We start from the raw sequence: 226,942 nt of genomic DNA, 5'->3' as shown, positions 1-226,942 counted from the left end.
GCGGCTGGTCCAGGCCGTACTGCTCGCGGATGGCGGCGAGCAGTTCGGGCGTGGCGTCCTCACCGGCCAGCGCGCGCGCCGGATCGCCCGGCAGCGCCCGCACGCCGGCGAACACCACCATGGTCGCCAGCAGAAACGTCACCGCCGACTCGGCCAGCCGCCGGAGCAGGTAGCGCCGCATGTCACGACACGAAGCCGGCGAAGGCCACGCGGACCAGGCCGTCCGCGAACCCCTGTACGCCCGTGAGCCGGGCGCTGACGCCGGTGATGTTGCGCTGCCGGTAGAGGTAGATGAGCGGGTTGTCGCGCTGGAGCAGTTCGATCACCTGCGCGTAGGTTTGCGCGCGCTCGGCGGGCTGGAGCTGTTCGCGCGCCTTGTCCAGAAGGGCGTCGACCTGCTCGTCGCTGTAGCCGGCGACGTTCTGCGCCGCCTGGGTGCGCACGAACGGCGTGAGGTTGGCGTCCGCGTCCACCCGCCCCGACCACCCGATCTGCAACGTCTCGTAGTCGCCGGCGTCCTGCAGGTCGAGCAGCGAGGCGAACTCCGCCGCCTGGATCTCCATCTCGAACCCGCCGTCCTTCACCATGGCCTGGAGCGTCTGGGCCAGGCGCAGGTTCAGCGGCGTGTTCGTGACGGCCATCTTGATCTTGTACGGCACCGCCGCCCCCGCCTCGGCCAGCAACTGCCGCGCCTTGGCCGGATCGTGCGGCCGGCATTGCTGGGCCCGCTCGCTCGTATAGGGCGAGTTGGGCGAGACGGGCGAGCAGGCCGTCCGGTAGAGCCCGCGGAAGACGGTCTTGACCAGGGCGTCGCGGTCGATCGCGTGCTCAAGCGCGATCCTGATGCGGGCGTCCTTGGCGATCGGGGTGCCGAGCGTCTTGGGCGGTTTGCCCAGCCCGTCGGTGTTGCCGACGTTGACGGTGAGCGACTGGTAGCCGAGCGAGTCGGACTGCAGCACCCGCAGGTTCGGGTCGGCGCCGAGCCGGGGAACGTCCTCCGGCGAGATCGTGTCGGCGACCTGGGCGTCGCCCGAGCGCAGGTTGGCCGCCCTGATGCTGCCGTCGGTGATGATCCGGTAGACGAGCTTGTCCAGCTTCACCTTGGCCGCGTCGTAGTAGTTGGGGTCCCTGACCAGCTCGATGCTGCTCTGCGGGACCCGCGAGGCGAACTTGAACGGCCCGACGCAGACCGGGCCGGCGGCGAAGTTCCCCTGGAGCGCCTTGGGCGACATCACCATGCCCGCCCGGTCGGCCAGGGCCGCGGTGAGCGGGGCCGTGGGGCGTTCGAGCGTGATGGTGACGGTCCGCGGGTCGGTGGCGCGCACGGCCGTGATCGGCCCAAGTTCGCTGCGGCGCGAGGAGGTCTCCAGCGTGAGGTGCCGGTCGAGGCTGCGCTTGACCGCCTCGGCGTCGAGCGGCGTGCCGTCGGCGAACCTCACTCCGGCGCGCAGGGGGATCGTGTAGGTCCTGCCGTCGGGGCTGATGCTCGGCAGGGCGGCGGCCAGCTGAGGGATGACCTGGACCTTCTCGTCGACGTCGTAGAGCTTCTCGCACATGGCGTGGAAGATCTGCCGACTGACCAGCGAACGGCTGAGCGTGGGATCCAGGTGGTCGGGGTCGGCGTTGAGCGCGAAGGTGAGCGTGCCGCCCGCGCGCACGGGGCCGGTGGAAGGGGCGGGGCTCTGGGGCTGGACGGGTTGGATCGAGGAACAGGCGGCGACGGTCAGCATGGCCGCCACCATGGGGATCACGGGTCTCATGGGGGCCTCCCGTGACCACGAGCTGATCACTCTGACTGGCGCCTGTCAAGAAGTTCAGCGCCGGACTAATCACGTCATAGGACGCGTTATCGTGACTGAGACATAGATGTCTCGTCATGAGACAGAGGAGGTTGGTCGTGCGCTGGGATCACAGCTTCGACGTCGTCGTGGTCGGATCGGGCGCCGCGGGGCTCACCGCGGCGCTGACCGCGCGGTTGCGCGGGCTCACCGCGGTGGTCATCGAGAAGACGGACAAGTACGGCGGGTCGAGCGCGCTGTCCGGCGGCGCCATCTGGGTGCCCGGCAACCTCTACCTCGACGGCACCGGCCTGAAGGACAGCAAGGAGGAGGCCAGTGCCTACCTCAAGGCGACGGTCGGCGACCGGGTGCCCGAAAAACGCCGGGAGGCGTACCTGGACAAGGGGCCGGAGATGGTGCGCTTCCTGCACGAGCGGACCCGCCACGTCCGCTTCGAGTACGCCCGCGGCTACCCCGACTACTTCCCCGAACTCCCCGGCGGCAAGGCGATGGGCCGCTCGGTGGAGCCGCCCGTGTTCGACCTGCGCCGGCTCGGCGCGCTGCGCGGGATCATGCGGCGCTCCGAACTGGCGACCTACGGGATGGTCATGAAGTCCTCGGAGTTCCACGAGGTCAACATGATGACGCGCACCACGCGCGGCAAGCTGATGGCGGCCAAGATCGGGCTGCGCGCGGTCAAGGGGCTGCTCACCGGCGCCCGCTACGCCGCGCTGGGCGAGGCGCTGGTCGGCCGGCTGAGCCTGTCGCTGGCCGAGGCGGGCGGCAAGATCTGGGTGAACACGCCGTTCGAGGAGTTCGTCGTCTCCGGTGACCGGGTCGCCGGAGTACGCGCGGGCGGCAGGACGTTCGAGGCGCGGGGCGGGGTGGTCCTGGCGGCGGGCGGGTTCTCGCACAGCCAGGAACTGCGGGAGAAGTACCTGCCCCTGCCCACCGACGCCCGCTGGAGCTCGGCGGCCCCGGCCCAAACCGGCGACACGATCGCCGCCGCCCTCGCGCTCGGCGCCGAACTCGACCTCATGGAGCGGGTCTGGGGCATGCCGGCCGCGGTGCCGCCGGGCGAGCCGCCGACGTTCCTCGTCACCGACCGCGGCGTGCCCGGGATGATCGTCGTGGACGGGCGGGGCGAGCGCTTCGTCAACGAGGCGGCGCCGTACCACCTGTTCGTCGACACCATGTACGCGCGCGACGCCGTGCGTTCCTGGATGGTCATCGACCAGCGGACCAAGAACCGGCACATCATGCTCGGCCACTTCCCCGGCCAGGCGTTCAAGGCCGCGTGGCTCAAGAACGGCTTCGTCAAGAAGGCCACGACCGTCGAGGAACTGGGCGCCCGCATGGGACTCGACCCGCTCAAGCTGCGCGCCACCGTGGACCGCTTCAACGGCTTCGCCCGCTCCGGCTCCGACGCCGACTTCCACCGCGGCGACAGCGCCTACGACCGCTACTACGGCGACCCGACCCTGCCCAACCCGAACCTGCTGCCGATCGAGAAGGGCCCCTTCTACGCGATCCCCCTGATACCCGGCGACATCGGCACGAAGGGCGGCGTGGTCACCGACGTGGACGCCCGCGTGCTGCGGGGGGACGGCGAGCCGATCACCGGCCTGTACGCGGCGGGCAACGTCGCGGCCGCCGTCATGGGCGAGACCTACCCGGGGCCGGGCGCCACGCTGGGCCCGGCGATGACGTCCGGCTACACCGCCGCCCTGCACATCGCCGCCTCGCTACGCTGACCTCCATGGACATAGCAGCATCAATCGCCTCGTTCGCCGCCGTCGTCGCCCTGCTGACGCTGACACCCGGCCTGGACACGGCCTTGATCCTGCGTACGTCCGTGCTGTCGGGCCGGCATCCGGCATGGGGTGTGGTCCTCGGCATCCAGGCCGGCATCCTGGTCTGGGGCCTGGCGACCGCCGCCGGCCTGTCCGCCCTGCTGGCGGCCTCGCAACTGGCCTACGAGATCCTGCGCTGGGCCGGCGTCGCCTACCTCGTCTACCTGGGCGCCCGCATGCTCTGGGACGCCCGCCATCCCGCCCCGCAGGAGGCCGCCCCGGTCACCGACCAGACCTTCGCGCGGGCCTTCCGCCGCGGCCTGCTGACCAACCTCCTCAACCCCAAGGTCGGCGCGTTCTACGTGGCGATGCTGCCCCAGTTCATCCCGGACGACGTGCCGCCCGCGCTGATGGGGCTGGCGCTGGCCGGCGTACACGTGGGCGAGGGGCTGGTGTGGAGTGCCCTGCTGGTCGCCTTCGCCACGTTCATGGGCGGCGTCCTGCGCACCCCCAGGGTCCGCCGCCTGCTCGACCGCCTCACGGGCGTGGTGATCATCGGCTTCGGGGTACGGCTGGCCGTACAGGACTGACCGGAACCGGCCAAGCCCGCTGGCGGCACCCGGGCATCCGATCGTCCAGGGCCGGACAGTAACCAGGTGCTGGAAGGGCTGCGATACTCCCGTTTATGATCGATAGTCTGCTCGGCCGGGCCGCGTCGATCCTGGAACGGCGCCTGCCGCCACCGGCCGACGAGGCCGGGCCATGACGCGGGCTCCTGCCGGAGACGGCACCGACCCGTCGCCGGACGCGCTGGGGGGCGTGCCGGACACGGGGAGCGTTCTCGTTCTGCGTGACCCCGGTGCCGGGCCGGTCGGCCGTGCGGGGTGAGCTGCGGGATCGGGTCCGGAGGCTGGTGGCGTGGCTGGGGCGGCATCCGCTGGCCGCCGACGCGTCGCCGGCCGGGATCGCGTGTGCGTATCTGCTGATCGAGGTGCCCTACAGCGAGGCGACGCTGGCCCGGATCGGGAGCGTTCCGCTGACGTTCTGGGGGGATCTGGCGGCCTTCGCCTGCCTGGCCCTGCGGCGGCGGTGGCCGCTCGGGGTGCTGGCGGCGGTCTGGGTGTTGTGGCTGGCGGTGGGGCGCTGGGACGTCTGGGCCGAGGTCAACGCCTCGTGGGCCGAGCTGGGGGCGTCCACCGCCCTGCAGGTCGCCTTCTACACGGTGGGCAGGTGGCGGGCCTCGCCGTACCACGGACTGCTGCTTCTGGGGGTGCTGGTGCCGGCGGGGGTGATGTCGGCGCTGGTGTGCGCGCTGCCGTGGGGCGCGGGGGTGGCGCGGCGGCGGTGGGTGGTCGCGGCGGCCGATGCCGAGGAGGGGCGCGCGCGGGCCATGGTGGCGGAGGAGCGGGTGCGGATCGCCCGCGAACTGCACGACATCGTGGCGCACAACGTCAGCGCCATGGTGATTCAGTCGCACGTCGCGGTGTCGGCACTGGCGGCGGAGGACCATGGGCCGGCGCGGACCTCGCTGGAGTCGATCAGGGAGTCGGGGCAGGCGGCGCTGACGGAGCTGCGGCTGCTGCTGGGCGGGCTGCGCGAGGAACCGGGGGAGCGGCAGCCCGGCATCGAGGCGATCGACGCGCTGGTGGAGCGGCATCCGCTGGAGGTGCGGTTACGGGTCGAGGGGCGGGTCAGGGCGGTGCCGGCGGGGCTGGGGCTGGCCGCCTACCGGATCGTTCAGGAGGCGCTGACCAACGCGCTGAAGCACGCGGGCAAGGACGCCGAGGCGGACGTGGTGCTCCGCTACGGCGAGCGGGCGCTGGACATCACGGTCGTCGACGACGGCGCCGGTCGTCCGCCCGCGCCGCGGCGCAGGTCCGGGCACGGCCTGGTCAACATCGCCGAGCGTGCCGCGCTGTTCGGCGGCGTCTCGCGGGCCGCGCCGTCGCCGCAGGGCGGGTTCAGGGTGGAGGCGACGCTTCCGTGGATGTGAGCCGGGCGCCCTGGAGGTAGAGCCTGACGATGGTGTCCGTGGCGTCCTCCACGCCCAGCTCCGACAGCGGCGCCAGCGTCAGCGCGCCCAGGATGAGCGCGCCGTGGGCGGCGGCCAGGAGTTCGGCGGGGACGTCGGCGCGCAGCACGCCCTCGCGCTGACCTCGCTCGGCCAGGATGCGCAGCCGCTCGCCGACCTCTTCCTCCTCGGGCCACAACTGCGGCCGGTGGGTGCTGACCACCCAGAACTCGCGGCCGGACGTCAGCAGCGCCCTGGTCAGGCGGGTCAGGGCGGCCTCGGTCGCGACGCCGTCGATGCCGGCCGCGTCGATCACCCGGATGGACTCCTCCGCGGCGAAGCGGCCGAGCTCGACCAGCAGGTCGTCGCGGGTGGCGAAGTGGCGGTAGAGGGTGGCGCGGCCGACGCCGGCCGCGGCGGCGATGTCGGCCATGCCGGCTCGCTCGTGGGTACGCAGCGCCGTGGCGGCGGCGCGGAGGATCGCGTCCCGTGTTCTCGCCATGGAGTCGGAGGTGCTCATCAGGACATATCCTAGACGAGACATAGCTGTCTCGTAGTGAGACGTGGAGGATTCATGGAGCGTTTCGCGGGCAAGAAGGTCCTGCTGACCGGCGCGGCCACCGGGATCGGGCGGGCGACGGCCCTGCGGCTGGCGGAGGAAGGGGCGCGGGTCTTCGCCGTCGACCTCAACCCGGAGATTCCCAGCCATCCGGCCATCACCCCGCATGTCGCCGACGTGGCCGACGAGGGGCAGGTCAAGGAGGCCGTGGCCCAGGCGGCCGAGGAGTTCGGCGGGATCGACACGTTGATCAACGTCGCCGGCATCCACAAGACGACGCCGCTGGCCACGCTCTCGCTCGCCGACTTCCGCAGGCTGCTCGAGGTCAATCTGCTCGGCACGTTCCTGTTCTGCCGGGAGGCCATGCCGTACCTGGTGGAGAGCAAGGGCGTCGTGGTCAACACGGCCTCGACCTCGGCCACGCACGCGCACCCCTACATGACCGGGTACGCGGCGTCGAAGGGCGGCGTCCTGGCGTTCTCGCTGAGCCTGGCGGCGGAGGTGGCGCCGCGGGGCGTCCGGGTCGTGGCGGTCTCGCCGGGCGGCGTGGTGACGCCGCTGATGAGCTCGGTGACCTTCCCCGAGGACGTGGACGCCTCCTTCTACGGGCGGATCATGCCGCAGGTCGGCTTCGGCGAGCCGGAGGCGATCGCGGGCACCATCGCCTACGCGGCCTCGGCCGACGGCGCCTACCTCACGGGCGTGGAGCTGCGCGTCGACGGCGGCTCCCACGTGTGAACCCGAGCCCCGAGGACGGCGAGCCGTCCTCGGGGCCGGGGTCTCAGGGGATCAGAAGCAGCTTCCCCGTCGTACGGCGGGCCGCCAGGTCCTCATGCGCCCGCGCCGCCTCGGCCAGCGGGTAGCGGTGGGAGACGTCGATGCGCAGCTGCCCGGCGGCGATCCACCCGAAGACCTCGCGGGCCCGCCACAGCAGTTCCTCCCGCTCGGCGACGTGGTGGACCAGCGTGGGCCGGGTCAGGAACAACGAGCCCGACCGGTTGAGCATCTGCGGGTCCATGGGCGGCACGGGGCCGCTGGCCGCGCCGTACAGGGCCATGAGGCCGCGCGGGCGCAGCGCGGTCAGGCCGCCGTCGAAGGTGGTGGCGCCGACGCCGTCGTAGACCACGTCGATGCTGTCCTTGAGCGTCTGCGCGAAGTCGTCGTAGGAGTGGACCTCGTCGGCGCCGGCGGCGCGGGCCAGCTTGGCCTTCTCGTCGGTGGAGACGGTGGTGTGGACGGTGGCGCCGTAGAGCTTGGCGAGCTGGATGAGCAGCTGGCCCATGCCGCCGGCGCCGGCGTGGACGAGGACCCGATCGCCCTCCTTGACCTCGTGCGTGGAGCGTGTGAGGAAGTGGGCGGTCATGCCCTGCAGGAGGGTGGCGGCGGCCAGGTCGGCGCCGACGCCGCCGGGCACGGGCACGAGGCGGTCGGCGGGGACGACGGCCTTCTCGGCGTAGCTGCCCAGGACGTTCGCCCAGCCGACGGTGTCGCCGACGGCGAAGCCGGTGACGCCGGGGCCGACGGCCGCGACGGTGCCGGCGCCCTCACAGCCGATGGGGCTCGGGAGCTGCAGCGGGTAGACGCCGGAGCGCTGGTAGATGTCGATGAAGTTGACGCCGCTCGCGGCGACGTCGACGACCACCTCTCCGGGACCCGCGACAGGATCGGGGTGCTCGGCGTATTCGAGGACCTCTGGGCCGCCCTGGGCGGCGATGACGACTGCGCGCATAGTCCTGTCTAACCCAGGCGCGCGCGTATTGCTTCCAGCCGCGCGGACACCGGCGATCACCGGCAGGTGGTCAGGGCTGCTCCGAGCGCTGGCCGCGCAGTTCGAAGTCGTCGAAGACGGTCTTCATGATCGACTGCTCGTCCTTCGGCACCCGGGCGAACAACCCGACATGACCGGTCTTGATGCCGTTGGGGTCCTCGGCCCGCAGCACCTGCTTGCCGTCCACCCACATGGTCAGCTTCACCGTCGAGCCGGACTGCTCGCAGAAGGCCTCCAGCCGGACCTTGGCCTGCGGTTTGATCTCGAGCTTCGCCTGCTGCGCGAGCGTGCCGCCGGCGCCGTCGATGATCTTCCTGATCCGGGCGTTGCCCGTGGTGTCGAGGCCGAACTCGTAGAAGGTGCCGTCCGCGGTGTTGTGGCAGTACACGCCGTACTCGCCGTCGCCGGAGACCTTCCTGGCCTGCGCCGTCACGCTGATCAGCACGGAGTCCGGCATGAGCGGGGTCGGGGTGGCGCTGGGGGAGGGCGTGGGCGAGGCGTTGGCGAAGGGCGCCGGGGCCTTGGCCCAGCGCTGCTCGTAGCTCGGCTCGACGTCGAGGCCGTAGGTGCCGTCGGTCTTGTAGCCGAAGCTGGCCTCGTCGTCGGCGTCGTAGGTGCCGTCCCAGCCGCCGGAGGAGGTCGTGAAGTCCTCCTGGTAGAGACGGCCCAGGTGAGTCGGCGGCGAGCCCTGCGACAGCATCAGCGCCGCCACGACGCCGCCTGCGATCAGCACCGCCCCGGCCGTGAAGCCCGCGATCAGCTTGACGCGCCGCGCGCCGCCGCCCGGCGGAGCGGGCTGCGCCGTGGTGATCGGGGTGGTCGCCCGCTGCCAGGCCACCTGCACGGTGTGCGCGGCCTGCTCGGGCGCGGCCTGCCTGCCCACCAGGTGGTCGAGCAGTTGCTGCGCGGTCGGGCGCATCGCCGGATCCTTCTGCAGCGCCGCCACGACCAGCGGGCGCAGCCCCGGCTCCACGCCGCCGAGGTCGGGCTCGGTGCTGAGCACCGAATAGATCATCGAGGGCAGCGAGTCGCCGCCGAACGGCGCGCGCCCGCTGGCCGCGAAGGCGATCAGGCAGCCCCAGGAGAACACGTCGCAGGCGGGCGAGACCGGCTCGCCCCGCAGCACCTCGGGCGCCATGTAGCGGGGCGTGCCGATGATCTCGCCGGTGCCGGTCACGCCGCCCAGCTCGTCCAGCGCCCGCGCGATGCCGAAGTCGATCACCCTCGGGCCGACCGGCGACAGCAGCACGTTCGACGGCTTCAGGTCACGGTGCACGACCCCTGCGCCGTGGATGGCGGTGAGCGCGGTGGCCACGCTGACCGCCAGCGCGTCGAGGCTGGAGCCGGTCAGCGGTCCCGACTGCTTGACCGCCTCCTCCAGGTTGGGTCCCGGCACGTACTCGGTGACGACGTAGAGCTGGTTGCCGTCGAGAGCGGCGTCCAGCACCGCGGCCGTGCAGAACCGCCGCACCCGCTGCGCCGCGTCCGCCTCCCGGCGAAAGCGCATGCGAAACTGCTCGTGCTGGCTGAACTCGGGGTTGATCACCTTGACCGCGACCCGCGCGCCGGCGGGGTCCTCGGCCAGGTGAACCGTGCCCATCCCGCCGCGGCCCAGCACACTGATCAGTTTGTAGCGCCCGATGTGGGAGGTTTCACCGCTCACGGCGGGTTAGCTTACCGACATGGAGTGGAGTTCGGGCAGGCCGTGCGCAGGATCGACCACCACGACCCGGCATCCGGCCGAGGTGGCCGCGGCGATGCCGGTCGGACTGTCCTCCACGGCGACGCACTCCTGCGGCCGTACCCCCAGCAGCCGCGCCGCCTTCAGATAGGGATCCGGGTACGGCTTGCCCCGCGAACTGTCCTCCGCCGTGATCACCAGATCGAAGCGGTGCCCGTCGAGGTTGGGCAGCACCCGCTCGACGATGCTGCGCGGCGAGGCGGTCACCAGCGCCGTGGGCACCCCGGCGGCCGTCAGCTCGCGCAACAGGTCAAGGGCGCCGGGGATGAGGTCGATGCCACCGGCGATGCGCTCGGCGAAGGCGTCGGTGAGGCGGACCGCCACCGCCCCCGCGTCGGCGGGCGCCAGGTGGGCGGCGGTGTCCTCGACCGAGCGCCCGAGGACGTGGGGGACGTCATCGGGGCCGAGGCCGCCGTGGCCGAGCGACTCGGCGACGTCGGCGGTGGCCTGCCACCACAGGCCCTCGGTGTCGACCAGGGTGCCGTCCATGTCGAACAGGACGGCGGCGGGGAGATCAGACGGCATCTGCTGTTTCCGTGACGGGGGCGGGGACCGTGACCGTGCGGGTGGCCACCAGGACCGGTCGTTCGACCAGGCGTACGGTCACCTTAGTGCCGGCCGCCAGCCGTACCGCCTCGTGACCTGGTACGTCGGCGAGCACCTCACCCCCTTCCAGGGCCACCCTGAGCCGGACCGAGGCGCCGCGGAAGGAGGCGGCGAGGATCTCGGCCCTGCCGTCCGCCGCGGGGGTGACCTGGACGGCTTCCGGCCGGATGAGCACGTCCACGGACGGGTCCTCGGGCACCTCGCCGTCCACGGGCAGGAGCTGGCCGAGCACCGTCACCTGGTCGCCGGACACCCGCCCGGCCAGGTGGTTCATGGTGCCGACGAACTCGGCCACGAACGGGGTGGCGGGCCGGTCGTAGACCTCGGCGGGGGCGCCGCACTGCTCCAGGCGGCCGTCCCGCAGCACCGCGACCCGGTCGGCGATCGACAGCGCCTCCTCCTGGTCGTGGGTGACGAAGATGGTGGTGATACCGAGGTCGAGCTGCAGGCGGCGGATCTCCTCGCGCAGGTTGACGCGGACCTTGGCGTCGAGCGCCGACAGCGGCTCGTCGAGCAGCAGGACGCGCGGTTCCAGGGCCAGCGCGCGGGCGAGCGCCACCCGCTGCTGCTGGCCGCCGGAGAGCTGGTGCGGGTAGCGGCCGGCGTGGGAGGGCAGGCCGACCAGCTCCAGCAGTTCCAGCGCCTTCGCCCGGCGCTGCGCGGCCGGAGCCTTGCGCACCCGCAGGCCGAAGGAGACGTTGTCGGCGGCGTTGAGGTTCGGGAAGAGCGAGTAGGACTGGAAGACCATGCCCGCGTCACGCTTGTTGGCGGGGACGGCGGTGATGTCCTTGCCGTCCACGAGCACGGCTCCCGAGTCGGGACGCTCGAACCCGGCCACGCAGCGCAGCGCCGTCGTCTTGCCGCAGCCCGACGGGCCGAGCAGGGCGACGAGCTCGCCCGGCTCGATGGTCAGGTCCAGGCCGTCGAGCGCGACCGTCTTGCCGAACACCCTGCGAAGAGCCCGAAACTCGACCTGGGCCGTCATTGCTTCTTCTCCTTACCGAAAACGCTGGAGACCACGAGCAGCAGCAGCCAGATGAGCAGCAGGCTGAGGATCGAGACCGCGACCGACATCTGGCCCCTGGAGCCGGAGATCGTCACGATCCAGACCGCGAACGGCTGGTAGCCGAGCAGCCTGGCCACGGTGAACTCGCCCAGCACCAGGGCCAGCGTCAGGAACGAGGCGCTGGCGATGGCCGAGCGCAGATTGGGGATGATCACCCGGAACATCACGTACGGCCACGAGGCGCCGAGGTTGCGCGCCGCCTCGACCAGCGTGCGCACGTCCATGGTGCGCAGGCCCGCGTCGAGGGAGCGGTAGACGAACGGCAGCACCAGCACCACGTACGCGAGCACGAGCACCATGGGGAAGCCCGGGTTCTGGATCGCGATGAGCGTGGCCCAGAACGGGGTCGGGGCGAGCACCTCGCCGCCCACCGCCAGCGACCTGCCGATCCCGACGACGAACGTGATCGGGGGCACGACGAGGGGCAGCGTGCACAGCACTTCCATCACGGGGCGCAGGCGCGGGGCGGCCAGCCGTACGGCCAGCATCGCCGGCAGCGTGAGCAGCAGGACCAGCACGATCGTCGCGACGGCCAGGCTCAGCGACAGCAGCAGCGACTGGGCGAAGCCCTCGGCGGTCAGCAGTTCGGCATACGGCGCGAGGGAGAAGCCGGTGCCGGCGTTGTAGACCGTGTACCAGAGCGAGGCGCCGAGCGGCACCAGGAAGTACAGGGCGGCCGGCAGGAACACGGCCCACCGCCAGCGGCCTCCCCGCTGCGTGGCGCGGACCTTCTCCAGGCCCGTCACTGCAGCCATCGGGTGCTCCTCTTCTGCAGCGGCAGGTAGACCGCCATCACGAGCCCGGCCACCACGATCATGTCGAGGCTGAGCGCGAGCGCGACGTTCTCCTGGCCGATCAGCACGTCGCTGGTCAGCGCGTTGGCGATCTTGAGGGTGACCAGCGGGACGACGGTCCCGGCGCCCATGGCCGCGGCCGTGGCGTAGGCGGAGAACGCCATGCCGAACAGCAGCACGACGCCGCCGAGCAGGGCCGGGGTGAGCACGGGCAGGGCGACGTAGCGCCAGTAGTGCCAGGAGGTGGCGCCGTTGTTGGCGGCCGCCTCCCGCCACTGGGGCTTCAGCCCGTCCAGCGCGGGCGCCATCACGAGCACCATCATCGGCACCGAGAAGTACAGGTAGACGATGACCAGCCCCCAGAACGTGAACAGCACGCCGGAGGGCAGCCCGAACAGGCCGCTGACGATCCCCGAGTTGCCGAGCGTGGCCACCCAGAAGAACGCCAGCGGCACCCCGCCGAAGTTGGCCAGCACGCCGGAGGCCGTCAGCACGGCCGAGCGCAGCGCGCCCGACCCGGAGGTGACGACGGCGTAGGCCAGGAACGTGCCCAGCACGGCCCCGGCCACCGCCACGACCGCCGACACCTGGACGCTGCCGACGATCGCGGTCAGGTTGCCGCCCTGCAGGCTCAGCCGCATGTTGTCGAGCGTGGGCTCACCCCGCGAGGTGAACGCCCCGGCCAGCAGGGCGACGGCCGGGACGCCGAAGACGAGCGCGTAGACGGCGAACAGCGGCAGCGCGCCCAGCCAGCCCCGGGACTTCCTCATCCGGAGATCGCGGCGTCCCAGCCTTCGGCGAGCTTCGCCTTGGCCGCGTCCACCTGCTCGGGGGTGGGGAACGTGGGCGTGCCGTCGACCTGCGGCAGCTTCTCGGCGGCGGCCTTGTCGACGCTGCCGTCGGTGGTCATGACGGGCAGCAGGACCGGGCGGGCGAAGCCCTTGAGGTAGAGGTTCTGGCCCTCGGCGCTGTAGAGGTACTCCTGCCACAGGCGCGCGGCGGCCGGGTGCGGGGCGTCCTTGTTGATGGCCTGGGCGTACATCTGGAAGTACTTGCCGTCGCTCGGCACGTTGACCTTCCAGTCGAGGCCCTTGGGGGCCAGCTGCGGCGCGTAGGCGGCGTTGTTGTAGTCCCAGTCGATGCTGATCTGGGTCTCGCCCTTCTCGATGGTCGCCGGCGTGGTCTCGACCGGGTTGTAGTTGCCGGCGGCCTTGAGCTGCTTGAAGAACTCGATGCCGGGCTGGATGTCGTCGAAGGAGCCGCCGTTGGAGATGGCCGCGGCGTAGACGCCGGCGAAGGCGGAACCGGACTTGGTCGGGTTGCCGTTCATCGCGACCTTGCCCTTGTACTCGGGCTTGAGCAGGTCCTTGAAGCTCGTGGGGCAGTTCGGGATCTTCTTGGCGTCGCAGCCGATGGAGACGTAGCCGCCGTAGTCGTTGGTCCAGAGGCCGGTGGCCTCCTTCTGGCCTTCGGGGATCTTGTCGAAGGACTGCACCTTGTAGGGCGCGAACAGCCCCTCCTTGGCGCCGCTGATCGCGAAGGACTGGCCGAGGTCGAGCACGTCGGGCGCGCGGTCCTGGCCCTTGCGGGTCTTGACCGCGTTGATCTCGTCCGCGCTGGCCGCGTCCGGGTCCTCGCTCTCGATCTTGATGCCGTACTTGGCCTCGAAAGTCTTGATGATCTCGCCATAGTTGGCCCAGTCCGGGGGAAGCGCGATCACGTGGAGGTTGCCCTCCTTCTTGGCCGCTTCCACGAGCTTGTCGAAACCACCGAAGTCGGCGGCGGAGGTGGCCGTCTTGGCGTCCACCCCGCCCTTCGACGGCTCGGCGGTCTGCGTGCCGGGTGCCGCGCCGCAGGCGGCGGTGGCTACGGTTAGGGCTGCTATGACGCCTGCCACGCTGGCGCGAGGAGTGAACACGTCGCCTCCACTCTGGGGGTGTAGAACGAACCTAGGGGAACTTGTACAAACAAGGCCAGCCCCTAGTAAGTCGGATAAAGATTGCTCTTTCGTGAACGGGAAGGGTCGAGAATGGTCGCGCGCTATGAACGAATCGCCGCTGAGCTGCGCGATGACATTCTTCGAGGTGCGCACCCCGTGGGGTCCACGTTGCCGACCGATGCCGAGCTGGCTGCGCGCTACTCCGCCGCCCGCGGCACGGTGCGGCAGGCGCTGGCCGTACTGGTGGCGGAAGGGCTGGTCGGCAGCCGTCAGGGAGCGCGCCGCATTGTCCTCGGCAACTCACGCAGTCAGAGTTTCGCGGAATTGCACAGCTTTGCCCAGTGGGCCAAATCCAACGGCTATAGCTTCGGCGGCCAGGTGCTCCAGCAGCGCCGCCGGGCGGCGGGTCCCGCGGAGGCGGCCCGGCTGGGCTCCGAGGAGGTCCTGGAGGTCCTGCGCCTGCGTACGCTCGAGACCGAGCCCGTCCTCGTCGAGCGCACCGTCTATGCGGGCTGGATCGCCGCCGCCGTCGAGGCCATCCCGCGCGACTGCGGCTCGATCACGCAGGCGCTCTACGACTCCACCGGGCTGGTCTTCGCCTATGGCGAGCACCTCATCGACGCCGTGGCCGCGGGCGCGCAGGACGCCCGCCTTCTGGGTGTACGGCGCGGCAGCCCTCTCCTGCGCCAGCGCCGGATCACCACCACGCAGGAGGGCCGGCCGGTGGAGAGCTCGGACGACCGCTACCGGGCCGGCAGCGTGACGTTCAGCATCCGCAACTCGATCGGCGCGAACCCGCTCATACGGCAGGCGGGCGACTTGCACTTCGGGGCGTGAGAACGTATGTTCGAGTATTAGAAGCACCCGTCTTCCCCCGGGTGGCTCACCGAAGGACCAGAGCCGCGGGGAGAAGAAGCGTCTTGAGCAGACTCTATGGCGATCCGATCGAGGTGTGGACCCGTGACGGGCAACCCACCCAATTCGTCTGGCGTGACCGCCTCTACCTCGTCCGGCGCGTCCTCGACCACTGGGTCGTGGCCCGGGAGTGGTGGAAGACCGGCGAGGGGGACCCGGGCGAACGGCAGTTCTGGCGGGTCGAGGCCAGCCCCGGCCGCGAGACCGGCTCCTACGAGCTCCGTTTCGACACCGCCAGCGGTGGCTGGCTGCTGCTGCGGGCGTGGGATTGATGGCGCGCCCGTTCCCGCACCTCAGCGTCAGCTCCGCCTACTCGATGCGCTACGGCACCGCCTTCCCGCGGCAGCTGGCCGTCCGCGCGGCCGAGCACGGGATGGACGTCCTCGCCCTGACCGACCGCGACGGTCTCTACGGCGCGGTCAAGCACGCCCAGGCCTGCGCCGACGCCGGGCTGCGCGCGGTGTTCGGGGTGAACCTGGCGCTGCGGCCGGACATCTACGCGGGCGCGCCGGGTCCCGACCTGTCCTTCTGGGACGCCCCCCCGGGCTCCTTGAGCGATGATCTCTCCGGGTTCGCCGGCAGCGGCTCTTCCCGAGGCGGCTCAAGGGGCGGCTCAGGGGGCGGCTCCCAAGGCGGCTCGCGGGGCGGCGGCCTGCCTAGTAGCTTTTCGGGTGGTTTTTCGGGTGGTGGCCCTTCCCGTGGTGGCCTTTCCGGTGGGCGGCCGAAGACCGGGCCCATGGCGGAGGATCGTGTCACCGTGCTGGCCCGCAAGGGCGGCTGGCCGAGGCTGGCCAGGCTGGTCACCGCCGCTCACCACATGGGCGAGCGCGGCGACCCGTGGATCACCCGCGAACTGCTGGCCGAACTCGGCGCCGACGACCGGCTCGTCGTGCTGCTCGGCCCGCGTTCCGACGTGGGCAGGGCGGTCGCCGAGCGCCGCGACGAGCACGCCAGGGTGCTGCTCAACCTGTGGCGCTCCATGGTCTCCGGGATCGCGATCGAGCTGGTCGACCAGTACGGCTACCGCGACTCCGGCACCGCCGTGCGCATGCTGGCCCTGGCCGAGTCGCTCGGCGTACCCGCGGTGCTGACCAACGCGGTGCGCTACCTCGACCCCGCCGACCACCAGGTCGGCGACGTCCTCGACGCGGCCAGGCAGCTCGTCCCGCTGCACCCCCGGCACCTGGACCGGCCCACCTCGCACGCCTATCTCAAGAGCACCAAGGAGATGTGGCAGGTGGCGCTGAAGGTCACCGGCGCCGACCGCGAGCGGGCCGGGCGGCTGCTGCTGACCACGCGGCAGCTCGCCGAGGCCTGCGCGGTGGAGCCCGAGTCGATGCTGGCGCTGCGGAGCGAGCCGCCGAACCTGCACCTGCCCGAGATCGGCGGCGACCCGGTGCCGCTGCTGCGCCACCGGGTGGAGGACGGCCTGCACGCCCGCGGGCTGGAGGGCTCGCGCGACGCCAGAGAACGGCTGGACGAGGAACTGGCGATCATCGAGAGCAAGCGTCTGTCCGGATATTTCGTGGCAGTGGTCGGTATCACCGACATGATTCGAAAAATGGACATCAGGTGTGCCATCCGGGGCTCCGGAGCGGGCAGCCTGGTCAACTACCTCATCGGCATCGGCGAGGTGAACCCGCTCGAACACGGCCTGCTCATGGAACGCTTCCTGTCCCACGGCCGCATCGGGCTGCCCGACATCGACATCGACGTCGAGTCCGCCCGCCGCCTCGACTGCTACAAGGCCATCTTCGAGGAGTACGGCGAGGCCCGCGTCGCCTGCGTGTCCATGATGGAGACCTACCGGGCCCGCAGCGCCATCCGCGACGTGGCCGGAGCCATGGGCCTGCCGCCCCACGAGATCGACGCCATCGCCAAGGCCTTCCCGCACATCCGCGCCCGCCAGATCACCGCCTCCCTCAGCGACCTGCCGGAACTGCGCGACAGCCGCCTCGGCGAGGCCGGGCTCGACCGGGTCTTCCGGCTGGCCGAGAAGCTCGACGGCCTGCCCAGGCACATCGCGCTGCACCCCTGCGGCGTGCTGATCGGCAATGCCGGGCTCAAGGACGTGACACCGGTCGAGCGCAGCTTCCTGGACTTCCCCATGTCGCAGTTCGACAAGGACGACGTCGAGGAGGCGGGGCTGCTCAAGCTCGACGTCCTCGGCGTACGCATGCAGTCGGCCATGGCCTACACGCTCGGCGAGATCAAGCGGGTGGACGACGCCGACGTCGACCTGGACGCCGTTCCCCACGACGACGCGGCCACCTACGACATGATCTGCGCGAGCCGTACCCTGGGGTGCTTCCAGATCGAGTCGCCGGGGCAGCGCGAGCTCGTCGCCAAGCTCGAACCGCGCACGATGCACGACCTGATCGTGGACATCTCGCTGTTCCGGCCGGGGCCGGTCAACTCCGACATGGTCACGCCGTACCTGGAGGCCAGGCACGGGTGGCGGCAGCCGTACTATCCGCACGAGAAACTGCGGGAGGCGCTCAAGGAGACGCACGGCGTGGTCGTCTTCCACGAGCAGGTACTCAAGATCATTTCGGTGATGACGGGGAAGGACCTGCACTTCGCCGAGAGCATGCGGCGCACGCTCGCCACCGAGGCGGGGCGGCTGAAGGTGCGCGGCCACTTCGTCCCGCTGGCCAAGTCGCGAGGCTTCTCCGACGAGGAGGTGGAGAAGGCGTGGAAGGTGCTCGACGCGTTCGGCGCCTTCGGCTTCTGCAAGGCGCACGCCGCCGCCTTCGCGCTGCCCACCTACCAGTCGGCCTGGCTCAAGCGGCACCACGCGGCCGCCTTCTTCGCCGGGGTGCTCACCCACGAGCCCGGCATGTACCCGCAGCGGGTCATCATCGACGAGGCCCGCCAGTGCGGGGTGGCCATCCTGCCGCTCGACATCAACAAGTCCGGCAAGGACTGGCAGGTCGAACGCCTGAAGGTCCGGGTCAAACCGGCCGACCTGGGCGACTACCGGCGGCGTGAGTTCAAGATCTCCGAGATCGGCAAGGGGTACGCGCTGCGCGTGCCGTTCTCCGCCGTCAAGGGGGTGAGCGAGGCCGAGGTGGAGCGGATGGTGGCGGGCCAGCCGTACACCTCGATGGCCGACTTCTGGGACCGGGCGCGGCCCGCGCGGCCGACCATGGAGCGGATCGTGCAGGTGGGCGGCCTCGACGCCCTGCACGACCTGCACCCCGGCGGCGAGCGCTGGCGCGCGGGCGAGCTGACCAGGCGCGACCTGATCGCCCAGACCGGCGTGCTGGAGCGTGCCTCCACGTCCGGCGCGACCACCGCGCCGCGGCGGCGTCGCGGATACACCCCCAGAACAGCCCCCCGGCAGAACGGAGCCGCGACCCCACCGGGCTCACCGGGCGGCCATCGTCTGCCGGGGGGCCTGCCTTCCGGCATACCTGATTCCGCGCCACCGGACCAGCCGGAAGCCGGAAGCGCGGTGCAACTGCCGCTGGGGTTCACCGAGCACATCGCGCCCGGCGAACTGCCCGAGATGACCGAGAGCGAGATGGTCGAGGCCGAGCTGGAGATCCTCGGCATCGACGTGAGCAGGCACGTGATCCGCTTCCACGACGAACTGCTCGACCTGATCGGCGTGGTGCGCTCCCAGGACCTGCTCGACCAGCGCAACGGCGCCGAGGTGCTGGTGGCGGGGGTCAAGGTGGCCACCCAGACGCCGGCCGTACGCTCCGGCCAGCGGGTCATCTTCGCCACGCTCGACGACTCGACCGGGCCGGTGGACCTGACGTTCTTCGAGTCGGTGCAGGGGCGGTGCGCGGCGACGGTGTTCGGGTCATGGCTGATGGTGGCCCGCGGCGTGATCAGGCGCACCGGGCCGCGGGCGATCTCCATGCGGGCCGTGGACTGCTGGGACCTCGTCGACCTGGACCGCCTGTGGCGCGCACAGGGCGTCGACGCGGTCAGGGCGCTGCTGGCCCAGACGCCGGAGGAACGCGAGAACGTGGGCGGGCGGCGGATCGAGTACGCCAACGGCTTCCTCCTGTCGCCCTACTCCGACCTGGGCCCGGCCATCACCGCCAACCCGCCCCGCAAGCTCTGGCACGCCAGCCAGGGCAGCTCCGGCCCGACCCAGATCGCCGTCTGACCCGCTTTATGAGATTTCAGGAGGCCACGTCTTTCAGGAGGCCACGTCGGAGGCGGCGTGGCGGGCGGGGCGGGGACGTGCCAGCGGCAGGCGGCGTACCTGCGGGCTGTCGTGCAGGGAACGCTGGATGGCGGTGACGTCGCGCACGGTCCTCGCGCACAGCACCGCGGCCAGCAGCGTCACGGCGAGCTCCGTCAGCCCCAGCCCGGTCAGCTCGCCCACGCTGGTGTCCAGCAGCCGGGCGGCCACCAGGAACACCGCGGCCAGGCACGACACCCACCAGGCCGTCAGCAGCCCCAGCCAGCGCCCGCGCCGGTCGAAGGGCGGGCGGGCGCCCCGCCACACCTCGTCGGCCAGGACGAACGGGGCGACCAGGTTGACGCCGGGCACCAGCCACGCGGCTAGGACGGGAGCCGCGGGCGCGGTGGGGACGTTGACCTGCCTGGCGCGGATCAGCCAGGTCAGGTAGGCGATGGCGGCGGCGACGGTGGTGCCGACCAGCAACATCATCAGGACGGCGAAGACGGTGACCGCGCCGACCACGGCCTGCGAGCCCCGGGCCTCGCCGCCGAGCGCGGCGATCTGCCCGGCGAGGCTGCGGCCGCGGACCTGCTCGAAGACGACCAGGGCCCCGAGGGAAAGGACCTGGATGACGAGCGTCAGGTAGACGGCGGAGGCAGCCCCTGTGGGTGGTGTCTGGACAGCCCGCACGTAGTTCTCCCCCCGGGCCATGCGCTGGGTTCTCCCCTAACTTGTATCCCGCGGGCCCCGGAATTAATCAGCTCACCACACCGGATTCCCACGCCCATGCGGCGATCTCCACCCGGTTCCGGGCACCGAGTTTCGACTGGATGCTCCCGAGATGCGTCTTTACCGTGGACAGTGAGACGAACAGCTCACCGGCCACCTCCTGGTTCGTCCTGCCCCTGGCCACCAGGCGTACCACGTCGAGTTCGCGCTCGGTCAGCGCCTCCTCGGGCTGCGCGGTGCTCCGCTTGGGCTGGGCCAGGTGCTGCAGCAGCCGGACCGTCACCGACGGCGACACCAGGGCGTCGCCCGTCGCCGCCGCCCTGATGGCCTCGATGAGCAGCGTCGGGCCGCTGTCCTTCAGCAGGAAACCGGTCGCGCCCGCGCGCAGCGCGCCGTAGACGTACTCGTCCAGGTCGAACGTGGTGACGATCACCACGCGCATCGGGTTCTCCACCCCGGGGCCCGCCAGCGCCCTGGTCACCTCCAGCCCGTCCAGCTTCGGCATGCGGATGTCGAGCAGGCACACGTCGGGACGCAGCCGCCTGGCCTCGGCGACCGCGTCGGCCCCGTCGGCCACCGCCGCCACCACGTCCATGTCCGGCTGGGCGTCGAGGATCATCTTGAAGCCCGTGCGCACGAGCTCCTGGTCGTCGGCGATGAGTACGCGAATAGTCACGGCCCCAACTCTAGAATCAGCCGTTCGGCCGAGGGGCAACCGGACGCTCGGCCGATCCGCCGCACCCCTGTTGATCGAGAAGCTTTTCCCCATGAACGAGGTGCTTGCAGGAAGGGCGCTGGCCAAGCGATTCGGCCAGACGGTCGCGCTGGGCGGCGTGGACATAGCGGTACGGGCCGGCGAGGCTGTGGCGATCATGGGGCCGAGCGGCTCCGGCAAGTCGACCCTGCTCCACTGCCTGGCCGGGATCATGAAACCGGACTCCGGCGAGGTGCACCTGCTCGGCCAGCGCATCGACGCCATGGGCGAACGACAGCGCAGCGCGCTGCGCCGTACCCGCTTCGGGTTCGTCTTCCAGTTCGGGCAGCTTCTGCCCGAACTGCCGGCCGAGGAGAACGTCGCGCTCCCGCTCATGCTCGGCGGCGTCACCCGCCTCCAGGCCGTACGGCAGGCCCGCGAATGGTTCGCCCCCCTCGGCCTGCAGGGCATGGAGACCCGGCGGCCCGGCGAACTGTCCGGCGGCCAGGCCCAGCGCGTCGCGATCGCCCGCGCGCTGGTCACCAAGCCGGCCGTCGTCTTCGCCGACGAGCCCACCGGCGCGCTCGACCAGAACACCGGCCACGACACCATGCGGCTGCTCGTCCAGGCCACCAAGCACAACGACGCCTCGCTCATCGTCGTCACCCACGACCCCAACGTGGCCGCCGCCTGCGACCGCACGGTCGAGGTCCGCGACGGCCACATCCTGGCACTCCGGGGAGCGCACGGATGAAGACCACACTCGCGCTGAGCTGGCGGCTCCTGCATGGCGGGGGCCGCCGCGGCATGCTCGGCACCTGGCTGACCTTCGGCGCCGTGGCCATCTCCACCGCGCTGCTGCTGTTCGCGGTCTCCGCCAACTTCGCCTTCGACGCCCGCGCCGACCGCGGCGCCTGGCGCAATCCCGTCGCCGCCCAGACCGGGGCGGTGGCGATCGAGGCCCAGCGCCACGACTTCGTCCGCGACCGGCAGATCACCGTCGTCGACCTGGCCGCGCTGACCCCCGAAAAGGCGGCTGCCGGAGTGGCGCCCGCCGGAGTGGCGCCTGTGCCGCCTGGGTTGCCGCGGTTTCCCGCGCCTGGGGAGGTGTGGCTGTCGCCCGCGCTGGCCGCCCTGACCAAGGAACTGCCCGCCGACCAGTTGGCAGGTCGCTATCCCAAGGTCGCGGGGCAGATCGGCGACGAGGGGCTCGTTCATCCCGGTGAACTGGTCGCCGTCATCGGGCACCGTCCCGACGCCGCCGCCATGACCGCGCCGCGCAGCGACGACTGGATCGTGGGCTCGCCGCCCACCAAGATCGCTTCCTTCGCGGGGGCGGCGTCGGAGGAGGCCGAGGCGTACCAGGTCCTGGCGCTGATCGCGACCGTGCTCATGATCGTGCCGCTGCTCGTGTTCGGGGGCGCGGCGGCCCGGCTCACGGTCGCCCGCCGGGACCAGCGCCTCGCCTCGCTCCGGCTCATCGGCGCCACTCCCGGGCAGGTCGCCGCCATGACCGTGGCCGAGGCGGTCATCGTCGCCTTCGCCGGTGCGCTGACGGGCGCCATCCTGTACGGCGTGGCCGTACCCCTGCTGTCGCGCATTCAGATCGGCGGCGGCGTCTGGTACCTGTCCGACCTGTGGCCAAGCCCCCTCGTCCTGGCCGCGACGCTGGTGGCGGTGCCGCTGCTCGTCGGCCTGTCGGCGGTGGCGGGACTGCGCCGGGTCGTCGTCAGCCCGCTGGGGGTGGCCAAGCGGGAGACCCCGCCGGGGCTGCGGTTCTTCCGCGTGCTGGCGTTGATCGCGGTGCTGGCGGTCGTTCCCCTGCTGAGCCGGAGCACCAGTGTGAGCGTGATCGCGGCGGTGATCGGGCTGGCGTTCCTCTGCATCAACCTGGTCGGGCCATGGGTGGTGGCGCTGATCGGCCGGATCACGGCCGGATCCGCCCGCCGTCCCGCGCGGCTGCTGGCCGGGCGGCGGCTCGTGGACGACCCGCGCTCGGCCTGGCGCACGGTCAGCGGGGTGGCGCTGACCGGGTTCGTGGCGGGCTTCCTGGGGCTGCTGAGCCCGTCGGCCTTCTCGTCCGACCCGGGGCCCGCGCAACTGCGTGTCACCGTGTTGTCGGGGTCGGCGCAGGACGCGGTGACCCAGGCGAAGGAACGGCTGTCGAAGGCAGGGGTGACCGCCACGGTGAAGGCCGAGAAGAAGGTCGTCGTAGCCGCCCTCGGCTCCACCGCGGACGCCGCGGTCGTCGACCGGGCCAGAACGGCCCTGGACGGCCTGACCCCCGGCAGGACACCGACCACCGAGGCCGACGACCAGCGGTTCGGCATGCAACTGCTCGCCGACGTGGGCGCCGGGACGGTGGTGGTGTTGTCGGTGTCGTTCCTGGTGGCGATCGCCAGCTCGGGCATCACGGCCGCGTCGTCGGTGCTGGACCGTCGGCAGACGTACGCGCTGCTGCGGCTGGCCGGGACGCCGCTGTCGGTCCTGGACAAGGCACGGCGGGCGGAGACGTTGATCCCGCTGACGGTGATGGGCGGCGGCGCGATCGCGGTGGGCGCGTTCTGCGCGATGCCGTTCATGCTGGGCGCGGTGAGCGTGAACGGCCTGATCACGCTGGCCCTGTGTGTGGGCTTGGGCTTCGGAGGAGTGATCGGGGCGGGAGCGTTGAGCAGGCCACTGCTCCGCGCGGTAACGGCCGACCCGGCCCCCCGCCCCGACTAGCTCGGGCCTCCGCTCCTCTCAGAGGGCGCTTCGCGCTGGGGGAGGCTCCGGGCTGCGACACGTGGGGGGCTCAGCGCCCCCCCACACCCCCACAAGGGCATGGTCCTCGCTCCGCTCGGGCGTTCTGCCGAGGGGCAAGCCCAGGTGGGGCCGGGTGCCTGAAGCGAGGAGACCCTAGTGCTCCTGCTCGATGCGCTCGAAGACGTCGGTGTCGGTTTCCGCTGCCACGCGGGCAGTTCTTCCAGCCGGCCACGTAGGACGGCCTCCCCAGATCCCGCGTTTCAGCCGATCCGGTCCACAGCGATCGACACGACGAACTTCTTCGCCGGGTCGATCGTCTGGGCGAAGAGCTCCATCCACGCGGGCCACGCCACGCCGCTTCCATCGTCTCTTAGGGCACTCGGCCGGGCAGGAGGGCGTCGGCCTGGGTGATGATCTCGGTCGAGTGACGATGCGGGTCCTCGCCAGGGACGATCACGCGATGATCGCGGCGACCGTCCAGCGGACGTCACGGGACCGATCATGGTCACAGGCGGGCGATCCACTCCTCGCCCGTGAGCACCTCAGCGCCTCTGGCCGGGAAGACGCGGTTGACCAGGAAGTCGTGTACGTCCGGTTCTCCGTCGGCGCAGCCGTCGCTGAGCACGGTGAGGCGGTAGTCGCGGTCGGCGGCGTCGTACAACGTGGCGGCGACCATCGCCGAGGTCGCCACGCCGGTCAGCACGATCGAGTCGACGCCCTGGGCGCGCAGGATCAGGTCGAGGTCGGTGGCCGCGAACGCGCTGGCGCGGTGCTTGAGTACGACGGCTTCGCCGGGCGACGGCTGGATGCGCGGGTGCACGTGCGTCTCGGGGGACTCCGCGTGGAACAGCGTCCCCGCGCCGTGCAGGCCGCTGATCACCTGGTTCCCCGCCGACACGTCGAGGCTCGAGGCCCGCAGCCCGAACCGGATGAAGATCACCGGGATGCCGGCGGTTCTGGCCGCGGGAATCACCTTTTCCACGACGGGAAGCACTCCGGCGGCGAAGGGATAGTTGTCCACGATGCCCGCTTGCAGATCGCCGACGATGAGCGCGGTGGTCATACGGTCTCCTTGTCTGTGCACGGTCCGACGATAGTGGGCGGGCCGAACCAGGAGGCGAGCGCGTCCGCCAGGCCGGTGACGTCGCCTGACGAGCTCGCCCATGCCACGTACCCGTCCGACCGGACCGGCGCGGCGGCGAGCCCGTCACCTGCGGGCTTCCCGGCATGCCGTCCCCGATCATCGGTGTTCGCCTCCGGCCCGATCAGCAGTCCGCGGCCGTCGTGGAGCGGCACGTCCGGCAGGAATCTGCCGGCCATCGGGTGCGTGGAGTCCGGCGCGTGGTCGAGGTCGGCGCCGTTGGCCATGGCGATGAAGTGCTGCTTGGCGTCCGGCAGTTCCAGTGTTTCCGCGAGCACCTCGCGTCGGGCGTCCACCTGCGCGCCGGGCCGCATGAGCGCGACCTGGGCGCGGGTGTCGCGCAGCACGCGTTCGGCCACCGGCCGGCGTTCTGCGGTGTGGGTGTCGAGCAGGCATCGTCCACCTGCCCCTTCACGACCAGGGCGAGCTTCGATGGTTGAGGCCCTACTCGCCGATCGGCGAGTGTACGTGCGCGGCGTCGCCGGCCGGCGGAATCCGGCCCGGACCGGTTGCCCCACTTCAGCCGCCTGCCGGCCGCCGTGCCGGACGTCGACCGCGAGAAGGACTTCGAGGCGGCCCTCGACATGCTGATCACCGGACTGGTCGCAGCGGCGGGAGAGTAGCTCACTTCTCCCAGACGGGTACCGGCGGCAGGCCACGCTCCCGCCGGGCGCGGTCGGTCAGCTCCTGGACAAGCTCCGTCTTCGCGCGGGCGTAGTCGCCCGGATCGATCCCGGTGGCGGCGAGCGCCTGCTTGAGTTCGGCGTAGCGGGCCGCGTCCTCAGGGTGCTCGCGCAGGTAGTCGCGGAAGAAGCGCTGGTTGCGCGTCGGCCAGGAGGCGAGCGTGACCACGTGAAGGTTGTATGCGCGGACGCCGCCGCTCGCGCGCACATACAGGAGCCGGTCGGTCATGCCGTTGAAGTGCCGCTCGTAGCCGAGGCCGGTGAGCGCGGACTCGCGCCGTTCGACCGGCGCGAGATCCTCCGCGGCCGCCATCAGGTCGATGATCGGCTTGGCCGCCAGGCCGGGAACCGCGGTCGAGCCGATGTGCTCGATCTCCGCGAACGCGCCGGGCAGCGTGTCCAGCAGTTCGCGCATCGCCGTGGCGGCGAGTACGGGCCATGCCGGGTCGTAGGGGACGATCTGGATGCTCGGCTCAGACATGAACGCCCTCGCTCCCACAGAGCGCTTGGGGGATGCGGTCGAGGACGCGGTGGCTGGCCAGGCCGTAGGCGTAGAAGTCGACGGCGTGGGCGCCGGCCGCGCGGGCGCCGCGCACCTTGGCGGTCAGGCGGTCGGCCGAGTCGTTGTCGGGGTAGCCCGGGCGCAGCACCACGCGTACCTCCCGATGCTTGCCGACCGAGCGCAGGTAGGCGCGCACGTCGTCGGCCACCCGGGCGGCGTCGCGGGCGTAGGCGAGGACGGCGAAGGAGGAGACGAGGTCGGCCAGCGCGGCCGGGTCGACGCCGAGCAGCCAGGCGTCGTGCGCGGCCAGGGCCGGGGAGGGGAGGCCGTCGCGGTAGCCCTTCACGGCGCCGGTCGGGTCGACGAAGACCAGTTCGCAGGTCACCGCCTTCGCCACCTCGGCGACCAGCGAGGTGACGGTCTCCGCGCGGGCGCGGGCGTAGGCGACGACGTCGGGGCCCGCGTAGGCGCTCAGGGCGGCGCGGGTCACCTCACCCTCGGCGGGCGGGTCGCCGTCGAGGACGCCGCCGACGATCCGCGCGCACTCCTCGCGCGCCGCGCGGGCGTCGATGCCGAGGGCCGACGCCCGTGCCACGCAGTGGTCGCAGAAGCACAGGGCCATCAGGTACGCGTCCATCGGCCCCAGCGGCACGAACGATCGCTCGGCCCGCAACGGCCGGTAGTGCAGCCCCTCGGCGACGACGCTGTCCACCCCGAGCCTGGCGACGGCCCCGGCCAGCGCCACCGCGTACTGCCGCACGTCGGGGTGGGCCGGGCACAGGTCGGTCAGGTAGCCGCGGTCGCCGAAGCAGTTGCGCACGGTCACGTCGGGGTGCTGGGCGCCGAGCGTCCCGTTGCGCAGGAACACCACCCGTCCGTGCAACTTCAGCCCGCGTGTACGGCAGGCCGCGAGCAGGCCGTCGAAGGCGTCCGTGTAGCCGGTCGGCGGTACCAGGCGCAGCCCGGCGAACAGGTCGTCCGGCAGGGCGAAGTGGGCGCCGTCGTGCCGCAGGGTCAGCTTGGACGGCCCGTGCGGGGTGACGTCGCGGGAACCGTGATGGACGGCGCCGACGGTGACCCCGGCCACGCCGTACCCCAGCACCCGGTCGAGCACCCTGCCGATGCCTTCACCACGCAGGTCCTCGACGAGGACGAAGAGCGAACTATCCACGTTCTGACCTTACGCGAGTGATCTCCCGGTGATCTGGGTCTGTCAGGCTCCGTCCCCATGAAGAAGATGATCGCGGCCGTCGCGGCCGCCGGCGTGCTGGTCGCCGGTGCTCTCCCCGCACAGGCCGCGCCCAAGGACCCCGTCGGTGTCCTCAAGAGCCTGATGAAGCCCGGCGCGGGGGTGCGCTTCAGCGACCTGACCATGATGTCGGCCGACGGGAGCAGCGTCGACCTGGTCAAGCGCAAGGGCGTTTTCGGGTTCGGCAAGAAGGGCATCGCCGCGCACGACATCACCAGCAGGATCGTCAGCCCGACGATCGAGTTGACCGACTCGCGCAAGCCGGAGCGCGTGATCGGCCTCGGCAAGGACCTCTACCTCAGCGGCGGCAACTGGGCCGAGGACATGCCCAAGGGCAAGACCTGGTACAAGACCGGCAGCCAGTTGATGCGGGCCGGCGGCTACGGCTTCTACGGCCAGGTCATCAACCCCGCCGAGCTCGGCACCCTGTCGGCCCTGATCAAGCGGGCCAAGCGCGGCGGCAACGCGTACACGGGGAAGGTCACGCTCAAGGAGCTGCACAAGATCTCGCCCTGGTTCGCGAGCACCATCCTCGCCAGGCGCGACAGCACCCCGGTCGAGTACACGATCAATGTCGCCCCGTCCGGCCTGGTGACCAAGGTGACCAGCACCTACGCGGCCGCGGCCGTGGTCAGCTTCCCGGGGCTGGAGGACGAGACGTTCACCGCCGTCAGCACCTTCACCGGGTGGGGCAAGGAGGTGTCCATCAAGGCGCCGGACCCTGCCCTGGTCACGACCAAGCTCAAGAAGTAGGCACGTCTCAGGCCGCTTGGAGAAAGCGCCGGGGAAAGGTGACCTCCGTCAGCTCTTCGGAGACCTCCCACAGGCGCCGCGCCGCTTCGGCGTCCCGCGCTCTCGCCGAGCGGCCGACCAGCTTGGGTGCGCCGCGTGTCTCCAGGAAGCCGCGCGGGCCCGCGTAGCTGTTGCCCGGGATGTCGGCCACGGCCGCGTACAGCGTCGGGAGGGCGCCGTCGTCGTCGCTCTGCGCGAGCAGGCCGACCGCCGCCCTCGCCACGAGATAGCGCACGCGGTTCCGGCCGTCGAACCGCAGCAGGTTCGTGGCCGACGCCCCGGGGTGCGCGGCGGTCGCGATCACCGTTGAGCCGGCCTCGCCGAGCCGCCGCTGGAGTTCCGAGGTGAACAGCAGGTTGGCGAGCTTGGACTGCGCGTAAGCCCCCATCGCCCGGTACGGCCTGCGCTCCCAGCCGAGGTCGTCGAAGTCGATCGAGCCCATCCGGTGCCCGCTGGACGAGACGGTGACGACCCGTTCCCTGATCCGCGGCAGCAGCAGGTTCGTCAGGGCGAAGTGCCCCAGGTGGTTGGTCCCGAACTGGAGCTCGAACCCGTCGGCCGTACGCGAGAACGGCGGGATCATGACGCCCGCGTTGTTGATCAGCACGTCGACCGGCTCGGTGAAGTCCTCGGCGAACGCGCGGACCGAGGCGAGGTCGGCGAGGTCGAGCCGCCGGACCTCGACGCGGCCGGACATCCCGGCGGCGGCCGCCCGCCCCTTGGCGGGGTCGCGGACGGCGAGCACGACCCGCGCGTCCCTGGCGGCGAGCACGTGGGCCGCGGCACGGCCGATCCCGCTGTTCGCGCCGGTGACGACGACCGTGCGTCCGGCCATGGACGGGACGTCAGAAGCAGAGAATGTTGTCATGGACTACAAAGTAGGCACCGACAACAATGTTGTCAACGGGGACATCTGCTAACCTCGGCCCTGTGCCAGAAGTGACCGAGGAGCGCCCCTACCACCACGGAAACCTGCGCGCCGCACTGCTCGACGCGGCCGAACGCGTTCTGCGGGAGCACGGCGCGGACCAGCTGGCGCTGCGCGACCTGGCCAGGGAGATCGGCGTCAGCCACGCCGCCCCGCGCCGGCACTTCCCGAACCGCCAGGCGCTGCTCGACGCGCTCGCGGTGGCCGGATTCGCCCGCCTGAACACCACGCTGCGCACCGCGATGGCGGGCGCGGGCGAGGACTTCGCCTCCCGCGTGCGGGCCACGATGACGGCGTACACCCGCTTCGCCACCGACAACGCCGCGCTGCTTGAGCTGATGTACACCAGCAAGCACCGGCCGGACGCGAAGCAGATCGCCGAGGCGGCCGAGGCCCCGTTCGGGCTGATGATCGAACTGATCCTTCAGGGGCAGGCGGAGTGCAAGCTCCAGGAGGGCGACACCGCCAGGATCGGGATCGTCCTGTTCGCGACCCTCCAGGGCATCGCCGCGCTCATCAACGGCAAACTCGTCCCTCCGGAGCTCCTCGACGGACTCGTGGAGACCGCGGTCGAACAGTTCCTCCGCGGCGCCCGCCCGCTTCCCTAACCGCTACGCGGCTACCACCTCGGGTATTTACACTGTGCACTGATGCGCACACAGTACACATCTTGTGCACGCGTTACTCTTGTGATTACAGTGTTCACAATGGCGCCTTCGCCATGCCCGCATAAGGAATATTTCCTGTTTGCAGCTATGCATAACTGCGCTGTGTGAATGCAGAGTCGCAATGACGATATTGACCATTCCTGTGAATTGGCGGTAAATTTCCAGTCAGCTTCTCAAGGGGGCCCAGAGAAGCTGATCTGGAGGGTGGCACCACGCTGCCCTCATCGCGATTGCCCCCTTGTCGACAGGTCAAGGAAGGGAAATGCACATGAAGCGAAGAGCAGCTCTCGTCATCAGCGCCCTGGCGCTCGGCGTCGTCGGGTTCGCGGGATTCGGTCCCGCTGCCCAGGCGACTGACGACCCGATCGAACCCACTGCCGACGAGCTGACCGTCGAAGTCATCGACAGTCGCGCCGACGCCGCGGGCCGCTGTGCCAACAACCGCCTGTGCCTGTACGAACACGACGATTTCCGCGGTCTCGCGCTCCGGATCACCATGCCCTCGCCCGGGGTCTGCGGGAACCTCCCACCCGAGTACAGGAACATGGCGAGCTCCCAGCAGAACGAATACAACCGGAACATCAAGTTCTATGCCAGGACAAACTGTTCCGGCTCGTCCGGCTACAAGGCCCTGGCCGAGAGCGAGGACAAGGACCTCACGAACAACGGCTTCGACAACAAGACGGATTCGCTGAGATAGCCGTTGTAATTCAGCGGCAATAATTCGCATCTAGGAGATGAGCATGCCGATCCGGCGATGGGGCATGGCCCTTGTGCTCCTCGTCGGAGCGGCATCCGGCTGCTCGCCGACCGAAACGGAAACGCCGTCGAAAAGGCCGCAGGAGATCGCCGTTCCAGAACCCGATCCGCAAGTGCGGCAACTCACCATTCCTTTTGACGCCTACAACTTCAGCCCCGCCGAGGACATGACCCTGGATGTCGCCGAGGACGTCGTCGTCCGCGACTGCATGAACGCTCGCGGCCTGGCCTGGCAGGCGCTGCCCGGTCCCGGCGAGAGCGAGATCGAGCCGCCGCATCGCCGTCGCTACGGTGTCATCGAGTCGCGGGTAGCCGACGTGTTCGGCTATCACGCGCCGCCGTACCGGCCGGCCGTGGCCGCTCGCGGGGTCAAGGCACTCGCCCGCGTCACCGGGGCTCCGCCGGGCGTACGCGAGGCGGCGAAGGCGTGCCTCAAGCAAGCGCGCGACAGCATGTACGGCGGTGCGCAGAAGGCCGACGCCGCGTTCTTCAACAAGGTCATCTTCGCGACGTTCGACGCCGCCCAGCGCGACAGGCGGGTCACCCGCGCCTTCCGCTCCTGGAGCGCCTGCATGGCGGAGGAGGGCTTCCGCTACGCCGACCCGCTCGCCGCGATCACCGACCGGCGCTGGTCGACGAAGGCGCCCACCACGCAGGAGATCCGCACCGCCCAGCGGGACGTGCGGTGCAAGGAGAAGACCGGCGTCGTGTCCATCTGGGCCGCGGCCGAGACCCGCGTCCAGAACGCCGCCATCCGCGCCCACCCCGGGAAGTTCCGGGAGCTGAGAGCGGTCAAGGTGCGGCAGCTCGCGGCTGCCCGGCGGGTACTCGGCTGACCCCGGCGGCCCGGATCACCTCGGCCCGCTCTGCCCGGTGAGGGTCGTGCGCAGGAGGGTGATCCACCAGTCGAGCGTGCGGTCCCGGGCGGTCGTGTCCAGTCCGACGCTTCTGCGGAACTCGCCGCCGAACAGCGGTTCCAGCGCGACGGCCTGGTGCAGTCCGGCCATCGTGAGCTGGATCGCCTCGCGTGAGGGCGGGGTCCTTCCGGTGCTCGCGCAGTGCAGGCGGGCCTGGGTGTGCAGGCGGTCCACCACCTCGTCGAGTAGCCCGCTGCCGGGGTCGCGCCAGCCGGACTGGTGCAGCGCGATCGCCAGTGCGGCGTAGCCGCCGGCGTACAGCGTGTAGAGGGTGTGGACCAGCGCGGCGGGGTCGACCGGGCCGTCGGCCCACGCGCCGAGGACGGTGCGCAGTTCGGCCTTCAGCTTGGACCCGCCGAACCGCAGCAGGGACTCCAGGAGTTGTTCGCGGGTGCCGAAGTGGTGGTTGATCGCGGCGTCGGTCATCCCGACCTCGGCGGCGACGGCGCGTACCTGCACGGCGGCGGGACCGCCGGCCGTGAGCAGCCTGCTCGCCGCCTCAAGGATCATCCGCTTGGCTTCATCGGGTTTGCGTCGTACTCGGCCGGTCACGCGCTCACTCTACCTTGACTAGCCAAGGTAGTTCTCTTACCTTGAGGGCCCAAGGTAAGGAGGCATCGTGCGAACCACGATTGAGCTGGCGGCGGCGCTCGGAGTCACGATCCACGATCCGGCGCCGCCTCGCGAGATCCGCTTCACCCGCGCGGGCTGCCGGTTGCGCGGGCTCGACTGGGGCGGGACGGGAACCCCGGTGCTCCTGCTGCACGGCGGCGGGCTGACCGCGCGCACCTGGGACTTCGTCTGTCTCGGCCTGCGCGGCGACGCCCGGCTGATCGCGCTGGACCTGCGCGGACACGGCGACAGCGACTGGTCCGACGACTACCGCGTCGACACCCACGCCGCCGACGTCGCCGCCGCGGCCGAGCACCTCGGCCTCGACCGGGTACGGCTGGCCGGCATGTCACTCGGCGGCGTGGTGGGAGCCCGTCTGGCCGAGTCGCGGCCCGGCCTGGTGGACCGGCTGGCGCTCGTCGACGTCGCGCCAGGCGTGGACTTCGAGAGCACCAGGGAAGTGCGGGCCTTCATGTTCGGACTGGGCCCGGTGGCGGATCTGGAGACGGTCGTGGAGGCCGCGCTGCGCGTCAACCCGCGCGCCGGCCGCGCGGGTGTCGCCCACCGGATGGGCACCCTGTTCCGCCGCGGGCCCGGCGGCGACTGGGTGCCGAAGGGCGATCTGCGTCCCCCCGACTTCCCCGCCATACTCGCGGCCGTCGAAGGACTGCCCGCCCAGCTGGCCGGGGTGCCGGTGCTGCTGGTCCGCGGCGGCCGCAGCAGGGTGCTCACCCAGGCCGTGGCCGAGCAGTTGGCCGACCGCCTCCCGAACTGGGAGCTCGCGGTCGTGCCCGACGCGGGCCACCTCGTCCAGGAGGACAACCCGGCCGCGCTGATCACCGTCCTGCGCGCCTTCCTGACCTGACGCCGGGGAGGTCAGGAAAGGACCAGGTCGCGGATCGTGCGCAGGGAGTCCTCGTCACGCGGGCCCATCACCAGGAGACTGGTCACGGGGGACTTGTGCCACAGCTCCAGCCGCTCCTTGATCCGGCCGGGCGGCCCGACCAGCGAGATGCCGTCGGCCAGCTCGTCCGGGATCGCCTTGAACGCCTCGTCCCTGCGGCCCGCGAGGTACAGCGCCTGGATGTGCTCGGCGGCCTCCGCGTAGCCCATGCGGCCGATGATGTCGGCGTGGAAGTTGCGGTGTTTGGCGCCCATGCCGCCGATGTACAGGGTGAGCATCATCTTCACGCCGTCCAGCGCGGAGCGCACGTCGTCGGAGATGACGACCATCACCATGGCGGCGATCTCGAAGTCGGGGCCCCGGCCGGCCAGGGCGCCGCCGTACATCTCCTCGATCTTGGAGGGGAAGGCGAACAGCGGGAGCCAGCCCTGTCCGATCTCGGCGGCCAGGGCGACGTTCTTGGGGCCTTCCGCGCCGAGATAGACGGGGATGTCGGGGCGCAGGGGATGGGTGATGAGCTTGAGCGGTTTGCCGAGTTCGCCGGGCAGGGGGAGGGGGTAGTGCGGGCCGTCGCTGGTGACGGGGGCTTCACGCCGCCAGACCTGGCGCATGATGTCCACGTACTCGCGGGTTCTGGCCAGGGGTTTGGCGAACGGCCGGCCGTACCAGCCCTCGACGACCTGCGGGCCGGAGGCGCCGACGCCCAGCAGCAGGCGGCCGCCCGTCAGATGGTCCAGGGTCATCGCGGTCATCGCCGTGGCCACGGGCGTCCTGGCCGACAACTGGACCACCGAGGTGCCCAGTTTGATGCGGCTCGTGCGCGCGCCGTACCAGGCCAAGGGGGTGAAGGCGTCGCTGCCGTAGGCCTCGGCCGTCCAGACCGAGTCGTAGCCGAGCCGCTCGGCCGCGAGGACCGCGTCGGTCGCGTCGTCGGCGTTGCGCTGCCAGTAGCCGAGGTTCAGCCCGAGCTTCATGTGACACCTCCGAATTAAGTTCTATTAGTGCTGCGCACGCCGTTGGGTGTCAATGCACCATCTTTCGGGGAAGTCTGTTCTGTGGTTAAGGGTTTCTGTCGACTCGCCTTCCTGTTGCTGCTCCTACCTGCGGCGATGGGGACGACGCTCGCCACGGGAGCGGTGGGGGCGCCCAAGCCGAACATCGTGCTCGTCCTGGTCGACGACCTGGAGTCCGGCACGCTGCAGTACTTTCCGAACATCACCCGGCAGCTGGTGAGCCAGGGCACCTCGTTCGACCGCTTCTTCGTGACGAACTCCTGGTGCTGCCCCTCGCGCAGCTCCATCCTGAGATCCCAGTACGTCCACAGCCACGGCGTCCTGACCAACACCGCGCCGGAGGGCGGATTCGACAAGTTCTACCGCTCAGGTCTGGAACGTTCCACGATCGGCACCTGGATGCGTTCCGCCGGATATCGCACCGGCCTCATGGGCAAGTTCCTCAACCACTACCCGGGCGAGTCCGCCCCGCCCACCTACGTGCCGCCCGGCTGGGACGACTGGCGCGTGCCCGTCCGCAACCTCTACGAGGAGTACGGCTACCGCCTCAACGAGAACGGCACCCTCGTCGACTACGGCTGGGCCGAGGACGACTACCTCTCCGACGTGCTCGCCACCAAGGTGCGCGACTTCGTCCAGGCCTCGGGCCAGACGCCGTTCTTCCTCTACCTGGCCCCGGTCGCCCCCCACAACCCCGCCAACCCCGCGGTACGGCACGCCGGAGCCTTCCCCGACGCCCAGGCGCCCAGGACCAAGAACTTCAACCGCGAGGACGTGGGCAACGAGCCGGTCTGGCTCCGCTCGCTGCCGAAACTCGGCCAGCGGGCCATCGACCGCGTCGACGAGCGCTACCGGGCCAGGCTGCGCGCCATGCTCGGCGTCGACGACCTGGTCGGCTCGCTCATGACCACGCTGCAGGAGAGCGGCAAGCTCGCCGACACCTACATCTTCTTCGCCTCCGACAACGGCTTCCACCTCGGCACCCACCGCCTCAAACAGGGCAAGACCACGCCGTTCGAGGAGGCGATCCGGGTGCCGCTCGTGGTGCGCGGGCCCGGGGTGCCGGTGGGGGCGACCGTCAGGGACCTGACCGCGACCGTGGACCTGGCCCCCACCTTCGCCCAGCTCGGCGGGGCCGTCACGCCCGACTTCGCGGAGGGGCGGTCGCTGCTGCCGTTCCTGCGCGGGCAGGCGCCGCGGCCATGGCGGAAGAACGTGCTCGTCGAGTTCAACCGGCCGCTCAACCAGATGTCGGCCAAGCAGACGCCGGTGCCCGACTACGCGGCGCTGCGTACCAAGGACTACACCTACGTCCAGTACCAGACCGGCGAGACCCAGCTCTACGACCTCAACCAGGACCCCGACCAGCTGAACAACCTCGCGGGGACCGCGCCCCTGGGGCTGGTGCTGGCGTTGCAGGCGCGGCTGACGGCCATGCGCGGCTGCGCCGGGGCCTCGTGCCGCGTCGCCGACCTACAGGAGTGACCAGGCGCACCGGACCGGGGCGGGCAGCCGGCCGGCGCGGAAGGCGCCCGGCGGGACGCCCATGACCGTGCGGAAGTCGGCCGACAGGTGCGACTGGTCGTAGAAGCCGGTCTCGGCGGCCAGCTCCGCCCATGGCTCCTCGCGGGCGGCGGCCAGGACGCTGCGGACCCGGTGGATGCGGGCGTAGCGCTTGGGGGACAGGCCGACGGCGTCGTGGAAGAGGTTGCGCAGGTGCCGTTCCGAGACGCCCAGCTCGCGGGCCACCTCGGGCACCCGGCCCGCTCCGGTGAGGAGTCCCGCGGCGGCGTCCACCAGATCGGCGCGGGCGGTGTCGGCCGCCGAACCGGCCCGAACCCGCTCCTCCAGCGCTCCGGCCAGACCGTGGGCCACTTCGGTGTCGTCGCGGGCGGACAGCCGGTTCAGGAGGGCGTCGGCGGGGGTGCCCCAGAGGTCTCTGAGCGACACGACCCGGTCCACCAGGTCGCTCATCGTCACCCCGAGCGCCGCCTTGGCCCGGCCGGGGCGCAGCCGCACCGTCACACAGCGCGGCGCGTCGGCCGGGGCGAGATAGGACGCCTGGGTTCTCGGCCCCAGCACCACCAGTCCGGTTCCGTCGGCTCCGCTGCGGAAGGCCAGCACGGCGGCCGTGTCGGGGCCGCGCACGTGCACCCCGCGATCGGCGCCGGTCAGCACCTCGGCCGACGCGTTCAGGGGCGCCAGAGTTCTCATGCTCGTGCCAACCTCGCCACCGTGCCGATTCTTCCTATAGGTCGCGGGGGACCGCTGGCAGCGTGAACGGCATGATTCTGATCACCGGTGCCACGGGCACCATCGGCAGTGAAGTGACCCGGCTCCTGGCCGAGCAGGGTGTCCCGGCCAAGGCGATGACGCGTGATCCCGGCCGGGTGGCCGGGCCCGCCGTGCGCGGGGACTTCGGGGACGTGCGGTCGCTGGAGGCGGCCGTGGAGGGGGTGTCGGCGGCTCTGCTGCTGACGGCGTTCGGGCCGGAGATCGCCGCGCACGACCGGGCGTTCGTGGACGTGGCGGCCAGGGCGGGCGTGAAGAGGATCGTGAAGATCTCGGCCATCGGGGCGGGCGACAACGAGGACCCCGAGGACGTCGGCGGCATGCACGCGGCCGGCGAGCGCGCCCTGACCGGATCCGGGATCGAGTGGACGATCGTCCGGCCCTCGATGTTCGCCACGAACGCCCTGGGCTGGGCGGAGATGGTCAAGGCCGGGCAGCCGATCCCCAACGTGACCGGCGACGGCCGCCAGGGCATCGTCGACCCGCGCGACATCGCGGCGGTGGCCGTGGCGGCGCTCACCGGCCCCGGACATCACGGCCGGGTCTATGAGGTCACGGGACCCGACCTGCTCACCACCCACGACCAGGCCGAACTGATCGGGCGGGCGATCGGGCGGCGCGTGGAGACGGTGGACGTGCCGATCGAGCAGGCCGTCGCCCAGATCCCCGACCCGGCCTACGCGAAGGCGGCGGCCAAGGGCTGGGCGTTCGTCGCGGCGGGCGGCAACGCGGTGGTGACCACGGCGGTCCAGGACGTTCTGGGCCGCCCGGCGAGCTCCTTCGCGTCGTGGGCCGGGGACAACAAGGCCGCCTTCGGCGGCTAGGACTTCGGGAAGAGGGCGGGGTAGGCGTGGGCCAGGTGGTCGGTGACCGCCCGCGCCGCCTCCTCGGGCGATCCGGCGGCGATCGCGGCCAGGATGCGCCGATGATCGGCCTGCAGCACGCGGGTGTCGCCCAGCTGCTCGACCGCCTCGATCGCGTACCGCCGTACCGACTCCCGCAGCGAGCGCATGATCGCGGCGATCAGCCGGTTTCCCGAGGCGTCGGCGATGGCGCAGTGGAAGGCCGTGTCGTGCTCGACGAACTCCTCCGCCGTCCGCGCCCGCTCCATCCCCTCCAGCGCGGAGACGAGGGCGGCGGTGTCGGCGCGGGCGGTGGCGGCGCCGGCGGCGGCCCAGCGTTCGATCATGAGCCGGGTGTCGATCACCTCGCGCAGCTCCAGGCTGGCCAGGCCGAGGTGGAGCCTGAGCAGGTCGGTCAGCGCGCTGTCGGGCCGTGAGGTGAGCACGGCGCCGGCGTCCGGGCCCCGCCCGGCCTGCGAGGAGACCACGCCGAGCGTCTCCAGCACGCGCAGCGCCTCGCGCACCGACGAGCGTCCGACGCGGAGCTGCTCGGCCAGCTGGCGTTCGCCGGGCAGCCGGTCGCCGACGGTCAGCCCGTCCTCGACGATGCGGTGCTCGATCTGGGCCAGCACGTCCTCGAACGCGCGGGTCCGCTTCACGGGCCGCCATCCGGTGTCGGTCACGGGCACCCCTCTTGTCGCGTTGTATGGTCTGACCATACAGTGGTCAGACCATAGAGAGGAAGGAGTGCCGTGCGGGTCGCCCTGTTCATCACGTGCGTCAACGACACGCTCTTCCCCGGCACCGGCAAGGCGATGGTGTCGCTGCTGCGCCGGCTGGGCTGCGAGGTCGACTTCCCCGCCGCCCAGACCTGCTGCGGGCAGATGCACGTCAACACCGGGTATCGCGATGAGGGGGTACGGCTGGCGCGCCACTTCACCGAGGTCTTCGCCGGGTACGACGCGGTCGTCGCGCCGTCGGGCTCCTGCGCGGCGATGGTGCGCGAGCAGTACCCCAAACTGGTACGGCCCGGCAGCAGGGGAGCCGCGGCCGTGGCGGAGGTGGCCCCGAAGGTGCACGACCTGTCGGAGTTCCTCATCGACGTCCTCAAAGTCGACGACGTAGGCGCATATTTCCCGCACCGGGTGACATATCACCCGACGTGTCACTCGCTCCGCGGCCTCCACCTGGGCGACCGCCCCACCCGCCTCCTGCGGAACGTGCGCGGCCTCGAACTGATCCCCCTGGGCGGCGCCGACGAGTGCTGCGGCTTCGGCGGCACATTCGCGGTCAAGAACCCGGCCATCTCCGCCGCCATGTGCGCCGACAAGGTACGCAACGTGCTCGACACCGGCGCCGAAGTGCTCTGCGCGGCCGACAACTCCTGCCTCATGCACATCGGCGGCACGATGAAACGCCAGCGGACCGGGGTGCGGATCATGCACCTGGCCGAGATCCTGGCCGCGACGGAGGAACGATGAGCGGCACCTTCCTCGGCATGCCCGGCGCCTTTCCGGCCAACGCGGCGGCAGCCGTACAGGACAGTCAGCTTCGCTACAACCTGCGCAAGGCCACCCACACCATCCGCGGCAAGCGCGTCAAGGCCGTCGACGAGCTGCCCGATTGGACGGAGCTGCGCGCGGCGGGGAAGGCCATCAAGGACCACACCCTGCGCCACCTCGACCGCTACCTGCTGCGGATGGAGGAGGCGGTCACCCGCAACGGCGGCACCGTCCACTGGGCGCGCGACGCCGCCGAGGCCAACCGCATCGTCACCGACCTGGTCAAAGCCACCGGCGAGCGCGAGGTGGTCAAGGTCAAGTCGATGGCCACCCAGGAGATCGGGCTCAACGAGCATCTGGCCGCCGAGGGCATCACCGCGTACGAGACCGACCTGGCCGAGCTGATCGTGCAGCTCGGCGAGGACTTTCCCTCGCACTTCCTGGTCCCGGCGATCCACCGCAACCGCTCGGAGATCCGCGAGATCTTCCTCGACAAGATGGCCGAGTGGGGCCGCCCCGCGCCGCCCGGCCTGACCGACGACCCGCCCGCGCTCGCCGACGCCGCCCGGCTCCACCTGCGCGAGCGCTTCCTGGCCAGCAAGGTGGCCGTCTCCGGCGGCAACTTCATGATCGCCGAGACCGGCACGCTGGTCGTGCTGGAGTCCGAGGGCAACGGCCGCATGTGCCTGACCCTGCCCGAGACGCTGATCAGCGTGGTCGGCATCGAGAAACTGCTGCCCACCTGGCGCGACCTGGAGGTCTTCCTTCAGCTGCTGCCGCGCAGCTCCACCGCCGAGCGTATGAACCCCTACACCAGCACCTGGACGGGCTCCGCCGAAGGCCAGGACTTCCACCTGGTACTCCTCGACAACGGCCGCACCGGCGTGCTCGCCGACGAGGTCGGCCGCCAGGCGCTGCGCTGCATCCGCTGCTCGGCCTGCCTCAACGTCTGTCCCGTCTACGAACGCGCCGGTGGCCACGCCTACGGCTCGGTCTACCCGGGCCCGATCGGCGCCATCCTCACCCCGCTGCTGCGCGGCTTCGACACCGAACTGGACGCCTCGCTGCCCTACGCCTCGTCGTTGTGCGGCGCCTGCTTCGACGCCTGCCCCGTCGCGATCGACATCCCGGAGGTGCTGGTAGACCTGCGCGCCAAGGTCCCGCACGGCCGGGCGGAGCGCGCGGGCATGAAGGTCGCGGGCTGGGTGCTCAACAACGAGGTACGGCTGGCCAAGGCCCAGCGCCTCGCCACGCGCTTCCGCAAGCTGGTGCCCAAGCGCCTGCCCGGCCCCCTGTCGGCCTGGACCGACACCCGGGACCTGCCCGACATTCCAGAAGAGTCGTTCAGAGATTGGTGGGAGCGAACCCGACGCGGCGAGCCGAGTGGACGCCCGAGGAACGAGGGTGGCCGCGGAGGGAGTGAGGAGAGGTGAGCGACCAGATGGATACGGGCGTGACGGGCGCGCGTGAGGAGATCCTGGGCCGGATCAGGAAGGCCGTGGAGGGCGCTCCCGAGGTGGAGATCCCGCGCGACTACCGCACGAGCGTCCCCGTGGCCGACCCGGTCGGGCTGTTCGCCGAGCGGCTGGACGACTACCGGGCCATCGTGCACGTGGTGCCCGCCGCCGACGTGGACGCCAAGGTGGCCGAGCTGACCGCGGGCAAGCGGATGGTCGTGCCCGGCGAACGCGAGTGGTCGCGGGAAGAGCTGGCGGCGGCCGACGGCGTCGTCACCGGCTGCGCGATCGCCATCGCCGAGACCGGCACCATCGTCCTGGACACCCGCCAGGGCGAGCGGGCCCAGACCCTGCTGCCCGACTACCACCTGTGCCTGGTGCGCGCCGGCCAGATCGTCGGCGGCGTCCCCGACGCGATCGCCAGGCTCGACCCGTCCAGGCCGCTCACCTGGATCAGCGGACCGTCGGCCACCAGCGACATCGAGCTCAACCGCGTCGAGGGCGTGCACGGTCCCAGGACCCTGGAAGTGATCATCAGCACCTGACTGGGTAGCCTTCGCACGTGTTCGACGCACAGCTCACCGTCACGACGGAACGCCTGGTCCTGCGCCCGTTCGGCCCTCAGGACGCCGACCGGATCCGCGCGATCGTCGAGTCCGGGGCGATCTTCCTGCCGCCCGGCGCGCCCACGCACGTCGCCGGGATCACCCCGTGGCTCACCGCGGGCGCGCACGAGCTGCGGCGCTCGGGCACCGGCGCGCACCTGGCCATGACCGACGCCCAAGGGCTGGTCGTGGGGGCGATCAGCCTGTTCAAGACCTCGTGGACCGCGGGAACCACCGAGGTCGGCTACGGCGTCCACCCGCTCTACCGGGGCCGCGGCTTCGCGCCGGAGGCGGTCACCGGACTGGCCGATCACGTCTTCGCCCACACCGCGCTGCGGCGCATCGACCTGACCGCCAACCTCGACAACACCGCCTCGCTCCGGGTCGCCGAGAAAGCCGGCTTCACCAGGGAAGGCGTGCTGCGGGCCGCGGTCCTGGAGGACGACGGGCCGCACGATCTGGCCATGTTCGGGCTGCTGCGCGGCGACAGCCGTTCCCCCAAAGAGGTCTTCCCGCACCGTGAGCTGCTCACGGCGCGGCTGCGGCTGCGGCGGCCGGACGAGCGCGACATTCCCGGACTGGCCGCGACCGGCGCCGACGAGCGGACGCAGGCCTTCACCACCGTTCCGCGCGGCTACACCGAGGCGGACGCGCGCGGCTTCCTGCGGCACGTCGAGCAGGCGCGCGCCGACGGCGCGGGCGTCGCGTGGACGGTCGAGGAGCGCGAGGGCGGGCGGTACGTCGGCGGCGTCGACCTCAAGGACACCGACTGGCGGATGCGTACCACGGAGGTCGGCTACATGACCGCGCCGTGGGCCCGCGGGCACGGCTACATCGGCGAGGCCGTGCTCGCCGTCGCGCGCTGGATCTTCGCCGAGCACGGCTTCCTGCGGCTCCAGCTGCGGGCCGCGGCGTCGAACACCAGCTCGCAGCGGGTGGCGGAGAAGGCCGGGTTCGTGCGCGAAGGCGTGGCCCGCAACGGCGGCCACGGCGAGGACCTCGTCGTGTACGGCCTTATCCCTTCCGACATCCCTTCCGAGCAGGTGGGAAAGACGTCACTCTGAAGGGGTGACAATCACGGTGATCGGCTGGGACGGTTCCGGCCTTCCGGTCATGGCGGCCGACCGGCTGCGCGCGGCCGCGCTCGTGGTCGGCCCCGACGCCCTGCTCGGCGAGCTCGGGATCGACGCGCCGACCGCTTCGTCCGACGCGCTCCTCGACGCCCTCGACGACCACCTCGAACAGGGCGAAGGCCCTGCCGTCGTGCTCGCGGAAGGCGACCCCGGGCTGTTCGGCGCCGTCGCCGCGCTGCGCGCCCGCGGCATCAAGCCCGAAGTGCTGCCCGCCACCGCGGTGATCACCCGCGCGTTCGCCTGCGCCGGGCTGAACTGGGAGGACGCCCTCGTGGTCGCCCCCGCCGGCGCCTACCAGCTCGCCCGCGTCGTCAACGCCTGCCGTGCCCACCCCAAGGTCGCCGTGCTGTGCACCGACGGCGTCGGCCCCGCCGAACTGGCCCGCGAACTCGCGCCCACCACCCCGCGCTCCCTCATCGTCTGCGAGGACCTCGGCGGCCCCGGCCAGCGCGTCACCCACAGCCGCATGGGCGAGGCCACCACCCGGCCATGGAAGGACCCCGACGTCGTCCTCGTGCTCGACCCGCTGCACCGGCCCAGGGAAACCGGCTGGGTGGCGGGGGCACAGCCGGGGCCGCGCGAGTGGGCGCTGCCGTTCGGCACGGGGATCGCGCCAGAGGTACGCGCGTTCGTCCTGGCCAAGCTCGGCCCCCGCCTCGGCGACCTGATCTGGGACGTCGGCGCGGGAGCCGGAGAGATCGCGGTCGAGTGCGCCAGGTTCGGCGCGGCCGTCGTCGCCGTCGAGCGCGAGGAGGAAGCCTGCGCCCGCCTGCGCGCCAACGTCATCGAACACGGCGTCAAGGTCGCCCTCACCCGCGGCCAGGCCCCGCCCGCGCTCGAACCGCTGCCCGACCCCGACGCCGTCTTCGTCGGCGGCGGCGGAACCGACGTGATCGCCGCCTGCGCCGCCCGCGGACCCCGCACGCTCGTGTGCGCGCTCAAGACCGTCGAGCACGTGCCCGCCGTACTCGACCTGCTGCGCGAGCAGGGCTACCAGGCCGAGGGCACCCAGATCCAGGCCTCCAGGCTGACCGCCCAGTCCGACGGCTCACACGGCCTGCACGCCGCCGATCCCGTGTTCGTGGTGCACGCACGGGTTCTCTGAACCGTCGCCGATCGGTTATCCTCGCGTGTCTTGTCTACGCACCGGAGAACCCCTACACATGAAGCCGCCGCTGCTGCTCATCGGGCACGGCTCGAACGATGACGGCGATTCCGCAGAGTTCGGCAGATTCGTCCATCGGCTCCGATGCCGCCTCGACGAGCAGGCCGCCGACGTATCCGGCGGCTACCTCGAACGTGCGACCCCCCGGTTGAGCGACTCCGTCGCCTCCCTGGTGGCGCGCGGCCATCACCGCCTGGTGGCGCTGCCCCTCAGCCTCAGCCGGGTCAGCGACGACTTCCCCGCCGCCATGGCCCTGGAGCAGGAGAGGCACCCCACGCTCATGTACGACTACGGCCGCCCCCTCGGCCCCGACCCCCGCGTGCTCGCCGTCCTCGCCGAGCGGCTCAAGGACGCCGCCACCGACATCGTGGAGCCCGTCTCCGAGCGGCCCCGCCTGCGCGTCGTCGACTCCGCCGCCGTCCTTGAGGAGTCCCCCAGGATCGAGCCGGGCGAGACCGCCGTCGTGCTGGTCGGCGAGGGTTCCACGGACCCGGTCGCCAACGCCGAGGTGCACCGGGTCTCGCGGCTTTTCTGGGAGACGCACGCCTACGACTTCATGACCGTCGAGACCGCCTTCGTCTCCGTCACCCCGCCCGGTGTGCCCGGCGGCCTGGAGCGCTGCCGCAGGCTCGGCGCCAAGCGCGTCATCGTCGTCCCCTACCTGCTGTTCGCCGGGGTCATGCTGGAGAAGGTCTGGGCCCAGGCGCTCGCCTACGGCGCCGGCCACCCCGAGCTCGACATCCGCTGCGCCGAGGTGATCGGCGACTGCGAGACCCTCGCCGACGTCGTCATCGACCGCTACGAGGAAGCGCTCCAGCTCGTCCACTAGCTAGGGTGGCGGACGTGCTGGAAGAGACGATCGCCGCGATCCGCCCCGCAGACGCCCGCGCGCTGGCCGAAGCCCGCTCCCACCAGGACCGCCTCACCAAGCCTCCCGGCGCGCTCGGCGCGCTGGAGGAGGTCGCGGTACGCCTGGCGGGCTCGGCCGGAACCTCACCGCCCCCGATGCCGGCACCCGCCGCCCTGGCCATCTTCGCCGCCGACCACGGCGTGCACGCCCAGGGCGTGAGCCCGTGGCCGCAGGAGGTCACGCAGCAAATGGTGGCCAACTTCCTGGCCGGGGGAGCGGTGGCCAACGCCTTCGCCGCCCAGGTCGGCGCGTCCGTGACCGTCGTCGACGTGGGCGTGGCCGCCGACCTCACGCCCGCGTCCGGCCTCATGATCAAGAAGGTGGGGTACGGCACCGCCGACCTCTCCCTCGGCCCGGCGATGACGGAGGCGCAGGCCGTACAGGCGCTCGAAGCGGGCATCTCCGTGGCCCGCACCCTCATCGCGGACGGCGCCCGCTGCCTCATCACCGGCGACATGGGCATCGCCAACACCACGGCGTCGGCCGCCCTCATCGCCGCCTTCACCGGCACGGACGCCGCCGCGGTCACCGGCAGGGGCACCGGCGTGAACGACGAGACCCACACCCTCAAGATCGCCGTGGTCCGCCGGGCTCTCGATGTCGGTTCTCCGGCTGAGACATCCCTGGCCACCCTGGCCGCGCTCGGCGGGTTCGAGCACGCGGCCATCGCCGGGTTCATCCTGGGCGGGGCGGCGGCGCGGGTGCCGGTGATCCTCGACGGCGTCATCGCCGGGGCCGCCGCCCTGGCCGCCCACGCGCTGTCCCCCTCGGTCGCGGACCACTGCGTGGCCGGCCACCGCTCCGCCGAACCCGGCCACGCGGTCGCCCTCGCTCACCTCGGCCTGCGACCCCTGGTCGACCTGGAGCTCCGGCTGGGCGAGGGGACGGGTGGGCTGCTGGCGCATCCGCTGGTGTGCGCGGCGGTCCGCGTCATGCACGAGGTCGCCACCTTCGACGCCGCGGGCGTGACCGAAAAGCCCAGCTAACCAGCCCCTTCGCCCCTTCGCCCCCTCGGGCCCCTCGCCCCCATGCCTCCCTGGGGCTCCATGCGCCCCAGGGGCCCCCTCGGGGCGTCGCACGCATCCGCCCCTTGTCCGGCCCAGCTCTTGTCCGCCCGTTCTCGCGTTCCGGAGCGTGACCAGGGCGGCCGGCCCTCGTCTCCCGGAACCGCCCACCGCGTCCCCGGGCCGCGTCTCGTGGCCGTGTGCCCGGGTCCCGGACTACCCGGGTCACCGGTCGCCGGCCGGGGCACGCGTCCGGGGAGTGGCCTGGCCGTGCGTGGGGTGGTGGGTGTGATGATGGGGTTGTGACTCGTTATGGTGCGATGTACGGACCCGACATCACCTTCCTGGGCGTCGAGCGGTGCGATGTGCTCGATCCGGCCACCTACGCGGGCGCGGACGTGGTCATCGTCGGCGCCCCCTTCGACGGCGGCACCTCGAACCGGCCCGGTGCCAGGTTCGGCCCGATGGCGCTGCGCCAGGCCTGCTACCTGCCCCACGATGGCTCCAGGCCCAGCCTGGCGCTCCGGGTGGACGCCCTCCAGGACCTTCGGGTGCTGGACGCCGGGGACGTCGAGATGTACTCGGGAGACGTCGAGAGCTCGCTGGCCAACATCGAGGACGCGGTCCACCGGATCGCCGCCTCCGGCGCCATCCCGCTGATCCTCGGCGGTGACCACACCGTGGCGCTGCCCGACGCCAAGGGCACCGCGCGGGCCTTCGAGCCGGGCCGTACCTCGATGATCCATTTTGACGCGCACGCGGACACCGGCGACATCGAGTTCGGGCACCTGCACGGGCACGGTACGCCGATGCGCCGGCTGATCGAGTCCGGGGCGATCAGGGGGGACCGCTTCCTCCAGATCGGCCTGCGCGGCTACTGGCCGGGGCCCGAGACGCTCGACTGGATGGCCGAGCAGAACATGCGCTCCTACGAGATGACGGAGATCGTCACGCGTGGGCTGGAGGAGTGCCTGACCGAGGCGTTCACGCTCGCGCTGGACGAGTGCGACCAGATCTTCCTCTCGGTCGACATCGACGTCTGTGACCCCGGCCACGCGCCCGGCACGGGGACGCCGGAACCCGGTGGGCTGTCGGCCAGGCAGCTTCTCGACGCGGTCCGCCGCATCTGCTACGAACTGCCGGTGGCGGGCATGGAGGTGGTGGAGGTGGCGCCGCCGTACGATCACGCGGACATCACCGCGTTCCTCGGCAACCGCGTTATCCTTGAGGCTTTGTCAGCGATGGCCAGACGCCGCAAGGACGGTGAGGGCGGGCCGCGCTGGGATCCCCGGCAGCCTCTACTTGACGGCCGCTAGTTCCACATCGCCAATCTTCCGTTAGGTTTACCTCCTAACACACCAACCTTCGCGAACGGGAGATTCGCCCCATGGGCCCCTACCTCCTCGGCCTGCGGCTTTCCGGCCGCCGGGTCCTCGTCGTCGGTGGCGGCCGGGTCGCCCAGCGACGGGTACCCGCGCTGCTGGAGGCCGGTGCGGCGGTCACGGTGGTCTCGACCTCCGTCACTCCGGCGCTCGACGACCTGATCGCCGCCGACCGGATCACCTGGCACGCCAGGCCGTACGAAGTGGGCGACTGTGACGGCGCGTGGCTCGTGCAGGCGTGCACGAGCGACCACGCGGTCAACGCGGCAGTGGCCGCGGAGGCCGAGGCCAAACGGATCTGGTGCGTGCGCGCCGACGACAAGGACGCCTCGGCCGCCTGGACGCCCGCCTCGGGCAAGGTCGACGAGATCAGCGTCGCGATCACGGCGGGCGGCGATCCGCGCCGGGCCGCCGGAATCCGCGACGCCGTGGTCGACGCGCTGCGCGACGGCACCGTCGACGCCCGCCGTAACCGGGCGAAACCCATCGGTGTCGCCCTCGTCGGCGGCGGGCCGGGCGATCCGGGCCTGATCACGGTGCGCGGGCGGCAACTGCTCGCCCAGGCCGACGTGGTGGTCGCCGATCGGCTCGCGCCCCGGGCGCTGCTCGACGAACTCGCCCCCGACGTCGAGCTGATCGACGCCGCCAAGGTGCCCTACGGGCGTTCGCTGGCCCAGGAGGCCATCAACGAGGTGCTGATCGACCGGGCCAGGCAGGGCAAGTTCGTGGTCCGGCTGAAGGGCGGCGACCCGTTCGTGTTCGGGCGCGGCGGCGAGGAGATGCTGGCCTGCGCCCACGCGGGCATCCCGGTGCTGGTCGTGCCGGGCATCACCAGCCCGGTCGCGGTCCCGGCCGCCGCCGGGGTCCCGGTCACGCACCGGGGGGTCAGCCAGGAGTTCCATGTGATCTCGGTGCACGTCGCGCCCGACGATCCGCGCTCCACGGTCGACTGGCCCGGAATGGCACGCTCCGAAGGCACGCTCGTGCTCATGATGGCCGTGGAACGGCTGGCCAAGGTGGCCGAGGCCTTGCAGCGAGACGGACGTTCGCCGGAAACTCCCGTAATGGTGGTACAGGACGGTACTCTTCCCACGCAACGGGCGGTCACCGCCACGCTTGCCACCGTGGCCGACCGCGTTTCAGCGGCCGGGATACGGCCCCCGGCGATCGTCGTCGTCGGCGACGTCGTGAAGGTCGGCCAGGAGGTCGAGATGGTTCGATCGGAGCGGGTTCCGTGAACGCCATGGGTGACGGGCACCAGGAGTCCGCGGGCGAGCGGACGCTGTTCATGCCGCCCATCAGGCAGCCCGCGGAGGTACGGCCGGCCGCCCCCGACCCGGCCACCGACCGCGACGGCGAGCCACCGGAGGAGACGCCGGAGGCTGCGGCGACCCATGACGCGGGCCCCGAGGACGGCGTGGACGAGGACGTCGCGGCCGAGGGCGGCGTGGACGAGGACGTCGAGGACACCGGTGACGTCGCCGGGCATGACGACGAGGCCGGAGACGACGACGGTCCCGCCGAGGCCGAGGACGAGGACGCCGCCGAGACGCCAGAGGTAGCCGATCACGCGGACGTCGAGGCTGAGGCTGACGACGAAACCGCCGATGACGGGGCCGGGGACGAGGCCACCGAGGTGGCCGGGGACGCGGCGGAAGCCGTACAGGAAAAGGGCGAGGGCGCGCCCGCGGCGGCGGTGCGCGTGGAGGAGCTGCCCAAGGAGGCGGCTCAGCGGCTCGGCGTCGCACTCGACGCGCTGCGGCTGAGCGTGGCCGACCTGAGGTTCGGGCTTGACCTGCCCGGCGCCGAGGAGGCGCGGCAGGCGCGGGACGACCTGCTGGCGCAGTTGCGGGACTACGTGCTGCCCCGGGTGAAGACCAGCACGGCCCCGGCGCTGATCGTGGTGGCCGGGTCGACCGGCGCGGGCAAGTCCACGCTGGTCAACAGCCTGGCGGAGAAGAACATCAGCCGCACGGGCGTGCGCCGGCCCACCACCGGGACGCCGGTGCTCGCCTGCCACCCCGATGACCTGCCGTGGTTCGGCTCGGGCGAGCTGCTCGGCGGGCTGACGCGGATCGAGAAGCCGACCCCGGAGACCGGGCTCGACAGCCTGGTCGTGGTGTCCACCGAGAAGCTGCCCCAGGGCGTGGCGCTGCTCGACACCCCCGACATCGACTCCGTCGTCGAGGAGCACCACGACGTCGCCCACCGCATGCTCGACGCCGCGGACCTGTGGATCTTCGTCACCACCGCCGCCCGCTACGCCGACGCGCCCGCCTGGAAGCTGCTGCGGCTGGCCAAGGAGCGCGGCGCCCGGCTCGGGATCGTGCTCTCCCGGGTGCAGCCGAGGGCGCGCGACGTGGTCGTGAAGCACTTCGTCCGCATGCTCACCGAGTACGGCCTGGGCGACGCCGACCGGTTCGTGGTCAACGAGGCCACGGTCGCCGACGGCAGGCTGCCCGACAGCGAGGTCACCGACCTGCGGCTCTGGCTGGCCGAACTCTCCGTCGACGAGGAGCGCCGGGCCCTCGCGGTACGCGAGACGCTGGACGGCGTGCTCGACAGCTTCCGCACCCGGGTGCCGGAGCTGGCCAGGCAGTTGGAGCAGCAGGTCGCCTTCCGCAACGAGCTGCGCACCGACGTCGAGACCGCCTACCTGGGCGCGCTGTCCGACATCGAGCGAGCCACCAAGAACGGTTCGCTGGTCAACGGCGAGGTGCTGGCCCGCTGGCAGGACTTCACCGGCTCCGGCGAGCTCACCCGCGCCCTTCAGGTACGCCGGCGCGGCAAGGCGGCCAAGCAGACGCCCGAGCGCATCCAGGCCTTCCGCACCGCGATCCGCACCGGCCTGGAGTCGCTGATCGCCGCGGCGGCCAACCGGGCCTCCGAGGAGGTCGTGGCCCGCTGGCGGCACCGCGCGGAGCTGGGCGGGCTGCTCGGGGCGGGGCTCGAACGCCCCTCCGACGAGCTCGCACGCCGCGCCAACCGGGCCATCGCGGCCTGGCAGGAGCACGTCACCGAGCTGGTCAGGACCGAAGGAGTGGCCAAGCGGTCGATCTCCAAGATCGTGTCGTTCGACGCCGACTCGCTGGCGTTGATCTTCATGGTGGCGATGTTCAGCGGCGGCAGTGTCGAGGGCGTGCCGCACAAGCTGGTCAACGCCCTGCTCGGCGCCGAGTCGCTGCGCGGCATCGGCGCGAAGGCGCTCAGCGACCTGCGAGCCAGGATCGGTGTGCTGTTCGACGAGGAATCCATGCGTTACGTGCAGGCGCTCGACGCGGCCGGGATACCGGACGAGTCGGCCGCGACGAGGCTCTACCAGGCGACATACAACCTCGAGGTCGCTCGATGACGGCTGTCACCACCACCGGAAGGCCGGGGCTCGGCCCCCGGCTCAACGCCCTTTCCAAGATCGTGGAGCTCGGCCCCGGACGGCTCGACGAGAAGCTGCTCACCGACTCGGGCGCCCTGCTGCTGCGCGCGGGCGACCGGCTCAAGCTCTCGTCGGAGCACACCGTGGTCGCGCTGGCCGGAGGCACGGGCAGCGGCAAGTCGACGCTGTTCAACGCGGTCTCCGGGCTCGAACTGTCGCCGACGGGCGTCAGGCGGCCGACGACGGCGCGTACCCACGCCTGCGTGTGGGGGCTCGACGGCGCGGCGCCGCTCCTCGACTGGCTGCAGGTGCAGTGGCGGCACCGCTTCGCCCGCGCCAGCGCGCTCGACAAGGGCGAGAGCCGCCTGCACGGGCTGATCCTGCTCGACCTGCCCGACCACGACTCGATCAGGGCGCTCACCGACAACGAGGCCGACCGGCTGATCGGGCTGGCCGACCTGGTGGTGTGGGTGCTGGATCCGCAGAAGTACGCCGACGCCTCCACCCACCGCCGCTACGTCACCGACCTGGCCGGGCACGAGGCCGTCACCGTCTTCGCGCTCAACCAGTCCGACCGGCTCTCCCACGAGGAACTGGCCGAGCTGGTCATCGACCTCAACGACCTGCTCAAGCGCGAGGGCGTGGCGCAGCCGACGGTCGTGCCCACCTCGGCCGTCTCCGGGCGCGGCATCGACAGCCTGAAGAGCGTGATCGCCGATGCGGTCTCCCGTCGGCGGGCCGCCATCCAGCGTCTCGACGCCGACCTTGACCGGTTGACCAGACGGCTGGCCGAAACCTCACCCGTGGGAGAGGCGCCGCCCAACGTCGACGCCGCGCGCCGGGTCGGGCTGACGGACGCGCTCTGCGACGCCGTCGGCGTGCCCGCGCTGGGCGAGGCCATGGAGAACATCTACGCCGAGCGGTCCGGGCGGTGGGTCGGCTGGCCGTACCCGCGATGGATCGCGAAGTTCCGGCCGGATCCGCTGAAGAGCCTCAAGCTGGACGAGATGCAGGTCGTCACCGGGCGGATCACCGCGCAGCCCGCCGAGGTGGTCAACGCCGTGCAGGCGCTGGCCGACGGGCTGTCGGGCGGGATGACCGACGTGTGGCGGACGGGACTGCACCACGCGGCGCGCTCGCGCTCCGGGCAGCTGCCCCAGGCGCTCACCGAGGAGCTGGCCGAGGTCGCGCCGGAGCTCGACCGGGTGCCGGGCTGGTGGCGGGCGCTCAAGGCCTGGCAGTACACGCTGGTGGCGGCGTTCTTCCTCGGGCTGGTGTGGCTGGGGGTCGGGCTGACGGCCGGCGACTCGTTGCCGTCCGCGCTCGCGGTGCTCGGCGATACGGCGGCGCTGCCCTGGGTCGGGGTGATGATGGCCTCCGTGCTCGGACTGGGCGCTTTGTCGGCCGTCGCCTCGCGGAACTTCGTCGTTCTGGGCGCCTCGCGCGAGCGTGAGCGGCTGGAGCGGGAGATGCGCCGCCGGGTCGGCGCGGTGGCGGAGAGCATGGTGGTGGAGCCGGTTGAGCGGGAGCTGACCAGGCACAACGAGTTCGCCGGCGCCATGAGGGGCCTCACGGGCTGAGTTCTCCACAGGGGCCGGTTGTCCCCAGAACGGCGTTCGGCGGGTTCTTCCGGGTGCCGTTCGCGAGAACGTGGCCTCCGTCCGCGGGCAGCCCGCCCGCCGCATGGGAGGCAACCGATGAACGACATCTACATCACGCTCACCGGCAACGTCGCATCCGAGCCGCGCCAGTACACCTTCGAGGACGGGGTCCGGGTGACCTCGCTGCGGGTGCTGACCAGTCACCGCTATTTCGACAAGAAGACCGGCCAGTGGGCCGACGGGGAGAAGGTCTGCTTCGCCGTACGGTGCTGGAGGGCGCTGGCCGACAACGTCGCCCAGTCGATCCGGGTCGGGCATCCGGTCGTGGTGTCGGGGAAGTTGCGGATCAGGGAGTTCGGGGCGGAGGACGACCGGCGGTTCATGGCCGAGGTGGAGGCCTCTTCGGTGGGCCACGACCTCCGGTGGGGGACCGGCGTGTTCAGCAAGCCGGAGCGCGGGGCCTCGATCGTGAGCAGGGAGCGGCGCGATCGGCTCGACGAGGACACCCAGGACTGGGCCATGGGCGGCGGCCGTCCCCGGCCCGGTGCCGCGGAGCTCGACCCGGCGTTCGGCCTGCCGGAGCCTCGGGAGCGCGCCCTGACCGGCGGCGACCCGCTCCGGGCCGCCCTTCCGGCCGGGACGGGGGAGGTTCGTGTGCTGGGCGCGTCCGTGGGGGAGGCGGGTGACCCCGCGCTCCGGCGTGCCGGTGGTGACCCCGGTGCCGCCGGTGGTCTCGTGCCAGAGGGTGAGCCTGGGGCAGGCGATGCCGGAGTCGCGCGGGAGCCCGGACCGGGCCTTGCCGGAGCGGCCGGGCAGCTGCGGAGGGCCGAAGCCGGGGAGCTGGGGAAGGGCGGGGCCGGGGCGGCTCGGGAGCCGGGGAAGGGCGGCGTGGCGGCGGAGGCCGCTCGTGGTCGGCGGCGGGTGCGGCGTGAGGGGCCGGAGGGCGCGCTCGACGACGGTGACGCGCTGGTGAGGGTGCTCGGCGCAGCAGGCGACGGCTCAGGCGATCCCGTCGAGGAGCGGGCTGCCGCCTGAGTTCAGGCGGGCGGAGGAGGAGGGGGCACCGGCCGTGACGTGTCGGTGTCCCCGAGCCTGGCGAGCTCGGACACCGCGCGGATCAGCCGATGGTGTTGCCCGTGTCAGATGTTGAGAGCATCTGTCAGGTCCAGGTCACGCCCCGCACCATGGCTGCTCCTTTCCCGCACGGCCCGCTCGCGGAGTGAGCGGCATCCCATTCGGTGGCCGCATGACGCAAAGGCCACCGAGCCAAAGGTAGCGGTTCCCGTCGCGCAACGCACACTCCGCAACTATTGTGTTACACATCGTTAGTCTGAGAGGAGACGGGATGGCGGCGACCAGTCACACCTCGGTCAAGTCTCGCGACGGTGTGTCAACACTGGCCGGCCGCTGGCCGCTGCTGGGGCAGCGCCGCGCCCTCGTGGTCTATCTCATAGGGATCGTAATCCTGGATGTCGCGGCCATTGCGGTCTTTGCGACATCTGCCGAATTTAGCTGGTCAGATCTGCTGATGTTCGGCGCGTTGATGGCCTGTGGGGCGGTCTGCATCGAGGCGACCAGGCGGCTGGGCATGCCGGCCGGTGTCTCACGCGACCTGCTGTCGGCGTGGTGGCTGCCGGTGGCGCTGCTGCTGCCGCCGGTCTACGCCCTGTTCGCGCCGATCCTGTTGCAGGTGTTGCTCCAGTTGCGGGTGCGCGCCACGGTCCTGTACCGGCGCGTGTTCAGCTCGGCCGCCATCGGCCTGGCCGGGTGCACCGCCTCGGTGGTCTTCCACCGCCTGGTCCCCGACCCGGCCGTCCTGTCCAGAGGCGGCGGCACCCCGATCCTCTACGCGGTGGCCTGCGCCACGCTGTTCGCCCTGCTCAACACCGCGCTCATCGCCGTGGCCGCCCACACCGCCGACCCCGACACCCGCTGGCGCGACGTCCTGTGGGACCGGGAGAGCGTCCTGCTGGACGTGGTCGAGCTCTGCCTGGGCGTCACGGTGGCCATAGCCTGCGGCCTGAACCTGGCCTTGCTGGTCCTGGCGCTGCCGCCGGTCGTCCTGCTGCAGCGCAGCCTCCTGCACGCCCAGTTGCAGGCGGCGGCCCGCACCGACCCGAAGACCGGCCTGCTCAACGCGGCGGCCTGGCAGCGCGAAGCCGACACCGAGATCGTCCGCGCCCGCCGTACCGGTGAGACGCTGGCCCTGCTGATCATCGACATCGACCACTTCAAACGTGTCAACGACACCCACGGCCACCTGGTCGGCGACCAGGTCCTGGTCGGTGTGGCCGCGACCCTGCGCGGCCAGCTCCGCGACTACGACGTGGTGGGCCGTTTCGGCGGTGAGGAGTTCGTGGTCCTCCTCCCGAGAGCCGACATCTCCGAAGCCCGCCGCGTCGCCGAACGCCTGCGCCACCGCATCGGCCGCATGGCCATCCCCGCCGACGACGCCATGATCACCATCACGATCTCGGCGGGAGTGGCCATCATGAGCATCCACGGCGACGATCTGATCGAACTCCTCGCCGCCGCCGACCTGGCCTTGTACCGCGCGAAGGAACTGGGCCGCGACCGCATCTGCATCCCCGCCGTCCAGCCCACACCTCCACCCCAACCCCCAGCCGACCCACCCCTCCCCCCACCCTGACCACCCCCGCCCCACAAGACCCTCCTGCCACATGGCCTGCGGAGGCTTCGCCACGGGCCCTTGCGGTCGCGTGCGGCCTCGGTGCACGGGCTCGCCGCTGTCCTCCGTGTGCGGCCTTGGGGTATGGGTCCGGAAGCAGGCGTGAGGACCAGGCCGTGTGGCCGGGATCCGCAAGGCGGCGGCATTCCCCGCGTCTGAGGCACCACGCCGCTCGCGGGGGTTCTCCTGCCCCGACGCGAGGGTGGGGCATATCGCTGGGGTTATCCCCAGGTGAGATGGGACGGATGGGTGGCGTGCGCGGATAGTACTAGCACGTCATGTACCACACCCCGGAGGTCCCATTGCGCGCCACCGGCGCCTTAGCCGCCCTCTTGCTGGCCGGATCCCTTCTTGTTCACCCCCTTCCCGCCAGCGCCGCCGAGCCCGGCGCGGGGACGGTGGTTCCGGTGCAGGTCACCGGGGATCCGGCCAAGCGTTTCAACCTGGTGCTTCTCGGTGACGGGTATACCGAGAGCGAGCAGGCCGCCTTCAAGACCGACGTGGACCGGCATCTCAACGTGATGTGGTCCATCGAGCCGTTCAAGAGCTACCGGAACTACATCAACGTCTACCGCGTGGACATCGTCTCGGCCGACTCGGGGATCAGCTGCGATCCCGATCTCGGTTCACCGCGTAAGAACACGCCCCTGAGCATGGGGTTCTGGGGGCAGTGCAACGCGCAGAGCGTGCAGCGGCTCATCACGATGAACAACTCCGCCGCCAACCGCTACGCCAACATGGTCACGGGCACCACGCCGGGCAATCGGCAGATTCTGGCGCTGGGCAACAGCAAGACGTACGGCGGCGCGGGCGGCTCCTACGCCACCGCCTCCGGCAGCAACGCGATGTCGGCCCTGATCAGCCCGCACGAACTGGGCCACTCCCTCGGCGGGCTCCAGGACGAGTACGACTACTACCAGCGCGGCGTCCCGGGCGGTGCCTACACGGGGCCGGAGCCGTCCAGCGCGCACCACTCGTTGCTGACCGAGCAGCAGATGCTCGACCAGAAGCGCAAGTGGTGGCGCTGGCTGGGCGAGGAGAGCGAGTCCGGCGGGCCGATCGCGCGGTTCGAGGGCGGGCTGTACGCCTCGACGGGGGTGTGGCGGCCCTCGCGGCACTCGATGATGAAGTCGCTCGGCTACTACTTCGACCAGGTCAGCCGCGAGGTGATGGTGCAGCGCATCACCGCGAAGACGGACGTGATCCAGGGTTCGACGCCGGTGAACGCGCCGGTGGGGGCGGACCGGGTGCTGTGGGTGGAGCCCATGCGGCCGCTGGGTCACGCGTTGAAGGTGGCCTGGAGTGTGGACGGCGCCGCCGTACCCTCGACCGAGGACGCTCTTGACCTGCGTGCCCTGAACCTGTCGCCCGGGACGCACACGGTCACGGCGACGGTGGCGGACACCACGGAGTTCGTGCGGGACCCGGCGGTGCGCGCCGCGCTCACCCGCAGCAGGACCTGGACGGTCGACACCGCGCTGACCACGCCGCCCGACGGGCTGGCTCCCGGCATCGTCTCGGCCGCCCCCGCGACCAGGCCGGCCGGACGCGACGACGTCATGTACGTGGAGACCACGCATCCGGCGCGGCAGCTCGTCCCGGTGACCTGGAAGCTGGACGGCACGAAGGTGGGCGACTCGGGCAGCGACTTCGTGCTCAAGGACCTGAGCCCGGGGGTCCACACGCTCACCGCGAGCGCCGGGGCGGACACGGTGACCTGGACCGTTGACGGCACGCCGCCCACGACCGGCTACGAGTTGTCCGAGCCTGTGGTGAAAGACGGTGATCTGTATCTGTACAACGGGCCGTTCACGATGCGGCTGACCGGCCGCGACGACAAGGACGGCTACGTGGTGTCCGAGTCGCGCGTGGACGGCGACGGCTGGTTCAACTACTTCGGCTGGCCGACCTCGGCCGACCTGCCGTGGACGTTCAGCGAGAGCGGCACCGTCATCGACCATCTCGTGTACGGCAAGCTCGCGCGCGGCCGCCACACGATTGAGTACCGATCCATCGACGCCGCGGGCAACTACGGCCGGGCCGGCAGCTTCCGGGTGGCCACGATGGCGCCGCCGCCCGCGTGCGACCGCACGGTCACGGGCACCCACCGCGGCGCGCTGGTGGTCACCTCCGGTGTCACCTGCCTGGAAGGAGCGAAGGTGACCGGTCCCGTTTCGGTACGGCCCGGCGCCTCCCTGGTCATGCGGGGCGGAAGCATCTCGGGCGTTCTGAGCACGTCCAAGGCGGCACAGGTGCACCTGCTGAAGGGCCGCGTGAACGGCGCGGCGGAGATCAAGGGCACCACGGACGCCCTGGTCATCGCCGGGACCGAGGTGCGCGGGGCGCTCGTTCTCACCGGGAACCAGGCGCCGGCGCTGGCCGGGAGCACCGTCCGCGGCGCGCTGGTGTGCACCGGAAACAGCGCGGCCCCCGCCAACCTGGGCGCGGCGAACCGGATCACCGGCGCCGCCACCGGCCAATGCGCGCACGCGGGCCGTCCCGACCCGGCCGCCGCCGTCTCCGGCGCGATGGCCAAGGTGGCGGCGGTGCCGTACACGGCGGTGGAGAACTCCGCGGAGCCGCAGCACGGCGACGACGGCCACCGGCACTGACCTCGAAGGGGCGGGCGCTCCCCTCCCGCGCCCGCCCCTTCGACACCCCCGGCGGCTACTCGAGGTTGCCCAGCCGCAGCGGCTCGCCGACCTCGTGCATGTGCTGCAGGGCCTCGCGGTGCGACTGGATCAGGCTCGTCTCGTAGTAGGGCACGTCGATCTCGGCGCAGTGGTCGCGGACGATCGACTGGGCGAGGGGCAGGTGCGGGCTGGGCATGTTCGGGAACAGGTGGTGCTCGATCTGGTAGTTGAGGCCGCCCATCGCGATGTCGGTGACGACGCCGCCGCGCACGTTGCGGGTGGTCAGAACCTGGCGGCGCAGGTAGTCGAGCTTCTCGCCCTGCTTGAGCGTGGGCATGCCCTTGTGCCCGGGGGCGAAGACCGAGCCCATGTACAGGCCCCAGAGTCCCTGGTGGACGGCGAGGAAGATCAGCGCCTTCACCGGCGACAGCACCATGAACAACGCCGCCAGGTATCCGACCACGTGAACGGTCAGCAGCACGCCCTCGATGGCCTTGAACTTGAGCTTCGGGTTGGTCAGCGAGCGGAAGCCGGACACGTGCAGGTTCAGGCCTTCGAGCAGGAGCAGCGGGTAGAACAGCAGCGCCTGGCGGGGGCCGATGATGCGGGCCAGGCCCTTGCTGGAGCGCGCCTGCTCCTTGGACCAGACGATGACGTCGGGGCGGACGTCCGGGTCGAGTTCCTCGTGGTTCGGGTTGGCGTGGTGGCGCGTGTGCTTCTCCATCCACCAGCCGTAGCCCATGCCGACGAGCAGGTTGCCGGTGACCCAGCCGGTCATCCTGGTGGGCTTCTCGGTACGGAAGACCTGACGGTGGGCGATGTCATGGGAAACCAGCGCGACCTGGGCGAACATGACGGCGAAGAACACGGCCACGCCCACCTGCCACCAGGAGTCGCCGAGCGCGAAGAAGGCGGCCAGGCCGCCGGCGTACAGGCCGAGGATGAGGCCGATTCGCACCACGTAGTAGCCGGGGCGCCGGCGCATCAGGCCGGCATCGGTCACGCGCTGGAGTAGCCGGGCGTAGTCGCTGCCGGTACCCGGCCGCGCGATCGTCTCGGTGGTCATGCTGATGAGTCTGTTGAAGATCTCCCCCCGTTCTAAGCCCGTGGACACCCCGAACCATAGGGGGGTTAGCCCTACCTTCTGACGTGGACCCGGCAGCGGGCCTGGTACTTGTCCTCGCCGCCCACGTGCTCGGCGACCACATCGGTCGCGCTGCCGTCCACCTGGGTCACCCGCTCGTGGAAGATCGCGTCGTTTCCGCAGACCAGGCAGATCGCGGTGAGCTTCGTCACGTGCTCGGCCAGCGCCATCAGAGACGGCATCGGCTCGAACGGCCGGCGGTCGAAGGTCACGTCCAGACCGGCGACGACCACGACGGCGCCGCGTACCGCCAGCCGGTCGGCGACCTCGGCCAGATCGGGGCCGAAGAACTGGGCCTCGTCGACCGCGACCAGATCGGCGGCGGGGTGGGCCATGGACTCGATCTCGGCGGCGGTCGCGGCCGAGCGGGCCGGGTGGCCGGCGCCGGCGTGGGAGGAGATCCGGTCCGCGCCTCTGCGCACGTCCAGCCGGTGGGTGAACACCTCGACCCGGCGGCCGGCGATGACGGCCCGCCGTACCCTCCGCAGGAGCTCTTCGCTCTTGCCCGCGAACATCGGCCCCGCGATGACCTCGACCCGTCCCTGGCGCACCCGCACACGTTAACCGCAACCGTGGCCAGGGCGGGGTGACACACGCCCTAAGCTAGAGGGCATGGCCGAGTACATCTACACGATGCAGCGCGTACGCAAGGCGCATGGCGACAAGGTTGTCCTGAACGACGTCACGATTTCGTTCCTGCCCGGTGTGAAGATCGGCGTGCTCGGCCCGAACGGCACCGGCAAGTCGACTCTGCTGCGCATGATGGCGGGCCTTGATCATCCCTCCAACGGCGACGCCAAGCTCATGCCCGGCTACACCGTGGGCATGCTCCAGCAGGAGCCGCCGCTCAATGAGGACAAGACCGTCCTCGGCAACGTCGAGGAGGCGGTGGCCGAGACCAAGGCGATGCTCGACCGCTTCAACGAGATCGCCGAGCTGATGGCCACCGACTACAGCGACGCTCTGCTGGAGGAGATGGGCAAGCTGCAGGACGAGCTCGACCACCGCAACGCGTGGGAGCTCGACTCGCAGCTTGAGCAGGCGATGGACGCGCTGCGCTGTCCGCCGCCGGACGCCGACGTGACGACGCTGTCCGGTGGTGAGCGCCGCCGGGTGGCGCTGTGCAAGCTCCTGCTTGAGGCGCCCGACCTGCTGCTGCTCGACGAGCCCACCAACCATCTGGACGCCGAGAGCGTGCAGTGGCTGGAGTCGCACCTGGAGAAGTACCAGGGCACCGTCCTGGCCGTCACCCACGACCGCTACTTCCTGGACAACGTGGCCACCTGGATCCTCGAGCTCGACCGTGGGCGCTGCTACCCCTACGAGGGCAACTACTCCACGTACCTGGAGGCCAAGGCGCAGCGTCTGAAGGTCGAAGGCCAGAAGGACGTCAAGCGCAAGAAGCGCCTGGAGGACGAGCTGGAGTGGGTCCGCTCCAACCCGAAGGCCCGCCAGACCAAGAGCAAGGCCCGTCTGCAGCGCTACGAGGAGATGGCCGCCGAGGCCGACAAGCACCGCAAGCTGGACTTCGAAGAGATCCAGATCCCGCCGGGCCCGCGCCTGGGCACCACGGTGATCAGGGCCGAGAAGCTCACCAAGGGCTTCGAGGACCGCGTCCTGATGGAGAACATCACCTTCGACCTGCCCCGCAACGGCATCGTCGGCATCATCGGCCCGAACGGCGTCGGCAAGACCACGCTGTTCCGCATGATCACCGGCCAGGAGAAGCCCGACAACGGCGCGATCATCGTCGGCGACACTGTCAAGATCTCCTACGCCGACCAGTCGCGTGGCGGCATCGACCCGAGCAAGAACGTCTGGGAGGTCGTCTCCGACGGCCTCGACTTCATCAAGGTCGGGCAGGTCGAGGTGCCCTCGCGCGCGTACATCGCGGCGTTCGGCTTCAAGGGCCCCGACCAGCAGAAGAAGGCCGGCGTGCTGTCGGGCGGCGAGCGTAACCGCCTCAACCTCGCACTCACCCTCAAGCAGGGCGGAAACGTCCTCCTGCTCGACGAGCCCACCAACGACCTCGACACCGAGACGCTGGGCTCACTGGAGAACGCCCTGCTCGACTTCCCGGGCTGCGCCGTCATCACCTCCCACGACCGGTGGTTCCTTGACCGGATCGCCACGCACATCCTGGCTTGGGAGGAGGGCTCGAACTGGTTCTGGTTCGAAGGCAACTTCGCCGACTACGAGAAGAACAAGATCGAGCGCCTGGGCGCCGACGCCGCCCGCCCCCACCGCGTCACCTACCGCAAGCTCCACCGCGACTAGCCCGTTTCTGGTCGCTCGCCGTACAAGGCCGCCGTCCTCGTCCGCGAGGGTGGCGGCCTGCGCGTTTCAGGCGCTTCTCTGGTTCCCGGTCGTGGGGCGTTTCAGGCTCTGGTGCGCGCCTTTCTCCTGCCTGTGATGGATGGCTGGTGGTTCGCGGCCGCTTGAGGTGTTTCGCTCCGTGCGCCGCCCATCCGTTACGGCGGAGCCGCCCCCACGCCACCCGCCGACGTGCGCTCGCGCCGATCGGGGGGATCGCTTCTCACGTCGGACGTGGTACCCGCCGTCACGGCCCCGCCTGCCCAGACAAGTGCCACAACGGGACCGGCGGCGATCACGAGCATGGTGAGGGCGGCGGCGCCCAGAGGCGGGGTCGCCTGCATGAGGGTTCGCAGGAGGGCGAAACCCCGGCCGCGCAACGGGGCAGGGATCCTGGCCATCCCGAGCGACTCGACGACGACCTGACGGTCGTTGGGCCACTGCTGGAAGCGCTCGTGGACGGCAGCCTGCGCCTGGACGAGGCCGCCGACCCGCAGCAAGCCGGCAAGCGGCTCGCCGACCTCCCCGGCCTGGGCGAGCGGGAGGCCGCCCTCATCCGGATGCGCGCCCTGCACGACCCGGACGTCCGCCTCAACCACCCCGGCGAGGACCGATGGCGCCCCTGGCGCTCCTACGCCGCGCAGCACCTGAAAGCCGCGCAGAGCCTGTAAGCCGCGCAGCACCTGTAAGCCGCGCAGCACCTGTAAGCCGCGCAGCACCTGTAAGCCACGCAGCACCTGTAAGCCACGCAGCACCTGTAAGCCACGCAGCACCTGAAGGCCGCGCAGCAACCTGTGAACGCCGCGCAACATCGGCCCGCCGCGCGGCACCTGCCCGTCCATGTCTAGAATGAAATTCTAGATGGCGCGAGAGGAGCCAAAGCGTGGGACTGGAACAAGATCTTGACGGCCTCGGCGTGACGTTCGACCACACGGCGGTGGCCGCCCCCCGGATCAGGGACCTGCTCCCGATCTACCAGGACCTTCTGGGCGGACGGCACCTGGGCGGCGGTGGCGACAGCCGGGCGGCCGGGTACCGGACCGTGCAGCTCACCTACACCGGAGGCGGCAAGGTCGAGCTCATGGAACCCCTGGCCGGATCGGCCTTCTTCGACAGCTTCTTCGAGCTGACCCGCGGCAGGGGCGGGGTCCATCACCTCAACTTCCACGTCACGGACATGGACGCGGCGGTGGCCAGGCTGACCGGGAAGGGGTACCGGCTGCACGGGCTGAACACCGGCGATCCGCGCTGGCGCGAGGTGTTCCTGCACCCGAAGGAGGCGCACGGCGTGCTGATCCAGCTGGCCCAGTCCGGCGGCGACCACGGCGGGACCCGGGTGAGCCTCGACGATGTGCTGGCCGGACGTGGATTCGACGGCAACGGCATCCCCAGCCCATGACCACGCGATGACAGTCGATAGCGTGGTGGGGTGGTCAAGAGATCCCCGGCCAAGCGGCACATCTTCCCGAGGATGGTCAGGTTCGCCGACATCGACTCGCTCGGGCACGTCAACAACGTGCGGTTTTTCGACTATCTGGAGGACGCCCGGCTGGGGATGCTGCACATCGACCCGTACCGTGCCGGGGACGCGCCGTTCAAGGGGCTCGTGGTGTCCCGGCATGAGATCGACTACCGGCGGCCGCTCACGTTCCGGGCGGATCCGGTCAGCGTGGAGACGTGGGTGACCGAGGTGCGGCCGGTGCGGTTCACGCTGGAGTACGAGATCCGGGACGAGCACGAGGTCTTCGTGACCGCCCGGTCGGTGCTCGTGGCCTATGACGTGGACCGTGCGGCGCCGCGCCGGCTGCTGGAGGACGAGCTCATCTATCTCAAGCGGTATCTCGCGGAGTAATACGGGCTCGCGCAAACAGCCTCAGGTCGTGAAATATCGGAGGTTGTGGGCGATATGAGGCGTTGGGGGATGCTGGGACTCGGCGTCAATGCCCACACGAGCGTCACGCTCGGGCTCTTCGGGCTTCCGCTGGTCATGCCGGACATCCAGCGCGACTTCCAGGTGTCGCTGCCCGTCGCGGCGGTGATCGGGAACGCTCCCGGCATCGGGATCCTGTTCGCCCTCGTCGCCTGGGGCGTGCTGGCCGACCGGCGCGGCGAGCGGGTTGTGCTCGGCGCCGGGGTCGGGCTGGCCTCGGTGTTCTTGGCGGCGGCGGCGTTCGCGCAGGCGGCGTGGGCGGTCGTCGCGCTGCTCGCGCTCGCGGGCGCGGCCGGATCGGCGGCCATGGTGGGCGGCGGGCGCATCGTGCTGCGCTGGTTCGACCCGCCGGAGCGCGGCGTCGCGATGGGGCTGCGGCAGGTCTCCTACACGCTCGGGATGGCGGTGGCGGGCTTCCTGCTGCCGGCGGTGTCCAGCGCGTACGGGCTGTCCGGCGTGCTGCTGGTCTGCTCCGGGTTCTGCCTGGTCGCGGCGGTCCTGGCCGGGCTGCTGCTGGCCGAGCCGCCGCGCGAACTGTCCGCGGCGAGCGCTCCGCAGGCGGCCTCGCCGTACCGGAAGAGCGTGTTGTGGCGGGTGCACGGCACGAGCGCGCTGCACGTCGTGCCGCAGATCGCGGTCAGCACGTACGGCGTGGCCTGCCTCGTCGGCACCTACGGGTGGGACACGGTGCACGCGGGGCAGCTTTTCGGGGCGGCGGCCATCGGGGGAGCGGTGGTGCGGATCGCGGTGGGGCGCTGGTCGGACCGGACCGGGTTGCGGATGGCGCCGTTGCGGATCCTCACGGTCACGACGGCGGCGGTGCTGGCGCTGCTGGTCGGCGCGCAGGCGGCCGCCGGGGCGGCGGCGATCGCGTGGGCGGGGCCGGTGACGCTGGCGCTGGCGGCGGTGCTCACCGTGGCGGGGAACGGGCTGGCCTATCTCGCGGCGGGGGAGCTGGCCGGGCCCGGCTGGGCGGGGCGGGTGCTCGGCACGCACAACGGCATCCAGAACGTCGTCGCCCTGGTCGCAGCGCCGCTGCTCGGTGTGCTGATCGCGCACGCGGGGTTCTGGGCGGGGTTCGGGGTCGGGCTGGTGTTGTGCCTGGCCTCGCTGCCGGTGATCCCGGTCGGGTCGGAGCGGGGCCGGGGGGCGCCATGACGCCCGCGGGCTGTCCAGTGCTGTGACCGGGACGTCCACCGTGATCGGAAGGCGGCTCGCGGGACGAGCGCACGCGCAACGGCTGGTATTACTGGGGCATGCAGGAAGAGACGGCACGCTCCGCGATCGACACGTTCATCTCCGCGTTCAACGCCTCGGACGACAGCCATGTGACCGCCCTGCTCTCCCAGGCCCTGACCTCAGACGTGATCTTCTGGGGGCCGTTGGGCCGCAGCGAAGGAATCGCGGCGGTCGAGCGGTTCGTACGGGACATTCGGCGCCACCCTGCGGGGACCGGCACGATGGTGCGCTGCTCAGCGGTGGACATGCCTGACGAGTGGGCCCGGTACAAGTGGGTCTTCACCACACCGGGCGGAGGCCCCCGCCTGGCGGGAACGGACGTCGTCCATCTGCGGCGGAGCCTCATCGACCAGGTCATCGTCTTCGCGGGGGAGATCGGGCCGTCCGCCTCCTGAGCCGTTCTTCTGTCGCCGTCCTTCGCGGGAACTTGTCCCTTTCGGCACTCCTGGACTGCGGTGTTGAGGGGGCGCCCGCCACCGCCGGCACAGGTAGCGCGTAGGTCGGGGTGAGGCACAGCAGAAGCCTGCGGTGGGCCGGATCCCAACCTACGCGGTCACAGCGCTAGGGGCGCTGGAGCCAGGCCGCCGTGTCGGGCGGGAGCAGGCCGCCGTCGAGCGGGCCGCTCGACAGAAGCACGCTGTCGTACGGCGGAAGCCGCACGGGTTCCAGGCCGCAGTTGAGCACGCAGGTCAGCGGGCCACGGGTAAAGAAAAGCGCGCCCTCGGGGGAATCCAGCCACTCCACGGTGTATGGCAGGGAATGTACAAGTTCACGGCGGGTGGTCAGGGCTTGGCGGTAGAACTCGAGGGTCGAGGTGGTCTGCCCGGTCTGGGCTTCCGCGCTCAGTTCGCCGAAGGCCTCCGGCTGGGGGAGCCAGGGTTTGACGTCGCCGGGGGAGAAGCCGAACGAGGCGCCTCCGGCGGTCCAGGGAATCGGCACGCGGCAGCCGTCGCGGCCGGGGAGCTTGCCCTCGGACTGGAGGAAGACCGGGTCCTGGCGGGCTTCCGGGGGAAGATTCTTCACCTCGGGGAGGCCTAGTTCCTCCCCCTGGTAGAGGTATGCACTACCGGGCAGGGCAAGCATGGTGAGCAATGCGGCTTTTGCCCGCTTGAGGCCGGTGCCCGGGTCTTCGGTGTCGTAGCGGGTGCGGTGCCGTACGACGTCGTGGTTGGACAGCACCCAGGTCGCGAACGGGACCGTCGCCATCGTCTCGTCGATCACCTTCTTGAACGCCGTCGGCGACCACGGCGCCTGCAGCCACGCGAAGTTGAAGCTCTGGTGCAACTCGTCGGGGCGCACGTACTGGGCCAGATCCTCCGCCTTGTCCGTCCAGACCTCGCCGACGGCCATCCGCTCGCCGGGGTAGGAGTCCAGGACCTTGCGCCACTGCCGGTACACCTCGTGCACCTCCGGCTGCCCCCACACCGGCGAGACCGACGTGAACGACTGGTCCTCGACGTCGGGCAGCCCCTCGGCCTTGTACAGGCCCATGGCCACGTCGATGCGGAAGCCGTCCACGCCGCGATCCAGCCAGAACCGCAGGACGTCCAGGAACTCCGCGTGCACCTCGGGATCGCGCCAGTTGAAGTCCGGCTGGCCCGGCGCGAACAGATGCAGATACCACTGCCCGTCCGCCGCCCGCGTCCACGCGGGCCCGCTGAACGTCGACTGCCAGTTGTTCGGCGGCAGCGCCCCGCCCTCCCGGAACAGGTAGCGCTCGCGCCGCTCGCCCCGCAGCGCCTCCTGGAACCACGGATGCCGGTCGGAGCTGTGGTTCGGCACGATGTCCACGACCACCCTCAGCCCGAGCTCGTGCGCGTCGGAGACCAGCGACTCGAAGTCGCCCAGCGTCCCGAACAGCGGATCGACGTCACGGTAGTCGGCCACGTCGTACCCGCCGTCGGCCATCGGCGAGGTGTAGAACGGCGTCAGCCAGATCGCGTCCACACCCAGGTCTCTGAGGTACGGCAGGCGCTCCCGGATCCCGGGGAGGTCGCCGACACCGTCACCGGAGGCGTCGGAGAAGCTGCGGACGTAGATCTCGTAGACGATGGCATCACGCCACCAGGGGATATCCATGTGGCGTGTCATGCCCGCTATGTCGGAGTGTTCACCATGCTGTGCGCCGCGTACACCAGATAGTCCCAGAGCCGCTTCTCCAGGTCCTCGGCCAGCTCCAGATCCTCGACCGCGTCGCGCATGTGCCGCAGCCAGGCTTCCCGCGCGGCCTCGTCGACCTGGAACGGCGCGTGGCGCATGCGCAGCCGCGGATGGCCGCGCTCCTGGCTGTAGGTCGTCGGCCCGCCCCAGTACTGGATCAGGAACCCGCGCAGCCGGTCCTCGGCGCCGGTGAGATCCTCCTCCGGGTACATGGGCCGCAGCAAGGGGTCCTCCTTGACGCCCTCGTAGAAGCGGTGCACGAGGCGCCGGAACGTCTCCTCGCCTCCGACGGCGTCGTAGAAGGAAATCTCAGTCACGGTATAAGCCTAAGTGTTAGGGAGCGATGGCTATTCCCGCCGCGTCCAGGGCGGCCTTGACCCGGAGCCTCAGCTCGCGGGCCACCTCGGCCTGGCGGGCCGGCAGCGTCTTGGCCGAGACCCGGAAGACCAGCGAGCTGTCCGACAGCTGCTCCACGCCGAAGACGCTCGGCTCCTCCACGATCACCGACTCGCGGTACTCGGGGTCCTCCCACAGCTCCGCGGTGACCCGCTGCAGCAGTTCGCGTACGGCGGCCACGTCGGAGTCGTAGGCCACCGGGACGTCCATGTAGGCGCGCGACCAGCCCTGCGACTCGTTGCCGACGCGGGCGATGGTGCCGTTGCGCACGTACCAGACCCGGCCGTCGGCATCGCGCAGCCGCGTCACCCGGAGCGTGACCGCCTCCACCGTGCCCACGGCGGCGCCCACGTCCACGACGTCGCCGACGCCGTACTGGTCCTCCAGCAGCATGAACATGCCCGCGATGAAGTCCTTGACGAGTTCCTGCGCGCCGAAGCCGATCGCCACGCCGAGGATGCCGACGCTGGTGAGCAGCGGGGCGATGGGGATGGTCAGCCGGTCCAGGACGGTCAGCACGGCGGTGCCGATGATGACGATCGAGGCGATGTGCTTGAGCACCGAGCCCATGGTCTCGGCGCGCTGCTTGCGGCGCTCGCTGAGGAGGGCGTCGATGCCGTCGGTGGCGGCGCCGTTCTTGCGGAAACGGCCGGCGATCGGGGTGGTGTTCGACGCCCGGTTGACGACCCGGCCGATGAGGCGGTGCGCCACGTTCCTGATGACGATGGCGATGACCAGGATGAGGATGATCGTGATCGTGGTGGCCACGACGGGCGCCCAGCCGCTGTTGCCCATCAGTTGCGCGAGGCCACTGCAGAACACCGTGTCCTTGCTGCAGAGGTCGGCCATGCCCGTGCCGAACTTGTCGATCGTGTCACTCAAGCCGGTGGAGGACGACGGCGACGGCGACGGTGATGGCTGTGGCGTGACGAGCACGAGGTGGATCCCCTCCGGATGCGGTTCGGTCGACGGTCACTAATGAGCAAATCGCCTCAAAAGATACCGCCGACCGAACCGGCCGCCGTCACATCACGCCGGGGAAGACGGGGTCGCCAGGGCCCGGGGCCGCGGAGGGCGGGCTTGGCGCTCCGGTGACGGACAGCTCGGACGGGACACACACCCGGAAGCATGTCCCGTGCCGTTCTCCGGGAGGGATCCCCCGATGCACCCTCCGGTTCGACCCGGAAGGCGGTCCAAGCGTTACGAGCTGAGAAAGGGCCGGAACCGGCGAGATGCCCAAGGATTCCGCAAACGGAAACCCTCCGCACCGGGCACCCCGCCGGCTCCGAGAGGCCGCGCTGGGCGCGGTGAGCCGAGGTGGCTGCGCTCCACCCGGATCACCGCATGGTCACTCCCCCACCGCGGCGAGCACGCGTGCGACCTTGGTCGCTGCACCGGCCGGATCGTCGGCCGTGTGCATCCGTTCGCCCCATGACCAGCAGTACCACCAGTCGGGGACGTCGGCGTTCGGCCGGCAGGTGACGTTTTCGGACAGGCTGGTGGCCGCTGGATTGATGACCCGTACGAAGAGCCGGCCGGACTGCGTCCGCACTACTCTGGCGAGCAGCCCATGGCTGCAGAGTTCCGCCGCGAGCCTCTCCAAGTGTCCGACGTTGTCGCCTCCCACCTCGATGCCTCCCTTGAATCGTTGCTGGTGAGCAAAAGATGACTCAAGTCGGCCGGTGACGCAACGAGGCCCCCCCGTGCACAGGGAGCGACCTTCTCCCTAGTGGGTTGTAAGAAACAGTCCGCGGGGGGACGATCCTTAACCGTAAGCTTCAAGAGGACGTTTTCAACCTGTCATTAATGGGCCATAGTTCTTGGTAGGCGCAGTGCTATCTTCGGATTACGCTGCGTCAGCGGTAGCGGACCCGTCGGGACGTGTGTGAGAGGGGCCGGGATGTCCGGCAGACAGCACAGGGAAACGGAAATGGCACGGCGGATCCGGGCCAAGGGCCTCGCCGCCGGCCGGACCGCTGCCCAGATCGCTGAGGAGATCCACGAAGCCTGTGAGCCACAGTTCGGGACGACCAAGATCAAAGGTCATCGCCTGAGCCACGGCATCGCGCTGGCAGACGTCATCGAGCAGGTGCGCGCCCTGTTCGAACGAGATGAGAAGCCGCCGCCGGGCATCGGTGAGACGTTGCTGTCGGCGTACGAGAGCGGGCTCAAGCGGCCCGGACCCGAATACCTCCACTACCTGTGCAGCGTCTACCGGGTCGAGCCCAAGTCGCTCGGTTACGACGGCCCCTGCATCTGCGGACACGGGCACCGGATGCCCGGCGTGGTCCGCAGCGAGACGATCGACACCATCGAGATCGACCGCCCGCGCGACATCTGGGTCCCGGCCTCCTCGGCCGAGCCGACGGACGAGGCCGGGGAAGAGCACGAGAACGTCATGCGCAGGACGTTGTTAAAGCTGCTCAGCGGCGACACGTCGCTCAAGCTCGACGCCCAGGTCATCGGCGCCGCCGAGGGCATCAGGAGACGGATGGACGAGATGCTGGTCTCGTCCTCCGTCTCCGCCGCCATGCTCGACCAGTGGGAGGACGCCACTCTCGCGTTCGGCCGGCAGTACACCACGACCGCCCCGCTGCGGCTCCTGTGCGACGTGCTGCTGGAGCTGAGCGCGGTGCGCACCGCGATGTCGCGCAGGCAGCCGATCGACCTTCAGGAACGGCTGTGCCGCATGGCCGCCCAGCTCGCCGGGCTGAGCGGCATGATCATGATCAACCTGGGCGACCACCGGCTGGCCCGATCCTTCTTCCGCACCGGCCGTACCGCGGCCGACGAGACGGGCGACCGGGCCCTGCGCGCGTGGGTCACCGCTCGCGAAGCCCTCGTACCCCTCTATTACGGCGACGCCCGCGAAGCGCTCAACCTCGCGAAGAAGAGCCGCGACCTGGCCGGCCAGACGTCCTGCGCGGCGCAGGCCATGGCGCCGGTCGTCGAGGCCCGCGCGCTCGCCATGATCTCCGGCACCGACAGCAAGAAGGAGATCGTCGACCAGGCCAAGCGCGCGCTGACGCGGGCCAGGACGGCCTTCGCCCACATGAAGGCGCACGAGCAGGAAGACGTCGCCTTCGGCTACACCGAGAAGCAGCTCTACTTTTATCAGGGTGACGTCCTCACCAAGCTCGGGCAGACGCTCGAAGCGGAGGTCGTCCTCGGCCAGGCGCTCGACAAGTACTCCGACCACATCCTCGACCAGACGCTCATCCGCCTGGACCAGGCGCAGTGCCGCCTGATCGAGGGCGACGTCGACGAAGCCCTCAAGATAGGCACGGCCGCTCTCACGAAACTGAGCGACGAGTACCGCACCGAACTCGTCATGCGGCCCGCTCTGCAGCTGGAGCAGTCTGTGAGAGCCAAGGAACCCAACCACCCCGACCTGCCTGGCTACCGGAGTCAGCTCTTCAAGGCGCCCGTCGGGGAAGGGAGCAATGGTGCATGAACCTGAAGATCAGGCGCTACCGCTGGTCTGACCTTGACACGATCCTCGCTCTGCACCGGATCTGCCTCGCGGAGGTGGGCCTGGCACCGGGCGACGGCGTCTACTACGACGACGACTTCCCTCGCATCCAGGAGATCTACCTGGCCTGCGGCGGCGAGTTCCTCGTCGGCGAGGTCGACGGCCGGGTCGTGGCCATGGGCGGTGTCAAGCCCGTCGACGCCGGCATGGCCGAGATGTGCCGCCTGCGGGTGCATCCGCAGTTCCAGCGGCGCGGGTTCGGCCGGGCCATGGTGCAGGCTCTGGAGGCGCGGGCACTGGAGCTCGGCTTCCACAGCGTCCAGGGCGACACCACGCTCAACCAGAAGGCCGCCTTGGCGCTGTACTTCGCGCTGGGGTGGCTGGAGGTCTCACGGCGGCGCGTGGGGTCGCTGACCGTCGTGTTCATCGAGAAGCGCCTCACCTCCGCGGCGGTCGCGGACCGCTGATCCGTCCTTCTCCGGGCGCCAGTCACCACTGGCGCCCTTTCCGCGTCCGGGGGCGCGTGGGAAGAGATGCCCAAGGTGGGCGGGAGAATTGTGGGGAATGGACGATTCGTCAAAGGGGCCGGGTAGGGGTGTGCGGACCCGTGAGTGAGGCCCTTCACTCCGAGTGGTAGAGGAGCCTCACCAGCTCCGGGCTGTACACCGGCGGCTGCTGATTGTAGTGCCATGCTTTTCCCATGGCAGGCGTGCCCGCTCCCCGACCCCTCCTGGGAGCCGTGCTTCTGTTGTTCGTCAGCGCCGCTTGGGGGTCGGCGTTTCCGCTGATGAAGGACCTCATTCACCGGTTACCAGTGGAGGATCTGCTCGCCGAGCGATACACCATCGCGGCGATCACACTCGTTCTCCTCCGGCCGGGGTGTCTGCGGGGGCTTTCGCGGTCCACCTGGACCAACGCGATCGTTCTCGGGGTGATGTTCGGTGTGGGGCAGACGGCCCAGGCGGTCGCGCTGGAGAGTCTGCCCTCCTCGGTGTCCGGTTTCGCGGTGGGGTGCAGCGTGATCATCACGCCGCTCCTCGCGCTGGCGCTCTTCCGGGTCCGCGTCCCGACGCGGGTGTGGATGGGAGTGGCGCTGGCGATGGCGGGGATGACGGTGTTCACCCTGCTGAGCGGGGCCGAGGACCACGAGCTATCCATTGTCGCGCTGGCCGTCACGCTCGGGGCGGCGGCGCTCTACTCGGGGCACACGCTGCTGCTGGCGCGGGTGTCCAGGGCCGGGCAAGGCTACGACGCCTATGCCGTCACCGTCATCCAGCTGGCCACGATCGGCCTGTTCACCGGCGCCTTCGCGGCGCGCGACGGGATCGTGGTCCCGTCCACCGGGGGCGACTGGATGATCCTGGCGCACCTGTCCGTGGTGGCGTGCGCGCTGGGCTTCCTGGCACGTTCCTACGGGCAGATCCACGTGCCGGCGGTGCCGAGCGCGGTGCTGATGTCGTCGCAACCGCTCTGGGTGGCGGCGATCGCGGTGCTGTGGTTCAGCGAGCCGGTCGGGATGAGCCTGATCATCGGCGGCGGGCTCATGGCGGGGGCGATGCTGCTCGTCGTGCCCGGCCGCGGCGGTCCGCCGATGGCGGGCGAGGCGGAGAAGACCGAGCAGCCGCCGCCGGGCTCCGACGCCGGGCTGCTGCGGGTCTCGCGCCGCGCGGCGAAGGTCCTCGCGGACCTTCGGGTCAAACGCGACGATCCACTCAGGTTGGTCCGTACGGCGCTGCCGATCGTTCCGGTCAAGGCGATGGCCTGCGCGGAACGGGAGTCGTGCCCATGGAACAACCGAGCCGTCAAGGGCAGCGGCGAGCCGAGTCTCGACCGCCTGCTCCAGCGTGCCACGGCGATCGTCCGGGCGCGCTCGGCCACGGGACCGGGGTGCTGCCAGTCGGTGACCTTGCTGGGTCGCTGCCTGTGCACGCTCATCGAGGAAGCCGAACAGCAGAAGGTCACGGCCGCAAGCTGGTTTCGGCCCAACTAATCAACAAATAACGGCCAATAAGCTACAACAAGTTCTAACCTATTGGCCTCCGGCTTATTCCTTATAAATCTTGATATTCGGTGGAGTGTCCGAATAATGGTGAATTACCCCGTACTAGAGAGGTACACCATGAAGCGCATCGTCGTCCGTAAGCCAGGAACCGCGAAGCTTACCGGGACCTCCAGCGTCATTCACCAGGGGTGATCGAGAAGAGGTCCCATCTCAGGGTTCAGGGTGCACCACCGGCCCGAGTGGACGACATGGCGTTGCTGGTGCCGCCGATCGACGCGCACCGGCTGCCTCATGGTCCCTATACCGTCGGGGCAGCGCTACTGCACCACCTCGTGCCGGCCGCCATGGAACGTTCCGAACGTCTCGTGGCGGCCCACGACATCGAGATCCGTGCGGCGGCGCCCGGTCTTCGCGACCGGGTGCCGGCCCGCCGGGTGACGCTCGACGCCGAACTGCCCGACGACGAGCGGATCCTGGTCCCCGCGCCCCGCCGTACGCTGAGGATCGCCAACGGACTGGCCGAGTTCGTGCGCGCGGCCGCTGCGCCCGGCGGCGCCGTCGTGGTGAGCAACGCGGCATGGGCCGACCCCACCGACGCCGAACTGCTGACCGTGCTGATGCGCAGGGTTCCGGCGGAGGTGCTGAGCTTCACCGTCTATGAAGACGGTCCCGACCATCCCGGCGACGAGCGCGACGCCGAGGAACTGTGGCGCGTCGTCGATCGGTGCGTGCGGGAGGGGTTCCTGCACGCGGTGGCCGAACTGGGCGAGCGCGGCATGGACCGAGCCCCGGCCGGAGGAACCCTGTGGTGGCGCTTCGCCCAGCGCACCGCGACCGCGCTCGGCGGGCTCGGCCGTGCCCGGGAGGCGCGGGCGCTGTGGGAGCACGTGCGGCGCGTGAGCCAGGATCCGGCCGTCCACGCCGCCGGCGCGTACGGCACCGCCATGCTGGACGCCCGCCACCCCGATCCCGCGCAACGCGACCTGGGCCGGGCCCGCGCCTGGCTCAACCAGGCGATCGCCATCTCGACCCTGCTGCCCGACCCGGTCGAGCGCGCCTTCAAGCTCGGCTTCGACCGCAACGGCCTGGCCCTGGTGGAGCTGCGGCTCGGCAACGCCGGGCGGGCGCTGGAGCTGGTCGAGTCGGCGCTTCAGCTGGCCAAGGAACTGGGGGAGCGGCACCCGGTGCACCGGATGGTGTTGCTGGCCAACCGCGCGCAACTGCTGGCCGGAGCGGGCCGTACGCGCGAGGCGCTCCAGGACTACGACGCGGCGATCGCGCTGGACCCGGCCTTCCCCGACTACTACGTCGACCGCGGGAACCTGCGCTTCCGGCTCGGCCGGTATGCCGAGGCGCTGGCCGACTACGAAGCGGCGATCGAGGCGGGCCCGCCGCTGCCCGAGGCGTACTACAACCGGGCCGAGCTGCGCCTGGCCGAGGGCGACGAGGAAGGCGCCCTGGCCGACCTGGGCCACGTGATCGTGCTGGATCCCGGCTACCTCGACGCCTACATCAACCGAGCCGGCCTGCTGGCCGCCGCCGAGCGGGACGAGGAGGCCAGGACCGACGTGACGGCCGGGCTGCTGCTGGCGCCGGGCAACCCGCACCTGCTGGCCGTGCTCGGTCAGCTGGAGACGTCCGCGGGCCGGTACGACGCCGCGCACGAGGCGTTCGAGCTGGCCCTCGCGGCGGCGCCCGAGCTGGCCGCGGCCTGGGCCAACCGGGGCGTGCTGCGCTACGAGACGGGAGATCTGGAGGGCGCGGTGGCCGACCTGACGCGGGCGCTGGAGCTGGAACCGCAGGCCGACGTGCACGCCAACCGGGCCGTCGCGCTGCGCGAGCTGGGCCGGACCACGGAGGCCGCCTGGGACGAGAAGCGGGCCGCCGACCTCGCGTAGATCACGATGATTGGCCATGATGGGGCCATGCGGGGGCGGTGGGCGAGGGCGGCGGCGGTCTACGCCGCGCTGGGGCTGGTGTGGTGGGCCAGTGTCGAGCTGGTCTACCAGGCCGTCGGCTGCGAGGACTGGGGATGCCTGGCCACGCTGCTCGGGTCCCAGGCGGCGATCTCGGCGGCGGTGCTGGTCGGCGCCGGGTACCTGCTGCGGCTGGTGAACGTGGCACGGGCGGCGGCGACCGGGTGGCTGGCCGCGGTGCTGGTCGCGCTGGTCCTGCTGGGGCAGTGGGTGCTGCCGGTGTGGACCGACACGGTGCCGGACAGCGTGTCGGCGGTGATGGCGTTCGGGCTGAGCGGGGCGGCCGCGGCGGTGGTGACGGAGCGCGGGCTGCCGGGATGGCTGCGGGTGCTGGTGCTCCTGGTCGTGGGGTCGGCTGTCCCGCTGACGCTGGCGTGGGTCCTGGCCACCGGAAACGGCTGACCGGGGTGAACGCCGGGCCGCGTTCGCGCTGGACGGTCGGGGTGGGCGCCTGGGCGGGCTTGTGCCGGGCGATCGGGTGAGCGCCCGGCGGGGCCGTACCGGAAAAGTCAGGCGGGGAAGACCTGGACGTGCGCGTCGGCGACGCGCACGCGGACCTCGTCGCCCGGTGTGAGGCCGGATGCCGCGCGCGAGGAGATGTCGGCGAAGACCGTGGCGGGGTGGCCGTTGACCTGGACCTGCGTGTAGACGCGGGTGGTGGCGCCGAGGAAGACGGTGACGTCCACGGTGGCGCGGGCGCCCTCGCCTTCGCCTTCGCGGGAGAGCTCGACGTCCTCGGGGCGGAACATGGCGAGGACCCGCTCCGACGGTGCGGGCACGTCGAACGCCCCGCCCGCGCGCACCCTGCCGTCGACCGCGGACAGTTCGAGCGTGTTGCGGTTGCCGACGAAGCCGGCGGCGAAGCGGGTCGAGGGCGCGGTGTAGATCTCGGCGGGCGGGCCGCACTGCTCGATGTCGCCGGCGTTCATGACCGCGACGCGGTCGGAGATGGCCAGCGCCTCGGCCTGGTCGTGGGTGACGAAGACGGTGGTGATGCCGACCTGGTGCTGGATGCGGCGGACCTCGTCGCGCAGCCGGGTGCGTACCTGGGCGTCGAGGGCGGACAGCGGCTCGTCGAGCAGCAGCACCTCGGGGCCGGGCGACAGGGCGCGGGCCAGCGCGACGCGCTGCTGCTGGCCGCCGGACAGCTGGTTCGGCAGCCGGTCGCCCAGCTGGTCGAGGCCGACGAGGGCGAGCATCTCGTCCACGCGCTCCCGCGTGCGCCCGCGGTCCTCCTTGCGCACGGTGAGCGGGAAGGCGACGTTGCCGCGGACGGTGAGGTTGGGGAAGAGCGCGTAGGACTGGAAGACCATCCCGATCGGCCGCTTCCTGACCGGCACACCGGACATGTCGGCCCCGCCGATGGTCAGCCGGCCGCTGTCGAAGGCGGTCAGGCCGGCGATGCAGCGCAGCAGCGTGGTCTTGCCGCAGCCGGAGGGTCCGAGCAGCGCCAGCATCTCGCCCTGTTCCACGTGGACGCTGACGCCGTTGAGCGCGGTGTGGCCGGAAAAGCGCTTGGTGATGCGGTCGAGTACGACATGGCTCATGAGATGGTGTTCCCTCCCATGCTCGCGCTCACCCGGCCGCGGCCGAGCCAGACGACCAGGGCGGACAGCGCGAACAGCAGGCCGAAGGTGAAGATGGTGACGACGGCGAGCGCGTTGGGGTCGCCGAGCGTACGGGAGACGAACTGGCGGGCCGACCACAGCGGAAGCGTCTCGAAGCTGACGCCGGTGAGGATCTTGGCCAGCGCGAACTCGTTCATGGCGGTCGCGATGACCAGCAGCGCGCCGGAGACGACGCCGCCGCGGATGGCCGGCACGATGACCTTGACCAGCGTCCGCATCGGGCCGGCCCCGCACGTCGCCGCGGCCTCGCTCAGCTGTACGGCTCCCGCCGCCAGCAGCGAGCTCTCCACCGCCCGGTACATGAACGGGAAGGCGATCGCCGCGGTCGAGGCCGCCAGCAGCCAGAACGTGCCGAACAACTGCGGCGCCACCGACTTGGTGACGAGCTGGATCCCCGCCCCCACGACCACCCACGGGATCGCGAACGGGATGACGGCGATCGTCTGGATCATCGAGCCGATGCGCGGATTGTGCACCACCGACCAGTACGCGGCGGGCACGACCAGCACGATCTCGATGGCGACCACCACGGCCGACAGCAGCAGCGAACGCCCGAGCGCGCCGACCACGTCCGGCTTGGCGAAGACGTTGATCCAGTGGCTCAGCGTGTAGCCGTCGGGCAGCGGGGTGTCGGTCCACCGCGTGGCCACCGAGTAGAGCAGCGCGGCCAGCAGCGGCAGGCCGAAGTAGACGGCCAGCAGGCCGAGGAGGACACGTCTGGTCACAACCACCTCGCGGCGCGCTTGAGGCAGAGCCGGTAGAGCACGGTGGCTCCGATGGCCAGGATCATGAGCAGCACCGACAGGACGGCGGCGCGGCCGAGGCCGAAGACCGAGGTCTCCAGCGTGGTGCCGATCTGCAGGGTGATGAGTTTCTGCGAGCCCGGCGAGGCGGCCACCGCGTACGCGACGGCGTAGACCCCGATCGTCCAGGTGAAGACGAGCAGCCAGCCGGCGGCCACGAACGGCGCCAGCACCGGGACGCCGACATACCGCCAGAACTGCCAGCGGGTCGCCTTGCAGACCTCGGCCGCCTCCTGCCAGTCGTCCTTGAGCACGCTCAGCGCGGGCAGCGTGAGCAGGACGAACATCGGCACGTTGAAGTACAGGTAGACCAGGTTCATGCCGTTGAAGGAGCCGGTCGAGGGGAACGGGTTGCCCTCGATGCCGAGCAGCGCCTTCAGGATGAGCGTCAGCATGCCGGTGGAGCCGATCAGCGCGACGAAGCCGAAGGCCAGGCCGATGCCGGCGAAGTTCGACGCCACGTTCATGAGCGAGAGCCAGAAGGCACGCCCGCCCAGCCGCATCCGGGTGATCAGCCAGGCCGCGGGGGCGCCGATCGCGGTGGCCAGCGTGGCCTGCGCGACGCCGAGCGCCAGCGAGCCGCCGATGGCCTGGCGGTCCACGGGGTTGCTCGCGACCTTGGTGATGTGCTCGAAGCCGAGACCGCCGTGCGGCAGCGCGAAGCTCTCGTACACCAGCATGATCGCGGGCAGCACCAGCGTGGCCGCCGTGAACAGCAGCAGGGGCAGCGCGGGCCCCCACTTGGTGAGGAATCTGCGGGGGGACGACCGGCGCGTGAGGATCGCCGGTCGTCCCTCTACGTGGGAGGTCACGCGAGAACCTTGGCCTCCCAGTCGGCGACGATCGTCTCGACGTTGACCTTGGTGATCTCGATCTCCTTCACGGGGGCGTACGCGCTTTCCGGCAGCCAGTTGGCCTTCGCCTCGGCCGGGACCCGGAGGTCGCCGTTCAGGGCGCGGATGGGGCGGGCGCCGAACTTGGCGAACAGGAGCTGGGCCTCGTCGGACAGCACGTACTCGAGGAAGCCCTTGAGGAAGTCGCCCTTCTGGGTGTTGTACCTGTTGATGATCAGGCCGGAGGGCGACCAGACGGAGCCGTCGGCCGGGATGATCACCTCGACGTTGACGTTCTTCTCCTTCAGCGCGGCCTTCTGCGCGATGCCGTTGAAGTCGTAGTTGATCTGGATGGGGGCCTCGCCCTTCTCCAGCGTCTCCTCGCTCATCTTGACGTCGCTGAGGTTGCCGGCGTCCTTGAGCTTCTTGAAGTAGCCGTAGGCGGGGGCCAGGTTCTCGGCCGAGCCGCCGTTGGCGACGGCGGCGGCCACGACCATGGCCTGGCCGGTGCCGGACGAGGCCGGGTTCTTGGTGGAGATCATGCCCTTGTACTCGGGCTTGAGCAGGTCGGCCCAGCTCTTGGGCGGGTTCTTGACCTTGTCGGTGTTGACCACGAAGGCGGGCGCGCCGACGAAGGTGGCGACCCAGCCGCCCTTGCCCTTCTGCCAGTCCTTGAGCTTGGCCGCCGACGGCGGCTGGTAGACGGGCACCACGCCCTTGGCCTCGGCGACCGGGCCCCACATCAGGCCGATGTCGCTGGCCGTGGCGATGGGGTTGGCCTTCTCCGCGTCGATGCGGACGATCTCCTCCGAGGAGGACATGTCGGTGTCCTTGTGGGCGCAGGTGCCGTTGTGCTTGGCGCAGAACGCCTTCACCACCTCGCCGTAGTTGGCCCAGTCGGGGGCCAGGCCGTACGTGGGCAGGTCCTTGCCCTGCTCGGCGATCTTCGCTGCGTCCGGTGCGGCGGCCCAGTCGTAGTCACTCGCGCCCGCTCCGCCACAGGCCGTCAGCGCGAACAGGGATGCGAGAGCAACCCCGATACGAAGTTTCATCCTTTATCTACCCTTCTGAGGGATTTCGCACCGAATGCTGGCTTATGTCGGATATCCCTCGGGCTTCAAGGAGGTGAATTCGGGGTGAACTCGCGCCTTGCCATCGAGAGGGGTGGCTTTCGGCATGTCTAGTCCAGGTGTACGGCCCGGCCAATGTGTGAATTGCCTATGGCGGCCATAGGCAGAGGCGTATAGCCGCTGTCTATCGGGGGCATCAGGCTTATCCCCCTTGTCCGGAACATCCCTGGCAATGAGGCTTTGCCGTACTAGACCATGAGAGGAAAGGAACTCGATGGCGACGATCCCGAGTCGCTACCTGCTCAACCACATCGGAGGCGAATGGCGTGCCCCCGAGAGCGGGCAGACCCGGCCGAACATCAACCCGGGCGACGTCTCCGACCACATCGGGGACTTCGCCGAGTCCGGCGGCGCCGACGTCGAACTGGCCGTCGAGGCGGCCGCCGCGGCCATGCCGGCGTGGAAGGCGCTCGGGCCGATCAAGCGGGCCGAGTACCTGCGGGCAGCCGAGCGCCTCATCGAGGAACGGGCCGAGGACTTCGCCCAGGCGATCACCCGTGAGCAGGGCAAGCTGCTCAAGGAGGCCCGCGGCGAGGTGAAGCGGGCCCTCGCCATCCTCGACTTCACCGCGGGGGAGGGGCGGCGGCTCAAGGGCGAGACGCTGCCGGCGGAGGAGCCGCGGACGTTCGCCTACACCTTCCGCGCGCCCATCGGCGTCGTCGGGCTGGTCACGCCGTGGAACTTCCCGCTGGCCATCCCGATGTGGAAGGTCGCGCCCGCGCTGCTGGCCGGGTGCGGGGCGGTGCTCAAGCCGTCGCCGTTCACGCCGCTGACCGCGGCGCTGCTGGTCGAGGCGTTCGTGGACGCGGGCGTGCCCGCCGGGGTGCTCAACCTCGTGCAGGGCGACATCGCCGCGGGCGAGGCGCTGGTCTCCCACCCGAGGGTGGCCGGCATCAGCTTCACCGGATCGCTGCCGGTGGGCCTGGCCATCCACACCGCCGGCGCGCCTCGCCTGCTGCGCACGCAACTGGAACTCGGGGGCAAGAACGCCGTGCTGGTGCTGGCCGACGCGGACCTCGACAAGGCGGTGAAGGCCACGGCGTTCGGCGCCTTCGGCCAGTCCGGGCAGCGGTGCAGCGCCACCTCACGGGTCATCGTGGACAAGGCCGTCAAGGAGCGGTTCCTGGACAGGCTGGTCGCCGAGGTCGCCCAGATCAAGGTCGGCGCCGACATCGGCCCGGTGATCAACGAGGCGCGCATGCAGGCCTGCCTGGACGCGATCAGAACGGCCCAGGAGACCGGCGCGAAGGTCGTGGCGGGCGGCGGCCGCGCTCCCGGCGACGGCTTCTACGTCGAGCCGACCGTGCTGCGCGACGTGCCGTGGGACAGCGAGATCGCCCAGGAGGAGATCTTCGGGCCGGTGCTCTCCGTGGTCGACTGCGACGGGTTCGACGACGCCATGCGCATCTCCAACTCCGTCAAGTACGGCATGAGCGGCACCATCTTCACCCAGGACCCGGCCCTCATCTTCGAGGCGCTGGAACGCTTCGAGGCCGGGATGCTGCACGTCAACCGGCCGGGTGTGGGCGCGTACGCGCACCTGCCGCACATGGGCGCCAAGTTGTCGCAGTTCGGCCCGCCCGAGTGTTCGCCGCAGGTCTGGGACTTCTACACCGAGTGGCGGTCGGCGTGCGTAAGTTACTGACCGCCACCGAGGCCGTGTCCCGGTTCGTCGAACCCGGCGCGGTCGTCGGGATGGGTGGGCAGAACATCAACCGTTGCCCGATGGCGCTGGTCCACGAGGTGATCAGGCAGGGGATCGGCGGGCTCACCGTGGTGGGCTGCAACCTGTCGCTGCCGCTGGACATGCTGGTCGCCTCCGGGCTGGTCGCCCGTACCGAGCAGGGCACGGGCAACCTTGAGCGGTACGGCACGCTGTTCGCCTGGCGGCGGGCGGTGGAGCGGGGCGAGGTGTCGGTGGGCGACCACTCCCACCTGGCCATGGCCACGCGGTTCGCGGCGGGGGCGCTCGGGCTGCCGTTCCTGCCGACGCGCAGCCTGCTCGGGACGGATCTGCTGGAGGACCTGGTGACCTCCGGGGTGGCCGTCGAGTCGGTGGATCCGTGGACGAACAAGCCCGTGGTGCTGCTGAAGGCGTTGACACCGGACGTGGCGGTGATTCACGCGAATCGCGCCGACACTTCCGGAAATATCGTGATCGAGGGGGTTACGTCGCATGAAGTGGACATGGTCCGGGCGGCGCGCGTCACCATCGTCTCGGCCGAGCAGGTGCTGCCCGCCGGCGCCTTCGCCGACCGGCCCGAGCAGGTGACCATCCCCGAGGCGTACGTCACCGCCGTCGTCGAGCAGCCCTTCGGCGCCTTCCCGACCTCCGTGTACCGGGCCTACGACTTCGCCGAGGCGGAGATCAAGGAGTACCAGGCGCTGGGCCGTACCGGGGACGGGGAGTTGCGCGCCTGGATCGCGGCCAACCTCGGCGGCGGTTTCGACGACTACCTCAAGACCCGCGACGCGTCCGGCGCCCTGCGCGACGGCCTCGTGGAGCAGATGCGGAGACTGGTGTGAGCGACGTGACCAGGGGAGGCGGCGAGGCGCTGCCGCGCGAACTGCTCGTGGTCGAGGGCGCCCGGCAGATCCGCGACGGCGACCTGGTCATCGTGGGCACCGGGCTGCCGCTGCTGGCCGCCACCCTGGCGCAGAAGACGCACGCCCCCGAGGCCAAGCTGGTCATCGAGTCGGGGGTGGTGTTTCCCAAGGTGGTGCCCACCCCGGTCTCGGTCGTGGACCCGAGGCTGATGCGCGGCGCCGCCCGGCACGGCTCGCTGTTCGAGGCCCTCGGCGGGCTCGTCCAGCGGGGGCTGGTCAGGACCGGGTTCCTGGGCGGCGCGCAGGTGGACGAGTACGCGAACATCAACTCCACCTGGGTCGCCAGGCCGGACGGCTCGCAGGTGCGGCTGCCGGGCAGCGGTGGGGCGAACGACATCGCCAGCCATTGCTCGCAGGTCGTCATCCTGACAAATCATGAAAGGCGGCGGTTCCCGGCTCGGTGTGACTACATCACCAGCCCGGGGTTCCTGGGCGGGCCGGGGGAACGCGCCAAAGCCGGACTCGGCCCCCTGCGCGTCAAGGTCGTCACCGACCTGTGCGTGATGGAGGCCGAGGACTCGGCCCTCACCGTCACGGCGCTGATGCCGGGCGCGACGGCGGACGCCGTACGCGAGCACACCGGGTTTGTCCCGAAATTTCGTGAGTCGCTGGACCTTGTGGTCCCGCCGGACCCCGAGGAGATCCGCCTCCTGCGCGAGGAGATCGACCCGGCATGTGTGTACTTCCCAGAGAGGAAACCCCGTTGACCGACAAGAAGCCTTTCGCCTGGGAAACGGCGATCGCGTGGAAGAACAAGGACCGCATCGTCGTACGCGGCTACGACGTCAACGAGCTGACCGGCAACATCTCCTTCGCCGAGCACTTCCACCTGGTGCTGAAGGGCGAGCTGCCCACGCCCGAGGTCGGCAGGATGACCGACGCGATCATGGTGAACATGGCCGAGCACGCCATGTCCCCCTCTTCGGCCACGGTCCGCTTCGCCACCAGCGGCGGCGCCGAGCTCAACTCCGCCGTGGCCGCCGGCGTCGCCGGCATCGGCCGCCTGCACGGCACCGCCGACCGCCCGGCCGAGCTGTTCCTGAAGGTCGCCGCGCGGGCCGAGGCGGAGGGCATCGCCGACACCGAGGCCGCCGCGAAGGTCGTCGCCGAGATGCGCGCGATCAAGGAGCGCATGCCCGGCTTCCACCACGCCCAGCACATCCGCGACCCGCGTACGGTCCGCCTGATGGAGCTGTCGGACAAACTCGGCGTCACCGGCCGGTACGTCACGATCGCCCGCGCGATGGAGGACGCCACCGAGGCCGTCTTCGGCCGCCGGATCTGGATCAACGGCCCCGGCGCCATGGGCTGCATCGGCCTCGACATGGGCTACGAGCCGCCGCAGCTCAAGGCGTTGTTCATCGTGTGCAGGTCGCTGTCGCTGTGCGCGCACTCGATCGAGGAGATGACCAGGGAGAAGGGCTGGCGCGCCTCGTCGAACTCGCACATGGTCCAGCCGCTGGACCTGTCGATGCAGGGTCCGGACAACTACGACGGTCCGGCCGACCGCACGCTCGGCTAACCAGCGGTGACGCCTGGGACCAGTGATGTCCATTAGCGGACAAAGGGCATTCTGGTCCTCCGGGTAGGCGATAACGTGATCGCTTCGGGGTCGGGGGGCTTCGCGCTCAGGCCTGGAGGCACGCATGGCGGTGAGGTCTCCCGTGTCCGCGGTGATCTCGATGGTGATGGCGTTCGGACTCGGGACGGCGGGCGGGTGCGGCCACGCCGACCGGCCGGGAGCCCGCGTCCCCGAGACCGCCGCCCTGTCCTTCCTGCCACAGGTCGCGGTGCCCGACCTCGTGGGGCGCCAGCTGGCGGTGGTCCAGCGTGAGGTGCAGGGCCTCGGTCTGGTCCTCACGCCGAAGGGCATCTCGCCGCTGTCGGTCTGCCGCCCGGACGAGGTCTGCCGCATCTTCGCGGTACGGCCCGCCCCCGGCACCAAACTCGCCTGGGGCGCCAAGGTCGAGGTCTCGTTCCTGACCGCCGCCGAGTCCCGCTTCTACCGCGAGCACCCCCGCATGCCGCGCGTCGTGGGCAGGAGCGGCGCCTGGGCGGCGATCGTGTTCCAGCCGGTCATGGGCCTGGTGGACGTGGCGACCCAGCCCGAGCGCGGCCTTCCGCGCGGCACCGACCGGGTGCTGCTCCAGTCACCGCAGCCGGGCACTCCATTGGTGTTCGGCCAGCCGGTCAAGTTCGTCGTGGGTGAGAGCCGGGCCGGCCGGCCGTGCGGCGTGCGCTGGTGGTGCTGACGCCGGTCACCCGGGCCGGTGATCACTGCCGTAGAGGTGCACCCGCCGGCCGCGGTAGTCGAGGTCGCGCAGGTGGCGGTGGCCGATGCGCTCGGCGACCGAGATCGAGCGGGTGTTTCCCGGCAGGATCAGCGAGATCACCTGTTCGGCGCCGAGTTCGGTGAAGCAGTAGGCCAGGGCGGCCCTGGCCGCCTCGGTGGCATAGCCCTTGCCCCAGTGCTCGCGGGCCAGGCACCATCCGACGCCCAGGCCGGGGAAGCCGTGCGGCTGCCAGGGTCCCGCCCGGCCGACGAAGCGGCCGCTCGCCTTCTCCACCAGCGCCCAATGGGAGTAGCCGAGGATCTCGCGATGGCCGATGAACGTGGCCAGGCTGCGCCAGGCGTCGGCCGGCGTGGTGCCCACGGTCTCGGCGAGCCCGCCGGCCACGTCGGGGTCGGCGAGCATGGCGGCGTAGGCGTCGAAGTCGGACCCGGTCAGCGGACGCAGAATCAGCCGTTCAGTTTCCATGATCCCAGTATTGACAGCAGGGCCGCGCGGAGAGACCGTGTTCCATATGCGGAACAACTCCCGCTTTGCCCATGTCCAGACCTTCGACATCGACCGGGTGGCCGCGGCCGCCGGAGCCGACCCCGACGTGCTGCGCATGGAGAACCTCGACACCGACGTGCCACCGCCGCCGAACGCCGTCACCGCGACCGCGCAGGCGCTGGCCACCGGCCAGGGCAACAGCTGGCTGCCCTTCAACGGCCTGCCCGTGCTGCGTGAGGCGCTCGCCGCCGACCTGCGCGAGCGCACCGGCCACGACTACGACCCCGCCCGCCAGATCGTCGTGACCTCCAGCGGCACCGCCGCGGTCATGCCCGTCCTGCTCGCCACCACCGAGCCGGGCCAGCGCGTGGTGCTCACCGACCCGACCTACGCCGGCCTCCTGCAGCGCGTACGGCTGGCCGCCGCCCAGCCCCACCTGGTGCCGCTGCGTGTCGACGGCGGCATGTGGCGCCTCGACCGCGACGCGCTCGCCCAGGTCACCGAGGCGGCGGCGATCATCATGATGAGCCCGTCGATGCCCGCCGGCGTCGTCCTCACCCACGAGGACTGGAGCGCCGTGGCCGAGGCGTGCGAACGCCTGGACGCCTACCTGATCTACGACGCGGCCATGGAGCGCATCGTCTTCGACGGCCACCCGAGGATCAACCCGTGCCGGGTGGACGGCCTGGCCGCGCGGACGATCGTCATCGGCTCCATGTCGAAGGAGTACCGGATGATCGGCTGGCGGATCGGCTGGGTGGCGGGACCCGCCGACATCCTGTCCCGCGTGCTGACCGCGGTCACCTACAACACCACGGTGGCCAGCGGCTTCGCCCAGATCGGCGCGGCCGTCGCGATCAGCGAGCCCAGCGGGGTGGCCGAGGCGGTCGCGGAGTACCAGGCCCGGCACGAGGCCGTGGTCGGCCAGCTCGCCGGCCTTCCGCTGGTCCGTGCGGCGGGCGGCTGGTCGTGCCTGGTGGACGCCGAGGAACTCGGCATCGGCGCCAGGGAGCTGTCCGACCGCCTGCTGGCGCGCGGCAGGATCGCCGCCACCCCGATGACCGCCTGGGGCGAGGAGGTCGCCCGCCGCTACGTCCGGCTGGTGTACAGCAACGAGCCGGTCAAGCGGCTCAACGAACTGCGCGACCGGTTCGCCGCCGCCCTCGCCTAACCCGTCCGGGGGAGCAGCAGGGTCTTGCCGGTGACCGTCCTGGCCTCCATGGCGGCGTGCGCGTCGGCCGCGCGCGCCAGCGGCAGCCGCCGGCCGATGACCGGCCGCAGCCGTCCCGCCGCGGCCTCCGCCATCGCCAGCCGGGCCAGTTCGCGCAGGTCCGTCGAGGGAAACGTGACGGCGGTGAGGCGCGCCTCTGGCACGGTCATGGGACCGCCCGCCATCCCGTAGGCGCTGATCCGGCCGCCGTCGCGCAGCAGCGCCTGCGCCGCCGCGCCGATCTCGCCGCCGACGCCGTCGAAGACGACGTCCAGCCCATCCGGTACGGCCGCGCGCACCCGCCCCGTCCAGCCCGGATCGGTGTAGTCGACGGTCAGCTCGGCGCCGAGTTCCTCCGCCAGGGCTCGCTTGCCCGCGCTGCTCGCCGCGCCGATCACCCGGGCACCCGCCGCCGCGGCCAGCTGCACCAGCAGACTGCCCACCCCGCCGCCGGCCGCCTCGACCAGCACCCACTCACCCGGCCGGGGCGCGGCGGCGGTGAACAACCCCATGGCCGTCCTGCCGTCGGCCAGCAGCGTCACCGCCTCCTCGGCCGACAGCCCGTCCGGCACCGGGATCAACTGCCCGGCCTGCGCGACGGCCAGTTCTGCGTAGCCCCCGGTGCCGCCCAGCGTCGTCACCACGCGGCGCCCGGCCGGCTCTCCGGTCAGCGCGCGGCCGGCCACGCCGTTGCCCAGCACCGCGGGCAGCTCGACCCGGCGCGGGCCCCGGCCCGCGCGCACCTGCGTCTCCACGAACGTCACCCCGGCCGCCGCCACTTCGACCAGCACCTCGCCGGGTCCCGGCACCGGATCGGGGACCTCCTCCTCGGTCAGCCGGTCCGGCCCGCCGTACTCCCGCAGGACGATCGCCTTCATCGCACACCTCACCTCAATAGCGGAGCGCAACGCTCCGGAAAGAAATCTATAACGGAGCGGAACGCTCCGCAAACCGCTATCCTGACTGCATGAGAGGCAGGCAGGCCGAAGCCCGGCGTAACGACCTCAAGCTGCTCGAAGCCGCCCTGGAGGTCTTCACGACCCAGGGCTTCGACGCGCCCGTCTCGGCCATCGCCAAGCGGGCCGGCGTCGGCATGGGCAGCCTCTACCGGCGCTACCGCACCAAGGAGGAGCTCCTGCAGCGGCTCGCCGTCACCTCCATGGAGCGCGCGGCGGGCGCGGCCGAGGACGGGCTGCGCGAGGAGGACCCCTGGCTGGGTCTGGCCGGATACATCCGGGCCTGCGTGGACTTCGGCTCGGGCAGCCTGGCGCCGGTGGCCGGGACGATCGCGGTCACCGAGGAGATGTGGCAGGTCAGCGAGCGGGCCGGCGCCGCCATCGGCGAGCTCATCGGCCGTGCCCGCACCTCCGGCGCGCTGCGGCCCGACGTCACCGACCTGGACATCGCGCTGCTCATCGAGCAGTTCAACCGGCCCGTCGCCGGGGTGCCGCACCTCAGGGACCGGCTGCTCACCCTCGCCCTCGACGGGCTGCGCGCCCCGGAGCCGACGCCGCTGCCCGGCCCCGCTCCAGATCGTCATTGGTATGAATCCCGATGGGGTGAACGGCTACCGTAAGACACGTGGCGGTTACCAGTTTCGACGACCTCTTCCGCGACCTCGCGCCGGGCGCCAGCGCCCAGGCCGCCGGCATCGCGCGCGGCTACGCCGGTCCGCCGGCCAGATCCATCGCCGCCAGGGCCGGGCTCGACCGGCTGCGCTGCGCCTCCCTGCTCAAACCGCTCTACGCCTGGGCCGCCGCCGGGCACATCGGCGACACCGAGCGCTGGCGCCGCCACGCCGAGCCCGCCGTCGTCGTCTCCTCCAACGCCGACACGCTCAACCTCTGGCTGTCGGTCGGGCCCCGGGTCATCCTCGACACGATCGCCCGCCGTACCGGGGTCTCCTGGTCGCCGCCCAACTCCGACCCGTCGCGCTTCGGCTCGGTCGAGATCGCCGCCGACGAGGTGGCCACCGCCTACGCCGTACTCGCCCAGGCCGCCCTCGCCGGTGAGCCCGTCGCCGCCGCGATCCTGGGCTGGATGCGCGCGGTCGGGACCGGGCAGACATACGGCGCGCGCGAGGCGCTGGGCGATTCCGGCGCCGCCGTCAAATGCGGCTGGTACGGCGCGGCCGACGAGACCTGCCTGCGCACGCATGCCGTCGGCGTCCTGCCCGGCCCCGGCACGCGGGTCGCGGTGGTGGTGGCGCTGACGGCGCAGCCGTACACCGACGAGATGGAACGGGAGATCTACCAGGCCAGGGTCGCCGAGGGCCTCGCGGTCGAGGCCGAGCATGAGAAGGTCGGCGGCGAGCTGCTGCGCGGCCTGATGGCCACCACCCTGTCCGAGCTGGGCGATCGCTCCGCCTAGAGGTCCAGCACGAGCCCGGCGCGGGCGACGGAGACCTTCCCGGCGAACTCCGCTCCGGCGGCCTCCAGCGCGGGCCGGTCGGTGTGGCCCGGCCACAGATGGGTCAGCACGAGATGGGCCACTCCGGCCGTGGCGGCGACCGTCCCGGCCTGCCGCGCGCTGGTCAGGTAGGGCGCGTCCTCCTCGGGAACCGTCTCCGGATAGGTGGCCTCGGCCAGGTAGACGTCGGCCTGCCCGGCCAGCTCGGCCAGTGCCGGGCTCGGCCCGGTGTCACCGGTGTAGGCGAGCGTGGCGCCACCGGCGCTCAGGCGCAGGCCGGCGTTGGGCACGTGGTGCGGCAGGTCGAAGACCCGCAGCCGGAAGGGGCCCACCTCGCCGTCGGCCACCTCGTTCAGGCGGAAGCTGCCCGCCAGCATCCTCGCCTTGTCCAGCGCCAGGACCGCGTCGAGCGCGCCCGGCGGCGCGTACACGGGCAGCGCGGCGGGCGGCCGGTCGCCCAGGGCGCGGGCGCGCAGCAGGGGATTGAGGTCGGCGCAGTGGTCGGGATGGCCATGGCTGACCAGCACGGCGTCGATCTGCTCAGCGGGAACGATCGCCAGGAGCCTCGGCAGCGTGGCGTACCCGGGATCGACCAGCACCCGGAAACCCTCGTGCTCGACGAGGTAACCGCTGCACGCCTCGCCCGCGGCGGGCCAGGCCCCACATCCGCCCAGAACGGTCAGTCGCATCAGATCATGCTCCCATGTGCGGGCACACGCGTACCCACACATGGGAGGGACATGTCTGGCGGGGGCTGGGCCTGACTACGGAATCGGCCGGATCAGATCGTCGAATTCGCCGTCCTTCATGCCGAGGCGGAAAGCCTCCCACTCGGCTTCGGTGAAGTACAGCCGCGGTCCGTCGGGGTCCTTGGAATCGCGCAGGACGAAGAGCCGGTCCTGGTCGGACTTGTGCGTGGCGGTGTCCCCGGTTGCGGCGAGGACGGCCACTTCAACGCAGTCTCCGCCGTTGCTACCGCTTCGGCGGGACTTACGCCAATGGAGAGCGCTCATATCTCCTCCTCTACCTTCGACAGCAAATCTAGGCTTGGGTGAACGGGTAAGGCGAGTGACCGGATGACGTCATACCTCCGTACGATCGACTCGACATCCGGGGGACGATCGGATACGTACCCCTCCCTGGCCGATTCCACGTAGACGAGATCGGGTTCTCCCGGGACTTTCGCGATGACGAACGCGCCGGTGAGCCCGGCCAGCGCCGGGGACTCCTTGGGGACCACCTGGACGCTGACATTGGGCAGGTCGGCGGTCTCCAGCAACGCGCGCACCTGCCCGCGCATGGTGGCCGCCGAGCCCACCTGCCGGTGGAGCACCCACTCGTCGAGGACCGCCCAGTACATGGGCGGGTCCGGCCGGTGCAGGATCGCCTTCCTGGTCATGCGTGCCGCCGCGGCCTCCTCGGCCCGCTCGGCGGTGGCGGCGGGTTCACGCATCAGCACCTCGCGGGCGTAGTCCTCGGTCTGCAGCAGGCCGGGGACCAGCAGGGGCTGCCACGTCTGCAGGGTGCTGGCCGACTCCTCGATCTCCAGCCATGGGCGGAACCAGGCCGGGTAGGCCGCCTGGCGTACCAGCGGCCACAGCCGGATCAGCTCGCCGCGGGTGTCGAGGACCTCGTCGGCCCGCTCGGCGAAGTCACGCGAGGGCGTGCGCTTGGCGAGTTCGACCGCGCACACCAGCGACAGCGAGTAGTTGAGCCGCTCGGCGAGCTGCTCCTGCGACAAACCCACGCGAACGCGATGTTCGCGGAGCTCCGCGCCAAAAAAGGCAAGCGGGCTCGAACCAGGATCGAGTTCGCGAGCGGAGGGCATCGGGTGCTCCAGGGGGTTCTACACGGTTCTACAAACGAAGCATCGAGCCATACAGTCTTGTTCTTCCTTGTACCTAGGGTAGTCATCCGAGTGCACTCTGGTATCAAGAATGCGCCAACGACAAGGACATGAGGTACCAATGTCTGCTGTCCACACAGAACGGTCGGAGGATGAGCAGCTGGAGCTGCTCGGCTGGGTCCAGGAGGGCCTGGCGGCTCTGGGCGTGCGGGCCCTGCTCGTACGCCGGCTGCGGCTCACCCTCGCGCAGAACCGCTACCACCCACCCGAATCCGACGGGCCCGTGCTCGTCGCCGGGCCCGTCACCATCAGCGTCGACGGCGGATACGTCGTACGCCGCGGCGACACGGTCGCCGTCCTCGGCGAGGTCGGCGAGACCGTCGCCTACATCAGTTCCCTGATCACCTCGGCGAGCTCCGGCGGCTCGACCGAATCGGGTAGCGCGTCCACGGCGAACCACCCGTAACCCAGGTAGGTCTGACGCTCCTCGAGAGTCAGCGATTGGTCGGTGCATACAGGCGACACCGACCTCAATCGCGCCAGGAAGAACGGTTCCGTCTTCACATACCGGATCCCCAGCCAGGTGAAGTCGCGGGCCACATCGACATAACGGTCGGTCACGACGTCCCCCGGCAGTCCGGTCTCCTCGGACAGCTCCCTCCGGGCCGCGTCGATCGGCTCGTCACCCGGGTGGAGTCCGCCACCCGGCGGCTCCCAGAGATCCAGGCCGCTGACATGGTCGCGCCAGTGCATGAGCAGCACCGAGCCCTCGCTGTCCAGGCAGACGACGCGCGCGGCAGGACGGTCGCTGGTGCTCAATTGGGCCCCCTGAATCCTTGATGGAGAACATCGGAAAGATGGTCTTCACGTCTCTCCCGCCGCCGGAGATCCTCAATCGGAGCCCCAAGCTCGGAGCCCTCGACTCGGAGCCCCGAGCGACTCGACCGGAACCGCGAGCGAGGAGAGAAACGCCCGTGCGCAGAATCGCGTCAGCCGCCTTACTGGTCCTGGCCGCCGTGGTCGTCCCGGCACCCGCCGCTTCAGCCGATCCCGGAACCCCGGAGAACAAAGTACTCAACTCCAGCGACGCCCCTCTCGGCGCGGTCGCCGTACCGGCCGTGGCCGACGGCATCAGCTCCGACAAAGTACTGGTCATCGGCATGGACGGCCTGCGCCACGACCGCATAGCCGCCGCCGACGCCCCCAACCTCGACAACCTCATCGCCACCGGCACCTTCGGCGCCAGCCTCCTGTACACCAACCCCATGGCCGCCACCTCCAGCGGCCCCGGCTGGTCCACGATCGCCACCGGCGTCTGGCCCGACAGGCACGGCGTCAAGGACAACTCCTTCAGCGGCAAGCGCTACGACCTCTACCCCGACTTCCTGACCCGGCTGGAGAACCTCAGCCCCGCCTACTCCACGTTCGCCGCCCTCGACTGGAAACCCCTCGGCGACCAGGGCACCTTCGGCACGAAGATCGACTCCAGAGTGATCCTGGACGGCGACGCCAACGGCTACCCCGCCGAGGACGCCCGCATCGCCACCGCCGCCGAGACGGTCCTGCGCCAGCAGAACCCCGACGCCGCGTTCGTCTACTTCGGCAACACCGACATCGTCGCCCACAACAGCGGCGCCGCCAGCCAGGCCTACCTGCGCGCCATCGCCACCCAGGACGCCTACGTCGGCCGCCTCCTGACCGCCATCAAGGCCCGGCCCAGCTACCCGGGCGAACGCTGGACCATCGTCGTCACCACCGACCACGGCCACACCGACGGCGGCGGTCACGGCGGCTCGTCCATGGAGGAGCGGCGCACCTTCGTCCTCGCCGCGGGACCGGGCATCGCCGCCGGCGCCCGGCCGCTCGACACCAGGCTCGTGGACGTGACCGCCACCGTCTTCAACGCCCTCGGCCTCGCGGCGCCCGCCGGAATCGACGGCAGGCGGATCGACCAGCGGACCGGCGACCCGTTCGAGAACGTGCCGCTGTCGGGACGGGTCGACGAGACCGGCATCCCGGCCGGGGTGCTGGGCTTCAGCCACAACGTGCCCGCCTCCTGGACCCTGGACACCTCGCGGATGCCCAGCGGGGGCGTGCAGGAGTGGCGCGGATGGTCGCTGACCACCGACGAGTTCTGGTCGCGGGCACAGCGGGACCAGTGGCGGGAGCTCAACGTCCGCGGCCGAGGGACGTTCGCCGTTGCCGACTCCGACGAGTGGGACGACAAGTCGCACGGTTCCGGGCCGTTCGACTCCACCCTGGTGACCGGCGGCTATTCCGTGGCCGGGAAGGCGTCCGTACGGGTGGGATACACCACGCACTACCGGCCGGAAGGGGCACAGAAGGCGCAGGTACTGGTGTCCTTTGACGGCGGGGGCGACGTGCTCGTCAAGAACTACACCGCCGAGACTGTTTCCCAGGTGGAGAGCCTTGTGGTGGGTGTGCCGGCCGGGGCTTCGACCATGAGGGTGAAGTTCCGGTACTTCGACGCCTCCAACAACTGGTACTGGGCAATCGACCAGGTCACCGTCTCCTGACCACCTGTTCTGGTCCGGCTTTCTGGTACGGCTTTCTGGTACGGCGGGGGCCGCCTGGTGGGCGGGCTCCGCCGTACATGCTGGGGGGTCACACCACCCAAACCCCTCACCCGCCCAGCCTCTCCACACCCGCCCCAGCCCCGCCCCGCACCTGACCCGCACCCGCACCTGACCCGCACGCGGCCCCCGCCCGCACTCGACCGGCGCCCGCACTTGACCACCCTGCACTCGCGCCTGACCTGCGCCGATGCCGCGCTGACCCACGCCGCTATTGCACGCACTGACCCTCGCCCGCTTTCGCACGCCCGGCGGCACCGGCCCCTCGCGCGCTCACCCCTGGGACTGCCACGCGGTCGTTTCGCGCAAGTGCCGGAGGAGATCCGCGCCGTTGGGATGGCCGCGCCCTAAGGCTCCGGTGCGTCCTCGTCCTCGCCCAGGACGAGCGTCAGCAACCCGGGGAACCTGGCGTCGAACTCAGGCCTGCGTAGCCGGTTGAGGCGACGGGCGCCTTCGTCGCGCTGTTCGAGCAGCCCGACGCCGCGCAGCACCGAGAAGTGGTGGCTGAGCGTGGACTTGGCGATCGGCAGGTCGTGGAACGTGCCGCAGGGCCGCGTCCAGTCGGGCACCGACGCGAGCTCGCGCACGATCCGCCGCCGCATGGGATCGGCCAGGGCATCCAGGGCAGCCTGCAGGCTCACCTCGACCGGAGAGGTGTGGCTGAGCGACCGTGTTCTGTTCGACTGCGGTCGAACACTCGTGTACTGTTCCATCTCAGTCGAACACTCTACCCTCAGGGAGGCCCCGACCATGGACGGTCGCATCGGCGTCTGGCACCCGCTCCTGGGCCGCGGCCCCGCACAAGCGTCACGGCAGGCGGCCGCCAAGCTGGAATCCCTGGGCTACGGCACGCTGTGGGTCAACGAGGGCCCAGGCAGCCGGGAGCCGTTCGCGGCCGCCGCCATCCTGCTGGCCGCCACGCAGCGGGTGGCGGTAGGCACCGGCATCGCCAACATCTGGGCCAGGGACGCCACGGCCATGGCCGCCGGTGCCGCCACGCTGGGCGAGGCCTTCGAAGGCAGGTTCATCCTGGGCATCGGCGTGAGCCACGGCGTCTTGGTGGAGGGCAGGGGTCACACGTACGCCAAGCCGATCAGCGCCATGCGTTCCTATCTGGACGCCATGGACCAGACGGCCACCGACGTCCCCACCCCGGTGCACCCGGCCCCACGCCTGCTGGCGGCGCTGCGTCCGAAGATGCTGGAGTTGTCCCGCGACCGGGCCTCCGGCGCCCACCCCTACTTCGTCCCCCCGGAGCACACCGCGAAGGCCCGCGCCCTCCTGGGCAAGGACCGCCTGCTGGTGCCGGAGCAGGCCGTACTCCTGGAGCCCGACCCGTCAAAGGCCCGCCAGATCGCCCGCGCCCACATGCACCCCTACCTACAGCTCCCCAACTACACCAACAACCTGAAAGACCTCGGCTTCACCGAGGCCGACCTGGCAGACGGCGGCAGCAACCGCCTGGTGGACGCCATCGTCGCCTGGGGCGCCGAAGAGTCGGTGGTGAAGCGCATCCAGGCCCACTGGGACGCGGGCGCCGACCACGTGGCCCTCCAGCCCCTGTCCCCAGAACGCCCCAACCTGGACCACGCCCTCACCCAGCTGGAACACCTGGCCCCGGCTCTGTCCCTGTAGCCCTGGGTTCACCGCTTCATGGCCCCGTCGGCGATGGCGTCGGCAGCGTCCCCGATCGCCATCCCGACAATCTCCAGCCGCCGTACGAGCTCCCGCTCCTTGAGCGCCAGGGAAGTGACCTCCCCAGAGAAGATCCGCGAAATCTCGTACTGGTACATCCGCCGGACAGCCCCACCAGCCTTCTTCGCCTCCAGCGCGTCATGCGCAACGGCAGAAGGCCGAGCCGCGAGATTCCGCACCGCATCCTCAAGCGCATCAATCCCCACGATCACCTGATCAAGCATCGGCGAAAACCGAATCTGATCAGGCACCCGATAAAGATGCGACTCCCGCACGAAGTCCCGCAAAGAATCCAGCACATCATCAATGGACCGCGACAGCCGAAACAAATCCTCCCGATCAATAGGCGTGACCAGCGCGCTCTTCAACTCATCCACAAGCCTGCGCCGCTCCTCATCCCCCAGATGCTCAATGGCCCGCATCTGCTCATGCGCCCCGGTCCGCCCCACCTCCCCACCGATCATCGCCATGGCCAGCCAAGCCCCGTCCTTGGTCGCCTCAAGCTGCCCCAGCAACGCCCCGGTCAGCGCCCGATCCATCCGCCCCGCAACAAGATCCCGAACCCGCCGCAACCGCCCCACCACACCCACCCTCCGCTCCACCCACCCACTCACCTAAAGCTCTTGCGATGTGGGCGGGTTCGGGTATGTGAGGTCATCGGGTGGGTGTGGTTCATGGGAGGGCGGCCTTGGCTGTCCAGGCGGCCATTCCGGCCAGGAGGGCGCTGGCGGGGAGGGTCAGAAGCCAGGCGGTGGCGATCTTGACGGCGGCGTACCAGCGGACTCGGCCGCCGCCCCCGGTCATGCCGGCGCCGATGAGGGCGCCGGCTACCACTTGGGTCATGCTGACCGGCATGCCGGCGGCGGCGCTGGCGATGACCGTGCCGCCCGCGGCGAGTTCGGCGGCCACCCCGTGCAGGGGCCGCGAGACGATGATCTCGCGGGACAGGAGGCGGCCCGCCTTCGGGAGGCCGTACAGGGCGCCCAGCCCGAAGAGGGCGGCGGTCAGGGCGGTCGTGCCCAGGTCGAGGTCTGGGGTGCCGCCGGCGATGATGAACACCGCCAGCATCTTCTGGCCGTCGTTGGCGGCATAGGCCACGCATTGCACGATGAACGCCACCCGATGCCAGCTGGGCAGGCTGTGAGCGTTGGCCAGGCGGAGCAGCAGGAGCGTCACCGCCCACGCCACCAGTGCGCCGACCACCGGGGCCGCCATCCCGAACCCCAGCACCAGCGCCACCGAACCTGCGGACACCGGTAATCCCCAGCCGAGCCCGGCGCCGGTCAGTCCACCGACGATGGCCAAGGTGAGGCTGGTGGGACGGCCCTTCGCACTCAACACCAGCACGACTGTCAGCGAACAGATGACGGCGATTGTCATCGCATATCTGCCGCCCGGATCGTGGAACGTGGCCAGACGATTGACGAACGTCAACGCCACCTGATGCGTTGCCAGGGGGATCAGTGCCACCAGCGCGACGAGGGTGAGGATTCCGGTGGCGGGCCGTACCGTCGGAAGTTTGAGGCCCGTGGCCAGGATCGCGCCGCCGTCGTTCATGCCGGAAACGATCGCGAACAAGCCCGCGACCACGACCAGCACGATGACGTCCAACGGCATGCGCTCCATCCCATTCCGCCCGGCCACGCCCAGGCAAGAGGCATTCGGCTATGGCGCCCATAGCCCCCTCCGCCCTCTGCCTCCCTTGCCGCCGCCTCGCGCCTGTCACGCACGCCCCCTCGGGCTCACGGCGCGCGCCTCTGCTCCCGTGGGCAACCGGTATGTGGGACTCCGCCCCGGAACTGCTGCTCTTCGGCGGGTGATCGGGTTTGCCCTGCTTCGAGCCGCTTGCTGGGTCGCGGCAGGTTCCGGTTGCGTTGGGCGGTGTGGCGAGGCCGTGTGCCCCGGCTCACGTGGATGCGGGCCGAACGGCCGATGCGGGTGGAGCGCGGGGGCGGGCCACGTCGTCCGGCCGGGTCGGGTGCGGGGCCGGCGGTGCGTGGCGGGGGTCGGGTGTGGGCCTGGCGGGATCGGGTGTGGAGGCGGTGGTGCGTGGTGAGGTCGCGCGGTGGGCGGTGGGCGGTGGGCGGTGGGCGGGGTCACGGGAGCGGGCGCAGTGGGTGGGCAAGAGCGCGGGGAGATGGCGTGGGCAAGCGGTGGGGGACGGAACGGGTTGGGGGAGGAGGGGTGGGCAAGAGCGCGGGGAGATGGCGTGGGCAAGCGGTGGGGGACGGAACGGGTTGGGGGAGGAGGGGCGGGGAAACGGGGCGGGGATGGGGTGGGCGCGGTGCGGGGGAACGGGCTGGGCGAGGAAGGGGGCGAGGGTGTGGGGCGGGGGAACGGGCTGGGCGAGGAAGGGGGCGAGGGTGTGGGGCGGGGGAACGGGCTGGGCGGGGAAGGGGGCGAGGGAATGGGTGGCGGAGGAGGGGGGTGGGGGTGGGTGGGCAAGGGGGAAACGGTTATGGGGGGTATAGGGAAAGGCGGCTGTCACTACGGTGACCTGGCCAAGTAGCGTCCGTAATGCCCGATACCTTCCCAAGATCGAGTGGATGATGGACGAAGAGCTCATTCTGTTGAATCCCGGTCCGGCCTGTACCTCGAAGCGGGTCAAAGACGCCCTGCTCCGCGGCGACCTGTGCCATCGCGAGCCGGAGTTCACCGAGCTGCTGTTCAGGATCCGGGAGGCGCTGCCCCGTTCCCTGAACCTCGGCGACACCCACGAGGCGCTCCTGGTCACCGGCTCCGGGACGGCGGCCATGGAGATGGCGGTCATCAGCTCCGTCCGTCCGGGCCGCGGCGTGATCATCGTGAACAACGGCGTCTACGGTGACCGGATGATCAGGATCGCCAAGGCGCACGGCATCCCGTTCCACGAGGTCAGGAGCGAGTGGACGGTCCCGGCCGATCCACGGGCGGTCGAGGCGGCGCTCGCGGAGCACGCGGACGTCGATGCCGTCGTCTGCGTGCACCACGAGACCACCACCGGCCTGATCAACCCGATCAAGGAGATCGGCGAGGTCGTGGCTGCTCACGGGGCGTTGTTCGTGATCGACGCCATCTCCGGCACGGCGATCGAGGATCAGGACCTGTCCGAGGTCAAGGTGGATGTCGTCTGCGGCACCGCCAACAAGGGGCTCCATGGGCAGCCGGGCATGTCGTTCATCCTGTGCGGCGAGCGGTCGATCGAACGCGTCCAGGAAGTGCCCGAGCGCAGCCTTTACCTGAACGCGGCCAGCTACCTGAAGGGCCAGCGCAAGGGCGACGTGCCGTTCACCCCGGCGGTCCAGGTCTGCTACGCGCTGGACGAGGCGATCAAGGAGTACGAGGAGGCGGGCGGGTTCGCGGCCAGGACGAAGCTGTATCGGGAGCGGGCGGCGCTGGTGCGGGGGCAGTTCGAGCGGCTCGGGCTGCGGATTCTGGTTGATGAACGGTTCCGGTCCAACACGGTGACGATGCTTCACCTGCCGGAAAGCGTGACGTACGCATCCCTTCACGACGAGCTCAAAAAGCGTGGATACGTTATCTACGCTGGTCAAGGGCAGCTTTCGCGAGATTTCTTCCGGATCTGCACCATGGGGGAGATCCCCTGGCACCGGCTGGAGCAGCTGGAGGACGCGCTCCGGGAGTCCATCGAGGCAGCTAGGGGATAACGCGATGCAGCTCAACCTGCACCGGCTCTGGATCTTCATGACCGTGGTCGAATGCGGCGGTTTCTCGGCGGCCGCGCAGAAGCTCTACCTGAGCCAGCCATCGGTGTCGCACCAGGTCAGGCAGCTTGAGCAGTCGCTTCGCACCACCCTGATCGACCGCAGCGGCGCGCGCATCAGGCTGACGCCCGAGGGCGAGGTCATGCTGGAGTACGCCAAGCGCGTCTTCCTCCTGGCCGACGAGGCCGTGGCGGCGATCCGCCAGGTGTCGGGCCTGCAGACCGGCACGCTGGTCGCGGGCGGCACCACCACGGTCGGCACGTACCTGCTGCCTCCGCTCCTGGCCGCCTTCCGCGACCGGCATCCCGGCATCGAGATCGGCATCCAGGTCGGCAACGCGCAGCAGGTCGAGCGCGGGCTGGTCGACGGTGAGATCGGCGTCGCGGTGCTGGCGGGCGAGCCGAGCGCCGCGCAGCTGGTCAGTGAGCCGATCCTGGAGGATCGCCTCGTCCTCATCACGCAGCCGGGCCACGAACTCTCCTCCACGGGTACGGCGGAGCCGCACGAGCTGGCCGGCGAGCTGTTCCTGATCCGCGAGCCGGGCTCGTCCACGAGGGAACTCCAGGAAGAGGCGCTGGAGACGTGGGGTCTGGAGGCGGCCGGCCGTACCGAGATATGGGGCCCGGAGACGATCAAGCAGGCCGTCGCGGCAGGGCTGGGCGTCTCGCTGCTGTCGGAGCACTGCGTGGAGCAGGAGCTCGCCGACGGGCGGCTGGCGGCGGTGGTGGTCTCGCCGGTGCCGAAGCCGCGCCCGATCGTCCTGGCCCACCGCCGCGACCGCCTGCTCGGCCCGGCCGAGCAGGCCTTCATCGCCATGCTGCGGAACGTGCGCAGCTGGCCGGGGATCAACAGGTTGAGGAGCATTTCTTGAAGGCGCTGCCCTCCCGCGCGCAGGTTGTGATCATCGGTGGCGGCATCGTCGGCGCCAGCGTGGCCTACCACCTGGCCGAGCTCGGCTGGACCGACGTCGTGGTGCTGGAGCAGGGGCAACTGTCCTGCGGCACCACCTGGCACGCGGCCGGGCTCGTGGGCCAGCTGCGCGGCACCGAGAGCATGACGAGGCTGATCCGGTACAGCACCGACCTGTACGCGAGGCTTGAGGCGGAGACCGGCTTCGGCACCGGCTGGAAGCAGTGCGGCAGTGTGAGCGTCGCCCGTACCCGCGAACGTATGACGCAGCTCAGGCGCACCGCCGCCCAGGCCCGCAACCACGGCGTGAGCGCCGAGGTCATCACCGCGGCCCAGGCTCAGGAGTTGTGGCCGGTCATGCGGGTGGACGACGTCGTGGGCGGCGTCTGGCTGCCGGGCGACGGCAAGGCCAACCCCTCCGACCTCACCCAGGCGCTGGCCCGCGGCGCCCAGCGGCGCGGCGTGCAGGTGATCGAGCGCGTCCGCGTCACCGGCGTCACCGTCAAAGACGGCGTGGTGAGGTCGGTGAGCACGTCCGAGGGCGAGATCGAGGCCGGTTACGTCGTCAACTGCGCCGGCCAGTGGGCCAAGGAGATCGGGCGCATGGCCGGGGTGACGGTGCCGCTGCACTCCGCCGAGCACTTCTACGTGGTCACGGAGCAGATCGAGGGCGTCCGCCCGGATCTGCCCGTCCTGCGCGACCCGGATGGCTATGCCTACTTCAAGGAGGAGGTCGGCGGCCTGGTCGTGGGCGGGTTCGAGCCGGACGCGAAGCCGTGGGGCATGGACGGCATCCCCTATCCGTTCGAGTTCCAGCTTCTGGAGGAGGACTGGGACCAGTTCTCGATCATCATGGAGAACGCGATCCACCGCGTCCCCGCCCTGGAGACGACCGGCGTGCGCATGTTCTACAACGGCCCGGAGTCGTTCACGCCGGACAACATGTTCCTGCTCGGCGAGGCGCCCGAGGTGCGCGGCTTCTTCGTCGGCGCCGGTTTCAATTCCGCGGGCATCGCCTCGGCGGGCGGCGCGGGCCGGGCGCTGGCCGAGTGGATCGTGAACGGCGCGCCGACCAGCGACCTGTGGCCCGCAGACCTGCGCCGTTTCGCCCGCTGGGCGGACAACGACACCTGGCTGCGGGACCGTGTCACCGAGACGCTCGGCCTGCACTACGCCATGTCCTGGCCGAACAAGGAGCTGGAGACGGCCAGGCCGCTGCGCCGCTCGCCGGTGCACCACCTGCTCGCCGCCGCGGGCGCGTGTTTCGGTTCGAAGATGGGCTGGGAGCGGGTCAACTACTTCGGTACGGCAACGCCGTACACCTTCGACAGGCCCGAGTGGCAGCCGCGGGTGAACGCGGAGATCAACGCGTGCAGGACGCAGGCGGCGCTGTTCGACCAGACGTCGTTCGGCAAGTTCACGCTGAAGGGCCGGGACGCGGCGGCGGCGCTGCAGTGGCTGTGCACGGCCGACGTGGACGTCGAGGTGGGCCGGGTCGTCTACACGGGCCTGCTCAACGACCGGGGCGGCTACGAGTCGGACCTGACGGTGACGCGGGTGGCGCACGACGAGTACCTGATCGTGACGGGTTCCGCGCAGAGCACGCGCGACTTCGACGTCATCTCCAAGGGCCTCGGCGAGCACCGCGCCGTCCTGGTGGACGCCACCGGTACATACGCCGTCTTCAGCGTCATGGGCCCTAAATCACGAGAAATCCTGCAAAGCGTGTCGAAGGCGGATTTTTCGGCATTCGCCGTCGGCTCCTCGCGGCTCGTCGACCTCGGTTACGCCACCGTGCGCGCCACCCGGATGACCTACGTGGGCGAGCTGGGCTGGGAGCTGTACGTCCCGTCCGAGTTCGCCGTCACCGTCTACGAGAGCCTGCTCGCGACCGGCCTCACCCAGGCCGGCTACTACGCCATCGAGGCCATGCGCATCGAGAAGGGCTACCGCGCGTGGGGCCGCGAGCTCGGCCCCGAGGTCACGCCCGCAGCGGCCGGACTCCGCTTCACCTGTAAGAAGACCGGCGGCTACCGAGGCGCGGACCGGGCCATGGACGACCCGGACCGTCACGTCGTCTCCATCGTGCTCGACGACCCCGAGGCCCACCTGTGGGGCGGCGAGTCGCTGCTGCGCGACGGTGAGCCGGTCGGCTACGTCACCTCCGCCGCCTACAGCCCGACGCTCGGCACCTCGGTCGCGCTCGGTTTCGTGAGCGATGCCGCGATGGAGAAGGCTCAGGTGGATGTCGCCGGAGAGATGTACTCTGCCCAGATCAGCCGTAAGGCGCCCTACGATCCCACCTCTTCGAGAGTGAAGGCATGAGCACATCCGAATTCGTCCTGACGCTGTCCTGCCCCGACCGGCCCGGCGTCGTCGCCGCGGTATCGGGTCTGCTGGCGGAGCACGGCTGCAACATCAAGGAGAGCCAGCAGTTCGGTGACGTGCGGTTCTTCATGCGGGTGCAGTTCACCGCGCCCCTGGCCGAGGACGAGCTCAGGGCGGCGTTCGCCGCCCTGGCCCCCGAATTCGCCATGGAGTTCACGCTGCGCGACGTGGCGCGCAAGATGCGGGTGCTCATCATGGTCAGCAAGTTCGACCATTGCCTGAACGACCTGCTCTACCGGGTGCGCTCCGGCGCCCTGGACATCGAGATCGTCGGCGTCGCCTCCAATCACCCCGACCTGCGCCCGCTCACCCAGTCCTACGGCATCGACTACCACCATCTGCCGGTCACCCCCGAGACCAAGCAAAGGCAGGAGGCCGAGGTGCTCACGCTGGTCGAGCACTACCAGGCCGAACTGGTCGTGCTGGCCCGCTACATGCAGGTCCTGTCGGAGGACCTGTGCGAGAAGCTCGCCGGGCGGGCGATCAACATCCACCACTCGTTCCTGCCGTCGTTCAAGGGCGCCAAGCCGTACCACCAGGCGCACGCGCGCGGCGTCAAGCTGATCGGCGCGACCGCCCACTACGTCACCTCCGACCTCGACGAGGGTCCCATCATCGAGCAGGAGGTCGCACGGGTCAGCCACGGCAACACGCCCCAGGATCTCGTGCGGATCGGGCGGGACGTGGAGTGCGTGGCGCTGGCCAGGGCGGTGAAGTGGCACACCGAGCAGCGTGTGCTGCTCGACGGTCACAAGACCATCGTCTTCCCCTGAGAACGCCTATGGGCGATAGGTGCCGAAGTACCAGGTGTTGCCCCCGGGGTCGGCGCAGCCGTACTCGCGCGAGCCGTAGGACTGGTCGACCAGCTCCATGGTGATCGTGGCGCCCGCCGCCTTGGCGTGGTCGTGGTGGGCGTCGGGGTCGTCGACGGCGACGTAGATGCCCGGCCCGCCCGGCTGCCCCTTGCCGATCATGATCATGTCCTCGCCGATCAGCAGCTCGGCGTGTACGACCGCGCCCGAGTCGTCCTTGCTGACCTGGTGGGCGGTGAAGCCGAAGGCGGCGGCCAGGAAGTCGATGGCCTTGGCCGGGTCCTCGTAGCGCGCGAGCGCGAAAACGGTGCGTGTCATACGGCCGAGTCTGCCGTGGCCGCCGCCGGAGGTCTTGGAAAAATCTGACCGGGCGTCTCCCCGCAGAGCAGGCGGAAGTCCCTGTTCATGTGCGCCTGGTCGTAGTAGCCGCACGCCGCCGCGGTCTGGGCGGGCGGGACGCCGGAGCCCAGCATCCGCCGCGCCCGGTCGAACCTGATCAGCCGCGCCGCCGCCTTGGGCGCCAGCCCGATCTCGTCGTGGAACCGCGCGACCAGATGCCGATGGCTCCAGCCGATCTCGTCCGCCAGGGCCGCCGCGCTCACCGAGCCGCCGGACTCCAGCAGCCGCCCCCAGGCCCAGCCGACCTCGCCGCGCGGCTCGGGGCCGCCGTGGATGCGCGTGGTCAGCATCGACTCGAACAGCGCCAGCCGTTCCGGCCAGCCCTCGACCTGGCCGAGCCGTTGCGTCCAGCCCGCGAGCAGGTCGTCGGCCGGGAGCACCAGGTTGGTCAGCTCACGCATCGGCACGCCGTACAGGCGACGTGCCCCGAAGGGGGTGAGCAGCGCCTCCACGCCCTCGGTGGGCGCCTGGGTCGTGGTGACGGTGTAGCGGTCGGACAGGCCGCCGGTGAAGGAAGTGAACCGGCCGCCGTCGACCTGCATCGGCGCGCCGAACCCGATGATGAGCACCGCGCCCGGCAGGGCCGGTTCCTGGCGGACATGGGGCTGCGCGTACCGCTCGCGGTAGGCGTACAGCCCCATGACGTACGGCCGCAGCGCGGGCCCGGGGACCCGCTCGACCACCGTCAGGTCGTCCACACTCCGACTATAGGTGCCCGCTCTTCGGCCGCGCGCGCAGCAGTTCGAGCCCGCGGTCCACGACCTCCGAGCGCTCCAGCCTCTCCACCCCGGCCAGCGGGAACCACGCCGCCTTGTCGGTGCTGCCGCCCACCTCGAAGCGCAGCTCCCCGCCCACGACGCGCGCCTCCCAGAACAGCCGCACCGCCTGGAACTCCGGCCGGGGATGGAAGCTGTTGACGCCGATCAGCACCTCGGGCACGACGGTGTATCCGGTCTCCTCCTCGACCTCGCGCACCACCGCGTCGTAGGGGTCCTCGCCGTGCTCGACGCCGCCGCCGGGCAGCGTCCAGTGCCGGGTCTCCCCGTTGACGTAGTGGGCGAGAAGGATCTCCTCGCCGCGCACGATCATGCCGTACGCGGCCAGCCGCCGCCGGTTCACAGCCCCGTGTTCCGCGCCAGGAAGGTCAGGGTGTCGGCCGACAGGTCGATGGTGCGGCTCAGGGAACGCGCCCCGTGCCCGACCTCGGTCTCGTTGCGCAGCAGCACCGGCCGTGAGGCGCCGCTCGCGTGCTGCAGGGCCGCGCACATCTTCCACGCGTGCAGCGGGTGCACGCGGCTGTCGGACTGGAAGACGGTGAACAGCGTCGCGGGGTACGGCACGCCCTCCCGCACATGGTGATAGGGCGAATAGCTCCACAACCAGCCGAACCCCTCGGGGTCGTCGGCCGAGCCGTACTCCACGTTCCACGTCGCGCCCAGGCCGAACAGCTCGTAACGCACCATGTCGAGCAGCGGAGCCGAGCAGACCACGGCCGCGTAGAGCTCCGGCCGCTGGGTGAGGGCGGCGCCGACCAGCAGGCCGCCGTTGGAGCCGCCGGAGATGCCGAGCTGCGCGGAGGTGGTGACGCCGGTGGCGATCAGGTGTTCGGCGGCGGCGTGGAAGTCGTCGAAGACGTTCTGCTTGTTGCCGAGCATCCCGGCGCGGTGCCAGTCCTCGCCCTCCTCGCCGCCGCCGCGCAGGTTCGCGATGGCGTAGACGCCGCCCGCCTCGACCCAGGTCAGGATCGAGGCCGAGTAGCCGGGCGTCATGGAGATGCCGAAGCCGCCGTAGCCGTTGAGTATCGTCGGGCGCGGGCCGTCGCGGTCGACCGGCTCGATGATCAGCATGCGGACCTCGGTGCCGTCCTTGGAGGTGTAGACGGCCTGCGAGGTCTTGACCGGCGGTACGTCGACCGCGCCGGGGGAGGCCGCCCACAGCGTGGTCTCGCCGGTGCGGGCGTCGTAGCGCTGGATGGTGGGCGGGGTGGTGTTGTCGGTGTAGCCGAACCACGCCTCGTGGCCGCCCTCGGGGCGCTCGGAGATGCCGCCGATCGAGCCCAGCCCCGGCGTCGGCACCTCGCCCAGGCGCTCGCCGTCCTCCAGGCGGTGCACGCTGATCTCGCTGATCGCGTGGCGGGTCCAGCCGACCAGCATGACCGGGCTGGTGAGATCGTCCAGGATCGCGAAGTCCGACAGCACCGCCTCGGCGTCCTCCGGGATCAGGTCGCGCCAGACCTGCGGCTCGGCGGGGTCGGCGAGGCAGATCCGGCCGCGCGGGGCGTCGCGGTCGGTGTGCACGTAGAGGCGGCCGTCGCGGCCGAAGTGCAGCCCGGTCTGCGCGTCCACGCCCTCCTGGACGACGACCAGGCCGGGGTCGTCGAGAGGGGAGGTGGTCAGGTCGGCCACCCAGAGGTCGTTGCGCGGAGCCGTACCCTCTGAGGCGGAGATCTGCAGCCAGCGGCCGTCGCGCGAGACCGAGACGCCGTAGTAGTTCGTCATCTTCAGCCCGGCACCGAAGATCATCACGTCGTCCTCGGTGGAGGTGCCGACGCGGTGCAGGTAGACGCGGCGGTGGAACTGCCGCTCGTTCTCCGGAACCTCCGTGCTCGGCAGGCGGCGCACGTAGTAGAAGGCCTCGCCGCCGGGCAGCCACGCGATGGGGGAGTAGCGGCAGCGGTCGATCGGCCCCTCCAGTCGCGCGCCCGTCGCCACGTCGATGACGTACAGCACCGATTCCTCGTCGCCGCCCACCGAGATCTGGTACGCCAGCAGCCGCCCTTCCTTGTCGGGCTGCACCGCGTCGAGCGTCGTCAGCCCCGAGGGGTCGATCGCCATGGGGTCGATCAGGGGGCGCTCGGCGCCGTCGGGATCCACGACGTAGTAGACCGCGTGCTCCTGGCCGGGCATGCGGCGGGAGAAGAAGTACCGCTCGCCGCGCCACACCGGGACGCCGACCGAACCCGACTGCAGAAGCTCCTCGATCCGCTCGCGGAAACGCTGCGGTTTCACCTGATCCCGGTACAGCGCTTCCTGCCCGAGCAGCCAGCCCTGGGTCTCCGGGCTGTCCGGGTCCTCAAGCCAGCGGTAGGGATCGGGCACCGGGGTGCCGTGCAGGTCGTCGACGAGCTCTTCTCGGCGTGCGGTCGGATACATGCCTTGACCCTACCGGCGGGGCGTAAAGCGCAGGTGATCCGGGCATAAAACACACCGTGCGTCCCTCTAGTTCGTTAAGAGGTGGCGGGATGCGCTCTTTTGACGACAGACTTGGGCAGAGGGCGGCGCCGTGGTGACACCATCCGTCGGGCCGTCCGGCGGAGGTCCACGTGACGGAAGCATCAGTGCCCCAGGAGGGGCCGCCAGCCGGGACATGCCACGGCATGTCCCCTTTGATACGCGCCCAGCGGGGAGAGTCCTCGTGATGCGCCAGGTCCTGCTGTTGAACGCCACCTATGAGCCACTGACCACGCTCTCGCTGCACCGTGCCATCGTGCTGGTGCTGAGGGAGAAGGCGGACGTCGTCCACCGTGACGGCAGGGGAGCGGTGCTCCGCTCGGCCAGCCGTACGCTGGAGGTGCCTTCGGTGATCAGGCTCAGGAGATATGTCCGTATTCCCTACCGGTCCCGCATCCCCCTGACCAGGGCCGCACTCATGCGCCGCGACGACTTCCGTTGCGCCTACTGCGGTCAGAAGGCCGAGACGATCGACCATGTCATCCCGCGCTCGCGGGGTGGCACGCACACGTGGGAGAACTGCGTCGCCTCCTGCACCCCGTGCAACCATCGCAAGGCCGACAAGTTCCTGGAGGAACTGGGATGGTCGCTGCGCGTGTCCCCGGCGGTTCCGCGCGGTGCCCATTGGCGGCTGATCGGCGCCTCCATGGTGGGCGACCCGCAGTGGGCGCCGTACCTGGAAGCCGCTGCCTGACGAAACCGCTTGGAGACCACATGCCGCGACCTGCGAGGATCGCGGCATGTGGTCTTTCACGGCGGACCTCGCCGCCTTCCCCGACGCCGCCACCGCCTTCCTGCTCGACGATCCCCTTCGCAACACCGTGCCGCTCACCGTGATGGCGGTCATCCGCGCCGGCATGCCCGCCGAGGGGGCCTACTACGGGTGGTGGAGCGTGGACGGGCAGGTCCGGGGGGCCGCCTTCCGTACGCCTCCGGCTCCGCTCGGGCTGGCCGCGATGCCCCCCGAGGCCGTCGAGGAGTTGGCCGGGGCCCTGGCCGATCGGGAGATTCCCGAGGTGATGGGGCCGCGCGAACTGGTCTCCGTCTTCACCCGGTCGCGCGGGGCGGTGCTCGCCGGCGCCGTCGAGGAGAGGCTGTACCGGCTCGGCCACCTCACCTGCCCCGACGTCCCCGGGCAGGCGCGCCGTGCCGTACCGGGGGATCTGCCGTTGCTCGTGAGCTGGTACCACGCGTTCGGCGAGGAGGTCAGCGTCTCCGCCGACCGCGGCGACATGACCGAGCGGGTGCTGCGCAGGATCGCCGCCGGTGACATCTTCCTCTGGGTGTCCGGCGGGGCTCCGGTGTCGTTCGCGGCGCTCTCGCCCGCACAGGGCGGGGTCAGCCGCATCGGGCCGGTGTACACGCCGCCGTCCTGCCGCCGTCGCGGGTACGGCGCCGCCGTCACCGCCCACGCCAGCCGGGCCGGCCTCGGCGAACGGGCCAAGGAGATCGTGCTCTTCACCGACCTCGGCAACCCGACGAGCAACGCGATCTACCAGTCGATCGGCTTCGAACCGCACGCGGACTACACCCACGTGACCTACGCGCCCTAATGTAGGGGCATGCCGCGTTACGACTTCCGCTGCCGCGCATGCGGCTCCACGTTCGAGGTGTCGCGCCCGATGGCCGCCTCCGACGACCCCGCCACCTGCCCGGACGGGCACGAGGACACCGTGAAGCTGCTGTCCACGGTCGCGATGACCGGCGGCGCCGCCGCTCCGCGTGGCGGTGGTGGCGGGGGCGGGTGCTGCGGAGGCGGCTGCTGCGGCTGATCCCGCAGGCCGTGTCAGCGGCCGTGTCAGGACGGTGACGGCGCCGCATCAGAGCGGTCGGCGACCGTAGCGGTCATGAACGGTTCCGCCATCGCCGCCCAGGGGCTGCGAAAGGCCTACAAAGACAAAGCCGTCCTCGACGGCATCGACCTGAACGTCCGAACCGGCACGATCTTCGCCCTGCTCGGCCCCAACGGCGCCGGCAAGACCACCACGGTGAACGTGCTGAGCACGCTCCTGACCCCCGACGCCGGGAAGGCGGTCGTCGCCGGGCACGACATCGCCACGCAGACCAAGGCGGTGCGCGCGGCGATCGGGGTCACCGGCCAGTTCGCCGCGGTGGACGAACTCCTCACCGGCGAGGAGAACCTGCTGATGATGGCGGATCTCCTGCACCTGCCCAAGGCGAAGGGCAAGCGCGTCACCGCCCGGCTGCTCGACCGCTTCGATCTGGCCGAGGCGGCGGGCAAGCGGGCGGTGTCCTACTCCGGCGGCATGCGCCGCAAGCTCGACCTGGCCATGACGCTGGTCGGCGCGCCGCAGATCATCTTCCTGGACGAGCCCACGACGGGACTCGACCCGCGCAGCCGCCGCACCATGTGGGAGATCATCCGGGAACTGGTCGCCGAAGGCACCACCATCTTCCTCACCACCCAGTACCTCGAAGAGGCCGACCAGCTCGCCGACCGCATCGCCGTACTCGATCAGGGACGGATCGTCGCCGAGGGCACCGCCGACGAGCTCAAGCGCCGGATCCCCGGCAGTCACATCCGGCTGCGGTTCGCCGACCGGCGCGCCCTCGACGTCGCGGCGCAGGTCCTGCGCGGGGCCACGAAGGACGACGACGAGCTGGCCCTGCGCGTCCCCGGCGACGGCGGGGTGCGGTCGCTGCGCGCGCTGCTCGACCGGCTCGACGCCCAGTCCGTGGAAGTCGAGGAACTGTCGGTGCACACACCGGACCTCGACGACGTCTTCCTCGCTCTCACCGGCCACGGCAACCAGGAGGTCAGCTCCCGATGAACGCCATCTCAGCTTCTTTCGCGGATTCCGCGACCATGATGCGGCGCAACTTCCGGCACACGATGCGCAACCCGCTGGCGCTGTTCAACGCCATCATCGTGCCGGTCTTCGTGATGTTCCTCATGGTCTACGTCTTCGGCGGCTCGTTCAGCGTCGGCACCGACTACGTCGACTACGCGACGCCGGGCCTGATCATCTTGACCATCGGCTACGGCATCGGCCCCACGGCCACAGCGGTGAACTCCGACATGACGACCGGATTCATCAACCGGCTGCGGGTCATGGACGTGTCACGGGCCGCGGTGCTGAACGCGCACGTGATCGCGATCATGCTGCGGACCCTGGTGTCCATCGCGATCATCATCGGGGTCGCGCTGCTGATGGGATTCAGCCCGACGGCGAGCTTCCCGCAGTGGCTCGGCGCGATCGGCATCGTCGCGCTGACGGTGCTGGCGATCGGCTGGCTGACCGTCGCGTCCGGACTCTCCGCGAAGACCCCGGAAAGCGCGGGTCTTGCCGGTGTCCCCCTGATGCTTCTTCCCTTCCTGAGCAGCGCGTTCGTGCCTGCCGACAAGATGGGGCCCGGCGTGCGGGAGTTCGCCGAGTACCAGCCGTTCACCCCGATCATCGAAACCCTGCGCGGGCTGCTGACCGGCACGCCGTCGACGGGCTCGGCCATCGCGGCCGTCGCCTGGTGCGTGGGGCTCTCGCTGGTCGGCTACCTGTGGGCGCGCGCGGCGTTCACGAAGCGAGCGTGACCTCGGCCAGCTCCCGCCAGTCCCGCTCCCGTCCGGCCAGAACCGCCTCGGTGAACGCGGTTTCACCGAGGCGATCGCGCGTCTCCCTGCTGATCCTGGAGGCGTCCGGCTGCGACAGGTCCGCGGCGCCGCGCACCCCGTCGCTGGCCGCGAGCAGCCGCGCCGCCTGCTCGTACTCGCCCCGGCGCAGCGCGAGATCCGCGATCCCGATCAACACCTCGGCCACCAGCGGCGGATACATCGCCTCCTCGGCCGCGCGGAGCGCCTCGCCGCGGTGCGCGCGCGACTGCTCCAGGTCCTCCTCGAGATAGCCGAGCAGGTCCAGGGACTTGGTGCGGGTCAGGAGACTCGGGCCTTCGTCGCCCGTCAGCGTCCGCACCGCCTCCACGTGCCGGCGTGCCTCGTCCGGCTCGCCGCGCCAGCGGGCGAGCTGCGCCTTGGACAGCTCCAGATCGGCCAGCTCCTCCGGCCAGGTGATCCCGCTCGCGCTCCGCTCCGCGTCGGACATCGCGCTCACGCTGGATCGCTCGTCGCCGAGCAGCCAGTACAGCTGCGCCTGCCGCGCCCGCAGGCTGGCCACTTCCTCCCGCACGCCCAGCTCGCGCAGAGCAGTCGCCGCCTCTTCGTAGTGCTCACACGCGCGGGCGAAATCGCCGCGCATGGCGAGCCGGTCGGCCTGGAAGGTCAGCGCCAGCGAGGTCCCCATCCGTTCGCCCAGCCCGCGGAACTCGGACAGGGAGGTCTCGATGTCGGTGTCCACGTCGGTCTCGTCGGCGCCGAGCGTGAGCCGCATCCGGCCGCGAGTGAGCCTGGCCTGCGCACGCACCCAGGGATGGTCACCGGTGATGAGCGGCTCCAGCGCACGCAGGAACTCTCCGGCCGGCTCGCGCAGCATCTGCTCCCACAGCTCGACGAACCCGAGCAGGGGATGGCGCGACCTGCTGCGCTGGGTGAGCCGGTGAGCCTCGTGGATCCAGTCCTCCGCCTGATACTGGTCGCGGCCGATCCCTGAGGTCAGGAACATGGTCAAGATGGCGTACGCCAGCGCCCGCACCTCGTCGGTGGCCTCACCGGGCACGGAACAGGCCGCCACGCTCAGCTCGGTGCCCTCGGCCCGGTGCCCGGCCAGGAACCAGTACCAGCCCGCGGCCCCGACCAGCCGCATCGCCTCCTGGGCCCATCCTTCGGCGATGGCCACGCGCACGGCCGTACTGATGTTGTCGTGCTCGGGCGTGATCGTGCGCAGCCACTCCAGCTGCGCGGCCGTACGCAGGTGCGGATCGGCCGTCTCGGCCAGCTCGGTGAAGTAGGCCACGTGCGCCCGGCGGGCCGACTCGGTCTCCCCGGCCTCGGTCAGCCGGTCGGCCGCGTACTCCCTGATGGTGTTGAGCATCCGGTAGCGCGGCGCGCCCTCGTCGTCGGTGAGCAGCAGCGACTTCTCGGCCAGCGCGGTCAGCACGTCGAAGACCAGCTCCCCGTCCAGCGCCTCCTCCGGGCACACGCGTTCCGCCGCCTCCAGGCTCACGCCGCCGGAGAACACCGAGAGCCGCCGCAGCACGCCGCGCTCGGCCTCGGTCAGCAGGTCCCAGCTCCAGTCGACGACCGCGCGCAGCGTCTTGTGCCGGGGCAGCACCGTACGGCTGCCGCTGGTCAGCAGCCGGAAGCGGTCGTCGAGCCGGCGGGCCAGCTGATCGATGGACATGGTCCGCAGCCGCGCCGCGGCCAGTTCGATCGCCAGCGGCACCCCGTCGAGCGCCCGGCAGATCCGCTCCATGGCCGCCAGCGTGGCCGGGTCCGAGCCGATGTCCTTGCGGACCAGATCCGCGCGGTCGCGCAGCAGCCGCACCGCGGGTGAGGATCCGATCTCGGCGGGCTCGGCGCCCTTCGCGGGCAGCGCGAGCGGCTCGACCTGCCACAGCACCTCTCCGGTGATGCCGAGCGGTTCCCTGCTCGTGGCCAGGATCCGCAGTCGCCGGCACTCGCCCAGCAGCCGGTCGGCGAAGGCCGCGGCCGCCTCGATCACGTGCTCACAGTTGTCGAGGACCAGCAGGATCGTGCGCTCGCGCAGCGCGGTGAGGAGCCGGTCCATCGGCTCCCCGCCCCTGGCGCCGCCGAGCAACGGCTGGTCACGCAGGCCCAGCGCGGTGAGGGCGGCCTGCGCCAGCTCACCGCCCGCCTGCACCGAGGCCAGTTCGACCAGCCACGCCCCGTCGGGCAGCTCGCCGAGCATCGTCCGCGCGGTCTCCGTGGCCAGCCTCGTCTTGCCGGAGCCGCCCGATCCCGTCAAGGTGACCAGGCGGTGCCCCATGGCCAGGCCGGCGACCGCGCCGACATCGCCGTCCTTGCCGACGAAGCTCGTCAGCTCGGCGCGCAGGTTCGTCCTGCGGTTCTCCGTCCGCTCGCCCAGCTCGCCCCGCAGCAGCGCCGTGTGCAGCGCCGACAGCTCGGCCGACGGGTCGGCGCCCAGCTCCTCGGCGAGCCGCTCGCGCGTGCGCTGGAACACGGTCAGCGCCTCGTTGCCCCGCCCGGCCTCGGCCAGCGCCCGCATGAGGGCGGCCACGAACCCCTCACGCAGCGGGTACGTGGCGACCAGATCGGTCAGTTCGGAGACCAGCTCCGAGCCACGGCCGAGCCGGATGTCGGCGTCCACTCGATCGCCGAGCGCGGCGACGTGGAGCTCGTCCAGGCGCGCGACCACGGCGTCGAACACGTCGCTGTCCTGCAGGGCGATGTCCGCCATGGCCGGGCCGCGCCAAAGCTCCAGGGCCGAGCGCAGCAGCTCCGCCCGATCGGCGGGCTCGGCGGCGCGGGCCTGGCCGACCAGCTGCTCGAACCGGGCCACGTCCACGGCATCAGGCGCCACGGCCAGCCGGTAGCCGCCGGCGTCCGCCTCGATGACACCGTCCGGCAGCACCCTGCGCAGCCGGGACACCAGCGCCTGCAGGGCGTTCACCTCGTCCGCGGGCGGCTGTTCCCCCCAGATCCAGTCCACGAGCCTCGCCCGTGTGATGATCCGGCCGGGTTCGAGGGCGAGTGCGGCAAGAAGCGCGCGCAGCCGAACGCCGGGCACCTCGACCGTGGCCCCATCGCGGTTCCGGACCTCGAAGGGCCCGAGCAGTCCAACTCGCACATCGGTCATTGTGCCGAACTTGCGGACGAGCTACTAATCGTCGTCGCACGGAGGCCGCAAACCACGGCCGACCTTCATCGGATCGTTATGGCGCGGGAGCGGGCTTCGTCATCGTCCTGACCACCAGCCGTGCCACCGCCTCGACCGTGGCCACGCCGTACCCCATGGCCGGGCTGCGCTCCGACAGCACCGCGAGCAGCAGGTCGTGGCCGCCGGTCTGGAGGCGGCCCACGCTGTTGACCGTCCACAGGCCGTCGTGGGCGCTGGCGGGGAGCCAGCCGTTCTTGAGCGCGACCTGCCCGGACCCCGCCGCCGCGCTCACCCCCCAGTCCTGCCCGGGCACGACGCTCGACATCAGCTCCAGGGCGAACCGCCGGTTGGCCGCCGTCAGCGGGCCCTCCGGATCGGTGAGCCGGTCGAGCACCTTCACCTGGTCCGACGGTCGGCTGCGGGTGGTGCCCCAGGAGTTCTCCGGCCAGGTACGCCGGACCCCCTGCTCACGCAGCACCGCGGTCAGCCCGTCGCGGCCGCCGACCGCCCGGTACAGATCGTGGGCGCAGTCGTTGTCGCTGACCCGGATCATCCTGCCCGCCACGCTTCGCTCGCGCTTCGTCAGCCGCCGCCCCTCCTCCTGCGCCTTCAGCGCGAGGGCCAGGAGGATGTCCACCTTGGCGACACTGGCCAGCATGAACGGCTCGCGCTCCCGGTAGGCGTAGCGGGTGGCCGCGACCCGGTCGTACACGGCCACGGCGGCACGGCCGGGCCGCGAGGCCAGATACCGCCCCAGCGCCCTGTCCAGCTTCCCCCGCAACTCGTCCGGCAACGGCCGCCCGCCGTCACCCGGCACCCCAAGCACCCGCTCGCCCGAGCTCGCCGCCGACACACCGCCAGGAAGACTTGGCTGCGTGTAGCTCCGAGGGCCGTCCTGCCCGCCAGAGGGGCCGGGCGCCCATCCGGCGGGCAGGACGGCCGCAAGGCCTGTCAGAGGTGCGGTCGTCAGGCCGGCCGGTGACCCGGACACCAAGCCCGTCGGCGGCCACCGGAACGCCGGCTCGAAGACCGCGGCGATCGTGTCGCCGGGCGCCGCGGGCCGGCCGGCGGCTGCCGGGGGGCTGGTCTCCACGCCGGAGCAGGCGGCCATGGTGACCGTGAAGGCGGTGATGAGCGAGATCCCCCGAACGCGCATGAGCGCGAGCCTGCCAGCCATCACGCCAACGACCATGGGCGGAGTAGGTCACCCAACCCCCAAGATTCCCCACCCGGCATGGGGGTGCCCCGGCCGGCGGGCAGCTGGGGCACGGGGCTGGGGTCAGGCGACCTTGCGGCGTTGGAACGGGAGGAAGCGGTCGGCCAGGTGGGGGCGGGACGGGGTGAGGGTGGGCTCGACGGCCAGTACGCGGTCGAACCTGAACGCCCGGATGCCGCGCCGCATCCGGCACACTCCCACGAGGTACCAGTACTCCCGGTGGACCAGGCAGGTCACCGGCTCCACGTCGCGGATCGTCACGTGGCCGGAGGCGTCCTGGTAGTGCAGGCGGATCATGAGGCGGCTGGTGATCGCGTCGGCGATGACGCGGGCGCGGGAGGCCACGTCGGAGGGCAGGGGATCGGTGAGCGTGGCCAGGGTGGTGGCGATGACGTCGTCGTCGAGGTCGAGGTGCTCGAAGACGTTGCGCAGGCCGCGCCGGGCGGTGACGGCCTGCGGGCCGGCTCCCAGGTGCGCGAGGGAGAGGGCGAGGGCGGCGATTTCGGCGGTCGTCAGCGGGCGGGTGTGAGACTTCACATCGATACCCATACCCAAACACTAGCTCCTGGCACCGACAATTTTCGAAAGCCTGTGCGGACTTCGCGCCGCCCATCCCGGTCACGCGGTGCTCTCGGCTGGTGCCGCCGGTCCCGGTCGCGTGGTGCTCTCGGCCGGTCCGGGCGTGCGCGCCGCCCCTCGGCCGTCTCGGGAGTCCGGTCGTCGAACGGCCCGCGTCCGGGCGGGGTGCCGGCCGGCTGAGGAGGGGCCGGGCCGTACACGGGACGTCAGATCCAGCCCTTACGGCCGGCGGCCACACCGGCGGCGAAGCGGGTTTCCGCGCCCAGGGCGCTCATGGCCACCGCGATGTGCCGCCGGACCGTGCGGACGCTGATCCCCGTCTCGTGCGCGATCTGCTCGTCCGTCTTGCCCGCCGCCAGTTGCAGCACCACCCGCCGCTGGGCCCTGGTGAGGGGGATGTCCTCGCCTTCGGCGTCCACCGAGTCCCGCCACATGAGGTCGAACCAGTCCGCCAGCATCCTCAGCAGGTCGGGCGAGGTGACAAGGAGGGCGGGCAGGCCGGTCGCGGTGGCGGCGACCAGGGCCATCGCGTCGTCGACCAGGATCATTTTGGTGGGGATGGCTCTGCGCATCCGTACCGTCTCACCGGCCACGGCGGAGTCGCTCATCAGCCGCCGGCCCCAGGGGACGTTGCTGTAGGCGGCGTCGTACAGGCCGAGGTAGCGGGCGCCGCCTTCCAGGGCGGCCGGAGGCGGGAGGAGGAGGCGGTGCGGCGTGGGCTCGGTTTCGAAGGCGATGGTGAAGGCGGCGCGGACGAGGCGGGTCCCGGCGGCGTACAGTTCCACGGCCTTGGCGGCGGCCTCCGCCATCGTCGGGATGACCTGGATGCCGCTGATCGGCGCAGAGGCGGGGTGGTCGTCGTGGGCGCCCCAGCGGCCGGCGAGCGCTCGCCAGCCCGCGGCGAGACGGGCCTGGCGGCCGGTGAGTTCGGCGTGTTCGCGGTCGAGGAGCGTGCGGAGGGCGGCGGCGATGCCGACCGGTCGGAGCAGGGCGTCGCCCTCACCTCCGCGGAAGGCGACGCCCATCGAGAGCAGTTCGAGGGTCTCCGGGGCCTCTCCGTCGACGTCCACGTCCAGCTCCAGCGCCCCGCTGGAGGTGAGCCGGTCGTAGAGCGCCTGTGCCTGCGGGCTCACCAGCCCGGCGAGGCTGTTCTCCGCCATCGGACCCTCCTATGGTCGTGGGATCAGCCCCAGCCCACGCCGTCGTCGAACCACAGCATGACTTCCTCCCCCGTATCTATGTGGAACTTCCTGACATGTCCTTTGTAGGAGAGGCCGGGAAGGCGCACAGCCTGGAGGGTTTCAGGGGAGGCCGGGGAACCGTCAGCGGCGGGCGGTCGCCTGTTCGCCCAAGGCGGCGATGCCGTACAGGAGACCGCCGACCAGATCGCCCACGCTGAACGCGGTCGCCATCGACATCGCGGTCAGCCGGCAGGCCCCGTCCGACAGCCACAGCCGGGCGCTCTCGCCGGTCACGATCTCCAGGGCCCTGCCCTCCAGGTCCACCAGGACGACCACGCCGTTGACGGCGTCGTCGCCCAGCGCCGCGTGCAGGCGTTCGGCGAAGTGGCGGCGCCCGCCGACGGGTCTGCCGAGGAAGACGCCGAAGCGCAGCCCGCTGCGGCGCTCGGCGAGCAGAAGGGCCTGGCGCAGGTCGTCGGCCTGGGCCGCGGTCAGTACGCGCATCGTCTCACCATCCAGCCGTCGCCCCGCCGATGTTCCTGCCCGGTTCCGCGGTCTCGGCCGCGTTCACCCAGTCGACCTCCGGCGTCCGCGCCCAGTGGGCGGCCCGGTCGGCCAGCACCAGGTCGGAGGTGCTGACGCCGGACTCGCTTCTGGACGGCCCGCCGAGCCAGACCGGCCCTTCCGCCGTCCTGCGGGCGCCGCCGCGCCCCGGCGCCAGGACCAGCAGGCTGATCAGCACGAAGATGCCGAGGGATGCACCGATGAGGAAGCCGAGGATCTGCCACGCGCTGCTCACACCATGACCGTAATCCCGGTTCGGCTGCCCGGCCAGACCTCATATGAGAGAGTCGGGAACCAAGATCCCCCACAAGAGGTCAAAACTGCTGTGGACACCCCAGAATCGATCGGTCGCTACCCGGTTGAGCGTGCCCTCGGCGCCGGCGCCTTCGCGTCGGTGTGGCTGGCGCGTGATGACCAGTTGCAGTCTTACGTCGCCATCAAGGTGCTCGCCGAGAACTGGTCGGTGGAGCCTGCGGTCCGGGAGCGGTTCGTCAAGGAGGCCAGGCTTCTGCGCCAGGCCGACTCGCCGCACATCGTGCAGGTTCATGACATCGGCGAGCTTCCAGACGGCAGGCCGTACTTTGTCATGACCTATGCGGACATGGGGACACTCGCCGGACGCCTCGCGGACGGGCCCCTGCCCGTGCCGGAGACGCTGCGGCTGCTCGGCGAGATCGCCGGCGGGGTCGGCGAGCTCCACCAGCTGGGCATTGTGCATCGTGACCTGAAGCCGTCCAACGTGCTGTTCCGGACGGTGACGGGTGGCGGCGAGCGGGCGATGGTGGCCGACCTCGGCGTCGCGCGGGCGCTCGCCGACGCCACGAGCCACACGATCGCCGCGGGCACGCCCGGCTACATGGCCCCCGAGCAGATGCGACTCGACGGCGCGCCCGACGAGCGCGCCGACGTGCACGGGCTGGGGGCCCTCGCCTATCACCTGCTGACGGGCCAGGTTCCGGGCTCCGGCGCGGTACGGCTGGCGCCCCACCGCCTGCGCCCCGAGGTGACCGAGCGGATCAGCGCGGCGGTGATGAAGGCCATCGACCCCGACCCGGATCGCCGCTGGCGGAGCGTGGCCGACTTCGACGCGGCCCTGCGCGGCACCGAGCCGGACGTGGCCGCCGACCTCCCCGGCGACGACTCCGAGCCGAAGCCCGGGGAAACGGCCGCCAAGCCGCGTACGCCATCGGGCAAGGCGCTGCTGGCCGGCGGCACGGCCCTGGTGCTCGCGGGCGCGGTCGTGGCGGTCCTCCTGACCCGCGGCGGCGGCCCCGAGCAGCCGCCCGGCACCGGCGGCACCACCCCGAGCGCGGCGGCCCAGCCGCACAACGACCTGCGCGACGACGCCCCGGTGCCCCAGCAGTACCGTCAGATGATCATCGAGGCCGGAACCTGGTGCGCCGACGTCAAGGGCCTCTCGCCCGCGCTCATCGCGGCGGTTCTGAAGGTCATGAGCGACTTCGACCCCGACCTGACCGACAAGGAGAACGACGAGTTCGGCATCGCCCGCTGGACCCCCAGAGTGCTGCGGCACTGGCAGCCGAACGGTCTCGCCCAGCCCGAGCCGCGCCCGCCCTACAGCGTGGAGCTGTCCGTGCAGTCCATGGGCCGCTTCTTCTGCGTCCTCGGGCCGCAGATCTCCAACATCAAGGGCGACCCGGCGGCCAACCTGGCCGCGCTCTTCCTGTCCGGCGTGGAGCCGATGAAGCGCTCCAAGGGCATCCCTCCGTTCACGAAGGAGCGAGTGGACCTGATCATGAAATATCGGGGCGAGTACCAGAAGAGCTAGGGCAGCAGCCGTAGGTCCGTGTCGATCACCAGGTTGAAGCGGAGCGCCAGGTTGATGAGGGCGGCACGCTGCCAGTCGGCCTTGCCTCCCTCGTCGGCCTGCTTCACCCGCAGTTTCGTCCTGGCCAGGTAGTCGATGTGGAAGTTGGCTCCGCTCCTGGTCAGGCCGTGTCCTGACAGCCGCTCGATGAGCTGCGGCACCGTCGGCACCACGGTGCTGGACGGGTCGCGCAGCCGGGGCTCGCAGAGCGCGACCAGGATGAGGAAGTACTTGGCGGTCCGGTCCAGCGGGAAGACGCCCATGGTGGTCGCCCCCGATCCGGCCACGGTGGCGGCCTTGCCGTACACGTGCTCGGGGGCGAAGACGAGGAAGCCGGTCGTGCCGTGCTCGGCGGGAAGGATCACCCGCGAGAACTCGAACGGCACCGGCATGCCCATCCGCTGCGGCGGCACCTTGACGAACTCGCCGCCGCCCTCGGGGTTCTCGACGACGTAGGTGCGGTCGGTGGTGAGGTTGGCGATCAGCCAGTAGTCGTCGACGGCGGTGATGCGCCCGGCCATGCGCGACACGGCCCGGTCGGCGATCACGATGTCCACGGGGACGTCGTCGGCGCCGCGGCCGAACGTGGCGGATTCACCGGGATTGAGCTCGGCCGCCACGGCCGTGTCGGTCTGGATGAGAACGGTGCGCATGGCCATGGTTGTAACGTCCTCGCCCTCTGTGCGGCCATCTGTAAGGTTCCAGGGTCTACCAGACCTCGGGCCGCCGATCACCCCAGAATCCGCCCCGGTACGCCTCGACCTGAGCCGACAAGGAGATCAAAACCCCCTCCTCCCCGGTACGGCCGGCCAGCATGACCCCGATCGGCAGCGCGTCCTCGGTCCAGTAGAGCGGCAGGTTCACCGCTGGCTGCCCGGAGACGTTGTAGATCGCCGGGAAGGCGGCGAAGCGCTTCATCCGCTCGAAGGTCAGCTCGGGGTCGTCGCCCTCCTCGAACCAGCCGACGGGCCGGGGCGGCAGGGTGACGGTCGGGGTGAGCACGGCGTCGTAGGCGTTCGTGACCGTGAGCGCGATCCTCGTGGCGAGCTGGAGCGCCGACTGCGCCTGGAGGAAGGACGGCGCGGGGGTGGCGAAGCCGCGCTCGCGCAGCCATCGGGTCAGCGGCCTGAGCGTGTCCTGCCGGTCGTCGGCGACCGGATGCATGCAGGCGAAGGCGTACCAGAGCGTCACGAACTGCGGCACCAGCTCGGGCCCGAACGGCGGCGCGATGTCGACGACCTCGTGCCCGAGCGCGGCCAGCGTCTTCGACGCCTCCTCGTAGGCCGCCAGGACCTCGGGGTCCACCTCGGTGCCCGGCACCACGGGCTCGGCGTAGCGGGCGACGCGCAGCCGTCCGGGCTGCCGGGTGGCGCACTCCAGGAAGGTGCCCGCCTGCGGCGGGGCGAGGTAGAGGTCGCCGGGGTTGTTGTGGGCCATCACGTCGAGCAGCGCCGCGGCGTCGGCGACATTCCGGGCGATCGGCCCGTTGGTCGACATTCCCGCGAGGTCAGGGATGATCGGGGCGAAGCTGATGCGGCCGCGGGTCGGCTTGATGCCGAACAGGCCGCACACGGAGGACGGGATCCTGATCGAGCCCGCGCCGTCGCTACCCTGCGCGACGGGCGCCAGACCGGCGGCCACGGCGGCCGCCGCGCCGCCGCTCGAACCGCCCGCCGAACGCGTGAGGTCCCACGGCGTCCGGGAAGGAGGTGACACATTTGTCTCTGTGTAGCAAGGCAGCCCGAACTCGGGGGTCGCCGTCTTGCCGAGCATGACCGTGCCGGCCTCGCGCAGCCGTTCGACCACGGTGTCGTCGACCGGCGCGACGAAGCCCTGGTAGCTGCCCGATCCGAACATGATCGGCACGTCCTTGACCAGATTCAGGTCCTTGATCGGCACCGGGACCCCGGCCAGCGGGCCGTCGGGCAGAGCCTTCTCCAGCGCCCGTGCCTGGGCGATCGCCCGCTCCGCCGTGACGGTGACGTACGCGCCCACCTCGGCGTCGAGACGGTCGATGCGATCAAGGTAATGACGGGTCAGCTCGAGCGGCGACAGCTCGCCGTTCCTGATCGCTTTGCCCTGGTCAAGAGCCGAGAGATCGTGAATAGCACTCACACTACTGAACAGTAGGGATCTCTAGCGGAGAATGTAATAGATACCCGGAAATCGGACGAGGAACACGATGACCTGGGCCATAAAAGTATGGACGCCCTAACACTAGGAAACCCGACGATCAGCAAGCTACCTTGAGTTACGTGGACTCCGACCTCCAGCGAGAAGACGGTCACAATACGTCACCGATCTGGGTGAGCGACAGGCCGGAAGATGAGGCCCCCGCGGCCAAGAAGTCGCCGGCCGCGACGCCCGCGTCGACGTATGCCCCCATCGAGCGCGCCTCGGTGCGCGCGCTGCTGCGGCAGCCTCGATATCGCCGCCTGCGCAACCGCGCGCTGCTGGCGATAGGCGTCGGCGTGGTCGTCGGGATCCTCGTCCGGGACTGGCGTATCGGCGTCACCGCGGCGATCGCCGCGGCGATCGCCGACACCGTCTACCGCGCCCGATCCGCCTCGACCGTGCCCGCCTGGCGGCGTTCCTCCGTGGCGGAACGCCGTACGGAAGGCCAGCTCAAGAGGCTCGAACGCAGCGGCTACCGCACGCTCCACGCCCGCGCGATCCCCGGCAGCGAGGCCCAGATCGACCACCTGGTCATCGGCCCCACCGGCGTCTACGCGGTCGACTCGGAGAAGTGGGACAAGCGGCTGCCCGTACGCGTGCAGATGGGCAAGAAGCTCTTCCACGGCCCCTTCGACATGAAGCCCAGGATCACCGAGGCCAAGCTGGAGGCGTCGCAGGCCGCCGAGCTGATCAGCAAGGCCTTCGGCCGCGAGATCGCCGTCGTGCCCTCGCTGGCGATCTACGGGCCGCCGGTGCCGTGGAAGGTCATGACCATCCGCGGCGTCGACGTCTACGAGGGCACCCGGGCGCGCAAGTGGATCACGAAGCGGGAGCACGCGCTCACCGAGGAAGAGATCGACCGCCTGTACGAGATCGCCGAGAGCGTCCTTCCTCCTCGCTACGGCGACGGCTGAGGCGTTCGGCCAGGTCGTCCAGGTCCCCGGCCAGCTCGTCGCTGGCAGGGATGCCTGTCTCCGGCACCCGGGACAGCATCGCGCTGCCGAAGCCCGCGACGATCACCGCCTGGTCGACCAGTTCGTCCACGTCCGGCCACGGGAAGCCCGGCTGCGCCAGCACCAGCGCGACGCACCCGTGCATCGACGACCACAGCGTGAGCGCCAGCCGCCTCGGGTCGCCGCGCAGGATGCCCGACTCCACGCACCGCTCGACGACGGCCACCATGTGCCCGAAGCAGGCCGCCGCCGCCTCCGGCACGGCCGCCGCTCCCCTGGGCGCGGCGGCGCGGTCGCCCGGGGGTGGCTTCATGAGCAGCACCCGGTACTGCACGGGATGGGCCAGCGCGAAACGCGCGTAGGCCCGGCCGCAGCGGCCCAGGGCGCGGAACGGGTCGCCGTGGTCGTTCTCGCGGAACAGGCGGGCCAGCTCGTCCCAGACCCTCAGGCAGACCGCCTCCAGCAGGGCTTCCTTGTCGGCGAAGTGCAGGTAGACGGACGGCGTCGAGATGCCGGCGCGGGCGGCGACGGCCCGCAGCGTCAGTGCCTCCTCGGTGCCGGACTCGGCCAGCAGGTCCTCGGCCGCCCGCAGGATGTCCTCGCGCAGGAGCGCTCCCTCGCCGCGCCGGGCTCTGGTCCTGGTCATGCATCTCACATTGACGTTGTTAAGTTAACGATGTCAACCTGAGCGCATGGCGATATTTCGTGATGCGACCGCTGTGACCCCCCAAGACGGCGGATACGCCGCCACCCTCGACCCGCAGTGGGCCGTGGGCACCAAGCTGCACGGCGGCTACCTGCTGGCCGTCCTGGGCCGCGCCGCGGTGGCCGAGGCCGGCGCCGGGCACCCCCACGTGACCGCCGTCAGCGGCGCCTTCATCGAACCGCCCGGCTTCGGCCACGCCGAGGTGAGTGTGACCAGGCTGCGCGTGGGCAAGAGCGTCGCCCAGGTGCGCGCCGACCTGTCGCAGGAGGGCAGGCCGCGTGTCTCCGCCCTGATCACGCTGGGCCGCCTCGACGACTCCGATCCCTGGTGGACGGCCTCGGAGCCGGTGGACCTGCCGCCCGAGCAGGAGTGCTTCCTGTCGCCGGTCGACCCGCCCGGCGCGCCGTTCCCCGTGCCGCTGATGGGCGTGGTCGAGGAACGCATCAACCCCGGCCACCTCGCCTTCGCCTTCGGGCAGCCGAGCAAGAAGGGCGTGATCGCCACCTGGCAGCGCCTCGGCGACGGGTCCGACTGGGACCCGCTCAGCCTTCTCGTGGCCCTCGACCCGGTGCCGCCGGTCACCTTCGACCTGGGGCTGCCCGGCTGGATGCCCACCATCCAGCTGTCGGCCTACGTCCGCCGCCTGCCCGCGCCGGGGCCGGTCCGCGTCAAGCTGGAGGCCACCGACGTCGGCGGTGACCGCATCGACCAGGTCGCCCACGTCTGGGATGGCAAGGGACGCCTGGTGGCCCAGTCCACCCAGCTGGCCGCGGTCCGGCTGCCCGCCTGATCACCGGTACTTCTCCGCCACCTCGGAACACCAAGGACTCGACCCGGCGGGCGGGCCGCAGGCGCCCACCTGCTGGGGGCGTTCCGCGCCCTTGGCGCGCAGGATCAGCACGGGCTTGTCGCGCGGGTACTGCCGGGCCGTCCCGCCGCCGAAGTCGATGCCGCCCGTCGCCCCCTGGATCGCCGGACCGGAGGCGGTGTGCAACATGCTGAGCTGCCGCCACACCGTGTACGAGTTCACGGGCACCGCGTGCCGCACCGGGCCGCCGAGCCGCCGGATCGCGGTGATCAGCGTCTCGGCGGCGTCGTAGGACAGGGCGGCGTGCCCGTCGAGCGTGCGCCCGGCGCCCGGCTCCTGGCACTCGAAGGTGAACGTGCGGAAGAGCTGGTCGTAGAAGTCGTGCGGCTGCGGCTGACCGCACCGGTTGGGCGCCACGGCGAACGACTGGTAGTAGAAGGGCACCTGGCCCACCTCGCCGCGCAGCCGTACGTCGGCGGCGTACCGGGAGATGTCGTCCCCGGCCAGGATGGTGGGCGGGGTGGCCGGGCAGGTCTCGTTCACGCCCTTGATGAAGGCCTGGAAGTCGGGGATGCCGCGCCCGGCGAAGTACACCAGGCCCTTCGCGTCGCACGCGCTCACCCCGGCCTGGCGGGGCTCGCCGGCGTAGGGGTGATCGTTGGGGTCCTCGGGGCCGGGCTTGGGGCTGCCGATGGGGGTGAAGCGCCGGTTCTCCACCGCGAACCCGGCCTCGGTGAAGCGGGCGGACACCTGCTTGCGCAGGTTGTCGCTGTAGTAGTCGCTGACGTCGTGGGAGTAGTAGAGGCGCGCCCGCGCCGGCAGGCCGAGCGTGGTCGCGAAGGCGGCGGCGACCGCGGCCTGCCGCTTGTTCTGCGGCGCCACCTGGAAGTAGAACGGCGACTCCTCCACCAGCCGGTCGGCGGAGAGCGTCGAGGCGACCATGGGCAGCCCGGCCTTGCCGAGCGCGTGGATGGTGGCGACGGTCTGCCTGCGACTCTGGTCGAGCCCGACGACGCCGACGATGGGCGCCTCGGCCTCGCTGGAGGAGACGAGCAGGCGGGCGATGGCCTCGCCGTACTGCATGCGACCGCCGCCGTTGGCGACCAACAGCCGCACGATGGGCTCGCTGGCGCCGGAGGAGTCGTTCTGGTTCTTCTGCGCGATGGCCACGCCCGCCAGCCCCTCGCGCACCGCGGCGAGCGAGTCGCGGTTGCCTGAGGTCAGCGCGGCGAGATAGACGATCGTCACGTACGGCCGCGCCGCCTGCGCCTGATCGGCATGCAGGGTGGCGGCCCGCTGGTTCTCCTCGTGGATGCGCCGGTGAACCTGGGCGATCTCCGCGGTGCTCGGCGTGAACAGGTACCCGGGCTCGGCCACGCCGACGCACTCCGCGCCCATGAGCTGCCTGCCCGACTCCGCCCACGGCGTCCACAGCCCGGTGGCGCACGAGGTCCGCTGCCAGGCCACGGTCTGCCCCGCGTAGGCGCCGGCCGTCGCGGCCAGCACGCTCCAGAACAACGCGATCGCCACCGGCGTGGACCACCAGGGCGGCTTCCTGGTCGGCGGCACCCAGAACCGGCTCGCGGTGCTGAGCACGACCGGATCCTTCGGCAGGCCGGGCGCCCGCACGTCGAGCGGCTCGCGCAGCACCTGCAGCGCCGCGGCCCGCCCGGAGGCGACGAGCTCGCGCCGCCAGCGGATCAGCGCCGAGACCGGGTCCTCCTCCTCGGCGGTGGGCGGGTCACCGCCGGGCAGGTAGGTGACCACCACGACCGGGTCGAACGACTCCAGGTTGGAGCGCCGCTCCGCGATCAGCTCGACCAGTTCCCCGCCGTGCTCGTTGAGCAGGAGCAGCGGGTAGAAGACGTGCCCGGCGCCCCGTACGTGCAGCGGCGTGCGCCGGTACTGCAGGCTCAGGTCGTCGAGGAAGGCCGACAGCAGCAGCCGGTCGACCCGCCCGGAGTCGGCCGGGTCGAGGTCGGCCAGCAGCGCGGGCAGCCCGGCCTTGGCCGAGTCCTGGGCCAGCGCCGTCCGCAGCGCGCGCAGCCGGCCGCTGAGCAGGGGCGCCTTCCCGCTGAGCCGCCAGTCGTGCAGGAACGGCGGAGCCAGCCTGAGCAGGACGTTGAACGGGAACGGCACGCTCTCGCCGCCCCGCTCGGCCGCCTCGATGCCCCAGCCCCAGGTGCGGTCGACCGCGCGCAGCGCCTCGCGGGCCGCCTCCTCGGTGTCGGGGCCGGCGTCGGCGTGCCGGGCCGTCCAGGCGGCCAGGACCTTCACCGTCATCCGGTAGCGCGGGAAACGCAGGCCGGGCATGCGCCTGAGCTTGCCGTCGGCCGACGAGCGCCGCTCGGCGCCGGCGCTCAGGTCGGCGACGATCCTGGCCAGGATGACGGGCACGGTGTCGCCGGGCGCGATCTCGGGCTTGGAGCGCCGGATGCGGGTGGAGATCACCGGCCGTAACGCGACGGCGTCCCTGACCAGGAACTCGGGCCAGTCGCCTGCGTTGCGCAGGCGCATGATCGGGATGCCGCGGCGGCCGGTGTGCTGGGGGCGTTCCTGCGGTTCCTCCTCCTGCCGCTCGAAGCCGGCCGGGACGTGCGGGGAGTCCTGCACGCCCTCTCCCCGGGCCGGTCGCCGGCACAGCCGGTCTATCGTGTGGATGAAGTTGCCGACCCTGGCCGTGAGGTCGGACTCGACGCGCCCCGAAGTCATGCGAACCTCGATAGCACCGTCGGTCGATCTTGTCACCGTTATCCCGAGCCGTGGACATGCGTCTCAGCTGTCGGGCGATAGCCGTACCATGGTGAGGACTCACTCACGATGGGAGAAGCTCAATGCCCGCCCTCAGGTCACGTACGGTCACCCACGGTAGGAACATGGCCGGAGCCCGGGCCCTCCTCCGGGCGACCGGCGTAGCCGGGAGCGACTTCGGCAAACCGATCGTCGCGGTGGCCAACAGCTTCACCCAGTTCGTGCCGGGCCACGTGCACCTGCGCGAGGTCGGCGACGTGGTCGCCGGGGCAATCAGGGAGGCGGGCGCGATCCCGCGCGAGTTCAACACGATCGCCGTCGACGACGGCATCGCGATGGGCCACGGCGGCATGCTCTACTCGCTGCCCAGCCGCGAGCTGATCGCCGACGCCGTGGAGTACATGGTCGAGGCTCACTGCGCCGACGCCCTGATCTGCGTCTCCAACTGCGACAAGATCACGCCGGGCATGCTGCTGGCCGCCATGCGGCTGAACATCCCGACCGTCTTCGTCTCCGGCGGGCCCATGGAGGCGGGCAAGACGCTCGGCAAGAAGCTCGACCTCATCGACCCGATGATCGCCTCCGCCGACGACAGCGTCTCCGACGCCGAGTTGCTGGAGATGGAGGAGAACGCCTGCCCGACCTGCGGTTCGTGCTCGGGCATGTTCACCGCCAACTCCATGAACTGCCTCGCGGAGGCGATCGGCCTGGCCCTGCCCGGCAACGGCACCATCCTGGCCACGCACAAGCGGCGCGAGCAGCTCTTCAAGGACGCCGGCCGCACGATCGTCCAGCTGGCCAAGCGCTACTACGAGGACGACGACGCCAGCGTGCTGCCGCGCGCGATCGCCACCCGCGAGGCCTTCGAGAACGCGATGGCGCTCGACGTGGCCATGGGCGGCTCCACCAACACGATCCTGCACATCCTGGCCGCGGCCCGCGAGGGCGAGGTCGACTTCGGGCTCAAGGAGATCAACGAGATCTCGCTGCGGGTGCCGTGCCTGTGCAAGGTGGCGCCGGCCACGAACAAGTACCACGTCGAGGACGTCCACCGCGCCGGCGGCATCCCGGGCATCCTGGGCGAGCTCGACCGCGCCGGGCTGATCCACCGCGACGTCCCGACGGTCAACGGCGGCACGCTCGGCACGCTCATCGAGGAGTGGGACCCGGTCTCGCCGACGGTTTCGCCCGAGGCCGTCGAGCTGTGGCACGCCGCGCCCGGCAACGTGCGCACGATCAAGCCGTACTCCCAGGACAACCGCTGGGACGACCTCGACCTCGACCGCGCGGATGGCTGCATCCGCGACCGCGAGCACGCCTACAGCGCCGACGGCGGCCTGGCCGTGCTCTACGGCAACATCTCCCGCGACGGCGCGGTGGTGAAGACGGCCGGCGTGGACGAGTCGATCTGGAAGTTCTCCGGCCCCGCGGTGGTGTTCGAGTCGCAGGACCACGCGGTCGAGGGCATCCTCGGTGGCAAGGTCAAGGCGGGCGACGTGGTGGTCATCCGCTACGAGGGCCCCAAGGGCGGACCCGGCATGCAGGAGATGCTCTACCCGACCTCGTTCCTGAAGGGCAAGGGCCTCGGCAAGGTCTGCGCGCTGGTCACCGACGGCCGCTTCTCCGGCGGCACCTCGGGGCTGTCGATCGGCCACGCCTCGCCCGAGGCGGCGGAGGGCGGCGCGATCGCGCTGGTCGAGGACGGCGACATCGTCGACATCGACATCCCCGGCCGCCTGCTGGAGCTGCGCGTGCCCGAGGCCGAGCTGGCCGCCCGCCGCGAGCGCCTGCTGACCGAGCTGGGCGGATACCGCCCGCGCGACCGCAAGCGCCCCGTCAGCGCGGCACTGCAGGCCTACGCGGCGATGACCACGTCGGCCTCGACGGGCGCCTCGCGCGACCTGTCGCAGCTGTCGTCACACCTCGTCCAGCGGTAGCGAGGCGAAGCCCGGCACCTGCTCGGGAATCACCAGCTTGCCTCTTGAGGTCAGCAGGGAGGTGGTCAGCGCCGTGGCCACCTCCTTCAGCGCCGCGCCGACCGGCCGGGTGCGGTCGGCCAGGAAGGCGCCGTGGGTGGCGACCTGCCGGATCGTCTCCGCGTTGCAGTCGCCCACCCCGAAGGCGATCACGTTCGGCCGGGCGGAGAAGGCGGGCGAGAGCAGATCCCGGTAGGAGGTGGTCCAGCTCTCGTCGTTGGGCCTGCCGTCCGACAGGAAGAAGACCGTGGGCCGGTAGACCGTGCCGCCGTCGGCCTTGATCAGGAAGACGTCGCGTTCGATGGTGGCGCGCAGCAGTTCCATGGCGGGGCCGTAGCGGGTGCCGCCGCGGGCGCGCAGCTGGGGGAGCACGTCCAGCGCGGCCAGGTCGGCCAGCGGGAGCAGTACCTCGGCGGTGCCGGAGAAGCCGACCACGCACAGCCGGGTGGCGGCGGGGGCGTGGGCCATCTCCAGCCGCAGCGCCTCCAGCCCGGCGTTGACCGCGTCGAGCGGCTCGCCGATCATCGAGGCTGACTCGTCGCAGACGAAGTAGAACGGCAGCACGTGCTCCGGCGTGGCCGAGACCGTCTCCGGGGCGGCCACCGGGGGAACCGGCCGGCGTAGCGGCTCGCCGTACCCGACGAGGGCCTGGAAGAGCTCCATCACGGTCGGGCGGCGCGCGGACCGCTTGGCCAGGCAGCGCTCGACGAGCGTGCGCAGCGTGCCGGACAGCGGCCCGAGCTCGGGCTCGGCGTGCGCGATGCGGTTGGCCAGCGCGGCGAAGTGCCCGCTCGTGCCGAACGGCGGCATGCCCGACGCGGCGAAGACCATCGTCGCGCCCCACGCCCACACGTCCGCCTTGGGCCCGAGCGGGCCCCCGCCGAACTGCTCGGGCGCCATGTACGGCGGAGTGCCGATCTGGGTGTGGCGGGAGAAGTCGGTGGCCTCCAATGCGCGGGCGATGCCGAAGTCCACCACGCGCGGCCCGTCGGGACCGATGAGCACGTTGGCGGGCTTGAAGTCGCGGTGCACGATGCGGGCGCCGTGGATGGCGGCCAGCGCGGTCGAGGTGAAGATGGCCAGGCGTTCGAGCGCGGCGCCGGAGAACGGGCCGTCGCGCTTGACCGCGGTGTCCAGCGAGGGTCCGTTGACGAACTCACTGATGATGTACGGCATGTCGCCGTCGATGTCGGCGTCCAGGATGACCGCGGTGCACGCCCTCGGCACCTTCAGCGCGGCGGCCAGCTCCCCCGCGAAGCGCCTGCGCGCCTCGGCGTCGTGGGTCCAGCCGGCCCGCAGCACCTTGATGGCGGCCAGCTCGCCGGTGGGGGAGCGGCCCAGGTAGACCAGGCCCTGGCCGCCCTCGCCGAGCCGGTTGAGTATCTCGTAGCCGCCGACGTGGCGGGCGTCGCCAGGACGCAGGTCAGCCGGCACGCCAGACCGCCTGCCTCGCCCAGTCGGCGCCGATCTTGCCGGCCTGCCGCAGCAGGTTCGCGGCCAGCACGCACTTGGCCGCCGCCGCGTTCAGCATCGAGGCGGCGGCCCGCGCGCCGGGGTCGGGTAACGCGCCCACCAGCGCGGCCAGACGGGTGATCCGCCCGGCGGCCACGTAGAGCTCGGCCGCGATCCGGTCGGCCTGCCCCAGGCTCTCCACCAGGGCCCGCGCGATCCGCTCCAACTCCGAGCCGTTCATCTCACACCCGGTTGGCGTAGTCGGTCGCGGTCTTGGCCGCGCTGTGCAGTGAGCCCGCCGCGGCCTTGACCGCCCGCGAGGCCTCCTGCAGCACCGCGATGATCTGCTTGTCCGCGGCGGTGGCCGAGCCGCCGATGAGCTCCTGCACGCGCGCGACGGCCTGGGAGAACTTCACGTCGAAGGCCTGGATGCCGCCCGCCGCCTGCCTGGATTGGTAGGCGACGTCGTGCAGCTGCTGCTTGACCTGCTGGATCTGGGACATCTATACGGCTCCGATCACGAGGACCAGCACGATGACGAGCGCGACCGCCCCGATGAGGGCGTACATCCAGACCGGTCGCCGGGACGGCGGCGCCACTGGCCGGGGCGGCGGAGGAGGGGGCGGCGGCGGATTGGCCGTGACCAGGGAACGGGCCGACCGAAGCTCGGCGAGGCTCTCGTTCAGCCCCTCCTCCAGCCGCTCCAGCGTGGCCAGCGCGGCCCTGGCCGTGGTGGGAACCCCCAGGTCGAAGCGGTCCGCGAGGCCCTCACGAGGCACCTCGCCCTCGGTCATGACCTTGTGGCAGAGCCCGTCGAGCTGCCCGAGCCGCCTCTCCACCTGCTGCCTCTCCTGTACGGCCGTGGCCAGCCGCTTCTCCGCGGCCGACACCGCCCGCCCGGCGGCGGCCTCGACCGCGTCCAGCCGGCCCCGCCCCGCCTCGGCCGCCCGCGCCAGCACCCCGAGCGCCTCGGTGTACTCCTCCCACGCGCTCACCCGAAGATCACCACCGGCAGCGGCTCCCCGGACAGCCCGTCGTGCAGCAGCCCCGGCCGGGCCGCGCCGACCAGGCGACCAAGGGCCCGCACACCTGCTGGACGGCCTCGACCGGGTGGCGCAGGAACAGGTAGGAGCTGACGTGGCAGCGGTCGAAGCCGAGGTGCTCGGTGCACACGTTCATGCGGTTCCACCAGCCGTAGAAGAAGACGCCCACGTCCGGCCCGTCCTTGACGATCTCCTTCAGCGTGTCGGCGGGCGAGGTGAAGTCGTCGCCCATCCGCATCCTGGCGCGGTGCATGCCGAAGCCGAGCACGTGCACCCACGGCTCGCCGCCGTCGCGTTCGCGCATCTCCTCGCGCAGCTCGGCCATTTGCCCGGGGACGGCCCGCGCCTCCTCGAGCCCGTCCAGCCAGACGAACCGGTCGGCCGGGCGCGCCTTGCCGATCGAGGCGCTGAGCCCGGCCAGCACGCCGCGGGCCGCGGCCGCGTCGTCGCCCAGGATGAGCAGCCCGGCGCTCGGCTCCTGACGCACGTCGAAGGCGGCGGGACGCTCGGTGACGGCCACCGGCACGCCCACCCACGGGCGGACCAGGCCGGGTCCCGACTCCACCGGATGGTGCAGCAGAGCGGCCAGGTCGGCGGGCTCGTCCTGCTTGAACACGCGCGGGCGGCGCTCGGCGCGGGCGTGGTGCCACAGCTCGGCCCGCAGCGCCGCCAGTTCCTCCTCGCGGGCGTGCGCGATCAGCGCGACGCGGTTGGCCTCCGGGGAGCCGTAGTCGTCGTTGAGCACGGCCTGGCCGCGAAAGCGCAGCCCGGCGGCGGCCGTGTTGTGCGAGGACAGCAGCGACTGGGAGTCGGCGGCGGTGGTCTTGAGCACGATCCGGTTGGGGACCTGGCCGAAGATGGCCTCGCGCTTGGTGGCCAGGCGCTGGATGCCCTCGATGGTCTGGGTGGCCAGCACCACGTGCACGCCGTAGGCGCGGCCGAGCCGGACGAGCTTCTCCAGCAGGGCGGTGGCCTCGTCGGCGATCGGGTCGTCCTCGGCGAGCATCACCTGGAACTCGTCGAGCACCAGCAACAGGCGCGGCGGACGGTCGGGGCCCGGGTCCATGCCGGCGATGTCGGTCACGCGCAGCCGCTTGAACGTCTCGCTGCGCAGCTCCATCTGCTCGTGCACGTGCCGCAGCACCGCCAGGCCGAACTCGCGGTCGCTGAAGACGCCCAGCACGCGGGCGTGCGGCAGCCAGCGCTCGCCGCCCAGCCGCTCGAACTCCAGGCCCTGCTTGAAGTCCAGCAGGTACATCTCCAGGTCGGCGGGGGAGTAGCGGGCGGCCAGGCCGTGGATGAGCACCAGCAGCAGGTTCGACTTGCCCTGTCCGGCCGAGCCGCCGATGAGGATGTTGGGCAGGGGCGGGTTGCTGCTGCTGAGCCGTACCCAGGCGGGCTCGCGCCCTTCGGCGCCGACCGCGATCCGCAGGCCGTCGCCCTTCTCCACCCGCGCCCACCAGTCGCGGCGCGGCGGCAGCGTCCCGGCGAACGGCACCCTCGGCAACTGCGCGCCCGCCGCCGCCCCGGCCACCGCGGCGAACAGCTCCGGCCCCGGCGGCGGGTCGGGACGGCAGGCCACGTTCTCCAGCCCGGCCACCACGATCCGCTCGCGGCCCGCCTCCACGCGCCGCAACAGCGCGGCCAGCCGCTCGGGCTCCACGCCGCGCTCGGGCTGGATCGCCGCGTTGTGCTGGACGAGGAAGCAGACGCCGCGCCCGGCCGCCGACTCGGCCACCCGCAGCAGGTCCCGCTGCACGCTCTCCTCCACACCCGCCGGGTAGTCGAGCACCACCATCAGCCGGTACGGCTCCGCCAGCTCCTCGAACGCGCACCCGCCCGACTGGGCGATGCGCTGGGCCCGCGAGTGCAGGGTGCGGACCAGGTCGCCGACCCGCTCGGCGAGCTCGGCCACACCGGACAGCGAACGAGGCAGCGCCTCGCCGAAGACCCCGAGCGCCCCGGTCAGCCTGGGGTCGTACGAGTCCACCTGGACCCGGCCGGCCGGAGCGGCCGCCACCGCCCTGAGCACCGCGCCCAGGATCAGGCCGGCGGCGCCGTCCCCCGCGGCGTACCAGCCCGCGGTGGGCAGCAGCGGGACGACGACCGGCACTTCGCCGCAGACGCCGACCCGCACATGTGTGGGGGCCGCGGTGCCGAGAGACCCCCACTCGGCCCCGGAGAAGGGCAGACCGGCGACGCCGGGCGCGAGTTCCGCGGTTGTGGCAGCCGCCGTCTCCCTCGCGCCGTCCATCGCCCGCCGCACCGCGGCCTGGATCCGGTGCCGTTCCGCCTCGGCCGTACGCTCGGCCCGCCGAACGGCTTGTTGCCTGTCGCGTTCCGCCCCGAGCTGCGCCTCGGCCGCGACCTTCCTGGCCACGGGCGCGTAGGCGCGAAAGGCCGCGACCAGTCCCCTGATCGCGGCCTCGCGATGGGCGACGCTCACAGGGCCACGACCACCCTGGCCGGCCGGAACACCCAGCCGTGCCGCGCGTACCCGCGGTTCCACACCTCGAGGATGGCGCCCGGCTCGCTGCCCTCCTCCGGGCGGGCGGCCGCCGCCTCGTGCGTGGCGCGGTCGAAGGCGGTGTCGGTGGGCACCTCGCGGATGCCGTTGACGGCGAGCAGTTCGAGCAGCTCGTCCCTGATCGCCAGGGCGAAGTCGCCCTCCTCGGCCTCGTGGCGGTCGATCCGGTCGATGACGGTGGCCACGCCGAGCACCAGCGGCAGCTGCAGGTCGCGGAAGAGCGCGCCCTCCGCCTGCTGGATACGGCGGGCCTGCTCCTCAAGGAGCTTGCGCTTGTCCAGGTCGTCGGACAGGCGTCGTTTGAACAGGTCGGTCAGGACGTCGAGTTTCTCGGACAGTTCCTCACTCATAGGATCTCCAGGTCGCGCATCGCGTTGCGCATCTGCTCGACGGCGTGGGCCCCCAGGTTGTTGTCGCGTTGCAGCTCGACGGCGCCCAGCGACTGCCCGGTCGCGCCCAGGAACACCTCGGCGTGCACGACGCCGTCGATGTCGTAGGCCATGACCACGCGGATCTCGGCCTCGTCCGGCAGGCCGGGCGGCAGCATCAGCTCCGTCGACTTCAGGACCGTCACGTAGCGCAGGTCCTCGTCGTCGCCCTCGGTCAGCTCGAAGTCGACCACCCGCTGGCCTGGCTGGACGGTGTAGAAGCTCTTCTCCCGCTTCACCGGGATCTTTGAGTTGGCCGGGATGATGATGGAGTTCTGCGCGATGTTGCGCTCGTTGAGCGCGATGGTGCCGAGGCTCTGCGAGGTCACGTCGCTGACCGCGACCGGGATGCGGGCGATCGCCCCGCTGGCCGCCGCGCCCAGCGTGTCGGCGTAGACGGCCGCGCCCAGCGCCACCGCCTCGTCTGGGTTGATGCCGATGTCCGGCACCCGGCCGGACATGCGCTGCACCATCGTGCTGACCATCGGCATCCGGGTCGAGCCGCCCACGAGCAGAATCCGGTCGATCTTGTCCCAGTCGACGCCGGCCTTCTCCATGACCTCCTCGACCGTCACCTCGGTACGGCTGAGCAGGCTCGCGGTCAGCTCCTCGAACTCCGCCCTGGTGACCGGCACCTGGAAACTCGCTCCCTCGGCGCTGACCCGCACGATCGTCTGCGGCATGCTGGTCAGGCGCCGCTTGGCCTGCTCGCACTGGCCGCGCAGCTCGGCCTCGCCCTTGTCCGACTCGCGCACCTCGGGCCCGCCCTGCTCGCGGATGCGCGTGGCGACGTGGCCCATGAGCAGGTTGTCGAAGTCGAAGCCGCCGAGGTTGCGGTCGCCGCCGGTGGCCATGATGTCGAACTCCGTGCCGGTCACCCGCATGATCGTCACGTCGAAGGTGCCGCCGCCCAGGTCGTAGACGAGGAAGACGCCGCTCTGCTGCTTGTTGAGCCCGTAGGCGATCCCGGCCGCGGTCGGCTCGTTGATCAGGCCGAGCACGTTGAGCCCGGCGATCTCGCCGGCGTCCTTGGTCGCGGTACGGCGGGCGTCGTCGAAGTAGGCGGGCACCGTGACGACGACGTCCCTGACCTCCTCGCCGAGCTGCATGGAGGCGTCGGCGGCCAGCCGCTTGAGCACCAGCGCGGAGACCTCCTCCGCCCGGTACTCCTTGCCGTCGGCGTCCACGTACGCCGCCTCCGGCTCGCCCATCTTCCGCTTGACGAACTCCACGCAGTCGTCGGGCAGCACGGCGGCCAGCCGCTTGGCCTCCACACCGACCAGCGGCGTGCCGTTCTCGAACACCACGACGGACGGCGTGAGCCGCTCGCCCTCGCGGTTCTCCAGGATCTCCGGGGAGGGCCCGCGCACGATGGCCGACGCCGAGTACGTGGTGCCGAGGTCGATGCCGATGACCGCCATCAGCGCCCCCGGACGATCTTGGCGTTGATGCGCCACTGCGGAAGGTAGTGGTTGCGGATCTGCAGGTGGATACGCAGCCAGGCGACCCCGCCGCCGAGCAGCACACCCAGGAAGAACCCCCCGGACCCCGCGTTGCTCAGGATGCCGACGATGACGAAGGCGATGATCGCCCAGAGGATCACGGTCTTGGTGATCTTCCAGGCGGTCACGCCGAACAGGTGCTTGGTCTCCATCGCGATCAAGTACTGTTCCTGGTCGGCGAGGCGCATCATGATCTGCTCGTCGTCGCTCAGCGTCCTGACCCGGTTCAGCACGATCCGGATCTGCGCGATCTCCTCGGCCGAGGTGATGTAGTACCCGTCGTCCTGCTTGGCCACGGGGATCGTCTCGGCGTGCGCGAGCAGCACGTCGGCCAGGTAGTAGGCGGCCATGCGCTTGTTGGAGCCGTGCAGGTGGAGCTTCTCCAGCACCGGGATGGCCTCGGAGTAGCGGCCCTGGTTCGCGAGGCTGCCGGCGATGCCCAGGTCGGCCTCCTCCGAGCCGCCGGTCAGCCGGTTGACCTGCTCGTAGCAGGACAGCGCCCGGTCCCATTGCTCCAGTTCCTCGTAGACGCCGCCGAGCTCCAGTTGCCGGTCGGGGTTGGCCGCGTCGAGCGAGGTGGCCTGCTGCGCCTCGTACAGCGCTTCGTTGAGGTTGCCCAGGCCCGCGTTGGCACGTGCCAACAGGCTCCAGACTTCGGCGGAGGCGCCGAGCGTGTTGCGCGCCTCGCGGGCGCAGTAGGCGGCGGAGTTGTAGTCGCCGATGGCGAGATAGTCGCGGGCCTGCTGCAGCCAGTCGCCGCTCGCCGACGAGGCGGTGACCGGCGCCTGGGAGCCGCCGCCCGCGGCCAGGAACGCGTTGAGCTGGAGGTCGTAGCCCTTGCGCCGGGCGTCGTCGAGCAGGATCTCTCTGGCCTTGGTCAGCAGCGCCACCTTCTGCTCGGCCTCCTGCCGCTTGCTGAGGTCGGAGCTGTTGGTGCGCTTCTGCCACTGCCGGAGCTCGTTGGTGATCTTCTTCTTGATGACGTCGGCCGGGTCGTTACGCTCCGCGCCGACGATGGCGTAGTAGTTGTCCATGCCGCGTCTCCATGACCGGGGGATCTCCATGCTCGGAAGCCAGATCGCGGCCCGCCAGTGCTGTTGCGGCCAATGGCAAGAAGATGACGTTATGTCACGCGCGACGGCGGCCTATGCTCCGGTCGTGGAAGTGATCACGGTCCAGCGCGACTTCCAGGGCAGCACGGCCGTCGAAACCCGGCACCTGCGGCCAGGAGAATCGCTCACCTTCGGTCGCGGCACCGCCGATACCCCGGTCGACCTGCCGCTCGACGACCCGGCCGTCTCGCGCAAGGCGGGACTGCTGCGGGCTGTCAAGGACTACTGGGAGATCTCCAACCAGTCGCGCCGCTACGCCTACGTCGTGGAGAACCTGGAAGGCGGCGGATTCGTCCGGCTGTCACCGGGCACGGTCGACGCGCCGATCCCGTTCGAGACCGCCAGGGTTCGCGTGCCCGGCCGCCAGGACCAGCTCACCTTCCTCGTGCTGGCCCCGCTCAAGCGCCGCCTGGCCACCGAGCACGACCCCGGCGGCGCCACCGGCACCCCGCAGCCCTACCCGCTCGACCCCGCGGCCAAGTACTTCCTCGTGCTCGCCGCACTGTGCGAGCCTCAGCTGCGCGACCCCGCCCGCGACCGCGTGCCGAGCGTCCCCGAGGTACGCCAGCGGCTGGCCGCCCTGGGACTGAGCCGCTCGGCCATCAACTACCACGTGGACTTCCTGGCCGGCACGAAGTTCCGGCTCCAGCCGCCCGGCCAGGGGGCCGGGGTCGACTGGAAACCCCGCTCGATCGTCAAGCACGCGCTGCGCTTCGGCCTGATCACCCCCGCGCACCTGGTCCTGCTACCCCCGGACTAGCAGACTCGCCACGTGGTCGCTGACGCCCTTCAGCAGCGTCGAGGGCACGATCGGGTGGTCGGCGATCGCGGAGAACAACGAGGGCAGGCCCGGCAGCGGAAAACCGTCGTCCTTCAGCGCAGCCGCCCCGACGTCGTTCTTGTCCAGCGCGCCCCGGCTGCGCTCCCACGCGTCGAGCACCTCCTCGGGGGAGGGCACGCCGAAGCCGTGGCCCACCGGGGCGGCGTGGCGCAGCCGTACCAGCGGGGTCTCGGCGAAGGCGAGCGCGCTGCGGGCGCGGACGCCGAGCTCGCGGCGCGGCCCGGGAGCGATCCAGTCCATGGCCGTGCACGGCTTGCGGCAGGTGGCCACGCACACCGCGAGCGCGCCGGCGACCTGGCTGTGCTGGCGGTCGAAGTAGGCCCGCCAGCCCTCGGGCGGCTCACCGGCCACCCGCAGCGTACGGTTGGTCGCCGACTGCTCGGACTTGGTGTGGTCGCAGTCGCGGTCGCCGATCACGCCGAACCTGCTGCCGTCGGCGCTCAGCCCGTCCGGCCAGCGCGCCGGGTCGCCCGCGTGGCCCAGCTGCGGCTCGAAGGCCAGCAGCGGCAGGTACTCGCTGGCGATGTGCACCGCGGCGATCATCGGGCTCAGCTCGCGGCGGTGCCACCGGATCGCGATGACCTCCAGCAGCAGGCCGTAGGCGGGGCGCAGCGACTCCAGGGCGCCGCGCGGCGTCTCACGGGGCGTCTGCGGCATGTGGCAGGCCCGCGCCCGGCGCTTCAGGTCGGCCGGCACGCCCCGTGCCTCGACGGCGAAGTCCTCGGCGTCCAGGGAGAGCAGCCGCTGCCCGAACTCGCACACGGCGGCCACCTCCTCGTCCGAGGAGAGCGCTCCGAGGTCGGCGAAGGCATAGCGGTGGGCCAGCGCGACGAGCAGATCACGAGTCGTATCCACGCGATCACTCTCTCACGGCTCGGAAGCCACCCGCGTCGCCCCGGGACCCGGGAGCGCGCGGTGTGTTCTGACGGTCACCCTGCAAGCTTAGAGATGGTCCGCAGGGCCCCGGAGCGATGCACTAGCTGTCATGGATATGCACTGGACAGATCAGAACCCGAAGTCGGGCACCACCCATCACGACGGGCAGGGCTCGCGGACGCACTGAATCTCGCCCGGCTGGCCGGTGGGGTCGCCGGTCGGCTCCTCCGGTCCTGGCGTCGTGGGCTCGACCGTGGGCGTGGGCTCCGCGGTCGGGGTCGGCTCGGCGGTGGGAGTGACCGTGGGGGTCGGTACGGTCGGCGTCGGCTCAGGCTCGTTCGTGGCCGTCGGGGTCGGCTTGGGGGTGGGCGAGGTCTTGGCGGGCGGCAGCGCCGGCTTGCCCTTGACCTGCTCGCGCTCGGTCGGCGGCGTCACCGTGGCGTTGCCGCCGGGAGGCAGGATGCTCTGCTGCTCGAGCGGCGCCACCGGGCGCAACCACAGAGAGCCCACCACGGCCGCCGTGGCCAGCACCGCGGCCGAGACGGTCAGCGCGCCAACCAGCGCCCGGCGGCGGCGCGGCGCGGGCGAGGCGTGGGGGTCGGCCAGCGCCCTGCGCGCGGCCTCGCCCATGTCGGCGGCCGAGGCCCAGCGCCGGTCGGGTGTCTTCTCCAGCGCCTTGGCCACGACGGCGCGCGGGCCCGGCGGGATGTCGTCGGGCAGCGTGGGCGGCGGCTGGTGCAGATGCTTGTAGATGATCTGCACGGGGGTGTCGCCGTCGAACGGCAGCCGCCCCGTCAGGCACTCGTAGGCCACCACGCCCAGCGCGTAGACGTCGACGGCGGGCGTGACGTCGCTGGCGGTGGCCATCTCCGGCGCGCAGTAGCCGGCCGAGCAGAGCATCGCGCCGGTGGCGGTGAGCTGCCCCGCCGAGACCGAGTGGGCGATGCCGAAGTCGGTCAGCGCCACCCGGCCGTCGGGCCGCAGCAGCAGGTTGCCCGGCTTGACGTCGCGGTGCACGATGCCCTGCGCGTGGGCCGCCGACAGCGCGTCGGCCACCTCGGCGACCAGCCGCATCGTGTGGGCGGGGGTGAGCGGCTCGCGGTCGAGCGCCCGGTCGAGCGACTCGCCCTCGACGTACTCCATCACCAGGTAGCTCAGCGTGCGCTCGCCGACCGTGGCCAGGCCGTAGTCGTAGACGTCGACGACGCCGGGGTGACGCAGGGTGGCCATGGCCCGCGCCTCGTTCTGGAAGCGCTGGGCGAAGGTGGCGTTCTCGCTCAGGGCGGGCGTGAGCACCTTGAGCGCGACCTCGCGGCCGAGGACCGTGTCGGTGGCACGCCAGACCTCGCCCATGCCGCCACCGCCGATCCGGGTGGTCAGCTGGTAGCGATCGTTGAGTGTGGTCCCCGAGCCGAGCACGCCTTCAACGCTAACACCGGCACCTGCCTGCCACGCGGGAATCAAGAAGCGGGCGCCCCCCGGAAGAGGGGAGCGCCCGCATTGTTCAGAACGCGCCGGTCGTGGTGCCTCCGCTGCCGGTGGCGGGGGTGGTGAAGGCGCTGTTGGCGCCCGGCTGCCACTGGTCGGCGGTGTCGGGGAAACCGGCCTCCTGACGCTTGACGCACTTCCACTCGACCGGGGTGTTCGGCGGGAGCTTGCCGATCGTGCCGGTCCAGGTCGGGTACGCCGTCGGCGACAGCTTGACCGCGTTCGCGACCGACCAGTCGCCCAGCTGCGGGACGCCGCCCACGGCGTAGACGGACTGGCCGGGCGTGGTGGTGCCGTTGGCGCAGGAGAACGTCATCGACACCGGCGCCTGGCCGAGCGTGAACGCGAACGACTTGGCCGTGGTGACGCTCACGCTCGCCGACTTGGCCACGACGAGGTTGCCGCCGGCGTTGTACCAGCCGCTCGCGGCCGCGTCGAAGGCGGCCTTGTCCGCGTGCTGGGTGAGCGGCGTGCCGTTCAGCGTGACCGCCGAGGCCTGGGTGTCGGCGACCAGCTCGACGACGTTGCGCCGCGCGGCCGGCGCGCCCGTGTACGTGCCGCTGGACGCGGCCACCGTGACGGTCGCGGTCGAGCCGCTGAGCTGCTGTCCGAGCTGTGTCGTCCGTACGGCCCCGCCCTGGTAGGCGGTGGTGGCCCCGTCGTCCTCGTAGAGGGTGAAGTTCGAGGCCGCCGGATCGGCGTACACCCGGGCGACCAGCTCGTCGCGGGTGCTGGAGTCGGTCCGCTTGCCCAGCACGTTCATGGTCTTGTCGTCCACGAACATCTTGGGGATGATCGCCCCCGCCCTGGCGAAGGCGGGCAGCCGGAACTCGCCGCCGACCCACAGCGGCCGGTCGTTGAACCACTGGCCGGTGCTGGTCAGCTTCTCGCCCGTGCGGTAGTCGAACCATGTCCCCGCGGGCAGGTACATGTTCCTCTTGCGTTCGTTCTTGCCGGCGACGACGCCGACGAGCAGGTCGCGGCCGATGAGCTTCTCGCTGCCCATCTCCCGGACGTTCGGGTCGTTCTGGTAGTGGTAGACCAGCGGCGGCACCAGCGGTTCGCCGGTCCGGTTGGCCCGGTGCGCGAGCGAGTAGTAGTAGGGCGTGAGCTCGTACCTCTGGCGGAGGTTGGCGAGGTTGCTGGGCACGTGGCCGATCTGGTCGGGGGAGGTCTGCGCGCAGTTGCACAGGTTCTCGGTGTGCGGGCGGACCGGCACCTCGAACCAGGCGCCGTTGGCCAGCCACTGGGTGTAGAGCTCGTTGAGGTCGGAGTCGAGCATCTCGCGGCGGAAGCCGCCGATGTCGGAGCCGAAGTAGTCGATGCCGGACATCGACATGTGCATCTGGACGTTCTGCTGCTGGGCCAGCGCGGTCAGCTTCGAGCCGATGTCGGCCGACCACATGGCGACGCCGTGGCGCTGCATGCCGGCGGCGCCGGAGCGGGCCAGCAGGAAGGGGCGCTTGGTCGTGCCGGCGGCGTAGCCGCGGGCGATGCTCTCGGCCCACTTGAGGTTGTAGACGTTGTGGTAGTCGGCGTGGGCGTGCTTGCCGGGCAGGACTCCGGCGGTCCAGTCGCCCGCGTCGTACATCTCGGGCTCGCCGAGGTCGAGCCAGTGGCCCTGGACGCCCTGGTCGATCAGCGGCTTGCGTTTGGTGGTGTGCCAGTGGTCGCCGGCGGCGTCCTGGGTCCAGTCGATCATGCCGCCGCGGCCCCACCAGTCGTTGGTGGTGAGGTAGGCGGGCAGGCAGGTCGCGCAGCCCGCCCGGTTGAGGTAGCCGCGGGCGGCCATGTCGGAGTGCTCCGGCCGGTTCTTGCCGATGTAGGACTCTTCTATGGTCATCAGGCCGATGCCCTTGTTCGCCTGATAATCGGAAATAGCGGCAGATGGGTTGGGGAAGGCTGATGTATCCCAGGAAAGTGAGCCCATGCGGGTGTTGTCGGAACCGGCGGTCACCCCGCCGAACCACGGCAGGTCCAGCACGAAGCCGTCCACCGGGAACTTCGCCGTCCGCAGGCCGGTGAGCCGGTTGTCGATCTCGGCCCAGTTGTCGTAGCCGAACTCCGACACCCACAGGCCCAGCGACTTCTTCGGCGGCACCGGCGGGCGGCCGGTCAGCTCCAGGTAGTCCTTGCGCAGGTCGGGCAGGTCGGCGCCGGTCATCGTGTACCACCGGAGCTGGTCGCCCCACGTGTCGACCGTCCAGGGGTCGCCGGTCAGGTTCCACTCCTGCTTGTAGACCTGGTCGAGCAGGAGGCCGTAGTTGAGGTTGCTCGCGCCGACCGCGAACAGCACCGGGATCTGGGCGTTGCCGACCGGGCCGTTGTCGGTGTCGTAGGCCATGGCGTTGCCGTACTGGCCGCCGGGGGTCCGGGTGCGCCCCACCCAGTCGCCGTCGGCGCTGCCGCCCATGAAGAACTGCTCGCCGAGGCCGTAGGCGTTCTGGATCTGGCCCTTGGTGAGGCTCAGGCCCTTCCACGCCTGGCCCAGGTTGCGGGGGCAGGCCTCGTACAGCTGACGCGTGGGGTCGGAGACCTTCACGCACAGCGTGCCGGGGGTGACCTCGACCTTCATCGCGGCCGTGGTGAGCGTGTTGCCCGACTGGTTGAAGCTGGTCGGGCCGGTGTAGTCCTTCTTGGCGATCTGCGGCGTGGTGAACAGCGGCGCGCCGGTTCCCGGGCTGCTGCCGTTGGCCAGTTCGAAGTGCACCAGGTCGTCGTCGAGGAACTCCACGATCAGGTAGGTCGAGCCGCTGGTGAACTGGACCCGCTGCACCGCCGCCTGCGCGGGCAGGGCGATGAGCAGCGGGGCCAGCAACGCGGCCAGGAGGATCAGGACGCGTCTCATGGCCGGGCCACCGCCAGGTTGTCGAGGTTGATCCCGTTGCTCGCGTACTCGATCTTGATGGTGTGGGCGCCCGCGGTCAGGCTGACCGGGAGCGTGGCCGTGCCCCAGGTGTCCCAGTTCGGCTGGGCGGGCAGCGGCAGGGTGCCGGCGGAGACGCCGTCCACGTACACGGTGCGGGTGGCCGCGACGGTCGTGGAGTAGCGGAACTTCAGCTGGTGGCTGCCCGCCGCGTCCGCCTTCACCTGGAAGGTGACCGCGTCGCCCGCCTGGGCGAAGCCGTCCACGAAGCCGGTGCCGGTGTAGCCGGGGTGGTCGTTGTTGGTGCTCGTGCCGGTCCCGGCGGCGAACTCGGCCTCGTAGGCGGCCTTGTCCACGCCGTTGAGCACGATCGTGCGGTTGCCGGTGGCACTGGCCAGCTTGACGTGCGTGAGCTGCTGGACCGGGTCCCACCACCAGCCCTCGGACGCCGCCTTGAGGTCGGCGAGCGTGGCGCGCGCCGTGGCGCCGGTGACCGTGCCCGGCTTGGTGGAGGCCACCTGCAGCGTGCTGGTGGTCGTCAGCGCGGGGACCGTGACCGTGGCCGTGTGCGCGCCCCAGTTCTCGGCGCTGGAGATGGTACGGCTCACGCCCGCCGAATCCTCGAAATACGAGTAGGAGGTGGACCCCGCCGGATAAATCCGGAAGGCGAGATTGGTGTAGCTGGAGACGCTGTTACCGATCTCGCCGCCCAGCTCGTAGTCCGCGTTGAGGTTCAGCGGGATGATCGCGCCCGGCTTGGCGTAGACCGGGATCGTGTCCAGCCCGGCCGCGTACGTCTTGGTGCCCGGACCGGTGAAGCGCCCGCCGTTCCACAGGTCGTACCACTCGCCCGCGGGCAGGTAGACGTTCCTGGACGAGGCCCCCTGCGCGGTGACCGGCGCCACGAGCAGCTGCGAGCCGAACATGTACTGCTGGTCCTGCGCCGCGGCCGCCGCGTCACCGGGGAAGGAGTAGCTCATCGCGCGCATCATCGGAGCGCCGGTGACCGAGCCGGCCTTGGCCTCGGTGTAGAGGTAGGGGATCAGGTTCATCCGCACGTTGGCGAACTTGCGGAACGTCGGCACGACCGTGGTGTCGCCGGTGCGCGCCTGCACGTTCCACGGCGTGCGCGCCTCGGAGACCGGCGGATTGGCCTTCTCCGAGTGGTACTGCATGACCGGCGAGAACACCGCCTGCGCCGCGCTGCGCAGATACAGCTCCGCGCTCGGGAAGTCGCCGGTGAAGCCGGCCAGGTCCCACGCCGTGTACGGCACGCCCGACTGCCCCGCCGAGATCATCGCCCGCACCGCCTCCTGGAAGGCGGGGAAGCTGGAGTTCTGGTCACCCGCCCAGAAGATCGAGTTGGCCTGCGCGCCCGCGGTGCCGGCCCGGCTGAAGATCGTGTTCTGCGCGTTCTTGCCCTTGACGTAGGCGTTGTAGGCCTGGGTGTAGCTGTTGGGGTAGGCGTTGTGCATCTCGTCGCCCTTGCGGCCGTCGGCGAACTGCACGCCCCTGCCGAAGATCGCCTCGCTGCCGTCGGTCTTGAAGCCGTCGATGCCCACCTCGTCCATGAGGTAGTCGCGCTTGCTCATCCACCAGCTGGTCGCCGACGCACTGGTGAAGTCCGGCACCGTGCTGTCGCCGAACCACTGCCCGGTCGGAATGCGGTAGGGGCCGTTCGTCGGGTTCTTCACGACGTAGTTCTGCGCCTGCGCGTAGGCCCTGTCGTTGAGGTGCTGCTGCGGGGCGGTCGGCGGGTTGCTGTCGAAGTTCTCCTTGAGCACCGGGATCTGCCAGAGGATCACCTTCACGCCCTTGTTGTGAGCGTTGGTGACCATGGCCTTGGGGTTCTGCCAGGCGGTGCCCGCGGGGAAGCTCAGGTTGGCGTAGGAGAGCTTGCCGCTGCCGGGCGTCGGCGTGTACGTGGCGCCGTGCCAGACGTAGAACGTGGCCTCGTCACTCCACTGCTCCAGCACCAGGGCGGTGTGCGGGATCTTGTTCGTGGTGACCTTGCCGAGCTCGCTCTCCACCTCGGCCTGGGTGTTCCACTCGTTGGCCGACATCCACACGCCGAACGCCCACTTGGGCGGCAGCTGCGGGCGGCCGGTGACCGCCGTGTAGTCGTCGACGATCTTCGCGGGCGTGCCGGTGAAGACGTGGTAGTCGAGGGTGGAGTTCAGGGCGCCGCCGGTGTCCACGGTGAAGGCCGCCCGGTCGCCGGGGGCGAAGCGGGCGTAGCGGCTGGTGTTCACGTAGAGGCCGTAGCCGGCCGAGTTCAGGAAGAACGGGACGCTCAGGTAGGTGCGCCGGGTGGCGCCCTGGTCGCGGTACTGGTTGTAGACGTAGTTGTGAACCTCGGTGCCGCGCTGGTCGAGGCGGTCGTAGCGCTCGCCGTACCCCTCGAAGCGCTCTCCCGAGGGTGAGCTGTACGCGTCCTCGATCTTGGTCACGGTCGTGGCGCCGTCGCTGGCCCAGCGCAGGTTCGCCGCGTCCTGCCGGGTGATCAGCGTGGTGCCGTCGGACTTGTAGACCGACAGCCGGTACGGCGACTTCTGGAGCTTCAGCACCATCGCGCTGGTCGAGATCGTCAGCGTGCCCGCCGAGTCGGACACGGTGTAGCCGGAGGCGCCGGAGATGTTCAGGCCCTGGCCGTTCGGCGCGACCTGGGTGCGGAAGCGCTCGGCGGCCGGGAAGGCGAAGCGGATCTTCGGCGTGAGGCCGCCCGCGCTGTCGCCGGTGGTCACGTCGACCGAGGTGCCGTTGTTGGTGAAGCCGGTGATGTTGGTCGGCGAGCTCCACGAGGTGACCGTGAACGGGAACGGGCCGACGGACTTCTGGCCGCCGCCGTTCACGTCCGCGTTGACCGTGTAGCTGATCTTGTCGCCGCGGGCGAAAGTGCCCAGGTTGATCTTCCAGTAGCTGTTGTTGCCGCTGTTGTGGTCCCAGGCGGCGCCGACCGGGGTCTGGTTGACGCCGTTCTTGGTCCAGGTGGCCCAGACCGTCTGGCCGGGCTCGATCGGCCAGGTGGTCGCCTTGACCGTCACCGCCTCCCCGGCCATCGGGTCGCGCGGCGTGCGCTCGTGGGGCTCGCTGGAGTACAGGTCGTCGATGCCGGTCGGGTGGTGGAAGACGCCGTCGAGGGCGTACGCGGGGACGGTGACGAGGGAGGCAAGCAGGACGATCGCCGCGACGACGACGCCCGACCGTAAGCGGATCACGGGTGGAGCACCTCTCAGACGGAGAAGACGGCGGACAGCTCGGGCCAGCGCTCGGCGGAGCAGAGCACGGGCGGGCGGTCGAGGGGAGCGGGCAGCGTGACCTCCTGCCCGCCGTCGAGGCGCGTGCCGGTCCAGACGTCGACCCACGCGCCTTCAGGTAGATAGACCGAGATTTCCGAAATGTCGGGATCGGTGACCGGCGCGACCAGCAACGCGTCCCCCAGCTTGTACTGCAGCGGGAAGCGCCAGATCGCCGGATCGTCCGGGTGATCGAAGAACAGCCCCCGCATCAGCGGCGCGCCCCCGCCGACCGCCTTGCGCGCCTCCTCCGCCAGGTACGGCACCAGCCGCTCGCGCAGATGGGCGAACCGGCGGAAGACCGGCAGCACCCGGTCGTCACCGGTGCGCTCCGCCACGTTCCACGGCGTGCGGTCCCGGCTCGGCGTGCGGTGGTGGTTGAACTCCGAGTGGTATTGCATGATCGGCATGAAGCACGAGGTCCCCGCCGCCCGGAGATAGAGCTCCGCCCCCGGCACCTCCCCGGAGAACCCGGCCAGGTCCCACCCCCAGTAGACGATCCCGCAGGCGGAGGCGGTGATCCCGGCCCTGATCGAGTTGCGGAACGCCGGCCAGGTCGAGTCCTCGTCCCCGGCCCAGAACGCGCCGTGCGGCTGCGACCCGGTGAACCCGGCCCTGCTGAACGTCACCGGCGCCTTGCCGGAGGCCCGCAGCAGGTCCCCGAACGCCCGCGCGTAGTGCACGGGGAACAGCCCGTTGCCCTCCGCGCCCGAGCGGCCGTCGGCGTAGCGCAGGTCGTGGCCCCACGCGTGCTCGCCGCCGTCGGTCTTGAAGCCGTCGACGCCGACCTCCTCGACCAGGTAGCGGCGCTTGGCCGTCCACCAGTCCCGAACCTCGGGCGAGGACAGGTCGGGCATCAGCGCCAGCGGGAACCACCAGCCGCGGTTGCGGTAGGGCCGTCCGCCGGACTCCTTCACGCCGTAGCCGCGCTCGGTCAGCTGCCGCGCGTCCACCGCCGCCTGATGGCGGGGGTGCGGGCGCGTCTTCTGCAGCGGGATCTGCCACAGCAGCACCTTCACGCCGCGCTCGTGCAGCTCGTCGACCATGCCCTTGGGGTCGGGCCACGGGCCGTCGGAGGGGAAGGTGTAGTCGGCGTAGCTGTGCGGCTCCTCGGCCGGCTCGTAGACGGCGCCGCGGAAGGCGGTGAACGTGCTCTCGTCGCTCCACGCCTCGATGACCAGCGCGCCCACCGGGATGTCGTGCTCGCGGTGCCGGTCCATCTCGGCCATCACCCGCTGCCGGGTGTTCCACTCGTTGCCGCTGGCCCAGAGCCGGAACACCCACGCGGGCAGCTCCACCGGCCGCCCGGCGTCGTCCAGGAAGGCGTCGAGCACCTGGGCGGGGCCGCCGTCGTAGGTGCGCACGGTCAGTTCCGCCTCGGGCCCGACCTCGGCCTCGACCCGGATCGTGTCGCCGATCTCGTACCAGGTGCGGCGGCTGGTGACCACGTGGAAGCCCCAGCCGCCCCCGCCCACCACGAGGGCGAACGGCATCGGCAGATAGGTGCGGCCGTGCTCGCCCTGCGCCTTGTACTGCTCGAACACCACCGCGTCCAGCGCGCGCCCGCGCTGGTCGACGGCGTCGAAGCGCTCCCCGAACCCGACGACGTGCTCGCCGCGGTCCAGCTCCAGCTCGAACCGCACCCGCCGCACGCCGTCACCGTCGCTCAGCCACCGCACGCTGCCCGGCACGATCCGCTCGCCGTGCAGCTTCCCGCCGCCCTCCGACCAGACCGCCGCCGTCACCTCGAACCATCCGCTCGTACGGCTGCCGCCGTCCGCCAGCCGCGCGCGGAACCGGTAGCGGTACCGCCTGCCCGCCTCCAGCGCCGGGGTGGTGACACTCCACGACCCCGCCGCGGCCCGCGCCGCCCTGGCCTGAGCGGCGGCCAGATGCCCACCGTCGAGCTGGTTGTCGTCACCATCAGGCTGGGTGCCGGCGGGCTGGGTGTCGCCCGTGCGGGTCAGCGTGAGGCCGGTCGCCGGGGCGCCTTCCTCGTGCCACTCGCACTCGATCGCGCTGACCTTGGCCGACGCCCGCACCCGCAGCTCGACCGCCTCACCCGCGAGCGGCGAGGCGGGCACGCGCTGATCCTCGGTCAGCGCGTACGGGTGGCCGGAGCCGAAGGGCCGGTGACGGATCATGAGGAGACTCCCAGCTCGTCGGCGAGGATCAGGTACATGCCGTGCGACCACAGCAGCGGCGTGGCCACGGTGCCCCAGCGGTCCAGCCACTCCCGCTCGTACTCGGGGGCCAGCAGCAGGTCGGACACCTGCTCGGGCAGGTCGCCGGAGGGGGTGGCCTGGGCGGCCATCCAGTCCAGGTAGCGGCGGGCCTCGTCCGGCCGGCCGGACCGGGCGTGGTTCCAGCCGAGAAATCCGGCCAGCAGCACCCAGCGGCCGCCGCCGTAGAAGGTGTCCTTCAGGTAGCGGTAGACGCCGCCGTCGCGGGCCAGTTGCCGCTCCACCTCGGCGACCGTGGCCGCCCCGACCGGATGAGCGGCCGGGTAGAGACCGAACGGCTCCACGCAGGCCAGCAGGCTGCCGTCCACCGCGTCGCTGCCCAGCCACTTGCGCAGCCGTCCGTCCACCACGCCTTCGGCCGACACGAGCGCCTCGATCCCGGCCACGGCTTCGGCGGCGGCCGTACCCTCGGAGGGGGAGAGCGCGCCGAGCGCCCGCGCGGCCCGCAGACCGGCGTGGATGGAACCGAGGGTGGCGACGTGCCGCCGCTCGACGTTCTCCTCCCACCAGTCGTAGCAGGGCAGCGACCAGAAGGCCGACAGGTAGCGCGCGGCGGTGCGCACGCCCTTCTCGGTCTCCGGCACCGCGCCGTGGCGGCGGGTGTGCTCGGCCAGCGCCCACAGCCAGGTGCCGTAGCCGTCGAGCTGGAAGTCCCACCACCCGTCGTCGCCGTTGAGCCCGTCGAGGGTGAAGCGGGTGGGCAGCATGTCGCCGGGCGGGATCGGGCCCTCGCGGGAGACCAGCGACTCGACCTGCCCGGCGCGGTCCGCGATGACGCCCGCCGACCAGCGGTGGAAGGCGGCGGCGCCGTCGGCGTCGCCGTGCCTGCTCACCCCCTCGGCGATGAACGCGCCGTCGCGCAGCCAGGAGAAGCCCTGGTAGGCGGAGAAGGACGGCGAGGCCGGGTAGGCCCCGCTGGACGACTGGTACCTGCGGATCACGTCGAGGCTGTGGGCGACGAGGGACACGGGTGCGGAACTCCTCAGCAGATCTGTTCGGTCAGCCCAGCAGGGCGTCGACCTTGGCGGCGGCGGACTTGAGCGCTTCCTCGACGGGCTTGCGGCCGGCGGCGGCCTCGGTCAGCTCCTTGGTCACCGCGTCCTGCATCTCCTGCTGGCGCTTGATGACCGGAGGAAGCGCGATCGACTTCAGCGAGTCGAAGACGGCCTGCCGGTTGGCGGGCTTGGGGTCCTTGAGATATCCGGCCAGCAGTTGCTGGTCGGAGACGGGCGGCAGCTCCCACGAGGAGGCGATGCGGGTGTTGGCCGCGACGTCGGAGGAGCTGAGGAACTTGGCCCAGGCGTAGGCGGCCTTGCCGTTCTTGGTGGTGGCCGAGGCGGCGACGGCGTTGTGGAAGACGGCGCTGGCCTTGGCCGAGTCACCGGGCTCGACGACGACGTCCCACTCGAACGGCACGTCCTTCAGCCCGGCGAACTGCCAGATGCCGTTGTGCCACATGGCGAGCTTGCCGGACTTGAACAGGTTGGTGTCGTAGTCGGCGGTGCCGCCGATCTCGGCCTCGGTGGGCATGGTCTTGCCGACCTTGGACACCAGCCAGGTGGCGGCCTTGACGCCGGCGGGGGAGTTGAAGGCGGACTTCTTGCCGTCGGCCGACAGGAACTCGCCGCCGGCCTGCTTGAGCGTCTTGTAGAACTCGAAGAACTGGACCGGCTGGTAGTCGCCGTACACCTTGGCCTTCTTGTCCGTGAGCTTCTCGGCCGCGGCCTGCTCGTCGGCCCACGTCCAGTCGGCCGTGGGCGGCTCGATCCCGGCCTTCTCGAACAGGTCCTTGTTGTAGAAGAGCACAACGGTCGAGAAGGAGGCGGGCAGCGCGTACTGCTTGCCGTCGTGCTTGAAGGAGTTGAGCGACTCGGCGGCGTAGGCGGAGCTGTCGCCGTCGCCCGCGACGGCGCCGAGGTCGAGCAGGGAGCCGGCGCCGGCGTAGGTGACGAAGTTCTCGTAGTTGAGCTCGAAGGTGTCGGGGGCGGTGCCGCCGGCGATGCTGGTCTGGAGCTTGGTGAAGTACTGCTCGTAGGGGGCGGTCTCCACCACGACGTCGATGGCCGGGTTGGCCTTCTCGAAGGCCGCGGTGATCGCGTCGAGGTCCTTCACGTGGTCGGGGGCGGCGGAGAAGGTGAAGTAGCGCAGCGTCGTCTTGCCGCCCTCGTCGGTGGGGGCCTTGGTGGCCGATCCCTGGGAGCACGCGGTGGCCAGCAGCGCGGTGGCGACCAGAGTGGTCATGATCTTTCGCGACATATCCGTGTTCCTTTACTTGAGCCCTGTTTGGGCCACGCTGGCGATGACGTGCTTCTGCGCGAAGACGTAGAGGATGAGGATGGGCACCACGCTGACCACCGAGCCGGCCATGACCACGTCCCACCGCGTCGTGAACTGGCCGTGGAGCGTGGCCAGGCCGAGCGGCAGCGTCATGAACTCCGGCGACTTGATGATGATCAACGGCCACAGGTAGCTGTTCCAGCTGGCCATGAAGCCGAAGATGGCGAAGGTCGCCAGCGCCGGCCGGATCAGCGGCAGCACGATGTACAGAAAAATCCGGAAATGTCCGGCCCCGTCCAGCACGGCCGCCTCGTCGAACTCCTTCGGCACCTGGTTGATCGCCTGCCGCAGCAGGAACACCCCGAACGCCGAGGCGATCGTCGGCGCCAGCAGCGCGAAGTAGGTGTCGACCAGGCCCAGCGTCCGCATCTCGATGAACAGCGGCACGACCAGCACCGGCAGCGGCATCATCAGCGTCGCCAGATACACGCTGAACAGCGCCCCGCGCCCGGGGAACGGCAGCCTGGCGAAGGCGTAGGCCGCCATCGCGCTGGTCAGCAGCTGCAGCACCGTCGAGGCCACGCCGATCCACACGCTGTTGAGCAGGATCCGCCAGAACGGCAGCGTCTCCATCAGCTTGCGGTAGGCGTCGAGGCCCGCGCCGTCCGGCGTGAAGTCCGGCGGTACGGCCAGCACCGCGTCACCCGGCGTCAGCGAGGTGATGACCGCCCAGGCGAACGGGAACAGCATCACCGCCGCGCCCAGCGTCACCAGCAGATACCTGGCTGCCCTACCCATAGGTCACCCACCTGCGCTGCGCCCTGATCTGGACGGCGGTCACGACCAGCACCACGGCGAACAACAGCCACGAAAGGGCCGAGGCCATGCCCGCCCTGCCGTACCGGAAGGTCAGGTCGTAGATCTGCGTGACCACCACCTGCGCGTTGCCGCCCGCCATGATCCGCACCTGGTCGAAGACCTGGAAGCCGTTGATCAGCGAGATCACGACCACGAAGAACGTCGAGGGCGACAGCAGCGGCAGCGTGATCCGCCGGAAGCGCTGCCAGGCCGACGCGCCGTCCACGAGCGCCGCCTCCTGGTACTCCTTCGGGATCGCCTGCAGGCCCGCCAGCAGGATCACCATCACGAACCCGAGGTCCTTCCAGGCCGAGGCCAGGATCACCGAGGGCATCGCCCAGTCGGGGTCGGTCCACCAGCCGGGCCCGCTGACGCCCACCAGCCCGAGCGCCCAGTTGACCAGGCCGCTGGCCGGGTTGAGCAGCCACTTCCACATCAGCGCCACGACCACCCAGCTGGTGATCACCGGCAGGAAGTAGATGCCGCGCAGCAGGCTCCTGCCGCGCATCGCCCGGTTGAGCAGCAGCGCCAGGCCCAGGCCGCCGGCGTAGACGAGGGGGAGGTATCCGGCGATGAAGTACAGGGTGTTGCCGAACGCCGTCAGGGTCTGGGGGTCGCCCAGCAGCTCGGCGTAGTTGCCGAGGCCGACCCAGCGCATGTCGGTGATCAGGTCCCACTCGTGCAGGCTCGTCCAGAGGGAGCCCAGCATCGGGATGATCGTGTAGAGCATCAGGGGGATCGCGCTGGGCAGCAGGAAGACGGCCACGGTCCCGGCGTAGCGCCACCTGCCGCCGCGCCTGGGTGAGACGGGCTTCATGGGGGCCGCCCGTACCGCGGTCCTGGGCGCCGTCGTGGTCGGGGGGCCGGTCACGTCGCGGCTCCTATCAGCCGGGCGCGGACCAGGCGGCCCTGCTCGCCCGCCGCCCCCGCCGCGTCGAACGGGGTGGCCAGCACCAGCGCCGCCGCGCCCTGCGCCCAGCTCGTGTCGTCCCAGCTCTCCACCTCGACCGCGATGTCGCGCCGCCCAGGCAGCAGGTGCGCGCGCAGCGTGGCGTGGAAGCTCTCGCTCCAGTGCGCCCACTGCGCCGTGCCCTCGCCCAGGACCACCACGACCTCGGGGTCCACCACGTTCACGAGCCCGGCGGTGGCGCGGCCGAGGATGGCGGCCGCGTCGGTGAACACCTCGCGCGCCGCGCCGGGGTGGACCGCCGCCCGTCCCAGCTCCCTGATGGCCGCGCCCTCGGTGACCTGGGCCGGGTCTCCGGTCCGCAGGCCCTTGGCGCGGGCGGCGGCGGCCAGGCCCGCCGCGCCCACGAACGCCTCCAGGCACCCGGTCGCGCCGCACCCGCACACCGGCCCGTCGGGCGCGACGGGGACGTGGCCGAACTCGCCCGCGCCGCCCCTGGCGCCGCGGTACACGCGCCCGTCGGCCACCACGGCGGCGCCGACGCCCCGGCCTATCGTCAGCACGAGGAAGTCGCGGTGGGTGCGGCCTCTGCCGTACAGGCGCTCGGCAGCGGCGAGGGCGTTGACGTCGTTCTCCACCAGCACCGGCAGGTCGAGGCGGCGGCGCAGCCGGTCGCCGACGGGCATGGCCTGCCACCCGAGCGTGGGCGCGTTCACGGTGCCGACGGCCTGGTCCTCGACGCTGCCCGGCACCCCGACGCCGACGCCGAGCAGCGGCGGCGCGCCGTCGATCTCCTCCAGCACCGAGGCGATGGCCGCGCCGAGCTCGTCGAGGCAGCCGGGGGCGGCCGGGTCGAAGGGCCGCTCCCAGGAGCCGAGCACCTCGCCGTCGAGCCTGACGTCCACGAGCACCAGGTGGTCGGCGGTCACCTTCACGCCGAGCGCCCGGCCCGCGCTGCCGACGAGGCCGAGCCGCTGCGCGGGCCGGCCGCCGCGCGACGGCTTGAGGTCGAGCTCCTCCAGCATGCCCGAGCCCATCAGCTCGCGGGTGAGCTGCGTGACGCTCGCGGGGCTGAGGTCCAGCTCCCGTGCGATCTCGGTACGGCTCAGCGGTCCCACCGTGCCCAGCAGGGCGAGGATCGCCGTCCGGGTGAGGTCGCCGCGGTCTGTGCCTGCCATTCCTTCGACTGCCCTCGACTTTCTTTAGTCATAAAGTTAGTGGTGAAAATATGCGGCCGGGGCTCCTCACCTGTCAAGAGGGGAGATGTGCGGACTTTTGTGAACCTGGAAGGTTAGAGGTGTTCCGTCCAGGCGGGCGTCGGCAAGGTGGAGGCACGGGGGACACGGGGGCGGTACTGGCTGTGGCGGAGGCGGTGATGTCAGCGACCGCACCGCTCCGGCCAGTGCCAGCGAAGACGAGCTGGGGGGCGCGTCAGCGTGAGACCGCGAAGCCCCCGCCGGACGGGACCCGGCGGGGGCTTCGCGGTGCCCGTGGTCAGGAGGCGGCGGCGTCCGTGGCCCGGTTGCGCAGCGCGCGCCGGACCCCGTCCTCGCCCTCCAGGATCATGCGGCGCAGTGCCTGCGGCACGTCGCCCCCGGCCAGGTACGCCTGGGCGGCGTCCAGCGTCTCCTGCTCGACCTGCAGCGCGGGGAAGCAGCCCACCGCGAAGCCCTGCGCGACGTCGAAGCTCCACTCCTTGTAGACACGGCCGACCTCGGCGAAGTACTTCTCCCTGAACGGCGCCAGCAGCTCCGGGTGGTGCGGGTCCTGGAACCCGCCGACCGTCGTACGGAAGACGGCGTTGGCCAGCTCCCCGCCCACGATCGCGGTCCAGGCGGCCTGCTTGGCCTCGGGCGTGGGGATCGCCGCCCGGCACAGCGCCGCAGAACGCTCGCCGGTCGCGGTGGCGTCGCGCTCGAGCTCGGCGGCGATGTCCGCCTCGCCCAGCCGCCCGCCGGAGACCAGCGCGTGGATGAGCGTCCAGCGCAGGTCCGCGTCGACGGTCAGGCCATCCGGTACGGCGGAGCCGTCCACGATGCCCGCCAGCACGTCCAGGTCGCCCTCGCCGACGGCCACGCCGGCGAAGGCCTGCACGTAGGCCAGCTGGTAGTCCGAGCCCGCCTCGGCCCCGGCGATGAGCTCACGCGCCATCGTGGCCAGCTGGGCCAGGCCCTCGGGCCGCCAGGCCGGGTCGGCGTACTGCTGGACGGCCAGACGCGCCTGCCGCAGCACCGTCTGCAGAACCGTGAGGTCCTTGACCGTGCCGCCGCCGGAGACGACCAGCCTGACGTAGTCGCGCGTGGACATCTCGCCGTCGCGCGTCATGTCCCAGGCGGCCGACCAGCACAGGGCCCTCGGCAGCGAGTCGGCGAACTTCGTGATGCCGCCTTCGACCAGCGTGCGCAGCGACCGATCGTCCAGGCGGATCTTGGCGTACGTCAGGTCGTCGTCGTTGACCAGCACCAGGTCCGGCTGCTGCTCGCCGACCAGGTCGGCCACCGCGGTACGGGCGCCGACGACATCCAGCTCGACCCGCTTGGTCCGGGTGAGCACGCCGTCCACCAGCGAGTACAGGCCGATCGCGACGCGGTGCGAGCGCAGCGTCGGGTAGTCGGCCGGAGCCTCCTGCAGCACCTCGAAGCTCTCGAACCGGCCGTCGGCCGACACCGTGAACGAGGGGCGCAGCGTGTTGACCCAGGAGGTCTCCAGCCACTCCTTCGACCACGACGACAGGTCACGGCCCGAGGTGCGCTCCAGGGCGCTCAGCAGGTCCTTGAGCTCGGTGTTGCCCCAGGCGTGGTCCTTGAAGTAGTCGCGGACCCCGGCCAGGAAGTTGTCCAGGCCGACGTAGGCGACCAGCTGCTTGAGCACCGAGGCGCCCTTGGCGTAGGTGATGCCGTCGAAGTTGACCTCGACCGCCTGCATGTCGACGATGTCGGCGGCGATCGGGTGGGTGCTCGGCAGCTGGTCCTGGCGGTAGGCCCAGGACTTCTCCACGTTCGCGAACGTCGTCCACGCGCCCTGGCCCCAGCGGGTGGCCTCGGCCTGGCACAGCACGGACATGTAGGTGGCGAACGACTCGTTCAGCCACAGGTCATCCCACCAGCGCATGGTGACCAGGTCGCCGAACCACATGTGCGCCATCTCGTGCAGGATCGTCTCGGCGCGGCGCTCGACCACGGCGTCGGTGACGCGGGAGCGGAAGACGTAGTCCTCCAGGAACGTCACGCAGCCCGCGTTCTCCATCGCGCCGGCGTTGAACTCCGGCACGAACAGCTGGTCGTACTTGCCGAACGGGTACCGGACCCCGAACACCTTGTGGAAGAAGTCGAAGCCCTGCCGGGTGACCTCGAGGATGTTGTCGGCGTCGAGGTGCTCGGCCAGCGAGGCCCGGCAGTAGATGCCCAGGGGGATGCCGTCGTGCTCGGCGGTGACCTTGTGGTACGGCCCCGCCACCAGCGCCGTGATGTAGGTGGACATGACGGCCGTGGCCGGGAACACCCACTTGCTGTCCGCGTGGACCGCGCCGTGCTTGCCGCCCTCCTGGGGCAGCGGCTCGACGTTGTCCGCCGCGGCGTTGGAGACCACCTCCCAGTCGGCCGGCGCCAGCACGGTCAGCTGGAAGGTGGCCTTCAGGTCGGGCTGGTCGAAGCAGGCGTACATCCGGTGCGCGTCGGCGGTCTCGAACTGGCTGTGCAGGTAGACCTTCTGGTCGACCGGGTCGACGAACCGGTGCAGGCCCTCGCCGGAGCGCGTGTAGGCGCAGTCGGCGTCGATGCGCAGCTCGTTGCTCTCGGCCAGGCCGTCGAGCGGGAAACGTCCCTTCTCCGCGTCGTAGGCGGCGGCGCCGAGGTCGACGCCGTTCAGCGTCACCTGGCGCACGCGCGCGTCGTGCAGGTCGATGAACGTCGAGGCGCCCGGCTGCGCGTTGAAGCGGACGGTCGTCACGCTCTCGAATCGTTCTTCGCCTTCGGTCAGGTCGAGCGCGACCTCATACGATTCGACCTTGAGCAGCCGGGCGCGCTCGCGTGCTTCGTCCCGGGTAAGGTTCCCTGCCAAGTTCCGCTCCTTCTACACCACTTCATCGGGGTTTGCCGGAATCTTCCCATGATGGGAATAGCCTTCATTCCCCTCCAGGTTATGACCCTGCGTGACTGAGAAGACTCCTGTAGATCTCTGGTTCGATCCTTTCTGCCCCTACGCGTGGGTCACCTCCCGGTGGCTCATCGAGGTGGCGCAGGTCCGTCCCATCGAGATCCGCTGGCACATCATGAGCCTCAACGTGCTGAACGAGGGCAAGGATGTGTCCGAGGCCTACCGCGAGCAGATCGCGCGGGCCATCGAGCCGGTCCGCGTCGTCGCCGCGGCCAGGCAGAAGTACGGCGAGGCCGCCGTCGGCCCCCTGTACACCGAACTCGGCACCCGCCTGCACAACGAGCGCGGCATCAAGCGCCTCGCCAAGCTGCGCGAACTGGTCGAATCCGCGCTGAGCGCCGCGGGCCTGGACCCCGAACTCGCCGCCGCCATGAACTCCGAGGAGTACGACGACGACGTGCGCGCCTCCCACAACGAGGGCATCGGGCTGGTCGGCCAGGAAGTGGGGACCCCGGTCATCCGCGTCGGCTCCAACGCCTTCTTCGGCCCCGTGATCACCTCGATCCCGCGCGGGGAGGACGCCGGCCGTCTCTGGGACGGCGTTCGGCTCGTGACCGGGTTCGAGGACTTCTTCGAGCTCAAGCGCACGCGTACCAGGGAGCCCGTATTCGGGTAGAACCCCTGCGTGGGACGATTCGGGGGAATCGGCGACTACCTCTCGCTGAAGCCGCGTGGGGAGCGCCTGCGGGACACGATCTGGTTCGTGCCGCTGCTGATGATGTCCGGCGCCTACCTCGGCGCGTACGCGGTCGAGGAACTGCAGGTGGCGCTGGAGCGCAGCACGGCCGCGCAGGCGCTCCTGGAGGAGCTGGAGCTTCACCAGTTCACGTTGCCCGCCGACGCCTCGACCTTGAGCGACCTGAAGGAGGGCGTGAAGGGCAGCCTCGCGACGCTGACCGGCGCGCTGATCAGCTCCATCACGCTGCTGATCTCGCTCACGCTGGTCGCCGTCCAGCTCGCCTCCTCCCAGCTCGGCCCGCGCCTGATCGGCGACTTCCTGCGCAACCGGGTCGTCCAGGTCACCATCGGGCTGTTCCTCGGCACCTGGATCTTCGGCAACCGCACCACCAGCTCCATGAGCCGCGACGTGGTCATCCCGTCGCTCGGCCTGTTCGCCACCCAGCTGCTCACCGGCGCCTGCCTGGTGATGCTCGTGCTGTTCGTGCAGGCGGTCGTCAGCGAGGTCCGCATCCCCGTCGTCCTGCCCCGCCTGGTACGCGAGGTCGACTGGCTGCTCCACCGCGACTTCGAAGGCGAGCCCGCCGAACCGCCCGCGGCGGAGGGCAGCGCGATCCTCGCCGCCCGCTCCGGCTACCTGGACCTCGTCCACGACCGCCCGATCGTCCGCTGGGCGGTGCGCCGCGACACGGTCGTCACGCTCGTCCACCTGCCCGGCACGTTCGTCATCCAGGGAACGCCCGTGGCCGTCACCTCCACCCCGGTCGCCCTCACCCGCGGCGACCTGCGGCGGATGGACCGCTGGATCACCCTGTGCCCGCTGCCCCGCACCGGCTCCACCGTCGTCGGGCCGGTCAACCGGATCGTGGAGATCGCCCTGCGCGCGCTGTCCCGCGCGATCAACGACACCAACACCGGGCTGGCCTGCGTCGAATGGCTCGGCGAGGCCTTCCGCCGGCTCATCCCGATCCCGGCCGAGCCCGAAGGCCGCACCGACCGGCGCGGACGGGTACGCCTGGTCACCTGGCGCACCGACACCGCCAGGCTGGCCGAGCACGCTTTCGGGATGATCCGGGTGTCGGCAAGGGACAATCCCGTGGTGCTGGTGCGAATCCTGCGAGTTTTCCGGGATCTCGGACATCTGCCGCTTTCCACGGCGCTTCGCCGTACGCTGCTGGAAGAAGGTGACCGGGTCCTGGCCACGGCCCGCACTCACGTCCGGCCGGAATGCGACGTGCGAGCGGTGGAGCAGGCCCACCACGTGATGCGCCAAGCCCTCGCAATGTGACGGCGGGCGCGCGAGGATGGGGGCTATGCGTCAGCTCTATATCGGCGGTGCCTGGACCGCTTCCGCGTCGGGAGAAGCGATCGACGTCGTCAATCCCGCGACAGAGGAGATCATCGATCGGGTGCCGGCGGGCGCTCCCGACGACGTCGAGGCCGCCGTCAGAGCCGCACGCGCGGCCTTCCCCTCCTGGTCGGCGACCGACGGCGGTGAACGCGGCAAACTGCTGGCCGCCGCCGCCGACCTGCTGACCGAGCGCGCCGGGGAGATCGCCCAGACCATCGCCACCGACATGGGCGCGCCGCTCGGCTTCGCGCTGAAGGTGCAGACGCTGATGCCGGCGGGCGTTCTGGCCGGTTACGCCGAACTGGCCGAAACCCACCCGCGCGAGCAGCGTGTGGCCAACTCCCTGATCGTCAAGGAGCCCGTGGGGGTCGTGGCCGCGATCACCCCGTGGAACTACCCGCTCCACCAGATCATCTGCAAGGTGGCCCCGGCCCTGGCCGCGGGCTGCACGGTGGTCCTGAAGCCCAGCGAAGTGGCGCCGCTCGCCGCCTACGCGCTGGCCGACATCTTCCACGCCGTGGGCCTGCCGCCGGGCGTCTTCAACCTGGTCAGCGGCCGCGGCCCGGTCGTCGGCGAGGCCATGGCCACCCACCCCGAGGTCGACCTCGTCTCCTTCACCGGCTCCACCACCGCCGGCCGCAGAGTGGCCTCGCTGGCCGCCGAAACGGTCAAGCGGGTCGCCCTGGAGCTGGGCGGCAAGTCCGCCAACATCATCCTCCCGGACGCCGACCTGCGCGCCGCGGTGAAGGTCGGCGTGGCCAACTGCTTCGTCAACTCCGGCCAGACGTGCTCGGCGTGGACCCGCATGCTCGTCCACCGCGACCAGTACGACGAGGCGGTGGGCCTGGCGGTGGAGGCCGCGGCCAAGTACACGGTCGGCGACCCCTTCGACGAGGACAACCGCCTGGGCCCCCTCGTCTCCGCCGCCCAGCGCGACCGCGTCGTCCACTACATCAACCGGGGCCAGGAAGAGGGCGCCCGCCTGGTCTACGGCGGCACCGAGCCCCCCCACCCCACGGGCTTCTACGTCGAGCCCACGATCTTCGCCGCGGTCTCGCCTGGGATGACGATCGAGCAGGAGGAGATCTTCGGCCCGGTCCTGTCGATCATCCCGTACCTGTCGGAAGACGAGGCCGTCCAGATAGCCGACGGCACCAAGTACGGACTGTCGGGCGCGGTATGGGCCGGCTCGGAGGACCGCGCAGTGGCCGTGGCCCGCCGCCTACGCACCGGCCAGGTAGCCATCAACGGCGGCTCCTTCAACCCCCAGGCCCCGTTCGGCGGCTACAAACAATCCGGAATCGGCCGGGAAATGGGCGAACTCGGCCTGGACGAATACCTGGAAACCAAAAGCCTCCAACTCTGACCACCCCACCCCTCTCCCCACGCCACAACGCGCCCCACATCTCACGAGACGCCTCTGCACCTGGCCCTGCGGTGGCTCACCCCCACGCTCTTCCCCGGCGCCGCGCGGTGGGACGGGGGTCGGTGGTGTTCGGCGCCGTCTTGCGGCGGGCGGGGTGGGGCATGGTGGGTGGGTAAGGGCGGAGTTGTTACGGCGGGCGACCCCGTGAGCCCTCACGACCATCGCTCGACAGACCCCAGCCCACGACGGCGGGGCGGGCAAGCCAGGCCCCGCCGTAACACAGCACCCAAGGCCCGTAACACCGCACAAGGCCCGCAACACAGCACCAAGGCCCGTGACAGGCACCGCCGCAAACGAGCACAACAAAGCGGGAAAAGGGCCTCTACGGGGCGTCGGGGAGGGCTGGGAGCTGGCCGATGGTTTCGTAGGTTTCGAGTTGGGCGATGCGGCGGCTGTGGCGTTCGGCGCCGCTGAAGGTGGTGGTGAGGAAGACCTCGACGAACCGGGTGGCCTCCTCCGCCGTGTGCATGCGCGCCCCCACGCTGATCACGTTGGCGTTGTTGTGTTCGCGGGCGAGCTGGGCCGTCTCCTCGCTCCACGCCAGCGCCGCGCGGATGCCCCGGACCTTGTTGGCCGCGATCTGCTCCCCGTTGCCGGAACCGCCGATGACGATGCCCAGGCTGCCCGGGTCGCCGGCGACGCCCTCGGCCGCGCGCAGGCAGAACGCTGGGTAGTCGTCCTCCGCGTCGTAGACGGCGGGGCCGCAGTCGATCACCTCGTGGCCGTTGTCCTTCAGCCAGGACACCAGGTGGTTCTTCAGCTCATAGCCGGCATGGTCGGCACCGATGTAGACACGCACCGGACCAGTCTTCCACACGGTCCGCCGCGGCAGGCCGTACCTGACCGCGCGCTGGCTAAGGTAATCAGCGTTCGTCTACGGCAACCCTTACGGAGCATCCATGCGCGAGATCCGCGTGATCGGCGACCCTGTCCTGCGTACACCGGCCGAACCGGTCGGCGACTTCGACAGGGAACTGCGCAAGCTGATCGACGAGATGTTCCAGGCGATGTACGCGGTGGACGGCGTCGGCCTGGCCGGTCCGCAGATCGGGGTGTCGCGGCGGTTGTTCGTGTACGACATCAGCGGACGCAAGGGACACATGGTCAACCCGGTGCTGACCGTGGACGACCCCGCCCCGGTCATGGACGAGGAGGGCTGTCTGTCGGTGCCGGACCGTACGACCGGCAAGCCCCAATACGCCCAGACCCCCCGCGCCGCCGGGGTCACCGTGGAAGGACTCGACCGCCTCGGACGCCCGCTGCGCGTCAGGGCCCGCGGCTCCCTGGCCCGCTGCTTCCAGCACGAGACGGACCATCTGGACGGCAAGTTGTACATCGACCATCTGTCCAAGGAGGCCGCCCGCAAGATCATGCTGCGGGCGTAGGTTTGTTCCCATGACTGATCTTTCGGGCAAAGGAGCATTGGTAACAGGTGGTTCGCGCGGCATCGGCCGCGCCGTCGTCGAACGCCTTGCCGCCGACGGCGCCCAGGTTGTCTTCACCTACCGCAGCGACGCGGACGCCGCCCGCGAGGTGACGGAGTCGACCGGCGCCCACGCCGTACAGGCCGACCAGGGATCCCGCACCGACCTCGACCGGCTGTTCGCCGAGGCGGAGAAGATCCTGCCCGGCCTCGACATCCTCGTGAACAACGCCGCCGAAAGCACCCCGACCCTCATCGGCGACATCGACGACGAGGCGTTCGACCGGGTCTTCACCGTCAACGCCAAGGCCACCTTCCTCGCCATCCAATGGGCCGGGCGCGTCATGCGCGACGGCGGCCGGATCATCAACCTCTCCACCCTCAACACCGCCATGCCCGCCCCCGGCCTGACCCTGTACGCGGGGAGCAAGGCGGCGGTGGAGCAGTTCGCCAAGGTCGCGGCACGTGAACTGGGCGGACGCGGCATCACCGTCAACGCCGTCTCCCCGGGCGCGACGGACACCGACCTGCTCCGCTCCACCAACCCACCCGAGGCCCTGGCCACGATCCCCGCCTACACCGCCCTCCAACGCCTCGGCACCCCCGCCGACGTCGCCAGCGTGATCGCCCTCCTCTGCAGCCCCGACGCCGCCTGGCTCACCGGCCAGAACCTCCTCGCCACGGGGGGACTGTTTCTCTAGCTTTGTGCTCGCATTGCGGGCCTGGGTGCTGTGTTGCGGGCCTTGGGTGCTGTGTTACGGCGGGGCCTGGCTTGCCCGCCCCGCCGTTGTGGGCTGGGGTCTGTCGAGCGATGGTCGTGAGGGCTCACGGGGTCGCCCGCCGTAACAACTCCGCCCTTACCCACCCACCATGCCCCACCCCGCCCGCCGCAAGACGGCGCCGAACACCACCGACCCCCATCCCACCGCGCGGCGCCGGGGAAGAGCGTGGGGGTGCGCCACCGTAAGGCGCTGCCGCGCTATCTCGTGTGGCGCGCGCGGTCACGCTGGCCGCCGTAAGGCGGCGCCGGGCACCGCCGTCCCGCGTCTCGCCGTGCGGCGCGGGAAAAGCGTGGGGGTGCGCCGCTGTGGCGCTGCCGCGTCGTCGTGCGAGATGGTCGCGGGTGTCGCATTGTCGCCGTCCTGCGTCCCGTCGCCCGGGGCACCGCCGGCCGATCCGTGTCCCGGTGTGTGGTGCCGGGACGAGGCGTGGGGTGCCGGCTTGGTGGGGGTGTGGGGTCAGTGGGGTTGGGGGGTGGGGCGTTTGGGGTCGCGGCGGGGGGTTTCGTCGCGTAGGGGGCGGCGGTCGGCCGCTTCCTGTTGTTCCTTGCTCGGCCGTGACACGTCTCGTGCGCGCATCGCGGTGATCGCGGTGATTTGCAGGCTCTGCAATGCCATGCCCCCGACCCTACGTCAGAAGACCATCCCCGCCCACGGCTTCGGGCTCCACGACATGGCCGTGGCCAGCGTACGGACCGTGCCCGCCGTGTGCTCCGACAGCAGGCCCGCCTCCAGCAGCGTCGTCAGCTGGCCGTCGCCCAGGTACGCCGTGCCCAGCGCCGACGCCGGCAGCGTGATGTCGGCCGGCTCCTCCGTCGCCTTGCAGGAGGCGCTCGTGGTGTCGGCGGTCAGCCGCCAGCGGCGGGCGTTCCACTCGCACACGTCGTCCTCGACCTCGATGACGACGTCCACGGGAGCCGAGTAGGCACGGGCGGACAGCGCCTTCTCCACGTCCACCACCCGTACCCACAACTCATCCGACCACCCGGCGCGCAGCTGGCGCGGGTCGGCGAGGAGCGCGGTGATGGGGTCGTCGACCGCGATGCCGGCGGTGACCTTGGTGACGAGGTCGCGGTCCAGGACGCTGCGCCACAGCGCGGCATGCGCGGCGGGGTCCTTGGCCTCGATCTCGTAGAGCTTCAGCTCGCCGTTCGGGATGCCGTCGTCGTCCCACGACGACTTGATGCGGAACAAGGCGTATCCCCGTACGCCACCGGCGTCCTCGGCCAGGATGCAGCGCAGGGTGCCGTTGCCGCCCTGGTCGGGTTCCTCGTCGGCCAGGGCGCCGTTCCAGAAGTGCTCGTTCCTGGCGTAGCGGCCGGGGCGGCGGGTGATGACCTCGGAGAGCAGGTTCTCCAGCTGCTCGCGTACGTCGGCCGGCTTCGCCACCCGCAGCCGCAGCTCCGGGTCGGACGGCGCGTCGCGCTTGAAGGCGGCGCCGGTCTTGTTGATGGACACGCTGAGTTCCGACGCGGCCCTGCCGTACCCGTAGCGGCCGTAGATGGCCGACTCGGAGGCGTAGAGTGCCGCTACGGCCTCGCCCCGTTCGTGCACGTCGTTGAGCTGGCGGCGCATGAGTGAGGTGAGCAGGCCGCGACGGCGGTGCGAGGGGAGCACGCTGACGGCGGTGACGCCCGCGACGGGCAGTGTTCCGCCCGGGATGGTCATGGTCAGGCTGAAGACGGCGGTCACGCCCGCCACGGTGTCGCCGTCGAAGGCCGCGAGCGTGCGGGGGAGTTCGGTCTGGGCCTTGAAGCGCTCGTTCTGCACCGGGGCGGGGGTCCAGCCGAAGCCTTCGCCGAGTACTCGTGAGTACGCGGACCACTCGGACTCATCGATGGGACGGATCGGGTACGTCATCCGTCCACCGTAAGAGCGGGCAAAGGGGTAGGGCCACCCAATATCCGTTCGTAATGATCAAGGCGTTGGTCAAGTGGGCTGCCCAAACGGGTATGAGACCGATACAGTCATCCGCATCATGAGTTCCCGTCCGGCGCCGCTGATCCCGCCACGGCTCCGCGCGCTCCTCGTGCGGGTGCCGTTTCTGGTGCCCGTTGTCCGGTTCCTCAGGCGGGGACCGCTGGCGCGTGACCGGAATCTCACGATCACCCTCAGTGTGCTGACTCTGGTCGTCGGAGGTCTGGCCGCCCGGGTGTCGACCGAGTGGTTCTCGCCCTCGCTGCTGATCCTCATCACGCTCGTGGGCGGGCTGCAGCTGCGGCTGCGGAGCCTGGCCAAGCTGCTGGTCGTGGTGGCCGTCGCGCTGGGGTACATCGCGATCACGCTGGGCGTCGGCAGGGTCGGGCTCGGGCTCATGGTGACGATCGGGTTCACGACCGTGCTGGCCGTGCTCATGGCGCGTACCCGCGGCAAGCTCGGCGTGCAGGGCCTGCGCGGCGACGCGATGCTGCTGGAGCTGCGCGACCGGCTCAAAAGCCAGGGCGAGCTGCCCGCGCTGCCCAAGGACTGGGGCGGCAAGGTCGTGCTCAAGCAGGCGGGCGGCTCCTCCTTCGGCGGCGACTTCCTCGTCTCGATGCGCGACGGCGACAACCTGGAGATCGCGCTCGTGGACGTCTCCGGCAAGGGCGTCGACGCCGGCACCAGGGCGCTGCTGCTGTCCGGTACGTTCGGCGGGCTGCTCGGCTCCGTCGACGACTTCCTGCCCGCCTGCAACACCTACCTTCACCGCCAGCGCGGCGACGAGGGCTTCGTGACGGCGGTGCACGTACGCATCAACCTGGCCACGGGCGCCTACACGATCACCTCGGCGGGGCACCCGCCCGTGGTCAAGCTCGACGCGGGCACCGGCGGCTGGCAGGTGGCCACGGCCAAGGGCGTGGTCCTGGGCGTGGTGCCCGACCTGCACTGCGAGCCGGACAGCGGCGTGCTGCGCAAGGGCGACGCGCTGCTGCTCTACACCGACGGGCTGATCGAGCAGCCGGGCCGTGACATCGACGCGGGCCTGGACCGCCTGCTGGGCGAGGCCGAGCGGCTGCTGCCCAACGGCTTCCGCGACGGCGCCCGCGCGCTGGTCAACTCGATGTCGTCGGGACACAACGACGACTGCGCCCTGGTGCTGATCTGGCGGCCGTGACGTTTCACACGGGTGACCCTGTGTGCTCTTTCATGCGCAGATGGTGTGCGCGGTCACTGGCAGGGGCCGGTGGCGGCCTGAGATTCTCAGAGGGTCAACCCCCCGTGCCGCGCGGAAAGAGGCGCAATATCGTGCGGCTCCGCTGAGAGCAGCTCAAGATCCCCGGGTCCCGGGGGAGCGGCGCGGTTCCGCCGGGGCCCGGCCAGAAGCCAGGTGGCCCCGTGGTCGCTCGCGGGCCGCGCGTCTGTGGTCGGTGTGGCCAACGTGGGGGAGGCCGCCGCCGTGCTCGGCCGCGGGCACCAGCCGGAGCCTCGGCTGGTGTGCCACCTGCGAAGATCCTCAGAGCCAGCCGGAGTCGCTGGCGATGCGGACCGCGTCGAGCCGGTTGCGCGCGCCCGTCTTGCACATGATGCGCGACAGGTGGTTGCGTACCGTCCCCACTGAGAGGAACAGCTGATCGGCGATCTCCGTGGACCGCGCTCCACCGGCCGCGATCCGCAGTACGTCGAGCTCGCGCCGGGTCAGCGGGTTGGCCGCCGACTCCAGCGCCGCGACGGCCAGGTCGGAGTCCACCGCCCGCCGGCCGGCCGCGATCTGCCGCACGCCTTCCGCCAGCTGCTCGGGACCCACGTCGAGGCTCATGAACCCGAGCGCGTGCGCCGCGAACGCCCCCCGCACCTGCCCCGCGTTGGGATGGGCGGAGACGACGAGCACCTTGCAGCCGGGCGCCTTCTCGTGCAGGCGGGTGGTGACGGCCAGGCCGCCGCCGGGCAGGTCCAGGTCGATGACGGCCGCCGCCGGCAGGTGCGTCAGGGCTTCCGGCACCACGTCCTCGCCGTTGCCGAGCTCGGCCACGACCGACAGGTCTGCCTCGGCTTCCAGCGAGGACACCAAGCCTCGCCGTACGAGCGGCAGGTGTTCGGCAACGAGGATCCGGATCAACGTGCTCCCTTCGTCATACCCCAGGGTGATCGCGCGACTGCGCACTGTCAACGCAGTTTGTCGATTCCGCAAAGCGTGCGCAAGCCATTCAGGTGTGGAAACTTCGACTACTCTGGGGTTGTCAAGACCTTCCGTGACCCTGGAGCGCCCCTAGATGATCTGGCTCACCATCGCGGGATTCGCCTTGTTCTTCCTTGGTCTGGCGGCCTCCATCGCGCTGCACGAGCTCGGCCACATGGTCCCCGCGAAGATTTTCGGGGTGCGGGTGACGCAGTACATGGTGGGCTTCGGTCCGACCCTGTGGTCGAAGCGGAAGGGCGAGACCGAGTACGGGGTCAAGTGGATCCCCCTCGGCGGCTACATCCGGATGATCGGCATGCTGCCGCCGCGTCCCGGCGACGACCCGGCGAAGCTGCGCCAGGTCTCGACCGGGCCGTTCCAGGGACTCATCGACTCCGCGCGTGACATCGCGCAGGAAGAGGTACGGCCCGGCGACGAGAACCGGGTCTTCTACCGGAAGAAGTGGTGGCAGAAGGTCATCATCATGTCCGGCGGCCCGCTGATGAACTTCGTGCTGGCCTTCGTCTTCTTCGCCATCGTGCTGATGTATTTCGGCGTTCCGGTCCTCAAGCCGGTCGTCTCGCCGAAATCCACCACCTGCGTGATCCCCGTCGCGGAGCAGCGCCTGGAGTGCAAGCCCGGTGACCGGCCCACCCCCGCGGCCCAGGCCGGCCTGAAGGTGGGCGACGAGATCGTCGCCTTCAACGGCGTGAAGATCACCTCGTGGGACGACGCGACCGACAAGATCCGCGCGTACGGCGCGGGCGCGGTCAAGCTCGGGATCATCAGGAACGGCCAGCCGTCGACGCTGGACGTCAACCTGATCGCACAGGACCGGCCGAACCGGGACGACCCCAAGAAGGTCGACAAGAATGTCGGCTTCCTCGGGGTCTACCCCACCGAGGTCTACGAGACGCAGTCCATCGGCTTCGTGGCCGGGCACATGGTCAGCCTGACCGGGCGGGTGGCCGCATCGCTGCTCGACCTGCCGGAGAAGATGGTCGGCGTCTGGCACGCCGCCTTCTCCGGCGAGGAACGTGACCGGCAGGGCCCGGTCGGCGTCGTCGGCGCGGGCCGGATGGGCGGCGAGATCCTCTCCTCCGACCTGCTGTCGGGCCAGGAGAAGATCGCCACCTTCATCAACCTGCTGGCCGGCTTCAACCTCGCGATCGGCGTCTTCAACCTGATCCCGCTGCTGCCGCTGGACGGCGGCCACATCGCCGGCGGCCTCTGGGAAGGGCTCAAGCGCGCCTTCGCCCGCGTCTTCCGCCGGCCCGAGCCTCGTCACGTGGACATCGCCAAGGTGCTGCCGCTGACGTACGTGCTGGCCATGGTGATGATCATCATGGCCGGTCTGCTCGTCTACGCCGACCTGGTCAACCCCATCCGCCTGTCCGGCTGAGGCCCCTACTCGCCCGTGGCCCCGTCGATCCGCTCGCGTAGCAGGTCGGCGTGGCCGTTGTGGCGGGCGTACTCCTCGATCATGTGGAAGTAGACCCAGCGCACCGACACCGTCAGCGGCTCGCGGGTGCGGTGCACGACCCCGTCCAGCGGCACCCCCGCGGCCGCCTCGCGGGCCGCGGCCACCTCGCTCTCCCACGTCTTGAACGCCCCCGCCCGGTCGTCCTGGTCCACGCGGTCGAAGTCGGCGTCCGGATCCTCGTCCGTGACGTAGATGAACGGCAGGTCGCTCTGCCCGCCGAGACGGCGGCGGAACCAGGCCCGCTCCACCTCCGCCATGTGCCTGATCAGCCCGAGCAGCGACATCGTGGACGGCGGCAGGGCCCGCGTCCGCAACTGCTCGTCGGTGAGCCCCTCGCACTTCCAGGCCAGTGTCTGCCGGTGGTAGTCGAGGAAGCCTTCCAGCGTGCTTCGCTCGTCGCCGTCCACGGGTGGTTCGATGCGCATAGCCTAAGACTATGGACCAGCTGGAACGCCTGCGGAATCTCTGCCTGGACCTGCCGGAGACGACGGAACGGCTCAGCCACGGCGAGCCCACCTGGTTCGTGCGGGACAAGAAGACGTTCGTGACGTTCGCCGACCACCACCACGACGACCGGCTCGGCTTCTGGTGCGCCGCGCCGCCTGGCGTGCAGCAGGAACTGGTGGCGGAGGACCCGGAGCACTACTTCCGCCCGCCGTACGTGGGACACCGGGGCTGGCTCGGCGTCTACCTGGACGTGGACGTCGACTGGGCCGAGATCAAGGAGATCGTCACCGACGCCTACCGGATGATCGCCCCCAAGACCCTGGTCAAGCAGCTCGACGCCGGGATCGGACCGCCACAGTAGGCAGAAAGGTGTAGGCCGGATTGGCTCGCGCGTAGGAGTCGGGGCGCCGGTCGCGGCGGCAGGATGGGTGACCATGACGACAACAGTCCTCCTGACGCTGGTGGGGCTCGCCCTGGTGGACAGCACGAGTTTCGGCACACTCGGTGTGCCTCTGGTGATGATGCTGGCCTCCGACCGCAGGCAGGTCGGCCGGATGATCATCTACCTGGCCACGATCACGCTCTTCTACTTCCTGGTGGGCGTGGCGCTCATGCTGGGCCTGTCGGCGTTGCTGGAGAACTTCGGTGACGTCTTCCAGAGCCGTACCTTCCTGTGGGTGCAGTTGGTGGTCGGTGTGGGCCTGTTCCTGCTGAGCTGGCGCTTCGACTCCAAGAAGCAGAAGAAGCAGTGGGAGCCGCGCCTGGGCGGGCCGGGCACGATGGTGTCGCTGGCGCTGACGATGGGTGTGGTCGAGGTGGCCACGATGGCGCCCTACCTGGCCGCGATCGGCATCATGACCGCCTCCGGGCTGACGCCGATGCAGTGGGGGCCGGTGCTGGCCGGGTACGTGCTGGTGATGGTGCTGCCGCCGCTGGCCCTCATGGCCGGGCGCGGCCTGGCGGGCGACCGGCTGGAGCCGAAGCTGGCCAAACTGCGCGACTGGATCCTCAGGAACGCCGCCTCCATGGTCGGCTGGACGCTGGCCATCGTGGGCTTCCTCATCGCCCGCGACGCCGCCGCCCGCCTGTTCGGCTGGCTCCAGTAGCCGTTGTTCATCCACATGGGGTGGTTCGCGCGCGTACGGGTGCGATAGAGAGAGATCCATGTACGAGAACGGGCACCCCATCGGCGAGATGCTGACTCAGGCCCTCCAGGCACTGGAGCAGGCGGAGGAAGCGCCCGCCGACGCCGTCTTCCAGGGCGACGGCGTGGCGGCGGACGGGCAGGTGCGGGCGGTGGCCGGGCCGGACGGGCGGTTGCACGAGCTGCGTCTCAACCCCCGGGTCATGCGCATGGCCTCGGAGGACCTCGCGCGGGAGATCCTCAGCGCGGTCAACGCCGCCCTGGACGACCTGCGGGCGAACGCGCCGGGACTGGAGGCGGCCGATCCCCGGCGGCTCGCCCAGACGATGGGCGGAACGCACGACAGCGTGCTGGGGCGGCTGGAGGAGTTCGCCGACGGGGTGGAGCTGGTCGTGCGCCGGCTGGAGGAGCGGTGACCGGGTTCGACCGGGGCCCGGACGTCTCCCACGCCGACCTGCGCGGCACCGGCGCGGGCCTCGGCCAGACCGGCGCGACGTGGCTGGAGGCGGTGGCGGAGTTGCGCGCCGGTCTCGAGGGAGAAGGAGACCCCTGGGACGAGGTGCCCGCGACCATGGTCAAGGCCGCCTACCTCGAGGTCACCAAGAAGGCGCTGGAGGTCTGCGAGGCGCTGGGGGAGCGGCAGGTGGCCTCGGGCGAGGACGTGCGGGTCATGGAGGCGAACTACAAGGCCGCCGAGCGGCGCGGCGAGGAGGAAGTCGCGCGCGTCAGACGGCTGCTGGAGCGGTCATGACCGGCATGGCTCCACGCCGGTCACGACTGGCGTAGCTCCGCGGGGCCGAGGAGCACACCGGCGGGCCCTTCCGGGTTGACGACGACGCCCACGTCCGCGGGCAGGAGCGCGACCAAATCGCCCCCGCGCAGGCGCTGCCAGTCCATGGCCCCGTCCGGCAGGGACCGCGGCAAGTGGTCCTGGGCCGTGTAGGCGAACGCCGCCCGGCCCTCGCCCGTGTCGAACACCGGCACCCCGCCGCCCGGCCCGGCGGCCACGATCACCTCCGCCGCCAGCAGCAGCGGCACGACGTCGCCGCCGGTGGCGTAGCCGGTCGAGGCGAGCTGCAGGGCCCGGTCGAGCGGGTCGGTGGGCTCGGGGTGGCCCAGCGCCACCGGCGAGGGCCGGTATCCGCCGTTGTGCTGGAACTCGCCGGTGATCTCACCGCGCGCGTCGACCTGCCAGGCCCCGATGATGCCGTACGGCGGGACCTCCCCACCGGGGTCGAAGAACGGGTCGATCGCGTACATCCAGGTCCCCGGGCTCTGCCGTGCCTGCCGCCGCAACTCGTCGGTGATCGGCGGCGGGGGCGGTGGGACGTCGTTCACGGCGATCCTCCGGGGAAGGGGTCGTAGTGCGGGTTGCGGATGAAGTTCTGCGGCGTTTTGGGCACCCCTTGCGGCCAGGCGCCGGTGATGTATCTCCGATGCACTCCGCCGGGGAAGGCGATCTCGCGCTCGTGGGCCAGATGGCGGGCGGCCTTCACGGTGTCCTGGACGTCGATCCCGCCCGGGGCGTCGACCTCGTAGACGTAGCGGCGCGGGACGGCGTTGTCGATGTCCATCCGCGTGCTGGTCCCGACGAAGGCGGACGGCTTGGCCTTGAGCACGTAGTCGGACAGGTTCGTCATCGACGGGTCGCGCGGGCGCAGGCCCCGCTCGAAGATCTCGTCGGGAGACCTGTCCTCGGCGCGGTAGACCGGCGGGCGGTCGCGCCGCCAGATCGGGTACGGCGTGATGCTCGAGACGTCGACGTTCTTGTCGGCCGCCGACTCGAGGTGGTTGCCGGGGCCGCGCAGGGGTGTCGGCGGCCGCCTGCCGGGCGGGATCGCGCCGGACCCCGCTTTGGAGGCCGGCTTGCGCAGCAGCGCGGACGCGCGTCCGAACAGGCGCAGCGCGCTGCGTTCCAGCAGCTCGACCATCCGGCGGATGATCTCCCGCGCGGTCGTCCTGGCGCCGCCCACGACCGGACCCACGGCGGCGAGCGAGGCGCCGGCGGTGGGGCCAGAGGCCGCGACCAGCCGCGACAGGTGCAGGGCGAGCCGCATGAGCAGGACGATCAGCGCCACCTTCATGGCCAGCACGATCGTCGCGGAGATCTGTAACGCGCCGCCGATGAGCAGCGCGGCGGTGACCGCGTCGCCGGAGCGTGCGGAGGTGTCGCGCCACTCGCCGTCGAACGCCCGGACGCCTTCGCCCTCGTTGCGTGCGGTGGTCTGGGCGGCGTGCGTGGCCGCGGTCGAGGAGACGCGCACCGCCGTCATCGCGAAGGAGATCCACTGGGTACCGGCCGCGTACAGCCGGTCCTCGTCGACGAGCGGCCACGAGACGACGATGTTGAGCAGCATGGCCAGTCCCGGCGGTGGCTGCAGCGCCACGGTGCCCCTCCTTGCCCGGTGATCACATCCGAGGGGTCACACTACTGGGGCGCACTCACTGCATGGAGATGTGCGGGTGGTCGAAGTGGTTCTCGGTGATGCTGCCGCGGTCGCTCATCGCCCGCCATCCCGATCCCATGTTGATGCGCTGCTTCCAGATGACGTACTTCACGCCGAAGCGGTTCTTGTTCTTGATCGCCCAGGCCGCGATCTGGTCGCCGAGTGCCTGGTTGGCGGCGGTGGGCATGGAGCCGCCGGTGCTCATCATGAAGTCGCAGGCCCGGCCGAGCGGGTGCTCGCCGCCGCCGCCCGAGCGGTAGCAGCCGACCTCGAAGGGCAGGTTGAAGGTCTTCTTGATCTCGTCGCGGATGATCCGCATCCGTGAGGTGATGTTGTCGGAGCCGGAGGGCAGCTCGGGGGCCCAGGAACCGTCGTTGCGCTTGCCGGTGCCGTACGGCATGAGGTCCTGGAGCTTGTCCTTGATGTCCTTGATGACGCCTTCGGCCTCGTCGCGCTCCTTGTCCACCTCATCCGCCTGCCCGGCGATCTGGGCGGTGAGCGCGGCGGCCGCGTCGGCGGCCTTCTTCTTCTCGTCGCGGGCGGCGGCGACGCCCGCGATGACCGCCTGCTCCTCGTCGGTGAGCTGCTCCAGTACGGCCGCGCCCGGCGCGTCAGGCGTGTACAGGAAGCCGGGCAGCGTGCCGCCGCTGCCCTGGTAGCGCAGCTGGGCGATCTCGGCCACCCGCCGCTCGGCCTCGACCAGGGCCGTCTCGGCGGTGGCCAGGCGCGCTTGGGCGGACTTCTCCGCCTCCTTCGCCTTGGCGAGGGCCACGCGCTTGCCGTTGTAACTCTCGATGAGCTTGTCCACCTGGGTGTTGAGCTTCTTCAGCTCGGCCCGCAGCTGCTTCTCGCTCGGCTTGGGCGCGGCGAGCGCGCTCGCCGGGGTGAGCGCCACAGCTGCGGCGGTGATGAGACCGATGGCCAGAGCCGCGGGGGACGCAACCGCCACGTGGGGGATTCCTCTCCATCTGCCGGCCGGGTTAGCTGACGGGTTCGGGCATGGAGATGCCCTACCACCGAAGTGGATTCACCCCAGGTGAGGCTGGGTCCCCGGCTCCTGGGCAACACGCCCGGGATTAGGCGGCAACGGCTGTGACAACCGGTGCGTGAGGGATATTAGTAGTAAATGGCGGGTAACGCGACTTCAAGTGGAAATCAATTAGTGATCTACCTGTGATCGAAGCAGGCGTGCGGCCTCCTCGGGCAGCACGTCGTTGACGAAGGCCCCCATCGCCGACTCCGACCCCGCCAGGTACTTGAGCTTGCCGGGCGCGCGCCTGATCGAGAACAGCTCCAGGTGCAGATGTCCCAGCTCACGCAGGTACTGCACCGGCGCCTGGTGCCAGGCCGAGATGTACGGCATGGCCACCCCGAAGATCCCGTCCAGCGCCCGCAGCACCGAGGTGTAGAGCGGCGCGAAGGCCGCCCGCTCCGCCTCGGTCAGCGCCGCGAGGTCCGGCACCTGCCGATGCGGGTAGACATGCACCTCGTACGGCCAGCGCGCCGCGGCCGGCACGAAGGCGGTCCACAACTCGTTGGCCGCCACGACCCGCTCCCCGGCCCGTTCGGCGGCCAGCACGTCCGCGAACAGCCCCGGCCGCCGCTGCGCCGCCGCGAGCTGCAGCTTGGTCCGCGGCGTCACGTAGGGGTAGGCGTAGATCTGCCCGTGCGGGTGGGGCAGCGTGATCCCGATCTCCTCGCCCCGGTTCTCGAAGACGAAGACCTGCTCCACGCCCTCGATCGCGGACAGCTCGGCGGTGCGGTCCGCCCACGCCTCCATGACCAGTTCGACCTGCGCGTCGGTCAGCCGTGAGAACGACGAGGAGTGCTCGGAGGTGAAGCACACCACCTCACACCGCCCCGCCCCCGGCCGCACCTCACTCAGGCCGCCCACATCGTGATAAGTCCCAAAATTTCCGCTGAAAGATGGGAAGCGGTTCTCGAACACCACCACGTCATAGTCGTGCGCCGGGATCTCCGAGGCCCGCGTGTCGGACGACGGGCACAACGGGCACTCGTCGGCGGGCGGCAGGAACGTCCGCGTCTGCCGGTGCCCCGCGATCGCGATCCACTCCTCGGTCAGCGGGTCGTAGCGCAGCTCCGAGGCGAGCGGCCGGGGGTCGAGCGGGCGCCGGTCCACCGCGCCGCGGTCGGCGTCGTCGCGCCGGTCGAAGTAGATCAGCTCTCGCCCGTCGGCCAGGTGGGTGATGGTGCGCTTCACTGCGTGCCCTCCGCGATGATCAGTTCCCCGACGCGCTCGGCCAGCTCGGCGCGCGCCTCGGCGGGCAGACCCTGGTCGCTGATGACGACGTCGGCCTCTGCCAGGTCGGCGATCGTGCTGATGCCGACGGTGTTCCACTTGGTGTGGTCGGCCGGCACGACCAGGCGGTGGGCGGCGGCCACCAGTTCCCGGTCGGTCTCCGACTCCAGCAGGTTCGGCGTGGTGAACCCGGCGCGCGCGCTCATCCCGTGCACGCCCAGGAACAGCGTGTCCACGTGCAGGCGGCGGATCGCGGCGACGGCGACGGGACCGACCAGCGCGTCGGAGGGCGTGCGGACGCCGCCGGTGAGCACCACCGTGCGGTCGGCGCGCGGGGCGCGGTGGAAGACGTCGGCGACCGGGACCGAGTTCGTGATGACGGTGAGGTCGGGCACCGAGACCAGGTGGTGGGCCAGCGCCCACGTGGTGGTGCCCGCCGACAGGGCGACCGCGGTGCCGGGCCCGACCAGCTCGGCGGCGCGGCGCGCGATCGACTCCTTCTCCTGCTGCTGGCGGGCGGACTTGGCGGTGAAGCCCGGCTCCTCCGTGGAGCCGGGGCCGAGCGTGGTCGCGCCGCCGTGCACCTTCTCCAGCAGGCCGCGCTCGGCCAGGGACTCCAGATCGCGCCGGACGGTCATGTCGGAGACGCCGAGCTCGCGCACGAGGTCGGCCACGCGGACGCCGCCGCTGGCCCGGACCCGTTCGAGGATCGTCTGTTGCCGCTGCTGTGCGAGCACGCGCTCTCCTTCCAACAAGTTCAAACAGATTATGACATGAACATGTTGAAGAATGTGAGGTCGCTTGCCGGGGGGCCTGGTGTGGGATACGCATGCCGTACCGGAAAAGGCCCGCTCAAAGGAGGACGACGGATGGCAAGGCGCGCCCGCAAGTCCCGAGCACGCAAGAAGAAGAAGGCCAACCACGGCAAGCGCCCCGCGTCGCGCTGACGGTCACCCGGCCGCGGTGAGCTCCTTCACGGCGGCCGAAACCGCCCGGTGGAACGTCGGGTAGGCGTAGATCATCTCGTCGAGCCTGGGGAGCGGGACACGGGCGTGCACCGCCAGCGTCAGCAGTCCCAGGACCTCGCCCCCGGGCGGCGCCGCCACGGTCGCGCCGACCAGGACACCGTCGGCGGCCACCAGCTTGACCAGCCCCTCGGCCTGGGCGATGTACCCGCGCGTGCCCAGATCGCCCATGGCGACGCGCACATCCAGGCCCCGCTCGCGGGCCTGCGCCTCGGTCAGGCCCACCGCGCCCACCTCGGGATCGGTGAAGGTCACCCGGGGCACGGCGTGGTACTCGGCCTCGTGCACGGGCTCGCCGAGGATCTCCTTGACCACGATGTTCGCCTGGTACATCGACATGTGGGTGAAAGCGCCCTTGCCTACCGCGTCGCCGATCGCCCAGACGCCCTCGGCCGCGCGCATCCGCGCGTCCACGGGAATCGCCCGCGCGCTCTCGTCGAGACCGATCGCGCCGACGCCCAGCGCCTTCAGATCCACCCGGCGGCCCGTCGCCACCAGCAGCCGCTCCGCCTCGGCGCCGCCGACCGTGAAACGGCCGTCCCCGTAGTCCACGCGCGCGACCTTGGCCGAGGTCCGCACGTCGATGCCGCGCCCGGCGAAGACCTTCTCCAGCAGCGCGCCGGCCTCCGGCTCTTCGAGGGCGATCAGCCGCTCGGCGGCCTCGACCACCGTCACCGCCACGCCGAACGTCCGGAACATCTGCGCCAGCTCGACCCCGATCGCACCGCCGCCCAGCACGATGATCGACTCGGGCAGCTCGGCGTTCTCGATCGCCTGATGGTTGGTCCAGTACGGCGTGCCCGCCAGCCCCTCGATCGGCGGCACCGCCGCCTGCGAACCGGTCGCGATCACGATGCCGCGCGCCGCGCGCAGCACCTGGTCGCCGACGGTCACCTCGCCCGGCCCGGTGACGCGCCCGTGGCCCCTGAACAGGTGGCCGCCCTTGCCGGTGAAGCGGTCGGCGGCCACCTTGTCGTCCCAGGAGTCGGTGGCCTCGCGCACCCGGCGTACCAGCGCCGCCCACTCGCGCGAGGTCTCCGCCTCATGGATCATGATCTTCGAGGGGATGCAGCCCCAGTAGGGGCACTCGCCGCCCACCAGGTTCGACTCGACGGCGGCCACGCGCAGCCCCGCCTCCGCCAGCCGGCCGGCCACGTCCTCGCCGCCCGGACCCATCCCCAGCACGATCACATCGACGTCCATGCTCAGTACATAACCAGCCCTGAGCCGGAGTTCACCCGGAACGTGGCAAATTCGCCAGCGCCTGGTCGACCCGCTCCTGCGGCAGCGCGTAGTCCTCCAGTTCGCCCGCCAGGTAGCGGTCGTAGGCGCCGAGGTCGAAGTGGCCGTGGCCGCACAGCGCGGTCAGCAGCACCTTCTCCTCGCCGCTCTCCTTGCAGCGCAGCGCCTCGGCGATCGTCTCGGCCAGCGCGTGCGTCGGCTCCGGCGCCGGCACGATCCCCTCCGTACGCGCGAAGCGCACACCGGCCTCGAAACACTCGCTCTGCGACCGGGTGACCGCCTCGAACAAGCCCAGCTCGTACATGTGCGACAGCAGCGGCGACATGCCGTGATAGCGCAGCCCGCCCGCGTGGATCGGATCCGGCACGAAGTCGTGGCCGAGCGTGTGCATCTTCAGCAGCGGCGTGAACCCGGCCGTGTCGCCGAAGTCGTATGCGTAGCGGCCGCGGGTGAACGACGGGCACGCCTCCGGTTCCACCGCGCGGAAGGACGTCCGCGGGCTCTCGCGCATGAATGGGAAGGCCAGGCCGGCGAAGTTGGAGCCGCCGCCGGTGCAGCCGATGACCAGGTCCGGCATCTCCGGCATCTGCTTGAGCGCCTCCTCGCCGATGACCGTCTGGTGCAGCAGCACGTGGTTGAGCACCGAGCCCAGCGCGTACCGGGTGTCGGCCGCGGCCCCCGCCACCTCGACGGCCTCGCTGATCGCGATGCCCAGGCTGCCGGTGGAGCCGGGGTGCTCGGCCAGGATCTTGCTGCCCGCGCTCGTCAGCGGTGACGGGCTGGCGTGGACGGCGCCGCCGTACACGCGCATGAGAGAGCGGCGGTAGGGCTTCTGGTCATAGGAGGCGCGCACCATCCAGATCTCGCACTCCAGCCCGAACTGCGCGCACGCGAACGCCAGCGCCGACCCCCACTGCCCCGCCCCCGTCTCGGTCGTGAGCCTGCGCACACCCTCGCGCTTGTTGTAGTACGCCTGCGGCACGGCGGTGTTCGGCTTGTGCGAGCCGGCGGGGGAGACGCCCTCGTACTTGTAGTAGATGCGCGCCGGGGTGCCCAGCGCCTTCTCCAGCCGGTGCGCCCGGATCAGCGGCGTCGGCCGCCACAGCCGGTAGACGTCCAGCACCTCCTGCGGAATCTCGATGAACCGCTCCCCGCTCACCTCCTGGCCGATCAGCTCCATCGGGAACAACGGGGCCAGATCGTCGGGACCGACCGGCTGCCCGGTGGCGGGGTGGAGCGGCGGGGGAGGGGGCGTGGTGAGGTCGGGAACGATGTTGTACCAGTGGCTAGGGGTCATCACCCCAGTCTGCGACGGTCGGCCCCGTCGTTCCAGGGCCACCTGCTCCCGCTGACCGCCCTGGGGCCAGAAGACGAACGCGTCGATGCCGTGACCGACCGCCAGATCCGTCGCCCCCCCGTGAGGTCGGCCACCGTGTGCGGGCCGGCTGTCCGCCGTGGGGCGAACCGCGTCATCATGTCGAAGTGCAGCAGGTGGAAGTCTTCGAAAGCCCGCGTCCCGTGTTGACGGGTCCGCCGGTTCCTCCTGGTCGGGCCGCACGAGCTGGGCTCCCTTCGGTCAACGGCGAATACACCTTGTACTTGGCCGAACCTGGCGACGCATGACGGGATGCCGTTGACGCGGCCCGCCCGGCCGCCGGGGCCGGGACCCGCCGGTGGAAGATGGCTTTCGTGCTATCCCCTCGTTCGTCCGTACGCCGCCGGGTGAAGACCTTGGCGATCCTGGAGTTCGTCAACATTCCGCTGATCGCCGGGGTGCTGACGGGGGTCCTGGGCATGCCACTGACCACGGCCAACACGGCAGGGCTCGTGCTGGTTCTGATCGTTTTGGCTGAGGGCGGCGCGTACTGGTGGTTGAAGCTCGCCCAGCTCTCGTCGCGATCACCCGTTCCGGCGGGGATGGCGGTGTATCGCAGGTTGTCCCGGGTCAACGTCGGCTTGCTGGTGGCCGCGGCCGTCGTGGTGGGTGCCTGCTTGGCCGAAGGCGGTTCCGGCGCGCGGGTCTGGCCGGGGGCGGCGCTGTGGGTGTTCGCACTGCTGGAACACGTCAACTACTTCCACCTGCAACTGATGCACGACACTCGCGCCGACCTGGCCCACTTGATGAACACTCGTCGCCTTCGCCGCTCACATCTCGCTCTCGATCTGGCCCGCGCTTCCAGGAGGTCGGGGTGGTGAGCCCCGAACCGTCCGCCCATGCCAACGCCGTCGGGCATCGAGACGCCGCGTACATGCTGGCGGTGCTCACCCCGCTGGCCGGGGCGGACAGCGCGGAGGCCCATCGGCTCCTCGACCTCCTGTTCCAGGATCTCGGGCCCTGGACCGCGGGCCGCTTCCTCAACGTCATGGGCTACGGCGACAACGCCGATCACGAGCTGGTCCGCACCGCCTACGAGCCGCACGACCATGAACGACTGGCCGCGCTCAAGGCCGTCCACGATCCGACGAACGCCTTCCGCGCGAACTACGACATCCCACCGGCCCGATGACCTCCCTCTCGTCACGCACACAGGGGTCTCCCCGTGAAACTCACCGTCTTCGGAGCGACCGGCCGCGTCGGACGACATGTCCTGGCCCAAGCCGTCGCCGCCGGTCATGACGTCACGGCTCACGCCTCACTTGCTGTGCAGTTCAGCTAGGGGCGCTGGCCGGTTCCGGAAGCGAAGAGACGCAGTCTTCGGCGGGTTGGACCGGCCCGAAACAGGTGGCCGGTTGTGGTCAGTGCGGCAGGCTGCCGGGGGCCGGACCGCGTGTGGCACCATCTGGCCGACCGGGGCTGAGCTGGGGTGACGGCGTGGTGGTGTGTCGCGTGGGTGGCTTCAGGGAAGCCGGAGCCCGGCGGCCGGGCCCGGGTCGGAAGGTGGCGGCCGGGCCTGTGGGCGGGCCGGCTGTTGCCGGGGTCGCGGTGTTCATCCCAAGCGGCTTTTTTGTGTGCGTTCAGCGGGCTGCAAGGGCCCGGAGTTAGCGTGTGATCATGGACGATCCTGGGCGTCCCTACCAAGTCGGCGGATACTGGCTCGGGGCCAGGGTGGGCGCGGGCGGGCAGGCCGTGGTCTATGAAGGCTACGACGAGGACGGCAACAGGGCCGCGGTCAAGGTGCTGCGGCCTGACAGCGAGTTCGGGCGGGACCGGGAGGTCGCGGCGCTGGGGCGGGTGGCTTCCTTCTGTACGGCCCGCGTGCTGGCCCACGATCTCGACGCGGCCACGCCGTACCTGATCAGCGAGTTCGTGGATGGGCCGAGCCTGCGTCAGGCGGTGGGCGAGGGCGGGCCGTATGGCGGGGATGACCTGCACCGGCTCGCGACGGGGATCGCGACGGCGATGGCGGCGATCCACGCGGCCGGGGTGGTGCACCGCGATCTCAAGCCGGACAACGTGTTACTGGGGCCGGATGGGCCGCGGGTGATCGATTTCGGGATCGCGCGGGTGCTCGGCAAGTCGGCGACCAGCACGATGGGGGTGGCGGGTACGCCGCCGTACATGGCGCCCGAGGTGTTTCGGGGAGACAAGGCGGGGCCGGAGGCGGACGTCTACGCCTGGGGCGCGGTGATGGTGTTCGCGGCGACCGGCGGGCCGCCGTTCGCCGGACCGGCCGAGGCGGTCATTTACGCGCATCTGCATACCGAGCCCGACCTGTCGGGCGTCCCGGAGCGGCTGCGGGGCCTGGTGGCGCGGGCGCTGGACAAGGATCCCGGGCGCCGGCCGGGCGCGGGCGGGCTGCTGATGGAGCTGATCGGCGGCAGCGGCCTGGAGCAGGGCAGCCAGGTGGCCACGGGAGTCAGGCCGCCCGACGGGCTGGCGGGTGGCCGGCCGCCGCTCGGGGAATTGGCCGAGCGGGTGTATGCCGGGCTCGACGCGGAACGGCAGGCGCTCCTGGCGCAGATCCTGCTGCGGGGGGTGATGCCGGGAAGCACGGTGCGGGAAGTGGGGCCGGCCGAGCTGGAGGCGTTGGGGCCGGGCGTGGGAGAAGTGGTGGCGGCCCTGGTGGAGGCGGGAGTCGTCACCCGAGACGGTGGGCGGCTGGCGATGAGCCCGGCGTTGCTGCGGGCCTGGCCGCGACTGCGCGGCTGGGCGGCCGCGGAGGACATTTCGGGCTACCGGCTGGTCGGTGACGGTGCGGGGCGCTGGCAGGCGGACGGCCGGCGGCCCGGCGACCTGCTCCACGGCCACGACCTCGACCAGGCCTTACGCTGGGCCGCCACCCGCACCGGCAGGCTGGCTCCCACCGCCGTCGAACGGGAGTTCCTGGCCGCCGCGCAAGCGGCCGAAACCAGGCGCCAACGGCTCAGGCGTGCGCTCACCGCCGCGCTGGCCGTCCTGCTCATCGTGGCGGTGAGCGCCACCGCCGTGGCCGATCATCAGCGGCGGGAGGCCGACACCCAGCGGGCGACGGTCGCCCGCCAGCTCACCGAGGTGACCGCGCGGCACCTGGTCGCCGAGGCCGCCGAACTGCGGACGGTGGATCCGGCCCTAGGAATGGCCCTGTCGGCCGCGGCCTGGCAACTGGCGCCGCTGCCGGAAACCCGCGCCGGGCTCTACTCGGCGCACGCCCAGCTCGAACTCGCCCGGTTCGTGCCGCCGCCGGGTCAGATCGCCATCAGCCCCGACGGCGGTACGCTCGCCGTGCTCAACGGCCTGCGCGCCGAGCTGTGGGACCTGACCTCCGGCCGGCGGACGGCCGACATCGGCGACATGCCCGTCGCGGTCACCGCCATCGCGGTCGCCTCCGGAGGCCGGCTGCTGGCGGTGGCCGGGCCCGACGGGATCCGGTTGTGGCGCGACGGCCGGCCCGACGGCGGCGTGTTCGGCCCGCTCGGGATCTCCGACCCCCTGGGGCGAATGAAGTCGTGGCCGGGGATGATCGCTCCGCTGGAGTTCAGCCCGTCGGGCGGGGTGCTGATGGCCAAGGGCCTGGATTGGTTGCAGCTGTGGTCGGTGACCTCGCGTACGCGGATCGCCGTGCCCGGCGTGGCGCCGAACGCGGCCGTCGCCCCGGGAGATCGCCACGCGGCGCTGGCCGGCGTCGGAATCTTCGACCTCGAGAACGGCGCGAAGCTCGCCGGCCTGCCCCGGACCGGGTTCGACGGGCTGGCCTTCAGCCCCGACGGCGCCACCCTGGCGATCTCCGGCGGCCACGGCGTGCGCCTGCTGGACCGGGCGACGGGCCGGACGGAGCGGGGGACCTACCAGGCCGCCACCATCCCGGGGAGCGCCACCCGAGCGGCCTTCAGCCCGGACGGGCGCCACTTCGCCGTGGCCCACACAGGCGGCCGGATCGCCTTGTGGAAACGGGACCAGGTCAGGCCGGAGATGACCTACGACTCCGCCGACCCGGTGGACGATCTCTGGTTCACCCGAGCATCGGTGCTCCGCGTGGCCGGAGCCAGCGGCGCCGTAACCGACCTCGACCTGTCCCGCCACCTGCCGCGGCGGCGCGGCGAGGCGACGCCGAGCCCTGATGGCGCCCTCATGGCCGTGCGCCGGGTCGGCTCCGTCGAACTGCTCAGCACCGCCTCCGACCCGCCCGTCTCCGTGGGGCACCTGCCGGTTCGGCTCGGGGGACAGGACGGCTTCGCGTTCGGAGCGAGCGCCGACCGGCTGCTCACCGTCACCGGCGCGGGCCAGATCACGGTGTGGGACGTGCCCGGCCGCCGCAAGCTCACCTCGTTCACCGCGGCCGAGAGGTTCGGCATCGTGGGCCAGGTCGCGCTCAGCCGCGACGGCCGGCGTATCGCCGTGGCCGCCGACTCCGGCGGCTCCGCGGGGCTGAGCTCCACCACGGTCTACGACCTGACCGGCGAACGCATCATGCCCATTCCCACGCAGCATGGCCGCGGCGTCCTGTTCAGCCCCGACGGCGGCACCGTGATCACCCTCGGTCCTCAGCCCAAGCGCGTCACGCCGGCGACCTCTCAGTCCGAGCCGCTGGGCGGACAGAGGCTGACCGCGGCCGCCTTCAGCCCCGACGGCCGCACTCTGGTCGCGGCCACGGAGGCGGGCCAGCTCGTGCACTTCAGCACCCGCACCTGGCAACCCGTCGGCCTGCCCTACCCGTCCGGTGACCAGGTTCGCAGCCTCGTCTTCAGCGGCGACGGGCGCACGCTGGCCGTCTCCGGGCAGCGGGTGACGCTGTGGGAGACCCACACCCGCACCCGCCTGGGCACGGGCCTGGCCGGGAGGGAGAGCTCACAGGTGGCCTTCGCCGCCGGCGAGCTGATCACCGGCTGGGGACTGCGGATACCGCTGCGGACCGACGACCTGCTCAGGCAGGTGTGTCACCGGGCCGGCAGGCAGATCACGGCCGACGAATGGCACCGCTACGGCACAGGGGCCGCGGCGCCGCCCTGCCCGATGCCGTGATCACTCACAGCAGCCCGGTGAGCTGCCGCCGCGTTTCGGGGAGAGGTTCTGGAGCCGTGCGGCGGGCTTCGGACAGCGCCAGGCGGGCGGTTCGGCGGCCCTGTCGCGTCTGTCCTGCCGCGCTCAGCACGCGTGCGTGCGCGGTGAGCGCGACGACCCGTGCCGGGGCATGCACCAACGCGTCCTGCCGTGCCGCTGATCGAGTCAGCTCAACCATGGCCTCACTGGCCGACAACGCCTCGGCCGGATCCGTCGAGGACAGGATGCGCGCGCGGGTGCCGGTGACACGCGCATACAGGCTCAGATACTCGCCCGCGTAGACCCTGAACAGCTTCTCGCAGCACTCGACCGCCTCCTGCGCCGCGGCGAGCGCCTCCTCCTGCCGACCGGCCGCCCGCTCACAGGCGGCGATCGTGTCCAGGACGCCGGCCAGGGAAGGCAGGTAGCTGTAGTCGTCACGCGCACCGATCCCCTCCAACACCGCCAGGGCCTCCTGGCCGATCCGTGCGGCCTCCTCTTGCCGGCCGGCGGCGCTGAGCAGGCGGACCTGGGCAGCCAGGGCAACGGCCACGTCACGATGGAAGTCGGGACCACCACGCCACTCGCCCAGACCTTCCCTGCGGATCCGCACCGCCTCGGCCGCCAGATCGAGCGCCTCCAGCGGCCGTCCCGCCAGGGCGAGCATGCTGCAGTGCTCGTCGAGGGCCTGGCCGTACCCCTTGAGACGGGTACGCCGGTCGGTGCCCAGCAAGGCGCGGTACTGCTCGACACGCTCGCCGCTCACCGCCAGGGCCTGCTCCAGCCGGCCCGCCAGGAACAGCACCGCCGCGTAGCGGGCCAGCGCGAGCACGAACTGCTCCCGCTCGTCCGGAAGCCGGGTGCGCAAGAGATCGACCGTGGCGGCGAGTCGCCGTACGCGCCTGTGCTTGACGAGCTTCGGCAGCAACCAGCCCGTCAAGACGACCAAGGCGAGCAGTAACGCGGTCGGCCAGCCTGGCCACACCAGGAAGGCGACCAGCGCCGCAACGGCCACGAGGCCCTGCACGGCCAGAACCGCACAAGATCGCATCATGAGGTTCAGTGTGGCGAGCGCGGCCCCGACAGTCGAGCCACCTCCTGCCCGCTACATGACCCGCCGGCTTTCGCGCCAACGGCGGAGCCGAGGAGAGAGAAGGCTGCGGTGTGCTCACCCCCACGACGCCGCGTGGGACCCCTCCTCGGCAACAGGCCCCGGCGCGGGGTGAGCCTCAGGGCTGGGGCGCGACTCCGCTGCCGAGGGCGTCGAACAGGCGCTCCAGCCGGGCGCGGTGGTCGTCCGCGACGGTGTCGGCCGCTTCTCCGGCGATCAGGCGCCGGGCGGTCTCCACCAGCACCGTGGAGTAGCCGGCCACGAAGAAGGCGGCGAGCAGCGGGGCGTCGCCGTCGAAGGCCGGGTCGCGGTCGAGTTCGCCGGCGAGCGTCTGCTGGAGATCGAATGCGATCTCCCTGGCGCGGGCGACCAGCGCCGGCGAGGCCACGACGGTCCGGAAGAAGGGGAGGGACCCGTCCTTGAGCCCGGACAGGGCATGCCGTTCCTCAAGAAGACCGAACGCCATGTCGCGCAGGGACTGGAGCACTCCGGCGTCCGGGGCACGCTCGCGTACCGCCGCGCGCAGGAGCTCGACGGCGTCGACCTGGCGGTCCAGCAGGAGGTCCTCCTTGCGCGGGAAGTGCTTGAAGACCGTCACGGCCGAGACCCCGGCCTCCCGCGCGACCTCGGTGACCGTGACCGTGTCGAATCCGCGTTCCAGGAACAGCCGGGTCGCGACCTCCGAAATCTTCGCACGCGTCCGCGGTCCGCCTCGCGCACTGGTCCTGGGCATCCCGACCTCACTTCCTTGTGCAACTTAACTTAGTCGCATAACCTAGTCGCATGTCCTTCGAACAGACCCCTGTCATGTGTCATTGTCACCGGACCGGGCTCCAGCGGGCCGCGCGCCACCGCGATCACGACGTGAGGGGAGTCCGCCATGAATGAGCCGGGTGCGGGCGGGCCCGGTCGTGGTCCCCGATCGCTGCGGGAGGCGTGGGTCGCGCTGGCGGGGCTGTCGGCGGTGTTCCTCTTCGAGATGCTGGACAACTCCATCCTGAACGTCGCGCTGCCCGTGATCGGCCGCGACCTGCACGCCTCGGCCACCGCGTTGCAGTGGGTGACCGGCGCCTACGCGGTCGTGTTCGGCGGACTGATGCTCGCCTTCGGCGCGGTCGCCGACCGGTTCGGCCGGCGGCGGATCATGCTGATCGGGCTCGTCCTGCTCGGCGTGGCGAGCCTGGCGACCGCCGTGGTCACCACTCCCGCGCAGCTGATCGCCGTCCGGGCGACGATGGGGGTCGCCGCCGCGATGACCACCCCGGGGTCGATGGCGCTGGCGTTCCGGCTGTTCGACGAGGACGGCCTGCGCGTGCGCGCGCTGACCCTCATCTCGACCGTCGGCCTGGTCGGGCTCGCGATCGGCCCGACCGCGGGCGGCATGGTGCTGGCGGTCGCGCCGTGGCAGGTCCTGCTGCTGGTGAACGTGCCGATCGCCGCGCTCGCCTTCTTCTGCGTGCGGTACGGCATCGCCGCCGACGACCCGGCCGGGCTCCACCACGACCCCCTCGACGTCCCCGGGATGCTGCTGGGCACGGCGGCGATCGTGCTCACGCTCCTCGCGCCGACGCTGTTCGTGGACCAGGGCGCCGGCTCCTGGGCGCCCTGGGCGGTGACCGCCGGGGCCGCCGCGTCGGTGACCTGCTTCGTCCTGCGCGAACGCCTGGCCCGCCACCCGCTGCTCGACCTGAAGCTCCTCGCCCTGCCCCTGGTCTCCAGCGGCCTGGCCTACAAGGCCGCCACCGGTCTGGCGACCGCCGGGCTCACCTATCTGGTGACGCTGCAACTACAGCTCGACTGGGGCTGGACCCCCGCACTGGCCGCCCTCGGGATGCTGCCGCAGGTCGTCGTCCTCATCGCGGGCAGCCCGTTCGTCAACCCGTTCGTACGGCGCGTCGGCCTGGACCGGGCCGCGTGGATCAGCGCCGCGGCGGTCGTGTCCGGACTCGCCGTCCACGGCCTGCTCGGCCGGTTCGGCTACCCGTGGGTCGCGCTCGCGCTCGTCCTCGTGGCGGCCGGGATGCGCGTGGTCGGCGTCGTCGCCGGGCTCAACGTGGTCCGCGGCCTGCCCGGCAACCGCACCACCATCGGCACCGCGCTCGTCGACACCGCAAGCCAGGTCGCCACCGGTACCGGCATCGCCGTCACCGGCACCATCCTCGCCCTCCTGTTCACCGGCGACCTCACCGCGTCCCCCTGGGGCCCGAGGCAGACCGCCGAGTTCCACCAGGCCGTCACCATCGCCGGCCTCACCCTCACCCTCGTCGCGGCGGCCCTCGTCGGCTGGGGGTTCGTCCGCACCCGACGCGCCGCCGGCGTCCGGGCGGCCACTCCCGTCAACGACACCGTCCCCCAGGACGCCTGACACCCCATCGACCACGATTCCGCCTGCCCGACGACCGGGTCGTGATCCTCGGCGCGCTCCATTCCGTGCCCTCATCCGTGCCCGACTCCCCACCTGCCCCCCTGGCCGGGGGGCCAGGTCACGTACTCCTGAACAGCCGGTCCAGGTGCACGTCGATCGCGGCGAGCGCGTCCTTGGGCTCGATCACGTCGAGTTCGATCAGGGAGGTGAAGCCGGTGAGGGCGAGGAGCAGGTTGGTCTCGGTCGCCGGGTCGCGGCCGGGGTCGATGTGCCCGTCGGCGATCGCCTGGCGGACCAACCGCTCGACGAGGTCCCGCCCCTGGACGAGGCCGCGCCGCGCCTGCTCGTGCACGGCCTCGTCGTGCAGCGCCTCCAGGGCGTAGGCGGCGCTCATCCGGCTGGTCGCGCGGGCGTCGGCATGCAGGGGGAGCATTTCCGCGAGCGTCAGTCGCAGCACGTCACGGGGGTGCGGGCGGTCACCGAGCTTTTCCAGCCCCTGGTGTACGCGCGCCGCGGTCCGCTCGGAGGCGAAGTCCATGGCGAAGGAGAGCATGGCGGTGCGGGAGGCGAAGTAGTGCTGCAGCTGCCCGAGTGACATGCCCGCCTCCTGCGCCACCACGCGCATCGTCAGCTGTGTGACGCCGCGCTGCTCCACCACCCGCCACAGCGCGCGGGCGATCGCTTCGCGGCGTCCGCGGTGATCCACCTGTTTCGGCATCGCCGGCTCCTCGCTCGTACCCCGGACTGGTTCAATACAGTTGACATAATACACCTGACCCGTAATGTTGGGGTCCACTCGAGGGAAGGAATCGTCATGTCCGAGCAGCCGAAGGTACGGACCACGGAAGGCGTGGTGCAGGGGCTCAGACGGCAGGGGCACGCGGTGTTCCGCGGCATCCCCTACGCCCAGCCCCCGGTCGGAGCGCTCCGCTTCGCCGCGCCCGCGCCGCCCCACCGCTGGGAGGGGACGAGGCAGGCGGTCGAGTTCGGCCCCGTGGTGCCGCTGTCCCTGCCGATCGAGGTGCCCCCGCAGGGTCCCGACTGGCTGACGCTCAACGTCGGCACTCCGGATCCCGGCGCGGCCGGACTGCCGGTGCTGGTGTGGATCCCCGTGGGCGGCTACCTCTCGGCGGCGTCGAGCGACCCGATGTTCGACCCGGCAGCGCTGGCCGAGGCGGGAATCGTCGTGGTGACGATCAACTGCCGCGTGGGAGCGGAGGGATTCGCGTTCCTCGACGACGTGCCGCCCAACCGCGGATTCCTCGACCAGATCGCGGCGCTGGAGTGGGTGCAGCGCAACATCGCCGCCTTCGGAGGCGACCCCGGCCAGGTCACCGTGGCCGGGGTGTCCGCCGGGGCGGGGTCGGTCGCCGCCCTCCTGACGATGAAGTCCGCGCGCGGACTGTTCCGGCGGGCCATGGCCCACTCGGTGCCGGGGCTGTACAGCACCCCCGCGCTGGCACGGCGGGTCACCGCCACGTTCGCGGACCGGGTCGGCGCCGCGGCCCCCACCGCCGAGGCCCTGCGCGACATCGACCCATGGCGCCTGGCCGCCGAGCTCACCTCCTTCAACGCCGGCCTTCACGCGTACCGGGAGAGCTGGGGACGCCTCACGGAGGCCGGCACCGCGCTGTGCCCCGTCGTCGACGGCGAGGTTCTCACGGAAACGCCCTGGCCCGCGCTGACCGGCGCGCGCGCGAGCGGGACCGAACTGCTCGTCGGCCACGCCCGGGACGAATTCCGGTTCTTCAGCGTCATGAGCGGCCGGTACGGCACCTTCACCGAGGAGGACGCCCACGCCGCCCTGGAACTGCTCGCCCCGCGGCCGGACGGCGCGCGGGCCTACCGTGCCGCGTTCCCGCAGGCAGGCCCGGAGGAGCTGGTGGAGACGGTGTACTCCGACGCCCTCTTCCGCATGCCGTCACAGAAGCTGGCCGAGGCGAACACCGCGGCCGGCGGCACCTCGTACCTGTTCGAACTGTGCTGGGTCGCCCCGGCCCTCGGCGGCATCCTGGGCGCCTGCCACAGCCTCGACGTGCCCCTGGCGTTCGGCACGCTGGACAGCCCCGTCGGCGCCCAGCTCATCGGCGAGGAGCCCACTCCCGAGGCCGTCGCGCTCTCCCGCGAACTCCAGGAGGTATGGGTCCGCTTCGTCACCACCGGCGACGCGGGCTGGCCGGCCCACCGGCCCGGCGAACACCTCACCCGCGTCCTGGATACCGAGTCGAAGACTCTGCCCTACCCCGAGCAGGCATCGCGCCAGATCTGGGAAGGCCACGCCCCCGCCCCCTTCGATCTCTCGTAATCGTCCGGCTCGGCTCCCACGACCGCGACGCCGCCCCTCACCGACGATCGGAGTCCCCGTGGGGATCAGCCGAGCGTGAACGTCCTGGCGCGGAATCGGCGCAGGCTGGGAGGGTGGACCTCATGATGGAGGACTTGCGGGACGCCGAGCGCCGGCTCCAGGCCGCTCAGCTGGCTGGAGATGTCGAGGCGCTGGATCGGCTGCTGGACGATCGGCTGATCTTCACCTTCGGCGGGAACGTTGCGACCAAGGCGGACGACCTGGAGCTGCACCGCACCCGGGCGCAGGTGGTGACGAAGGTGGCCGAGGAGGAGTTGACCGTGCTCGCCGATGGGCACACCGGGGTGACGTGGTTTCTCGGCACCATCGAAGGGACCGTCAACGGCGCGCCGTTCGCGGCCAGGATGCGCTACACCCGTACGTGGCTGTACGGCGAGCCGCACGGCTGGCGAATCATCGCCGTGCACGCCGGCACGACCGATTGACACAGCCGACACGTTGCCCGACGACCGGCGGCCAGATGGTCGCCGGCGAGGCTCGACCATCCCGGCAAGATCAAGAACTGGATCTTGGTACCCCGGCTCCGGCCTGCGCACGAACGGATCGAAGCCGGAGGGATCGGTGCCGACATCGGGCGCGGGATACTCGGCGATGGCTGGGACCGCCGGTCAGTCGATGCCTTCGATGATGCGGAAGTCGCGCTGGAAGTCGTCGGGGAGGGCCACCAGCGCCTTCTGGTACGCCTCGCTCTCGTATGCCGCGACGGCCTGTTCAAAGCTGTCGAACTCGATCAGAACGACGCGCTGCGTGATCCCGGCCTCGTGGGCGACGACTCGACCGCCACGGGACGGGAGCAAGGCCAGGTTGCGCCCGCCCCCTGCCTGGACAGCCTGACCGGCCAGCTTGTCGTAGGCGGTCAGCCTCTCAAGGTCGGTGTTGGCGGGGTAGACACTGACCCAGTAGCCCTTGGCCATGCAAACCTCCTGTGTTGGGCCGGACGCGTCCGACTTCGAATGGACACTCAGATCGATCGATCCCGGCGACGGGTTCCATCGTCATATGCGCAGGTTAGGGCTTGATGTGCGGCCGAGGGAAAGATCGGTACGGGCTAGACTCAGAACGGATCGTTATCAATCGGCAGGGAGGGCACGTGGCGCCGGATACGGTCAGCCTGCGCTACTTCCTGGTGCTGGCACAGGAGCTGAACTTCACCCGCGCGGCCGCACGGATCGGCATCGCGCAGCCCGCACTCAGCGCCCGGATGCGCCGATTGGAGGCGGAACTCGGTACGGACCTGCTGGTCCGCAACACGCGTAGCGTCGTGTTGACCACGGCCGGTGTGGCTTTGGCGGAGTCCGCGCCACCGGCGCTGGCGGCGCTGGACCGGGCATGGGACGCCGCCCGGAGCGCGGCGGCCGGTGAACTGGGCACGCTGCGCATCGGATACAGCCTCAGCGCCGGGTCCGAGACGGTACCGGCCCTGGTGGACAGGCTGATTCGCGGCAACAGCGGACTCGAGGTCGGCGCGGTCCCGATGGCGACACCGGAGATCACCCCCGCGGTCGCCGACGGCCGCATCGATGCCGGGATCACCCGCGGTGAACAGCCGGGCCGTGACGTGCGCCGGTTCCTGTTGCGGCGTATGCGCGTCGGGGTCCAGCTGGCGGAGCACCATCCGCTGGCCGAACACCCGGAGATCGAGATCGCCGACGCGGCCGCGTACCCGCTGCGACTCCCGGACCGGGAGGCCAACCCCGTGATCCACGATCAGCTGTCCGCACTGTTCCGAGACACCCGACCACACCCCCGATTCCACACGCCCGCGGTCTCCTTCGACATGTCTCAGCGCGACCTGCGCGACGGGATCACCCTCGCCCCGGCCGGAGAAGCCGCGGCCACGGCACAACCGCCCGGTCTCACCTGGCGGCCGCTGCGGGGCGCGCCCAGCCTGACGATTCACCTGGTCCTCCCACGCGAGCAGTCGCCGCTACACCGCCGCCTCCGTGCCGTCGCCACAACCCTGGCGCACGAGCTGCACTGGCTTGCCGATGGTCCCGGGCGCGCCGCCGGGACGGGGTGTTACGGTCCGCCCGGCTGACGCGACTATGTGGGTATGAGGCTGCGGGCCGGGCTGTGGTGGGTGGCGTCGGTGGTGATGCCGGTCGCCGTCGCCGTGGCTGGTAACCAGATACTCAACGACGGCGTCTGGAGCGGGCCCTGGATCGCCATCGCCATGGGGCTGGCAGGGGCCGGTGCCGTGGTGGCGCGGCGGGTGAGCCGGCCGCCGCCGGCGCCGACGTCGCCGGACGCGGTGGCGACCCGGCTGGCCGGGGAGGTGCGCAGGCAGTGGACGGCCGAGGCGGCCCGGCGGCACGTGCACCCGGTGCCTTTGCAGGTGCGCTGGTCGAGCACCGGACGGCCGGTCGCGGCTGGACGGGAACTGGTGATCGACGACGACAGCGGCGCGAGCTGGGAGTTGCTGCCACTGACGGGGACGGCGCGGGAGACGGTGGCCGCCTTTCGCGCCCTGCCGCATCGGCAGCTGGTCGTGCTGGGCGAGCCGGGGGCGGGTAAGAGCGTGCTGGCGATGCTGCTCACCCTGGGCCTGCTGAAGGAGGCCGCGGCGGGCGGGACCGTGCCGGTGCTGCTCCCGATCTCCTCGTGGAACCCCGCGCTGGAGTCGGTCGAGGAGTTCGTGATCCGGCGCCTGGATGAGGACTACGACCTTCTGACCGTACGGGACGGCGACGGCCCGGCCTGGGCGCGTGAGCTGGTCGAGGCGGGCCGGGTGCTGCCGGTGCTCGACGGGCTGGACGAGTTGCCGGTGGCGGCGTACGTACGGGCGGTGCGGGAACTGGACCTGCTGGCCGCGGCCGGCAGGCCGCTGGTCCTCACCTGCAGGGGCGAGGAGTACGAGCAGGCGATCACGGCCGGCGGCCCGGTGCTGTCCATGGCGGCGGTCGTCGAGATCGAGCCGGTGGGCGTCGAGGAGGCCATCGCCTTCCTGTCCCATCCGGCTCCATCCCGCGCCCGCTGGCAGCGGGTGTTCGAGCACCTGCGCGCGCAGCCCGACGGGGTGCTGGCCACGGTGTTGTCCACGCCCTTCATGGTCTGGCTGGCCCGCGCCGCCTTTCAGGCCACGAGCACCGATCCCGACCGGCTGATCGCGATGACCGACCGGAGCGAGATCGCGGCCACGCTCATGGACGGGTTCGTCGCCGCCGAATACCGAAGCCGTCCGGGACGTCGCCGGAGCCGCAACCGGCCGGAGCACGCGGCGCGCTGGCTGGGGCGGCTGGCGTACCAGCTGCGAGAGACCCGCCTGCGCGACTGGTGGTGGTGGCAGCTGACGGTCAGTCCCACTCCCAAATACCCCAATCTCGCCGAGACCGGGCGGGCGATGGTGGCCATGCTCGTGGCCGGGGCGGGCCTGGTGGCAGCGGTGGGCGGTTTCGCCGGTCTGCGGGCGGCGCTGGCGGGGTGTCTGGCGATCGGGTTCGCCGCCGCCCGGACGTTCCGCCCGTTATGGCCGGACACGTACCCGCCGTACGTACGGTGGCGCTATCGCACGGCGCGGACCGAGCGGGCCCGCAGGCGAAGGCGCGCGGCCGGGTTCGGGATCGTGTTCGGCCTGGCCGCGGGGTTCGTGGCGGACGCGTGGGCGGCGGCCTTGATCGCCGTTCCCGCCGCCACGCTGGCCACCGTCGTGCTGCCGTGGACGGCCGCGCGTACCGAACACCCCACACCACGGCTGACCTTCCGCGCCAACCACCGCAACGCCGTACTGGCCGCCGTCCGGCACGCGCTGATCGGCGGCCCGGCCTTCGCGCTCGGGGCCCTGGTGACGGGACCGCTCGGACAGGTGGCCGCCGTGTCGGGAATCGCGGCACTGGTGTACGCGGGCGCCGCGGGCCTCGCCGCCGGATGGTGGACCTGGACCAGGTTCCGGATCATCCACCTGTTCCTGGCGGCCTGCGGCAAGCTGCCCTGGCGGTTGTGGGCCTTCGTCGAGGACGCGCACCAGCGCCAGATGCTGCGCCAGGCCGGATCCGCCTGGCAGTTCCGGCACGCCCTGCTCCAGGACCATCTCGCCGACGCCTCCCACCTCGATCACCTGCGCGGCCGCGCCAAACTGGGAGGCCCGCGGGCCCGGCTGGAGCTGGCGCGACTCCTGGGCGCGCGGGGCCACATCGACGAACTACGCGCCCGCACGGACCAAGGTGACCGCTTCGCCCGCGGTTTCCTGGTCGACCTCTTGCGAAAGCAGGGCAAGATCGGCGAGGCCACTGCCATCCTGCGGAAGCACGCCGACGCGGGCGACGACTACGCCGCCGCCGATCTGGTCCCGCTGCTGGCCGAACAAGGACTCGTGTCCGAGTTACGCGCCAGAGCCGAGGCCGGGGACTGGAACGCACGCCGTGAGCTGGTAAAACTTCTGGAGGCTCAGGGCCGGCTCGACGAGTTGCGGATCCTGGGCGATGCCGGTGATCGGGACGCCGCCTGGGCGCTCGCCAAACTACTGGCCGAGCAGGGGCGGCACGAGGAACTCCGCACGCGCGCCGAGGCAGGCGACGGGGGCGCCGTCGCCGCCTTGGCGAGGCTGCTGGCGGAGCAGGGCCGGGTCGAGGAGTTACGCGCCCTGTCCGAGGCCGGTTGGCGCATGGTCGATCGCCTGCTGGCCAAGACGCTGGCCGCGCAGGACCGCGTCGACGAGGCCGTCACCGTTCTGCGGGCCCGCGCCGACGACGGCGATCGCCAAGCGGCCGACCAGCTGATCGACATGCTGATGGAACGGGGCCGGATCCAGACGCTGATGCCGATCCTGGAGGACTACGCGGAGCCGAGAGGCGCGATGGCCAACGCCACCACGGCCGAACGGCTGGTCGCACTGGGACACGTCGAAGAGGCGATCACGTTCCTGGACGCCCGTGTCGCCCCTTCCAGCGCCGACGCCCAGCACGTGACCGGGCAACTGGCCAACCTGCTCGCCGCCCACGGACGCCTGGATGAGGCGATCGACCTCCTGCGGACCCGTTTCGACTCCTTGTACGGCCCCAACGCGGACCAGCAGGTGGCCCGCCTGCTCGCCGAGCACGGACGCCTCGACGAGCTGAAGGCGGAGTCCGACGCGGGAAACTGGAGCGCCACGACCAGGCTGATCGATCTGATGATCGAGGGGGGACAGGCCGGGGACGCCATCGACTTCCTGCAAGAGGTCGTCGCCGCGAGAGGCGGCAGCGCACACGCGGGTGGCCCGGTGGACCGGCTGGTCAAACTGCTGATCGGTGCCGAACGTCTGGATGAGGCGCTGGGGCTGCTGCGCAGGCGGGCCGATGCCGACGACTGGTACGCCTCCAAGGAGCTCGCCAGGCTCCTGGGCGTCGAGGGCAACGTCGAGGAGTTGCGGGCACGTGCCGCGGCGGGAGACGCGTCCGCCGCGTCCGAGCTGGCCAGGGTTCTGGACGAGCAGGGGCTGACGCATGAGTTGCGGGCGCGGGCCGACGCCGGAGACCCGTACGCGGCCCAGCGCCTTGGTCGTTTGCCCTGAATGGCGACAACCTTCGCCAGGGCGTGCATCCTGTTATTGGCAGAGCACGCAGGCAGTTCATTTCGGGCCTCCTCATCGAAGGGGATCAGCGATGTTCCGGCTCCGGCTGGCAATGACCGTCCTGGCAGCGCCCCTGCTTCTCCTCGGCAGCGTGGCAAGCGCGTCAGCGAGTCCAAGCAGTGAAGGTTTCAGCGCCGTGTATCCTCCCGGCACCCCCGGACCGTTCAAGATCGCCAACCATGAGGAGCTGGGGTTGTGCCTTGACACCACCGGCAACCTCGGTGGGGACGTCTACCTGGGCCGTTGCCACAGCGCAGACCCCGGGCAGAGGTGGGGCTGGTGGAACGGCGGGTGGCTCATCCACCTCCCCAGCAGCTACTGCCTGGCCGCTGTCACCACGGGCACCGGCGTCCGCCTGGCCGAGCTGCAGCGCTGCATCGATCATCGCATCCAGCATTGGACGCACCAGAACTTCTTCATTCGCACCACGAGTACGGGCAGCATCGAGTGCCTGAGTCCCGCTATCGCTGTGGAGGGGGCACACGTGACGCCCGGAACCTGCGTCGCCACTCCCTCGCAACGGTGGAACGTGACCTACTGGTAGCAGCAGGTCACCTGCCCGAACCATCGCGTCGATCGATCTGTCCGCAGATGGTACGGCGTGGCCTCGACGCCGGCGGCCGGGTCAGCCGATCAGGTTGTAGGCGGCGACCACACTCAGGTAGGCGAGCGCGGCGAGGGCGACGGCGGTGTGGTGGATGCGTCCGACCGGGCTCCACCAGCCCTTGAACCAGGCGAGCGTGGTGGTCGCCAGCGTCGTGGCGGTCGCGGCCGCGGCGAGCAGGGGCAGGGTGGTGATGGCCGTGAACAGCGGGCTGCCGCCGAGGAAGAAGTCGGCCTGGTTGGCGTCGAAGTCGGCGAACATCGCCGCGAGGGATCCGGCGGAGGCCGTGACGAGCGCCGCCGTGATCCAGCCCGGCAGCCCGGCCAGGCGCGGCGCGCCGGTCGCGCCTCGTCCCTGGGGCGCGAGGCGGCGGCGGGTGGAGCGTACGGCGCGGGTGAGGGGCCAGGCCACCACTGACAGCAGCAGGACGGTCAGGCTGACGCCGAGCATGCCGAGATGCAGGGTGGGCGATTGGTACCAGGCCAGGCGTTCGAGGGGCCCGACCGGGTTCTCCGTGGCCAGGAGGCCGTCTTCGCGGAACCGGATCGTCCGGTAGCCGTTCTTCTCGCGGAACAGGCCGGGGGCGATCTGCGTCCATTGCCGGCTCTCGGTGGGGCCGTGCGCGACCGCGCCGGTGGTGGTCAGGGTGCCGTCGCCGGCGGCGCTCACCGTCACCACGCCGGTGAGCGAGCTGAGCTTGCCGAGATCGGTCATGTCGGCGGCCAGGGCCGTACGGTAACTGCCGGTGAACCGGGTGACGTCGGGCAGCGGGCCCGGCGCGCCGGGCTCCGGGGCGGGGGCCGGGGCGAAGCGGTCGGCGAAGGCGTTGACCAGGGACCAGGCGGAGTCGGGTCCGCCCTTGCCGGTGCCGTTGAAGGAGGCGTAAACGCCCATGTGCCGCTCGGGGATCAGCGCCATGATCGCGAAGTATCCGGGGATGTTGCCGCGGTGGACGAGCAGGCGCCGGCCGTTCCTGGTGTACTCCTGGAAGCCGTATCCCTGGCCGGCCGTGCCCTCGGCGTTGCCGAAGTGGCGGCTCTGCATGAGGCGGACGCTGTCCGGCTTGAGTATCGTGCCGCCGCCGGTCAGCTGGGCCAGCATGAAGGCGGCCATGTCGGTGGCGGTGGAGCGGAATCCGGCGCCGTGCGGTGGCATGTGCCCGTACTTGGTGCCTTCTGCCCGGATCTGGCGACCGTCCTGCAAGCGGTAGCCGGGTGCCAGCGCCCGGGCGATGTGGCCCGGCTCGGGCTGAGCCATGGAGGAGTGCGTCATGCCGAGCGGGCGGAAGATGTTCTCCTGTACGTACTGGTGGAAGGGCATGCCCGAACGGACCTCGACCAGGTAGCCGGCCAGGCCCATCCCGTAGTTGGAGTAGACGGCCCTGGCGCCGGGCGGGCGGATCCTGGGTGGCTGGTGGTCGGCGAGGTGGTCGCCGAGCCGGTGAACGTCCTGGGCCGTGGCCGCGCCGGTGCCGAAGTCGCCGCCGGCGAACCCGGCGGTGTGGGTCAGGAGGTTGGCCATGGTGACGGGCCGGCCCGGATAGGCGTCGTCGATCTTGAATGCGGTGAGGTACTGGTTGACGTCCGCCTTCAGGTCGATCCGGCCTCGTTCGACGAGCTGCATGACCGCGGTGGCGGTGATCAGCTTGGCCACTGAGGCGGGGGCGAAGACGGTCTGCCCGGCGTCCACGGGACGGCCGGTCTCCACCTCGGCGACGCCGTAGCCCTGGGCGAACACCTGGCGGCCGCCCGCCACGACGGCGATCGCCCCGCCGGGGATCTGGTGCTCCTTCAGCTGCCGGAGCATGGAGGCGTCGGCGAACCGCCGTACGGACTGGGCGGGGTCGGCGACCGTCGCGGCGGCGGGCGCGCTCACCATGAGGAGCGGAACGGCGACGCCAAGTGAAGAGATCAGGGCACGCCGGCGAGAGGGTTTGCGTTGGAGCAGCATGAGCTGCTCTCCTTTCTGTGGGAGCACGTACGCGTCAAAGGCACGCCGTCACGGCGTGGTCGTGCGGTTCCGCGGTCCGGGGGTGAGTTGCCGCTCGCCCCCGGACTTCTGTCTCAGGTTCGTCAGTCGACGCTGCGCAGGATCGTCTCCATCGCGGCGACTCTCTCCGTCAGCTCGCCAAGCCTGGCCTGCACCTCACTCTGCTGCTGTACGGCCCGCTCGGCCATGTCGCGATACCTGGCCATCTCGGCCGTCAGCACCTCGGTGCGGTGCCGCTCGAACCGGAAGTAGAACGCCAGGCACGCCGTGATGGCGCTGAACAGAATCAGTACGACCACGATGGGGATCACGATGGAACCGATGTCGATCACTGCGGGGTCTCCTGCACCTGGTGGGGTCCTTCCTCGTCGTCCGCGCGCAGAGCCGCGAGAACGGTGTCGATCGTCAGGGTGAGCTCGAAGGGCAGCAGCTCGATGTACTTCATCGCCTTGCCGTCGGCCGACAGCTCCAGCTGCCCCTCGATCAGCTTCGCCTTCTCCAGCCGCTCCAGATGCATGTAGAGCAGCGCACGGGACATCCCGATCCGGCGAGCCAGCTCGCTGACATGGACGCGACCACCGGCCAGCTCGGCCAGGATCCGCAACCGCAGAGGGTGCCCGACCGCGCTGAGCAGGCTGAGCAACTCTTCGCTGGTCGACATGTCGTCCTTAGAAAGATCCTATCTTGCACCTGTTAGTCGAATCTTACAGGTGCAAGTGCAGGCGTCAACCGCTGGCGCAGGCGACCGGTCGCCGATGCCGCACGAGATCGGCCTGGTCGCGTTCGTCCTCGGCCACCAGGCGACGTTCGTACCCGGACCGGGGTTTCACCGGCGTAACGGATCCGTTCACGACCGTGAAACCGGCTTCAGGCCACGCTGGCGGCCATGATCAGAGCCATCTGCGCGGCCGTCCTGGTGACGGCCTGCTCCCTGTCCGCGCCCGCCCCGGCCGGGGGTTGCGCCCCCGCCACCGCGCCACCTTCGGAATCGGCGCCGCCGACCTCGGTGAACACGCTCCGGCAGGCGTACCTCTGCGTGCTGGACCACTACTACAGCGGTCCGGCCATGGATTCGAAGGCACTGCTGAAGAGCGCCTTCGCCGCCTACACCCAGGACCTGATGCGGCGCGACGCCGATCGGAGCGACCTCCAGCTGCCCGAGCTGACCGGGAACCGCGACACCGACTGGGCCGCCTTCGCGAAAGTCCTCGGCGCCGGTGACGTGTCCGCGCTGCGCGCCGCGATCACCGCGATGGTCGCCGGACTGCACGACAACCACGCCCGCTGGGTCAGGCCGGCTCCACCATCGGAGGACAAGCCGATCGGAACGGGCATCGTGGGCATATCTGCCCAGCAGGGCCGGCAACTCGACCCGGCGGCCAAGCCGCCCTTGTTCATCACCAGCGTCCTGCCCGGCAGCCCCGCCGCCAAGGCCGGCATAAGACCCGGTGACATCATCGTCAAGGCCAACGGCGTGCCCGCGTTCATCGGGAACACCGTGAACCAGAGCATCGTCGAAGCGTTCGCCACCAATCCGGTGAAGCTCACGCTCAAGCGCCCCACGACGGGACGGACCCGCACCCTCGACCTCGGGGAGGGGCCCATCACGAGGCAGCCTCCGGCGGTGACGTCGACGACGCTTCCCGGCGGCGCCGTCCACGTCCAGCTGCCCGGATTCTTCGAAGGCGCCGCCGACCAGGTCATCGCCAAGCTGCGGGGCAAGCCGGAAGCGGTGGTCCTCGATCTGCGCGGCAACGGCGGCGGGTCACCCCGCGAGGTGACGCGGCTGCTCGGCGCGTTCGCACACGGCAAGATCACCAGCTACTTCTGCCCGTTCAAGGGCGACTGCGTGCCCAACCGGACCGACGACACCGTCCCGCTGCTCGGCTCGCGCCTCATCGTCCTCACCGACCGGGGATGTGCCTCGGCCTGCGAGGACTTCAGCGCGGCCGTCAAGGACAACAACCTGGGCACCCTCATCGGAACCCGCACCGCCGGAGCCGTCTCCGGCCCCGCCGAAGGCTATCGCCTCAACGACGGCAGCATCCTGCTGCTGCCCAAGGTCCGGCACCTCGGGCCCGCCCGTGAAACCATCGACACGATCGGCGTGCCGGTCGACCACTACGCCCCCATGACCGCCCTCGACCTGGCCACCGGGCGCGATCCGGGCGTGGCCAAGGCACTGACGCTCCTTTGACGCCTCTTCCGAGCCGCGGGGCGACTCCTCGCGATGACGCCCCCGGGGACGAGCACACGCAGGTGACCGCCTTCGTGGACTACGCTCATGACACGCCGCCTCGTCTGCAACACCCCCCGCCCCGACACATCCGTACACGCGGCAGCGGCTTGGCTAGGAGCAACACATGTCACTGGTGGGCAGGGAGGGCGAGCAAGCGCGCATTCACCGCCTGCTGGCGAATGCGCGCGACGAACGCAGCGGCGTCCTGGGGCTACGGGGCGCGGCGGGTATCGGGAAGTCGGTTCTTCTCGAGCACGCTGTGTCGATCGCCGAAGAGGGCGGCATGCGCGTGGTCCGCGTAGCGGGGGTCGAGTCTGACTCCGAGCTGGCGTACGGCGGCCTGCACCACCTGTTGTTTCCTCACGTGGATCGGCTGGACGCCCTGCCCGCTCCCCAGGCCAGGGCACTGCGTTGCGCCTTCGGCCTGTCGGAGGGAGACGAGGCCAACCGGTTCCTGATCTCCGCCGGCACCCTGTCGTTGCTCGCCGATCTGGCCGAGAAGGCCCCGCTGCTGTGCGTGATCGATGACCTGCAATGGCTCGACCAGGGTTCGGTGGAGGCGCTGCTGTTCGCTGCCCGCCGCTTCGTGGCCGATCCGATCGCGGTGCTGTTCGCGCTGCGCGATACGGCGATGCCGTTCGACATCGCGGGCGTCGAGGTCGTGGATCTGCCCGGCCTCGCCGCGCCCGATGCCGCCCGGCTGCTCGACGAGCACGCACCGGAACTCATCGAGCCGGTGCGTACCCGGGTCCTCGCGGAGTCCGGCGGCAATCCTCTGGCGATCATCGAGCTCGGGTCGTCGCGGCTCGCGGCGGACGATGCCGATCCGGCCGAGCAGGTCGGCCCGCTGCCGGTGACCCGCCGCGTACAGGAGACATTCCGTCACCAGATCGCGGGGCTTCCCGAGCCCGCCCAGCGCGCGCTTCTGGTGGCGGCGGCCGACCTGGCGGCGCCTCTCGCGACGACCTTGCACGTGATCGAATCCCTCGGCGGCACCGCCGGCGACCTGGAGCCCGCCGAACGCGACCGGCTCGTCTGGATCGACAGCCGGATCACGTTCCGCCACCCCTTGGTACGGGCGGCGGCCTATCAGGACGCGCCGCTGCACCGGCGGATCGAGGTACATCGCGCGTACGCCGAGGCGCTGCGCGGGGACGCCGATGCCGACCGCCGGGCCTGGCACCTCGCCGCCGCCACCATCACCCCCGACGAGGCCGTGGCCGCCGAACTGGAGGACGCGGCGGAGCGGGCCTGGCACCGGGGCGGCGCGATGGCGGTGTGCGCCGCCTACGACCGCGCCGGTCGGCTCAGTGCCGACCGGGAGCTGAAGGCCCGGCGTATCGCCCGGGCCAGCCAGGCCGCGTTCGACGCCGGCAAGGCCGACCGCGCCGCCCGGCTGGCGGCCGAGGCGCTCTCGCTCACCACCGACCCCGGCATCCGGGCGGCGGCCATCTATACCCGTGGCGCGGTGGAGTACGAACGCACCTCGCCGCGGGCCGATGCGGAGCTGACGCTCGAGGCCGCCGCGTTGGTGCGCGACAGCGATCCGGAGCGCGCCGTGCTCACCCTCTACGAGGCTGTGCACGCGGCCCGGCACGGAGCGGCGCACGACCTCCTGGAGCGTGCGGCGGATCTGATGCGCGGGTTCACCCCGCCGGAGCACTGGGCACCCGTGGTCGCCGCCCTTCTCGGGTGGGCGGAACTCTTCGCCGGACGCCCGGAGCAGGCCGTCGGCCCGATGCGCGCTCTCCACGCCGCCACCCGCGGCGCCGGGAACGACCTGACGCACCAGATCACGACCGGGTTCGGCGGGCTCATGATCGCCGACGACGACAGCGTCGTCACCGGTACCGAGGACATGCTGGCCGAGGTGCGGGCCAACGGGGCGCTGGGGTGGGTCCCGTACACCCTGAACGTGCTCGCGGTGGCGCGGCTGTTGCGCGGCGAGTTCGCGGACGCCCGCGCGTGTGTGGCGGAAGGCGTGTCCGTGAGCGACGAGCTCGGGAACACGACCGAGAGCCTGGCGCACCGGTCGGTGGAGGTGTGGCTCCACGCCGTATCGGGTGACGAGGCACGCTGCCGGGCCCTTGCCGAGGAGGTGCTCCCGCGGGCCCGAGCCCGGCACCGGGTCAACGCCGAGATCGCGGCCTGGGGTCTGGGCATGCTCGACCTTTCCGCCCGGCGGTTCGGGGAAGCGTACGACCGGCTCGAGCTGGTGTCCCGGGGACCGGCGAGCCGCGACCTCCTGGTCCGGGCGGTGCCGGATCTGGTGGAGGCGGCCGTGCGCGGCGGCATGCCGGATCGCGCCCACGGACCGCTGGCGGCGTTCCGCCACTGGGCCGAGCACGTCGACCGCCCGGTCGCCACCGGGCTCGAACTACGCTGCCGGGCCTTGCTGGCCGGCGACGGCGACGCCGAGGCGCTGTACACCGGGGCACTGCGGCTCCACGAGGGGCACGGCGGCCCCTACGAGCACGCCCGTACCCAGCTGGTCTACGGGGAATGGCTGCGCCGCCGGCGCCGCCGTACCGAGGCCCGCGCCCATCTCGCGGCGGCGGTGTCCGCGTTCGAGCGCCTCGGCGCGCCGCTCTGGGCCGAGCGTGCGCGCGGCGAGCTGGCAGCCTTCGGTGAGCGGGGCGACGAGCCGCAGCGCAGCGGCCCCCTCACCCTGCTCACACCCCAGGAATTGCAGGTTGTACGGCTGGCCGCCACCGGCCACACCAACAAAGAGATCGCCGCACAGCTGTTCCTCAGCCCGCGGACCGTCGGTCACCACCTCTACAAGGCGTATCCGAAACTCGGCGTCACCGGCCGCGCCGAGCTGACCGGCCTCGTCCAGCCGCAGCACCGGTAAGTAACGTCAGTCATCGGCTTCCCCGACATCGGTCACGATGACCGATGCGTCACGGGGGAGCCCCCGCATAGCGTTCACACCGTGGCCATCGGCCGTAACGCCAATGACGAGGAGACGACAATGACGCAGTACTTTCTGAGCCTCCCCCACGACTCCGCCGAGGAGCCGACGATGGAGGGCATGGACCCTGCGGAGTTGCAGCAGATGATCGCGGAGGTCGATGCGTTCAACACCGCCCTTCAGGAGGCGGGTGCGTTCGTGTCCGCCGGAGGCCTGCAGCCGCCGTCCAGCGCGACCACGGTGGACTACTCCGGCGACAGCCCCGTACTCACGCAAGGCCCCTTCGTGGAGGCCAAGGAGTATCTCGGCGGCTTCTGGATCATCGAGGCCGAAAACGACGACGTCGCGATCGAATGGACCAAGCAGGCCTCGCGGGCGCTGCGCAGCAGGATCGAGGTGCGTGCCCTCCAGGAGGCGCCCCCCGCCTGACGACCCGTCGACGCCGGGGCGCCGCACGCTGACGATGAGCAGCGGTCACCAACCTGGGCCTGGACCGGGGCCGCATGATGCGCGCGGTCGGCGTCGTCGCCGGGGCTCACCGTGGTCCGCTGCCTGCCCGGTAACCGGACCACCATCGGCACCGCGCTTGGGCTATCGGGCTTCTTCCGCGGAGGGGGTGTTCGCGGCCTCTGGGCTTTCCCAGGTCACATGAGGCGAACCCGTCAGCGCAGTGGTGTCGAGGTATTGGGGCTCCAGGACGCGCTCGGTGAACTTCCAGCCATCCGGGGTGCGCCGGTAGCGGTCGTGGAAGAAGCCGTACATGACGACCGACCTGCCGTCGCGCTGGCGACCGATCTCGAAGATGGATTCCCGGCCGGTCGCGATGTCGCCATCGAAGTGGATCGTGCCCGGATGCACGTTCTGCACCCAGAACTCCCACGCATCCTGCAGCCGTTCGATACCGGCCCGGATCTCCTTCCGGCCGATGAACTCGACATTGGCCGGGGGGATCCGCCACACCGCGTCTCCGGTGAACAGCGACACGAAACGGTCGTAGTCGCCGATCATCGCCGCGTCGGCGTGTTCGCCCCGCAGCGCCTCGATCTCGACCCGGTCGGCGATGATCTGCAGATCTCTCATCGGTTTCCTCTCTCCTGCGAACGCGATGACCGCCCACGGTGATCTTCTTCCCGCGGTGGCGGCTACAGATCATCGACGAATGAGTCCGGAGCGTCGGGACGCCCCGGCGAACGTGATGGGGCTCACATTCGTGCCAGGCCACCATTAGTGACAGTTGCGAGGCGTGGGCGCCTGTCCGGTCTCCGCGGTTCCGAGGTCGTCGGAGTGTCCGGCGTGGATTCGCGGCCACTGGGCGGTGGGACGTCCGCCGGCCCGCATGTGTGCCGACTCCCTGTCGACCTGCGGTTGCGGCCAGCCGGAGGGCGAGTCCTCCCAGGGCTCCTGGCGCCCGTACACGGTGAGGTCCATGAGCGTGTAGCTGTAGTCCATGGCCTCCACGCCGCGCCGCGACGTCCAGTAGGTCTCGAAGACGCGGTCGCCCTCCCGCACGTAGCACACGAGGTGCATCAGGCCGAGTTCGCGGCCGACGAGGAGCGCGTCAAGGGACGGCTGTGCCGAGTACCACGGCATGTCCCAGCCCATGAAGTCGCGATAGCGGACGCTTTCGTCGTAGGACGCCTGGGCGTCGGCCGGGCCGAACGCGGTGTTGCGGCCCTGGCTGAACACCGCGTAGGTGATGTCACGGGAGTGCAGGTAGGACAGTTCGCCGACCTGGCTGAGGAACAACGTGCAGCCCTCGCACTGCTCGGGCGCGGGCCGGCCGGGCCACCACATGAAGTAGTAGGCGATGAGCTGCCGACGTCCTTCGAACGCGCCCAGCAGGGTCACCGGCCCCTTCGGCCCGATCAGCTCAAGGCCGGTATCCACCTCCACCATGGGCAGGCGCCGGCGGGCCGCCGCGATCGCGTCACCTTCGCGGGTGTGGGCCTTCTCCCGAACCCGCAGCGCATCTATGCCGGCCTGCCAGGTGTCCCGGTCGACGACCGGCGGCAGGGCAGAGATGCCGTTGTTCTTCGCGTCATCGTTCATGATCGTCTCCTGGATGCGGTCGTGACCGTGCGTGGCGCCTCCCCGGGAGATCGAACCGAACCCTCAGTCCATCGTCCCCAGGAGGCCCCGAAAGGGAAACCTTGGAGCTGCGCCGCCGTGGTCGGTGAGCAGGGTGGCCGGCGGGACGAGTCCGGCCGAGGCGGCGCGACATGCCTGCGCCAAGGCGGACGCGGGGGACCGTCACCGCGTGGCTCTTCGCGTCTCGGTGCCGTCGGGATCGGAGTCGGAGGTGTGCTCGCGCAACGCTCTTGGCAGCGCGAAAGCGACGAGCACGGTGGCCAGCAGGCCGCCGCCACCCGCGATGAGAAGTGTCGCCGGTGCGGAGGTGGCGTCCAGCAGGAACCCGCCCGCCAGGTAGGAAAGTGCGGCGGCTACTCCGATCGCTCCGTAGAGGTTGCCGAAGACTCTGCCGAGCATTCCTTGGGGGACCAGGCGCTGCAGCATGGTGTTGGTGGCCACGTCCATCGCCGCGATACCGAATCCGCGGACGAACTGGGTCATGAACGCGGCGGCGACGGCCCAGGCCAGCCCCGTGAGGAGGTTGCCGGCGCTGTTCACCGCGAAGCCGGCCAGCAGCAGCGTCACCAGGGATGTTCGAGCGCTGTAGCGGGCCGTCAGGGCGTATCCGAAGAGCAGGCCGATGCCGACGGCGCCGAGAAGCAGGCCGACCGCCGACTGGCCGGCCGCGAAGGATTCGGTGGCCAGGAGGACCAGAGCGACGTCGTCCACTCCGTTGAAGGCCACGATGGCGCAGAAGCCCAGGGCGATGACCCGGACCACCTTGGCTGACCTGATGTAGCCGAGCCCGGACTTCGCGTCCCCCAGGAGCGAGGTCTTTGTTCCCTCCGGGGAGGGCGCGGGGGGAAGCGAGCGCAGCGTGAGCAGGACTGCGCCGGCGAGCAGGAAGGAGACGGCGTCGACCAGGAGCACGCCCCGTATTCCGACGAAGGGAAAGAGCGCGGCCGCGGCCAGCGGTCCGAGCGCCTCGGCCGTGTTGGTGCCGAAGCCCAGCGTGGCGTTGGCGGTCTCCAGATCCTTGTCCCGGACCAGCCCGGGTATCGCCGCGCGGGAGGCGGGCAGGAACACCTGTCCCGCGATCGCGCGCAGCCCGACCAGCACCAGCAGCAGGGGAAGCGGCGGCAACGACAGAGCGATGAGCAGGAGCACCATGCCCTGAGCCAGCTCACATGCGATCATCACCCGCTTGAGATCGAAGCGGTCGCTGATCGCGCCGGCGATCGGGCTGAGCAGTGAGGGAACGAAGTCGCCGACGAGCAGCAGAAGCGACACCGCGATCGCCTGCCCCGTGGTCTCGGCGACGTGGAGCATCAGCGCGACGAGGCTGAGCGCGTCACCGCCTACCGAGACGACCCGTGCCGACCACAGCGAGCGAAATCCCGCATTGTCGCGTAAGAGCCGTAACCCGCTCGCCTTGCTTGGGGACATGGTCTCTTTCTCCTCGGCGAGTGAGCGGTCTGGTCATCAGTCCTGTGCCGACCGGGCCGATGACAGGGCGACGATGTGCTCGGCGAGCACCTCTGGGGCGTCGAGGTGCACGAAGGTCCGTACGCCAGGGATCTCGACGAGTGAGGCGTCGCGAAACGCGCGTTGCAGACGTCGGCCGAGTGCGGGCTTGAAGGCACGGTCGGCGGCGCCCCAGACGATCCGCACCGGTCCCGTGAAGTCCTTCAGGCGGGTGGAGACGTCGAGCAGGTCCTTCGGATCGACGGCTCGCAGGAATCGCACCGCGTCCCGGCGGATCTTCTCGCTCCGCAGGCTCGGCTCGATCCATGCCCTGGTTTGGACTGGATCCAGCTTGTTGGCGAGCAGACCGAGCCCGAGGGGTGAGTGGCGGAAGGCCCGTAACCGCATCGGCTGCATGTTGAGGCGCATCCGGAGCTCGCCGCGGAGGAGACGGAAGACGATGTTGTAGGGGAAGGGCGGGAAGGTGTCGAAGGCGTCGCAGTTCGTGAGTATGAGCCCGCCGATCCGGCCGGCGTCGATGTCGAGCAGGAACTGACTCAGCGCGCCGCCCGTGTCGTTGCCCACCAGCGTGACGTCGCGCAGGTCGAGGGCCTCGAGGAAGGCCAGGATCTGCCGGGCGACGCCGCGCGGAGACTGGTCGGCGTCGGCTCGCAGGGGTGTGCGATGGGCTCCGAGCGGCCAGTCGGGCGCGTAGGAACGGATGCCTTGCTCGGCGAGGTGGTCGGCGACGCCGGACCAGACCGAGCCGTCGACGAGGAACGCGTGGACGAAGACCACCGGAGGTGCGGTCGAGTTCGCCGGGCCCGCGACGCGATAGCTGACGGAGCCCTGTGGCAGGTCGATCGTTGTCATGGGACTATCCTCAGATAGATACAACCTGTATGTAAACTTAGGAACAGACTGTATGCAAGTTTCTCGCCGCACGCAAGCAGACCGCACGGCCGCGACGCGGACCGCCCTGATCGCCGCCGGCAGGAGGCTGTTCGCCGAGCATGGATTCGCCGGAGTCGGCACGGAGACGATCGTCAGCGAGGCGGGCGTGAGCCGGGGCGCGCTCTATCACCAGTTCGGCGACAAGACCGAGCTGTTCGCCGCGGTACTCACGGAGGTCGAGGGCGAGATCACCAAGCGGCTCGCCGCCGAGATGTTCGCCGACGCGGACGCTCCCGGTGACTTCGTTTCGTTGATGATGCGCAGCGCCGAAGGCTGGCTCGAAGCCTGCCAACAGCCCGACGTGCAGCGGATCGTACTGCTCGACGGGCCGTCGGTGCTGGGCTGGGTGCGCTGGCGCGCCATCTGCCAGGCCAACGTGCTGGGGTTGATCGAGCAAGTCCTCGCCCAAGGGGTACGCGACGGTGTGCTTCTGCCGCTCCCGGTCCGGCCCCTCGCGCACCTTCTGCTGGCGGTGGCGGACGAAGCGGCACTCTACGTCGGTGCCGCCCCCGAACCGGACGCCGCTCGGCGTGACATGGTGGCCATCATCCGCCCACTCATCGAGGCGCTCACCCAAGCGTTCCAGAAGACCTGAGACGACCGGGGCCGGCGATGCGGCCGAGTCGTTCGCGCTTACAGGGAGCGGCAGGTCCTGAGGTAGCTGAGGAACGAGGCCTGCAGGCCGGTTACGTGTGTTTCGTGCAGGATCGCGCTGGTGACGGCCACGTCGCGTGTGGTGAGGCGGTGGAGGAGGGTGGCTGTGTTCTTGGTGATGCTTTGGTAGATGGCCAGATCTCCGAGGAGTTCTTGGTCGTTGAAGGTCACGTGGAGTTGGGCGGCACGCGGGCGGTCGCCCATCTCGTTGAGCTGGGTGAAGATCTGGCTGTCCGTGCCGGCGATGCCGGGACTGCCCGCTCCGATGCTTTCGAAGAGCGTGTTGCCGGTGAGCCAGGTGTAGAGGCTGAAGAGGCCGCCGTAGGAGTAGCCGAACAGGCCGTGGCCGCTGGTGGCTGTGCCGTAGTCGTGTTCGATGCGTGGGTGCAGTTCCGCGGTGAGGAAGCTCAGGAAGGCGTCGGCGCGGGTGTCACGGAGTTCGGCGAGGTAGGCGTCGGCTTCCTCACGTGTCGTCGCGCCCGCTCGGAAGCCCTTCTCCACGGCGTCGACGAACTCTTGGGCGATGGGTTCTCCGGGTGGCACGAGGTCTCGGTTGCGCAGCCGTGCCCAGTGCTGTGCCTGCTCGCCCGCGTAGCCGACGCTGACCTGGATGTAGGGCTGGATGCGTTGCATAGGGTCCATCTGGGTGACGATGAGGGGAGCCGTCATGCCCACGGCCCAGTTGCCGTCGAGCACGTACACGACAGGCGCCCGCGTCGTGGCGGGGTCGTATCGCGGTGGCGTGGTGACCCAGAGGCCGTAGTCGTGCCCGCCGCCGGAACGCATCTCGAAGTAGTCGGTGTCGGCGAGGCAGCCCTGCCACATGGCGCTCATCGCAGGTCCTTCACGACGCGTCCGGCCTGGATGACGACGATGGCGTTGGCGGGGTCGGCGAAGAGCTTCGGGTCTTCGTACGGCCTGCCGTTCCAGAGCACGAGGTCTGCCTGCATGCCGGGGGCGATGACCCCCACCTGGCCGGACAGGCCGAGGATCTCGGCGTTGGTCTTCGTGGCGGCCACGAGGGCGTCCATCGGCGTCTCGAGCTGCGCGCGCAACCTGAGTTCTTCGCCTCGGCGGTCCTGAGCCGGGCCGATGAGATCGGAGCCCAGCCCGACCCGCACTCCGGCCTCCTTGGCGACGGCGAGCGCCCGCGTCATCCGCTCGCGGACCCCCGTCACCCGGTCGCGAGCCGACTCGCCGAGGCCGGCTTCAGCGGGGTCGCGCAGCAACTGCTCGACTACGGCGAACGTGGGCACCAGGGCGACCCCGCGCGTGGCCATCAGGGTGGCCGTGGACTCGTCGAGGTCGGTGCCGTGCTCGACGCAGCGCGCCCCGGCCTCGACCGCGTTGCGGATGCCGTCGTTGTTGTGGGCGTGAACGGTCACATAGGTGCCGCGTGCCGCGGCTTCCTGGACGGCGACGGCGATCTCTTCCACGGTGAACTGGGTGTCGCTCAGCCGGTCGTGGGCGCCGACCACTCCGCCGGTCACGCAGAGCTTCAGGAAGGAGGCTCCGCGGCGGAAGGCCTCGCGCACGTTGCCTCGCAGCTCGTCCGCGTTGCCCGACATCATGGACAGGGCGCACAGGCCCGGGAGGTGGTGGCTGTTCCACAGTTCGGTGGGTTCCCAGTCGGCTCCGTAGTAGCCGTGTCCGCCGGTCTGGCACTGCACTGGTCCGCATGACAGGACGCGCGGTCCTCTGACCTTGCCCTTCGCGATCGTGGTGACGACGCCGCCGTCGATTCCGCCGGTGTCCCGGACGGTGGTGAAGCCGGCGTCGAGCGTCGCGCCGGCGGTGGCGAAGATGTCGGCCGCGATCTCGGCGGCACTGAGCTGAAACGAGAACTGCGGCTGGATCGGGCTGGACAGGCCCAGGTGAACGTGGGCGTCGATCAGGCCGGGCGTCATCGTCAGTCCGCCGGCGTCGAGGCGCTCGCCGTGTGCGCTGGGGGCGCCAAGCTGGGTGATCCGCCCGTCTTCGACGGTGACGGTGGCGTCGACGGGGTCGCGACCCGACCCGTCGGCGACCGTCGCGCCGGCTATCTGAAACCGTCCCACGAATCGTTTCCCTCCGCTGTTGCGAGCCGGCTGCGACCATGTGTGCGGCTACATGGCACCGCCAACCGTTCTTTTCCAATGGATAAACTGTGGGAGTGATCCTGTCAAGCACGGAACGCAAAGGCGACGCACGCGAACGTCTCCTGGCCCGGCTTCTCGACGCCTTCGGCGAGGACCTGCCCTCACCGGAGGTGTCGCTGCGTGAGATCGCCGCCCGGACCGAGACCAGCCACGCCCTCCTGCGCTACCACTTCGGGTCGCTGCCGGGCGTCTTGGCCGCCATGCTCAAGGCGCAGCGAACCCGTGACAACGAGGCGCTCTTCGAGACCGCCCGGCAGGGCACCTTCGACGACCTCGTCAAGGCCATCTGGCGGACCTACACCCGCCCGGAACAGCTGTCGCGCCTGCGTGGCTTCTTCCACGTCGTAGGGCTGGCCGCGTACAGACCAGAGGACTTCGGTGAGTTCATCGACTCGCTCGACGACCTGACCAAGATGCTGGCCTCGCTCGCGGAACGCGAAGGCCTCGACGCCAAGCAAGCGCTGACCACGGCCACCGTCACCACGGCCGCGATGCGCGGCCTGCTCCTGCAGCAAATCCTGACTCCAACGGCCCAGCCGGAAGACGCCATCGCCCTGATCCTGCGCATGCGCGAGGGCCGATCCGAGCCACGAGCAGGGGGCCGCCGGCCAGCCACCACGTGAGCCCACTCGACGCCCGCTTCACCGCTGGTCGCGTACCTGTATCACGAGCGGTCGCGGGCGCCTCCTCCTCATCATGGAGAACTTGTTCAGATTCATCCTGGTGCGCCCTGCCATCGAGCAGGATCCGTCGAGCATCTCGCTGGGGCAGCGGTCGGACTACCAGCAGGCCCTGCGGGCCGCGGTCGAGACCGGGGCGGGACGGCTGGGCATCGAGCAGGCGTCCGAGGCCTTCGTCGCCTCGCCCTCCTTCGTGGGGGAGGTGGGCGCGACCCCGCTGGGAGCACAGCTCGACCGGCTCGCCGACCGGATCGACGCGCTGGAGCGCGAGAAGCGGGCGACCCGCGACATCGTGACCGCGGCGATCAGGAACGTGTTCGGGCAGCAGCCACGCGAGGTCGTGGCGGGAGCACCGTACAAGGACACGGTCAGGCGGCTGCGAGACAGCCTGATCGCGATCAAGGTGCTGCAGCGGTTCCACGCGCTGCCCATCGAGCGGCTCACCCGGCAGTTGCGCACCGCCGAGCTGATAGCCGAGCTCGTCGGCGGCGCCTCCGCTCCCGGGGGCGATTCCCAGCCGGACGCCGCCGACGACCGAGGCGGTCCCGACCCTTCGCCACCGGGGAACGACGAGGCGCTACGGCGTAAGCGGCGGCGTTCCCTCGCCCTCCCCATCGACCTCGGCCTGACCTCGCGACTGTCCACCCGCGACACCGAGCAGCAGATGCGCGAACAGCGAGAGGCTCAGCTGAACCAGCGCGCCGCCGAGATCGAGGAACTGCTGGGCGTCCACCAGACCCTGCGTACCGCGATGTCTGAGCTGTCCGCGCTGGAATCGGCCAGCTTCCGTGTATCCGATCGCGCCCCGGACGCCGCGGCGCCGCCGCCGGACGCCGTACGCCTGTCCAACGCCGCGACCCTGGCGGCCGCCTACACCGGAGACCTGCGCCGGCGCCAGCTCAGGGAGGACCCGGTCATCGGGGAGGCCGCCCCGGGCACCGGCATCGATCTGCCGTTCGCCACGCTCGCTCAGACCCTGGTCAGCGCGCAGGGCGTCGTCCTGCCCGGGCGTGCGGCCTTCACGGCGCCCGACCTGTCCGAGATCGGGTTCGTCCTGAAACCCTCCGCCGCGGAGCGGCTGTCCGAGCCCACCCGCGCCGCCCTGTCGGATCGCGGCCTCGACCTGGCCGCCATGCCGCTCGACCGGCTGACCCACCGGCTCGAAACCGACCTGGCCGGTACGGTGGCCCGGCTCGAAGCGGTGGCCGGCCACCCGGTGCGTAAATCCCTCGTCCGCTTCGGCGACGCGCTGATCTCGATCGAGACGCCGCTGACCAAGGGATGGGGCGAGGTCGGCACCGGTGGCGTGGTGACCTTCCCGGCGCCGACGCCGATGGACGGCAGCGTCCCGGCGACCAAGGGCGATGTGGCCCCCGCGGGCGTCGCCGACCTGCTCCTGGTCAAGCAGCAGCTGACCGGGTACGAGGCGGCCGACGTCGCCCACGTCGAGAACGTCCTGCGCGGGGAGCGCAAGGTACGCGAGCACACCAGGCGCGAGGCGAGCGAGGTGATCACCTTCACCGAGCGCGAGACCGTCACCAGCGAGGAACACGAGCTGGAGACGACCGACCGCTTCGAGATGACGAGAGAGACCAGCCAGACCATCAAGGAGGACCTCGCGCTCAAGGCCGGCCTGAGCATCTCCGGCAGCTATGGCCCGACCGTGGAGTTCTCGGCCAGCGCCGAAGGGTCGGCCACCCGTAGCAAGGAGGAGGCCACCAAGGCCGCCACCACCTTCTCCCAGGACGTCACCGAGCGCAGCTCGCGCAAGATCGCCGAACGGGTGCTGCAACGCACCACGGTCAGGACGACGACCGAGACCATCGAGAAGAACACCCACGAGCTCGACAACCTGAAGGGCGCCGGGCACATCTCAGGCGTCTACCAGTGGGTCAACAAGGTCTACCGGGCACAGATCTTCAACTACGGCGTGCGCGCGATGTTCGACTTCATGATCCCGGAGCCCGCTGCCTTCCTGATCAAGGTGCTCGACCAGGCGCACACCAGCTCGGTGACGCTGACCAAGCCGTCCGACTTCACGCTCCTGCCCGCGCAGCTCAACGAGAGCAACTACGGCTTCTGGGTGGGGGTGTGCGGGGCCACCGACGTCGCACCGCCGCCCGAGCTCTACCGGACCAAGTCCGCCGACTTCAAGGCGGGAGGCGGCGACAGCAAAACCAACTACCACCATTCCGCGCAGATCGCCATCGATGACGGCTACCGCGCCGTGTTCGGCAGCGTGGCCACCGTACGGAACATCTGGGAGGCCGACCACAGCGTGGACGTCGCGCTGGGGCGGCGCACCCAGCGGCTGAGCGGCGGCACGTGGCTGTGGACGACCTCGCTCGACGACGAGCGCGACTCGATCCCGCTGGCGATCGACTCCTTCCACTGCTCGCAGGTGGCGGTGGCGGTGGAGGTCAAGTGCCAGCGCACCGACCGGGCGATGGAGAAGTGGCGGCTGGAGACGCACGCCAAGCTGCAGACCGCGCACCAGGCCAAGGTCGCCGACTACGAGGAGAAGCTCGCGGCGCTCAAGATCCAGGCGGGCGTGGCGATCCGCGGCCGCAACCCCGCGGCCAACCAGCTCACGATCCGCAAGGAGCTGCAGAAGAACTGCGTCAGCATTCTCACCGACCAGCACTTCGACCTGTTCGACGCGGTCGTGGACTCACCCGTGAACGGCCTGCCGCAGATCGATGTGGCCGAGGCCGCGGTGGAGGGCGCCTATGTCCGCTTCTTCGAGCAGGCCTTCGAGTGGGAGCACATGTCCTGGGTGAGCTATCCGTACTTCTGGGGCAGCAAGGACCAGTGGGACGAGCGGCTCGGCTACGACGATCCCGACCCGGCCTTCACCGAGTTCCTCCAGTCCGGATACTGCCGGGTCACCGTACCGGCCAGACCCGGCTTCGAGGGCGCGATCGACCACTTCCTGACCTTCGGCGAGATCTGGAACGGCGGGCCGCTGCCCTCCATCTCCAGCCCGCTCTACCTGCCGATCGCCGACGAGCTCGCCGAGCGGCTGGGCCGGCCGGGAACCGAGGTGCCCCAGGGCGAGCCATGGAAGGTGCTCGTACCCACCAACCTGGTCAAGCTGCGCGCCGACGACAAGCTGCCCCGGTGGAAGCTCGACGCCGACGGCGAGTGGGTCGAGGCCTGATGGGCGACATTTCGCGACATCGAGACATATTCCTCTTCACCCGGGACGCACTGCCACCAGGACTCCTGGAACGCTCCCGGCTCACCGCGGCCGACCTGACCTACCTGGAGCTCGGCAACTACCTGACCGACGTCTCCCAGTTCCGTGACCCGGTGAGCTACCTCTTCGCCAAGCAACGCGTCTGGCGCGAGAAGATCATCCCGAAGGCGGCCGACTCGACGAAGGTCCAGCTCCTGCGCGGCCTCGGCGCCCTCAGCAGCCTCGCGGTCCTCGGCGCGACCCAGAAGCTGAAGGACCTCACCTCCGGAACCGCCGCCGACCTCACCTCGTACGGCGGAGCCGCCGCAGCCGGAGTCCTGGCCATCCTGGCGTCGTTGCCGACCGACGTGCTGGCCGCGCTGGGCGGCGCGGACGACTGGATCGACGAGATGCTGGGCACCCCGCTCGAACGAACGCCGGGCGACCCCAAGGCGCGGGAGGAAAAGCACTACGGCAAGGTCGGCATGTTCTTCCGCCACTTCATCGAGGGCGTGACGCACCTGCTGTTCGCCCAGGACGTCCGGGAACGGGTGAAGGGCGGCTGGGGAAGCATCACGCCGATCCCCGCAGAACGGGTGACGGAGGTCTTCGGCGCCTCCTTCACCCAGTACTACCCGCACGAGCACACCGACCAGCCGCCCTACGTGTGGGATGCCGGCAAACGCCCCCAGTACCCCTCCCTGTACGGCCCGAGCCGCCGCCAGAGAACCCTGAAGGACCCCGACATCGGCGTCATGAACGCCGTCGACACGCACTACGTTCAGTACCTGGCGGAGGGCCTGGAAGACGTCGAGCAGGCCTGGCGCGCCCTGAAGCCCGCCGACACCTCGGGCCGCCAGGAACTGCTCGTCCGCATGGGCAAACTGCTGCACGGGATCGAGGACTGGTTCTTCCACTCCAACGTCGTCGAACTCCTCCGGCTGCGCGCCCACACCCCGCCCCAAGGCGCCGCAGAGTCCGACGAGGACTTCCTGCGCAGGTTCGTGACACAGCTGTCCGCCTCCGACCCCGAGTTCGCCGCCGACCAGCGACGGCTGCGCCGCAAGCTCTACCGGCGGCTCCGCTTCCCCGCGTACGAGCGCGGCACCAAGACCGAGAGCGCCGGACGGCTCAGCAGGCAGACCATGTCCGCGCCCTCGCTCCGGCACGCCTACCCCGCCTTTCCCTCCCAGCAGGACACCTCCCACACCCTGATGCACGCCCTGGAGAACCTTGAGCACAAGCTGCGCCTCGCCACGGACAGGCTGACCCGCCCCGCCGCCGGATTCCTCCCGCGAGGCGGGGGACTGCCCGGTTACGTGCTGTGCGTGGCGCGAAAACTGTTCGAAGCGCGTGACGGCACCGGCCGCGCGCTCCTCGAACAGAAGGCGGCCGAACGCGGCGTCGGCATCACCGAGGTGCTGGCCGCCGTGGCCGGATCCGGCCCGCAGCGAGCGCGGGCCGAGCTCGTCATCGTGGACGTGCTGCGCGAATGGGTGCCGCTGTTCCTCACTCTCCTGGACGAGAGCGAGCGCATGCGCCTGGCCGCCGGCATCGCCCCGCGCTCCTGGCCGCCGGAGCCCGGCAGCGACCCCCCGCCACGTGCCAAGGACGCGAAGACCGAACTCGACCTGCAGCTCGAACGCCACGAAGCCGCACTCGAACCCCGCACCACCGACGACGAGCGCGTCGAGAACAACTACGAACGCGCGATCCGCTACCTGACCGACTGCGGCTTCCTGAACAGCCGCGGCCGGGACGCGCTCACGACCGCCTTCAAGATCGACGCGGAAACCCAGAAGAAGCTGCCGGGCGCGCCCGGCGCCGGAGGGTTTCTCCTGCAGTTCGCCATCGAGCTGCAGGAAGCGCTCGACGCCGGAGAAGCGGCCGCCCAGCGGCTCGACCAGGACGAGCGCAGGGTGTTCGACCAGCGCTCGGACAACGGCGCCTTCAACGAGATCGTCGGCTCACACTCCCTCATGTCCAAGGACACCCTGACCTCGATCCCGTTCTTCGACGACACGCGCGTCCTGGCGAGTGTCGCGTCGTCCGCCGTGCTGATCATCATGCTCCAGCAGGTCGGCGCCCCGGCCCACGGCCTGGACTGGACCCGGATCCTGCACCACTTCATCCGCTACCCCCCGGCCGGCATCGGCTGGGAACGCCAGGCCATCGCCCTGTTCCATCAGAACAACCGCCAGATCCCGAAATTTGCCGACCTTCCGGAGCTGGCCGGGCTCACCCGACCCGCCACGCGCCCGGCCGCCCCTCGGGAGAGGCGCAAGCGACAGGAACTGGAGGAGCGCTACATCCGCCTCGAAGCCGAACTCGCCGGCTACCGCCACCCGTGAAAGGCACGGGCTGGCCTCACGAGCCGGAGGCGCTTAGCGTGATCGTCAACCGCGCTCGATCCGGAGGCGTCCATGGACATTACGGTCTGGCTGAGCGGCCTGATGGCCCTCGCCGGAGTGGGGTTGGGCGGCCTGCTGTCGTCCAGGGCGCAGGATCGGGCCTGGAAGCGCGAGGAACGACGACGCTGGCAGGACGCGCGCCGCGCGAGGTATGGGGAGTTCGTGGCCGCGGTCAGGGAGTATCGGTCGTACGTGTCCGGGCCGGACACCGCGGTGGAGGTGTGGACGCACCCGGACGGAAAGCGTCTCATCCCCGCTCTGGGCCCAGGGGGCGCTGAACATCAGACGAAGATGGAGGCGGCCTTCACCGCGGTCCAGCTGGTGGCGCGAGACCAGGAGACGGTGAACAAGGCGCATCTCCTCGCCGGCATCGCGCGCCGTGTGGCCGTCGCCCGCGTCGTCCACGGTCCGGGCAAGGTGCCGAGCGATCTGGATGAGAGCCTGTTCACCGCGGAGCGCGATTTCCTCAACTCCGCGCGCCGCGACCTGGGCCTCCCCGATATGGGCGAATTTCCCTTCCCTGAGGTCCTCACCGACATCGACGACACCCTGAGACAGGCGTACCGCCACCCATAGGGATGCCCTGCGAATCACCGGCCGTCGGCGCTCCAGCGTTCGGCGCTCTCGTCGTCCGAGGGGAAGAACGCCTCGATGCGGAGTTCCTGCGCCGTGACGTCGACCGGGGTGCCGACGGTGGAGACGACCGAAAAGAACCGCACGACTCCGCCGCCGAGCCGGAAGTGCACGTCGACGACCGGAATGGGAGCCGGCATCGCCCGCGGCGCCGCGATGAGCGCCTCGACCTCGGTACGCGACCGCAGCTCCCGCACCAGCTCGGCGGTAGCCAGGTCGAGCACCCCGCCCACCGCCTCGCGCCGCGCGCGTTCGAGCAGGGCGGGCACGACCTGGTCCCAGTTGGCGACGGCGTCGCGGATCGGGCCGGGTTCGATGATCAGCCGCAGCACGTTGGCGTCCTCGGGGATCGGCGCGGGCGCGAAGAGCGTCCCGAACAGGCGCGCCGCACCCTGGTTGGCGCGCACCAGGTTCCAGCCGCGATCCAGCACGACGGCGGGCAGCGGGTCGTGCCGGTCGAGCATCTGGCCGACGGCGGCCGCGACCTGCCGCAGCGCCGTGTCGTCGAGCCCACTGTGCGCGAAGAGCGGAGCGAACCCGGCCGCCAGGAGCATCCCGTTGCGGTCGCGCAGCGGGACGTCCAGCGCGCCCGCCAGCCTGAGCACCATCTCCCGGCTCGGATTCGAGCGGCCGGTCTCCAGGAAACTCATGTGCCGCGGGGTCGTCATCGCGGCCGAGGCGAGATCGAGCTGGCTCATCGCGCGTACCCGACGCCAGTAGCGCACCAGGGTGCCGAAGGACGACTCCATGGGCCGACCCTACGGCCGGCGGGCGCGCGCGGCCCTTCCCCGCGAGGGAATGGCGACCGGACTCCCGCCCGGAGGAAGGTTCACCCATGAACCTTCCGATCCTCACTCCCGAGACCGCTCCGGCCGAGTCCCGGCCGATCCTCGACGGCATCGAGGCCGACCTCGGCTTCGTCCCCAACCTCGCCGCCACGATCGCGGCAAGCCCCACTCTCCTGGCGGGCTTCGACGGGCTGCGCCGCGCCGTCGGCGACGGCTCCTTCGACCCGGTACGCCGGGAGGTCGCCGGGGTCGCGGTAGGCGTCGCCGTGGGCAACGCCTACGGCGTCGCCTTCCACTCGACCGTGCTGGGCCACTTGGGCGTCGGTCAGGACGACATCGAGGCGATGCGGCGCGGCGCCGAACCGCGCGAGGAGGTCCACGCCGCCGTCTACGCCTTCGCCAGGGCCTTGGTGATCGACCGCGGCGCCGTACAGGAAGCGGTCGTACGGCGGGCCACGGCCGCCGGGCTCGGACCGGCCGACCTGCTGCAGGTGGTCACCGAGTGCGCGTTCGCCACGCTGGTCGGCCTGGTCGACAACCTCGCCGGACGGGTCGAGCTGGACAAGCCCCTGCTCCCGCAGGCATGGAAGTAGGTTCTGGGAGCACCTCCGTGCCGCTGACGACCCTCCCGTCAGCCCTGTCGTTCCAGGGCCACCTGCTCACGAACCGCGGGCACCACCTGCTCGGCGAAGCGCGTGAGTTGCTCCCGCTGATCGCCCTCCGGCCAGAAGACGAACGCGTCGATGCCGTGACCGACCGCCAGATCCGTCAGCTCGTCCACCCACTGCGAGACCGGCCCCTTGAGAAACCCCTCCGCCGCGCCGCCGGTGATGGTCCCGCCCGCGTTGTAGACACGCCGGATGCCGGAGGGTTCGCGCCCCGCCGCCCGCGCCGCCTCGTCGACGCGGGCGCTCATCTCGGGCAGTCGGTCCGGCGTCGCCCACCCCGACGACGGCACCCACCCGTCGGCCAGCCGCCCCGTCAGCGCGAGCGCCTTCGGCCCGCCCGAACCCACCCAGATGCCGATGTCGTGCGCGGGCACAGGTCCCGTCTGGGCGCCGCGCAGGTGGTAGTGCTCGCCTTCGAAGCGCTGGCTGCGCTCGCCGCTCCAGACGGCCCTGATCACCGTGATCGCCTCCTCCAGCGCGCCGAGCGCCTGCTTGGGTGTACGGCGCTGCCCGCCGTACGCCTCGATCGCGTCCCAGAAGGACCCGGCCCCAAGCCCGAGCTCCACCCGGCCGCCGCTCAGCAGGTCGAGGCTCGCCGCCGCCTTGGCCAGCACGGCGGGGTGGCGCAACGGCAGGTTCGCCACGTCGGGGAAGACCGTGATCCGCTCCGTCTTGGCCGCGATGACGCTGAGCAGGGTCCAGGTGTCCACGTACCGGCGCTGGTAGGGATGGTCCTGCACGCCGATCAGGTCGAGGCCGAGCCGGTCGGCGAGCTGCGCGTACTCAATGAGGGGATCGGCGCTGTTCGGCACCAGGAAATACCCGAAGTCCGTCATGACTCTGAGTATGGGACTACTCATGCGCCCGGCCGGGGGCGGGCTCACCGTGGCCTCATGGACGCCATGTCACAGACCCGGGCAGCGGCGGCGCGATACGCGAGCAAGCGGGATGACCGCGCGCGCATCCAGCGCCGCCGGGAGCAGACCGGGCAACGCATCGTGGACGACGCCGACCAGGTGACCGCCAGGGCAGAGCGGCTCGTCCAGCGCGGAACCGTCTCCGTCGCCACCGTGGAACGCCTCTCGGAGCAGAGCCCCGACCGCCTGCTCGAACGCATCGTCGGCGTCTCCGCCGACTTCCAGCCCGCCAACTTCCTGGCCAGGGGAGCGCGGGCCATCACCTCCGTGGGCCGCATCACCCAAGGCTCCAACGGCCGTGCCATCCCCGTCGGGACGGGATTCCTGGTCGCCCCCTCGCTGCTGCTCACCAACAACCACGTGCTGCCCGACCAGGACAGCGCGGGCGAGGCCGAGGTCGAGTTCGGCGCCGAGATGAGCATCGACAACGACCCGCCCGCCTGGACCCGCTTCCGCCTCGACCCGTCGGCGGCGTTCGTCACCGACGAGGACCTCGACTACACGCTCGTCCGCGTCGTCCCCGCCGCCGACGGCAGGAGCGCCGGCGACCTGTACGGCTGGAACCGCCTGATGGCCCGCCAGGGCAAGATCGTCACCGGCGAGCCGGTCAACCTCGTCGGCCACCCCAACGGCCGGCTCAAGGAGATCACCATCCGCCGCAACGAGCTGACCATGCAGCTCGACCACTTCCTCCACTACAGCGCCGACACCGAACCGGGCAGCTCCGGCTCCCCGGTCTTCAACGACCAGTGGGAGGTCGTCGCCCTCCACCACTCCGGCGTCCCCGGCGAGGACGGCGCCTGGATCGCCAACGAGGGCATCCGCGTCAGCTCCATCCTGTCCGGCCTGCCCGCCGGCCTGCTGTCCGAGCTGGGCGCCGCCCCGCCCGCCGCGGAGTCGATAGCGCCGGTACGGCAGGCCGGCGCGCCGGCCCGCCCCTCCGCCTTCGGTGGCACCCGCCACCTCGTCTTCCTCCACGGCCGGGGCCAGACGGGCCGAGACCCCCAGACCATGCGCCGCGAGTGGATCGCCGGACTCAACAAGGGCCTCACCCTCGCCGGCCTGCCGACCGTGGAACCCGCAGACGTGTGGTTCCCCTTCTACGGCGACACCCTCACCGAGCCGAGGGAATCCTTGACCCCCGCCGCCCCGACCACCCGCGTCGTCTACGAGCAGCTCATCGGCGAGGCCGCCGCGCTCGCCGGCCGCCCCGCCGACGGCCGCCGCGAGGGCCTGCTGACCGGCGTCCAGGGCGCCCTGTCCTGGCTGGCCTCCGCCACGAACCTCGACCACCTCCTGATCGCCGCCGTCTTCCGCGACGTGGCCGCCTATCTCGACGACTCCTCGGTACGGCAGGCCGTACTGGCCAGTGTCGAACGCACCCTGCCGTCCTCCGGCCAGGTGGTCCTCGTCGCCCACAGCCTCGGCACCGTCGTCGCCATGGACCTGCTCACCCGCCTGCCCGCCGCGCTGGAGGTCCCGCTCCTGGTGACCCTGGGCAGCCCGCTGGGCCTGGACGCCGTCCAGGGACGCCTGCTGTCGGGCGGCCCGCACCGCCCCGACCGGGTCGGCCAGTGGCTCAACGTCTGGTCCCAGTCGGACCCGGTGAGCATCGGCTGCCCGCTGGAGGACGACTGGAAGGGGCAGGTGGACGAACGCGCCGTCGACAACCCGCTCCAACGCTCGCACGACGTGGCCGAGTACCTGTCCCACCCGCACGTGGCCAGAGCCCTGCTACGTCACCTCACGTAGGGCCCTCTTCGAGCAAGGCAGGATGCCGCAGGTCGTCCACCTTGACCGCGACGTCCGCCGCCCGCACCGGAGCGACCTCCCGCTCGTACCGCTCATAGGCGGGCAGCCGCCACCGCTCCTCCACGGCGGTGCGCCGTTCCAGCGCCGCCGCCGACATCCACAGATGCACGCTCAGCTCGGCCGCCAGCCCCCGGCCGAGCAGCAGCGTCCCGTCCAGCACCACCACCCCGCCCGGGCCCACGTTCTGGTACGGCACGCGAAACGCCCGGTCGGCGACGCTGTCCCAGAGCCGGGGGAGCACCTGGCCGGAGCCGTTGAAGACCTCCCTGGCGATGGCCTTCACATCCAGCCAGTCGTCGTAGAAGGCGTCGGGGTCGGTCCTGCCGTATTCGAGCCGGAGCGAGGCGGGCCGCAGAAAGTCCCAGGCCGACACCCTGACCACCGGCCGCCCCAGCACACGAAGCGGCTCCGCCAGCGCGTCGGCGTAGCCGTCCGGCCGGGCGGCGGGCGCCCCGTCCACGATCACCCGCGCGGGCGCGTCCCGGGGCAACTCCCCGATGCGCTGAACCAGCTCCTCGACCAGCGATTCCGGCGAAATCGGTCGCACCCCCATGCCACGACCCTAGTGGCCGCGCCCGCCGGCTCCCGAGCCCTCGATCCCGCCCGAGGTCCGGAACGGCGAAAGGCCGGGCTGGGCCCGGCCTTTCGCAGGTGGAGCGGACGACGGGAATCGAACCCGCGTAGCTAGTTTGGAAGACTAGGGCTCTACCATTGAGCTACGTCCGCGCGAGCCGGTCCAAGTCTGGTCTAGACTTCATCCGGCGTCAGGGCGTAAGCGTACCGGAGTCTCGGGGAGCTTGCGCACCGGGCGCGGCGGGGCGTGGCGCAGCTTGGTAGCGCGCTTGCTTTGGGAGCAAGAAGTCGCAGGTTCAAATCCTGTCGCCCCGACTTGCGGGAAACAGCACGAAGGCCGCTCACCGGAAACGGGAGCGGCCTTCGTCAGGATGTGAACCAGGGATCAGGGTTCGGTGCGAAACAGGGCCCAGACGGCCTTGCCGCCCCTGGCCAGCGGGTCCCAGCCCCAGCACTGGCTGTAGGTCTCGACGATGTAGAGGCCGCGGCCGTTCTCCGAGATGAAGTCGGGCTCCTTGCGGGTGGGCACCTCGTCGCTCGGGTCGGCCACCGCCAGCAGTACGTGGGGGGCGACGCGCATCAGCAGCAGGGTGAGCCCGGTGTGGCCGCGGGTGTAGCGGACGGCGTTGGTGACGAGTTCGGAGACCACCAGCGCGGCGTCGTCGCTCAGTTCGGCCAGTCCCCAGTTGTGCAGGGTGTCGCGGGTGACGTCACGCGCGGTCTTGACCGAATCGGCCTGAAAGGGGAGCGGACACGAGGTGGTGTACGGATGGGCTCGGCTGAGCAGGCTGTCGAAGCCGACCTCGCGTGTGATCTGCAGGCAGTCGGCAGTGGCCAGGGGGTCCTCCACCATCCCGCCGCTACCTCCCGCTTGCCCATCGGTTAGTGCATGTTTGGCCCAATATGCACTAGGCCATCATGGGTCACGACGCGCGTAGCTGCAAGACCCAAATGCACGTGCATGTGCAATGTGCAACCGCATGGGCGCTTCGGCCGGATATGCCGAACCGGACACCGGGTTGAGACCTTGTCATACCCGGCGGAGGGATGTCACTGTGTGTCCGGACGTATTGGAGGCAGTGTGACGCAGAACCAGCCGGGTTCCGGACCTACGGCGCTGCGCATCCTCCTCGGCTCCCAGCTCCGCAGGCTGAGGGAGGGCAAAGGCGTCACGCGCGAGGAGGCCGGCCACCTGATCAGGGGCTCGGAATCCAAGATCAGCCGGATGGAGCTCGGCCGCGTCGGCTTCAAGGAGCGCGACGTGGCCGACCTGCTGACCCTGTACGGCGTCAGCGACAACCAGGCCCGTGCCGCCGTCCTCGACCTCGTGAGCACGGCCAACGAGCCCGGCTGGTGGCACCGCTTCAACGACATCCTGCCCTCGTGGTTCCAGGCGTACGTCGGGCTGGAGGAGGCCGCCGAGCGCATCAGGACGTACGAGGTGCAGTTCGTCCCGGGGCTGCTGCAGACGAAGGAATACGCCAAGGCGGTGGTCACCGCCGGTTCGGCCGGCATCAGCGCCGAGGAGATCTCCCGCCGCGTCGACGTGCGGCTCGAACGGCAGCGCGTCCTCGACCGCCCCGACGGCCCGGTCTTCTGGGCGGTGATCGACGAGGCGGCGCTGCGCCGTCCCATCGGCGGCGCCGAGGTCATGCGGGCCCAGCTGGAGCACCTCATCGAGCAGATGCGCCAGCCCAACATCACCGTCCAGGTGATGCCCTTCGACTTCGGCGGGCACAGCGCCGAGGGCGGCGCGTTCAGCATCCTGCGCTTCCCCGACCGCGAGCTGCCCGACGTGGTCTACGTGGAACAACTCGCCAGCGCCCTCTACCTCGACAAGCGAGAGGACGTCGACCGCTACACCGAGGTCATGGAGCGCCTGTGCGCCGTCAGCACCACCCCGGACGAGACGGTGGAGCTGCTGCGTACGATCGCCGACGAGTTCTGAGCGCCGTCGCGTCGTTGTTGGGTACGCATCTGCCCTAGACTGGCCAACGGCGTTGGATCCCGCCGTAGCGGAGCATGCCCGGCGCCGCTCATGTGGGCGCGGCGCGTGAGCCGTACCGAATGGACGCGCCCGCGCATCACTCGAAGCTTGATCAAGGAGACCACCCCGTGAAGACCGCTGTCGAGGAGCTCAGCCCGACCAGGGTGAAGCTCACTGTCGAGGTGCCGTTCGAAGAGCTGCGCCCGAGCCTGGATGCGGCATACAAGAAGGTCGCGCAGCAGGTCCGCGTGCCCGGCTTCCGTCCTGGCAAGGTGCCGGCCCGCATCATCGAGCAGCGCTTCGGCCGCGCGGTGGTGCTGGAGGAGACCCTCAACGACGCGGTGCCCAAGCTCTACGGCCAGGCTGTCGACGAGGTCGACGTCTTCCCGGTCAGCCAGCCCGACATCGAGGTCACGAAGATCGAGGACGGCGAGCAGATCGAGTTCACCGCCGAGGTCGACATCCGCCCCAACTTCGACGTCCCCGACTACGCGGGCACCGAGGTCACCGTCGACGCGGCCACGGTCTCCGACGAGGACATCGACGGGCAGCTCGACGGCCTGCGCCAGCGCTTCGCGACGCTGACCGGCGTCGAGCGCGCGGCCGCCGACGGCGACTTCGTCGTCATGGACCTGCGCGCCGAGATCGACGGCAACAACATCGAGGAGCAGCAGGCCAACGAGGTCTCCTACGAGGTCGGCGCCGGCTCCGTGCTCCAGGGCCTCGACGAGGCGCTCGTGGGCATGTCCGCGGGCGAGGAGAAGACCTTCGGCACCGAGCTGGTCGGCGGCGACAACGCCGGCGAGCAGGCTGACGTGATCATCACCGTCAAGTCGGTCAAGGAGAAGGTGCTGCCCGAGCTCGACGACGAGTTCGCGCAGCTCGCCAGCGAGTTCGACACGCTGGAGGAGCTCAAGGACAGCATCCGCGAGACCGCCCGCCGCAACAAGCTGGTCGACCAGGTCGTCCAGGCGCGCGAGAACGCCCTCGACGCCCTGCTGGAGAAGATCGACATCCCGATCCCCGACAGCGCGCTCAAGGCCGAGGTCGACTCCCGCAAGCACAACCTCGACCACCAGATCGCCGAGTCCGGCCTCAGCCGCGACGCCTTCTTCCGTCTGTACCAGACGACGGAGGAGGAGCGCTTCGCCGAGTTCGACACCAACTCCGCGAAGGCCATCAAGACCGGCTTCGTCCTCGACAAGATCGTCAAGGCGGAGGAGCTGGGCGTCTCCGAGCAGGAGCTGACCAACTTCGTCGTCCGCCGCGCCATGCAGATGGGCGTCCAGCCCAACCAGCTGGCCCAGCACCTCGCCGACAACGACCAGCTGACGCTGGCCATGGTCGAGATCGTCCGCGACAAGGCCAAGGCCGTCGTGGGTGACGCCGCCAAGATCGTCGACTCCGAGGGCGCCGAGATCGACCTCAAGGCCATCTACACCGAGATCAACGGTGAAGAGGTCGTCGAGGAGCCGGCCGACGCGCCGGTCGAGGAGAAGGCCGACGCCTGATCCCAAGGCTCACGAAAGCCCCCAGCCGTCATGGTTGGGGGCTTTCGCCGTTCCGGGCCCGCGGGGCGGCCCGGAGGGACGCAGGAGGGCGCCGGGCGGCGGGAGGGTGGACGGTGGGCTCGGCGCCCTTCGGGCGGGCTCAGGGTGGGGCACGGAGACCGGTCAAGAGTGCGTCGTAACGGCGGGAACCACGTCCGACGTGAGAAGCGCCCGCAGATCGGGAGCAACTTAGCTGAAGTGGGCGGCGCTGAGCCGGCTGCGCCGTAAAGTATGGGCATCCAACCACCTGCGCCGACAGCGAACAGGTGGGGAGACGGGGCATGACCGCTAGCCGGGGCGCGTTAAGGTCACAAGCAAAGCCAATCGTTACGACGCATCGGAAGGTGAAGCTGTGACCAGCCCGCCGACCTTCAATCAGCCCGAGTCGCGAGGCCGTGAGAACGGCTCGTCCTTCCGGCTTGAGGACCAGCTTTACCAGCGCCTGCTGCGTGAGCGCATCATTGTGCTCGGGCAGGAGGTCAACGACGAGATCGCCAACCGCATTTGTGCGGAGCTCCTGTTGCTCGCGGCCGACGACCCGGACCGCGACATCTGGCTCTACATCAACTCGCCTGGCGGCTCGGTGACCGCCGGTATGGCGATATACGACATGATGGAGTACGTGCCGAACGACGTCGCGACGGTGGCGATGGGCCTGGCCGCTTCCATGGGCCAGTTCCTGCTGTCGGCCGGCGCCAGGGGCAAGCGCTACGCGCTGCCGCACGCGCGCATCATGATGCACCAGCCTTCCGGTGGCATCGGCGGCACCGCCGCCGACATCGCCATCCAGGCGGAGCAGATGCTCTATGTGAAGAAGACGCTGGCCGAGCGGATCGCCGCGCACACCGGCCAGACGCTGGAGCAGATCGAGTCCGACTCCGACCGAGACCGGTGGTTCACGGCCGAGGAGGCCAAGGACTACGGCTTCATCGACCAGGTCGTGCGCAACGCACGGCAGGTGCCCTCCGCGGGCGCCGTCTCCTAGGGGGAGCTGAAGTGAACATCCAGAGCCGCTACGTTCTCCCCTCCTTCGTCGAGCGCACCTCTTACGGCGTGAAGGAGATGAACCCGTACAACAAGCTCTTCGAGGACAGGATCATCTTCCTCGGCGTGCAGATCGACGACGCGTCGGCCAATGACGTCATGGCCCAGTTGCTGACGCTGGAGTCGCTTGACCCCGACCGGGACATCAGCATCTACATCAACTCGCCGGGTGGCTCCTTCACCGCGATGACGGCGATTTACGACACGATGCAGTACGTCCGGCCGGAGATCTCGACCATCTGCCTCGGTCAGGCCGCCTCGGCCGCCGCGGTGTTGCTCGCGGGCGGCACGCCGGGCAAGCGCCTGGCGCTGCCCAACGCGCGCATCCTGATCCACCAGCCCTCCACCGAGGGCGGCGGCCAGGCCAGCGACATCGAGGTCCAGGCCCGCGAGATCCTTCGCATGCGCACTCTGCTCGAGGAGATGGTGGCGAAGCACTCCGGCAAGGAGCCCGCCGAGGTCCGCCGCGACATTGAACGCGACAAAATTCTCAACGCGGAAGAGGCAAAGGCGTATGGTCTGATCGATGACATCATCCCGACCAGGAAGAAGCGGGCACAGGCCGTAGCTTCCTGATGTGATGTGAGGCACCGGAGCGCTGCCCAATAGGGCACGTTCCGGTGCGACTCGCCGCTAGGGGGCTCACTGAGGGCCCAGAAGACGGTAACGTCGAAACCTGAGCGGTTCGGCCAAGTCCGGAGGAAGTCCGGAAACACTGCTCTTGGGAGCAGGGCGGTCCCACGCAAAGGAGTATCTGGGGTGGCACGCATCGGCGACGGGGGAGACCTGCTGAAGTGCTCTTTCTGCGGGAAGAGCCAGAAGCAAGTCAAGAAGCTCATCGCCGGTCCCGGCGTATACATCTGCGATGAGTGCATCGATCTCTGCAACGAGATCATCGAGGAGGAGCTCTCCGAGTCCTCCGAACTCAAGTGGGACAATCTGCCGAAGCCGAGGGAGATCTACGAGTTCCTCGACGCCTACGTCATCGGTCAGGACCAGGCGAAGAAGGCCCTCTCGGTGGCGGTCTACAACCACTACAAGCGGGTGCAGTCCGGCGACCGCGGCAGAGACGAGGGCATAGAGCTCTCGAAGTCCAACATCCTGCTGCTCGGGCCCACGGGCTCCGGCAAGACCCTGCTGGCGCAGACGTTGGCCAAGATGCTCAACGTGCCGTTCGCCATCGCCGACGCCACCGCGCTGACCGAGGCGGGTTATGTCGGCGAGGACGTCGAGAACATCCTGCTCAAGCTGATCCAGGCCGCTGACTACGACGTCAAGAAGGCCGAGACCGGCATCATCTACATCGACGAGGTCGACAAGATCGCCCGCAAGAGCGAAAATCCGTCGATCACCCGCGACGTCTCCGGTGAGGGCGTGCAGCAGGCGCTGCTGAAGATACTGGAGGGGACCACAGCCTCGGTTCCTCCGCAGGGCGGCCGCAAGCACCCGCACCAGGAGTTCATCCAGATCGACACCACCAACGTGCTGTTCATCTGCGGTGGCGCCTTCGCCGGCCTCGAGAAGATCATCGAGTCGCGCATCGGCAAGAAGGGCATCGGCTTCAACGCCATCATCCGCTCGAAGGAAGAGGTCGACACCGTCGACATCTTCGGCGACGTGATGCCCGAGGACCTGCTGAAGTTCGGCATGATCCCCGAGTTCGTCGGCCGCCTGCCGGTCATCACCAGCGTGCACAACCTCGACCGCGAGGCGCTCATCCAGATCCTCACCGAGCCGCGCAACGCGCTGGTGAAGCAGTACCGCAAGCTGTTCGAGATCGACGGCGTCGAGCTGGAGTTCACCGACGACGCGCTGGAGGCCATCGCCGACCAGGCGATCCTGCGCGGCACCGGCGCCCGAGGCCTGCGCGCGATCCTCGAAGAGGTCCTGCTGTCGGTCATGTACGAAGTGCCCTCCCGCCAGGACGTCGCCCGGGTGGTCATCACCCGCGAGTCCGTGCTGGAGCACGCGATCCCGACGCTGGTCCCGCGTGACCAGCTCGCCAAGCAGCAGCGTCCGCCGCGCGAGAAGTCGGCCTAGCCCTTTCAAGCACGACGAAGCGCCCCGCCGGTCGGTGGGGCGCTTCTCCATGTGGAGACGATCCCGTCAACGGCGGCACTAAACTTGGCCGCGTGACAACGCCAGAGCTGCCTACCCAGTACACCCCGGCCGACGTCGAGACCCGGAGCTACTCACGCTGGGAATCCGAAGGCTACTTCCGCGCCGATCCGGGCAGCTCCCGCGAGCCGTACTCCATCGTCCTGCCCCCGCCGAACGTGACCGGCGTGCTGCACATCGGCCACGCGCTCGACCACTCCATCCAGGACGCGCTGACGCGCCGCGCGCGGATGCGCGGCAAGGAAGCGCTGTGGGTGCCCGGCATGGACCACGCGGGCATCGCCACCCAGAACGTCGTCGAGCGCAAGCTCGGCGCGGAGGGTCTGTCCCGGCACGACCTCGGCCGCCAGGCCTTCGTGGAGAAGGTCTGGCAGTGGAAGGAGGAGTCCGGCGGTGCGATCCTCGGCCAGATGCGGCGGCTCGGCGACAGCGTCGACTGGTCCCGCGAGCGGTTCACGATGGACGAGGGCCTGTCGCGCGCCGTCCAGACGATCTTCAAGCGGCTCTTCGACGACGGGCTGATCTACCGCGCCGAGCGCATCATCAACTGGTGCGTGCGCTGTCACACCGCGCTGTCCGACATCGAGGTCGAGCACAGCGAGGACGACGGCGAGCTCGTCTCCATCCGCTATTCCGACGAGGTCGTCGTCGCCACGACGCGCGCCGAGACGATGCTCGGCGACACCGCCGTCGCGGTCAATCCCGCCGACGAGCGCTACACCCACCTGGTCGGCACGTACGTGGAGCTGCCGCTGACCGGGCGGCGCATCCCGATCGTCGCCGACGAGCACGTCGATCCGGCCTTCGGCACCGGCGCGGTCAAGGTCACCCCCGCCCACGACCCCAACGACTTCGAGATCGGCCGCCGCCACTCGCTGCCGTCGCTGACCGTCATGGACGAGCACGGCGTCATCACCGCCCACGGTCCGTTCCAGGGGCTCGACCGGTTCGAGGCGCGGCCCGCCGTGGTGGCCGCCCTGCGCGCGGAAGGCCGCATCGTCGCCGACAAGCGCCCCTACGTGCACTCGGTCGGACACTGCTCGCGGTGCAAGACCGTGGTCGAGCCGCGGCTGTCGCTGCAGTGGTTCGTCAACGTGGGGCCGCTGGCCAAGGAGGCCGGTGACGCGGTGCGCGACGGGCGTACCCGCATTCATCCGCCGGAGCTGGCCAAGCGCTACTTCGACTGGGTCGACGACATGCACGACTGGTGCATCTCCCGTCAGCTGTGGTGGGGTCACCGCATTCCGGTCTGGTACGGCCCGGCCGGCGAAGTCGTCTGCGTGGGCCCGGACGAGCAGCCGCCGACCGGGTATGTCCAGGATCCTGATGTGCTGGACACCTGGTTCTCCTCGGCGCTCTGGCCGTTCTCGACGCTGGGCTGGCCGGAGAAGACCGCGGACCTGGCCCGCTTCTACCCGACATCGGTGCTGGTGACGGGGTACGACATCCTGTTCTTCTGGGTCGCCAGGATGATGATGTTCGGCCTCTACGCCATGGACGGGCAGCCGCCGTTCCAGGTGGTCGCCCTGCACGGCATGGTGCGCGACCAGTACGGCAAGAAGATGTCCAAGTCCTTCGGGAACGTGGTGGATCCGCTCGACTGGATCGACCGTTTCGGCGCCGACGCGACCCGCTTCACGCTGTTGCGCGGTGCCAACCCCGGCGCCGACGTGGCGGTCAGCGAGGAGTGGGCGGCCGGCTCGCGCAACTTCTGCAACAAGATCTGGAACGCCACGCGGTTCGCGCTGATGAACGGCGCCACGGTCGGGGAGCTCCCGGCCGACCTGACCGCGGCCGACCGGTGGATCCTGTCCCGGCTTCAGCACACGATCGAGGCGGCCGATGCCGCGTTCGAGGAGTTCGAGTTCGCCAAGGTCTCCGACCTGCTGTACCACTTCGCGTGGGACGAGGTCTGCGACTGGTACCTGGAGCTGGCGAAGATCCAGATCGCCGAGGGCCGCACGGGAACCCGCCTGGTCCTGGGCCATGTGTTCGACGCGTTGCTGCGGCTGCTGCACCCGCTGGTCCCGTTCGTCACCGAGGAGTTGTGGCAGGCGGTCACCGGCGGCACGTCGGTGATGGTGGCGCGGTGGCCGGTCGCGGACCCGCGCTATCGCGATCCGGCGGCGGAAGCCGAGATCACCGCGCTCCAGGAGCTGGTGACCGAGGTGCGCCGCTTCCGCTCCGACCAGGGACTCAAGCCGGGCCAGCGGGTCGCCGCACGTCTCGGTCTCTCCGGTACGGCTCTCGCGGCGCAGGAAGGCGCGATCCGGTCGCTGCTGCGGCTGGAGGAGCCCGGTGACGGGTTCTCCGCCACCGCGCGGTTCGCGGTGACCGGGGTGAGCGTCGAGATCGACACCGCCGGCGCCATCGACGTGGTCGCCGAGCGCAAGCGCCTGGAGAAGGATCTGGCCGTGGCGCGCAAGGAGGCCGCCCAGGTGTCGGCCAAGCTGGGCAACGAGCAGTTCATGGCCAAGGCTCCCGAGGACGTGGTGGCCAAGGTCAGGGCACGTGCGACGCAGTCCGGCGAGGACATCGCGCGCCTGGAGGCACAGCTCGCGGCCCTGCCGGCTGGGTGATGTTTGGCGGTAACGCATGGAGGGAAGACTCATTCGTTACCGGGAAGTTGGACGTTGTACCTGCGTTGTGCTGCTACAGTTTTCAACGCAGGGCGAGCACGCCCCGATGAGCCTCCGGGTTCGGAGCTCATCGGAACGCTGCTAGGCTCTGAACCATCCCAACGACTGATCCGGATTTTCGGCTGTGTCCGCTTGATTGGACAAGGGCCGGATGTTGGAGTAAGTTAGCGGGGTTGCCTCAAATCCACCCAGATGGCCAGTTTGACAGGGTCATCCGGATCTGGTAAAATAGAGGCAGACGAAATGTGCGCCTCTCGCAGTACCGGGGAGTACGCGTCCGTTTCTTGAGAACTCAACAGTGTGTTAAAAGCCAGTGCATGAAGTATTTCATGCAACACCTCGTCTGGAATATGATGAGTTTTTGCT

General features: G+C 70.8%; 205 protein-coding genes, 2 tRNA genes and 1 riboswitch (1 of these 208 cut by a window edge). Of the genes, 103 read left to right on the top strand and 104 right to left on the bottom strand.

The genetic code is table 11. The features are described 5' to 3' along the window. Positions 1-181, bottom strand: the 5' portion of a protein-coding gene (locus tag ACIBHY_RS44235) for an ABC transporter permease (protein ID WP_397309863.1). The gene continues 764 nt to the left of window position 1, outside the view; the window shows 181 of its 945 coding nt (coding positions 1-181); it begins with the start codon at positions 179-181; the stop codon falls past the left edge of the window. Between the two features lies 1 nt (position 182). Next, positions 183-1,760 carry an ABC transporter substrate-binding protein gene (locus ACIBHY_RS44230; RefSeq protein WP_397309862.1) on the bottom strand — a complete coding sequence of 526 codons (1,578 nt, stop codon included), beginning with the start codon at positions 1,758-1,760 and terminating at the stop codon, positions 183-185. Positions 1,761-1,897: 137 nt separating this feature from the next. Here ACIBHY_RS44230 and ACIBHY_RS44225 point away from each other — a divergent pair, with 137 nt between their 5' ends. The 3 genes from ACIBHY_RS44225 (at position 1,898) to ACIBHY_RS44215 (ending at position 5,564) form a co-directional block, all read left to right on the top strand. Next, positions 1,898-3,532: an FAD-dependent oxidoreductase gene (locus ACIBHY_RS44225; RefSeq protein WP_397309861.1), complete on the top strand. Its 1,635-nt coding sequence runs from the start codon at positions 1,898-1,900 to the stop codon at positions 3,530-3,532. Between the two features lie 5 nt (positions 3,533-3,537). After that, the gene (locus ACIBHY_RS44220) at positions 3,538-4,161 is read left to right on the top strand and encodes a LysE family translocator (protein ID WP_397254920.1); all 624 of its coding nucleotides are present in this window, start codon (positions 3,538-3,540) and stop codon (positions 4,159-4,161) included. 260 nt (positions 4,162-4,421) lie between these two features. Then, entirely contained in the window at positions 4,422-5,564 is a 1,143-nt protein-coding gene (locus ACIBHY_RS44215) for a sensor histidine kinase (RefSeq protein ID WP_397309860.1), read from the top strand. Here the strand turns inward: ACIBHY_RS44215 and ACIBHY_RS44210 are convergent. Further along, the gene (locus tag ACIBHY_RS44210) at positions 5,533-6,102 is read right to left on the bottom strand and encodes a TetR/AcrR family transcriptional regulator (RefSeq protein WP_397309859.1); all 570 of its coding nucleotides are present in this window, start codon (positions 6,100-6,102) and stop codon (positions 5,533-5,535) included. The genes ACIBHY_RS44215 and ACIBHY_RS44210 overlap by 32 nt on opposite strands. A gap of 54 nt (positions 6,103-6,156) precedes the next feature. Between ACIBHY_RS44210 and ACIBHY_RS44205 the strand changes: the two genes are divergently transcribed. Next, on the top strand, positions 6,157-6,879 hold the full coding sequence (locus ACIBHY_RS44205; protein ID WP_397254926.1) for an SDR family NAD(P)-dependent oxidoreductase: 723 nt from the start codon (positions 6,157-6,159) through the stop codon (positions 6,877-6,879). Positions 6,880-6,922: 43 nt separating this feature from the next. Here the strand turns inward: ACIBHY_RS44205 and ACIBHY_RS44200 are convergent, their stop codons facing one another. The 7 genes from ACIBHY_RS44200 to ACIBHY_RS44170 form a co-directional block, all read right to left on the bottom strand. After that, entirely contained in the window at positions 6,923-7,870 is a 948-nt protein-coding gene (locus tag ACIBHY_RS44200; protein ID WP_397254928.1) for a quinone oxidoreductase family protein, read from the bottom strand. A gap of 70 nt (positions 7,871-7,940) precedes the next feature. After that, positions 7,941-9,572, bottom strand: a complete 1,632-nt coding sequence (locus ACIBHY_RS44195; protein WP_397254930.1) for a serine/threonine-protein kinase — start codon at positions 9,570-9,572, stop codon at positions 7,941-7,943. Positions 9,573-9,578: 6 nt separating this feature from the next. Beyond that, positions 9,579-10,175: an HAD family hydrolase gene (locus tag ACIBHY_RS44190; protein WP_397254932.1), complete on the bottom strand. Its 597-nt coding sequence runs from the start codon at positions 10,173-10,175 to the stop codon at positions 9,579-9,581. After that, positions 10,165-11,241, bottom strand: coding sequence for an ABC transporter ATP-binding protein (locus tag ACIBHY_RS44185; RefSeq protein WP_397254934.1), 1,077 nt, complete (start codon positions 11,239-11,241; stop codon positions 10,165-10,167). Before ACIBHY_RS44185 ends, ACIBHY_RS44190 begins: the two co-directional genes overlap by 11 nt. Beyond that, complete coding sequence (locus ACIBHY_RS44180) at positions 11,238-12,077, bottom strand: ABC transporter permease (protein ID WP_397254936.1); 840 nt, start codon at positions 12,075-12,077, stop codon at positions 11,238-11,240. The genes ACIBHY_RS44185 and ACIBHY_RS44180 overlap by 4 nt, the downstream gene beginning before the upstream one ends. Continuing rightward, positions 12,065-12,886 carry an ABC transporter permease gene (locus tag ACIBHY_RS44175; RefSeq protein ID WP_397309858.1) on the bottom strand — a complete coding sequence of 274 codons (822 nt, stop codon included), beginning with the start codon at positions 12,884-12,886 and terminating at the stop codon, positions 12,065-12,067. The genes ACIBHY_RS44180 and ACIBHY_RS44175 overlap by 13 nt, the downstream gene beginning before the upstream one ends. Further along, a complete protein-coding gene (locus tag ACIBHY_RS44170) occupies positions 12,883-14,034 on the bottom strand; it encodes an ABC transporter substrate-binding protein (protein ID WP_397254938.1) in 1,152 nt (383 codons plus the stop codon). The genes ACIBHY_RS44175 and ACIBHY_RS44170 overlap by 4 nt, the downstream gene beginning before the upstream one ends. 111 nt (positions 14,035-14,145) lie before the next feature. Here ACIBHY_RS44170 and ACIBHY_RS44165 point away from each other — a divergent pair, with 111 nt between their 5' ends. The 3 genes from ACIBHY_RS44165 (at position 14,146) to ACIBHY_RS44155 (ending at position 19,093) form a co-directional block, all read left to right on the top strand. Further along, positions 14,146-14,892: a GntR family transcriptional regulator gene (locus ACIBHY_RS44165; RefSeq protein ID WP_397254940.1), complete on the top strand. Its 747-nt coding sequence runs from the start codon at positions 14,146-14,148 to the stop codon at positions 14,890-14,892. A gap of 83 nt (positions 14,893-14,975) precedes the next feature. After that, positions 14,976-15,242, top strand: coding sequence for a DUF6504 family protein (locus tag ACIBHY_RS44160; RefSeq protein ID WP_397254942.1), 267 nt, complete (start codon positions 14,976-14,978; stop codon positions 15,240-15,242). Further along, positions 15,242-19,093: a DNA polymerase III subunit alpha gene (locus tag ACIBHY_RS44155; protein ID WP_397309857.1), complete on the top strand. Its 3,852-nt coding sequence runs from the start codon at positions 15,242-15,244 to the stop codon at positions 19,091-19,093. The genes ACIBHY_RS44160 and ACIBHY_RS44155 overlap by 1 nt, the downstream gene beginning before the upstream one ends. A gap of 33 nt (positions 19,094-19,126) precedes the next feature. On the opposite strand, the gene ACIBHY_RS44150 is transcribed toward ACIBHY_RS44155, so the two are convergent. Together ACIBHY_RS44150 and ACIBHY_RS44145 are read right to left on the bottom strand one after the other, a co-directional pair. Then, positions 19,127-19,804: a DUF4328 domain-containing protein gene (locus ACIBHY_RS44150; protein ID WP_397309856.1), complete on the bottom strand. Its 678-nt coding sequence runs from the start codon at positions 19,802-19,804 to the stop codon at positions 19,127-19,129. Between the two features lie 67 nt (positions 19,805-19,871). Beyond that, positions 19,872-20,519, bottom strand: coding sequence for a response regulator (locus tag ACIBHY_RS44145; RefSeq protein WP_397254948.1), 648 nt, complete (start codon positions 20,517-20,519; stop codon positions 19,872-19,874). Positions 20,520-20,610: 91 nt separating this feature from the next. Between ACIBHY_RS44145 and ACIBHY_RS44140 the strand changes: the two genes are divergently transcribed. Then, positions 20,611-21,291 (top strand): ABC transporter ATP-binding protein, encoded by a 681-nt coding sequence (locus ACIBHY_RS44140; RefSeq protein ID WP_379614807.1) that lies wholly within the window; start codon positions 20,611-20,613, stop codon positions 21,289-21,291. Next, a complete protein-coding gene (locus ACIBHY_RS44135; RefSeq protein WP_397309855.1) occupies positions 21,288-23,261 on the top strand; it encodes an FtsX-like permease family protein in 1,974 nt (657 codons plus the stop codon). Before ACIBHY_RS44140 ends, ACIBHY_RS44135 begins: the two co-directional genes overlap by 4 nt. A gap of 526 nt (positions 23,262-23,787) precedes the next feature. Here ACIBHY_RS44135 and ACIBHY_RS44130 read toward each other — a convergent pair. The 4 genes from ACIBHY_RS44130 to ACIBHY_RS44115 all read right to left on the bottom strand — a co-directional run bounded on the left by ACIBHY_RS44130 (position 23,788) and on the right by ACIBHY_RS44115 (position 26,779). Beyond that, positions 23,788-24,345 (bottom strand): cysteine hydrolase family protein, encoded by a 558-nt coding sequence (locus ACIBHY_RS44130; protein ID WP_397309854.1) that lies wholly within the window; start codon positions 24,343-24,345, stop codon positions 23,788-23,790. Next, entirely contained in the window at positions 24,342-24,782 is a 441-nt protein-coding gene (locus tag ACIBHY_RS44125; RefSeq protein ID WP_397309853.1) for a hypothetical protein, read from the bottom strand. The genes ACIBHY_RS44130 and ACIBHY_RS44125 overlap by 4 nt, the downstream gene beginning before the upstream one ends. Positions 24,783-25,047: 265 nt before the next feature. Then, positions 25,048-25,587, bottom strand: a complete 540-nt coding sequence (locus ACIBHY_RS44120; RefSeq protein ID WP_397309852.1) for a GrpB family protein — start codon at positions 25,585-25,587, stop codon at positions 25,048-25,050. Continuing rightward, complete coding sequence (locus ACIBHY_RS44115; RefSeq protein ID WP_397309851.1) at positions 25,580-26,779, bottom strand: hypothetical protein; 1,200 nt, start codon at positions 26,777-26,779, stop codon at positions 25,580-25,582. Before ACIBHY_RS44115 ends, ACIBHY_RS44120 begins: the two co-directional genes overlap by 8 nt. 57 nt (positions 26,780-26,836) lie before the next feature. Here ACIBHY_RS44115 and ACIBHY_RS44110 point away from each other — a divergent pair, with 57 nt between their 5' ends. Next, the gene (locus tag ACIBHY_RS44110) at positions 26,837-27,610 is read left to right on the top strand and encodes a hypothetical protein (RefSeq protein ID WP_397309850.1); all 774 of its coding nucleotides are present in this window, start codon (positions 26,837-26,839) and stop codon (positions 27,608-27,610) included. Positions 27,611-27,617: 7 nt separating this feature from the next. Here the strand turns inward: ACIBHY_RS44110 and ACIBHY_RS44105 are convergent, their stop codons facing one another. After that, positions 27,618-28,517 carry an oxidoreductase gene (locus ACIBHY_RS44105; RefSeq protein WP_397254965.1) on the bottom strand — a complete coding sequence of 300 codons (900 nt, stop codon included), beginning with the start codon at positions 28,515-28,517 and terminating at the stop codon, positions 27,618-27,620. A gap of 62 nt (positions 28,518-28,579) precedes the next feature. Between ACIBHY_RS44105 and ACIBHY_RS44100 the strand changes: the two genes are divergently transcribed. From ACIBHY_RS44100 to ACIBHY_RS44090, 3 genes are all read left to right on the top strand, one after another. Next, complete coding sequence (locus ACIBHY_RS44100) at positions 28,580-29,185, top strand: TetR/AcrR family transcriptional regulator (protein ID WP_397254967.1); 606 nt, start codon at positions 28,580-28,582, stop codon at positions 29,183-29,185. A gap of 322 nt (positions 29,186-29,507) precedes the next feature. Then, positions 29,508-29,945 carry a peptidase inhibitor family I36 protein gene (locus tag ACIBHY_RS44095; RefSeq protein ID WP_397254969.1) on the top strand — a complete coding sequence of 146 codons (438 nt, stop codon included), beginning with the start codon at positions 29,508-29,510 and terminating at the stop codon, positions 29,943-29,945. Positions 29,946-30,117: 172 nt separating this feature from the next. Further along, on the top strand, positions 30,118-30,840 hold the full coding sequence (locus ACIBHY_RS44090; protein ID WP_397309849.1) for a hypothetical protein: 723 nt from the start codon (positions 30,118-30,120) through the stop codon (positions 30,838-30,840). Positions 30,841-30,855: 15 nt separating this feature from the next. Here ACIBHY_RS44090 and ACIBHY_RS44085 read toward each other — a convergent pair whose 3' ends face one another. After that, positions 30,856-31,473: a TetR/AcrR family transcriptional regulator gene (locus ACIBHY_RS44085; protein WP_397254973.1), complete on the bottom strand. Its 618-nt coding sequence runs from the start codon at positions 31,471-31,473 to the stop codon at positions 30,856-30,858. A 67-nt stretch (positions 31,474-31,540) separates the two neighbouring features. Here ACIBHY_RS44085 and ACIBHY_RS44080 point away from each other — a divergent pair, with 67 nt between their 5' ends. Continuing rightward, positions 31,541-32,398, top strand: coding sequence for an alpha/beta fold hydrolase (locus ACIBHY_RS44080; RefSeq protein WP_397254975.1), 858 nt, complete (start codon positions 31,541-31,543; stop codon positions 32,396-32,398). Between the two features lie 11 nt (positions 32,399-32,409). On the opposite strand, the gene ACIBHY_RS44075 is transcribed toward ACIBHY_RS44080, so the two are convergent. Next, the gene (locus ACIBHY_RS44075) at positions 32,410-33,411 is read right to left on the bottom strand and encodes an LLM class F420-dependent oxidoreductase (RefSeq protein WP_379637684.1); all 1,002 of its coding nucleotides are present in this window, start codon (positions 33,409-33,411) and stop codon (positions 32,410-32,412) included. 135 nt (positions 33,412-33,546) lie between these two features. Between ACIBHY_RS44075 and ACIBHY_RS44070 the strand changes: the two genes are divergently transcribed. Then, positions 33,547-34,935 carry a sulfatase gene (locus tag ACIBHY_RS44070; RefSeq protein WP_397254979.1) on the top strand — a complete coding sequence of 463 codons (1,389 nt, stop codon included), beginning with the start codon at positions 33,547-33,549 and terminating at the stop codon, positions 34,933-34,935. Here the strand turns inward: ACIBHY_RS44070 and ACIBHY_RS44065 are convergent. Beyond that, complete coding sequence (locus tag ACIBHY_RS44065) at positions 34,924-35,664, bottom strand: helix-turn-helix domain-containing protein (RefSeq protein ID WP_397309848.1); 741 nt, start codon at positions 35,662-35,664, stop codon at positions 34,924-34,926. The genes ACIBHY_RS44070 and ACIBHY_RS44065 overlap by 12 nt on opposite strands. A 71-nt stretch (positions 35,665-35,735) precedes the next feature. Between ACIBHY_RS44065 and ACIBHY_RS44060 the strand changes: the two genes are divergently transcribed. After that, positions 35,736-36,566, top strand: coding sequence for an NAD(P)H-binding protein (locus ACIBHY_RS44060; RefSeq protein WP_397309847.1), 831 nt, complete (start codon positions 35,736-35,738; stop codon positions 36,564-36,566). On the opposite strand, the gene ACIBHY_RS44055 is transcribed toward ACIBHY_RS44060, so the two are convergent. Then, positions 36,563-37,267 (bottom strand): FadR/GntR family transcriptional regulator, encoded by a 705-nt coding sequence (locus tag ACIBHY_RS44055; protein ID WP_397309846.1) that lies wholly within the window; start codon positions 37,265-37,267, stop codon positions 36,563-36,565. The genes ACIBHY_RS44060 and ACIBHY_RS44055 overlap by 4 nt on opposite strands. A gap of 69 nt (positions 37,268-37,336) precedes the next feature. On the opposite strand from ACIBHY_RS44055, the gene ACIBHY_RS44050 reads away from it, so the two are divergent. The 14 genes from ACIBHY_RS44050 (at position 37,337) to ACIBHY_RS43985 (ending at position 56,017) form a co-directional block, all read left to right on the top strand. Next, the gene (locus tag ACIBHY_RS44050) at positions 37,337-38,065 is read left to right on the top strand and encodes a (Fe-S)-binding protein (protein ID WP_397309845.1); all 729 of its coding nucleotides are present in this window, start codon (positions 37,337-37,339) and stop codon (positions 38,063-38,065) included. Then, entirely contained in the window at positions 38,062-39,519 is a 1,458-nt protein-coding gene (locus ACIBHY_RS44045; protein ID WP_397254987.1) for a lactate utilization protein B, read from the top strand. The genes ACIBHY_RS44050 and ACIBHY_RS44045 overlap by 4 nt, the downstream gene beginning before the upstream one ends. Positions 39,520-39,527: 8 nt before the next feature. Continuing rightward, positions 39,528-40,088 (top strand): lactate utilization protein C, encoded by a 561-nt coding sequence (locus ACIBHY_RS44040; RefSeq protein ID WP_397309874.1) that lies wholly within the window; start codon positions 39,528-39,530, stop codon positions 40,086-40,088. A 17-nt stretch (positions 40,089-40,105) separates the two neighbouring features. Further along, the gene (locus tag ACIBHY_RS44035; RefSeq protein WP_397309844.1) at positions 40,106-41,212 is read left to right on the top strand and encodes a GNAT family N-acetyltransferase; all 1,107 of its coding nucleotides are present in this window, start codon (positions 40,106-40,108) and stop codon (positions 41,210-41,212) included. Positions 41,213-41,216: 4 nt separating this feature from the next. Further along, a complete protein-coding gene (locus ACIBHY_RS44030; RefSeq protein WP_397309843.1) occupies positions 41,217-42,386 on the top strand; it encodes a precorrin-6Y C5,15-methyltransferase (decarboxylating) subunit CbiT in 1,170 nt (389 codons plus the stop codon). A gap of 58 nt (positions 42,387-42,444) precedes the next feature. Further along, positions 42,445-43,275, top strand: coding sequence for a sirohydrochlorin chelatase (locus ACIBHY_RS44025; RefSeq protein ID WP_397254993.1), 831 nt, complete (start codon positions 42,445-42,447; stop codon positions 43,273-43,275). A gap of 14 nt (positions 43,276-43,289) precedes the next feature. Further along, a complete protein-coding gene (gene cobT, locus ACIBHY_RS44020) occupies positions 43,290-44,342 on the top strand; it encodes a nicotinate-nucleotide--dimethylbenzimidazole phosphoribosyltransferase (protein ID WP_397309842.1) in 1,053 nt (350 codons plus the stop codon). Between the two features lie 338 nt (positions 44,343-44,680). Beyond that, positions 44,681-45,676: an agmatinase gene (speB, locus tag ACIBHY_RS44015; protein ID WP_397107786.1), complete on the top strand. Its 996-nt coding sequence runs from the start codon at positions 44,681-44,683 to the stop codon at positions 45,674-45,676. Between the two features lie 71 nt (positions 45,677-45,747). After that, positions 45,748-46,980: a uroporphyrinogen-III C-methyltransferase gene (gene cobA / locus ACIBHY_RS44010; protein WP_397254997.1), complete on the top strand. Its 1,233-nt coding sequence runs from the start codon at positions 45,748-45,750 to the stop codon at positions 46,978-46,980. 5 nt (positions 46,981-46,985) lie between these two features. Continuing rightward, positions 46,986-49,094, top strand: a complete 2,109-nt coding sequence (locus ACIBHY_RS44005) for an AAA family ATPase (RefSeq protein WP_397309841.1) — start codon at positions 46,986-46,988, stop codon at positions 49,092-49,094. After that, a complete protein-coding gene (locus ACIBHY_RS44000; RefSeq protein ID WP_397254999.1) occupies positions 49,091-50,695 on the top strand; it encodes a GTP-binding protein in 1,605 nt (534 codons plus the stop codon). The genes ACIBHY_RS44005 and ACIBHY_RS44000 overlap by 4 nt, the downstream gene beginning before the upstream one ends. A 117-nt stretch (positions 50,696-50,812) precedes the next feature. Next, positions 50,813-51,751: a single-stranded DNA-binding protein gene (locus tag ACIBHY_RS43995; protein WP_397309840.1), complete on the top strand. Its 939-nt coding sequence runs from the start codon at positions 50,813-50,815 to the stop codon at positions 51,749-51,751. Between the two features lie 493 nt (positions 51,752-52,244). Continuing rightward, positions 52,245-53,366: a GGDEF domain-containing protein gene (locus tag ACIBHY_RS43990; RefSeq protein WP_397255003.1), complete on the top strand. Its 1,122-nt coding sequence runs from the start codon at positions 52,245-52,247 to the stop codon at positions 53,364-53,366. A 317-nt stretch (positions 53,367-53,683) separates the two neighbouring features. Then, complete coding sequence (locus ACIBHY_RS43985) at positions 53,684-56,017, top strand: M64 family metallopeptidase (RefSeq protein WP_397309839.1); 2,334 nt, start codon at positions 53,684-53,686, stop codon at positions 56,015-56,017. A gap of 55 nt (positions 56,018-56,072) precedes the next feature. On the opposite strand, the gene ACIBHY_RS43980 is transcribed toward ACIBHY_RS43985, so the two are convergent. Together ACIBHY_RS43980 and ACIBHY_RS43975 are read right to left on the bottom strand one after the other, a co-directional pair. After that, positions 56,073-57,104 carry a fatty acid desaturase family protein gene (locus tag ACIBHY_RS43980; RefSeq protein ID WP_397255007.1) on the bottom strand — a complete coding sequence of 344 codons (1,032 nt, stop codon included), beginning with the start codon at positions 57,102-57,104 and terminating at the stop codon, positions 56,073-56,075. 71 nt (positions 57,105-57,175) lie between these two features. Continuing rightward, positions 57,176-57,733, bottom strand: coding sequence for a thymidine kinase (locus ACIBHY_RS43975; RefSeq protein WP_397255008.1), 558 nt, complete (start codon positions 57,731-57,733; stop codon positions 57,176-57,178). Positions 57,734-57,794: 61 nt separating this feature from the next. Between ACIBHY_RS43975 and ettA the strand changes: the two genes are divergently transcribed. Next, on the top strand, positions 57,795-59,459 hold the full coding sequence (ettA, locus tag ACIBHY_RS43970; protein WP_397255010.1) for an energy-dependent translational throttle protein EttA: 1,665 nt from the start codon (positions 57,795-57,797) through the stop codon (positions 59,457-59,459). A gap of 194 nt (positions 59,460-59,653) precedes the next feature. Here the strand turns inward: ettA and ACIBHY_RS43965 are convergent, their stop codons facing one another. After that, positions 59,654-60,337 carry a hypothetical protein gene (locus ACIBHY_RS43965; protein ID WP_397309838.1) on the bottom strand — a complete coding sequence of 228 codons (684 nt, stop codon included), beginning with the start codon at positions 60,335-60,337 and terminating at the stop codon, positions 59,654-59,656. Positions 60,338-60,378: 41 nt separating this feature from the next. Between ACIBHY_RS43965 and ACIBHY_RS43960 the strand changes: the two genes are divergently transcribed. The 4 genes from ACIBHY_RS43960 (at position 60,379) to ACIBHY_RS43945 (ending at position 63,059) form a co-directional block, all read left to right on the top strand. Continuing rightward, complete coding sequence (locus tag ACIBHY_RS43960; RefSeq protein ID WP_397309837.1) at positions 60,379-60,894, top strand: VOC family protein; 516 nt, start codon at positions 60,379-60,381, stop codon at positions 60,892-60,894. Positions 60,895-60,924: 30 nt separating this feature from the next. Then, positions 60,925-61,347: an acyl-CoA thioesterase gene (locus tag ACIBHY_RS43955; protein WP_379614879.1), complete on the top strand. Its 423-nt coding sequence runs from the start codon at positions 60,925-60,927 to the stop codon at positions 61,345-61,347. A 54-nt stretch (positions 61,348-61,401) separates the two neighbouring features. Then, positions 61,402-62,583 (top strand): MFS transporter, encoded by a 1,182-nt coding sequence (locus ACIBHY_RS43950; protein WP_397309836.1) that lies wholly within the window; start codon positions 61,402-61,404, stop codon positions 62,581-62,583. Between the two features lie 98 nt (positions 62,584-62,681). Continuing rightward, positions 62,682-63,059, top strand: a complete 378-nt coding sequence (locus ACIBHY_RS43945; protein WP_397309835.1) for a nuclear transport factor 2 family protein — start codon at positions 62,682-62,684, stop codon at positions 63,057-63,059. A gap of 166 nt (positions 63,060-63,225) precedes the next feature. Here the strand turns inward: ACIBHY_RS43945 and ACIBHY_RS43940 are convergent, their stop codons facing one another. From ACIBHY_RS43940 to ACIBHY_RS43925, 4 genes are all read right to left on the bottom strand, one after another. Further along, positions 63,226-64,743 carry an alpha-amylase family glycosyl hydrolase gene (locus ACIBHY_RS43940; protein ID WP_397255020.1) on the bottom strand — a complete coding sequence of 506 codons (1,518 nt, stop codon included), beginning with the start codon at positions 64,741-64,743 and terminating at the stop codon, positions 63,226-63,228. 17 nt (positions 64,744-64,760) lie between these two features. Then, entirely contained in the window at positions 64,761-65,141 is a 381-nt protein-coding gene (locus tag ACIBHY_RS43935; RefSeq protein WP_397255022.1) for a globin, read from the bottom strand. A gap of 16 nt (positions 65,142-65,157) precedes the next feature. Further along, entirely contained in the window at positions 65,158-66,102 is a 945-nt protein-coding gene (locus ACIBHY_RS43930) for a mechanosensitive ion channel family protein (protein ID WP_397255024.1), read from the bottom strand. Between the two features lie 466 nt (positions 66,103-66,568). Next, positions 66,569-66,823, bottom strand: a complete 255-nt coding sequence (locus tag ACIBHY_RS43925) for a hypothetical protein (protein ID WP_397255026.1) — start codon at positions 66,821-66,823, stop codon at positions 66,569-66,571. Positions 66,824-67,120: 297 nt separating this feature from the next. Here ACIBHY_RS43925 and ACIBHY_RS43920 point away from each other — a divergent pair, with 297 nt between their 5' ends. From ACIBHY_RS43920 to ACIBHY_RS43900, 5 genes are all read left to right on the top strand, one after another. Further along, positions 67,121-68,674: an XRE family transcriptional regulator gene (locus ACIBHY_RS43920; RefSeq protein WP_397255027.1), complete on the top strand. Its 1,554-nt coding sequence runs from the start codon at positions 67,121-67,123 to the stop codon at positions 68,672-68,674. Beyond that, the gene (locus ACIBHY_RS43915; RefSeq protein WP_397255029.1) at positions 68,671-69,159 is read left to right on the top strand and encodes a GNAT family N-acetyltransferase; all 489 of its coding nucleotides are present in this window, start codon (positions 68,671-68,673) and stop codon (positions 69,157-69,159) included. Before ACIBHY_RS43920 ends, ACIBHY_RS43915 begins: the two co-directional genes overlap by 4 nt. Positions 69,160-69,392: 233 nt before the next feature. After that, positions 69,393-70,682: a DMT family transporter gene (locus tag ACIBHY_RS43910; protein WP_397255031.1), complete on the top strand. Its 1,290-nt coding sequence runs from the start codon at positions 69,393-69,395 to the stop codon at positions 70,680-70,682. 260 nt (positions 70,683-70,942) lie between these two features. Next, a complete protein-coding gene (locus tag ACIBHY_RS43905; RefSeq protein ID WP_397309833.1) occupies positions 70,943-72,592 on the top strand; it encodes a tetratricopeptide repeat protein in 1,650 nt (549 codons plus the stop codon). Between the two features lie 27 nt (positions 72,593-72,619). After that, positions 72,620-73,072 (top strand): hypothetical protein, encoded by a 453-nt coding sequence (locus ACIBHY_RS43900; protein ID WP_397309832.1) that lies wholly within the window; start codon positions 72,620-72,622, stop codon positions 73,070-73,072. Between the two features lie 107 nt (positions 73,073-73,179). Here the strand turns inward: ACIBHY_RS43900 and ACIBHY_RS43895 are convergent, their stop codons facing one another. The 4 genes from ACIBHY_RS43895 to ACIBHY_RS43880 are packed head-to-tail and all read right to left on the bottom strand — an operon-like array spanning position 73,180 to position 76,986. Then, the gene (locus ACIBHY_RS43895) at positions 73,180-74,217 is read right to left on the bottom strand and encodes an ABC transporter ATP-binding protein (protein WP_397309831.1); all 1,038 of its coding nucleotides are present in this window, start codon (positions 74,215-74,217) and stop codon (positions 73,180-73,182) included. Further along, positions 74,214-75,023, bottom strand: a complete 810-nt coding sequence (locus tag ACIBHY_RS43890; protein ID WP_397255039.1) for an ABC transporter permease — start codon at positions 75,021-75,023, stop codon at positions 74,214-74,216. The genes ACIBHY_RS43895 and ACIBHY_RS43890 overlap by 4 nt, the downstream gene beginning before the upstream one ends. Then, on the bottom strand, positions 75,020-75,913 hold the full coding sequence (locus tag ACIBHY_RS43885) for an ABC transporter permease (protein WP_397309830.1): 894 nt from the start codon (positions 75,911-75,913) through the stop codon (positions 75,020-75,022). The genes ACIBHY_RS43890 and ACIBHY_RS43885 overlap by 4 nt, the downstream gene beginning before the upstream one ends. Then, positions 75,910-76,986 carry an extracellular solute-binding protein gene (locus ACIBHY_RS43880; RefSeq protein WP_397255043.1) on the bottom strand — a complete coding sequence of 359 codons (1,077 nt, stop codon included), beginning with the start codon at positions 76,984-76,986 and terminating at the stop codon, positions 75,910-75,912. The genes ACIBHY_RS43885 and ACIBHY_RS43880 overlap by 4 nt, the downstream gene beginning before the upstream one ends. Before the next feature lie 292 nt (positions 76,987-77,278). Here ACIBHY_RS43880 and ACIBHY_RS43875 point away from each other — a divergent pair, with 292 nt between their 5' ends. The 5 genes from ACIBHY_RS43875 to ACIBHY_RS43855 all read left to right on the top strand — a co-directional run bounded on the left by ACIBHY_RS43875 (position 77,279) and on the right by ACIBHY_RS43855 (position 81,923). Then, positions 77,279-78,709: an aldehyde dehydrogenase family protein gene (locus tag ACIBHY_RS43875; RefSeq protein WP_397309829.1), complete on the top strand. Its 1,431-nt coding sequence runs from the start codon at positions 77,279-77,281 to the stop codon at positions 78,707-78,709. Further along, positions 78,694-79,590, top strand: coding sequence for a CoA transferase subunit A (locus tag ACIBHY_RS43870; protein WP_397255047.1), 897 nt, complete (start codon positions 78,694-78,696; stop codon positions 79,588-79,590). Before ACIBHY_RS43875 ends, ACIBHY_RS43870 begins: the two co-directional genes overlap by 16 nt. After that, positions 79,587-80,378, top strand: coding sequence for a CoA-transferase subunit beta (locus tag ACIBHY_RS43865; protein ID WP_397309828.1), 792 nt, complete (start codon positions 79,587-79,589; stop codon positions 80,376-80,378). Before ACIBHY_RS43870 ends, ACIBHY_RS43865 begins: the two co-directional genes overlap by 4 nt. Continuing rightward, entirely contained in the window at positions 80,375-81,193 is an 819-nt protein-coding gene (locus ACIBHY_RS43860; RefSeq protein WP_397255051.1) for a citrate/2-methylcitrate synthase, read from the top strand. The genes ACIBHY_RS43865 and ACIBHY_RS43860 overlap by 4 nt, the downstream gene beginning before the upstream one ends. Before the next feature lie 124 nt (positions 81,194-81,317). Further along, positions 81,318-81,923, top strand: a complete 606-nt coding sequence (locus tag ACIBHY_RS43855; protein ID WP_397255053.1) for a hypothetical protein — start codon at positions 81,318-81,320, stop codon at positions 81,921-81,923. Between the two features lie 6 nt (positions 81,924-81,929). Here ACIBHY_RS43855 and ACIBHY_RS43850 read toward each other — a convergent pair whose 3' ends face one another. Continuing rightward, positions 81,930-82,430 (bottom strand): GNAT family N-acetyltransferase, encoded by a 501-nt coding sequence (locus tag ACIBHY_RS43850; protein WP_397309826.1) that lies wholly within the window; start codon positions 82,428-82,430, stop codon positions 81,930-81,932. A 46-nt stretch (positions 82,431-82,476) separates the two neighbouring features. Between ACIBHY_RS43850 and ACIBHY_RS43845 the strand changes: the two genes are divergently transcribed. Then, on the top strand, positions 82,477-83,622 hold the full coding sequence (locus ACIBHY_RS43845; RefSeq protein ID WP_397309825.1) for a pyridoxal phosphate-dependent aminotransferase: 1,146 nt from the start codon (positions 82,477-82,479) through the stop codon (positions 83,620-83,622). Here ACIBHY_RS43845 and ACIBHY_RS43840 read toward each other — a convergent pair. Beyond that, positions 83,619-84,539 carry a zinc-binding dehydrogenase gene (locus tag ACIBHY_RS43840; protein WP_397309824.1) on the bottom strand — a complete coding sequence of 307 codons (921 nt, stop codon included), beginning with the start codon at positions 84,537-84,539 and terminating at the stop codon, positions 83,619-83,621. The genes ACIBHY_RS43845 and ACIBHY_RS43840 overlap by 4 nt on opposite strands. Positions 84,540-84,628: 89 nt before the next feature. Between ACIBHY_RS43840 and ACIBHY_RS43835 the strand changes: the two genes are divergently transcribed. Both ACIBHY_RS43835 and ACIBHY_RS43830 read left to right on the top strand, forming a co-directional pair. After that, on the top strand, positions 84,629-85,237 hold the full coding sequence (locus ACIBHY_RS43835) for a TetR/AcrR family transcriptional regulator (protein ID WP_397309823.1): 609 nt from the start codon (positions 84,629-84,631) through the stop codon (positions 85,235-85,237). A gap of 5 nt (positions 85,238-85,242) precedes the next feature. Continuing rightward, the gene (locus ACIBHY_RS43830) at positions 85,243-86,031 is read left to right on the top strand and encodes a hypothetical protein (protein WP_397255063.1); all 789 of its coding nucleotides are present in this window, start codon (positions 85,243-85,245) and stop codon (positions 86,029-86,031) included. On the opposite strand, the gene ACIBHY_RS43825 is transcribed toward ACIBHY_RS43830, so the two are convergent. From ACIBHY_RS43825 to ACIBHY_RS43815, 3 genes are all read right to left on the bottom strand, one after another. Continuing rightward, positions 86,028-86,759: an MBL fold metallo-hydrolase gene (locus ACIBHY_RS43825; RefSeq protein ID WP_397309822.1), complete on the bottom strand. Its 732-nt coding sequence runs from the start codon at positions 86,757-86,759 to the stop codon at positions 86,028-86,030. The two genes, ACIBHY_RS43830 and ACIBHY_RS43825, sit on opposite strands and share 4 nt — an antisense overlap. Before the next feature lie 75 nt (positions 86,760-86,834). Next, positions 86,835-87,083 carry a DUF397 domain-containing protein gene (locus ACIBHY_RS43820; RefSeq protein WP_397255067.1) on the bottom strand — a complete coding sequence of 83 codons (249 nt, stop codon included), beginning with the start codon at positions 87,081-87,083 and terminating at the stop codon, positions 86,835-86,837. After that, positions 87,080-87,898: a Scr1 family TA system antitoxin-like transcriptional regulator gene (locus tag ACIBHY_RS43815; protein WP_397255068.1), complete on the bottom strand. Its 819-nt coding sequence runs from the start codon at positions 87,896-87,898 to the stop codon at positions 87,080-87,082. Before ACIBHY_RS43815 ends, ACIBHY_RS43820 begins: the two co-directional genes overlap by 4 nt. Positions 87,899-88,037: 139 nt before the next feature. Between ACIBHY_RS43815 and ACIBHY_RS43810 the strand changes: the two genes are divergently transcribed. After that, positions 88,038-88,382 (top strand): hypothetical protein, encoded by a 345-nt coding sequence (locus ACIBHY_RS43810; protein ID WP_397255070.1) that lies wholly within the window; start codon positions 88,038-88,040, stop codon positions 88,380-88,382. Here ACIBHY_RS43810 and ACIBHY_RS43805 read toward each other — a convergent pair. After that, positions 88,301-88,735, bottom strand: coding sequence for an NUDIX domain-containing protein (locus ACIBHY_RS43805; protein ID WP_397255072.1), 435 nt, complete (start codon positions 88,733-88,735; stop codon positions 88,301-88,303). The genes ACIBHY_RS43810 and ACIBHY_RS43805 overlap by 82 nt on opposite strands. 155 nt (positions 88,736-88,890) lie before the next feature. Between ACIBHY_RS43805 and ACIBHY_RS43800 the strand changes: the two genes are divergently transcribed. Further along, the gene (locus tag ACIBHY_RS43800; protein WP_397309821.1) at positions 88,891-90,453 is read left to right on the top strand and encodes an alkaline phosphatase family protein; all 1,563 of its coding nucleotides are present in this window, start codon (positions 88,891-88,893) and stop codon (positions 90,451-90,453) included. Between the two features lie 404 nt (positions 90,454-90,857). Here ACIBHY_RS43800 and ACIBHY_RS43795 read toward each other — a convergent pair whose 3' ends face one another. Beyond that, positions 90,858-91,151: an ArsR/SmtB family transcription factor gene (locus tag ACIBHY_RS43795; protein ID WP_397255076.1), complete on the bottom strand. Its 294-nt coding sequence runs from the start codon at positions 91,149-91,151 to the stop codon at positions 90,858-90,860. Positions 91,152-91,260: 109 nt separating this feature from the next. On the opposite strand from ACIBHY_RS43795, the gene ACIBHY_RS43790 reads away from it, so the two are divergent. Beyond that, positions 91,261-92,145 carry a TIGR03620 family F420-dependent LLM class oxidoreductase gene (locus ACIBHY_RS43790; RefSeq protein WP_397255078.1) on the top strand — a complete coding sequence of 295 codons (885 nt, stop codon included), beginning with the start codon at positions 91,261-91,263 and terminating at the stop codon, positions 92,143-92,145. Between the two features lie 8 nt (positions 92,146-92,153). On the opposite strand, the gene ACIBHY_RS43785 is transcribed toward ACIBHY_RS43790, so the two are convergent. Beyond that, positions 92,154-92,795, bottom strand: a complete 642-nt coding sequence (locus ACIBHY_RS43785; RefSeq protein ID WP_397255080.1) for a DUF47 domain-containing protein — start codon at positions 92,793-92,795, stop codon at positions 92,154-92,156. 82 nt (positions 92,796-92,877) lie between these two features. Further along, positions 92,878-93,822, bottom strand: coding sequence for an anion permease (locus ACIBHY_RS43780; protein ID WP_397309820.1), 945 nt, complete (start codon positions 93,820-93,822; stop codon positions 92,878-92,880). 929 nt (positions 93,823-94,751) lie between these two features. Here ACIBHY_RS43780 and ACIBHY_RS43775 point away from each other — a divergent pair. The 4 genes from ACIBHY_RS43775 to purU are packed head-to-tail and all read left to right on the top strand — an operon-like array spanning position 94,752 to position 99,979. Further along, complete coding sequence (locus ACIBHY_RS43775) at positions 94,752-95,852, top strand: pyridoxal-phosphate-dependent aminotransferase family protein (RefSeq protein WP_397255084.1); 1,101 nt, start codon at positions 94,752-94,754, stop codon at positions 95,850-95,852. A gap of 4 nt (positions 95,853-95,856) precedes the next feature. Next, a complete protein-coding gene (locus tag ACIBHY_RS43770) occupies positions 95,857-96,780 on the top strand; it encodes a LysR family transcriptional regulator (RefSeq protein WP_397255088.1) in 924 nt (307 codons plus the stop codon). Next, entirely contained in the window at positions 96,777-99,143 is a 2,367-nt protein-coding gene (locus tag ACIBHY_RS43765; protein ID WP_397309819.1) for an FAD-dependent oxidoreductase, read from the top strand. The genes ACIBHY_RS43770 and ACIBHY_RS43765 overlap by 4 nt, the downstream gene beginning before the upstream one ends. Continuing rightward, complete coding sequence (gene purU / locus ACIBHY_RS43760) at positions 99,140-99,979, top strand: formyltetrahydrofolate deformylase (protein WP_397255092.1); 840 nt, start codon at positions 99,140-99,142, stop codon at positions 99,977-99,979. Before ACIBHY_RS43765 ends, purU begins: the two co-directional genes overlap by 4 nt. Positions 99,980-99,985: 6 nt before the next feature. Here the strand turns inward: purU and ACIBHY_RS43755 are convergent, their stop codons facing one another. The 4 genes from ACIBHY_RS43755 to ACIBHY_RS43740 are packed head-to-tail and all read right to left on the bottom strand — an operon-like array spanning position 99,986 to position 103,569. Continuing rightward, complete coding sequence (locus ACIBHY_RS43755; RefSeq protein WP_397309818.1) at positions 99,986-100,336, bottom strand: VOC family protein; 351 nt, start codon at positions 100,334-100,336, stop codon at positions 99,986-99,988. Then, positions 100,333-101,115, bottom strand: a complete 783-nt coding sequence (locus ACIBHY_RS43750) for a helix-turn-helix domain-containing protein (RefSeq protein ID WP_397309817.1) — start codon at positions 101,113-101,115, stop codon at positions 100,333-100,335. The genes ACIBHY_RS43755 and ACIBHY_RS43750 overlap by 4 nt, the downstream gene beginning before the upstream one ends. Positions 101,116-101,122: 7 nt before the next feature. Further along, positions 101,123-101,536 (bottom strand): NUDIX hydrolase, encoded by a 414-nt coding sequence (locus tag ACIBHY_RS43745; protein ID WP_397255098.1) that lies wholly within the window; start codon positions 101,534-101,536, stop codon positions 101,123-101,125. Beyond that, positions 101,533-103,569, bottom strand: a complete 2,037-nt coding sequence (locus ACIBHY_RS43740) for a prolyl oligopeptidase family protein (RefSeq protein ID WP_397255100.1) — start codon at positions 103,567-103,569, stop codon at positions 101,533-101,535. Before ACIBHY_RS43740 ends, ACIBHY_RS43745 begins: the two co-directional genes overlap by 4 nt. Positions 103,570-103,834: 265 nt before the next feature. On the opposite strand from ACIBHY_RS43740, the gene ACIBHY_RS43735 reads away from it, so the two are divergent. The 5 genes from ACIBHY_RS43735 (at position 103,835) to ACIBHY_RS43715 (ending at position 107,197) form a co-directional block, all read left to right on the top strand. Next, positions 103,835-104,341 carry an HNH endonuclease gene (locus ACIBHY_RS43735; protein WP_184959584.1) on the top strand — a complete coding sequence of 169 codons (507 nt, stop codon included), beginning with the start codon at positions 103,835-103,837 and terminating at the stop codon, positions 104,339-104,341. Positions 104,342-104,387: 46 nt separating this feature from the next. Beyond that, the gene (locus ACIBHY_RS43730) at positions 104,388-105,200 is read left to right on the top strand and encodes a GNAT family N-acetyltransferase (RefSeq protein ID WP_397255102.1); all 813 of its coding nucleotides are present in this window, start codon (positions 104,388-104,390) and stop codon (positions 105,198-105,200) included. 9 nt (positions 105,201-105,209) lie between these two features. Continuing rightward, positions 105,210-105,419 carry a zinc ribbon domain-containing protein gene (locus ACIBHY_RS43725; protein ID WP_397255104.1) on the top strand — a complete coding sequence of 70 codons (210 nt, stop codon included), beginning with the start codon at positions 105,210-105,212 and terminating at the stop codon, positions 105,417-105,419. A 75-nt stretch (positions 105,420-105,494) separates the two neighbouring features. Further along, complete coding sequence (locus ACIBHY_RS43720) at positions 105,495-106,439, top strand: ATP-binding cassette domain-containing protein (protein WP_397255106.1); 945 nt, start codon at positions 105,495-105,497, stop codon at positions 106,437-106,439. After that, the gene (locus ACIBHY_RS43715; protein WP_397255108.1) at positions 106,436-107,197 is read left to right on the top strand and encodes an ABC transporter permease; all 762 of its coding nucleotides are present in this window, start codon (positions 106,436-106,438) and stop codon (positions 107,195-107,197) included. Before ACIBHY_RS43720 ends, ACIBHY_RS43715 begins: the two co-directional genes overlap by 4 nt. Here ACIBHY_RS43715 and ACIBHY_RS43710 read toward each other — a convergent pair. The 6 genes from ACIBHY_RS43710 to ACIBHY_RS43685 all read right to left on the bottom strand — a co-directional run bounded on the left by ACIBHY_RS43710 (position 107,181) and on the right by ACIBHY_RS43685 (position 114,132). Next, positions 107,181-110,336, bottom strand: coding sequence for a BTAD domain-containing putative transcriptional regulator (locus ACIBHY_RS43710; protein WP_397255110.1), 3,156 nt, complete (start codon positions 110,334-110,336; stop codon positions 107,181-107,183). The two genes, ACIBHY_RS43715 and ACIBHY_RS43710, sit on opposite strands and share 17 nt — an antisense overlap. A 76-nt stretch (positions 110,337-110,412) precedes the next feature. Continuing rightward, entirely contained in the window at positions 110,413-111,534 is a 1,122-nt protein-coding gene (locus ACIBHY_RS43705) for a serine hydrolase (RefSeq protein ID WP_397309873.1), read from the bottom strand. Between the two features lie 102 nt (positions 111,535-111,636). Continuing rightward, complete coding sequence (locus tag ACIBHY_RS43700) at positions 111,637-112,122, bottom strand: helix-turn-helix transcriptional regulator (RefSeq protein ID WP_379614975.1); 486 nt, start codon at positions 112,120-112,122, stop codon at positions 111,637-111,639. Between the two features lie 236 nt (positions 112,123-112,358). Next, on the bottom strand, positions 112,359-113,312 hold the full coding sequence (locus ACIBHY_RS43695; protein ID WP_397255114.1) for a response regulator transcription factor: 954 nt from the start codon (positions 113,310-113,312) through the stop codon (positions 112,359-112,361). Positions 113,313-113,474: 162 nt separating this feature from the next. Next, the gene (locus ACIBHY_RS43690) at positions 113,475-113,837 is read right to left on the bottom strand and encodes a DUF5130 family protein (protein WP_397309816.1); all 363 of its coding nucleotides are present in this window, start codon (positions 113,835-113,837) and stop codon (positions 113,475-113,477) included. A gap of 4 nt (positions 113,838-113,841) precedes the next feature. Continuing rightward, positions 113,842-114,132, bottom strand: coding sequence for a hypothetical protein (locus tag ACIBHY_RS43685; protein ID WP_397309815.1), 291 nt, complete (start codon positions 114,130-114,132; stop codon positions 113,842-113,844). Positions 114,133-114,222: 90 nt separating this feature from the next. Between ACIBHY_RS43685 and ACIBHY_RS43680 the strand changes: the two genes are divergently transcribed. Next, positions 114,223-115,686 (top strand): serine/threonine-protein kinase, encoded by a 1,464-nt coding sequence (locus ACIBHY_RS43680; RefSeq protein WP_397309814.1) that lies wholly within the window; start codon positions 114,223-114,225, stop codon positions 115,684-115,686. Here the strand turns inward: ACIBHY_RS43680 and ACIBHY_RS43675 are convergent. Both ACIBHY_RS43675 and ACIBHY_RS43670 read right to left on the bottom strand, forming a co-directional pair. Beyond that, positions 115,683-116,378, bottom strand: a complete 696-nt coding sequence (locus tag ACIBHY_RS43675; protein WP_379614985.1) for a winged helix-turn-helix domain-containing protein — start codon at positions 116,376-116,378, stop codon at positions 115,683-115,685. The genes ACIBHY_RS43680 and ACIBHY_RS43675 overlap by 4 nt on opposite strands. A gap of 55 nt (positions 116,379-116,433) precedes the next feature. After that, a complete protein-coding gene (locus ACIBHY_RS43670; protein WP_397309813.1) occupies positions 116,434-117,840 on the bottom strand; it encodes an amidase in 1,407 nt (468 codons plus the stop codon). A gap of 140 nt (positions 117,841-117,980) precedes the next feature. On the opposite strand from ACIBHY_RS43670, the gene ACIBHY_RS43665 reads away from it, so the two are divergent. Next, positions 117,981-118,814, top strand: coding sequence for a nuclease-related domain-containing protein (locus ACIBHY_RS43665; protein ID WP_397309812.1), 834 nt, complete (start codon positions 117,981-117,983; stop codon positions 118,812-118,814). On the opposite strand, the gene ACIBHY_RS43660 is transcribed toward ACIBHY_RS43665, so the two are convergent. Then, positions 118,741-119,499 (bottom strand): TetR/AcrR family transcriptional regulator, encoded by a 759-nt coding sequence (locus ACIBHY_RS43660; protein ID WP_397309811.1) that lies wholly within the window; start codon positions 119,497-119,499, stop codon positions 118,741-118,743. The two genes, ACIBHY_RS43665 and ACIBHY_RS43660, sit on opposite strands and share 74 nt — an antisense overlap. Before the next feature lie 73 nt (positions 119,500-119,572). Here ACIBHY_RS43660 and ACIBHY_RS43655 point away from each other — a divergent pair, with 73 nt between their 5' ends. Next, positions 119,573-120,349 (top strand): thioesterase family protein, encoded by a 777-nt coding sequence (locus ACIBHY_RS43655; protein WP_397309810.1) that lies wholly within the window; start codon positions 119,573-119,575, stop codon positions 120,347-120,349. Here the strand turns inward: ACIBHY_RS43655 and ACIBHY_RS43650 are convergent, their stop codons facing one another. Beyond that, positions 120,350-123,079 carry a hypothetical protein gene (locus tag ACIBHY_RS43650; protein ID WP_397255130.1) on the bottom strand — a complete coding sequence of 910 codons (2,730 nt, stop codon included), beginning with the start codon at positions 123,077-123,079 and terminating at the stop codon, positions 120,350-120,352. It abuts the gene before it with no gap. A 122-nt stretch (positions 123,080-123,201) separates the two neighbouring features. On the opposite strand from ACIBHY_RS43650, the gene ilvD reads away from it, so the two are divergent. After that, positions 123,202-125,055, top strand: a complete 1,854-nt coding sequence (ilvD, locus tag ACIBHY_RS43645; RefSeq protein WP_397255132.1) for a dihydroxy-acid dehydratase — start codon at positions 123,202-123,204, stop codon at positions 125,053-125,055. On the opposite strand, the gene ACIBHY_RS43640 is transcribed toward ilvD, so the two are convergent. From ACIBHY_RS43640 to ACIBHY_RS43605, 8 genes are read right to left on the bottom strand one after another with little or no spacing between them, the layout of a single operon-like run. Then, positions 125,035-126,528: a protein kinase gene (locus tag ACIBHY_RS43640; protein WP_397309809.1), complete on the bottom strand. Its 1,494-nt coding sequence runs from the start codon at positions 126,526-126,528 to the stop codon at positions 125,035-125,037. The two genes, ilvD and ACIBHY_RS43640, sit on opposite strands and share 21 nt — an antisense overlap. Beyond that, positions 126,518-126,787, bottom strand: coding sequence for a hypothetical protein (locus tag ACIBHY_RS43635; protein ID WP_397255136.1), 270 nt, complete (start codon positions 126,785-126,787; stop codon positions 126,518-126,520). Before ACIBHY_RS43635 ends, ACIBHY_RS43640 begins: the two co-directional genes overlap by 11 nt. A 1-nt stretch (position 126,788) precedes the next feature. After that, positions 126,789-127,049 (bottom strand): hypothetical protein, encoded by a 261-nt coding sequence (locus tag ACIBHY_RS43630; RefSeq protein WP_397107920.1) that lies wholly within the window; start codon positions 127,047-127,049, stop codon positions 126,789-126,791. Beyond that, positions 127,050-127,541 (bottom strand): hypothetical protein, encoded by a 492-nt coding sequence (locus ACIBHY_RS43625; RefSeq protein ID WP_397255138.1) that lies wholly within the window; start codon positions 127,539-127,541, stop codon positions 127,050-127,052. It abuts the gene before it with no gap. A 7-nt stretch (positions 127,542-127,548) separates the two neighbouring features. Further along, positions 127,549-130,035 (bottom strand): FtsK/SpoIIIE domain-containing protein, encoded by a 2,487-nt coding sequence (locus ACIBHY_RS43620; protein ID WP_397309808.1) that lies wholly within the window; start codon positions 130,033-130,035, stop codon positions 127,549-127,551. Beyond that, positions 130,032-130,466 carry a nucleotide exchange factor GrpE gene (locus tag ACIBHY_RS43615; protein ID WP_397255142.1) on the bottom strand — a complete coding sequence of 145 codons (435 nt, stop codon included), beginning with the start codon at positions 130,464-130,466 and terminating at the stop codon, positions 130,032-130,034. The genes ACIBHY_RS43620 and ACIBHY_RS43615 overlap by 4 nt, the downstream gene beginning before the upstream one ends. Beyond that, positions 130,463-131,965, bottom strand: a complete 1,503-nt coding sequence (locus tag ACIBHY_RS43610; RefSeq protein ID WP_397309807.1) for an Hsp70 family protein — start codon at positions 131,963-131,965, stop codon at positions 130,463-130,465. The genes ACIBHY_RS43615 and ACIBHY_RS43610 overlap by 4 nt, the downstream gene beginning before the upstream one ends. Continuing rightward, positions 131,965-133,080, bottom strand: coding sequence for a hypothetical protein (locus ACIBHY_RS43605; protein WP_397255146.1), 1,116 nt, complete (start codon positions 133,078-133,080; stop codon positions 131,965-131,967). Before ACIBHY_RS43605 ends, ACIBHY_RS43610 begins: the two co-directional genes overlap by 1 nt. A 124-nt stretch (positions 133,081-133,204) precedes the next feature. Here ACIBHY_RS43605 and ACIBHY_RS43600 point away from each other — a divergent pair, with 124 nt between their 5' ends. Then, on the top strand, positions 133,205-133,918 hold the full coding sequence (locus tag ACIBHY_RS43600; protein WP_397255148.1) for a hypothetical protein: 714 nt from the start codon (positions 133,205-133,207) through the stop codon (positions 133,916-133,918). On the opposite strand, the gene ACIBHY_RS43595 is transcribed toward ACIBHY_RS43600, so the two are convergent. From ACIBHY_RS43595 to pepN, 11 genes are all read right to left on the bottom strand, one after another. Further along, on the bottom strand, positions 133,904-134,854 hold the full coding sequence (locus ACIBHY_RS43595; RefSeq protein WP_397255149.1) for a hypothetical protein: 951 nt from the start codon (positions 134,852-134,854) through the stop codon (positions 133,904-133,906). The two genes, ACIBHY_RS43600 and ACIBHY_RS43595, sit on opposite strands and share 15 nt — an antisense overlap. A 177-nt stretch (positions 134,855-135,031) precedes the next feature. After that, positions 135,032-136,294, bottom strand: a complete 1,263-nt coding sequence (locus ACIBHY_RS43590; RefSeq protein ID WP_397255151.1) for a serine/threonine-protein kinase — start codon at positions 136,292-136,294, stop codon at positions 135,032-135,034. A gap of 85 nt (positions 136,295-136,379) precedes the next feature. Beyond that, the gene (locus tag ACIBHY_RS43585) at positions 136,380-139,211 is read right to left on the bottom strand and encodes a TIM-barrel domain-containing protein (RefSeq protein WP_397309806.1); all 2,832 of its coding nucleotides are present in this window, start codon (positions 139,209-139,211) and stop codon (positions 136,380-136,382) included. Beyond that, on the bottom strand, positions 139,208-142,447 hold the full coding sequence (locus tag ACIBHY_RS43580) for a TIM-barrel domain-containing protein (protein WP_397309805.1): 3,240 nt from the start codon (positions 142,445-142,447) through the stop codon (positions 139,208-139,210). Before ACIBHY_RS43580 ends, ACIBHY_RS43585 begins: the two co-directional genes overlap by 4 nt. A gap of 14 nt (positions 142,448-142,461) precedes the next feature. Further along, positions 142,462-144,669 (bottom strand): TIM-barrel domain-containing protein, encoded by a 2,208-nt coding sequence (locus ACIBHY_RS43575; protein ID WP_397309804.1) that lies wholly within the window; start codon positions 144,667-144,669, stop codon positions 142,462-142,464. Continuing rightward, positions 144,666-145,736, bottom strand: coding sequence for a glycoside hydrolase family 15 protein (locus ACIBHY_RS43570; RefSeq protein ID WP_397255159.1), 1,071 nt, complete (start codon positions 145,734-145,736; stop codon positions 144,666-144,668). Before ACIBHY_RS43570 ends, ACIBHY_RS43575 begins: the two co-directional genes overlap by 4 nt. A 31-nt stretch (positions 145,737-145,767) precedes the next feature. After that, positions 145,768-147,024: an ABC transporter substrate-binding protein gene (locus tag ACIBHY_RS43565; protein ID WP_397309803.1), complete on the bottom strand. Its 1,257-nt coding sequence runs from the start codon at positions 147,022-147,024 to the stop codon at positions 145,768-145,770. Between the two features lie 12 nt (positions 147,025-147,036). Continuing rightward, complete coding sequence (locus ACIBHY_RS43560; protein WP_397309802.1) at positions 147,037-147,843, bottom strand: carbohydrate ABC transporter permease; 807 nt, start codon at positions 147,841-147,843, stop codon at positions 147,037-147,039. Further along, positions 147,836-148,774 carry a carbohydrate ABC transporter permease gene (locus ACIBHY_RS43555; RefSeq protein WP_397255165.1) on the bottom strand — a complete coding sequence of 313 codons (939 nt, stop codon included), beginning with the start codon at positions 148,772-148,774 and terminating at the stop codon, positions 147,836-147,838. The genes ACIBHY_RS43560 and ACIBHY_RS43555 overlap by 8 nt, the downstream gene beginning before the upstream one ends. After that, positions 148,771-149,988: an ROK family protein gene (locus ACIBHY_RS43550; protein ID WP_397255166.1), complete on the bottom strand. Its 1,218-nt coding sequence runs from the start codon at positions 149,986-149,988 to the stop codon at positions 148,771-148,773. The genes ACIBHY_RS43555 and ACIBHY_RS43550 overlap by 4 nt, the downstream gene beginning before the upstream one ends. A 316-nt stretch (positions 149,989-150,304) precedes the next feature. Beyond that, the gene (pepN, locus tag ACIBHY_RS43545; RefSeq protein WP_397309801.1) at positions 150,305-152,869 is read right to left on the bottom strand and encodes an aminopeptidase N; all 2,565 of its coding nucleotides are present in this window, start codon (positions 152,867-152,869) and stop codon (positions 150,305-150,307) included. A 91-nt stretch (positions 152,870-152,960) separates the two neighbouring features. Between pepN and ACIBHY_RS43540 the strand changes: the two genes are divergently transcribed. The 3 genes from ACIBHY_RS43540 to ACIBHY_RS43530 are packed head-to-tail and all read left to right on the top strand — an operon-like array spanning position 152,961 to position 156,360. Then, positions 152,961-153,581, top strand: a complete 621-nt coding sequence (locus ACIBHY_RS43540) for a DsbA family protein (protein ID WP_397255170.1) — start codon at positions 152,961-152,963, stop codon at positions 153,579-153,581. 9 nt (positions 153,582-153,590) lie between these two features. Next, positions 153,591-154,931, top strand: coding sequence for a DUF2254 domain-containing protein (locus tag ACIBHY_RS43535; RefSeq protein WP_397255172.1), 1,341 nt, complete (start codon positions 153,591-153,593; stop codon positions 154,929-154,931). A 25-nt stretch (positions 154,932-154,956) separates the two neighbouring features. Then, positions 154,957-156,360, top strand: coding sequence for an aldehyde dehydrogenase family protein (locus ACIBHY_RS43530; protein WP_397309800.1), 1,404 nt, complete (start codon positions 154,957-154,959; stop codon positions 156,358-156,360). A gap of 382 nt (positions 156,361-156,742) precedes the next feature. Here ACIBHY_RS43530 and ACIBHY_RS43525 read toward each other — a convergent pair whose 3' ends face one another. Next, on the bottom strand, positions 156,743-157,219 hold the full coding sequence (locus tag ACIBHY_RS43525) for a ribose-5-phosphate isomerase (protein ID WP_397255176.1): 477 nt from the start codon (positions 157,217-157,219) through the stop codon (positions 156,743-156,745). A 100-nt stretch (positions 157,220-157,319) separates the two neighbouring features. Here ACIBHY_RS43525 and def point away from each other — a divergent pair, with 100 nt between their 5' ends. Both def and ACIBHY_RS43515 read left to right on the top strand, forming a co-directional pair. Beyond that, on the top strand, positions 157,320-157,805 hold the full coding sequence (def, locus tag ACIBHY_RS43520) for a peptide deformylase (protein WP_397255178.1): 486 nt from the start codon (positions 157,320-157,322) through the stop codon (positions 157,803-157,805). 10 nt (positions 157,806-157,815) lie between these two features. Continuing rightward, positions 157,816-158,544: an SDR family oxidoreductase gene (locus ACIBHY_RS43515; protein WP_397309799.1), complete on the top strand. Its 729-nt coding sequence runs from the start codon at positions 157,816-157,818 to the stop codon at positions 158,542-158,544. A gap of 711 nt (positions 158,545-159,255) precedes the next feature. Here the strand turns inward: ACIBHY_RS43515 and ACIBHY_RS43510 are convergent. Further along, entirely contained in the window at positions 159,256-160,482 is a 1,227-nt protein-coding gene (locus tag ACIBHY_RS43510; protein ID WP_397255182.1) for a GNAT family N-acetyltransferase, read from the bottom strand. A gap of 118 nt (positions 160,483-160,600) precedes the next feature. Between ACIBHY_RS43510 and ACIBHY_RS43505 the strand changes: the two genes are divergently transcribed. Next, positions 160,601-161,716, top strand: a complete 1,116-nt coding sequence (locus tag ACIBHY_RS43505) for a PP2C family protein-serine/threonine phosphatase (RefSeq protein ID WP_397255184.1) — start codon at positions 160,601-160,603, stop codon at positions 161,714-161,716. 339 nt (positions 161,717-162,055) lie between these two features. Here the strand turns inward: ACIBHY_RS43505 and ACIBHY_RS43500 are convergent, their stop codons facing one another. After that, positions 162,056-162,658: a response regulator transcription factor gene (locus ACIBHY_RS43500; RefSeq protein ID WP_397255186.1), complete on the bottom strand. Its 603-nt coding sequence runs from the start codon at positions 162,656-162,658 to the stop codon at positions 162,056-162,058. Between the two features lie 154 nt (positions 162,659-162,812). Between ACIBHY_RS43500 and ACIBHY_RS43495 the strand changes: the two genes are divergently transcribed. Further along, entirely contained in the window at positions 162,813-164,120 is a 1,308-nt protein-coding gene (locus tag ACIBHY_RS43495; RefSeq protein WP_397309798.1) for a M50 family metallopeptidase, read from the top strand. Between the two features lie 5 nt (positions 164,121-164,125). Here the strand turns inward: ACIBHY_RS43495 and ACIBHY_RS43490 are convergent, their stop codons facing one another. After that, complete coding sequence (locus tag ACIBHY_RS43490) at positions 164,126-164,626, bottom strand: DinB family protein (RefSeq protein WP_397255190.1); 501 nt, start codon at positions 164,624-164,626, stop codon at positions 164,126-164,128. Between the two features lie 11 nt (positions 164,627-164,637). On the opposite strand from ACIBHY_RS43490, the gene ACIBHY_RS43485 reads away from it, so the two are divergent. The 4 genes from ACIBHY_RS43485 to ACIBHY_RS43470 all read left to right on the top strand — a co-directional run bounded on the left by ACIBHY_RS43485 (position 164,638) and on the right by ACIBHY_RS43470 (position 166,543). Further along, positions 164,638-165,009: an MmcQ/YjbR family DNA-binding protein gene (locus ACIBHY_RS43485; RefSeq protein ID WP_397309796.1), complete on the top strand. Its 372-nt coding sequence runs from the start codon at positions 164,638-164,640 to the stop codon at positions 165,007-165,009. Positions 165,010-165,082: 73 nt separating this feature from the next. Beyond that, positions 165,083-165,754, top strand: a complete 672-nt coding sequence (locus tag ACIBHY_RS43480) for a GAP family protein (protein ID WP_397309795.1) — start codon at positions 165,083-165,085, stop codon at positions 165,752-165,754. Between the two features lie 58 nt (positions 165,755-165,812). Further along, positions 165,813-166,208 carry a YbaB/EbfC family nucleoid-associated protein gene (locus ACIBHY_RS43475; RefSeq protein WP_397309794.1) on the top strand — a complete coding sequence of 132 codons (396 nt, stop codon included), beginning with the start codon at positions 165,813-165,815 and terminating at the stop codon, positions 166,206-166,208. Then, positions 166,205-166,543, top strand: a complete 339-nt coding sequence (locus tag ACIBHY_RS43470; RefSeq protein WP_397255198.1) for a hypothetical protein — start codon at positions 166,205-166,207, stop codon at positions 166,541-166,543. The genes ACIBHY_RS43475 and ACIBHY_RS43470 overlap by 4 nt, the downstream gene beginning before the upstream one ends. Positions 166,544-166,563: 20 nt before the next feature. Here the strand turns inward: ACIBHY_RS43470 and ACIBHY_RS43465 are convergent, their stop codons facing one another. From ACIBHY_RS43465 to ACIBHY_RS43445, 5 genes are all read right to left on the bottom strand, one after another. Beyond that, the gene (locus tag ACIBHY_RS43465) at positions 166,564-167,130 is read right to left on the bottom strand and encodes a type VII secretion system-associated protein (RefSeq protein ID WP_397309793.1); all 567 of its coding nucleotides are present in this window, start codon (positions 167,128-167,130) and stop codon (positions 166,564-166,566) included. Beyond that, positions 167,127-168,179: a hypothetical protein gene (locus ACIBHY_RS43460; protein WP_397309792.1), complete on the bottom strand. Its 1,053-nt coding sequence runs from the start codon at positions 168,177-168,179 to the stop codon at positions 167,127-167,129. The genes ACIBHY_RS43465 and ACIBHY_RS43460 overlap by 4 nt, the downstream gene beginning before the upstream one ends. Positions 168,180-168,234: 55 nt before the next feature. Further along, the gene (locus ACIBHY_RS43455; protein WP_397309791.1) at positions 168,235-169,188 is read right to left on the bottom strand and encodes a coiled-coil domain-containing protein; all 954 of its coding nucleotides are present in this window, start codon (positions 169,186-169,188) and stop codon (positions 168,235-168,237) included. A 6-nt stretch (positions 169,189-169,194) separates the two neighbouring features. After that, a riboswitch (cyclic di-AMP (ydaO/yuaA leader) is annotated at positions 169,195-169,332 on the bottom strand. A gap of 66 nt (positions 169,333-169,398) precedes the next feature. Next, positions 169,399-170,460, bottom strand: a complete 1,062-nt coding sequence (gene galT, locus ACIBHY_RS43450) for a galactose-1-phosphate uridylyltransferase (RefSeq protein WP_397309790.1) — start codon at positions 170,458-170,460, stop codon at positions 169,399-169,401. Further along, positions 170,457-171,236 (bottom strand): DeoR/GlpR family DNA-binding transcription regulator, encoded by a 780-nt coding sequence (locus ACIBHY_RS43445; protein ID WP_397255208.1) that lies wholly within the window; start codon positions 171,234-171,236, stop codon positions 170,457-170,459. The genes galT and ACIBHY_RS43445 overlap by 4 nt, the downstream gene beginning before the upstream one ends. Positions 171,237-171,368: 132 nt before the next feature. Between ACIBHY_RS43445 and ACIBHY_RS43440 the strand changes: the two genes are divergently transcribed. Then, the gene (locus ACIBHY_RS43440) at positions 171,369-171,446 is read left to right on the top strand and encodes a 50S ribosomal protein bL37 (protein ID WP_376773618.1); all 78 of its coding nucleotides are present in this window, start codon (positions 171,369-171,371) and stop codon (positions 171,444-171,446) included. Between the two features lie 3 nt (positions 171,447-171,449). Here ACIBHY_RS43440 and ACIBHY_RS43435 read toward each other — a convergent pair whose 3' ends face one another. Continuing rightward, complete coding sequence (locus ACIBHY_RS43435) at positions 171,450-172,727, bottom strand: dihydrolipoyl dehydrogenase family protein (RefSeq protein ID WP_397255210.1); 1,278 nt, start codon at positions 172,725-172,727, stop codon at positions 171,450-171,452. Between the two features lie 31 nt (positions 172,728-172,758). Continuing rightward, positions 172,759-174,063 (bottom strand): TrpB-like pyridoxal phosphate-dependent enzyme, encoded by a 1,305-nt coding sequence (locus ACIBHY_RS43430; protein WP_397309789.1) that lies wholly within the window; start codon positions 174,061-174,063, stop codon positions 172,759-172,761. A 425-nt stretch (positions 174,064-174,488) separates the two neighbouring features. On the opposite strand from ACIBHY_RS43430, the gene ACIBHY_RS43425 reads away from it, so the two are divergent. The 3 genes from ACIBHY_RS43425 to ACIBHY_RS43415 all read left to right on the top strand — a co-directional run bounded on the left by ACIBHY_RS43425 (position 174,489) and on the right by ACIBHY_RS43415 (position 179,145). Continuing rightward, the gene (locus tag ACIBHY_RS43425; protein WP_397309788.1) at positions 174,489-174,962 is read left to right on the top strand and encodes a hypothetical protein; all 474 of its coding nucleotides are present in this window, start codon (positions 174,489-174,491) and stop codon (positions 174,960-174,962) included. Continuing rightward, entirely contained in the window at positions 174,956-175,273 is a 318-nt protein-coding gene (locus ACIBHY_RS43420; RefSeq protein WP_397309787.1) for a BBE domain-containing protein, read from the top strand. The genes ACIBHY_RS43425 and ACIBHY_RS43420 overlap by 7 nt, the downstream gene beginning before the upstream one ends. 485 nt (positions 175,274-175,758) lie before the next feature. Beyond that, positions 175,759-179,145 (top strand): protein kinase, encoded by a 3,387-nt coding sequence (locus tag ACIBHY_RS43415; RefSeq protein WP_397309786.1) that lies wholly within the window; start codon positions 175,759-175,761, stop codon positions 179,143-179,145. A 4-nt stretch (positions 179,146-179,149) separates the two neighbouring features. Here the strand turns inward: ACIBHY_RS43415 and ACIBHY_RS43410 are convergent, their stop codons facing one another. Together ACIBHY_RS43410 and ACIBHY_RS43405 are read right to left on the bottom strand one after the other, a co-directional pair. After that, positions 179,150-180,217, bottom strand: coding sequence for a hypothetical protein (locus ACIBHY_RS43410; protein ID WP_397309785.1), 1,068 nt, complete (start codon positions 180,215-180,217; stop codon positions 179,150-179,152). 175 nt (positions 180,218-180,392) lie between these two features. After that, the gene (locus tag ACIBHY_RS43405) at positions 180,393-181,007 is read right to left on the bottom strand and encodes a TetR/AcrR family transcriptional regulator (RefSeq protein WP_397255220.1); all 615 of its coding nucleotides are present in this window, start codon (positions 181,005-181,007) and stop codon (positions 180,393-180,395) included. 147 nt (positions 181,008-181,154) lie between these two features. On the opposite strand from ACIBHY_RS43405, the gene ACIBHY_RS43400 reads away from it, so the two are divergent. Next, positions 181,155-182,639: an MFS transporter gene (locus ACIBHY_RS43400; protein ID WP_397309783.1), complete on the top strand. Its 1,485-nt coding sequence runs from the start codon at positions 181,155-181,157 to the stop codon at positions 182,637-182,639. A 118-nt stretch (positions 182,640-182,757) separates the two neighbouring features. Here ACIBHY_RS43400 and ACIBHY_RS43395 read toward each other — a convergent pair whose 3' ends face one another. Further along, on the bottom strand, positions 182,758-183,357 hold the full coding sequence (locus tag ACIBHY_RS43395; protein ID WP_397255224.1) for a TetR/AcrR family transcriptional regulator: 600 nt from the start codon (positions 183,355-183,357) through the stop codon (positions 182,758-182,760). 96 nt (positions 183,358-183,453) lie between these two features. Here ACIBHY_RS43395 and ACIBHY_RS43390 point away from each other — a divergent pair, with 96 nt between their 5' ends. Both ACIBHY_RS43390 and ACIBHY_RS43385 read left to right on the top strand, forming a co-directional pair. Then, positions 183,454-184,944: a carboxylesterase/lipase family protein gene (locus tag ACIBHY_RS43390; protein WP_397255226.1), complete on the top strand. Its 1,491-nt coding sequence runs from the start codon at positions 183,454-183,456 to the stop codon at positions 184,942-184,944. 122 nt (positions 184,945-185,066) lie between these two features. After that, complete coding sequence (locus ACIBHY_RS43385; protein WP_397255228.1) at positions 185,067-185,429, top strand: nuclear transport factor 2 family protein; 363 nt, start codon at positions 185,067-185,069, stop codon at positions 185,427-185,429. Positions 185,430-185,612: 183 nt separating this feature from the next. On the opposite strand, the gene ACIBHY_RS43380 is transcribed toward ACIBHY_RS43385, so the two are convergent. Next, a complete protein-coding gene (locus tag ACIBHY_RS43380; protein ID WP_397309782.1) occupies positions 185,613-185,918 on the bottom strand; it encodes a DUF1330 domain-containing protein in 306 nt (101 codons plus the stop codon). 176 nt (positions 185,919-186,094) lie between these two features. On the opposite strand from ACIBHY_RS43380, the gene ACIBHY_RS43375 reads away from it, so the two are divergent. The 3 genes from ACIBHY_RS43375 (at position 186,095) to ACIBHY_RS43365 (ending at position 191,096) form a co-directional block, all read left to right on the top strand. Further along, the gene (locus ACIBHY_RS43375; RefSeq protein ID WP_397309781.1) at positions 186,095-187,042 is read left to right on the top strand and encodes a LysR substrate-binding domain-containing protein; all 948 of its coding nucleotides are present in this window, start codon (positions 186,095-186,097) and stop codon (positions 187,040-187,042) included. Between the two features lie 15 nt (positions 187,043-187,057). Next, on the top strand, positions 187,058-190,492 hold the full coding sequence (locus ACIBHY_RS43370) for a hypothetical protein (RefSeq protein WP_397309779.1): 3,435 nt from the start codon (positions 187,058-187,060) through the stop codon (positions 190,490-190,492). A gap of 196 nt (positions 190,493-190,688) precedes the next feature. Then, a complete protein-coding gene (locus ACIBHY_RS43365; protein ID WP_397255236.1) occupies positions 190,689-191,096 on the top strand; it encodes an RICIN domain-containing protein in 408 nt (135 codons plus the stop codon). 81 nt (positions 191,097-191,177) lie between these two features. Here the strand turns inward: ACIBHY_RS43365 and ACIBHY_RS43360 are convergent, their stop codons facing one another. The 3 genes from ACIBHY_RS43360 to ACIBHY_RS43350 all read right to left on the bottom strand — a co-directional run bounded on the left by ACIBHY_RS43360 (position 191,178) and on the right by ACIBHY_RS43350 (position 193,806). Beyond that, the gene (locus tag ACIBHY_RS43360; protein WP_397255238.1) at positions 191,178-193,106 is read right to left on the bottom strand and encodes a serine hydrolase; all 1,929 of its coding nucleotides are present in this window, start codon (positions 193,104-193,106) and stop codon (positions 191,178-191,180) included. 122 nt (positions 193,107-193,228) lie between these two features. Beyond that, the gene (locus ACIBHY_RS43355) at positions 193,229-193,477 is read right to left on the bottom strand and encodes a hypothetical protein (protein WP_397255240.1); all 249 of its coding nucleotides are present in this window, start codon (positions 193,475-193,477) and stop codon (positions 193,229-193,231) included. Further along, complete coding sequence (locus ACIBHY_RS43350; RefSeq protein WP_397255242.1) at positions 193,474-193,806, bottom strand: ArsR/SmtB family transcription factor; 333 nt, start codon at positions 193,804-193,806, stop codon at positions 193,474-193,476. The genes ACIBHY_RS43355 and ACIBHY_RS43350 overlap by 4 nt, the downstream gene beginning before the upstream one ends. Before the next feature lie 225 nt (positions 193,807-194,031). Between ACIBHY_RS43350 and ACIBHY_RS43345 the strand changes: the two genes are divergently transcribed. From ACIBHY_RS43345 to ACIBHY_RS43335, 3 genes are all read left to right on the top strand, one after another. Continuing rightward, positions 194,032-195,342 (top strand): S41 family peptidase, encoded by a 1,311-nt coding sequence (locus ACIBHY_RS43345; protein WP_397309778.1) that lies wholly within the window; start codon positions 194,032-194,034, stop codon positions 195,340-195,342. Positions 195,343-195,508: 166 nt separating this feature from the next. After that, the gene (locus tag ACIBHY_RS43340) at positions 195,509-198,238 is read left to right on the top strand and encodes an AAA family ATPase (protein ID WP_397309777.1); all 2,730 of its coding nucleotides are present in this window, start codon (positions 195,509-195,511) and stop codon (positions 198,236-198,238) included. An 81-nt stretch (positions 198,239-198,319) separates the two neighbouring features. Beyond that, a complete protein-coding gene (locus ACIBHY_RS43335; RefSeq protein WP_397309776.1) occupies positions 198,320-198,727 on the top strand; it encodes a YciI family protein in 408 nt (135 codons plus the stop codon). Between the two features lie 162 nt (positions 198,728-198,889). Here ACIBHY_RS43335 and ACIBHY_RS43330 read toward each other — a convergent pair whose 3' ends face one another. The 4 genes from ACIBHY_RS43330 to ACIBHY_RS43315 all read right to left on the bottom strand — a co-directional run bounded on the left by ACIBHY_RS43330 (position 198,890) and on the right by ACIBHY_RS43315 (position 202,705). After that, positions 198,890-199,378, bottom strand: coding sequence for a nuclear transport factor 2 family protein (locus ACIBHY_RS43330; RefSeq protein ID WP_397309775.1), 489 nt, complete (start codon positions 199,376-199,378; stop codon positions 198,890-198,892). A 144-nt stretch (positions 199,379-199,522) separates the two neighbouring features. After that, a complete protein-coding gene (locus ACIBHY_RS43325) occupies positions 199,523-200,347 on the bottom strand; it encodes a DUF899 family protein (protein ID WP_397309774.1) in 825 nt (274 codons plus the stop codon). A 201-nt stretch (positions 200,348-200,548) separates the two neighbouring features. Further along, positions 200,549-201,814 carry an MFS transporter gene (locus ACIBHY_RS43320; RefSeq protein ID WP_397255254.1) on the bottom strand — a complete coding sequence of 422 codons (1,266 nt, stop codon included), beginning with the start codon at positions 201,812-201,814 and terminating at the stop codon, positions 200,549-200,551. Positions 201,815-201,850: 36 nt separating this feature from the next. After that, positions 201,851-202,705: an alpha/beta fold hydrolase gene (locus tag ACIBHY_RS43315; RefSeq protein ID WP_397309773.1), complete on the bottom strand. Its 855-nt coding sequence runs from the start codon at positions 202,703-202,705 to the stop codon at positions 201,851-201,853. Positions 202,706-202,757: 52 nt separating this feature from the next. Between ACIBHY_RS43315 and ACIBHY_RS43310 the strand changes: the two genes are divergently transcribed. Beyond that, positions 202,758-203,381 (top strand): TetR/AcrR family transcriptional regulator, encoded by a 624-nt coding sequence (locus ACIBHY_RS43310; RefSeq protein WP_397255258.1) that lies wholly within the window; start codon positions 202,758-202,760, stop codon positions 203,379-203,381. A 38-nt stretch (positions 203,382-203,419) separates the two neighbouring features. On the opposite strand, the gene ACIBHY_RS43305 is transcribed toward ACIBHY_RS43310, so the two are convergent. Together ACIBHY_RS43305 and ACIBHY_RS43300 are read right to left on the bottom strand one after the other, a co-directional pair. Continuing rightward, positions 203,420-204,274 (bottom strand): alpha/beta hydrolase, encoded by an 855-nt coding sequence (locus tag ACIBHY_RS43305; RefSeq protein WP_397255260.1) that lies wholly within the window; start codon positions 204,272-204,274, stop codon positions 203,420-203,422. Next, positions 204,271-205,497 carry an amidohydrolase family protein gene (locus ACIBHY_RS43300; RefSeq protein WP_397255262.1) on the bottom strand — a complete coding sequence of 409 codons (1,227 nt, stop codon included), beginning with the start codon at positions 205,495-205,497 and terminating at the stop codon, positions 204,271-204,273. The genes ACIBHY_RS43305 and ACIBHY_RS43300 overlap by 4 nt, the downstream gene beginning before the upstream one ends. A 95-nt stretch (positions 205,498-205,592) precedes the next feature. Between ACIBHY_RS43300 and ACIBHY_RS43295 the strand changes: the two genes are divergently transcribed. The 4 genes from ACIBHY_RS43295 (at position 205,593) to ACIBHY_RS43280 (ending at position 212,423) form a co-directional block, all read left to right on the top strand. Next, positions 205,593-206,201 carry a TetR/AcrR family transcriptional regulator gene (locus ACIBHY_RS43295; RefSeq protein ID WP_397309772.1) on the top strand — a complete coding sequence of 203 codons (609 nt, stop codon included), beginning with the start codon at positions 205,593-205,595 and terminating at the stop codon, positions 206,199-206,201. An 82-nt stretch (positions 206,202-206,283) separates the two neighbouring features. Then, a complete protein-coding gene (locus ACIBHY_RS43290; protein WP_397309771.1) occupies positions 206,284-209,418 on the top strand; it encodes a hypothetical protein in 3,135 nt (1,044 codons plus the stop codon). Continuing rightward, the gene (locus ACIBHY_RS43285; RefSeq protein ID WP_397309770.1) at positions 209,418-211,787 is read left to right on the top strand and encodes a hypothetical protein; all 2,370 of its coding nucleotides are present in this window, start codon (positions 209,418-209,420) and stop codon (positions 211,785-211,787) included. Before ACIBHY_RS43290 ends, ACIBHY_RS43285 begins: the two co-directional genes overlap by 1 nt. A gap of 72 nt (positions 211,788-211,859) precedes the next feature. Continuing rightward, positions 211,860-212,423, top strand: coding sequence for a hypothetical protein (locus ACIBHY_RS43280; RefSeq protein ID WP_397255270.1), 564 nt, complete (start codon positions 211,860-211,862; stop codon positions 212,421-212,423). A 14-nt stretch (positions 212,424-212,437) separates the two neighbouring features. On the opposite strand, the gene ACIBHY_RS43275 is transcribed toward ACIBHY_RS43280, so the two are convergent. After that, positions 212,438-213,229 carry a helix-turn-helix domain-containing protein gene (locus ACIBHY_RS43275; protein WP_397255272.1) on the bottom strand — a complete coding sequence of 264 codons (792 nt, stop codon included), beginning with the start codon at positions 213,227-213,229 and terminating at the stop codon, positions 212,438-212,440. 86 nt (positions 213,230-213,315) lie between these two features. On the opposite strand from ACIBHY_RS43275, the gene ACIBHY_RS43270 reads away from it, so the two are divergent. After that, positions 213,316-213,861 (top strand): carboxymuconolactone decarboxylase family protein, encoded by a 546-nt coding sequence (locus tag ACIBHY_RS43270; RefSeq protein ID WP_397309768.1) that lies wholly within the window; start codon positions 213,316-213,318, stop codon positions 213,859-213,861. Between the two features lie 38 nt (positions 213,862-213,899). On the opposite strand, the gene ACIBHY_RS43265 is transcribed toward ACIBHY_RS43270, so the two are convergent. Then, positions 213,900-214,772 carry an LLM class flavin-dependent oxidoreductase gene (locus ACIBHY_RS43265; RefSeq protein WP_397255276.1) on the bottom strand — a complete coding sequence of 291 codons (873 nt, stop codon included), beginning with the start codon at positions 214,770-214,772 and terminating at the stop codon, positions 213,900-213,902. A 57-nt stretch (positions 214,773-214,829) separates the two neighbouring features. Here ACIBHY_RS43265 and ACIBHY_RS43260 point away from each other — a divergent pair, with 57 nt between their 5' ends. Continuing rightward, the gene (locus tag ACIBHY_RS43260; RefSeq protein WP_397255278.1) at positions 214,830-216,605 is read left to right on the top strand and encodes a trypsin-like peptidase domain-containing protein; all 1,776 of its coding nucleotides are present in this window, start codon (positions 214,830-214,832) and stop codon (positions 216,603-216,605) included. Here ACIBHY_RS43260 and ACIBHY_RS43255 read toward each other — a convergent pair. Together ACIBHY_RS43255 and ACIBHY_RS43250 are read right to left on the bottom strand one after the other, a co-directional pair. Next, positions 216,598-217,218 (bottom strand): uridine kinase, encoded by a 621-nt coding sequence (locus ACIBHY_RS43255; protein ID WP_397255280.1) that lies wholly within the window; start codon positions 217,216-217,218, stop codon positions 216,598-216,600. The genes ACIBHY_RS43260 and ACIBHY_RS43255 overlap by 8 nt on opposite strands. A gap of 99 nt (positions 217,219-217,317) precedes the next feature. Further along, positions 217,318-217,391, bottom strand: a tRNA-Gly gene (locus ACIBHY_RS43250). 88 nt (positions 217,392-217,479) lie between these two features. On the opposite strand from ACIBHY_RS43250, the gene ACIBHY_RS43245 reads away from it, so the two are divergent. After that, positions 217,480-217,553: transfer RNA gene (locus ACIBHY_RS43245), tRNA-Pro, on the top strand. A gap of 70 nt (positions 217,554-217,623) precedes the next feature. On the opposite strand, the gene ACIBHY_RS43240 is transcribed toward ACIBHY_RS43245, so the two are convergent. Continuing rightward, positions 217,624-218,091, bottom strand: coding sequence for an ATP-binding protein (locus ACIBHY_RS43240; RefSeq protein WP_397108005.1), 468 nt, complete (start codon positions 218,089-218,091; stop codon positions 217,624-217,626). Positions 218,092-218,319: 228 nt separating this feature from the next. Between ACIBHY_RS43240 and ACIBHY_RS43235 the strand changes: the two genes are divergently transcribed. The 6 genes from ACIBHY_RS43235 to ACIBHY_RS43210 all read left to right on the top strand — a co-directional run bounded on the left by ACIBHY_RS43235 (position 218,320) and on the right by ACIBHY_RS43210 (position 226,516). Beyond that, on the top strand, positions 218,320-219,186 hold the full coding sequence (locus ACIBHY_RS43235; RefSeq protein WP_379627737.1) for a helix-turn-helix domain-containing protein: 867 nt from the start codon (positions 218,320-218,322) through the stop codon (positions 219,184-219,186). 167 nt (positions 219,187-219,353) lie between these two features. Then, positions 219,354-220,736, top strand: coding sequence for a trigger factor (gene tig / locus ACIBHY_RS43230; protein ID WP_397309767.1), 1,383 nt, complete (start codon positions 219,354-219,356; stop codon positions 220,734-220,736). Positions 220,737-221,127: 391 nt separating this feature from the next. Then, the gene (locus ACIBHY_RS43225) at positions 221,128-221,760 is read left to right on the top strand and encodes a ClpP family protease (RefSeq protein WP_184976093.1); all 633 of its coding nucleotides are present in this window, start codon (positions 221,128-221,130) and stop codon (positions 221,758-221,760) included. 11 nt (positions 221,761-221,771) lie between these two features. Continuing rightward, the gene (locus ACIBHY_RS43220; protein WP_184976096.1) at positions 221,772-222,395 is read left to right on the top strand and encodes an ATP-dependent Clp protease proteolytic subunit; all 624 of its coding nucleotides are present in this window, start codon (positions 221,772-221,774) and stop codon (positions 222,393-222,395) included. 183 nt (positions 222,396-222,578) lie between these two features. Next, a complete protein-coding gene (gene clpX / locus ACIBHY_RS43215) occupies positions 222,579-223,859 on the top strand; it encodes an ATP-dependent Clp protease ATP-binding subunit ClpX (RefSeq protein ID WP_184976099.1) in 1,281 nt (426 codons plus the stop codon). Positions 223,860-223,951: 92 nt separating this feature from the next. Then, entirely contained in the window at positions 223,952-226,516 is a 2,565-nt protein-coding gene (locus ACIBHY_RS43210; protein WP_397309766.1) for a valine--tRNA ligase, read from the top strand. A 224-nt stretch (positions 226,517-226,740) separates the two neighbouring features. Here the strand turns inward: ACIBHY_RS43210 and ACIBHY_RS43205 are convergent. After that, a partial coding sequence (locus ACIBHY_RS43205) for a hypothetical protein (RefSeq protein WP_397309765.1) occupies positions 226,741-226,942 on the bottom strand: 202 nt, incomplete at its 5' end.

It is taken from the genome of Nonomuraea sp. NPDC050547, assembly GCF_044457345.1.
Taxonomy (GTDB): Bacteria; Actinomycetota; Actinomycetes; order Streptosporangiales; family Streptosporangiaceae; genus Nonomuraea.
The sequence above is the reverse complement of the archived record's forward strand: the minus strand, read 5'-3'. Positions and strand labels throughout refer to the sequence as shown.

Coding starts and splice junctions, on each gene's coding strand:
- ACIBHY_RS43330 (WP_397309775.1), bottom strand. CDS start 199,378: ATGAGAGATCTGCAGATCATCGCCGACCGGGTCGAGATCGAGGCGCTG.
- ACIBHY_RS43310 (WP_397255258.1), top strand. CDS start 202,758: ATGCAAGTTTCTCGCCGCACGCAAGCAGACCGCACGGCCGCGACGCGG.
- ACIBHY_RS43855 (WP_397255053.1), top strand. CDS start 81,318: ATGGCGGTGAGGTCTCCCGTGTCCGCGGTGATCTCGATGGTGATGGCG.
- ACIBHY_RS43915 (WP_397255029.1), top strand. CDS start 68,671: ATGAACCTGAAGATCAGGCGCTACCGCTGGTCTGACCTTGACACGATC.
- purU (WP_397255092.1), top strand. CDS start 99,140: ATGAGCACATCCGAATTCGTCCTGACGCTGTCCTGCCCCGACCGGCCC.
- ACIBHY_RS43320 (WP_397255254.1), bottom strand. CDS start 201,814: ATGTCCCCAAGCAAGGCGAGCGGGTTACGGCTCTTACGCGACAATGCG.
- ACIBHY_RS43690 (WP_397309816.1), bottom strand. CDS start 113,837: ATGCGCGTACTGACCGCGGCCCAGGCCGACGACCTGCGCCAGGCCCTT.
- ACIBHY_RS44105 (WP_397254965.1), bottom strand. CDS start 28,517: ATGACAACATTCTCTGCTTCTGACGTCCCGTCCATGGCCGGACGCACG.
- ACIBHY_RS43280 (WP_397255270.1), top strand. CDS start 211,860: ATGGACATTACGGTCTGGCTGAGCGGCCTGATGGCCCTCGCCGGAGTG.
- ACIBHY_RS44025 (WP_397254993.1), top strand. CDS start 42,445: ATGAAGCCGCCGCTGCTGCTCATCGGGCACGGCTCGAACGATGACGGC.
- ACIBHY_RS43755 (WP_397309818.1), bottom strand. CDS start 100,336: ATGACACGCACCGTTTTCGCGCTCGCGCGCTACGAGGACCCGGCCAAG.
- ACIBHY_RS44210 (WP_397309859.1), bottom strand. CDS start 6,102: ATGAGCACCTCCGACTCCATGGCGAGAACACGGGACGCGATCCTCCGC.
- ACIBHY_RS44190 (WP_397254932.1), bottom strand. CDS start 10,175: ATGCCGTCTGATCTCCCCGCCGCCGTCCTGTTCGACATGGACGGCACC.
- speB (WP_397107786.1), top strand. CDS start 44,681: ATGTACGGACCCGACATCACCTTCCTGGGCGTCGAGCGGTGCGATGTG.
- ACIBHY_RS43370 (WP_397309779.1), top strand. CDS start 187,058: ATGAGGCTGCGGGCCGGGCTGTGGTGGGTGGCGTCGGTGGTGATGCCG.
- ACIBHY_RS44095 (WP_397254969.1), top strand. CDS start 29,508: ATGCACATGAAGCGAAGAGCAGCTCTCGTCATCAGCGCCCTGGCGCTC.
- ACIBHY_RS43845 (WP_397309825.1), top strand. CDS start 82,477: ATGCGGAACAACTCCCGCTTTGCCCATGTCCAGACCTTCGACATCGAC.
- ACIBHY_RS44200 (WP_397254928.1), bottom strand. CDS start 7,870: ATGCGCGCAGTCGTCATCGCCGCCCAGGGCGGCCCAGAGGTCCTCGAA.
- ACIBHY_RS43635 (WP_397255136.1), bottom strand. CDS start 126,787: ATGAACGGCTCGGAGTTGGAGCGGATCGCGCGGGCCCTGGTGGAGAGC.
- ACIBHY_RS43740 (WP_397255100.1), bottom strand. CDS start 103,569: ATGTATCCGACCGCACGCCGAGAAGAGCTCGTCGACGACCTGCACGGC.
- ACIBHY_RS43265 (WP_397255276.1), bottom strand. CDS start 214,772: ATGACGGACTTCGGGTATTTCCTGGTGCCGAACAGCGCCGATCCCCTC.
- ACIBHY_RS44155 (WP_397309857.1), top strand. CDS start 15,242: ATGGCGCGCCCGTTCCCGCACCTCAGCGTCAGCTCCGCCTACTCGATG.
- ACIBHY_RS43255 (WP_397255280.1), bottom strand. CDS start 217,218: ATGGGGGTGCGACCGATTTCGCCGGAATCGCTGGTCGAGGAGCTGGTT.
- ACIBHY_RS43505 (WP_397255184.1), top strand. CDS start 160,601: ATGAGTTCCCGTCCGGCGCCGCTGATCCCGCCACGGCTCCGCGCGCTC.
- ACIBHY_RS43790 (WP_397255078.1), top strand. CDS start 91,261: ATGGACGGTCGCATCGGCGTCTGGCACCCGCTCCTGGGCCGCGGCCCC.
- ACIBHY_RS43400 (WP_397309783.1), top strand. CDS start 181,155: ATGAATGAGCCGGGTGCGGGCGGGCCCGGTCGTGGTCCCCGATCGCTG.
- ACIBHY_RS43495 (WP_397309798.1), top strand. CDS start 162,813: ATGATCTGGCTCACCATCGCGGGATTCGCCTTGTTCTTCCTTGGTCTG.
- ACIBHY_RS43710 (WP_397255110.1), bottom strand. CDS start 110,336: ATGACCGATGTGCGAGTTGGACTGCTCGGGCCCTTCGAGGTCCGGAAC.
- ACIBHY_RS44005 (WP_397309841.1), top strand. CDS start 46,986: ATGGGTGACGGGCACCAGGAGTCCGCGGGCGAGCGGACGCTGTTCATG.
- ACIBHY_RS43945 (WP_397309835.1), top strand. CDS start 62,682: ATGCAGGAAGAGACGGCACGCTCCGCGATCGACACGTTCATCTCCGCG.
- ACIBHY_RS43440 (WP_376773618.1), top strand. CDS start 171,369: ATGGCAAGGCGCGCCCGCAAGTCCCGAGCACGCAAGAAGAAGAAGGCC.
- ACIBHY_RS43270 (WP_397309768.1), top strand. CDS start 213,316: ATGAACCTTCCGATCCTCACTCCCGAGACCGCTCCGGCCGAGTCCCGG.
- ACIBHY_RS43350 (WP_397255242.1), bottom strand. CDS start 193,806: ATGTCGACCAGCGAAGAGTTGCTCAGCCTGCTCAGCGCGGTCGGGCAC.
- ACIBHY_RS43260 (WP_397255278.1), top strand. CDS start 214,830: ATGGACGCCATGTCACAGACCCGGGCAGCGGCGGCGCGATACGCGAGC.
- ACIBHY_RS43835 (WP_397309823.1), top strand. CDS start 84,629: ATGAGAGGCAGGCAGGCCGAAGCCCGGCGTAACGACCTCAAGCTGCTC.
- ilvD (WP_397255132.1), top strand. CDS start 123,202: ATGCCCGCCCTCAGGTCACGTACGGTCACCCACGGTAGGAACATGGCC.
- ACIBHY_RS43390 (WP_397255226.1), top strand. CDS start 183,454: ATGTCCGAGCAGCCGAAGGTACGGACCACGGAAGGCGTGGTGCAGGGG.
- ACIBHY_RS43775 (WP_397255084.1), top strand. CDS start 94,752: ATGATGGACGAAGAGCTCATTCTGTTGAATCCCGGTCCGGCCTGTACC.
- ACIBHY_RS43395 (WP_397255224.1), bottom strand. CDS start 183,357: ATGCCGAAACAGGTGGATCACCGCGGACGCCGCGAAGCGATCGCCCGC.
- ACIBHY_RS43565 (WP_397309803.1), bottom strand. CDS start 147,024: ATGTCGCGAAAGATCATGACCACTCTGGTCGCCACCGCGCTGCTGGCC.
- ACIBHY_RS43610 (WP_397309807.1), bottom strand. CDS start 131,965: ATGGCGGTCATCGGCATCGACCTCGGCACCACGTACTCGGCGTCGGCC.
- ACIBHY_RS43675 (WP_379614985.1), bottom strand. CDS start 116,378: ATGCGCACCGTTCTCATCCAGACCGACACGGCCGTGGCGGCCGAGCTC.
- ACIBHY_RS43275 (WP_397255272.1), bottom strand. CDS start 213,229: ATGGAGTCGTCCTTCGGCACCCTGGTGCGCTACTGGCGTCGGGTACGC.
- ACIBHY_RS43360 (WP_397255238.1), bottom strand. CDS start 193,106: ATGCTGCTCCAACGCAAACCCTCTCGCCGGCGTGCCCTGATCTCTTCA.
- ACIBHY_RS43810 (WP_397255070.1), top strand. CDS start 88,038: ATGTCTGCTGTCCACACAGAACGGTCGGAGGATGAGCAGCTGGAGCTG.
- ACIBHY_RS43615 (WP_397255142.1), bottom strand. CDS start 130,466: ATGAGTGAGGAACTGTCCGAGAAACTCGACGTCCTGACCGACCTGTTC.
- ACIBHY_RS44040 (WP_397309874.1), top strand. CDS start 39,528: ATGGATACGGGCGTGACGGGCGCGCGTGAGGAGATCCTGGGCCGGATC.
- ACIBHY_RS43735 (WP_184959584.1), top strand. CDS start 103,835: ATGCGCCAGGTCCTGCTGTTGAACGCCACCTATGAGCCACTGACCACG.
- ACIBHY_RS43315 (WP_397309773.1), bottom strand. CDS start 202,705: ATGACAACGATCGACCTGCCACAGGGCTCCGTCAGCTATCGCGTCGCG.
- ACIBHY_RS43480 (WP_397309795.1), top strand. CDS start 165,083: ATGACGACAACAGTCCTCCTGACGCTGGTGGGGCTCGCCCTGGTGGAC.
- ACIBHY_RS43340 (WP_397309777.1), top strand. CDS start 195,509: ATGTCACTGGTGGGCAGGGAGGGCGAGCAAGCGCGCATTCACCGCCTG.
- ACIBHY_RS43980 (WP_397255007.1), bottom strand. CDS start 57,104: ATGACCACCGAGACGATCGCGCGGCCGGGTACCGGCAGCGACTACGCC.
- cobA (WP_397254997.1), top strand. CDS start 45,748: ATGGGCCCCTACCTCCTCGGCCTGCGGCTTTCCGGCCGCCGGGTCCTC.
- ACIBHY_RS43575 (WP_397309804.1), bottom strand. CDS start 144,669: ATGATCCGTCACCGGCCCTTCGGCTCCGGCCACCCGTACGCGCTGACC.
- ACIBHY_RS44075 (WP_379637684.1), bottom strand. CDS start 33,411: ATGAAGCTCGGGCTGAACCTCGGCTACTGGCAGCGCAACGCCGACGAC.
- ACIBHY_RS44205 (WP_397254926.1), top strand. CDS start 6,157: ATGGAGCGTTTCGCGGGCAAGAAGGTCCTGCTGACCGGCGCGGCCACC.
- ACIBHY_RS43965 (WP_397309838.1), bottom strand. CDS start 60,337: ATGGACGGGCAGGTGCCGCGCGGCGGGCCGATGTTGCGCGGCGTTCAC.
- ACIBHY_RS43940 (WP_397255020.1), bottom strand. CDS start 64,743: ATGGATATCCCCTGGTGGCGTGATGCCATCGTCTACGAGATCTACGTC.
- ACIBHY_RS43950 (WP_397309836.1), top strand. CDS start 61,402: ATGAGGCGTTGGGGGATGCTGGGACTCGGCGTCAATGCCCACACGAGC.
- ACIBHY_RS43910 (WP_397255031.1), top strand. CDS start 69,393: ATGGCAGGCGTGCCCGCTCCCCGACCCCTCCTGGGAGCCGTGCTTCTG.
- ACIBHY_RS44065 (WP_397309848.1), bottom strand. CDS start 35,664: ATGAGAACTCTGGCGCCCCTGAACGCGTCGGCCGAGGTGCTGACCGGC.
- ACIBHY_RS43630 (WP_397107920.1), bottom strand. CDS start 127,049: ATGTCCCAGATCCAGCAGGTCAAGCAGCAGCTGCACGACGTCGCCTAC.
- ACIBHY_RS44220 (WP_397254920.1), top strand. CDS start 3,538: ATGGACATAGCAGCATCAATCGCCTCGTTCGCCGCCGTCGTCGCCCTG.
- ACIBHY_RS43985 (WP_397309839.1), top strand. CDS start 53,684: ATGTACCACACCCCGGAGGTCCCATTGCGCGCCACCGGCGCCTTAGCC.
- ACIBHY_RS43515 (WP_397309799.1), top strand. CDS start 157,816: ATGACTGATCTTTCGGGCAAAGGAGCATTGGTAACAGGTGGTTCGCGC.
- ACIBHY_RS43240 (WP_397108005.1), bottom strand. CDS start 218,091: ATGGTGGAGGACCCCCTGGCCACTGCCGACTGCCTGCAGATCACACGC.
- ACIBHY_RS44060 (WP_397309847.1), top strand. CDS start 35,736: ATGATTCTGATCACCGGTGCCACGGGCACCATCGGCAGTGAAGTGACC.
- ACIBHY_RS43715 (WP_397255108.1), top strand. CDS start 106,436: ATGAACGCCATCTCAGCTTCTTTCGCGGATTCCGCGACCATGATGCGG.
- ACIBHY_RS43725 (WP_397255104.1), top strand. CDS start 105,210: ATGCCGCGTTACGACTTCCGCTGCCGCGCATGCGGCTCCACGTTCGAG.
- ACIBHY_RS44175 (WP_397309858.1), bottom strand. CDS start 12,886: ATGAGGAAGTCCCGGGGCTGGCTGGGCGCGCTGCCGCTGTTCGCCGTC.
- ACIBHY_RS43530 (WP_397309800.1), top strand. CDS start 154,957: ATGCGTCAGCTCTATATCGGCGGTGCCTGGACCGCTTCCGCGTCGGGA.
- ACIBHY_RS44130 (WP_397309854.1), bottom strand. CDS start 24,345: ATGACCACCGCGCTCATCGTCGGCGATCTGCAAGCGGGCATCGTGGAC.
- ACIBHY_RS43345 (WP_397309778.1), top strand. CDS start 194,032: ATGATCAGAGCCATCTGCGCGGCCGTCCTGGTGACGGCCTGCTCCCTG.
- ACIBHY_RS43990 (WP_397255003.1), top strand. CDS start 52,245: ATGTTCGGCGCGTTGATGGCCTGTGGGGCGGTCTGCATCGAGGCGACC.
- ACIBHY_RS43585 (WP_397309806.1), bottom strand. CDS start 139,211: ATGAGACGCGTCCTGATCCTCCTGGCCGCGTTGCTGGCCCCGCTGCTC.
- ACIBHY_RS43840 (WP_397309824.1), bottom strand. CDS start 84,539: ATGAAGGCGATCGTCCTGCGGGAGTACGGCGGGCCGGACCGGCTGACC.
- ACIBHY_RS43880 (WP_397255043.1), bottom strand. CDS start 76,986: ATGAAACTTCGTATCGGGGTTGCTCTCGCATCCCTGTTCGCGCTGACG.
- ACIBHY_RS43720 (WP_397255106.1), top strand. CDS start 105,495: ATGAACGGTTCCGCCATCGCCGCCCAGGGGCTGCGAAAGGCCTACAAA.
- ACIBHY_RS43405 (WP_397255220.1), bottom strand. CDS start 181,007: ATGCCCAGGACCAGTGCGCGAGGCGGACCGCGGACGCGTGCGAAGATT.
- ACIBHY_RS44120 (WP_397309852.1), bottom strand. CDS start 25,587: ATGTCTGAGCCGAGCATCCAGATCGTCCCCTACGACCCGGCATGGCCC.
- ACIBHY_RS43305 (WP_397255260.1), bottom strand. CDS start 204,274: ATGAGCGCCATGTGGCAGGGCTGCCTCGCCGACACCGACTACTTCGAG.
- ACIBHY_RS43605 (WP_397255146.1), bottom strand. CDS start 133,080: ATGGACAACTACTACGCCATCGTCGGCGCGGAGCGTAACGACCCGGCC.
- ACIBHY_RS43550 (WP_397255166.1), bottom strand. CDS start 149,988: ATGGCAGGCACAGACCGCGGCGACCTCACCCGGACGGCGATCCTCGCC.
- ACIBHY_RS43285 (WP_397309770.1), top strand. CDS start 209,418: ATGGGCGACATTTCGCGACATCGAGACATATTCCTCTTCACCCGGGAC.
- ACIBHY_RS43995 (WP_397309840.1), top strand. CDS start 50,813: ATGAACGACATCTACATCACGCTCACCGGCAACGTCGCATCCGAGCCG.
- ACIBHY_RS43700 (WP_379614975.1), bottom strand. CDS start 112,122: ATGGGTATCGATGTGAAGTCTCACACCCGCCCGCTGACGACCGCCGAA.
- ACIBHY_RS43415 (WP_397309786.1), top strand. CDS start 175,759: ATGGACGATCCTGGGCGTCCCTACCAAGTCGGCGGATACTGGCTCGGG.
- ettA (WP_397255010.1), top strand. CDS start 57,795: ATGGCCGAGTACATCTACACGATGCAGCGCGTACGCAAGGCGCATGGC.
- ACIBHY_RS43490 (WP_397255190.1), bottom strand. CDS start 164,626: ATGCGCATCGAACCACCCGTGGACGGCGACGAGCGAAGCACGCTGGAA.
- ACIBHY_RS43770 (WP_397255088.1), top strand. CDS start 95,857: ATGCAGCTCAACCTGCACCGGCTCTGGATCTTCATGACCGTGGTCGAA.
- ACIBHY_RS43780 (WP_397309820.1), bottom strand. CDS start 93,822: ATGCCGTTGGACGTCATCGTGCTGGTCGTGGTCGCGGGCTTGTTCGCG.
- ACIBHY_RS43695 (WP_397255114.1), bottom strand. CDS start 113,312: ATGGCGGAGAACAGCCTCGCCGGGCTGGTGAGCCCGCAGGCACAGGCG.
- ACIBHY_RS44000 (WP_397254999.1), top strand. CDS start 49,091: ATGACGGCTGTCACCACCACCGGAAGGCCGGGGCTCGGCCCCCGGCTC.
- ACIBHY_RS43820 (WP_397255067.1), bottom strand. CDS start 87,083: ATGAGCGCTCTCCATTGGCGTAAGTCCCGCCGAAGCGGTAGCAACGGC.
- def (WP_397255178.1), top strand. CDS start 157,320: ATGCGCGAGATCCGCGTGATCGGCGACCCTGTCCTGCGTACACCGGCC.
- ACIBHY_RS44180 (WP_397254936.1), bottom strand. CDS start 12,077: ATGGCTGCAGTGACGGGCCTGGAGAAGGTCCGCGCCACGCAGCGGGGA.
- ACIBHY_RS43895 (WP_397309831.1), bottom strand. CDS start 74,217: ATGAGCCATGTCGTACTCGACCGCATCACCAAGCGCTTTTCCGGCCAC.
- ACIBHY_RS44045 (WP_397254987.1), top strand. CDS start 38,062: ATGAGCGGCACCTTCCTCGGCATGCCCGGCGCCTTTCCGGCCAACGCG.
- ACIBHY_RS43325 (WP_397309774.1), bottom strand. CDS start 200,347: ATGAACGATGACGCGAAGAACAACGGCATCTCTGCCCTGCCGCCGGTC.
- ACIBHY_RS44165 (WP_397254940.1), top strand. CDS start 14,146: ATGGTCGCGCGCTATGAACGAATCGCCGCTGAGCTGCGCGATGACATT.
- ACIBHY_RS44110 (WP_397309850.1), top strand. CDS start 26,837: ATGAAGAAGATGATCGCGGCCGTCGCGGCCGCCGGCGTGCTGGTCGCC.
- ACIBHY_RS43905 (WP_397309833.1), top strand. CDS start 70,943: ATGGCGTTGCTGGTGCCGCCGATCGACGCGCACCGGCTGCCTCATGGT.
- ACIBHY_RS43510 (WP_397255182.1), bottom strand. CDS start 160,482: ATGACGTACCCGATCCGTCCCATCGATGAGTCCGAGTGGTCCGCGTAC.
- ACIBHY_RS43920 (WP_397255027.1), top strand. CDS start 67,121: ATGTCCGGCAGACAGCACAGGGAAACGGAAATGGCACGGCGGATCCGG.
- ACIBHY_RS43560 (WP_397309802.1), bottom strand. CDS start 147,843: ATGGGTAGGGCAGCCAGGTATCTGCTGGTGACGCTGGGCGCGGCGGTG.
- ACIBHY_RS43900 (WP_397309832.1), top strand. CDS start 72,620: ATGCGGGGGCGGTGGGCGAGGGCGGCGGCGGTCTACGCCGCGCTGGGG.
- ACIBHY_RS43815 (WP_397255068.1), bottom strand. CDS start 87,898: ATGCCCTCCGCTCGCGAACTCGATCCTGGTTCGAGCCCGCTTGCCTTT.
- ACIBHY_RS43730 (WP_397255102.1), top strand. CDS start 104,388: ATGTGGTCTTTCACGGCGGACCTCGCCGCCTTCCCCGACGCCGCCACC.
- ACIBHY_RS43850 (WP_397309826.1), bottom strand. CDS start 82,430: ATGGAAACTGAACGGCTGATTCTGCGTCCGCTGACCGGGTCCGACTTC.
- ACIBHY_RS43380 (WP_397309782.1), bottom strand. CDS start 185,918: ATGGCCAAGGGCTACTGGGTCAGTGTCTACCCCGCCAACACCGACCTT.
- ACIBHY_RS43430 (WP_397309789.1), bottom strand. CDS start 174,063: ATGACCCCTAGCCACTGGTACAACATCGTTCCCGACCTCACCACGCCC.
- ACIBHY_RS43705 (WP_397309873.1), bottom strand. CDS start 111,534: ATGGCTGGCAGGCTCGCGCTCATGCGCGTTCGGGGGATCTCGCTCATC.
- ACIBHY_RS43475 (WP_397309794.1), top strand. CDS start 165,813: ATGTACGAGAACGGGCACCCCATCGGCGAGATGCTGACTCAGGCCCTC.
- ACIBHY_RS43435 (WP_397255210.1), bottom strand. CDS start 172,727: ATGGACGTCGATGTGATCGTGCTGGGGATGGGTCCGGGCGGCGAGGAC.
- ACIBHY_RS43410 (WP_397309785.1), bottom strand. CDS start 180,217: ATGATGCGATCTTGTGCGGTTCTGGCCGTGCAGGGCCTCGTGGCCGTT.
- ACIBHY_RS44230 (WP_397309862.1), bottom strand. CDS start 1,760: ATGAGACCCGTGATCCCCATGGTGGCGGCCATGCTGACCGTCGCCGCC.
- ACIBHY_RS43385 (WP_397255228.1), top strand. CDS start 185,067: ATGATGGAGGACTTGCGGGACGCCGAGCGCCGGCTCCAGGCCGCTCAG.
- ACIBHY_RS44140 (WP_379614807.1), top strand. CDS start 20,611: ATGAACGAGGTGCTTGCAGGAAGGGCGCTGGCCAAGCGATTCGGCCAG.
- ACIBHY_RS43825 (WP_397309822.1), bottom strand. CDS start 86,759: ATGCGACTGACCGTTCTGGGCGGATGTGGGGCCTGGCCCGCCGCGGGC.
- ACIBHY_RS43650 (WP_397255130.1), bottom strand. CDS start 123,079: ATGACTTCGGGGCGCGTCGAGTCCGACCTCACGGCCAGGGTCGGCAAC.
- ACIBHY_RS44135 (WP_397309855.1), top strand. CDS start 21,288: ATGAAGACCACACTCGCGCTGAGCTGGCGGCTCCTGCATGGCGGGGGC.
- ACIBHY_RS43485 (WP_397309796.1), top strand. CDS start 164,638: ATGGACCAGCTGGAACGCCTGCGGAATCTCTGCCTGGACCTGCCGGAG.
- ACIBHY_RS43660 (WP_397309811.1), bottom strand. CDS start 119,499: ATGACCAGGACCAGAGCCCGGCGCGGCGAGGGAGCGCTCCTGCGCGAG.
- ACIBHY_RS43875 (WP_397309829.1), top strand. CDS start 77,279: ATGGCGACGATCCCGAGTCGCTACCTGCTCAACCACATCGGAGGCGAA.
- ACIBHY_RS44185 (WP_397254934.1), bottom strand. CDS start 11,241: ATGACGGCCCAGGTCGAGTTTCGGGCTCTTCGCAGGGTGTTCGGCAAG.
- ACIBHY_RS44070 (WP_397254979.1), top strand. CDS start 33,547: ATGGGGACGACGCTCGCCACGGGAGCGGTGGGGGCGCCCAAGCCGAAC.